This window comes from Halomarina oriensis (assembly GCF_009791395.1).
Taxonomy (GTDB): Archaea; Halobacteriota; Halobacteria; order Halobacteriales; family Haloarculaceae; genus Halomarina; species Halomarina oriensis.
Genome location: NZ_WSZK01000015.1, coordinates 553,643 through 774,113, shown reverse-complemented (window position 1 = coordinate 774,113; position 220,471 = coordinate 553,643). Strand labels below are relative to the sequence as shown.

Annotated in this window: 234 protein-coding genes, 2 tRNA genes and 4 pseudogenes (1 of these 240 only partly in view); 130 read left to right on the top strand and 110 right to left on the bottom strand. The window is 66.8% G+C overall.

Annotation, left to right across the window (positions count from 1 at the left end):
* Positions 1-573, bottom strand: partial view of a phenylalanine--tRNA ligase subunit alpha gene (pheS, locus tag GQS65_RS10560; RefSeq protein WP_158204554.1) — the start only. Its footprint begins 945 nt before the window's first position; only the first 573 of its 1,518 coding nucleotides appear in the window; it begins with the start codon at positions 571-573; its stop codon lies beyond the left edge, outside the window.
* Between the two features lie 473 nt (positions 574-1,046).
* Between pheS and GQS65_RS10555 the strand changes: the two genes are divergently transcribed.
* Positions 1,047-1,679, top strand: coding sequence for a class I SAM-dependent methyltransferase (locus tag GQS65_RS10555; RefSeq protein WP_158204553.1), 633 nt, complete (start codon positions 1,047-1,049; stop codon positions 1,677-1,679).
* Positions 1,680-1,688: 9 nt separating this feature from the next.
* Here the strand turns inward: GQS65_RS10555 and GQS65_RS10550 are convergent, their stop codons facing one another.
* The 5 genes from GQS65_RS10550 to GQS65_RS10530 form a co-directional block, all read right to left on the bottom strand.
* Positions 1,689-3,341, bottom strand: coding sequence for a tryptophan--tRNA ligase (locus GQS65_RS10550; protein WP_158204676.1), 1,653 nt, complete (start codon positions 3,339-3,341; stop codon positions 1,689-1,691).
* 91 nt (positions 3,342-3,432) lie between these two features.
* Positions 3,433-4,434 (bottom strand): tRNA-intron lyase, encoded by a 1,002-nt coding sequence (gene endA / locus GQS65_RS10545; protein WP_158204552.1) that lies wholly within the window; start codon positions 4,432-4,434, stop codon positions 3,433-3,435.
* Between the two features lie 70 nt (positions 4,435-4,504).
* On the bottom strand, positions 4,505-5,230 hold the full coding sequence (locus tag GQS65_RS10540) for a topoisomerase DNA-binding C4 zinc finger domain-containing protein (RefSeq protein WP_158204551.1): 726 nt from the start codon (positions 5,228-5,230) through the stop codon (positions 4,505-4,507).
* Positions 5,231-5,441: 211 nt separating this feature from the next.
* Positions 5,442-7,781: a DEAD/DEAH box helicase gene (locus tag GQS65_RS10535; protein ID WP_368280048.1), complete on the bottom strand. Its 2,340-nt coding sequence runs from the start codon at positions 7,779-7,781 to the stop codon at positions 5,442-5,444.
* A gap of 91 nt (positions 7,782-7,872) precedes the next feature.
* Entirely contained in the window at positions 7,873-9,312 is a 1,440-nt protein-coding gene (locus GQS65_RS10530) for an MATE family efflux transporter (protein ID WP_158204550.1), read from the bottom strand.
* 236 nt (positions 9,313-9,548) lie between these two features.
* On the opposite strand from GQS65_RS10530, the gene GQS65_RS10525 reads away from it, so the two are divergent.
* The 7 genes from GQS65_RS10525 to GQS65_RS10495 all read left to right on the top strand — a co-directional run bounded on the left by GQS65_RS10525 (position 9,549) and on the right by GQS65_RS10495 (position 17,046).
* Positions 9,549-9,695, top strand: coding sequence for a hypothetical protein (locus GQS65_RS10525; protein WP_158204549.1), 147 nt, complete (start codon positions 9,549-9,551; stop codon positions 9,693-9,695).
* Positions 9,695-11,200: an alpha,alpha-trehalose-phosphate synthase (UDP-forming) gene (locus GQS65_RS10520; RefSeq protein WP_158204548.1), complete on the top strand. Its 1,506-nt coding sequence runs from the start codon at positions 9,695-9,697 to the stop codon at positions 11,198-11,200. Before GQS65_RS10525 ends, GQS65_RS10520 begins: the two co-directional genes overlap by 1 nt.
* The gene (gene otsB, locus GQS65_RS10515; protein ID WP_158204547.1) at positions 11,197-12,087 is read left to right on the top strand and encodes a trehalose-phosphatase; all 891 of its coding nucleotides are present in this window, start codon (positions 11,197-11,199) and stop codon (positions 12,085-12,087) included. The genes GQS65_RS10520 and otsB overlap by 4 nt, the downstream gene beginning before the upstream one ends.
* A 73-nt stretch (positions 12,088-12,160) precedes the next feature.
* Complete coding sequence (gene lipA / locus GQS65_RS10510; protein WP_158204546.1) at positions 12,161-13,096, top strand: lipoyl synthase; 936 nt, start codon at positions 12,161-12,163, stop codon at positions 13,094-13,096.
* A 291-nt stretch (positions 13,097-13,387) separates the two neighbouring features.
* Positions 13,388-14,491, top strand: a complete 1,104-nt coding sequence (gene pdhA / locus GQS65_RS10505) for a pyruvate dehydrogenase (acetyl-transferring) E1 component subunit alpha (protein ID WP_158204545.1) — start codon at positions 13,388-13,390, stop codon at positions 14,489-14,491.
* A complete protein-coding gene (locus GQS65_RS10500) occupies positions 14,488-15,489 on the top strand; it encodes an alpha-ketoacid dehydrogenase subunit beta (protein WP_158204544.1) in 1,002 nt (333 codons plus the stop codon). Before pdhA ends, GQS65_RS10500 begins: the two co-directional genes overlap by 4 nt.
* Positions 15,490-17,046, top strand: coding sequence for a dihydrolipoamide acetyltransferase family protein (locus GQS65_RS10495; protein WP_158204543.1), 1,557 nt, complete (start codon positions 15,490-15,492; stop codon positions 17,044-17,046).
* Positions 17,047-17,181: 135 nt separating this feature from the next.
* Here the strand turns inward: GQS65_RS10495 and GQS65_RS10490 are convergent, their stop codons facing one another.
* The 3 genes from GQS65_RS10490 to pyrE form a co-directional block, all read right to left on the bottom strand.
* A complete protein-coding gene (locus GQS65_RS10490) occupies positions 17,182-17,409 on the bottom strand; it encodes a hypothetical protein (protein WP_158204542.1) in 228 nt (75 codons plus the stop codon).
* Positions 17,410-17,643, bottom strand: a complete 234-nt coding sequence (locus GQS65_RS10485; RefSeq protein WP_158204541.1) for a hypothetical protein — start codon at positions 17,641-17,643, stop codon at positions 17,410-17,412. It abuts the gene before it with no gap.
* Between the two features lie 69 nt (positions 17,644-17,712).
* Positions 17,713-18,246, bottom strand: a complete 534-nt coding sequence (gene pyrE / locus GQS65_RS10480; RefSeq protein WP_158204540.1) for an orotate phosphoribosyltransferase — start codon at positions 18,244-18,246, stop codon at positions 17,713-17,715.
* Positions 18,247-18,336: 90 nt separating this feature from the next.
* On the opposite strand from pyrE, the gene GQS65_RS10475 reads away from it, so the two are divergent.
* Complete coding sequence (locus tag GQS65_RS10475; protein ID WP_158204539.1) at positions 18,337-18,732, top strand: hypothetical protein; 396 nt, start codon at positions 18,337-18,339, stop codon at positions 18,730-18,732.
* Between the two features lie 150 nt (positions 18,733-18,882).
* Here the strand turns inward: GQS65_RS10475 and GQS65_RS10470 are convergent.
* Positions 18,883-20,446, bottom strand: a pseudogene (locus tag GQS65_RS10470) (DNA-directed DNA polymerase II small subunit).
* Between the two features lie 176 nt (positions 20,447-20,622).
* Between GQS65_RS10470 and GQS65_RS10465 the strand changes: the two are divergent.
* On the top strand, positions 20,623-21,408 hold the full coding sequence (locus GQS65_RS10465; protein ID WP_158204538.1) for a S26 family signal peptidase: 786 nt from the start codon (positions 20,623-20,625) through the stop codon (positions 21,406-21,408).
* A gap of 212 nt (positions 21,409-21,620) precedes the next feature.
* Here GQS65_RS10465 and GQS65_RS10460 read toward each other — a convergent pair whose 3' ends face one another.
* Positions 21,621-23,309 (bottom strand): Cdc6/Cdc18 family protein, encoded by a 1,689-nt coding sequence (locus tag GQS65_RS10460; RefSeq protein ID WP_303646295.1) that lies wholly within the window; start codon positions 23,307-23,309, stop codon positions 21,621-21,623.
* A gap of 1,366 nt (positions 23,310-24,675) precedes the next feature.
* On the opposite strand from GQS65_RS10460, the gene GQS65_RS10455 reads away from it, so the two are divergent.
* The 6 genes from GQS65_RS10455 (at position 24,676) to GQS65_RS10435 (ending at position 28,341) form a co-directional block, all read left to right on the top strand.
* Complete coding sequence (locus GQS65_RS10455) at positions 24,676-25,320, top strand: Era-like GTP-binding protein (RefSeq protein WP_158204537.1); 645 nt, start codon at positions 24,676-24,678, stop codon at positions 25,318-25,320.
* Positions 25,320-25,724 (top strand): DUF2073 domain-containing protein, encoded by a 405-nt coding sequence (locus tag GQS65_RS10450; protein WP_158204536.1) that lies wholly within the window; start codon positions 25,320-25,322, stop codon positions 25,722-25,724. Before GQS65_RS10455 ends, GQS65_RS10450 begins: the two co-directional genes overlap by 1 nt.
* Positions 25,725-25,729: 5 nt before the next feature.
* A complete protein-coding gene (locus GQS65_RS22125) occupies positions 25,730-26,899 on the top strand; it encodes an OapC/ArvC family zinc-ribbon domain-containing protein (protein ID WP_158204535.1) in 1,170 nt (389 codons plus the stop codon).
* 218 nt (positions 26,900-27,117) lie between these two features.
* Positions 27,118-27,204: a hypothetical protein gene (locus GQS65_RS22295; RefSeq protein WP_449271792.1), complete on the top strand. Its 87-nt coding sequence runs from the start codon at positions 27,118-27,120 to the stop codon at positions 27,202-27,204.
* 3 nt (positions 27,205-27,207) lie between these two features.
* Entirely contained in the window at positions 27,208-27,993 is a 786-nt protein-coding gene (locus GQS65_RS10440; protein WP_158204534.1) for a DUF7089 family protein, read from the top strand.
* An 87-nt stretch (positions 27,994-28,080) separates the two neighbouring features.
* A complete protein-coding gene (locus tag GQS65_RS10435; RefSeq protein WP_158204533.1) occupies positions 28,081-28,341 on the top strand; it encodes a glutathione S-transferase N-terminal domain-containing protein in 261 nt (86 codons plus the stop codon).
* A 112-nt stretch (positions 28,342-28,453) separates the two neighbouring features.
* Here the strand turns inward: GQS65_RS10435 and GQS65_RS10430 are convergent, their stop codons facing one another.
* Entirely contained in the window at positions 28,454-28,909 is a 456-nt protein-coding gene (locus GQS65_RS10430; RefSeq protein WP_158204532.1) for a hypothetical protein, read from the bottom strand.
* A 123-nt stretch (positions 28,910-29,032) separates the two neighbouring features.
* Positions 29,033-30,043, bottom strand: a complete 1,011-nt coding sequence (locus GQS65_RS10425) for a transcriptional regulator (protein WP_158204531.1) — start codon at positions 30,041-30,043, stop codon at positions 29,033-29,035.
* A 226-nt stretch (positions 30,044-30,269) separates the two neighbouring features.
* Between GQS65_RS10425 and GQS65_RS10420 the strand changes: the two genes are divergently transcribed.
* Together GQS65_RS10420 and GQS65_RS10415 are read left to right on the top strand one after the other, a co-directional pair.
* Positions 30,270-31,628 (top strand): TiaS agmantine-binding domain-containing protein, encoded by a 1,359-nt coding sequence (locus GQS65_RS10420; RefSeq protein ID WP_368280046.1) that lies wholly within the window; start codon positions 30,270-30,272, stop codon positions 31,626-31,628.
* 76 nt (positions 31,629-31,704) lie between these two features.
* Positions 31,705-32,349 carry a DUF192 domain-containing protein gene (locus GQS65_RS10415; RefSeq protein ID WP_158204530.1) on the top strand — a complete coding sequence of 215 codons (645 nt, stop codon included), beginning with the start codon at positions 31,705-31,707 and terminating at the stop codon, positions 32,347-32,349.
* A 9-nt stretch (positions 32,350-32,358) separates the two neighbouring features.
* On the opposite strand, the gene GQS65_RS10410 is transcribed toward GQS65_RS10415, so the two are convergent.
* From GQS65_RS10410 to GQS65_RS10400, 3 genes and pseudogenes are all read right to left on the bottom strand, one after another.
* Positions 32,359-33,804 (bottom strand): extracellular catalytic domain type 1 short-chain-length polyhydroxyalkanoate depolymerase, encoded by a 1,446-nt coding sequence (locus tag GQS65_RS10410; RefSeq protein WP_368280045.1) that lies wholly within the window; start codon positions 33,802-33,804, stop codon positions 32,359-32,361.
* 145 nt (positions 33,805-33,949) lie between these two features.
* Positions 33,950-35,039, bottom strand: a pseudogene (locus tag GQS65_RS10405) (threonine synthase).
* Positions 35,040-35,119: 80 nt separating this feature from the next.
* Positions 35,120-36,076 carry a succinylglutamate desuccinylase/aspartoacylase family protein gene (locus tag GQS65_RS10400; protein WP_158204528.1) on the bottom strand — a complete coding sequence of 319 codons (957 nt, stop codon included), beginning with the start codon at positions 36,074-36,076 and terminating at the stop codon, positions 35,120-35,122.
* 169 nt (positions 36,077-36,245) lie between these two features.
* Here GQS65_RS10400 and GQS65_RS10395 point away from each other — a divergent pair, with 169 nt between their 5' ends.
* Positions 36,246-36,551, top strand: coding sequence for a DUF7536 family protein (locus GQS65_RS10395; protein ID WP_233265070.1), 306 nt, complete (start codon positions 36,246-36,248; stop codon positions 36,549-36,551).
* Between the two features lie 46 nt (positions 36,552-36,597).
* Here the strand turns inward: GQS65_RS10395 and GQS65_RS10390 are convergent, their stop codons facing one another.
* A complete protein-coding gene (locus GQS65_RS10390; protein ID WP_158204527.1) occupies positions 36,598-37,821 on the bottom strand; it encodes a potassium channel family protein in 1,224 nt (407 codons plus the stop codon).
* Positions 37,822-37,954: 133 nt separating this feature from the next.
* On the opposite strand from GQS65_RS10390, the gene citZ reads away from it, so the two are divergent.
* The 3 genes from citZ (at position 37,955) to GQS65_RS10375 (ending at position 40,677) form a co-directional block, all read left to right on the top strand.
* Positions 37,955-39,091 carry a citrate synthase gene (citZ, locus tag GQS65_RS10385; RefSeq protein ID WP_158204526.1) on the top strand — a complete coding sequence of 379 codons (1,137 nt, stop codon included), beginning with the start codon at positions 37,955-37,957 and terminating at the stop codon, positions 39,089-39,091.
* Positions 39,092-39,191: 100 nt separating this feature from the next.
* The gene (locus GQS65_RS10380; protein WP_158204525.1) at positions 39,192-40,019 is read left to right on the top strand and encodes a hypothetical protein; all 828 of its coding nucleotides are present in this window, start codon (positions 39,192-39,194) and stop codon (positions 40,017-40,019) included.
* A gap of 142 nt (positions 40,020-40,161) precedes the next feature.
* Positions 40,162-40,677, top strand: a complete 516-nt coding sequence (locus tag GQS65_RS10375; RefSeq protein WP_158204524.1) for a VTT domain-containing protein — start codon at positions 40,162-40,164, stop codon at positions 40,675-40,677.
* 31 nt (positions 40,678-40,708) lie between these two features.
* On the opposite strand, the gene GQS65_RS10370 is transcribed toward GQS65_RS10375, so the two are convergent.
* Positions 40,709-42,127 (bottom strand): MATE family efflux transporter, encoded by a 1,419-nt coding sequence (locus tag GQS65_RS10370; RefSeq protein WP_158204672.1) that lies wholly within the window; start codon positions 42,125-42,127, stop codon positions 40,709-40,711.
* A gap of 215 nt (positions 42,128-42,342) precedes the next feature.
* Between GQS65_RS10370 and GQS65_RS10365 the strand changes: the two genes are divergently transcribed.
* Both GQS65_RS10365 and ilvA read left to right on the top strand, forming a co-directional pair.
* Positions 42,343-42,750: a gamma-glutamylcyclotransferase family protein gene (locus GQS65_RS10365; RefSeq protein WP_158204523.1), complete on the top strand. Its 408-nt coding sequence runs from the start codon at positions 42,343-42,345 to the stop codon at positions 42,748-42,750.
* 198 nt (positions 42,751-42,948) lie between these two features.
* The gene (ilvA, locus tag GQS65_RS10360; protein ID WP_158204522.1) at positions 42,949-44,160 is read left to right on the top strand and encodes a threonine ammonia-lyase; all 1,212 of its coding nucleotides are present in this window, start codon (positions 42,949-42,951) and stop codon (positions 44,158-44,160) included.
* Between the two features lie 28 nt (positions 44,161-44,188).
* Here the strand turns inward: ilvA and GQS65_RS10355 are convergent, their stop codons facing one another.
* Positions 44,189-45,181 carry a patatin-like phospholipase family protein gene (locus GQS65_RS10355; protein WP_158204521.1) on the bottom strand — a complete coding sequence of 331 codons (993 nt, stop codon included), beginning with the start codon at positions 45,179-45,181 and terminating at the stop codon, positions 44,189-44,191.
* Between the two features lie 128 nt (positions 45,182-45,309).
* On the opposite strand from GQS65_RS10355, the gene GQS65_RS10350 reads away from it, so the two are divergent.
* Together GQS65_RS10350 and GQS65_RS10345 are read left to right on the top strand one after the other, a co-directional pair.
* Positions 45,310-45,690 carry a Rid family detoxifying hydrolase gene (locus tag GQS65_RS10350; protein ID WP_158204520.1) on the top strand — a complete coding sequence of 127 codons (381 nt, stop codon included), beginning with the start codon at positions 45,310-45,312 and terminating at the stop codon, positions 45,688-45,690.
* Positions 45,687-45,902 (top strand): hypothetical protein, encoded by a 216-nt coding sequence (locus GQS65_RS10345; protein ID WP_368280044.1) that lies wholly within the window; start codon positions 45,687-45,689, stop codon positions 45,900-45,902. Before GQS65_RS10350 ends, GQS65_RS10345 begins: the two co-directional genes overlap by 4 nt.
* 34 nt (positions 45,903-45,936) lie before the next feature.
* Here the strand turns inward: GQS65_RS10345 and GQS65_RS10340 are convergent, their stop codons facing one another.
* Complete coding sequence (locus tag GQS65_RS10340) at positions 45,937-46,176, bottom strand: hypothetical protein (protein ID WP_158204519.1); 240 nt, start codon at positions 46,174-46,176, stop codon at positions 45,937-45,939.
* Between the two features lie 89 nt (positions 46,177-46,265).
* Between GQS65_RS10340 and GQS65_RS10335 the strand changes: the two genes are divergently transcribed.
* The 3 genes from GQS65_RS10335 (at position 46,266) to thsB (ending at position 48,909) form a co-directional block, all read left to right on the top strand.
* Positions 46,266-46,346: transfer RNA gene (locus GQS65_RS10335), tRNA-Ser, on the top strand.
* A 296-nt stretch (positions 46,347-46,642) separates the two neighbouring features.
* On the top strand, positions 46,643-47,035 hold the full coding sequence (locus GQS65_RS10330) for a DUF7383 domain-containing protein (RefSeq protein ID WP_158204518.1): 393 nt from the start codon (positions 46,643-46,645) through the stop codon (positions 47,033-47,035).
* 194 nt (positions 47,036-47,229) lie between these two features.
* Positions 47,230-48,909 (top strand): thermosome subunit beta, encoded by a 1,680-nt coding sequence (thsB, locus tag GQS65_RS10325; protein ID WP_158204517.1) that lies wholly within the window; start codon positions 47,230-47,232, stop codon positions 48,907-48,909.
* A gap of 102 nt (positions 48,910-49,011) precedes the next feature.
* Here the strand turns inward: thsB and GQS65_RS10320 are convergent, their stop codons facing one another.
* Together GQS65_RS10320 and GQS65_RS10315 are read right to left on the bottom strand one after the other, a co-directional pair.
* Entirely contained in the window at positions 49,012-50,427 is a 1,416-nt protein-coding gene (locus tag GQS65_RS10320) for a hypothetical protein (RefSeq protein ID WP_158204516.1), read from the bottom strand.
* A gap of 41 nt (positions 50,428-50,468) precedes the next feature.
* Positions 50,469-51,950 carry a hypothetical protein gene (locus GQS65_RS10315; RefSeq protein WP_158204515.1) on the bottom strand — a complete coding sequence of 494 codons (1,482 nt, stop codon included), beginning with the start codon at positions 51,948-51,950 and terminating at the stop codon, positions 50,469-50,471.
* Between the two features lie 97 nt (positions 51,951-52,047).
* Between GQS65_RS10315 and GQS65_RS10310 the strand changes: the two genes are divergently transcribed.
* Positions 52,048-53,040, top strand: coding sequence for an ornithine cyclodeaminase family protein (locus GQS65_RS10310; RefSeq protein ID WP_158204514.1), 993 nt, complete (start codon positions 52,048-52,050; stop codon positions 53,038-53,040).
* A gap of 11 nt (positions 53,041-53,051) precedes the next feature.
* Here GQS65_RS10310 and GQS65_RS10305 read toward each other — a convergent pair whose 3' ends face one another.
* Positions 53,052-53,270 carry a DUF7535 family protein gene (locus GQS65_RS10305; RefSeq protein ID WP_158204513.1) on the bottom strand — a complete coding sequence of 73 codons (219 nt, stop codon included), beginning with the start codon at positions 53,268-53,270 and terminating at the stop codon, positions 53,052-53,054.
* A gap of 146 nt (positions 53,271-53,416) precedes the next feature.
* On the opposite strand from GQS65_RS10305, the gene leuS reads away from it, so the two are divergent.
* Positions 53,417-56,101, top strand: a complete 2,685-nt coding sequence (gene leuS, locus GQS65_RS10300) for a leucine--tRNA ligase (protein ID WP_158204512.1) — start codon at positions 53,417-53,419, stop codon at positions 56,099-56,101.
* Between the two features lie 60 nt (positions 56,102-56,161).
* Complete coding sequence (locus tag GQS65_RS10295) at positions 56,162-57,304, top strand: winged helix DNA-binding domain-containing protein (RefSeq protein WP_233265069.1); 1,143 nt, start codon at positions 56,162-56,164, stop codon at positions 57,302-57,304.
* Here the strand turns inward: GQS65_RS10295 and GQS65_RS10290 are convergent, their stop codons facing one another.
* The 4 genes from GQS65_RS10290 to pheA are packed head-to-tail and all read right to left on the bottom strand — an operon-like array spanning position 57,305 to position 60,908.
* Positions 57,305-58,135 carry a DUF6159 family protein gene (locus GQS65_RS10290; RefSeq protein WP_158204511.1) on the bottom strand — a complete coding sequence of 277 codons (831 nt, stop codon included), beginning with the start codon at positions 58,133-58,135 and terminating at the stop codon, positions 57,305-57,307.
* A gap of 57 nt (positions 58,136-58,192) precedes the next feature.
* Positions 58,193-58,600 (bottom strand): Hsp20/alpha crystallin family protein, encoded by a 408-nt coding sequence (locus GQS65_RS10285; RefSeq protein WP_158204510.1) that lies wholly within the window; start codon positions 58,598-58,600, stop codon positions 58,193-58,195.
* Between the two features lie 58 nt (positions 58,601-58,658).
* Entirely contained in the window at positions 58,659-60,014 is a 1,356-nt protein-coding gene (locus tag GQS65_RS10280) for a serine hydrolase domain-containing protein (RefSeq protein WP_158204509.1), read from the bottom strand.
* Between the two features lie 57 nt (positions 60,015-60,071).
* Positions 60,072-60,908: a prephenate dehydratase gene (pheA, locus tag GQS65_RS10275; RefSeq protein WP_158204508.1), complete on the bottom strand. Its 837-nt coding sequence runs from the start codon at positions 60,906-60,908 to the stop codon at positions 60,072-60,074.
* 66 nt (positions 60,909-60,974) lie between these two features.
* Here pheA and GQS65_RS10270 point away from each other — a divergent pair, with 66 nt between their 5' ends.
* Entirely contained in the window at positions 60,975-61,478 is a 504-nt protein-coding gene (locus GQS65_RS10270; protein ID WP_158204507.1) for an SRPBCC family protein, read from the top strand.
* Positions 61,479-61,505: 27 nt separating this feature from the next.
* On the opposite strand, the gene lpdA is transcribed toward GQS65_RS10270, so the two are convergent.
* A complete protein-coding gene (gene lpdA / locus GQS65_RS10265; protein WP_158204506.1) occupies positions 61,506-62,930 on the bottom strand; it encodes a dihydrolipoyl dehydrogenase in 1,425 nt (474 codons plus the stop codon).
* Between the two features lie 135 nt (positions 62,931-63,065).
* Here lpdA and GQS65_RS10260 point away from each other — a divergent pair, with 135 nt between their 5' ends.
* The 3 genes from GQS65_RS10260 (at position 63,066) to GQS65_RS10250 (ending at position 66,085) form a co-directional block, all read left to right on the top strand.
* Positions 63,066-63,779 (top strand): phosphoribosyltransferase family protein, encoded by a 714-nt coding sequence (locus GQS65_RS10260; RefSeq protein WP_158204505.1) that lies wholly within the window; start codon positions 63,066-63,068, stop codon positions 63,777-63,779.
* Between the two features lie 117 nt (positions 63,780-63,896).
* Entirely contained in the window at positions 63,897-65,399 is a 1,503-nt protein-coding gene (locus GQS65_RS10255; protein ID WP_158204504.1) for an NCS2 family permease, read from the top strand.
* A gap of 104 nt (positions 65,400-65,503) precedes the next feature.
* Complete coding sequence (locus tag GQS65_RS10250) at positions 65,504-66,085, top strand: DUF7090 family protein (RefSeq protein WP_158204503.1); 582 nt, start codon at positions 65,504-65,506, stop codon at positions 66,083-66,085.
* Between the two features lie 229 nt (positions 66,086-66,314).
* On the opposite strand, the gene GQS65_RS10245 is transcribed toward GQS65_RS10250, so the two are convergent.
* The gene (locus GQS65_RS10245) at positions 66,315-66,755 is read right to left on the bottom strand and encodes a DUF2391 family protein (protein WP_158204502.1); all 441 of its coding nucleotides are present in this window, start codon (positions 66,753-66,755) and stop codon (positions 66,315-66,317) included.
* Positions 66,756-66,859: 104 nt separating this feature from the next.
* Between GQS65_RS10245 and GQS65_RS10240 the strand changes: the two genes are divergently transcribed.
* The gene (locus GQS65_RS10240) at positions 66,860-67,540 is read left to right on the top strand and encodes a class I SAM-dependent methyltransferase (RefSeq protein ID WP_158204501.1); all 681 of its coding nucleotides are present in this window, start codon (positions 66,860-66,862) and stop codon (positions 67,538-67,540) included.
* A 2-nt stretch (positions 67,541-67,542) separates the two neighbouring features.
* Here the strand turns inward: GQS65_RS10240 and GQS65_RS10235 are convergent, their stop codons facing one another.
* From GQS65_RS10235 to GQS65_RS10220, 4 genes are read right to left on the bottom strand one after another with little or no spacing between them, the layout of a single operon-like run.
* Positions 67,543-67,767, bottom strand: a complete 225-nt coding sequence (locus tag GQS65_RS10235) for a hypothetical protein (RefSeq protein ID WP_158204500.1) — start codon at positions 67,765-67,767, stop codon at positions 67,543-67,545.
* Positions 67,768-67,809: 42 nt separating this feature from the next.
* Complete coding sequence (locus tag GQS65_RS10230) at positions 67,810-68,895, bottom strand: ABC transporter ATP-binding protein (RefSeq protein ID WP_158204499.1); 1,086 nt, start codon at positions 68,893-68,895, stop codon at positions 67,810-67,812.
* Positions 68,888-70,675 carry an ABC transporter permease gene (locus tag GQS65_RS10225; protein WP_394351431.1) on the bottom strand — a complete coding sequence of 596 codons (1,788 nt, stop codon included), beginning with the start codon at positions 70,673-70,675 and terminating at the stop codon, positions 68,888-68,890. Before GQS65_RS10225 ends, GQS65_RS10230 begins: the two co-directional genes overlap by 8 nt.
* A gap of 51 nt (positions 70,676-70,726) precedes the next feature.
* A complete protein-coding gene (locus GQS65_RS10220; protein ID WP_158204498.1) occupies positions 70,727-71,851 on the bottom strand; it encodes a thiamine ABC transporter substrate-binding protein in 1,125 nt (374 codons plus the stop codon).
* Positions 71,852-71,942: 91 nt separating this feature from the next.
* Between GQS65_RS10220 and GQS65_RS10215 the strand changes: the two genes are divergently transcribed.
* Positions 71,943-73,121 carry an AI-2E family transporter gene (locus tag GQS65_RS10215; RefSeq protein WP_199268437.1) on the top strand — a complete coding sequence of 393 codons (1,179 nt, stop codon included), beginning with the start codon at positions 71,943-71,945 and terminating at the stop codon, positions 73,119-73,121.
* A 2-nt stretch (positions 73,122-73,123) separates the two neighbouring features.
* Here GQS65_RS10215 and GQS65_RS10210 read toward each other — a convergent pair whose 3' ends face one another.
* A complete protein-coding gene (locus tag GQS65_RS10210) occupies positions 73,124-73,930 on the bottom strand; it encodes a sulfurtransferase (RefSeq protein ID WP_158204497.1) in 807 nt (268 codons plus the stop codon).
* A gap of 211 nt (positions 73,931-74,141) precedes the next feature.
* Here GQS65_RS10210 and GQS65_RS10205 point away from each other — a divergent pair, with 211 nt between their 5' ends.
* On the top strand, positions 74,142-75,002 hold the full coding sequence (locus GQS65_RS10205) for a sulfurtransferase (protein ID WP_158204496.1): 861 nt from the start codon (positions 74,142-74,144) through the stop codon (positions 75,000-75,002).
* A gap of 383 nt (positions 75,003-75,385) precedes the next feature.
* Here the strand turns inward: GQS65_RS10205 and GQS65_RS21390 are convergent, their stop codons facing one another.
* From GQS65_RS21390 to GQS65_RS10195, 3 genes are all read right to left on the bottom strand, one after another.
* A complete protein-coding gene (locus GQS65_RS21390; RefSeq protein WP_199268436.1) occupies positions 75,386-75,556 on the bottom strand; it encodes a hypothetical protein in 171 nt (56 codons plus the stop codon).
* A 145-nt stretch (positions 75,557-75,701) separates the two neighbouring features.
* Positions 75,702-77,468 (bottom strand): cbb3-type cytochrome c oxidase subunit I, encoded by a 1,767-nt coding sequence (locus tag GQS65_RS10200; RefSeq protein WP_158204495.1) that lies wholly within the window; start codon positions 77,466-77,468, stop codon positions 75,702-75,704.
* A 146-nt stretch (positions 77,469-77,614) separates the two neighbouring features.
* Positions 77,615-78,061, bottom strand: coding sequence for a DUF6789 family protein (locus tag GQS65_RS10195; protein WP_158204494.1), 447 nt, complete (start codon positions 78,059-78,061; stop codon positions 77,615-77,617).
* A gap of 105 nt (positions 78,062-78,166) precedes the next feature.
* Here GQS65_RS10195 and GQS65_RS10190 point away from each other — a divergent pair, with 105 nt between their 5' ends.
* Entirely contained in the window at positions 78,167-78,793 is a 627-nt protein-coding gene (locus GQS65_RS10190; RefSeq protein WP_158204493.1) for a rubrerythrin family protein, read from the top strand.
* A gap of 249 nt (positions 78,794-79,042) precedes the next feature.
* Here GQS65_RS10190 and GQS65_RS10185 read toward each other — a convergent pair whose 3' ends face one another.
* Positions 79,043-79,426: a hypothetical protein gene (locus tag GQS65_RS10185; RefSeq protein WP_158204492.1), complete on the bottom strand. Its 384-nt coding sequence runs from the start codon at positions 79,424-79,426 to the stop codon at positions 79,043-79,045.
* A 184-nt stretch (positions 79,427-79,610) separates the two neighbouring features.
* Here GQS65_RS10185 and GQS65_RS10180 point away from each other — a divergent pair, with 184 nt between their 5' ends.
* The gene (locus GQS65_RS10180) at positions 79,611-80,795 is read left to right on the top strand and encodes an aspartate kinase (RefSeq protein ID WP_158204491.1); all 1,185 of its coding nucleotides are present in this window, start codon (positions 79,611-79,613) and stop codon (positions 80,793-80,795) included.
* A gap of 309 nt (positions 80,796-81,104) precedes the next feature.
* Here the strand turns inward: GQS65_RS10180 and pstB are convergent, their stop codons facing one another.
* From pstB to GQS65_RS10155, 5 genes are all read right to left on the bottom strand, one after another.
* Positions 81,105-81,980: a phosphate ABC transporter ATP-binding protein PstB gene (pstB, locus tag GQS65_RS10175; protein WP_158204490.1), complete on the bottom strand. Its 876-nt coding sequence runs from the start codon at positions 81,978-81,980 to the stop codon at positions 81,105-81,107.
* 10 nt (positions 81,981-81,990) lie between these two features.
* Positions 81,991-83,661: a phosphate ABC transporter permease PstA gene (gene pstA / locus GQS65_RS10170; RefSeq protein ID WP_158204489.1), complete on the bottom strand. Its 1,671-nt coding sequence runs from the start codon at positions 83,659-83,661 to the stop codon at positions 81,991-81,993.
* A complete protein-coding gene (pstC, locus tag GQS65_RS10165) occupies positions 83,661-84,662 on the bottom strand; it encodes a phosphate ABC transporter permease subunit PstC (RefSeq protein ID WP_158204488.1) in 1,002 nt (333 codons plus the stop codon). Before pstC ends, pstA begins: the two co-directional genes overlap by 1 nt.
* A 72-nt stretch (positions 84,663-84,734) precedes the next feature.
* Positions 84,735-85,793, bottom strand: a complete 1,059-nt coding sequence (locus tag GQS65_RS10160) for a PstS family phosphate ABC transporter substrate-binding protein (RefSeq protein WP_158204487.1) — start codon at positions 85,791-85,793, stop codon at positions 84,735-84,737.
* A 161-nt stretch (positions 85,794-85,954) separates the two neighbouring features.
* Positions 85,955-86,536 (bottom strand): IMP cyclohydrolase, encoded by a 582-nt coding sequence (locus GQS65_RS10155; RefSeq protein WP_158204486.1) that lies wholly within the window; start codon positions 86,534-86,536, stop codon positions 85,955-85,957.
* 130 nt (positions 86,537-86,666) lie between these two features.
* Here GQS65_RS10155 and GQS65_RS10150 point away from each other — a divergent pair.
* A tRNA-Gln gene (locus GQS65_RS10150) sits at positions 86,667-86,739 on the top strand.
* An 86-nt stretch (positions 86,740-86,825) separates the two neighbouring features.
* Here GQS65_RS10150 and GQS65_RS10145 read toward each other — a convergent pair.
* Positions 86,826-87,728 (bottom strand): hypothetical protein, encoded by a 903-nt coding sequence (locus GQS65_RS10145; protein ID WP_158204485.1) that lies wholly within the window; start codon positions 87,726-87,728, stop codon positions 86,826-86,828.
* A 190-nt stretch (positions 87,729-87,918) separates the two neighbouring features.
* Here GQS65_RS10145 and GQS65_RS10140 point away from each other — a divergent pair, with 190 nt between their 5' ends.
* On the top strand, positions 87,919-89,424 hold the full coding sequence (locus GQS65_RS10140) for a hypothetical protein (RefSeq protein ID WP_158204484.1): 1,506 nt from the start codon (positions 87,919-87,921) through the stop codon (positions 89,422-89,424).
* Between the two features lie 42 nt (positions 89,425-89,466).
* Here GQS65_RS10140 and GQS65_RS10135 read toward each other — a convergent pair whose 3' ends face one another.
* On the bottom strand, positions 89,467-90,330 hold the full coding sequence (locus GQS65_RS10135) for an SDR family NAD(P)-dependent oxidoreductase (RefSeq protein ID WP_158204668.1): 864 nt from the start codon (positions 90,328-90,330) through the stop codon (positions 89,467-89,469).
* 75 nt (positions 90,331-90,405) lie between these two features.
* Between GQS65_RS10135 and GQS65_RS10130 the strand changes: the two genes are divergently transcribed.
* The 37 genes from GQS65_RS10130 to GQS65_RS09950 all read left to right on the top strand — a co-directional run bounded on the left by GQS65_RS10130 (position 90,406) and on the right by GQS65_RS09950 (position 120,052).
* Positions 90,406-91,599, top strand: a complete 1,194-nt coding sequence (locus tag GQS65_RS10130) for a hypothetical protein (RefSeq protein WP_158204483.1) — start codon at positions 90,406-90,408, stop codon at positions 91,597-91,599.
* Positions 91,600-91,635: 36 nt separating this feature from the next.
* Positions 91,636-91,938, top strand: coding sequence for a hypothetical protein (locus tag GQS65_RS10125; RefSeq protein WP_158204482.1), 303 nt, complete (start codon positions 91,636-91,638; stop codon positions 91,936-91,938).
* Complete coding sequence (locus tag GQS65_RS10120) at positions 91,935-92,078, top strand: hypothetical protein (protein ID WP_158204481.1); 144 nt, start codon at positions 91,935-91,937, stop codon at positions 92,076-92,078. The genes GQS65_RS10125 and GQS65_RS10120 overlap by 4 nt, the downstream gene beginning before the upstream one ends.
* On the top strand, positions 92,075-92,695 hold the full coding sequence (locus tag GQS65_RS10115) for a hypothetical protein (protein WP_158204480.1): 621 nt from the start codon (positions 92,075-92,077) through the stop codon (positions 92,693-92,695). Before GQS65_RS10120 ends, GQS65_RS10115 begins: the two co-directional genes overlap by 4 nt.
* A 155-nt stretch (positions 92,696-92,850) precedes the next feature.
* A complete protein-coding gene (locus tag GQS65_RS10110; protein ID WP_158204479.1) occupies positions 92,851-94,914 on the top strand; it encodes a minichromosome maintenance protein MCM in 2,064 nt (687 codons plus the stop codon).
* A gap of 2 nt (positions 94,915-94,916) precedes the next feature.
* Entirely contained in the window at positions 94,917-95,147 is a 231-nt protein-coding gene (locus GQS65_RS10105; RefSeq protein WP_158204478.1) for a hypothetical protein, read from the top strand.
* A 160-nt stretch (positions 95,148-95,307) separates the two neighbouring features.
* A complete protein-coding gene (locus GQS65_RS10100) occupies positions 95,308-95,985 on the top strand; it encodes a hypothetical protein (RefSeq protein ID WP_158204477.1) in 678 nt (225 codons plus the stop codon).
* Positions 95,982-96,173, top strand: coding sequence for a hypothetical protein (locus GQS65_RS10095; RefSeq protein WP_158204476.1), 192 nt, complete (start codon positions 95,982-95,984; stop codon positions 96,171-96,173). Before GQS65_RS10100 ends, GQS65_RS10095 begins: the two co-directional genes overlap by 4 nt.
* Positions 96,170-96,415, top strand: coding sequence for a hypothetical protein (locus GQS65_RS10090; protein WP_158204475.1), 246 nt, complete (start codon positions 96,170-96,172; stop codon positions 96,413-96,415). The genes GQS65_RS10095 and GQS65_RS10090 overlap by 4 nt, the downstream gene beginning before the upstream one ends.
* Entirely contained in the window at positions 96,408-96,788 is a 381-nt protein-coding gene (locus tag GQS65_RS10085; protein ID WP_158204474.1) for a hypothetical protein, read from the top strand. Before GQS65_RS10090 ends, GQS65_RS10085 begins: the two co-directional genes overlap by 8 nt.
* 6 nt (positions 96,789-96,794) lie before the next feature.
* On the top strand, positions 96,795-97,265 hold the full coding sequence (locus GQS65_RS10080; protein WP_158204473.1) for a hypothetical protein: 471 nt from the start codon (positions 96,795-96,797) through the stop codon (positions 97,263-97,265).
* Entirely contained in the window at positions 97,262-97,738 is a 477-nt protein-coding gene (locus tag GQS65_RS10075) for a hypothetical protein (RefSeq protein WP_158204472.1), read from the top strand. Before GQS65_RS10080 ends, GQS65_RS10075 begins: the two co-directional genes overlap by 4 nt.
* Positions 97,735-98,217: a hypothetical protein gene (locus tag GQS65_RS10070; RefSeq protein ID WP_158204471.1), complete on the top strand. Its 483-nt coding sequence runs from the start codon at positions 97,735-97,737 to the stop codon at positions 98,215-98,217. Before GQS65_RS10075 ends, GQS65_RS10070 begins: the two co-directional genes overlap by 4 nt.
* Complete coding sequence (locus GQS65_RS10065) at positions 98,214-99,578, top strand: PBSX family phage terminase large subunit (protein ID WP_158204470.1); 1,365 nt, start codon at positions 98,214-98,216, stop codon at positions 99,576-99,578. The genes GQS65_RS10070 and GQS65_RS10065 overlap by 4 nt, the downstream gene beginning before the upstream one ends.
* A gap of 6 nt (positions 99,579-99,584) precedes the next feature.
* Positions 99,585-101,090 (top strand): hypothetical protein, encoded by a 1,506-nt coding sequence (locus GQS65_RS10060; protein ID WP_158204469.1) that lies wholly within the window; start codon positions 99,585-99,587, stop codon positions 101,088-101,090.
* Positions 101,091-101,093: 3 nt separating this feature from the next.
* Positions 101,094-101,906: a phage head morphogenesis protein gene (locus tag GQS65_RS10055; protein WP_158204468.1), complete on the top strand. Its 813-nt coding sequence runs from the start codon at positions 101,094-101,096 to the stop codon at positions 101,904-101,906.
* Between the two features lie 9 nt (positions 101,907-101,915).
* A complete protein-coding gene (locus GQS65_RS10050) occupies positions 101,916-103,151 on the top strand; it encodes a hypothetical protein (RefSeq protein WP_158204467.1) in 1,236 nt (411 codons plus the stop codon).
* Positions 103,152-103,538: a hypothetical protein gene (locus GQS65_RS10045; protein ID WP_158204466.1), complete on the top strand. Its 387-nt coding sequence runs from the start codon at positions 103,152-103,154 to the stop codon at positions 103,536-103,538. It abuts the gene before it with no gap.
* Positions 103,539-103,554: 16 nt separating this feature from the next.
* Positions 103,555-104,391, top strand: a complete 837-nt coding sequence (locus GQS65_RS10040; RefSeq protein ID WP_158204465.1) for a phage major capsid protein — start codon at positions 103,555-103,557, stop codon at positions 104,389-104,391.
* Between the two features lie 2 nt (positions 104,392-104,393).
* Entirely contained in the window at positions 104,394-104,792 is a 399-nt protein-coding gene (locus GQS65_RS10035; RefSeq protein ID WP_158204464.1) for a hypothetical protein, read from the top strand.
* Entirely contained in the window at positions 104,789-105,169 is a 381-nt protein-coding gene (locus GQS65_RS10030) for a hypothetical protein (protein WP_158204463.1), read from the top strand. Before GQS65_RS10035 ends, GQS65_RS10030 begins: the two co-directional genes overlap by 4 nt.
* Positions 105,170-105,173: 4 nt before the next feature.
* A complete protein-coding gene (locus GQS65_RS10025; protein WP_158204462.1) occupies positions 105,174-105,560 on the top strand; it encodes a hypothetical protein in 387 nt (128 codons plus the stop codon).
* Positions 105,557-105,985 carry a hypothetical protein gene (locus GQS65_RS10020; protein WP_158204461.1) on the top strand — a complete coding sequence of 143 codons (429 nt, stop codon included), beginning with the start codon at positions 105,557-105,559 and terminating at the stop codon, positions 105,983-105,985. Before GQS65_RS10025 ends, GQS65_RS10020 begins: the two co-directional genes overlap by 4 nt.
* On the top strand, positions 105,982-106,503 hold the full coding sequence (locus tag GQS65_RS10015) for a hypothetical protein (protein ID WP_158204460.1): 522 nt from the start codon (positions 105,982-105,984) through the stop codon (positions 106,501-106,503). Before GQS65_RS10020 ends, GQS65_RS10015 begins: the two co-directional genes overlap by 4 nt.
* Before the next feature lie 72 nt (positions 106,504-106,575).
* Entirely contained in the window at positions 106,576-106,830 is a 255-nt protein-coding gene (locus tag GQS65_RS10010; RefSeq protein WP_158204459.1) for a hypothetical protein, read from the top strand.
* Positions 106,831-108,189 carry a hypothetical protein gene (locus GQS65_RS10005; RefSeq protein ID WP_158204458.1) on the top strand — a complete coding sequence of 453 codons (1,359 nt, stop codon included), beginning with the start codon at positions 106,831-106,833 and terminating at the stop codon, positions 108,187-108,189.
* Between the two features lie 10 nt (positions 108,190-108,199).
* A complete protein-coding gene (locus GQS65_RS10000; protein ID WP_158204457.1) occupies positions 108,200-108,706 on the top strand; it encodes a hypothetical protein in 507 nt (168 codons plus the stop codon).
* A 143-nt stretch (positions 108,707-108,849) separates the two neighbouring features.
* A complete protein-coding gene (locus tag GQS65_RS09995; RefSeq protein WP_158204456.1) occupies positions 108,850-109,020 on the top strand; it encodes a hypothetical protein in 171 nt (56 codons plus the stop codon).
* A 43-nt stretch (positions 109,021-109,063) separates the two neighbouring features.
* On the top strand, positions 109,064-112,366 hold the full coding sequence (locus GQS65_RS09990; protein WP_158204455.1) for a phage tail tape measure protein: 3,303 nt from the start codon (positions 109,064-109,066) through the stop codon (positions 112,364-112,366).
* 28 nt (positions 112,367-112,394) lie between these two features.
* The gene (locus tag GQS65_RS09985; RefSeq protein WP_158204454.1) at positions 112,395-113,537 is read left to right on the top strand and encodes a hypothetical protein; all 1,143 of its coding nucleotides are present in this window, start codon (positions 112,395-112,397) and stop codon (positions 113,535-113,537) included.
* Positions 113,534-114,229 (top strand): hypothetical protein, encoded by a 696-nt coding sequence (locus GQS65_RS09980; protein WP_158204453.1) that lies wholly within the window; start codon positions 113,534-113,536, stop codon positions 114,227-114,229. Before GQS65_RS09985 ends, GQS65_RS09980 begins: the two co-directional genes overlap by 4 nt.
* Complete coding sequence (locus tag GQS65_RS09975) at positions 114,226-115,755, top strand: hypothetical protein (RefSeq protein ID WP_158204452.1); 1,530 nt, start codon at positions 114,226-114,228, stop codon at positions 115,753-115,755. Before GQS65_RS09980 ends, GQS65_RS09975 begins: the two co-directional genes overlap by 4 nt.
* A gap of 6 nt (positions 115,756-115,761) precedes the next feature.
* Positions 115,762-115,986: a hypothetical protein gene (locus GQS65_RS09970; protein WP_158204451.1), complete on the top strand. Its 225-nt coding sequence runs from the start codon at positions 115,762-115,764 to the stop codon at positions 115,984-115,986.
* A gap of 226 nt (positions 115,987-116,212) precedes the next feature.
* A complete protein-coding gene (locus GQS65_RS09965) occupies positions 116,213-116,494 on the top strand; it encodes a hypothetical protein (protein ID WP_158204450.1) in 282 nt (93 codons plus the stop codon).
* 1 nt (position 116,495) lies between these two features.
* Positions 116,496-117,365, top strand: coding sequence for a hypothetical protein (locus tag GQS65_RS09960; protein ID WP_158204449.1), 870 nt, complete (start codon positions 116,496-116,498; stop codon positions 117,363-117,365).
* Positions 117,365-118,078 carry a hypothetical protein gene (locus GQS65_RS09955; RefSeq protein ID WP_158204448.1) on the top strand — a complete coding sequence of 238 codons (714 nt, stop codon included), beginning with the start codon at positions 117,365-117,367 and terminating at the stop codon, positions 118,076-118,078. The genes GQS65_RS09960 and GQS65_RS09955 overlap by 1 nt, the downstream gene beginning before the upstream one ends.
* Before the next feature lie 84 nt (positions 118,079-118,162).
* The gene (locus tag GQS65_RS09950; protein ID WP_158204447.1) at positions 118,163-120,052 is read left to right on the top strand and encodes a hypothetical protein; all 1,890 of its coding nucleotides are present in this window, start codon (positions 118,163-118,165) and stop codon (positions 120,050-120,052) included.
* A 103-nt stretch (positions 120,053-120,155) separates the two neighbouring features.
* Here GQS65_RS09950 and GQS65_RS09945 read toward each other — a convergent pair whose 3' ends face one another.
* Genes GQS65_RS09945 through GQS65_RS09935 form a run of 4 tightly spaced genes read right to left on the bottom strand, consistent with a single transcriptional unit; the run spans position 120,156 to position 121,232 of the window.
* Complete coding sequence (locus GQS65_RS09945) at positions 120,156-120,365, bottom strand: hypothetical protein (RefSeq protein WP_158204446.1); 210 nt, start codon at positions 120,363-120,365, stop codon at positions 120,156-120,158.
* Entirely contained in the window at positions 120,362-120,487 is a 126-nt protein-coding gene (locus GQS65_RS21900) for a hypothetical protein (RefSeq protein WP_267902900.1), read from the bottom strand. The genes GQS65_RS09945 and GQS65_RS21900 overlap by 4 nt, the downstream gene beginning before the upstream one ends.
* Entirely contained in the window at positions 120,484-120,891 is a 408-nt protein-coding gene (locus tag GQS65_RS09940; RefSeq protein WP_158204445.1) for a hypothetical protein, read from the bottom strand. The genes GQS65_RS21900 and GQS65_RS09940 overlap by 4 nt, the downstream gene beginning before the upstream one ends.
* Positions 120,888-121,232, bottom strand: coding sequence for a hypothetical protein (locus tag GQS65_RS09935; protein ID WP_158204444.1), 345 nt, complete (start codon positions 121,230-121,232; stop codon positions 120,888-120,890). The genes GQS65_RS09940 and GQS65_RS09935 overlap by 4 nt, the downstream gene beginning before the upstream one ends.
* 201 nt (positions 121,233-121,433) lie before the next feature.
* Between GQS65_RS09935 and GQS65_RS09930 the strand changes: the two genes are divergently transcribed.
* Positions 121,434-121,673 (top strand): helix-turn-helix domain-containing protein, encoded by a 240-nt coding sequence (locus tag GQS65_RS09930; RefSeq protein WP_158204443.1) that lies wholly within the window; start codon positions 121,434-121,436, stop codon positions 121,671-121,673.
* Positions 121,642-121,833 carry a hypothetical protein gene (locus GQS65_RS09925; protein WP_158204442.1) on the top strand — a complete coding sequence of 64 codons (192 nt, stop codon included), beginning with the start codon at positions 121,642-121,644 and terminating at the stop codon, positions 121,831-121,833. The genes GQS65_RS09930 and GQS65_RS09925 overlap by 32 nt, the downstream gene beginning before the upstream one ends.
* A gap of 19 nt (positions 121,834-121,852) precedes the next feature.
* On the opposite strand, the gene GQS65_RS09920 is transcribed toward GQS65_RS09925, so the two are convergent.
* Positions 121,853-122,260, bottom strand: a complete 408-nt coding sequence (locus tag GQS65_RS09920; RefSeq protein ID WP_158204441.1) for a PH domain-containing protein — start codon at positions 122,258-122,260, stop codon at positions 121,853-121,855.
* Positions 122,261-122,416: 156 nt separating this feature from the next.
* Positions 122,417-122,860: a winged helix-turn-helix domain-containing protein gene (locus GQS65_RS09915; RefSeq protein WP_158204440.1), complete on the bottom strand. Its 444-nt coding sequence runs from the start codon at positions 122,858-122,860 to the stop codon at positions 122,417-122,419.
* Between the two features lie 253 nt (positions 122,861-123,113).
* Between GQS65_RS09915 and GQS65_RS09910 the strand changes: the two genes are divergently transcribed.
* Both GQS65_RS09910 and GQS65_RS09905 read left to right on the top strand, forming a co-directional pair.
* The gene (locus tag GQS65_RS09910; protein WP_158204439.1) at positions 123,114-123,551 is read left to right on the top strand and encodes a hypothetical protein; all 438 of its coding nucleotides are present in this window, start codon (positions 123,114-123,116) and stop codon (positions 123,549-123,551) included.
* Positions 123,552-124,017: 466 nt separating this feature from the next.
* The gene (locus tag GQS65_RS09905) at positions 124,018-125,043 is read left to right on the top strand and encodes a thermonuclease family protein (protein WP_233265068.1); all 1,026 of its coding nucleotides are present in this window, start codon (positions 124,018-124,020) and stop codon (positions 125,041-125,043) included.
* Between the two features lie 57 nt (positions 125,044-125,100).
* On the opposite strand, the gene GQS65_RS09900 is transcribed toward GQS65_RS09905, so the two are convergent.
* Positions 125,101-125,649 (bottom strand): hypothetical protein, encoded by a 549-nt coding sequence (locus GQS65_RS09900; protein ID WP_158204438.1) that lies wholly within the window; start codon positions 125,647-125,649, stop codon positions 125,101-125,103.
* A gap of 209 nt (positions 125,650-125,858) precedes the next feature.
* Here GQS65_RS09900 and GQS65_RS09895 point away from each other — a divergent pair, with 209 nt between their 5' ends.
* On the top strand, positions 125,859-126,140 hold the full coding sequence (locus GQS65_RS09895; protein WP_158204437.1) for a hypothetical protein: 282 nt from the start codon (positions 125,859-125,861) through the stop codon (positions 126,138-126,140).
* Between the two features lie 12 nt (positions 126,141-126,152).
* Here the strand turns inward: GQS65_RS09895 and GQS65_RS09890 are convergent, their stop codons facing one another.
* On the bottom strand, positions 126,153-126,434 hold the full coding sequence (locus GQS65_RS09890; RefSeq protein ID WP_158204436.1) for a MarR family transcriptional regulator: 282 nt from the start codon (positions 126,432-126,434) through the stop codon (positions 126,153-126,155).
* Positions 126,435-126,974: 540 nt separating this feature from the next.
* Here GQS65_RS09890 and GQS65_RS09885 point away from each other — a divergent pair.
* The 11 genes from GQS65_RS09885 to GQS65_RS09835 all read left to right on the top strand — a co-directional run bounded on the left by GQS65_RS09885 (position 126,975) and on the right by GQS65_RS09835 (position 131,110).
* Positions 126,975-127,124: a hypothetical protein gene (locus GQS65_RS09885; RefSeq protein WP_158204435.1), complete on the top strand. Its 150-nt coding sequence runs from the start codon at positions 126,975-126,977 to the stop codon at positions 127,122-127,124.
* Positions 127,124-127,489: a PadR family transcriptional regulator gene (locus GQS65_RS09880; protein WP_158204434.1), complete on the top strand. Its 366-nt coding sequence runs from the start codon at positions 127,124-127,126 to the stop codon at positions 127,487-127,489. Before GQS65_RS09885 ends, GQS65_RS09880 begins: the two co-directional genes overlap by 1 nt.
* Positions 127,489-127,692: a hypothetical protein gene (locus tag GQS65_RS09875; RefSeq protein WP_158204433.1), complete on the top strand. Its 204-nt coding sequence runs from the start codon at positions 127,489-127,491 to the stop codon at positions 127,690-127,692. Before GQS65_RS09880 ends, GQS65_RS09875 begins: the two co-directional genes overlap by 1 nt.
* The gene (locus GQS65_RS09870; protein WP_158204432.1) at positions 127,692-127,868 is read left to right on the top strand and encodes a hypothetical protein; all 177 of its coding nucleotides are present in this window, start codon (positions 127,692-127,694) and stop codon (positions 127,866-127,868) included. The genes GQS65_RS09875 and GQS65_RS09870 overlap by 1 nt, the downstream gene beginning before the upstream one ends.
* Positions 127,868-128,479, top strand: a complete 612-nt coding sequence (locus GQS65_RS09865; RefSeq protein WP_158204431.1) for a hypothetical protein — start codon at positions 127,868-127,870, stop codon at positions 128,477-128,479. The genes GQS65_RS09870 and GQS65_RS09865 overlap by 1 nt, the downstream gene beginning before the upstream one ends.
* A gap of 10 nt (positions 128,480-128,489) precedes the next feature.
* Entirely contained in the window at positions 128,490-128,984 is a 495-nt protein-coding gene (locus GQS65_RS09860) for a 3'-5' exonuclease (RefSeq protein WP_233265106.1), read from the top strand.
* Positions 128,981-129,394: a hypothetical protein gene (locus tag GQS65_RS09855; RefSeq protein ID WP_158204429.1), complete on the top strand. Its 414-nt coding sequence runs from the start codon at positions 128,981-128,983 to the stop codon at positions 129,392-129,394. The genes GQS65_RS09860 and GQS65_RS09855 overlap by 4 nt, the downstream gene beginning before the upstream one ends.
* Positions 129,391-130,143 (top strand): DNA polymerase sliding clamp, encoded by a 753-nt coding sequence (locus GQS65_RS09850; RefSeq protein ID WP_158204428.1) that lies wholly within the window; start codon positions 129,391-129,393, stop codon positions 130,141-130,143. Before GQS65_RS09855 ends, GQS65_RS09850 begins: the two co-directional genes overlap by 4 nt.
* Positions 130,144-130,451: 308 nt before the next feature.
* Positions 130,452-130,769, top strand: a complete 318-nt coding sequence (locus GQS65_RS09845) for a hypothetical protein (RefSeq protein WP_158204427.1) — start codon at positions 130,452-130,454, stop codon at positions 130,767-130,769.
* Positions 130,762-130,899, top strand: a complete 138-nt coding sequence (locus tag GQS65_RS09840) for a hypothetical protein (protein ID WP_158204426.1) — start codon at positions 130,762-130,764, stop codon at positions 130,897-130,899. The genes GQS65_RS09845 and GQS65_RS09840 overlap by 8 nt, the downstream gene beginning before the upstream one ends.
* A gap of 58 nt (positions 130,900-130,957) precedes the next feature.
* Positions 130,958-131,110, top strand: a complete 153-nt coding sequence (locus GQS65_RS09835) for a hypothetical protein (RefSeq protein WP_158204425.1) — start codon at positions 130,958-130,960, stop codon at positions 131,108-131,110.
* A gap of 23 nt (positions 131,111-131,133) precedes the next feature.
* Here the strand turns inward: GQS65_RS09835 and GQS65_RS09830 are convergent, their stop codons facing one another.
* Positions 131,134-132,453 carry a tyrosine-type recombinase/integrase gene (locus tag GQS65_RS09830; RefSeq protein ID WP_158204424.1) on the bottom strand — a complete coding sequence of 440 codons (1,320 nt, stop codon included), beginning with the start codon at positions 132,451-132,453 and terminating at the stop codon, positions 131,134-131,136.
* A 176-nt stretch (positions 132,454-132,629) separates the two neighbouring features.
* Between GQS65_RS09830 and GQS65_RS09825 the strand changes: the two genes are divergently transcribed.
* The 6 genes from GQS65_RS09825 (at position 132,630) to GQS65_RS09800 (ending at position 139,451) form a co-directional block, all read left to right on the top strand.
* Entirely contained in the window at positions 132,630-132,863 is a 234-nt protein-coding gene (locus GQS65_RS09825; protein WP_158204423.1) for a hypothetical protein, read from the top strand.
* A gap of 51 nt (positions 132,864-132,914) precedes the next feature.
* Positions 132,915-134,123 carry an ABC transporter substrate-binding protein gene (locus GQS65_RS09820; protein ID WP_158204422.1) on the top strand — a complete coding sequence of 403 codons (1,209 nt, stop codon included), beginning with the start codon at positions 132,915-132,917 and terminating at the stop codon, positions 134,121-134,123.
* Positions 134,124-134,291: 168 nt separating this feature from the next.
* Positions 134,292-135,506 (top strand): FecCD family ABC transporter permease, encoded by a 1,215-nt coding sequence (locus GQS65_RS09815; protein WP_158204421.1) that lies wholly within the window; start codon positions 134,292-134,294, stop codon positions 135,504-135,506.
* Entirely contained in the window at positions 135,503-136,498 is a 996-nt protein-coding gene (locus GQS65_RS09810) for an ABC transporter ATP-binding protein (RefSeq protein WP_158204420.1), read from the top strand. The genes GQS65_RS09815 and GQS65_RS09810 overlap by 4 nt, the downstream gene beginning before the upstream one ends.
* Positions 136,499-136,559: 61 nt before the next feature.
* Complete coding sequence (locus GQS65_RS09805) at positions 136,560-138,545, top strand: ABC transporter transmembrane domain-containing protein (protein ID WP_368280025.1); 1,986 nt, start codon at positions 136,560-136,562, stop codon at positions 138,543-138,545.
* 114 nt (positions 138,546-138,659) lie between these two features.
* On the top strand, positions 138,660-139,451 hold the full coding sequence (locus tag GQS65_RS09800) for a DUF7551 domain-containing protein (protein ID WP_158204419.1): 792 nt from the start codon (positions 138,660-138,662) through the stop codon (positions 139,449-139,451).
* A gap of 33 nt (positions 139,452-139,484) precedes the next feature.
* On the opposite strand, the gene fabG is transcribed toward GQS65_RS09800, so the two are convergent.
* The 5 genes from fabG to GQS65_RS09775 all read right to left on the bottom strand — a co-directional run bounded on the left by fabG (position 139,485) and on the right by GQS65_RS09775 (position 143,323).
* On the bottom strand, positions 139,485-140,225 hold the full coding sequence (gene fabG, locus GQS65_RS09795; protein WP_158204665.1) for a 3-oxoacyl-[acyl-carrier-protein] reductase: 741 nt from the start codon (positions 140,223-140,225) through the stop codon (positions 139,485-139,487).
* 129 nt (positions 140,226-140,354) lie between these two features.
* A complete protein-coding gene (gene phaC / locus GQS65_RS09790) occupies positions 140,355-141,815 on the bottom strand; it encodes a class III poly(R)-hydroxyalkanoic acid synthase subunit PhaC (protein WP_158204418.1) in 1,461 nt (486 codons plus the stop codon).
* Entirely contained in the window at positions 141,812-142,354 is a 543-nt protein-coding gene (locus GQS65_RS09785) for a poly(R)-hydroxyalkanoic acid synthase subunit PhaE (RefSeq protein ID WP_158204417.1), read from the bottom strand. Before GQS65_RS09785 ends, phaC begins: the two co-directional genes overlap by 4 nt.
* A complete protein-coding gene (locus GQS65_RS09780; RefSeq protein WP_158204416.1) occupies positions 142,351-143,010 on the bottom strand; it encodes a hypothetical protein in 660 nt (219 codons plus the stop codon). The genes GQS65_RS09785 and GQS65_RS09780 overlap by 4 nt, the downstream gene beginning before the upstream one ends.
* Positions 143,003-143,323 (bottom strand): AbrB/MazE/SpoVT family DNA-binding domain-containing protein, encoded by a 321-nt coding sequence (locus GQS65_RS09775; RefSeq protein ID WP_158204415.1) that lies wholly within the window; start codon positions 143,321-143,323, stop codon positions 143,003-143,005. The genes GQS65_RS09780 and GQS65_RS09775 overlap by 8 nt, the downstream gene beginning before the upstream one ends.
* A 192-nt stretch (positions 143,324-143,515) precedes the next feature.
* On the opposite strand from GQS65_RS09775, the gene GQS65_RS09770 reads away from it, so the two are divergent.
* On the top strand, positions 143,516-144,133 hold the full coding sequence (locus GQS65_RS09770; protein WP_158204414.1) for a MaoC family dehydratase: 618 nt from the start codon (positions 143,516-143,518) through the stop codon (positions 144,131-144,133).
* A 170-nt stretch (positions 144,134-144,303) separates the two neighbouring features.
* Here GQS65_RS09770 and cgi121 read toward each other — a convergent pair whose 3' ends face one another.
* Positions 144,304-144,816 carry a KEOPS complex subunit Cgi121 gene (cgi121, locus tag GQS65_RS09765; protein ID WP_158204413.1) on the bottom strand — a complete coding sequence of 171 codons (513 nt, stop codon included), beginning with the start codon at positions 144,814-144,816 and terminating at the stop codon, positions 144,304-144,306.
* Positions 144,816-147,062, bottom strand: a complete 2,247-nt coding sequence (locus GQS65_RS09760; RefSeq protein WP_158204412.1) for an ATP-dependent DNA helicase — start codon at positions 147,060-147,062, stop codon at positions 144,816-144,818. The genes cgi121 and GQS65_RS09760 overlap by 1 nt, the downstream gene beginning before the upstream one ends.
* A gap of 101 nt (positions 147,063-147,163) precedes the next feature.
* Between GQS65_RS09760 and GQS65_RS09755 the strand changes: the two genes are divergently transcribed.
* Both GQS65_RS09755 and GQS65_RS09750 read left to right on the top strand, forming a co-directional pair.
* Positions 147,164-147,673 (top strand): hypothetical protein, encoded by a 510-nt coding sequence (locus tag GQS65_RS09755; protein WP_158204411.1) that lies wholly within the window; start codon positions 147,164-147,166, stop codon positions 147,671-147,673.
* Between the two features lie 46 nt (positions 147,674-147,719).
* Entirely contained in the window at positions 147,720-147,962 is a 243-nt protein-coding gene (locus tag GQS65_RS09750; protein ID WP_158204410.1) for a ferredoxin, read from the top strand.
* Between the two features lie 45 nt (positions 147,963-148,007).
* Here GQS65_RS09750 and mdh read toward each other — a convergent pair whose 3' ends face one another.
* Positions 148,008-148,922: a malate dehydrogenase gene (gene mdh, locus GQS65_RS09745; protein ID WP_158204409.1), complete on the bottom strand. Its 915-nt coding sequence runs from the start codon at positions 148,920-148,922 to the stop codon at positions 148,008-148,010.
* A 294-nt stretch (positions 148,923-149,216) separates the two neighbouring features.
* On the opposite strand from mdh, the gene GQS65_RS09740 reads away from it, so the two are divergent.
* Positions 149,217-149,891, top strand: a complete 675-nt coding sequence (locus GQS65_RS09740; protein WP_158204408.1) for an Sjogren's syndrome/scleroderma autoantigen 1 family protein — start codon at positions 149,217-149,219, stop codon at positions 149,889-149,891.
* Positions 149,892-149,953: 62 nt separating this feature from the next.
* Here GQS65_RS09740 and GQS65_RS09735 read toward each other — a convergent pair whose 3' ends face one another.
* Positions 149,954-152,500 (bottom strand): DEAD/DEAH box helicase, encoded by a 2,547-nt coding sequence (locus tag GQS65_RS09735; protein ID WP_158204407.1) that lies wholly within the window; start codon positions 152,498-152,500, stop codon positions 149,954-149,956.
* A 174-nt stretch (positions 152,501-152,674) separates the two neighbouring features.
* Here GQS65_RS09735 and GQS65_RS09730 point away from each other — a divergent pair, with 174 nt between their 5' ends.
* Positions 152,675-153,025: a DUF7344 domain-containing protein gene (locus tag GQS65_RS09730; protein WP_158204406.1), complete on the top strand. Its 351-nt coding sequence runs from the start codon at positions 152,675-152,677 to the stop codon at positions 153,023-153,025.
* 15 nt (positions 153,026-153,040) lie between these two features.
* Here the strand turns inward: GQS65_RS09730 and GQS65_RS09725 are convergent, their stop codons facing one another.
* The 14 genes and pseudogenes from GQS65_RS09725 to GQS65_RS09665 form a co-directional block, all read right to left on the bottom strand.
* Positions 153,041-153,949 carry an AEC family transporter gene (locus tag GQS65_RS09725; RefSeq protein WP_368280021.1) on the bottom strand — a complete coding sequence of 303 codons (909 nt, stop codon included), beginning with the start codon at positions 153,947-153,949 and terminating at the stop codon, positions 153,041-153,043.
* A gap of 48 nt (positions 153,950-153,997) precedes the next feature.
* Positions 153,998-155,197 carry a cation:proton antiporter gene (locus GQS65_RS09720; protein ID WP_158204405.1) on the bottom strand — a complete coding sequence of 400 codons (1,200 nt, stop codon included), beginning with the start codon at positions 155,195-155,197 and terminating at the stop codon, positions 153,998-154,000.
* Positions 155,190-155,684 (bottom strand): cation:proton antiporter regulatory subunit, encoded by a 495-nt coding sequence (locus GQS65_RS09715; RefSeq protein ID WP_158204404.1) that lies wholly within the window; start codon positions 155,682-155,684, stop codon positions 155,190-155,192. Before GQS65_RS09715 ends, GQS65_RS09720 begins: the two co-directional genes overlap by 8 nt.
* A gap of 386 nt (positions 155,685-156,070) precedes the next feature.
* Positions 156,071-156,634 (bottom strand): dolichol kinase, encoded by a 564-nt coding sequence (locus GQS65_RS09710; RefSeq protein WP_158204663.1) that lies wholly within the window; start codon positions 156,632-156,634, stop codon positions 156,071-156,073.
* 34 nt (positions 156,635-156,668) lie between these two features.
* The gene (gene glyS / locus GQS65_RS09705; protein ID WP_158204403.1) at positions 156,669-158,444 is read right to left on the bottom strand and encodes a glycine--tRNA ligase; all 1,776 of its coding nucleotides are present in this window, start codon (positions 158,442-158,444) and stop codon (positions 156,669-156,671) included.
* A complete protein-coding gene (locus tag GQS65_RS09700) occupies positions 158,441-159,301 on the bottom strand; it encodes a CBS domain-containing protein (protein ID WP_158204402.1) in 861 nt (286 codons plus the stop codon). The genes glyS and GQS65_RS09700 overlap by 4 nt, the downstream gene beginning before the upstream one ends.
* A gap of 212 nt (positions 159,302-159,513) precedes the next feature.
* Positions 159,514-160,119, bottom strand: a complete 606-nt coding sequence (locus tag GQS65_RS09695; RefSeq protein ID WP_158204401.1) for a DUF7529 family protein — start codon at positions 160,117-160,119, stop codon at positions 159,514-159,516.
* A gap of 90 nt (positions 160,120-160,209) precedes the next feature.
* Positions 160,210-160,560, bottom strand: a complete 351-nt coding sequence (locus GQS65_RS09690; RefSeq protein ID WP_449271791.1) for a DUF7555 family protein — start codon at positions 160,558-160,560, stop codon at positions 160,210-160,212.
* Positions 160,496-160,648: pseudogene (locus GQS65_RS22290) on the bottom strand (hypothetical protein); the annotation flags it as partial. The pseudogene GQS65_RS22290 and the gene GQS65_RS09690, both read right to left, overlap by 65 nt.
* The gene (locus tag GQS65_RS09685) at positions 160,648-162,408 is read right to left on the bottom strand and encodes an ABC transporter ATP-binding protein (protein WP_158204399.1); all 1,761 of its coding nucleotides are present in this window, start codon (positions 162,406-162,408) and stop codon (positions 160,648-160,650) included. The gene GQS65_RS09685 and the pseudogene GQS65_RS22290, both read right to left, overlap by 1 nt.
* Positions 162,401-163,771 (bottom strand): oligopeptide/dipeptide ABC transporter ATP-binding protein, encoded by a 1,371-nt coding sequence (locus GQS65_RS09680; RefSeq protein WP_158204398.1) that lies wholly within the window; start codon positions 163,769-163,771, stop codon positions 162,401-162,403. Before GQS65_RS09680 ends, GQS65_RS09685 begins: the two co-directional genes overlap by 8 nt.
* On the bottom strand, positions 163,771-165,279 hold the full coding sequence (locus GQS65_RS09675) for an ABC transporter permease (protein WP_158204397.1): 1,509 nt from the start codon (positions 165,277-165,279) through the stop codon (positions 163,771-163,773). The genes GQS65_RS09680 and GQS65_RS09675 overlap by 1 nt, the downstream gene beginning before the upstream one ends.
* A 2-nt stretch (positions 165,280-165,281) precedes the next feature.
* Positions 165,282-166,316, bottom strand: a complete 1,035-nt coding sequence (locus GQS65_RS09670) for an ABC transporter permease (RefSeq protein WP_158204396.1) — start codon at positions 166,314-166,316, stop codon at positions 165,282-165,284.
* Positions 166,317-166,500: 184 nt separating this feature from the next.
* A complete protein-coding gene (locus GQS65_RS09665; RefSeq protein ID WP_158204395.1) occupies positions 166,501-168,435 on the bottom strand; it encodes an ABC transporter substrate-binding protein in 1,935 nt (644 codons plus the stop codon).
* 229 nt (positions 168,436-168,664) lie between these two features.
* Between GQS65_RS09665 and GQS65_RS21380 the strand changes: the two genes are divergently transcribed.
* Together GQS65_RS21380 and GQS65_RS09660 are read left to right on the top strand one after the other, a co-directional pair.
* Positions 168,665-168,823 carry a DUF7556 family protein gene (locus tag GQS65_RS21380; RefSeq protein ID WP_199268435.1) on the top strand — a complete coding sequence of 53 codons (159 nt, stop codon included), beginning with the start codon at positions 168,665-168,667 and terminating at the stop codon, positions 168,821-168,823.
* Positions 168,824-168,859: 36 nt separating this feature from the next.
* The gene (locus tag GQS65_RS09660) at positions 168,860-169,537 is read left to right on the top strand and encodes a DUF502 domain-containing protein (protein WP_158204394.1); all 678 of its coding nucleotides are present in this window, start codon (positions 168,860-168,862) and stop codon (positions 169,535-169,537) included.
* 26 nt (positions 169,538-169,563) lie between these two features.
* Here GQS65_RS09660 and GQS65_RS09655 read toward each other — a convergent pair whose 3' ends face one another.
* Entirely contained in the window at positions 169,564-170,391 is an 828-nt protein-coding gene (locus tag GQS65_RS09655) for a proline dehydrogenase family protein (protein WP_158204393.1), read from the bottom strand.
* 141 nt (positions 170,392-170,532) lie between these two features.
* Here GQS65_RS09655 and GQS65_RS09650 point away from each other — a divergent pair, with 141 nt between their 5' ends.
* Together GQS65_RS09650 and GQS65_RS09645 are read left to right on the top strand one after the other, a co-directional pair.
* Positions 170,533-171,078 carry a CDP-2,3-bis-(O-geranylgeranyl)-sn-glycerol synthase gene (locus tag GQS65_RS09650; protein WP_158204392.1) on the top strand — a complete coding sequence of 182 codons (546 nt, stop codon included), beginning with the start codon at positions 170,533-170,535 and terminating at the stop codon, positions 171,076-171,078.
* Between the two features lie 99 nt (positions 171,079-171,177).
* A complete protein-coding gene (locus tag GQS65_RS09645) occupies positions 171,178-171,534 on the top strand; it encodes a hypothetical protein (RefSeq protein WP_158204391.1) in 357 nt (118 codons plus the stop codon).
* Here GQS65_RS09645 and GQS65_RS09640 read toward each other — a convergent pair.
* The 5 genes from GQS65_RS09640 to GQS65_RS09620 all read right to left on the bottom strand — a co-directional run bounded on the left by GQS65_RS09640 (position 171,451) and on the right by GQS65_RS09620 (position 176,220).
* The gene (locus GQS65_RS09640; RefSeq protein ID WP_158204390.1) at positions 171,451-171,906 is read right to left on the bottom strand and encodes a hypothetical protein; all 456 of its coding nucleotides are present in this window, start codon (positions 171,904-171,906) and stop codon (positions 171,451-171,453) included. The genes GQS65_RS09645 and GQS65_RS09640 overlap by 84 nt on opposite strands.
* Positions 171,907-171,957: 51 nt before the next feature.
* Complete coding sequence (locus tag GQS65_RS09635) at positions 171,958-173,079, bottom strand: ORC1-type DNA replication protein (RefSeq protein ID WP_158204389.1); 1,122 nt, start codon at positions 173,077-173,079, stop codon at positions 171,958-171,960.
* A gap of 340 nt (positions 173,080-173,419) precedes the next feature.
* Positions 173,420-175,468, bottom strand: coding sequence for a MutS-related protein (locus GQS65_RS09630; protein ID WP_158204388.1), 2,049 nt, complete (start codon positions 175,466-175,468; stop codon positions 173,420-173,422).
* A 96-nt stretch (positions 175,469-175,564) separates the two neighbouring features.
* Positions 175,565-175,897, bottom strand: a complete 333-nt coding sequence (locus GQS65_RS09625) for a hypothetical protein (protein ID WP_158204387.1) — start codon at positions 175,895-175,897, stop codon at positions 175,565-175,567.
* Positions 175,894-176,220, bottom strand: coding sequence for a hypothetical protein (locus tag GQS65_RS09620; protein WP_158204386.1), 327 nt, complete (start codon positions 176,218-176,220; stop codon positions 175,894-175,896). The genes GQS65_RS09625 and GQS65_RS09620 overlap by 4 nt, the downstream gene beginning before the upstream one ends.
* 165 nt (positions 176,221-176,385) lie before the next feature.
* Here GQS65_RS09620 and larE point away from each other — a divergent pair, with 165 nt between their 5' ends.
* Positions 176,386-177,306 carry an ATP-dependent sacrificial sulfur transferase LarE gene (gene larE / locus GQS65_RS09615; protein ID WP_158204385.1) on the top strand — a complete coding sequence of 307 codons (921 nt, stop codon included), beginning with the start codon at positions 176,386-176,388 and terminating at the stop codon, positions 177,304-177,306.
* A gap of 18 nt (positions 177,307-177,324) precedes the next feature.
* Here the strand turns inward: larE and GQS65_RS09610 are convergent, their stop codons facing one another.
* Both GQS65_RS09610 and GQS65_RS22120 read right to left on the bottom strand, forming a co-directional pair.
* Positions 177,325-177,999: a histidine phosphatase family protein gene (locus tag GQS65_RS09610; RefSeq protein ID WP_158204384.1), complete on the bottom strand. Its 675-nt coding sequence runs from the start codon at positions 177,997-177,999 to the stop codon at positions 177,325-177,327.
* A gap of 300 nt (positions 178,000-178,299) precedes the next feature.
* Entirely contained in the window at positions 178,300-179,688 is a 1,389-nt protein-coding gene (locus GQS65_RS22120) for a twin-arginine translocase subunit TatC (protein ID WP_368280018.1), read from the bottom strand.
* Between the two features lie 89 nt (positions 179,689-179,777).
* Between GQS65_RS22120 and GQS65_RS09600 the strand changes: the two genes are divergently transcribed.
* The 5 genes from GQS65_RS09600 to GQS65_RS09580 all read left to right on the top strand — a co-directional run bounded on the left by GQS65_RS09600 (position 179,778) and on the right by GQS65_RS09580 (position 184,130).
* Positions 179,778-182,075, top strand: coding sequence for a twin-arginine translocase subunit TatC (locus GQS65_RS09600; protein ID WP_368280017.1), 2,298 nt, complete (start codon positions 179,778-179,780; stop codon positions 182,073-182,075).
* A gap of 163 nt (positions 182,076-182,238) precedes the next feature.
* Entirely contained in the window at positions 182,239-182,637 is a 399-nt protein-coding gene (locus GQS65_RS09595; protein WP_158204382.1) for a hypothetical protein, read from the top strand.
* Positions 182,638-182,720: 83 nt separating this feature from the next.
* The gene (locus GQS65_RS09590; RefSeq protein ID WP_158204381.1) at positions 182,721-182,897 is read left to right on the top strand and encodes a ribbon-helix-helix domain-containing protein; all 177 of its coding nucleotides are present in this window, start codon (positions 182,721-182,723) and stop codon (positions 182,895-182,897) included.
* A complete protein-coding gene (locus GQS65_RS09585) occupies positions 182,890-183,618 on the top strand; it encodes a queuosine precursor transporter (RefSeq protein WP_158204380.1) in 729 nt (242 codons plus the stop codon). The genes GQS65_RS09590 and GQS65_RS09585 overlap by 8 nt, the downstream gene beginning before the upstream one ends.
* Before the next feature lie 44 nt (positions 183,619-183,662).
* Positions 183,663-184,130 carry an RDD family protein gene (locus tag GQS65_RS09580; protein ID WP_158204379.1) on the top strand — a complete coding sequence of 156 codons (468 nt, stop codon included), beginning with the start codon at positions 183,663-183,665 and terminating at the stop codon, positions 184,128-184,130.
* 27 nt (positions 184,131-184,157) lie between these two features.
* On the opposite strand, the gene GQS65_RS09575 is transcribed toward GQS65_RS09580, so the two are convergent.
* Complete coding sequence (locus GQS65_RS09575; protein ID WP_158204378.1) at positions 184,158-184,916, bottom strand: 23S rRNA (uridine(2552)-2'-O)-methyltransferase; 759 nt, start codon at positions 184,914-184,916, stop codon at positions 184,158-184,160.
* Positions 184,917-184,947: 31 nt separating this feature from the next.
* Between GQS65_RS09575 and GQS65_RS09570 the strand changes: the two genes are divergently transcribed.
* Positions 184,948-186,399 (top strand): site-specific integrase, encoded by a 1,452-nt coding sequence (locus GQS65_RS09570; protein ID WP_158204377.1) that lies wholly within the window; start codon positions 184,948-184,950, stop codon positions 186,397-186,399.
* 212 nt (positions 186,400-186,611) lie between these two features.
* The gene (locus GQS65_RS09565) at positions 186,612-186,821 is read left to right on the top strand and encodes a heavy-metal-associated domain-containing protein (protein ID WP_158204376.1); all 210 of its coding nucleotides are present in this window, start codon (positions 186,612-186,614) and stop codon (positions 186,819-186,821) included.
* Here GQS65_RS09565 and GQS65_RS09560 read toward each other — a convergent pair.
* On the bottom strand, positions 186,818-189,118 hold the full coding sequence (locus GQS65_RS09560) for a heavy metal translocating P-type ATPase (protein WP_158204375.1): 2,301 nt from the start codon (positions 189,116-189,118) through the stop codon (positions 186,818-186,820). The genes GQS65_RS09565 and GQS65_RS09560 overlap by 4 nt on opposite strands.
* Positions 189,119-189,248: 130 nt before the next feature.
* Between GQS65_RS09560 and GQS65_RS09555 the strand changes: the two genes are divergently transcribed.
* Entirely contained in the window at positions 189,249-189,803 is a 555-nt protein-coding gene (locus GQS65_RS09555) for an ArsR/SmtB family transcription factor (RefSeq protein ID WP_158204661.1), read from the top strand.
* 75 nt (positions 189,804-189,878) lie between these two features.
* Positions 189,879-190,343, top strand: coding sequence for a hypothetical protein (locus tag GQS65_RS09550; protein WP_158204374.1), 465 nt, complete (start codon positions 189,879-189,881; stop codon positions 190,341-190,343).
* 515 nt (positions 190,344-190,858) lie between these two features.
* Here GQS65_RS09550 and GQS65_RS09545 read toward each other — a convergent pair.
* Entirely contained in the window at positions 190,859-191,239 is a 381-nt protein-coding gene (locus GQS65_RS09545; RefSeq protein ID WP_158204373.1) for a hypothetical protein, read from the bottom strand.
* Positions 191,240-191,422: 183 nt separating this feature from the next.
* Here GQS65_RS09545 and dcm point away from each other — a divergent pair, with 183 nt between their 5' ends.
* The gene (dcm, locus tag GQS65_RS09540) at positions 191,423-192,628 is read left to right on the top strand and encodes a DNA (cytosine-5-)-methyltransferase (protein ID WP_158204372.1); all 1,206 of its coding nucleotides are present in this window, start codon (positions 191,423-191,425) and stop codon (positions 192,626-192,628) included.
* A gap of 548 nt (positions 192,629-193,176) precedes the next feature.
* On the opposite strand, the gene GQS65_RS09535 is transcribed toward dcm, so the two are convergent.
* The 8 genes from GQS65_RS09535 to GQS65_RS09500 all read right to left on the bottom strand — a co-directional run bounded on the left by GQS65_RS09535 (position 193,177) and on the right by GQS65_RS09500 (position 200,522).
* Entirely contained in the window at positions 193,177-193,524 is a 348-nt protein-coding gene (locus GQS65_RS09535; protein ID WP_158204371.1) for a hypothetical protein, read from the bottom strand.
* Positions 193,521-193,778 (bottom strand): hypothetical protein, encoded by a 258-nt coding sequence (locus tag GQS65_RS09530; RefSeq protein WP_158204370.1) that lies wholly within the window; start codon positions 193,776-193,778, stop codon positions 193,521-193,523. The genes GQS65_RS09535 and GQS65_RS09530 overlap by 4 nt, the downstream gene beginning before the upstream one ends.
* The gene (locus GQS65_RS09525; protein ID WP_158204369.1) at positions 193,775-194,401 is read right to left on the bottom strand and encodes a hypothetical protein; all 627 of its coding nucleotides are present in this window, start codon (positions 194,399-194,401) and stop codon (positions 193,775-193,777) included. The genes GQS65_RS09530 and GQS65_RS09525 overlap by 4 nt, the downstream gene beginning before the upstream one ends.
* 374 nt (positions 194,402-194,775) lie before the next feature.
* Positions 194,776-195,360, bottom strand: coding sequence for a MarR family transcriptional regulator (locus GQS65_RS09520; protein ID WP_158204368.1), 585 nt, complete (start codon positions 195,358-195,360; stop codon positions 194,776-194,778).
* A 164-nt stretch (positions 195,361-195,524) separates the two neighbouring features.
* Positions 195,525-198,041, bottom strand: a complete 2,517-nt coding sequence (locus tag GQS65_RS09515; protein WP_158204367.1) for a heavy metal translocating P-type ATPase — start codon at positions 198,039-198,041, stop codon at positions 195,525-195,527.
* A gap of 32 nt (positions 198,042-198,073) precedes the next feature.
* On the bottom strand, positions 198,074-198,844 hold the full coding sequence (locus tag GQS65_RS09510) for a helix-turn-helix domain-containing protein (protein WP_158204366.1): 771 nt from the start codon (positions 198,842-198,844) through the stop codon (positions 198,074-198,076).
* Between the two features lie 49 nt (positions 198,845-198,893).
* Positions 198,894-199,172, bottom strand: a complete 279-nt coding sequence (locus GQS65_RS09505; RefSeq protein ID WP_158204365.1) for a hypothetical protein — start codon at positions 199,170-199,172, stop codon at positions 198,894-198,896.
* Between the two features lie 720 nt (positions 199,173-199,892).
* Entirely contained in the window at positions 199,893-200,522 is a 630-nt protein-coding gene (locus GQS65_RS09500) for a hypothetical protein (protein WP_158204364.1), read from the bottom strand.
* Between the two features lie 161 nt (positions 200,523-200,683).
* Between GQS65_RS09500 and GQS65_RS09495 the strand changes: the two genes are divergently transcribed.
* On the top strand, positions 200,684-201,427 hold the full coding sequence (locus tag GQS65_RS09495) for a DNA polymerase sliding clamp (RefSeq protein ID WP_158204363.1): 744 nt from the start codon (positions 200,684-200,686) through the stop codon (positions 201,425-201,427).
* Positions 201,428-201,619: 192 nt separating this feature from the next.
* Here GQS65_RS09495 and GQS65_RS09490 read toward each other — a convergent pair whose 3' ends face one another.
* Both GQS65_RS09490 and GQS65_RS09485 read right to left on the bottom strand, forming a co-directional pair.
* Positions 201,620-202,336, bottom strand: a complete 717-nt coding sequence (locus GQS65_RS09490) for a DUF2270 domain-containing protein (protein ID WP_158204362.1) — start codon at positions 202,334-202,336, stop codon at positions 201,620-201,622.
* A 219-nt stretch (positions 202,337-202,555) separates the two neighbouring features.
* Positions 202,556-203,143 carry a DUF7474 family protein gene (locus GQS65_RS09485; RefSeq protein WP_199268434.1) on the bottom strand — a complete coding sequence of 196 codons (588 nt, stop codon included), beginning with the start codon at positions 203,141-203,143 and terminating at the stop codon, positions 202,556-202,558.
* A 186-nt stretch (positions 203,144-203,329) separates the two neighbouring features.
* On the opposite strand from GQS65_RS09485, the gene GQS65_RS09480 reads away from it, so the two are divergent.
* The gene (locus GQS65_RS09480) at positions 203,330-204,328 is read left to right on the top strand and encodes a DNA primase large subunit PriL (protein WP_158204361.1); all 999 of its coding nucleotides are present in this window, start codon (positions 203,330-203,332) and stop codon (positions 204,326-204,328) included.
* Between the two features lie 54 nt (positions 204,329-204,382).
* Here the strand turns inward: GQS65_RS09480 and GQS65_RS09475 are convergent, their stop codons facing one another.
* On the bottom strand, positions 204,383-204,583 hold the full coding sequence (locus tag GQS65_RS09475; RefSeq protein ID WP_158204360.1) for a DUF7472 family protein: 201 nt from the start codon (positions 204,581-204,583) through the stop codon (positions 204,383-204,385).
* 147 nt (positions 204,584-204,730) lie between these two features.
* Here GQS65_RS09475 and GQS65_RS09470 point away from each other — a divergent pair, with 147 nt between their 5' ends.
* Positions 204,731-205,534 carry an SWIM zinc finger family protein gene (locus tag GQS65_RS09470; RefSeq protein ID WP_233265067.1) on the top strand — a complete coding sequence of 268 codons (804 nt, stop codon included), beginning with the start codon at positions 204,731-204,733 and terminating at the stop codon, positions 205,532-205,534.
* A 23-nt stretch (positions 205,535-205,557) separates the two neighbouring features.
* Here GQS65_RS09470 and hjc read toward each other — a convergent pair.
* Positions 205,558-205,979: pseudogene (gene hjc / locus GQS65_RS09465) on the bottom strand (Holliday junction resolvase Hjc).
* 264 nt (positions 205,980-206,243) lie between these two features.
* On the opposite strand from hjc, the gene GQS65_RS09460 reads away from it, so the two are divergent.
* On the top strand, positions 206,244-207,452 hold the full coding sequence (locus GQS65_RS09460; protein WP_158204359.1) for a Fic family protein: 1,209 nt from the start codon (positions 206,244-206,246) through the stop codon (positions 207,450-207,452).
* Between the two features lie 102 nt (positions 207,453-207,554).
* Here the strand turns inward: GQS65_RS09460 and GQS65_RS09455 are convergent, their stop codons facing one another.
* The 3 genes from GQS65_RS09455 to GQS65_RS09445 all read right to left on the bottom strand — a co-directional run bounded on the left by GQS65_RS09455 (position 207,555) and on the right by GQS65_RS09445 (position 211,550).
* Positions 207,555-208,952: an adenosylhomocysteinase gene (locus GQS65_RS09455; protein ID WP_158204358.1), complete on the bottom strand. Its 1,398-nt coding sequence runs from the start codon at positions 208,950-208,952 to the stop codon at positions 207,555-207,557.
* An 85-nt stretch (positions 208,953-209,037) separates the two neighbouring features.
* Positions 209,038-210,069, bottom strand: coding sequence for a hypothetical protein (locus GQS65_RS09450; protein WP_158204357.1), 1,032 nt, complete (start codon positions 210,067-210,069; stop codon positions 209,038-209,040).
* A gap of 173 nt (positions 210,070-210,242) precedes the next feature.
* Positions 210,243-211,550, bottom strand: a complete 1,308-nt coding sequence (locus tag GQS65_RS09445; protein WP_158204356.1) for an amidohydrolase — start codon at positions 211,548-211,550, stop codon at positions 210,243-210,245.
* A gap of 340 nt (positions 211,551-211,890) precedes the next feature.
* On the opposite strand from GQS65_RS09445, the gene hisG reads away from it, so the two are divergent.
* Positions 211,891-212,739 (top strand): ATP phosphoribosyltransferase, encoded by an 849-nt coding sequence (gene hisG / locus GQS65_RS09440; protein WP_158204355.1) that lies wholly within the window; start codon positions 211,891-211,893, stop codon positions 212,737-212,739.
* 24 nt (positions 212,740-212,763) lie between these two features.
* Here hisG and GQS65_RS09435 read toward each other — a convergent pair whose 3' ends face one another.
* From GQS65_RS09435 to GQS65_RS09425, 3 genes are read right to left on the bottom strand one after another with little or no spacing between them, the layout of a single operon-like run.
* A complete protein-coding gene (locus GQS65_RS09435) occupies positions 212,764-213,702 on the bottom strand; it encodes a CPBP family intramembrane glutamic endopeptidase (protein WP_199268433.1) in 939 nt (312 codons plus the stop codon).
* A complete protein-coding gene (locus GQS65_RS09430) occupies positions 213,699-214,073 on the bottom strand; it encodes a DUF7473 family protein (RefSeq protein ID WP_158204354.1) in 375 nt (124 codons plus the stop codon). The genes GQS65_RS09435 and GQS65_RS09430 overlap by 4 nt, the downstream gene beginning before the upstream one ends.
* A gap of 54 nt (positions 214,074-214,127) precedes the next feature.
* Entirely contained in the window at positions 214,128-214,691 is a 564-nt protein-coding gene (locus GQS65_RS09425; RefSeq protein ID WP_158204353.1) for a TATA-box-binding protein, read from the bottom strand.
* A gap of 123 nt (positions 214,692-214,814) precedes the next feature.
* On the opposite strand from GQS65_RS09425, the gene GQS65_RS09420 reads away from it, so the two are divergent.
* A complete protein-coding gene (locus GQS65_RS09420) occupies positions 214,815-215,882 on the top strand; it encodes a methyltransferase domain-containing protein (protein ID WP_368280014.1) in 1,068 nt (355 codons plus the stop codon).
* Between the two features lie 23 nt (positions 215,883-215,905).
* Here the strand turns inward: GQS65_RS09420 and GQS65_RS09415 are convergent, their stop codons facing one another.
* The 4 genes from GQS65_RS09415 to GQS65_RS09400 form a co-directional block, all read right to left on the bottom strand.
* Entirely contained in the window at positions 215,906-216,709 is an 804-nt protein-coding gene (locus GQS65_RS09415; RefSeq protein ID WP_158204352.1) for a YihY/virulence factor BrkB family protein, read from the bottom strand.
* Between the two features lie 118 nt (positions 216,710-216,827).
* A complete protein-coding gene (locus GQS65_RS09410; RefSeq protein ID WP_158204351.1) occupies positions 216,828-217,823 on the bottom strand; it encodes an AAA family ATPase in 996 nt (331 codons plus the stop codon).
* Between the two features lie 99 nt (positions 217,824-217,922).
* Entirely contained in the window at positions 217,923-218,399 is a 477-nt protein-coding gene (locus tag GQS65_RS09405) for a hypothetical protein (RefSeq protein ID WP_158204350.1), read from the bottom strand.
* A 303-nt stretch (positions 218,400-218,702) separates the two neighbouring features.
* Entirely contained in the window at positions 218,703-219,197 is a 495-nt protein-coding gene (locus GQS65_RS09400) for an SHOCT domain-containing protein (RefSeq protein ID WP_233265066.1), read from the bottom strand.
* 88 nt (positions 219,198-219,285) lie between these two features.
* On the opposite strand from GQS65_RS09400, the gene rnz reads away from it, so the two are divergent.
* Both rnz and GQS65_RS09390 read left to right on the top strand, forming a co-directional pair.
* On the top strand, positions 219,286-220,206 hold the full coding sequence (gene rnz, locus GQS65_RS09395; RefSeq protein WP_158204349.1) for a ribonuclease Z: 921 nt from the start codon (positions 219,286-219,288) through the stop codon (positions 220,204-220,206).
* Positions 220,207-220,246: 40 nt separating this feature from the next.
* Complete coding sequence (locus tag GQS65_RS09390) at positions 220,247-220,435, top strand: hypothetical protein (protein WP_158204348.1); 189 nt, start codon at positions 220,247-220,249, stop codon at positions 220,433-220,435.
* The last annotated feature ends 36 nt before the right edge of the window (positions 220,436-220,471 follow it).

The window sequence follows — 220,471 nt, the reverse complement described above, 5'->3', positions numbered from 1 at the left end:
CATCATCGCGTCGACACCCGCGTCGGTCAACAGCAGCGAGCGGACGGTGCGCTCCTCGCGGACGACGAGGTTGCGTCGTTCCAGCGCGTCGAGCGTGTCCTCGTCGACGGTCTCGGCGTCGCCCGCGGCGATGGCGTCGAGTGCGGTCGCTTCCTCGTCCGTGTCGGGGGCCGCGTCGGCGTCGGCCGACACCGCGCCGCCGTCGATGTGGCCGTAGCCCTTCCGCGCGAAGTTCGACAGGGCGATCTGGACTTCGGGGCCTGCGAGACCGGACGCACCGACGAGTTGGCCCATCTCGACGGCCTCCTCGTCGGCACCCGCGTCCATCGCGGCGCGGTACAGACGGACCTCCGGGAGTCCGTCCTCGCGGTACGTCTCGCCTTCCTCGGTCAGCGAGACGCTCTCGTCGACCTGCTCGGTGACCTCCAGCAGGCCCTCGTCTCGGAGTTCGAACGCCGCGCGCGTGACGACGGTGGGCGATTCGCCCACCTCGCTCGCGACGGCGTCGACGGTTCGGTCGTCGGTGGCAGACGCGGCCTCAAGGACCGCGACCTGCGCTGCGGGTAGTTGCATGGTTCGTACACTCGGGTACGTCGGTTAGGTGTTTTCGAGTCGACTCGTGGTCTCGGTGGGGTACCGAACTCTCCGGAGCGACCTGCGCGATGCGACCTCTGCGAACGATTTCGTCTCCCGACCGCCGGGAGAGTCCGCCGCTCGCTCAGGCCGCGAAGAAGAAGCCGAACCCCGCGACGCGTGGCTGGTCGGCGACGACACCGGCACGGCGAGGGTCGCTTGCCATACCGGAGAGAGGCGGGGCCGCGAGCAAAAGCGTTCCGGGGGTGAGAGCGACTGAACCAGCCACCACGGGTGGGACTGAAAGGGGCCGGTCGCTCGAAGAACCTCGGCGAAGTAAGCACTGGAGCGAGCGACAGCGAGCGAAGGGCGCAGCGAGTCGCGGGAGTCGAGCGACCGGGGGCTTTCGAGACGTTGTCGGTGTCTCGTGAACACCAACCCCGATTATTACCGAGAGTGGAGAACAGTGCTCTATGGAGTGGACGGAGTTCTACCGCGAACGCGACTACGACCGCATCGCGTACCTCGCGGGCGAGGAGATGCCGGACCTGCTCGAACGCTTCTTCGAGCGAACCCGAGTCCCCGAGACGATGCTGTCGGTGGGGTGTGGCCCCGCCGTCACCGAGTTCGCCGTCGCAGAACGCCACCCCGAGACGTCGGTTCACGGCGTCGACGTCTCCGAGGACCTGATGAGAGACAACCGCGACCTCGCCGCGGACGCGAATGTGGAGAATCTCACCTTCGCCGTCGACACACTCCCCGACCTCGACACGGACGGCGAGTACGACCTCGTCTACTGCGTTGCGACCCTGTTCTTCGTCAAGGACGTGGACCGCGCGCTCGAATCGCTCTGGGACCGGGTCGCTCCCGGTGGTCACCTCGTCGTCTCCTACCCGTCGTCCGGAACCCGCCGTGGTGCGCTGGAGATGGACGAGCAGAGCCAAGCGTTCTTCTCGCTGGTCGTCGGCGAGGAGAATCTCCGCACGCGCGCGGACGTGGAGTCGGTGCTCGGCGTCAAGACGGCGGACTTCTGGGCGGCGGTCGACGCGCCGGACGAACCGTTCGTGACGTTCGCGCCGACGGTAGTCGTACAGAAAGAACAGTAGGCGTCCGACTCAGCGCCGCGAACTCTCCAACTCGACGTCGAGCGAGTCGAGCAGTTCCTCGGCCTCGGCACGTTTCTCCTGGTGGTCTTCGAGGAACTCGCGCATCAGCTCGGCCGCTTGCTCCTTACAGCCGCCACAGAGGCGCTCGCCGCCGACGCACTCCTCGTACACCTCGCGGGTCAGGTCGTCGTCGTCCTGTGCGAGCAGGTAGGCGTACAGTTCGTAGACGGGACAGTCGTCGGCCTCGCCGCCGAGTTCGCGCTGGAGTTCCGCGGTCTCTCGGCCGCCCGTCGTCGCGGACTTCACCTTGTCGTAGCCCTCGGCGGGGTCGTCGAGCAAGGAGATGTGCGACGCCGGAATCGAGGATGACATCTTCCCGCCCGTCAGCCCGGTCATGAACCGGTGGTAGATGGACGACGGCGGGACGAAGCCGTAGCCGCCGTTGTCGACCTCCACGTCCTGTGCGAGCGACTCGGCCTCGTCGTGGGTCAGGTCGAACGCGTCGACGTGCTCGTCGAACACGCGCTTCTCGCCGTCGACGGCCTCGACGAGCGCCGCGAACGCCTCGGGCGTGGCGTTGCGGTCGAGGAACCGGACACGCGGGCGAAGTGGTTCCATCCCGGCGTTGGCGAGTTTCGCGGCGGCACGGGCCTCGGGGTCGTCGCTCCCCGAGTCGCCCGCCTCGTACTGGTCCATCCGTGGGCGGTCGTCGAAGTCGACGGCCTCGATTCCCTCCTCGACGAGGACGGCGGCGTCGAGACAGCGGACGGTGCCGTCGTCGTGGTCGGCCGCACGCTCGGCGAGCGCCTCGTACGCGTTCGCCACGACGGCACGTTCGGCCTCGTCCACCTCGAAACTCGCGTACGCCTCGGTGACACCGAAAAAGCGCATCCGCGAGGCGAGGTCACGCGACAGGCGGACGTGGGGGTCCTGGTCCGGGCCGACCGGGATGACCGTCGGTTTCGGTTCGTCGAGTTGGGGGTAGCAGATGTCGGCCATCTGCGTGACGACCGACTGCATGTGCGAGACGTCGGTCTCGCCGTCGAAGCCGTAGATGGCCTGCAGCTCCGAGTAGTTCGCCTTGACACCCAACTCGAAGGCGAGGTCCTGCAACGGCCGGTTCTCCGACTGGCGATACAGTTCGCCCTCCTCGGGGTCGAACCCGAGGGCGAGCAGGCTCAGGAGGTAGTCGCGGGCGTGTTCGTCGATCTCCGCCCACGAGAGACCGCGGGCGGCGTGCGCTTCGAGGTCCGCGATGAGCGCGTAGGCGTCGAGGCCCTGTCGTTGGTGCCAGATGATCTCGTCGAAGACGAGTTTGTGGCCGATGTGGGGGTCGCCGGTGGGCATGAACCCCGAGAGGACGGCGGCGGGGTCGTCGTTGGCCATCGCTTCGAGGACGCGGCGGTACTCGCGGTGCCCGAAGATGACGCCGCGGCGCATCAGGTAGTGGGGGGTCGGCACGTCCGGGAGCACCTCGTCGAACTCCTCGATGCCGAACTGCTCGAACAGTTTGCGGTAGTCCGCGACCGTCGAGGACCCCCACGGGTCGAGTGTCACGTCGTCTGCTCCGGCGGCGGTACCGCCGTCGGGGCGGACGGAGCGGTCCGCGTCGTCGGTGTGGTCACGAGCGTCGCGCGGTCGCTCGTCGGTGTGGTCGCTCATGGCGGTCGTTGTCTGGGAGGCGGCGGGCGTCGGCAAAACGGTTCGCATACCACGTCGCCGCACACTCGCCGCGACGGCGTGTGCCAGGAGACTACGGCGTCAGTCGGGACAGCGACACCCACTCCACCTCACTCCCGTCGACCAGCGCGAAGACGATGGTCTTGCGGACGCCGTGGGCCAGTCGCACGTCGAGCGCCAAATCACGCGGGGCGAACTCGTGGTCGCACCCGACGACGCGGACGAGGAACTCCGAGTGCCCCAAATCGTCGGCGCTCTCGACGTCGGCGTAGGTCCGGAAGTCCGACCCGAACTTGAAGCCGGTCTTGGGGACGACGTCACGCTCGCGCAGTTCGCGGTAGACGGCGAGGCGGCGGTCGAACCGGTCGCCCTCGACCTGCCGGCCGCGCTCGACGATGCCGGCGTGTTCGGCGTCGACGCTGACGGCCCCGCGTTCGGCGAGGTAGGCCGCTTCGAGCAGGGAACACTGGAGCGGGCCGTCCGCCTCGCGGCCGTCGAGCGGCCGGCCGTAGAACGCCTGTCGGTAGAGGTCCGCCGGCGGGTCCCAGAGGACGACGCGGTCGGCGAGCAGTGCGCCGTAGACGTCGCTCGGGAGGTCGGTGTCGCTCGACCCGGTGATGTCGGGGTCGTCGACACCGAGGTACGTTATCTCGGACTCCTCGTCGACGACGGCGAGCGTCTGGTCGAGCGAGGACGCCGCGACGCGTTCGCGTTCGCCGACGACGCGCATCCGGTACTCGATACCGTCGTCCCACGGCCCGTCGCCGCGCGGGTAGACGACGAAGTCCGCCGAGAGGCCGTCGTCGTACCAGCGGGCGGGCGAGAGGTAGAACCCGCGGTCACGGAGGTCCTTGTAGACCAGGAAGTCGAGCGTGCAGTCGGTCGTCGCCAGGAACGACCGGAAGTCCATGCCGTCGACGCTCTCGATGTCCCCCCGGAAGAGGAGGTGAGCCGCCTCCACCGGCGCGAGGTCCAGAGCGTCGCCGTCGGGATGCCCGTAGCCGCGGTTGTCGTAGAACCGCTGGCGACCGGGGGCCGACAGATGTACGACGTCGCCGTCGAGCGCTGCGTTCATACGGTACCTGTCGGCGCCACCACCATGAACGGTCCGCCTCCGCCGTATCGGGCCGTCGCCCGGTGGGTGACTACTCGCAGGTCGCGTCCAGACAGCGAGCGCTCCCCGACCCCGTCCGGAACGCCGGCAGCCCGCAGTCACACGTGCCCGCGACGACCCCGCGCGGGAACGAGAACGCCGTCTCACAGTCGGGGTAGGCGTCACAGCCAGCGAGCAACCCGCCACGACGGATGATACGCAGGTCGTCGCCACACTCCGGACAGTCCCACGCGCGGTCGAACGCCTCCTTCACCGCCGCGTCCAGCGACTCACACTCGCGGTCCAGACAGACCTCGAACGTCGCCCCGCGTTCGGCCCGAATCCGTGGCAGCCCACAGTCACACGTCTCGTCGAGCACCGACGCGTCCCCCGGCAGGCCGTAGCGCACGTCGCAGTCGACACAGACCACGCCCCCCTTCGTGCGGACGAGCGACCCGCCACAGCCCGGACAGGAACCGACGGGCGTTCCGGCGGCGCTCGCGGGCACGCTGCTCAGCGCGTACTCCTCGTGGACCGTGACCCGAAGACGCTGGTCGCCATCGCGGGCGACGATTCGGACCGGGTCGGACTCGACGGTCAGCGCCTCGGGACGCGTGAGCCACGCGACCGGCTGGTAGCCGTCCGCGTCGTGGACCAGCACGGTGTCGTCGGGTTTGACGAGACAGACGACGTGGCCGCGCTGGCAGTTGGCGCGCGGGCCGGTGCCCTCGAACTCGGTCGTACACTCGCCGGCGAACAGTCGGAAGCTTCCGGACATGGCCCTCGCTGGTCGCGTGCTGGTTGAAGAACGCTCGTAAGAGGGCGGTCGTTGCTTCGCGCTCCTCACGGCTCACTGCGTTCGCCGTTCGGGTTCCCGCGGTTCTCGCTCGCTGGCGCTCGTCGGTCGTTGCTTCACGCTCCTCACGGCTCACTGTGTTCGCCGTTCGGGTTCCCGCGGTTCTCGCTCGCTGGCGCTCGCTCGAACCGCGTTACTCCACCCGGACCGTTCGGGACTCGGAGACCGGCGACACCGGCAGGTCAGGGAACGCGACGGTCACCTCGAAGGTCATCTCGTCGGCGCTGCCGCCGAAGACGGCCGCCGGGACGGTGGTCTCCCCGAGGTACGCCGTCGTGTCGGCCATCTCGACGCCGTTGACCGTGACGGCGACGTTCGCCCGTGCGCCGCCGGCCGTCGACCGGACGCGGAGTTCGCGCATGTCGTTCTGGCCGCGACCGACCGAGGACGGGAACTCGCCCCACTCCACCTCGACGACCGGGAGGTCACGGGCGTTCCGGAGCAGCGTCTCGGCGACGCCCTCGGACATCCCGGCGTCGACGAGGCCCTCCTGGCCGGCGGCGACGACGTCCGCGGGCGTGACCATCCCCTCGTCGGCGAGGCGCTGGGCACGACCCGCGCCCACGCCGTCGATGGCGGTCAGACCGACTGCACCCGCACTCACGCCGTGTTCGACTCGTGCCTCGGTGCGTCGGGCGAGGTTCGCGGCGACGGGCGCGTCGAACGTGTCGAGGAACTCCCGGAGCGCGGCGAGCAGGCGGAGCGCGTTCTGCCGGATGACCCACGCGTCGCTCTGGAGTTCACCCGGCGTCGACCCGGTCATGCTCGCCCGGAGGATGGCGAGCACCTTCCGGTGGCCGTCGTCGTCCAGCGAGTCGGAGCCGCTCAGGATACTGTTCACGGCGTCTCGCTCCGCCGAGCGACACGAGACGCTGTCGAACTCCGCCGCGCCCGCGACGCATTCGAGGACCGCACCCTCGTCGACCGACTCGCGCGCCGCCAGGTCGGCGAACCGCTCGGCGGTGTCGAGGCGGAGGTAGTACCGCGAGGCGAGGCGGCCGAGCGCCGTCCCCTCGACGCCGAGGTCCGTCCCCGTCTCGACGAACCCCGACTCGACGAGTCTGGAGAGCGTCTCGCGGACCCGCTCGCGCAGGCGGCCGCCGAAGTCGTAGCCGTCGGGGGCGGACTGCGCCCGAACGTAGTAGAAGGTGGTCTCCAGCCAGTCCATCACGTCCTCTAAGTCCCGAATCGTCCCGAGCGAGATCTCGGCGTTGAGGTGCGCGTCGAGTTCGCCCGCGAGTCTGGACTCTATCTCCTTGCCCTCGCTGAGTAGCTGTTCGTACCGCTGCTTGTCGGAGTACTGGCAGACGACGTAGGCGTAGCCCGCGTCGTCGTAGCCCGGTCGCCCGGCGCGGCCGAGCATCTGGAGGACGTCGAGGGGGCTCATGTCCACCTCGCCCTCCAGCGGGTCGTGGAGCTTGGTGTCGCGGATGACGACGCATCTCGCTGGCAGGTTGACACCCCACGCGAGCGTCGACGTCGAGAACAGCAGTTGGACGTCGCCGCGCTTGAACCACTCCTCGACGCGGTCCTTGTCACCCTTGGCGAGGCCGGCGTGGTGGAAGCCCACGCCGTCGAGGACGGACTTGCGGAGCGTCTGGTTCTGCAGCTCCTGGGCTTCGGTGTGGAAGTCGTAGTCGCCGCGTGCGCCCATCGGGACGTCGCGCTTGGCGAGTTCGTCGCGGGCCTTCTCGGCGGCGCGGACGGTGTCCTGCCGGGAGGCGACGAAGACGAGCGCCTGCCCGCCGTCGCCGATGTGGGGTTCCGCGAGGTCCAGCGCCCGATACAGGCGGCGGTACTTGTCGGCGAACGGGTTGTCCCCCCGCGAGTAGGTCTTGACGCTGGCTTCGAGGGGGACGGGGCGATACGCGTCGTCGAACTCGAAGGTACACTCGGGGGGCGCGTCGAGCCAGCGCGCCACGTCGTCGACGTTCGGCATCGTCGCCGACAGCGCCACGATACGCGGGCCACACAGTCGCCGGAGCCGCGAGATAGTGACCTCCAGCACCGCGCCTCGTCTATCGGAGTCGAGCAGGTGGACCTCGTCGATGACACAGCAGTCGACGTCCCGGATGAAGCCGTAGCGTGCGGAGTCGTGTTTGCGGGTCGCGGAGTCGGCCTTCTCCGGGGTCATCACGAGGATGTCGGCGCGTTCGGCGCGTCGTGGGCTCAGGTCGCGTTCACCCGTGACGACGTAGACGGAGTAGCCCATCTCCTCGAAGCGTTCCCACTCGCTCTCCTTCTCGTTGGTCAGTGCGCGAAGCGGGGCGAGAAACAGGGCCGTGCCCCCGTCTGCGAGCGTCTTGCAGATGGCGAGTTCGGCGAGCGCCGTCTTCCCGCTGGCGGTCGGGGCGCTCACGACGACGTTCTCGTCGCGCTCCATGATGGCCGGGTACGCCGACGCCTGCATCCGATTGAACGAGTCGAACGGGAAGGCGTCGGCGAACTTCGGGAGGCGCTCGGCGACGTTCACAGGTGGTGACGGGAGCGGGCGGCCAAAGACCTAGCGATTGGCGAACTACGCGTCCGCGAACGAGTCGGGAGCGAACGGAGCGGACGGTCGCCTACGCCGCTGCCGCTTCCGCGGCCCGGTCGAGCATCCCCCGTTCGGTCGAGTAGTAGTAGTAGAGACCGAGGCCGACGGCGGCGGCGACGTTAGAGAGCGTCACCGCCCAGAACACGGCGGCGATGCCGAATCCGACCGCCAACGTACCCAGGACGCCCGACCCGAGGACGGCGACCGGGACGCGGACGCCCCAGTGCTGGCCGAGACTGGCGACGAAGCTCGTCCTCGTCCGACTCGCGCCGTTGAAGCCGGCCTGGAAGAGGTACATCGCACCCATCGCGGGGTAGCCGACCGCGAGGATGCGGAGGTACAGCGCGGTGAACTCGCTCCCGCGCGCCGAGAGCGTCGGTGCGAACGTCTCGATGATGAGACCGGGGAGGAACCACTGGACGACGCCGAGGACGCCGAGTCCGACGGCGGCGAGAATCGCTCCCTGCCACGTCGCGCGGTGGGCACGGCCGACGTAGCCAGCCCCGAGGTTCTGGCCGATGACGCTCTGGGCTGCCTGCTGCATCCCGGTGGCCGGGATGACCGCGAGCGAGGCGACACGGAAGCCGACGGCCCACGCCGCGAGTGCGGGAGCACCGCCGACGGCGAAGGCGACGGTCACGAGCAGCACGTCCGCCACCTGCTTGACGACGTTCTGGCCCGCGATGGGACCGCCGACGTCGAACATCTCCCGGACCTCTCCCCAGTCGACCGTCGCCGTCGCCCGCGAGAGCATCCCGCCGTGTGCGCCACGGGCGACCCTGACGTAGCCGTACGACCCGCCGACGGTGTAGCCGACGACGGTCGCCAACGCCGCGCCAGCGATACCGAGCCCGGCGAACTCGACGCCGCCGAGAGTGACCCCGAAGATGAGCACCGGGTCGAGGACGACGTTGACGACGACGGCGATGACGTTCATCCGCATCGCCGTCTTCGAGTCACCCCACCCGAGGAACGCGCCCTCGGTCGTGTCCGAGAGCAAGAGCAGGGGGAGGCCGAGAGCGGTGACGCGGACGTAGGTGGCCGCCAGTTCGAGCGCCGCCGCCTCCCCCGACGCGCTCGGCCGGACCAGCGTGAGCGTTTCGAGCATCGGCCGAGCGCCGAAGAAGACGACCGCTCCCCCGACGACGGCCGAGACGGACGCCACGAACAGCCCCGTGAACATCGCCCGGCGTGCACCCACGACGTCGTCGGTTCCGACGCGCTGTGAGACGAGAATCTGGGTCCCGACCAGCGGGACGTACACCGTGAGCGCGAACAGGAGCGTGATGAGCGGGAGCGTCAGGCCGATAGCCGAGACGGCGGCGTCGCTGAGGCGGCCGAGCCAGAACAGGTCGACGACCTGCTGGACGACCTGGACGAGGTTCTGCACCAGCAACGGAGCCGCCAGCACGAGCATCGCCCGCAACACGGGCCCCTCGGTGATGTCGTCTGGCGAGAGGTCGAACATCTATGCCCGATTTTGCCACACACGTTATTAATTTTTGCAATTTAACTCGTGAACGTCCCTTCGGAGAGAGCGCCGGTCACGAGAGCGGCGGCGGCGTGTCGTCGTCGGGAGAGACCGACCGGCCGACGAGACAGAACGGGTCGCTGGACGGTCACGAAACCCGTTTTCGCCTAAAAGGGGTTGGCCCATACAGGCAGAAGGGGATAGTCTTCGCTCGGCCGTTTGACAGACAGGACATGACACAGCCGACCGACCGAGGACGGCGGGCGAGCGCCCGTCGGGAGCGTGCGAGGACGGGGGCGAGCGGAGAGGCCGAACGAGGGGACGAACCGGCGGACGCCCGTTACACCGACGCCGGGTGTGGCGGCGAGGTGGCCGGCTGATGACGGAACTCACCGGGGCCGCCCGGACCGCCGTGGCCGACGAACGAGACGAGAGAGCGCGGGTGACCGACGACCTGTTCGTCGTCTCGAACCGACAGCCGTACCGACACCGCTACGACGAGGCGGGGAACGTCGTCACCGACCGGCCCGTCGGCGGGTTGACCGCGGGACTGGACCCCGTGGTCCAGCGCGTCGACGGGACCTGGGTCGCGTGGGGCGACGGCGACGCCGACCGAGCGGTCGTCGACGGCGACGACTGCGTCCGTGTCCCGCCCGACGACCCCTCGTACACGCTCCGGCGCGTCTGGCTGGACGACGAGGACGTGGAGGGCTACTACTACGGGTTCGCCAACCAGGTGCTCTGGCCGCTGAGTCACGGCCTGGTCGAGACGATGGCGTACGACGACGACCACTGGGCGCAGTACCGGGCGGTCAACGAGACGTTCGCCGACGCCGTCGCCGAGGGTGTCGGCCCGGACTCGGTGGTCTGGTTCCAGGACTACCACTTCGGCCTCGCGCCGCGACACGTACGCGAGCAGGCACCCGACGCGACGCTACTGCAGTTCTGGCACATCCCGTGGCCCGACTGGGAGACGTTCCGTGCCTGTCCGGTCCGCGAGGCGCTCCTCGACGGACTGCTCGCCAACGACCTGCTGGGCTTTCACGTCCCCCGGTACTGCGAGGCGTTCCTCGACTGCGTCGCGGCGTGTTTCGACGACGCCACCGTCGACGACCGGACCGGCGAGGTCCACCGCGACGGCGAGACGACGCGCGTCCGGGCGTTCCCGATGGGCGTCGACGTCGACACCATCGAGGCGGAGGCCGACGCCTGTACCGACGAGGAGTGGACGGATTTCGCCCGCGAGATCGGCGTCGACCCCGACGTGACGCTCTCGGTCGGTGTCGACCGACTGGACTACACGAAGGGCATCCCCGAACGCCTCGACGCGCTCGAACGGTTCTTCGAGGACAACCCCGAGTGGCGCGGCGAACTGACCCACGTCCAGAAGTTGAGCGAGAGTCGCTCGCGCATCCCGGCGTACGGCGACGTCGCCGACCGGGTCGAGGAGGCCATCGAGCGTATCAACGACCGGTTCGGCACCGACGACTGGCGGCCCGTCGTGCGGGTCGACAGCCACCTCTCGACGACTCGGCTGTACGGCCTGTATCGCCACGCCGACATCGCCATCGTCTCGCCCATCCGCGACGGGATGAACCTCGTCGCCAAGGAGTACATCGCCGCCCAGACGGGCGACCCCGGCGTACTCCTGCTCAGCGAACTCGCGGGCGCGGAGGACGAGCTCGGCGAGTTCGCGCTCTCCATCGCCCCCTACGACACCGCGTCGTTCGCCGAGCACATCGAGACGGCAGTGACGATGCCCGAGGAGGACCGCCGCGAGCGGATGGCGAACCTGCGGGCGGCCGTCGCGGCCAACGACATCGAGCAGTGGATGAGCGACATCTTCGGCGAGGCTCAGGCGGTCCGCCAGGCCCACGACCGATGAGCGAACGGTGGTCGGGACCGGACACGACCGACGGAGCGGCGGGTGAGACCGACTGCGCCCCGCCGAGCACGTCGGACGCCGACCTGCGCGACCGTCTCACGAGCGCCCTGCGTTCACACGAACACGTCCTCCTCTGTCTCGACTTCGACGGGACGCTCGCGCCCATCGTCGCCGACCCCGACGCCGCGACGATTCGACCGGGGAACCGGGAGCGCCTCCACGAACTGAGCGCGCGCGACGACGTCACCGTCGCCGTCGTGAGTGGCCGCGAACTGGCCGACGTCCGTGACCGCGTCGGCGTCGGACGAGTCCACTACGTCGGGAACGCCGGCCTCGAACGGACCCGGCCGGAAGAGGACGGGGTTCGAGTCCATCCGGACGCGAGACGGACCGAGAGGCGACTCGCACGCGTCCGCGACACACTGGTCGACAAACTGGGGTGGACCGCGGGCATCGAAATCGAGGACAAGCGCTGGTCGCTCGCGGTCCACACCCGGAACGTCCCCGAGGACCGCTACGACCGCATCGCCGAGACGGTCGGACGTGTCGCCGACCGCGCGGGCGGACTCCACGTCTCGCGGGGCCGCGAGGTGCTGGAGGTCGGACCGGCCAGCGACGCGACGAAGGGGGCGGCCGTCGCGGCGCTAGCCGACGAGGTCGCGGACGAACACGGCCGCGACGCCCCCACCGACCCGCTGGTCGTCTACGTCGGCGACGACCGCAGCGACCAGACCGGACTGGAGGCGGCCGCCGACCGCGGGGTCGCGGTGTTCGTCGGCGAGGACGGCCCCGACGACGCCCACCACGTCGCGTCACCGGCGGCCGTCGGCGACCTGCTGGGGTGGCTGGCGAGCGACGACGGCGTCGCGGACGACGGGACGCGGTGACGCGCGGCGGGACGCCCCCACGACCGACCGTGACAATCCGCACGCTTTTGCCTCGCCCGACGAACCCTCTCGTATGAGCTACCGGCGCAAACCCGACTGGCTGAAGATGCGGCCACCGTCGGGTCAGCGCTACACCGAGATCAAACGGACCCTCCGGGACCACGACCTCCACACGGTCTGTGAGGAGGCGAACTGTCCGAACCTCGGGGAGTGCTGGAGCGGCCGCGACGGACCGGGGACGGCGACGTTCATGCTGATGGGCGACCGCTGCTCGCGTGGCTGTAACTTCTGTGACGTGGAGACCGGCGGAATGGAACCGCTGGACGAAGACGAACCCGCGAACGTCGCCGAGGCGGTCGCCGAAATCGGCCTGGAGTACGTCGTCCTGACGAGCGTCGACCGCGACGATCTCGAAGACGGCGGGTCGGCGCACTTCGCCGAGACCATCCGCCAGATAAAGCGCCGCGACCCCTCCATCCTCGTCGAGGTCCTCATCCCCGACTTCGCGGGCGACCGAGAGGCCGTCCGGCGGATCGTCGAGGCCGGACCGGACGTCGTCGCACACAACGTCGAGACGGTCGAACGTCTCCAGTGGCCGGTCCGTGACCGCCGGGCGACCTACGAGCAGTCGCTCGCGGTGCTCGAACAGGTCAGCGAGGAGTCCGACATCTACACGAAGACCTCGCTGATGCTCGGCGTCGGCGAGTACGACCACGAGGTCTACCAGGCGCTGTCGGACCTCCACGAGGCCGACGTCGACGTGGTGACGTTCGGCCAGTACCTCCAGCCGTCCCGGTCGCACCTCGAAGTGTTCGACTACGTCCACCCCGACACGTTCGACGTCTGGGAGCGGGTCGCCGAGGAGGAGTTCGGCTTCCTCTACTGTGCTTCGGGACCGATGGTCCGCTCGTCGTACAAGGCCGGTGAACTGTTCGTCGAGGCGCTCGTCCGTGACGGCGCGAGCGTCGAGGAGGCCCGCGTCACCGCCCGCGCCGGGTCGAGCGACTGAGGACGACAGCCCCGGACACGCCGGAGCGACCCGTCGTGTCGAACGGCGAGCGACGGCGAACCGGTCCGTGGTGAACGTTCGTTCGGAATCCGACGTGTAGAGACAACCCGACCCCCGCGGTGTCCAGTTCACTCGCGTAGAACCGACGCTTGTGGAGTAATTCGGGTCGCCGAAGACACGAGTTCGATGCAGGACTCCTCTGGAGTGGCAATAACCAGCACGAACGAAACCGTTTTACGAAAACACTAAGCGGCCGGGTAGTGGATTCCGTCACATGTCATGGAGGGCGGTATGAGTACGCTCCAGCGCGACCCGCGCGAGCGCGTCCAGATTCTCGACGAGGACGGCCGTGTCCGCGACGGTGCCGAGGTACCGGACCTCGACGACGACACCCTCGTCTCGATGTACCGTGCGATGGCCACCGCGCGCCACTTCGACCAGCGTGCGGTGAGCCTCCAGCGCCAGGGACGGATGGGGACGTACCCACCGCTCTCGGGCCAGGAGGGCGCACAGGTCGGCAGCGCGGCGGCGCTCGACCCCGACGACTGGGTCATCCCGTCGTACCGCGAACACGCCTCGGTGTACGTCCGCGGCGTCGGCCTCGACCAGTCGCTGCGCTACTGGATGGGCGACGAACGCGCCAACCGGATGGACGAACAGAACGTGTTCACCATCGCGGTGCCCATCGCCACGCAGATTCTCCACGGGGCGGGCATGGCGTGGGCATCGAAGCTGAAAGGCGAGGAGAACGCGTTTCTCACCTACTTCGGCGACGGTGCCACCTCGGAGGGGGACTTCCACGAGGGCCTCAACTTCGCGGGCGTCTACGACGCGCCGGCCATCTTCTTCTGTAACAACAACCAGTGGGCCATCTCGGTCCCCCGCGAACGCCAGACCGCCAGCGAGACCATCTCCCAGAAGGCCGTCGGCTACGGCTTCGAGGGCGTGCAGGTCGACGGGATGGACCCGCTCGCGGTGTACAAGGTGACCCGCGACGCCGTCGAGAAGGCGAAGAACCCCGCGGAGGGGCAACTGCGCCCGACGCTCATCGAGGCGGTCCAGTACCGCTTCGGTGCGCACACCACCGCCGACGACCCCTCGGTCTACCGCGAGGACGACGAGGTCGAGGAGTGGAAGGCGAAAGACCCGATTCCGCGCCTCGAATCGTACCTCCGGAACAACGGCCTGCTCGACGACGAGTCGGTCGACGCCATGGACCAGGAGATCGAAGACGAGGTGGCGGAGGCCATCTCCGCGGCCGAGGCCGCCGAACGGCCCGACCCCGCCGAGATGTTCGCCGACGTCTACGCGGAGATGCCCAAGCGCCTGCAGGAACAGCTCGATCACCTCGAACAGCTACGCGAACGCCACGGAGACGAGGAACTCCTCGAATGAGTACGCAAGACCAGCAGTCGACACAGAATCTGACGCTCGTGCAGGCGGTCCGCGACGGCCTGTACGGCGAACTGGAACGGGACGACGACGTCATCGTCATGGGCGAGGACGTCGGGAAGAACGGCGGCGTCTTCCGCGCGACGGAGGGCCTGTGGGACGAGTTCGGTGACGAGCGCGTCATCGACACCCCGCTCGCCGAGTCCGGCATCGCCGGCACCGCCGTCGGCATGGCCGCCTACGGCCTGAAGCCGGTCGCCGAGATGCAGTTCTCCGGGTTCATGTACCCGGCGTTCGACCAGATCGTCAGCCACGCCGCACGCCTGCGAAACCGCTCGCGCGGTCGCTACACGGCCTCGATGGTCGTCCGCGCACCCTACGGCGGCGGTATCCGCGCACCGGAACACCACTCCGAGTCGAAGGAGGCGTTCTACGTCCACGAACCGGGCCTCAAGGTCGTCATCCCGTCGACACCCTACGACACGAAGGGGCTGCTCGCAGCCTCGATTCGTGACCCCGACCCGGTCATCTTCCTCGAACCGAAGCTCATCTACCGCGCGTTCCGCGAGGAGGTGCCCGACGACACCTACACCGTCGAACTCGGGAAGGCCGCCGTCCGCCGCGAGGGCACCGACATCTCGGTGTTCACGTGGGGGGCGATGACCCGCCCGACGATGGAGGCCGCCGAGGACCTCGCCGAGGACGGTATCGACGTCGAGGTCGTCGACCTGCGGACGCTCTCGCCGATGGACACCGAGACCATCGTCGAGTCGTTCAAGAAGACCGGTCGCGCCGCCGTCGTCCACGAGGCCCCCCAGACGGGCGGTCTCGCCGGCGAGATTACGGCGACGATTCAGGAGGAGGCGCTGCTCTACCAGGAAGCGCCCGTCAAGCGCATCACCGGTTTCGACGTCCCGTTCCCGCTGTACGCACTGGAAGACTACTACCTGCCCGAGAAGGCCCGTGTCGCGGACGGCATCCGCGAGGCGGTGGAGTTCTAGATGGGCGTCCGCGAGTTCAAACTCCCCGACGTCGGGGAGGGCCTGACGGAGGCCGAGATCGTCAACTGGCTCGTCGAAGAGGGCGACCCGGTCAGCGAGGACCAGCCGGTCGCCGAGGCCGAGACCGACAAGGCCGTCGTCGAAGTCCCCTCGCCCGTCAACGGGACGGTCAAGGAGATTCGCGCCGAGGCCGGCGAGATGGTCCCGGTCGGGAACGTCATCATCGTCTTCGAGACCGAAGGCGAGGACGGCGAGAGCGCGTCGGAGTCGACCAGCGCCGACGACGAGGGCGTCTCGGCGGGCGACACCGAGGAGACCGCAGGTACCGAACAGGCGGCAGAGACTAACGGCGCGAGCGCCGATGCCGAAGAAGTCTCGACCCCCGAGGGTCGCGTCTTCGCCGCCCCGAGCGCCCGTCGACTCGCCCGCGAGTTGGGCGTCGACATCGCGCAGGTCGACGGCTCCGGTCCCGGTGGCCGGGTGAATGACGCCGACGTGCGCGCACACGCCGACTCCGGTGGCGAGGCGGACGACGAGTCCGACGCTCCCGAGGCCCCGACCGACGGCGTCAAGTCCGCCACGAAGCGCGTGGGAGACGAGGGTGACAGTGGCTCCGCGGGCGCATCGAGCGCACAGGCTGCAAACGTCGAGAGCGCCGACCGCGAGCGGACGCTCGCCGCGCCGGCCACCCGCAAGCTGGCCGAGGACGAGGGCGTCGACCTGAACGCCGTCCCGACCGACGAGGAGCGCGACGGACAGGCGTTCGTCACGCCCGAGCAGGTCACGCAGTACGCAGAGGCGATGCAGGCGGCTCAGGAGGCCGACACCGAAGCGGTGCAGGCCGGCACCTCCGAGAGCGCCGAGGACGAACGCGTCCCGTACCGCGGCATCCGCCGCACCATCGGCAAGCAGATGGCGCGCTCGAAGTACACCGCCCCGCACGTCACCCACCACGACGAGGTGGACGTCACCGAACTCGTCGCCACGCGCGGCGACCTCAAGGACGTGGCCGAGGAACGCGGCATCAAACTGACGTACATGCCGTTCGTCATCAAGGCCGTCGTCGCGGGCCTCAAGGAGTTTCCGTATCTCAACTCGACGCTCGACGAGGAGAGCGAGGAGATAATCCTGCGGAAGGATTACAACGTCGGCGTCGCCGTCGGCACCGACGCGGGTCTGATGGTCCCGGTCGTCAAGCACGCCGACCGGAAGGGGATGCTCCAGATGTCCTCGGAGATGAACGAACTCGTCGAGAAGGCGCGCGAGCGCTCCATCTCCCGGACGGAGATGCAAGACGGGACGTTCACCATCACCAACTTCGGGGCCATCGGCGGCGAGTACGCCACCCCCATCATCAACTTCCCCGAGACGGCGATTCTCGGGCTGGGGGCCATCAAGGAGAAACCGCGCGTCGTCGACGGCGAGGTCGTCCCGCGCCACGTGATGACGCTCTCCCTGTCCATCGACCACCGCGTCATCGACGGCGCACAGGCCGCCGCGTTCACGAACCGCGTCATGGAGTACCTGGAGAACCCGTCGCTCCTGTTGCTGGAGTAGTCGGCTCGCAGTCGCTCGATTTCTCTCCGTTCTCCTTCGGAGTCGGTCGTCAGACGGCGAGGAGTGTCACGGTTCTGCAGTCGAAACGGAGGGGTTGGCAGACCATCGCAAACGGCGTGAGTCGGGTGACGACGCTCAGGAGTCGGTCGGCGTCGGGGTCGATTCGCACTCGTAGCCGGTCGTCGTGAGAAAGTCGACGTCACCAGCGTCCGAGATACGAACGGAGACGACGATACACGGTGTGTCCGCGTGGCTCTCCGAGAAGTCGCGTTCGTGCCAGTCCTCGCCGGCGAGTTTCGCCCGGACGGTGACGGGACGGTGGAGCGAGTCGAGGATACTGGCACGGGTGACGGTCGAACCCATTCAGTTACCCTCCGCCGCCTCGATATCCGTTCTTCCAGTGTATCGACGCTCGCCGTCCGCTACCACCTCGACACGCACCTCGTGGGCCTCGTCGTGGTGGTTCCTGATGCCGATGCTGCCGATGCGAAGCGGGTCGGGGTCGGCGGGTGAGTCGAAGACGCTACATCCGGCGAGCGTCGTGAGTGCCCCGGCACCGACCGTTCGGAGAACCGCTCTGCGTGTGGTGGGGACCATCGTGTTCAGTCGTAAACGAAGAGCAATAGGTTCTCTGACGAGTGAGATTCGGCGAAACCGACGAGCGAACTACTGCTCCTCGTCGGCCAGCAGGTCGCTCGCGGTGACGAGCGACTCCAGTTCGAGGTCGTGTTCGCGGAGCAGGTCGCGGGCACCCTCCTCACGGTCGACGACCACGATGACCCGACCGACCTCGGCACCGGCCTCCCGGAGTGCCTCGGCGGCGTCGAGCGCGCTCTGGCCCGTCGTCGCGATGTCTTCGAGGACGACGACCTCTTCGCCGTCGTCGAGGCGGCCCTCGATGCGGTTTCCGGTGCCGTACTCCTTGGCCTTCTTCCGCGCGATGACGTACGGTGTGCCGGTCTCGACGCTCGTCGCCGCGACGAGGGGGACCCCACCGAGTGCGACGCCGGCGAGTTTCGAGACGTCCGCCGTGCGCTCGGCGAACGCCACGGCGACGAGTTCGAGACACGTCGGGTCCGTCTCGAAGAGGTACTTGTCGACGTAGTAGTCCGACGTGCCGCCGTGGGAGAGTTCGAACTCGCCGAAGCGGACCGCCTCGGCCGCCCGAAGCGCGTCGATGAGTCGCTGGGTGTCGCTCATGTGCGTGGCTCTGCGAGGCGACGTTGTAAGCGTCCCGGAGCGCGCTGCGGTGGTCCGAAGAGCTTTGTTCACGCTCGAAAACAGGACGGTATGAACCCCCTCCAAGCAGGCACACCGGTCCCACAGGTTCCACAGAACGGTCCGGACCCGCTCTGGCTCGTGTCCAGCCTCGTCCTCGGACTCGTCGCTGCGAGTCTGTCCTTCCTCGGGACGTACCTCCTCGTCCGGTTCGTCCTCGTCGGCCTCGCCACCCGAACGTTCGACGAGCGAGCGTTCGACGGCCGGGTCGTCCTCGCCGCGAAGGCACTCGCGTTCTGTGACGCTGTCGTCGCCGGGACGTTCGGCCTCCTCGTCACCGGAGTGGGGTCGTTCCTCTACATCCCGCGCTGGTTCCTCACGGTCTCCCTCGGCGGAACGGCGGTGTTCGTCCTGGCGATGGGGACGGTTCGACTGGAACGCGCGCTCGGCAGTCGCGGGTTGGCGTAGGCAGTCCGAGCAAACCGTGGCAGGGAATCGTACCGTGAGTGAACGCAGTGAGCGAGCGGGCCGAGGAGTGACCGTAGGGAACGACGAGGCTTTTGGTCCAGATTTTGCCAGCGAGTGAGCGACGCGAACGAGCGCAGCAAAAGGTGGGTTCTAGTTGAAATCGCGGACCGTCAAGTTCAGCGTGTCCAAATCGAGGATGGGCGCGAACGCGTGGTCGGGTTCGATGTTGACGGACTTCTGGAAGTCGGTCTGTTCCTGCCAGCAGCCGGAGTTGATGGCGAGCACGTTGTGGTACTTCCCCCAGCCGAGTTTGTGGACGTGGCCCGTGTGGAAGACGTCGGGCACCGCCTCCATGACGAGGTAGTCGCGTTCCTCGGGCGCGAGGCGGGTGTGGCCGCCGTACTGTGGGGCGACGTGGCGCTTCTTGAGCAGCTGGTACATCGCCTTGTGCGGTTCGTCGTAGCTGGCTTTCTCCTCGGGGAGTTCGGCGATGACCTCGTCCAGCGAGACGCCGTGGTACATGAGGACGTCGACCCCCTCGACGGAGACCATCGAGGGGTTCCCCGAGATACGGGCGTCGTGAGCGTTCAAAATGTCCCGGAGCTCCTCGGTGAAGCCGGGTTGGGGTTCGGCGAGGCGGACCGCGTCGTGGTTGCCCGGAATCATGACGATCTCCATGTCGCCGGGCACCTCCTTGAGGTGTTCCGAGAACGCCTCGTACTGCTCGTAGATGTCGACGATGGAGAGTTCCTCGTCCTGGTTCGGGTAGACGCCGACGCCCTCGACCATGTCGCCGGCGATGAGGAGGTACTCCACTGACTCGGCTTCGGCGGTGTGGAGCCAGTCGGCGAACCGCGACCACGCCTCGCCCATGAACTCCTGGCTGCCGACGTGGACGTCGGAGACGAGCGCCGCCTGGACGTGGCGGTCGGCGGTGTTCGGGCGGTGGGTGCGGGGGATGTCGGGGAAGTGCAGCGAGTCGACGAACAGGATGCTGCCGTCCCCGCTGAGTGTCCCGTCGACGGCGACGACCTCGTCCAGCAGTAGCTGGTCGACGAGTTCGGCGATGGGTTTGTCCTTCATCACGAGACAGGGGAAGACGCCCTGCGTGTCCTCGAGTTCGACCAGCCAGTGCCCGCTGGCCGTCGAGCGCACGTCGTTGACCATCCCGATGAGCGCGGCGTCCTCGCCGCCGGGGCTGGATTCGAGCGACCCGGTGGGGCGGTGGGTGACGCGGCCACGGAGCACCTTCGAGAGGCGCTCGTAGCGGTCGCGGAACACCGTCACGAACTCGTCGTACTCGCCGGTGCCGGTCGACCGACCGGTGACGTCACCGGTGATGGTGGCGGGGACGGGCGAGCGGCCGCCGACCGCCGACCCCTCCGCTTCCACTGCAACTCCGGTTCCGTCCGTCGTCGCCGAGTGCTCGGGCGCTGCATCGGAAACGGGGGGGGTCGCCGTCGCCGGAGGCTGCGGGTTTCGGGGAGGCGTCGGTCGGAGCGGCCGTCGGGTCCGGGACCGCGCCGCGGTCCAGCGTCTCGCGGACGTGGTCGGCCGAGAGTTTGAGGGCGTGGTCGGGGACGGTGTCGAGGGCGGCCGCGAGCGCACGTTCGGGGTCGGAGGCACCCGCGAGCAGTGTCACCGCCTCGCGGTCGGCGTTGTAGCCGCGGCGCGCGAGTTCGGTGACGATTCGCTGGGGTGTCTCCAGTGGCACACCCCAGAGTCCGTCGGTGGCAGCAAAAACGTAGCGTCTCCGGTCGGGTCGGCGCGTGGCCCCGAGCGTCGACACGGCCGTGCCGAGGACGACCGTCAGCGGGCGTCGGACGGCGGAATCAGCCACGAACACGGGAGACAGAAGGTTGAAACGCTCCGGTGAGATAGGTGGTGACGATGAAAGACCCCGGTGAGGAGGGCGAGCGACCGGTTGGATTCGGTTGGATTCGTTGGCTCTTCACCACCGACCACGAAGCCGTCGTCTACGTCCGCGAGGTCGCGGGGAGCGTCGCGGCGGTAGCGCTGGTCGGCGCACTCCTGTTCGCCGTCAGCGGCATCTGGCCCCCGCTCGTCGCAATCGAGTCCGAGAGCATGGAGCCACACATCTCGAAGGGCGACCTCGTGTTCGTGATGGAAGAGGAACGACTCGCCGACGGCGCGGCGACCGTCTCGAACGGGGAGTCGACGGGCGTCGTCACCTATCGAACCGGTCAGGAGACCGGCTACACGAAGTTCTCTCGACCCGGAGACGTCATCGTCTACGAACCGGACGGGAGCCGATTCGCCACCCCCATCATCCATCGCGCGATGTTCTGGGTCGAGGACGGCGAGAACTGGTACGACCGCGCGAACCCGGAGTACGTCGGTCGGTACGACGCCTGTGAGACAGACGACGACCCCATCACCGACACCGCGCTCCCCGCCTGCCCCGCCCCCAACGCCGGGTTCATCACGAAGGGTGACAACGGCGCGACCAACGGCCAGTACGATCAGGTCGCCGGTATCGCCGACAACCCCGTCGACCCCGACTGGGTCGTCGGTACCGCGGAGTTCCGTATCCCGCTGCTGGGACACGTCCGACTACTGTTCGGCCTCCTCGGCGGCAGTGGCGGCACCCTCACGACCCTCGCGGCAGGACTGACCGGTGCGCTCGCACTGGCGTTCGACGCCCGGTCGGTGTGACCGACGGCGACCCAGAGTACCGTTTCGACTGGAGCCACACGCTATGCCAACATCACTCATCGGCCGCTACTCACCAGTCTCCGACGTCAGTGTGCTGACAGCCACGACTCTCGACACGAAACGGACGGGTCGCTGTCGTAACAGTTCGTCGGTGAGAACCGGACGGCGTGGTCGGGCGGACGGTGACGGCAGGCGAACGGCGGGACGGTCGTTCAGGAGTCGTCGAAGCGGGCCTGGACGAACGGCTGGGCGTCCTCGACCTCGCCGAGTCGGGAGTCGGCCAGCAGGACGCTCTTGGTCTCGTCGAGGGGAACCGAGAGGCTCATCTCCTTCGTGCGGCCGTAGCGGCCCTTCGAGACGACGACGGCGTTGACGATGCCGAGCATGTCGAGTTCGGAGATGAGGTCGGTCACCCGACGCTGGGTGAGTACGTCCATGTCGATCTCCGCACAGAGGCGTTTGTAGATGTTGAACACCTCGCCGGTGTTAATGTTGTGGACGCCGTTCTCTTCCAGCAGGATGACGGCGTAGAGGACGAGTTTCGACTGCGTCGGGAGGGTTCGAACCACCTCGACGACGCGGTCCAGTTCGATCTTCTCCTGGGCGCGACGGACGTGTTCCTCGTGGATGTTCTCGGTCCGGTCGCGTTCTGCGAGTTCGCCCGCCGTCCGTAACAGGTCGAGCGCACGTCGCGCGTCGCCGTGTTCTTGGGCAGCGAACGCCGCACACAGCGGGATGACGTCCTCGGAGAGCGTGTCGGGTTTGAAGGCGATGTCCGACCGGTGCTGGAGGATGTCCCGGAGCTGGGTGGCGTCGTACGGCGGGAAGACGATCTCCTCCTCGCCGAGACTCGACTTGACGCGTGGGTCGAGGAAGTCCGTGAACTTCAGGTCGTTCGAGATACCCATGATGGAGACCCGCGAGTTCTCCAGTTCGGAGTTCATCCGCGAGAGGTTGTACAGCGTGTCGTCGCCCGATTTCTCGACGAGTTTGTCGATCTCGTCGAGCATGATGACGACGACGCGTTCGCGGTAGTCGACCGCCTCGAAGAACGTCGAGTAGACGCGGTCGGTCGGCCACCCGGTCATCGGGACCGGTTCGAACTCCTCACGGTCCGCTTCGAGGTTCTCGATGCGGGTGTCGAGCGCCTCGCGGTCGTCGAACGCCGTCTCCTCGATGCTGGCGGTTCCGTCGTCGAGGTCGTCGCGCCGGGCGTCGAGACGCTCCAGTTCCTCGGTGATGTACGCGACGTTCTCGTCGATGAACTTGTTGGCGAGCTGGGCGAGCACGCGGTACTGCGTGTCGGTCACCTCGCAGTTGATGTACTGGACCTCACACGGCACCTCGTACTTCTGGGAGGTGGTCTCCAGTTCGTCGCTGACGAACTTCGCGCTCGCCGTCTTTCCGGTCCCCGTCTTCCCGTAGATGAGGATGTTCGACGGCGTATCCCCGCGCAGGGCGGTGACGAGGATGGTCGCCATGTTGTTGATCTGCTCCTCGCGGTGCGGGAGTCGACGGGGCGTGTACGACGGTCTGAGGACCTCCTTGTTCTCGAAGATGGGTTCGCCGCTCAGCAGGTCGTCGAACAGTCCCGGCGAGGCCTCGTCCGGCCCCGGTGCGGACTCGGGGTCGGGGTCGGTCGACGGGTCGATGGTGGTTCCCGGTCGGTCGGCGGCGGTGGCGTCGCTCGCCGGCCGCCGCTCGCCGCGCCGTCGTTCGGCGGTGACGGAGTCGTCGTCGAAGCGGTCGCCCGTCTCCTCGTCGCTCGTCGTGTGGACGGTCCCCGACCCGTCCCCGCCGTCACCGGCGTCCGGTCGGTCGTGGTCGTCGTGGCGGTCCTCCCGGCCATCGGAGTGTTCACCATCCGCAGGCCCGTCGTCGGTATCCGAATCTGTGTTCATACGTGTTGCTACCCCTCCGTTTCGGGTGGAGTGGCCCGCACGCAGTCGGTGAAACGCCCGTCTTCTCCCTGTAGAAGGTGTGATACGTCGGCCGACGCACCGATACGTGTCCAGTTGATGCAGGAGAACACCAAGCCGAGGTATCAATTAAGTATTGTGGTCCCCGTACCGAGCCACCGGCTCGACGGCCCGTATAGCCCTCGAAACGGTCGAAAGAGACCGATGAGGCGGTACGGTAGGAACGACGCGCACCGGCGGCCGGGGGCGACCGCGCCCCCCGTCGTTTCGGGTGCGGCGTCGAGGGGCCGACACCGGCGGCCGCAGTCGGAGGCCGACGGGTTAGGTCACCACGAGACGGCCACTACCGAGATGGGTCCGGACCAGTCGTCCGGTCTCGTCAGCATCGGTCTCGTCAGCAGGCCGGTCCCTCTCAGTTGACCTTTCCCGCCAGTCCACGCTCGCCGCCGGTCGACGCTACTCACCAGTCCCTCGAACTCCGGGTCGGACCGAATCGGGCCGGGGGGTGGGAGGCGGGCCGGGGTGGGAACCGCTGCGGAAGCGAAGAGCGGGGATGGGTCGGGGCCGGCGGTGGGCCCGGAGTAACTGGTCCACGGGGCGCAGTTCAGTGCGTGTCATTTCTCGGATGCGTGTCGGTGACAGTCACGGCCGAACCCCCCCACCCCCTCGTTTCGGGTGGAACGCTGATAAGGCGGGGTGGGGGGGCCGGCGACGGCACGAGGTCGGCTAGTGACGGAAGATTCATATACATGTCCAGTGTACCAGACCCGTAGTAGGGACAACACCCCGTATTTTGTTTGTTTCTAGTCTATACTGTTGGAGAGAACTGGTTCCGCACGGTTCCGTTCTAGTTCTAGAGACGAACGGTCCGGTCGACTGGTCCCGGCCCCTCGTCTCGGCCCGGGGGGCCGCCCGTCTCCACTCGAAACGAGGGGGTGGGGGTTTGACAAACGTGCTAGAACAGTCACTGAACGTTCTAGTGACCTCTAGCGCCATCTAGCCGTTCTAGCACAGACGGCATCACTTCGTGTCGAACCCCCCACGCTCCTCGCTCCTTCCAGGTGGACCGGCGACACGTCGCGTTCTCCGCCCGTCGTCACCACGTGTCGGTCGCCGGTCGTCAGTCACCGGTGGGTCGCCACTCGTCGGCGGTAGCCCTCGTTCCGGCAGTCGCCGCCGGTCGGTGGCCGGTCGACCCGCCCCCGGAGAACCGCCGCCTGGCGGGCTCCGCCGGTAGACGACGCCGATACTATCGGGATTCGTACACATGTCTGACGCAGTGTTAAGTGAGTCGGGTCGGCTATGGCAGATAGACCCGCCCGTACTGGGCCGGGGAGGATACATCAGGATGGGACTGCTGACCGAACTCAGATCGAGTATTTCGCGTGTGACGTCGAAGCTGTTCGCACCCGATCAGGGGCCGAAGCGAATCGGCATCTACGGGCCACCGAACGCCGGGAAGACGACACTTGCGAACAGAATCGCCCGCGACTGGACCGGTGACGCCATCGGCCCGGAGAGCCACGTCCCTCACGAGACGCGCCGTGCTCGCCGCAAGGAGAACGTCGAGATCGAACGCAACGGCAAGAGCGTCACTATCGACATCGTCGACACGCCCGGCGTGACGACGAAGGTCGACTACAAGGAGTTCCTCGAACACGACATCGAGAAGGACGACGCCGTGCGTCGCTCCCGCGAGGCGACCGAGGGTGTGGCCGAGGCGATGCACTGGCTCCGCGAGGACGTCGACGGCGTCATCTACGTCCTCGACAGCGCGGCCGACCCGTTCACGCAGGTCAACACGATGCTCATCGGTATCATCGAGTCGAAGGACCTCCCCGTCCTCATCTTCGCCAACAAGACCGACTTAGAGGAGTCGAGCGTCCAGCAGATCGCCAACGCGTTCCCACAGCACGAGACGGTGCCGCTGTCGGCGCTCGAAGGCGACAACATGGACGAAGTGTACGACAAGATCGCGGAGTACTTCGGATAATGCCAGGCATGCAACCACCAGACGGCGCACCCGAGACCCCCGACGGCGTCCAGATCGACCTCATCAGCGCGGGCCGGATGTCGAACCTCCGGACGATGGAGAAGATTCGGACCATCCTCGACAGCGTCCACGACGGCAACATCGTCATCCTCGAAGACGGCCTCTCCCCCGACGAGGAGTCGAAACTCATCGAGGTGACGATGAGCGAGATCAGCCCCGACGGGTTCACCGGTATCGAGATCGAGACCTACCCCAAGCCGTCGAACGACGGCGGCCTGTTCAACCGGCTGATGGGCAAGGGGTCGGACAACGACAACAAGCTGACCGTCATCGGCCCCGCGAACCGCATCGAGACCCTCCACAAGGACGAGAACCTCATCAGCGCGCTGGTCACCCGGAGGTAGTCGGCGTGCCCCACCAGTGTACCGCCTGTGGACACACGTTCGAGGACGGGTCGAAGGAGATGCTGTCGGGCTGTCCGGGCTGTGGCGGCACGACGTTCCAGTTCCGCCCGAGCGGCGCGTCCGCGGACGACGTGTCGGGAGCGGCCCCCGACGCCACGGACGCCGGCGCTCCCGGCCCGACCGACGAGACGCCACCCGAACGCGAGTCGGGCGGGGTCGCCGAGCGGATGGGCCGAACCGCGACGGCGATGCGCGACTGGATGCACCGCGACGACTCGGAGGAGGCCGACCCCACCCGAAACGGAACCGGCGAGGGCACCGACACGGGACGCGAAGACCCCTCGACTTCGGGTCGACCCGACGACCGACCATCCACGTCCACTCCCGACCCCTCGACGAGCGACGAACGGGCCACTGGTGAGGCGACGAGCGACACGACGGAAGCCGACACGCCACCGACCGACGCGGCGGCGAGCGACGCCCCGAGCACCGGGACGTCGAGTACCGAGACGACGGCGGCCGACGCCACCGAGACGACGGCGGCCGACGCCACCGAGACGACTGCCGCCGACAGTACCGAGACGACTGCCGCCGACGCGACCGGTGACGACGGTCTGGCGGCGTGGCCCGACCCACCGGACGTGAGTCACGTCCGCGAGAAGGACCAGCGCGTCCACCGTCGTCGCCCGACGACGCGTCCTCCCGAGTCGGAACGACCGACCGAGACGCGAGCACCGACCGAGGCGACCGACACGGCGGCGAACGACGCCCCGAGCGCCGCTCCACCGAGTGCCGAGACGACGGCGGCCGACGACACCACCGAGGACGGCCTCATCGTCGCCGACGAGGAACCGGTCGACGGGTCGGCCGAGGACACCGCACAGGCGAGCGCGCGCAGCGAGATGGCACGGCCCGACGAACTGCCGCCGCGCCGGGAGCCGACCCCCGAGTCGGGCCGCGTCGTCAGCGAACCCAGCGGCGAGAAACCCGACATGGCCGAACTCCGCGAGGAACTCAACGAGCAGTTCGAGTCCATCAAAATCGTCGAACCCGGCCAGTACGAACTCAACCTGATGGAACTGTACGACCGCGAGGAGTACATCATCTCGCTGCGGGAGAACGGCCGCTACGTCATCCAGATGCCCGAAGACTGGCTCGGCGACCGGATGGAGTGACGCCCATCGGCTCGCAGTCCCCCGTCAGACAGCACTCCGTCTAGCGTTCTCCAGTCGAAACGAAGGGGTTTTCCGGACGACCTCCGAGCCCCTGCTTCCCTACGCTCCACGCTCCACGTCGTTCTCCCTGCCGTTCGAGGGGGCGTTCCGTCGGCCGTCTCCACGAGCGACGACTCCAACCCGGCAGGACTTAACCGGTCGCCCGCGAATCGCTCGCTATGAGCGAGGCTACGAAAGTCGTGGTCGGTACCATCGGCATCGCCGCAGTCCTGTCGGTCGCACTCGTCGTCGTACTGGCGCTTTGAGCGATGTTCTCGAACCGTGACCTCCCCGCGGACCTCGACGCGGTTCGCGCGGCACACACACCGGGAGCAGTCGTACTGGACTGCGAGCGCGACTTCGAGACGCTCCCGCCCGACACCGCCGAGACGCTGGGGCTGTTCGTCGACCGACTGGAACCGGCGTCGTTCCCCGAGTCGTGGCTCCCCGACGACGCTCCCGAACTGCTCGCACGCTACGCGAGCGAGACGTTCACCGTCGGACTGCCGGGCGACGGCGGCGTGACGTGGACGGCCCAGACGACGCCACCGACGGTTCTGGTCAAGGCCCGAACCACGGGGTCGCCCGAGGAGTTCCTCGACTTCCTCGTCGCCGAGGCGCTCGTCGAGGCGGGACTCGGCGTTCCGGAGGGGTTTCTCGGGTTCTTCGGCGAGCAGTACGTCGAGTTGGCGGCCGCGACGACGCTGTCGCCGGCCGACACCTACCAGCTCGCCGTCGCACTCTACGACGCCTACCTCGGCCTCCACACGCGCGAGACGTTCGCGGGGTGGGCCGACGAGCACCCGCGACTCCACGAGGCGTGGCACGACGCGGGCGAGCGTCTCCAGCCACGCCTCGACGGCCTCGCCCGCGAGGTAGCGACCGACCGCACCGCGTTCCCGGCGGCCGCCGAACTCGCGTGTAGCGGCGTGAAACACGGCTGTGACCTGCCGACGCCGTTCGGCGCGCTCGACACCGCGGCGTACCGCGAGTCGGGCGCGGAGTACGCCGTCGTCTGGGCGCGCAAGACCTTCGAGAAACTCGCCGAGGAGTGAGCCGTCGGGGGTGGCCGTTCCCCGGCGATGCGCCAGCACGACACGACGGCGTCGGCTTCTTACGGTCCCCGCTCGTAGCGAGGGGTGATGTCGAACCTCGAACTCTACGAACTGGAGGGCTGTCCCTACTGCGCGAAGGTGAAGACGAAACTCGACGAACTCGACCTGGAGTACGAATCACACATGGTCCCGCGCTCGCACGACGAGCGCACCGAGGTCGAGGAGGTCAGCGGCCAGACGGGCGTCCCCGTCCTCGTCGACCCGGACCACGGCGTCGACGGGATGTCCGAGTCCGACGACATCGTCGAGTACCTCGAGACGACCTACGGCCAGGAAGCGAGCGCCTGACCGAGGCGACGACCGACGACCGACGACCGGTGGGCGCTTCCGTCCCCGCGCCACCGCCCCGCCGAACGCGCTCGTTTTTCGACCGCTCCCTCCGATAGCCGTGGTTCGACCGCTACTCGACCGCCGCCCGACCGCTGCGGACGCCGTCGTAGCTGAGTCGGACGAACCGTCGGAGGACGACGAGATCGTTACCACCGATGGGGACGAGCGGCCACGGGTCGCTCCGTCCACCGTCGGTGTGTCCTCCGTTGGCCGCTCCACCACCCGGTCGGCCGCCGTCCGCTCGAACACGGCCGTCACCGGTCGTGTCCGTCGTCGGCCAGTCGACGGTCAGCGCCGACCAGCGACCCCGGAGTCGTTCGCGGTCGGCCGCCGAGAGACCGCCCAGTGCGACGCCGCCGTCACCGACGACGGCGAACGGTCTGCCCTCGACCAGAAACGCCGGGTAGCCGTTCGTCGTTCCGGTCTCGACGCCGTCCCACGCACGGACGGTGTTGTAGACGGCGTCACGGAGCGGCCCGGTTCGTCGTTCGTGGGACTGCACGCCGTCCGGGGACTCTCTCGTCATGTGTTCGTGGTAGTAACTACCACGATATAGGTATGTAGCGACGAACGGGTCGCGGTCGGTCGTTAACCGGGCGATCGGCGGGGCTGGACGGGGTCGTCGCCGCGAGGGCGACTCCGTCCCTCGTCAGGCTTCGGACTCCGAGCGGTCCGTGCGGGTCCGGATGAGTTCGCGCAGGTCCTCGGTGTCCTCGATGTTCTCGATCTCGTCCTGTTCGATGAGGACCGTGCGGTCGACGCTGTCCCGGCGGGCCCGGTCGACGACGTAGATGGCGGAGGTGCGGGTCACCTCCCCGACAGAACTCATGATGCGTGCGCGTTTCTCGGCGGTCCGGTCGAACGTCGAGTGGCCGGTCAGCATCGTCCCCACTTCGTCGTCGTCGCTCCGTGACCGACGGTCGCCGCCGTTCGCGGCGGCCTCGCGGTCCTCGCTGATGGCCTTGAACGGCGAGCGGAGCGTCGGGTGGACGTCGAAGCCCACGCGCGTCAACACCGTCACCAGCGGTTCGTCGTTCGGGTCGGCCTCGGGGTCCTCGGGCATCGGGTCGGCGTCGCTCAGGTCCTCGTCGTCGAAGACGTCGACGGGGTTCGAGAGCGCGCCGCCGAACAGTTCTTCGAGGCGGGCGGCCACCTCGACGCTCGCGTTCATCCCGCTCTCGTACTTCGAGACGGTGCGTCGGGAGACGCCGAGTTCGCTGGCGAGTTGGCCGAGCGACCACTCGCGCTCTTTGCGCTTGTCGGCGAGCACGTCGCCGTCGATACTGACGTACAACCCACCGGGCGCGGCGTAGATGAGCGGCGGGACCCCCTCGATGAACAGGTCCATCGCCGTGTCGGGCGAGAGGACGGGGACGCCGTGGCGGAAGTAGACGACGCCCGGTTTGAGGTCCTCGTCACGCGTCCGGAGGCCGATGACCAGCGGTGTCGCGTCGAGATACGTCCCGAGACGACGCATCTCAGCGCCGGTCGCCGCGTCGAAGGAGTCGACGTTGCCGAGCACCTTCAGGAGGATGACGTCGTCCCGTCGGCGCGCGGCGACGTCGAAGCTCTTCGGACGGACGGCACACCGGTCGCTCACGAGGAAGCCCGCGTCGGCGAGCATCGCCGTCACGTTTCCGACCAGTGCAGTCCGTGACATAGCTGGTGGTAAGCGCCTGTCCACATATATATATTGTGTCAATACCGTCCCTCGCGTCCGGCGATTTCAGCGCCGCTCCGTGCCGGATTTAAGTGCCCGAGGACGGCCGGCTGGCGCTCGCTTCGGGTGGCGGTTCGGCCCGCGTTCGTCTCACCGTCCGACCCGCGGCCCGCGGCCCTCTCGCACGTGACGAAAGCGCTTACCCGCTCGGCCGCCGAGGAGTCGCGTGACCGTCATCGGCCTCGACGACACCGACTCGCGCGAGGAGGGGATGTGTACGACCTACGTCGCCCACCGTATCGCCGAGCGACTGCGCGAACGCGGCACCGTCGAGCGCCTCCTGCTCGTCCGACTCAACCCCGCCGTCGAACACAAGACCCGCGGGAACGCCGCGCTCGCGGTCCACACCGACGTGGCCCCCGACGAGGCGTTCGCCGTCGCCCGCGAGGAAGTCGACGGCGCGGCCGTCGCCACCGACCCGAACACGAACCCCGGACTGGTCGTCGCCGCGGGCGACCCCGACGCGACGGTCGGCCCACACGACGCCGTCGTTCGGTTCGCACGCGCCGCCGTCCGCGACCACCTCGCCATCGCCGACGCCGAGACGCTGCTCGACCACGCGGGGTTCCTCGCCGAGGGGTGGGGCGACGGCCGTGGACGCATCGGTGCGCTGGCCGCCGTCGGCGCGTGGGCGGCGGGTCTCGACGGCGACGACTCCACCGACACCGGGACCGACGACACGGTCTTCGGCGACTGGACGGCCGAACACGTCGCCTACCGCGAGCGCGAGCGGTGGGGGACGCCCCGCGACGTCGACACCGAGTCGGTGTTCGCCGCCGCCGAGGCGGCGTACCCGACCGTCTGGGACACCGTCGACCGGGGCGAACACGAACCGGTCTGTGTCCCGCACACGCCCGGTCCCGTCCTCTACGGGATTCGCGGCGACGACGCCGCGGCCACCCGTGACGTCGCGGCCGCCATCGAGAGCGAACCGGTCGCCACCAGCGAGACGTTCCTCACGAACCAGGGGACCGACGCCCACCTCCGCGAGGGCACCGTCGCGGACGCGCTGGCCGGCCGTGCATATCGCCTCGACGGTAACGTCGTCGACACGCCCGAGACGCGTCGCGGCGGCCACGTCTTCTTCACGTTCGCGGCGGCCGACGAGCGTCACACCGACGCCGACCCCGGCGACGACCGTACGACCCTCCGCTGTGCGGCCTTCGAACCGACCAAGCGGTTCCGCGACCGGGTGCGCGCCCTCCGTTCCGGTGACCGTCTCACCGTCTGTGGCGAGGTGAGCGACGGGACGGTCAAACTGGAGAAGTTCGCCGTCAGAGGGCTCAAAACGAGCGAACTGGTCGTCCCCGACTGTCCCGACTGCGCTCGACGGATGGAGAGCGCCGGGCGGAATCAGGGCTATCGCTGCCGGGACTGTTCGACCCGGACCGACGGGAAGGTCGAGCGCTCTCTCGACCGCGACCTCGAACCGGGGTGGTACGAGGTGCCGCCGTGTGCGCGTCGCCACGTCGCCAAACCGCTGGTCAGAGGTGGGTTCGACGCGCCGACCCACCCCGAACGGTAGTCGAGGTCCCGCCCCGCGGGTCGAGAGAGCGTCCCGACGACAGAACAGCGAAGTGTCTCCCGCTCCGTCGAACGGTATGGTCCGGACGACACGAACGGCCGCGCTCCTCGCTGCGCTGACCGTCCTCCTCGCGTGCTCGGGGTGTCTCGGTCTCGCCGAAGACGCCGCCAGCACGGAGACGACGGTTCCACCCGCCACACCGACGGAGGTTCCCACACCGACGCCCGACCCGACGGCCACCGCGACGAGCGACGGAACGACGACGGCCGAGGCGACCCCCGGCCAGAACACGACCACCGACCCGACCGACACACCCGTCGGTCCGAGTGCGACGTTCGTCGGGGACGGCGAGACGCTGGCGACGGTGACGCTCGAAGTCGCCGACAACGACAGCGAGCGCGCTCATGGCCTGATGCACCGCGAGTCGCTGGCGGCCGACCACGGGATGGTGTTCGTCTACCCCGACGCCGACCGGCGAACGTTCTGGATGAAGAACACGCTCGTCCCACTGGACATGATCTTCGTCGGTCCCGACGGCACCGTCCTCAACGTTCGTCACGCATCGGTTCCGCCGGAGGGTTCCTCCGACTACGGGTCGTACAGCAGCGACGGTGACGCGCAGTACGTCGTCGAGGTCAACCGTGGGTTCGCCAACGAGACGGGCATCGAACCGGGGACGCGGGTCGAGTTCTCCGGACTGAACACGACCGTCGACGACTGACGCCGTGACTCAGCAGTTCTGGACGACTTCGAAGTAGCCGGGTGCGGTCTCTTTCAGCGTCGACGAGTACGCCGGGAACCCCATGTAGTCGTCCGAGCCCTCGGCGTAGTACGCGCCCGTCATCGACTGGGAGGCCCGTCCGGCGGTCCCGTGGGCGTAGTTCGTCGCCGTCCCGCAGTACCCCGCCGTCGACTCGACGGTGACCGTCACGCTCGCGCTGTCGGTCGCTCCCGCGTCGTCGGTGACGGTGACGGTGGCAGTGTAGCTCCCCGCGCTCCCGTAGGCGTGACTCGCGGTCGCACCGCTCGCCGTCGCCCCGTCGCCGAACGACCAGTCGTAACTGGCGACGGTGCCGTCGGAATCGGTCGACCCGGTCGCGTCGAACGTCACCGACTCGTCGACGGCGGCCGTCGTGGGGTTCGCAGTCACGCTGGCGGCCGGGGCGTCGTTCGTCCCGTCGTCCCCATCGCCACCACCGCCGTCGCCGCCTCCATCGCCACCGTCGCTCGACTCGAAGAACTCCCACATGACGGCGCTCGCGTCGGGGGCGTCGGGGTCGGTGTACGCGCCGCCCGACGCGCCGCCGGCCCAGGCGTGGCCCATCCCGTCGACGATGTACTTGGCGACGACCACGGTCCCGCTCTCGTCTGCGTACTCGCTGACGGTGTAGCTGTGACCCGCCGACTGCTCGGTGCGGGTGGTCTCGGCGGTGTAGTCGGTACCATCGTCGTCCGTGTCGTCGGCCGCGAGGTCGATGGTCTGGGTCGCCTGTTCGGCCGCCTGGTGGCCGTTCCGGGTGACGACGGTGTAGTCGCTCGTCCCGTGGAAGACGACCGTCGGGACGACCCGTGCCCGACTCCCCATGTCTCGGTAGGCGAGCGTCCCCTTCTGCTGGGGGTCCGGTCCACCGGAGTTCATCGCCGTCGTCGCCTCGGTGAGGCTGTTCGCCGCATCGTACTCCAGTCCCGAGTGGACGCCGATCCCCGAGTAGAGGTCCGGGTAGGTGACACCCATGATGGGAGCCATCCCACCGCCCGCCGAGAACCCCGCGAGGTAGACCCGTTCGGGGTCGACCTCGAACCCGTCGACGACCTCTCGGGTCATCCCGGCGACGAGCGCGGGTTCGCCGCTCCCACGTTGCTGGTGGGCCGGTTCGAACCAGTTCCAGCACTCGTTGGCGTTCGCACTGCTGGTCTGGTCGGGGTAGACGACCAGGAACCCCTCCTGTTCGGCGAGTTCGTTCATCCGCGTCTCGCTGGCGAACCCGCCGGGCGTCTGGGTACAGCCGTGGAGCATCACGACCAGCGCCGTCGACGTGCTCCCGTCGTACCCGCTCGGGACGTACCGCTTGTAGCGGCGTCCGTCGTAGCGCTGGTCGGTGAACGACCCTGCGGCCGCCGTCGCCGTCGACGCTACTGCGCTCGTCGCGGCCGCCGCCCCGAGCGTCCGAAGCACGTTACGCCTGGTTACATCTGACATAACAGTTGGATTTAACGCACCCAGGGTACAGTTTCTCTAGGTTAACATGTTAACTGTAGGTCGGAATCAGAGAACGATTGTTCGGTAGCCGTCGAGCTACGCCGTCCGGTGTTCGACCGGACTACCCTTTCAGGCCGCTCCCCGTCAGCGGGACGACGACGTCCTCGTCGCCGCTCAGCACGCCACGCTCGCGGTACTCGCGGAGGCCGGCGGGTGCGACGGCGCACGTCGGTTCGGTGTAGAACCCACGCTCGTGGAGCGCGTCGAGTTCGCGCTCGGTGGCCGCGGCGTCGACGGCGATGCAGTCGCCACCGGTCGCCTCGATAGCCGCCCGAACCTGGTCGCCACGTGCGGGGTCACGAATCCGAATGCCGTCCGCGACGTCGTTCGTCGTGTCCTCCCCGCTCGTCACGTCGTCGCGTCCCGAACCCCCCCGTTTCGACTCGAACTCGCGGGCGATCGGGTCGTAGCCGACGGCCTGCACGCCGAGCAGTCGCGGTACCGAGTCGGTCCAGCCGGCCGCCCTGAGCGCCTCGAAGCCCCGGTACGCACCCAGAAAGAGCGTCCCGTGACCGAGCGGGAGGACGACGGCGTCGGGCACGTTCCAGTCGCGCTGGTGGGCGAGTTCGTAGGCGAACGTCGCCGTCCCCGCGAAGAACGCGGGGTTCCACGCGTGGCTGGCGTACCACCCGGCACCGGACTCGACGGCCTCGATACAGGCGTCGGTGACCGCCTGCCGGGTCCCCTCGACACGGACCACGTCGGCCCCGGCGCGTTCGATTGCTCGCACCTTCGACGCCGTCACCGAGGCGGGGACGTAGATTTCACAGTCGAGGCCCGCCCGCGCGGCGTAGGTGGCGATGGCCGCCCCCGCGTTCCCCGAGGAGTCCTCGACGACCCGCTCCGCGCCGACGTCGAGCGCCCGCGAGAGCGTCGTCGTCGCGCCGCGGTCCTTGAAACTCCCCGTCGGCAGGACGTACTCCAGTTTGACCGTCGCGTCCCAGTGGGGGGGCGTCGGTCAACGGGGTGTAGCCCTCGCCGAGCGTGACGCGACGCTCCACCGGGAGGAAGGAGGCGAACGCCCACAGGCCCTCGCGGGCGTCCGGGGTGTACGGTTCGGGTCGCGGCGGGTCGGCGACGTCGAGCGCGTGCCCACACACACAGCGCCAGCGGTCCTCGAACTCCTCGCCACAGGCCGGACAGCGAAGCATGAACGAGGCTCCGCGTGGCGGTGTGGTGAGAATTGCGGTTGCAGAACGCCGGCGGCGTTCGTCGCGGTCCGACGACGAACTCAGACCGTGTCGACGTCCGTTCCGACCGAACAGACGTACTCGCCGGTCGCAACCTGCGGCAGGCGACGGGTCCGCCAGAAGATACCGTCGGAGTCGGCCGTGACGGTCGATTTGACCGCGCCGAACGGGTCGGTGACGTCGAACAGCGGGTCACCCCGCGACACCTCGTCGGCGAGGTCCTTGCGGAACGAGACGAGGCCACCGGCGGGTGCGCCGTACTGCTCGAAGCCGCTGGCGCGGGTCTGCTCGCCGTGGCTCGTCTCGCCGTCGAGGAAGCCGTAGTGGACGAGGACGTTCTCGACGCCCTGCACGCCGATAGAGATGGACTCCTCGTCCCAGCCGACCGCCCCGCCGAGTTCGGGGTCGATGGTCGGGATGCCCTCGTCGGGGGCGGCGCGGGCGAGTTGGCCGTCGGGTCCCTTCTGGTCGAGGACGTAGCCCGCGTCGAACACCCGCGCGAGTTCGAGACAGTCGTCGTGCAGGCGGTGACGCGGGCCACAGCGGACGCGCGTCTCGTTGATCATCCGGGAGGTCGACCCCTGGTGGAGGTCGAGGACGACGTCCGCACGCTGGGCGGCCTCGAACGTCGCCGCGGCGATGCGCTCGGAGGAGGTGCCGTTCGGGTCGCCGGGGTACGCCCGGTTCATCTTCGTGTCGTCGATGGGGTTGCGGTGCTCGGCGACGTGGAACGCGTGGAGGTTGACGATACCGACGACGAGAATCTGGCCGGCGAGGTCCGCGGGGTCGAGTCGGGGAATCAGACGCTGGAGGACACCGACACCGTTGAGTTCGTCGCCGTCGCTGACGGCCTGGAGATAGAGCGTCTTGCCGTCGCGCGCGCCGTTGAGCACCGCGACCGGGAGGGCGACTTCGCTGCCGTCGCGGGCCTCCCCGACGGGCAGACGCCCGGTCGAGAACTCCCCGGGCGCGGCCGTCGCGGTACCGAGCGTGGTCATATACCACTAGGCGGAACGCACACGCTCTTATGCAGTTCGGTCTCGGAACTCCCGTACCGCGACCGAACGTCCGTTTCGGACCGCGAGGGTCGAACGTTCGGCCGCCGACCCCCCGTTCCGACACCGCCGTCACGAAGACGCTTTGAGCGCGCCGCTCCAACCGGTACGCGTGGCAGAGTCAGACGACCCGGCCCCCGGAACGCCCGGGGAGACGGTTCCGGAACGGCCCAGCGCGGCGACCCTCGTCACGACGCTCGACGTCCCACGGAACGCTCGCATCGGCGTCGGCGTCGGCGTCGTCTTCGCCGCACTCGTCTACGCCGTCCGCGTGTTCGAACTCCTCGGTCCCGCCCCGGACGCCGCCGGCCCGTGGTACTTCCTGTTGCTCGCGTTCGTCCTCGCGGTCGGTGTCGCCCTGCTGGTCACCGTCGGCCTGACCGTTCGCTCGGCGGTCAGGGAAGCGCGCGACCTCTGAGTCGGCCGACGCCTCGCTCCGGTCGTGTCGCTCGCTCCGAACCGCGCTACTCGCCGGCGAGTTCCGACAGTCGGGCCGCGCCGTCGGCCGTCCCCTTGGCGATGATAGTATCGCCGTCGTGGAGTTCCGTCGACGCCCGCGGCGAGACGACCCACTCGCCGCGTTCGCGGCCGAACCGTCCCTGCATCGTGGCACCCTCCTCTTCGCCCCGGCGGACGGCGATGACGCGCATCCCCGTCTCGGTGCCGACCATCTCGTCGCGTAGGGTCGCGCCGTCGAGGACGCTGCCCGGCGCGACGACGAGGCGGACGATCACCTCCTCGCTCGCGCGGACGGCCTCCTCGACGACCGGGTGGGTGCCCAGTCCTCGCAGGACCCCTTCGCTGATTTCGAGGGCGGCGTCGGAGATGACCTCCGTCGCCCGCGCGAGGTGGACGAGTCCGCGCAGCGAGACGGGGTCCTCGACGCGGGCGGCCGCCTGGAGCGTCCACGCCTCGAACCGCGACTGGAGGGCGTCGACCTCGGCTTCGAGTTCGAGTACCTCCTCGGCGACGTCGGTGGAGTCGAACAGCACCGCGCCGTACGCCAGGTCGACGGCGAGTTCGCTCATGTTCTTCATCAGCACGATGGAGTCCACCGCGCGTTCGAGGTCGTCGATGGCCGGTTCGGGGGCGTCGGCGGGGACGAACTCTCGGGCCGTCGCCTCGGTGTAGACCTCGCCGACGGCCTCCTCGGGACCACGGAGGAGTAACACGTCGCCCGCCTCCAGTCGCGTCTCCGACCCCGGCGCGACCAGCCACCCACCCTCGCGGCGGACGGCGATGACACGGACGCCGGTGGTGGTCTCCAGCGAGCGGTCGCCGAGTCGCTGGCCGGCCAGCGTCGACGACTCGTCGAGACGGGCACGGACGAGCGTCTCGACGGCTTCGGGCAGCGCCGCCCGCATCGCTTCGGGCAGGCCGATGTCCTCCATGACGACCTTGGCGATGTCGCCCGCCGCGTCCGATATCTTCTCGGCGGCCCCGACGACGCCGAGCACCGGTGCGAGCGCTTCGGCGTCTTCGGGGCTGCGAGCGGCCATCAGCAGGCTCATCCGGGCTTTCATCTGGAGGATGTCCATCCGGCCTTCGAGTTCCAGTACCTCCTCGGCGATGTCGTCGCTCCCCAGCAGGACGGCGGAGTACGACAGGTCGATGAGGAGTTCGGCGGTGTCTTTCATCTCCGCCAGCACCTCCTTGACCGACACCGGTTCGTACGCCACCTCGCTCATACTCCCGAGTCAATCGCCCGAAGCTAAAGGGTTGCCTCCGGTGTCGGCGCTCGGGGACGGCGCCGCCCTCGCACGCGACTCGCGATTTCCCCGTATAACAATCCTTTTAGACTCGCCTCGGGAAGCGTTGTCTATGGCTGACGAACTCAAGAAGGGGCTGGAAGGCGTTCTCGTCGCCGAGTCCGAACTCTCGTTCATCGACGGCGACGCCGGCGAACTCGTCTACCGCGGTTACTCCATCGAGGACCTCGCCCGCGACGCGAGCTTCGAGGAGGTCGTCTACCTGCTGTGGCACGGCGAACTGCCGACCGCCGACGAACTGGAACCGTTCGCCGACGCGATGGCCGAGGAGCGTGTCGTCGACGACGCCATCGTCGAGTTGACGCAGGAACTCGCCGCCGCCGACGAGGAGCCGATGGCCGCGATGCGGACCGTCGCCTCCCACCTCTCGGCGTACGACCCCGACGCCGACGCGGACCCGACGGACTACGAGGCCAACCTGCGGAAGGGCCGCCGCCTCACCGCGAAACTGCCGACCGCACTGGCGGCGTTCGCCCGCGCTCGCAACGGGACCGACCCCGTCGAACCACGGCAGGACCTGAGCCACGCCGGGAACTTCCTCTACATGCTCAACGACGAGGAACCCGACGACGTGCTCGCCGAGACGTTCGACATGGCGCTCGTGCTCCACGCCGACCACGGTCTGAACGCCTCGACGTTCTCCGCGATGGTCACCGCGAGCACGCTCGCGGACATGCACTCGGCCGTGACGAGCGCCGTCGGCACGCTCTCGGGGAGTCTCCACGGTGGCGCGAACGCCAACGTGATGCGGATGCTGGAAGAGGTCGACAGCTCCGACCGGGACGCCCTCGACTGGGTGACGACCGCCCTTGACGAGGGTCGCCGCGTCGCCGGGTTCGGCCACCGCGTCTACAACGTCAAGGACCCCCGTGCGAAGATTCTCGGCGAGCGCTCGGAGGAACTCGGCGAGGCAGCGGGCGACCGGAAGTGGTTCGAGATGAGTTCGACCATCGAGGAGTACATGGCCGAGGAGAAGGGCCTCGCGCCGAACGTCGACTTCTACTCCGCCTCGACGTACTACCAGATGGGTATCCCCATCGACGTCTACACTCCCATCTTCGCCATCAGCCGCGTCTCGGGGTGGGTCGCCCACGTCCTCGAACAGTACGACGACAACCGCCTCATCCGCCCGCGTGCCCGCTACGTCGGCGAGAAGGACGCCGAATTCACGCCGCTCGACGAGCGGTAACCTCGACCCTCCGTCTCGATTCCTCCTCGTCACCCGGTGAGTGCCGACGGTGCCCGCCTCCGCAGAACGGTTTTTGCCTCCGGCCGCCGCACGACGAACGATGCTCCCCGCGTCGCTCACGTTCGCGCTCCCCTCGACACCTCGGTCGGTCGCGCTCGGCGTGCTCGCCGGATTCGGCTACCTCGCCGTTCAGGTCGCCACGGCGGTGGTCGTTCACGACGAGTTCCCGGTCGACATCTCGTCCTCGTTCACCGGGGCCGTCGGCATCGTCGCGTACGTCTTCGGCGGCCTGTGGCTGGTCGGTGCAGTTCCGGCGACGCTGTTCGTCGCGTTCGGGACGGTACTCCCGCTCGGTCTGCTCGCTCTCGACTATCTCCTGTTCGTCGCGGACCCGACCGTCGGCGACCTGAAGGGACCGCCGCCGGCCGTCTTCTGGCCGGCCTACCTCCTGGCGTTCGGTGTCCTGGCTGTCGCCGAGTACGGGTCGCTGGTGCTTCTCGCCGATGCGCCGCCGGTCGTGCTCACGCTCCGGACTGCGGTGGTCGTCCTGGCGTTCGCGGCACTGGTCGGCGTCGGGTCGAACGCGGTGCTGCCGCTGTGGCGTGTCGTCCCGCAGTCGGTGTCGCTCCCCGTCAGCGTCGAGAACGACGACGACGTCGCCAGACGGGTCGACGTGACGGTGGTCGACGAGGCGACCGGTGAGCGTGTCTTCAGCGAGACGGTGACCGTCGACGCGGGCGAGACGGTCACGTTCGAGGACGCGGTCACGCACCTGCGGCGGTACCGCGTCGTGGGGACGCTTCCCGACGGGACGACGGACCGGTACGTCTTCGAGCCACGCCGTCGGGCCAGTGTCGTCGGCGTCGTCGTCTGGGTCGAGGGTGAACTCGGCCCGCTCGCGGTCCTCGGACGTGGGTCCGGTCCCTGACCGGGCGGCGGCGACCGTCGCGGGCCGCGAGGCCGGCCGAGTCACTTGATTATCCAACCACGCTACGGTCGTAACGGACGACGGACTCGGGCTAATACTAATAGCCACTCGACTTAGGCAGCGGAGACGCTCTCCTCTACTCATGATTCCCGTTCCCGAGGTGATAGAGGCAGTCATCCACGAGGTGACGGGTCCGCTCGGCCTCCTGGTCGCGGCGGTGTACTCGCTGTTGGTCGCGGTGATTCTCCCGTTCCCCGGTGAACTCGTCCTCGCCATCCCGCTCGACCTGGGGTTCGACCCGATGACGGAACTCGCCTTGCTCGTCGTCGCCAGCAGCATCGGGAAGGCCGGCGGCAGCCTGCTCGCCCTCCGAGTCGGCAACGGCGCACGCACGGGGGTGCTCGACCGACTGCTCGACGGACAGCCGAGGCTGCTCTCGTTCCGCGAGGGAGCCGTGACCGAGGTGGCGACACGCTACGGCTACCTCGGACTGGGGGTCGGGTTGGCCATCCCGTTCCTCCCGGATACGGCCATCATCTACGCGTTCAGCGTGCTGGAGATGAACTACGTGAAGTTCGCGCTCGCGGCGTTCGTCGGGACCATCGTCCGACTGCTGGCCGTCGCGGGCCTCGTCGGCGGCGCGATGGCGCTGGTCTGAGCCGTCGTCACCGTCCTCCTCTCGGCCGGGTTCAGTCGTCGTCGGCCGTCGAGCCACGGTCGGCGAGCATCCGGGTCGCGCGTCCGGCCCAGTCCCCACGGTGGAAACTCGACGCGACGACGAACGCCATCCAGACGTAGCTCAGCGCGAGACCGGCGTACGCGCCGAGGACGCCGTAGTCCCAGACGACGCCCGCGAGGTAGGTGAACCCGACCATGAACCCGAACATGCCCGTCGTGCGGGCGACCAGCGGGACGCGCGTCTCGCTGGCTCCCCGGAGCGCCCCCTGGAGGACGGTGAAGCTCACGAGGAACGGCGCGGTCAGGCCGTAGACTCGCGCGAAGTCGACGGCGTAGCGGGCCGTCGCGGGGTCGTCGGTGAACGTCCAGACGAGGCTCGGAGCGAACACCGCGAGCACGAGGCCGATGACACCGACCGTACAGACGCCCAGCGCCGTCGTCGCCCAGCCGAGGTAGCGGGCGTCGGCGGCGTCGTCACGGCCGAGCGCCTGCCCGACGACGACGCTGACGGCGACGTTGTAGCCACGCCCGAGCGGACTGGTGACCTGCTGGTAGACCCGGCGGCCGACCTGGAAGGCGGCGTTGACCTCCGTGCCGAACCCGAGCAGGATGGCGTTGAACGGGAACTCCGCGAGCGTCGAGAGCAGGCCCTCGGCGACGCTCGGCGCGCTCACCGTGACGAGTTGGCGGAAGACGACGGGGTCGGAGGGGAGCACGAGGTTGGCGTCGGACCACGAGGTCAGCAAGGCGAGACAGAGCGCGCTCGCGGTCAGGACGTTCGCGGCGGCGGTGGCCGCCCCGACGCCGACAATGCCGTACTGCTGGACGCCGACCAGGCCGAGGCCGAGTACCGCGCTCGCGGTGATGTTGAGGCCGTTGGCGACGACGTTGACGTACATCGGGGTGCGGGTGTCGCCGGTGCCCTGTAGCGAGCGAGCGGCGACCAGCGAGACGTGTCTCGCGGGCGCGGTGAGGAAGACGATGGCGAGGTACTGCCCGCCCTGTCGTGCGACGTCGGCCGGTGCGCCGACGAGCGCGATGGCCTGCTCCCCGAACAGCACGCCGAAGGCGGCGAACGGAACCCCGAGGAGTGCCCCGAGGACGACGGCCGTCGAGATGGCCTGGTCGCGGTTGGCCGCCGCCCGCGTCGTCGCGTCGGTGGTCGTCTCCTCGACGGTGCTCGTCGCCCGGTCGGGGTCGTCCCCTCCCGGCTCCGACCCATCGTCGCTCCCTGCGTCCCCGGCGTCTGCCGCGCCGGTGTCCTGGCTGGACAGCGCGATGGCCCCGCCGCCCATCCCGAGACCGACCCACAGCGGGAACCGGGCGTAGAGGTCCGCGAGGCCGATAGCGGCGACGGCGACCGGTGAGATGGCGGCGGTGACGACGATGTCGGTGGTGCGCATCAGTGTCCGGAACGTCTGCTCGGCCATCACGGGCCACGCGAGGCCGAACACGCGTCTCCAGACGCTCACCAGCCCACGCCAGCCCCGAGCCACGCTGCCTGTCGACACGTCACGCCTTTCTCGCCCGCCGCTCTTCACACCGGGGGTTGGCGTGTCGTGGTGTTCGATGCCGTCGGCGTCGTCCGATTGCGGCCGGCTAGCTCCGGCGTATCGCTTTTGTCGGCAGTCACCGTGGTCGCGCCATGGAGGTCTTCGTCTACGGGACGCTCACCGACCCGAATCGGGTCGCCGAGGTGGTCGACGCGTTCACGTTCGGCCCGGACGCCACGCTGGTCGGCTGTCACCGCGTCGACGGCGCGTACCCGACGCTCGCCCCCGGTGACGAGACGACCGGCCGCGTGCTCCGGACGCCGAACGTCGGCGCGCTCGACGCCTACGAGGGGGTCGACCGGGGGCTGTACGTCCGCACGTCGGTTCCCGGACCGACGGGACCGTGTGCGCTCTACGTCGGGGACCCGGAGCGCCTCGACGCGGAGGCGACGTGGCCCGGCGACGGCCCGTTCGACGAACGTGTCGACCGCTACCTCCGCGAACACGACGTCCGGGTCCGGACCGCCGCCGACCGACCGGCCGACACGGTTGAACACTAAAGGCTCCCGCTCCACGCCGGGAGACAGCGGCGCAGCACCACGATTTCACTTTCACTCTGCATGGCCGGCATTTATGATGTTCACCGTCCTTGAGAGAGACGTCACACGCTCCGGTGTTCCCCTTCTGGAGCGTTTCCCCCACGCCCGGAGTGGCAAGTATTGCATAACACATACGACCCTCCCCGCTCAGGTCCGCGTATGCTCTCGCTTTCGGACGTGCGTGCGGCACGCGAGCGGATCGCCGACGCCGCGACGCACACGCCGATGCAGTACTCGAACACCTTCTCGCGGTTCACGGACGCCGAAATCTACCTGAAGTGCGAGCAGTTCCAGCGCACCGGCGCGTTCAAGATTCGTGGTGCGACCAACCGCATCGCCACGCTCACCGACGACCAGCGCGAGTCGGGGGTCGTCACCGCGAGTGCGGGGAACCACGCACAGGGTGTCGCGCTGGCGGCGACGACGGCCGGCGTCGACGCGAAGATCGTCATGCCCGAGAACGCGCCCATCTCGAAGGTCAAGGCCACGGAGGGCTACGGCGCGTCCATCGTCCTCCACGGGAAGGACTACGACGAGGCCCAGGAGCGTGCCCACGACATCGAACGCGAGGAGGGCCGGTTCTACCTCCACGCGTTCGACGACGAGTACGTGATGGCCGGGCAGGGCACCATCGGCCTCGAAATCGTCGAGGACTGCCCGGAGGTCGACACCGTCGTCGTCCCCATCGGTGGCGGGGGTCTCATCTCGGGTATCGCCACGGCGGTCAAGGGGTTGGCCCCGGACGTGCGCGTCGTCGGTGTGCAGGCGGAAGGTGCCTCGACGGTCGCCGACGCACTCGACAAGGGTGGTCCGGTCTGTGTCGATAGCGTCGACACCATCGCCGACGGCATCGCGGTCCGCGAGGTCGGCGAGCACACGTTCTCGGTCATCGAAGAGCGCGTCGACGAGGTGGTGACGGTGTCGGACCGGGAGATAGCGATGGCCATCACGAACCTGCTCGAACGCTCGAAACTGCTCGCGGAGGGGGCGGGTGCGGCCGGCCTCGCCGCCACGCTCGAAGGGAAGTTCGAGACGGCGGAGGGAGAGGTGGTCGTCCCCCTCCTCTGTGGGGGCAACATCGACCCGAACGTCCTGACGACGGTGCTGATGACCGGCCTCATCGAGAGCGGGCGCTACCTCCGCGTCCGAACCGTCCTCAAGGACCAACCCGGTACGCTCACCGAACTGACGCGGGTCATCGCCGACCAGCGTGCGAACATCTACGGCATCCAGCACGACCGGACCGCCCGCGACATCGGGATGGGCAGTGCCGAGGTGGAACTGGACCTGGAGACGCGCGGCCACGACCACGTCACGCGACTCGTCGACGCGCTGGAAGCCCACGGCTACCCGGTCGAGATTCTGGTCTGACCGACCGCTCGCTGCTCGTCTCGCCCTCTCAAGCCTGCGACAGCGTCTCGTGGCCGTCGAGGAACTCCTCGGCCCGTCGCTCGCCGAGTCTGAGCAACTGTCGGACGAACCGTGGCGAGCGGTCGAGTTTCGAACTGAGGTCGTAGGAGCGTCCGAGACCGATGCGGTGGACGTGCGTGTACGAGAAGTGCTCTTCGGGGAGGTGTCCGCGTTCGAGCCACGTGTTCACCTGCTCGACGAACCGCAGTTCTTGGTTGAGCGAGAGGTTCCCCGACAGTTCGTTGCGCCGGTCGGCGATGTCGGTCATCGCGGTCGGGACGTCCTCGCGTTCCTGTGGGTTGATCTGGAGCACCCACAGTTCGTCGGGTTTCCTCGCCGCAGAGACCTGCATCAGTTCGTGGATGGGCGGGTTCTGTGAGAACAGGCCGTCCCAGTGGGCGTGGCCGTGGTCGTCGTCGTCGAGTTCGACCGCTCGGAACATCTCGGGCAGCGCCATCGACGCGAGCATCACGTCGGGCGTCACGGCCGCCGCGCCGAACGTCTCGAACTCGCCACCGTTGACGTCGACGGTGCCGATGTGGAGTTCGGGCGGGTCGTCGCCTTCGGCCAACTCGTTGACGCGTTCGAAGTCGACCAGTCCTTCGAGGACCCGTCTGATGCGGTGTTGGCCCCACGGTGCGGTCGGCGTGTAGTAGGGGCTCACCTCGGGCACCGCCGCGCCGCCGTTGGTCAGGCGGGCGGTGGTGACGGTCACCTCGTTGGCCCACCAGTCGACCGGGTCGCCGGCACAGAGGTCCATCCACGCCTCCCTGAGCAGTCGCCGAGCGTATCTCGGACCGTCGCTCTCCAGTCCGTACCACGCCGCGAGCGCCGAGAGCGCACCCCCCGACGTCCCCGAGATGCCGACGAGTCGGTGGTCGGGACTCGCGTCGAGCGGCGGGAGCAACTCGCGCAGTGCACCAGCGGTGAACGCGGTGTGACTGCCACCGCCCTGACACGCGATGGCGACGTTCGTGACCATGCCGCTCTCTCACCGTGCGCTCGGGTAACGGTTCGCATTCGTGACGGTCGAGAGACCGGGGCGACGTCGGGTCGTCCCGCCCGCCGACTCGCCGGGTTTTATGCTCGCCCCCGAAGCAGGGTGGAGCGATGAAGGACATCGTCAGTACCGACGAGGCACCGGCGGCAGTCGGCGCGTACAGTCAGGCGACGACGAACGGGAGCATCGTGTTCACGGCGGGTCAGATTCCGTTCACGCCCGACGGCGAGTCGAAGGCGGACGCCGCCATCGCCGAGCAGACCGAACTCGCCCTCGACAACGTCGAAGCGGTACTCGCGGAGGCCGGCGCGGACCTCTCGGACGTGCTCAAGACGACGGTGTTCCTCGCCGACATCGACGACTTCGAGGAGATGAACGAGACGTACGCGACGTACTTCGACGAGGAACCGCCGGCGCGCAGTGCGGTTCAGGCCGGTGCGCTCCCGAAGGGCGTCGGCGTCGAAATCGAGGCCATCGCCACGCTGGAGTGAGTCACGAGCAGGACCGACTGGGCGGCGGGGTCCGGCGAGACGCACTCAAGGCGGCGGTGCTCTGGGGCGTCATCGCCACGCTCGCCTTCCTCGTGCTCGTCCAGGCCTACCAACTGCTGGAGTTCGGGGGCCTCCCGCTGGGGGTCGTCGTCACCGTCGCTCTGGTCGTGTTCGGCGCGACGACGCTGGTGACGTATCTCCTCGGCCCCTGAACCCTCCGGGAATCGGCCGTCGTCGTGTCGTCTCTCAGAGCGTCTCGCGGAGTCGGACCTCCCTGTCGGTCACCGTCTCGACGGCGTCGTGGGGGACCTCGACGTCGTCGCTGTCGCCGTCGGTGCGGCCGAACGCCGCGAGCAGTCCCTCGACGAAGCCGGGTTCGGGGTCCACGAGTGCTCGGTCGCTGGAGACGGCGGTGACGATGCCGATGTCTTTGCCGCTCGCGTCGACCAGAATCTTGCCCTCGTCGCCGTCGGTGAGTGTCGCCATGGCACCACCTTCTCACGGGGTCGGTATAACCGCTCGGGCGGCGGCGGAAAGAAGGACTTATCCGTCCCATTCCGGTACTCACTGCTGAAGCCAGGATGGCCGAGTGGTAAGGCGCACGCCTGGAAAGCGTGTTCCCTCTGGGATCCAGGGTTCAAATCCCTGTCCTGGCGCTTCTGCGAGGAGCGAACGTAACGAGCGACGCGTCCGACGGCAGGGTTCGAATCAGGGAGCGACCGACGTGAGCGACCGTGGTTCAAATCCCTGTCCTGGCGCTTTTGGCTGCGAGCAACGCGCGAGCAGTGAGAACCTCCGGAGGTATTCGAACCAGACCGGACCGCACAGCGAGCGTCCCGAGCGAGCAGTCCGGGCGTTCGACCGAGCACGGGGGCGGAGCGTGACCGCCGGATGCGTACCGACTCCGGGTCCGTCCCGCGCCTTCTTTGTAACTGGACCGAAACGACGTGGTATGAGCCACTACCGGAGCAACTACGCCCTCGTCGAGTTCGGTGAACTGCTCGCCGACCGCGAGGGGGCGCTCGACGTCCCGTGGGCCACGTTCGCCGGCGACGAGTCGACCGAACAGACCTTCGAGGTCCCCGTCGACGGTGCCGTCGACGGCTACGTCACCGTTCAGGCCCTCGACGTCGACGCCTACGGCCACGAGATTCTCGTCAACGGCGACCCGCTGTCGGGGTTCGACATCCCGCCCGCCTCGGGGTGGCAGTCGTGGATGGACGTCATGACCGGCGCGACGCTCCACGAGGGGGAGAACACCATCCAGGTCCGCCGCGACACCGACTCGCGGGACGCCTTCGTCGTCGGGACGGTCCGCGTCAACTGGCGCGAACCGGTCGCGTGACCGCTCACCCTTCGGACAGTATATAAACGACCCAGTGCTCGACGACGGACCCGCGTCCGCCGCCTCGTACTCGACTGTCTCCACGCGTTCACTCGACCGCGTTTTCGGGAGACTTCGCCTGTGGTGTGTGGTAGCTGTTCTCAGCTCGAACCTCAAACCTTTATATAGAACCACGAACAACGTTCGTCCCGACTATGAGCCAGCGACAGCGCATGGGACAACCCATGATCATCCTCGGTGAGGACAGTCAGCGCGTCAAGGACCGCGACGCGCAGTCGTACAACATCCAGGCGGCCCGCGCCGTAGCGGAGGCCGTCCGCTCGACGCTCGGGCCGAAAGGGATGGACAAGATGCTCGTCTCCTCGATGGGCGACGTCACCGTCACGAACGACGGCGTCACCATCCTCCAGGAGATGGACATCGACAACCCGACCGCCGAGATGATCATCGAGGTCGCCGAGACCCAGGAAGACGAGGCGGGCGACGGCACGACGACCGCCGTCGCCATCGCTGGTGAACTGCTCAAGAACGCCGAGAACCTCCTCGAACAGGACATCCACCCGTCGGCTATCATCAAGGGCTTCCACATGGCGAGCGAGCAGGCCCGCGAGGAGGTCGACGACATCGCGGAGCGCGTCGACACCGAGGACGAACAGCTCCTCCGGAAGGTCGCCGAGACCTCGATGACCGGCAAGGGTGCGGAGCTCAACAAGGAGGTCCTCGGCGAACTCATCGTCGAGGCCGTCCGCGCGGTGACGGTCGAAGGCCCCGACGGCGAGAACGTCGTCGACCTCGACTTCGTCAACATCGAGACCCAGACCGGTCGCTCGGCGGGCGAGTCCGAACTCCTCAGTGGTGCGGTCATCGACAAGGACCCGACCCACCCCGACATGCCGTCGTCGGCAGACGAGGCGAAGGCGCTGCTCATCAACGAGGCCATCGAGATCGAGGAGACCGACGCCGACGCCTCGCTGAGCCTCGACAGCCCCGACCAGCTCCAGTCGTTCCTCGACAAGGAAGAAGAACAGCTGAAGGCGAAGGTCGACCAGATCGTCGACACCGGCGCGAACGTCGTCTTCTGTCAGAAAGGCATCGACGACCTCGCCCAGCACTACCTCGCCAAGGAGGGCGTCCTCGCCGTCCGCCGCGTCAAGAAGTCCGACATCAAGTTCCTCAAGGAGGTGCTCGGCGCACGCGTCGTCTCGGACCTCGACAGCGCCACCGAGGCCGACCTCGGGCACGGTTCGGTCACGCGTGACGACGCCGACGAACTGTTCTACGTCGAGGGGAGCGGCGACGAGACCCACGGCGTCACGCTCCTGCTCCGCGGTTCGACCGAGCACGTCGTCGACGAACTCGAACGCGGCATCACCGACGCGCTCGACGTCGTCGCCTCGACCGTCTCCGACGGCCGCGTCGTCGCCGGCGGCGGTGCCATCGAGGTGGAGGTCGCCCGTCGTCTGCGCGACTACGCCGACTCCGTCGAGGGCCGCGAACAGCTCGCCGTCGAGGCGTTCGCCGACTCGCTGGAGCTCATCCCCCGTGTCCTCGCCGAGAACGCCGGGCTGGACTCCATCGACACGCTCGTCGACCTCCGGGCCGCCCACGAGGACGGCCAGAAGCGCGCCGGCCTGAACGTCTTCAGCGGCGAGGTCGAGGACACCTTCGAGGCCGGCGTCGTCGAACCGGCCCACGCCAAGGAACAGGCGCTCTCGTCTGCCACCGAGGCCGCGAACCTCGTCCTCAAAATCGACGACATCATCGCCGCGGGCGACCTGTCGACCGCCGGCGGGGACGAAGAGGGCGGCGCACCCGGCGGCATGGGTGGCATGGGCGGTATGGGCGGTATGGGCGGCATGGGCGGCGCGATGTGAAAATCGGGAACGAACACACGCCCACAGCCGACTGCCGCACCGCGCTTCGACCGATTCTCTCCGTTTTTCACGTTTCCGAGTGGCGACGCCGATTCGGCCAGGTCAGTCGCTCGTCGCGTTCACGGCCGCGTCGAGCCAGTCGGGGCGCTCGACGGCCGTCTCGCCGAGCCTCGTGAACCGTGTCGTCTGGGCCACGTACCGCGTCGGTCCGTCCCCTTCGACGGCGTAGGTTCGGGTGACGTTCGAGACGAACCCGCGCTCGTCGAACACGACGACCGTTCGCGGGTTCACGACGACTCCACGGATGGCCACCGTCGCCGTCACGTCTTCGACGACCAACCGGTAGCGACCGTCACCGAACGGTGTGATGGTCGTCTCGCTGGTCAGCAGTCCCCGACCGAGTCGCGGTTCGAGCGGGACGTACCGCGAACTGCCGGTTTCGCTGTAGCGCGTCGTGTTCCCCTCGACCGTCCGCTGGTACCCCGTGGAGGCGTTCTGCCACCGGTCGGTTCGCTCTCCGTGGTCGCCCGTCCGCTCGACCGAGACGAACCGGACGTTCGAGCGGTTCGGCCCCTCTCGAATCCGCTCTGCGTCGTACCGTGCAACCGTCCCGTTCGAGGTGTTCGCCCACCGTTCGGTCGTGTAGGTGATGCTCTCTCCCTCCAGCACGCCGAGGTGGGCTCGACGGAGCGCGTCGTCGTCGACGACCCGTTCGGTCGTGACACCGGGAGCGACGTACTCGCGGTCGGCGATGGCCTCGCGGGCCTCGGCGACCCAGGGCGGCGGTCCGACGGGTCCGACGTCGGGTGTGACGGTGGTGACGCGAGTGGTCGTCGTCTCGGGGCCGTACTGCTCACCGCCGTACGACAGAGCGACACCCCGCTCGACGACGCGGTGGATTAGTCCCCGTTCGTCGACGAGGAGGGTCGTCGTGACACTTCCCGACTCGACCGTGACACGATACACCGCGAGGTCACCGTCGGTCGCGACCCGCTCGGTCGTCACGGGTCGGACGTCGACGTTCCGGTTCCAGCCGACAGTTCCGGCGACGAGGCCGGCCGCCTCGTAGCCACTCGGTCGGTTCTGCACGCGGTACTGCGGTGTCTGTCCCTCCCGGAACACGAGCGTCGTCGTCTCGTTCGACCACACCGAGGCGTTCTCGACGTCGTACGGAAGCCCGGTCGCGTCGAGTGCCACGCGCGAGCGATTGGCTGCGAACCGGTAGTCGTAGACCCGTTCGTGGAGCGTGCTTCCGTTCTCGGCTCGGACGGACGTCCGCTGTTCGACGGCGACCGACCGATTCGCGAGGACGGACTCGTGAGCGGCGAACAGCGCACTCACGTTCGTCAGTCGGTTCTCGGTGAGTCCCGGCGCGAGGCGGTCGGGATGTCCCTCGGGAACGTCGGCGGGCGTGACGGTCGGCAGGCTCTCGTCTCCCGTCGCTCCCGGCGCGAAGGCGTTACAGCCGGCGAGCACACAACAGAGCGCGAGTGCGACTGCTGGGAGGGCGGGGCGCATTGGTTCGTCTCGCTCGTCTCGGAACAAGTGTCTTCCTGTCGTCATCCCGTCGCGTTCCGGGCGGTGTCGAGCCAGTCGGGTCGCGGCACCGTCGTCGGTCCGGGGTCCAGGGTGAACGACCGGGTCGACACGAGGCCGTTCCCCGTCCGGAACGTCGTGCTGTACTGTGTAATCAGACCGTTCGGTGCGACGACGAACGCGAGGCGTTCGGTGACCGTCGGGTAGTAGCTCACCCGTGGCAGGTCGGTGACGACGACGCGATAGCTGCCGTTCCCGAGCGCCTCGACGCTCGTGTCCGCGAACTCGACGTACGGCGGGAACTCCGGGGAGGCCGCACTCAGCGGTCGGGGACCACCGACGGCGTCGTAGCTCGTCGCGTTCTCCTGGACGTACCGGCGGTAGCCCTCGCTCCCGTTCCACCACCGTGTCCTGCTCCACTCCTCGGTGGTGTCCGTGGTGGTCCAGAGCCGGGTCCCGTTCGCCCGGTCGACGACGATACGCTCCCGGTAGTGGTTTCGGACCGTCCCGTTCGCGCGCCGGAGCAGGTCGGCTTCGACGCGCATCGAGGTGCTCTCGACGGCCGCCCGGTGGGCGGCGTCCAGTCGGTTGGCGTCGACGACGCCGTCGGTCGTGAGACCGGGGGCGACGAACTCGCGGTTCGAGACGGTCTCGCGGGCGTCGGCGACCCACGCCGGGGACGACGGCGTCCCGACGCTCGCGTCGAACGTCACCGTCTGCACGCGCCCGAGGACGACGTACTCGTCCTCGCCCTCCGCGGAGACGTTCTGGACCGACTCGGCGTTCAGGCGGACCTCCTCGACGGTCCGGACCGAGTGGACGGTCCCGCGTTCGTCGACGTCGACGGTCACCTCCGGCTGGATACCCGTCGTGCCACCGTCGTCGGGAACCTCGTTCGCGTCCGGGTCGCTCCCGACGATGCGATACACCGTCACGCCGTCGCGTTCCCCGACCGTCTCCACACGGTCGACGTCGAGGCGATAGAGCAGGTTCCGGAGGTCCTCCAGTCGCCCGTTCAGTCGCTCTCGGCCGGTGCGGACGTTCTGTCGGTCCGCGAAGTACCGGACCCGTCCGTCGACGACACGTCGTTCGAACGTGCCGTTCCCGGTCGAGAACAGTCCGTAGTTGTCGACGGTCGACCCCATCACGCCGCCGACGGCGGCGTCTACGAGGGTCCGTTTCCGGTCGGGGCCGTACCACGCCGTCTCGTTCGTCTCGTCGACGACCCGGCCCCGGTAGGTCATGGCGGTCAGTCGGTCCACCCGGAGCGGTCGGTCCGCGAGCGCCGAGCGGTGGGCCTCGTAGAGCGCGTTCGCGTCCACCAGCCCCGTCTCGGAGAGGCCGGGGGCGAGCGTTCCGTCTTCGGGGTCACGCGGGACGTCGGCGGGCGTGACGGTCGGGTCGTCGCCGGTCGCCGAGTCCGTGTCGGTACCGGGCGCGAACGCGTTGCAGCCAGCGAGGACGCACAGCACGGCGAGGGCGACGGCGAGCGCGGGAGGGCGCATTGATTCCACTCCGTGACAGTTCGACAAATGTCTTCTGACGGACGAGTCCGCCGGGCGCTTCGGTTGGAATAAGTACCGGTAGGCAAGAACTGCCACCATGCAGACGCTACTCCTTGACCGCGAGGACGTGGTCGAGAACGCGCGGATGGCCGACGTCATCCGGGCCGTCGAGGACGCCTTCGCCGCCTACGAACACGGGAACGCCCAGATGCCCGCGAAGTCCTACATCGACCTGCCGAAGTACAACGGCGACTTCCGGTCGATGCCCGCCTACCTCGACGCGGGCGACTGGGACGCCGCCGGCGTCAAGTGGGTCAACGTCCACACCGACAACATCGCGGACCACGACCTCCCCACCGTCATGGGGACCATCATCTACTCGGATCCCGAGACGGCGTTCCCGCTCGCGGTCATGGACGGCACCACGGTCACGCGCCTGCGAACGGGCGCGGCCGCCGCCGTCGCCACCGACCACCTCGCCGTCGCGGACGCCACCTCGCTCGGTATCGTCGGCGCGGGCGTCCAGTCGTACTCCCAACTCGAAGCAATCTCGACCGTGCGACCCATCGAGCGTGTCGTCGTCTCGGACCTCTCCGACGAGCGCGTGCAGGCGTTCGCCGACCGCTTCGGCGACGAGTTCGACGTCCAGTCGGGCTCCATCGAGGACGCCGCCGCCTGTGACGTGCTCTCGACGGTGACGCCCGTCGAAGAGCCAATCGTCAAACGCGAGTGGCTGGGCGAGCACACCCACATCAACGCGATGGGGGCGGACGCCGAGGGAAAACACGAACACGAGGACCGGACGCTGCTCGACGCGACGCTCGTCATCGACGACTACGCCCAGACGACCCACTCGGGTGAGATCAACGTCCCGTGGAGTGAGGGTGTGCTCGACGACGACGACATCCACGGCGCTATCGGCGAGATCGTCGTCGGCGAGAAGGCGGGCCGAACCGAGGAGACGGGCATCTCGCTGTTCGACTCGACGGGTCTCGCCATCCAGGACATCGCCACCGCCCACGTCGTCTACGCCCACGCCGCCGAGACGGGCAACGGCGACCCGTTCGACCTCGTCGACACGCGGGTCTGAGTCGGCCTCGCTCAGTTCTCGTCGCTCAGTCGTCGCTCCCCGCGCTCGGCGAGTTTCGAGACGAGCCAGACGATGAGGATGAACGGGAGGAGTGGGACGAGCAGGACGACCATCCCGAGGAACACCCCCCAGCCGAGGACGTCCATCTCCATGTTCGGCCGGCCGCCGCTCGCCGGCGTGACGCTGCGGATAGCCTCCCGAAGTACACCGGGGTCGTCGGATTCGCTCATATCGGACGTGATGACCCGCGAGCATATATCGGTAGCCCCGAGCGAGGTGCTACCTCGACTTCGGTCCACGCTCGTACCTGTCACTCCCCGCTGTCGAATGACAACCTACAGAAGCACGTACCGAGTAGCGAGGACATATCACCATCATGCAGGACCAGGACCAACGAGGCTTCGACCACGGCGAGATAGAGTCGCGGTGGCAACACGAGTGGGCCGACGCCGGCACCTTCCACATCCCGGACGACGCCGACGACCCGACGTACGTGCTGGGGATGTTCCCCTACACCTCCGGGGAGTTGCACATGGGCCACGTCCGCAACTACACCATCACGGACGCCTACGCCCGCTATCGGAAGATGCGCGGCGAAGACGTGTTGCATCCTATCGGCTGGGACTCGTTCGGACTGCCCGCCGAGAACGCGGCTATCGAACGCGACACGAACCCGCGCGACTGGACCATGCAGTGCATCGAGACGATGCGCGAGCAGATGCGGGCGATGGGCTTTGGCTACGACTGGGAGCGCGAAATCGCCACCTGCGAACCCGAGTACTTCCAGTGGAACCAGTGGCTGTTCACCCGCCTGTACGAGGAGGGGTTGGTCCACCGCGAGGCCAGCGAGGTCAACTGGTGTCCCTCCTGTGAGACCGTCCTGGCCGACGAGCAGGTCGAGGGCGACGCCGAACTGTGCTGGCGGTGTGACACGCCCGTCGAGACCCGCGAGTTGGACCAGTGGTTCTGGGGCATCACCGAGTACGCCGACGAGTTGGCCGACGACATCGAGCGACTGGGCGGGTGGCCCGACAACGTCCGGCAGATGCAGGAGAACTGGATCGGCCGCCAACCGGGCGCTCGACTGGAGTTCGACGTCGGCGAGGCGCGAAGCGCCTCGGAGGATTCGAGCGGTGACGAACCGCGAGAGTACGGCCCCGTCGAGGTGTTCACGACCCGTATCGACACCATCTACGGCGCGACGTTCTTCGCGCTGGCTCCCGGCCACCCCATCAGCGAGGAGTTGGCCGCCGAGAACGAGGAGGTCCGTCAGTTCGTCGAGGAGGAGGCCGACCCCGAGGGCGACGAACCGAAGGGCGTGAAGACGGACCTGACCGCCACCAACCCCGCGACGGGCGAGGAGATTCCGGTGTTCGTCGCGGACTTCGTCCTCTCGGACGTCGGGACGGGCGCGCTGATGGGCGTGCCCAGCCACGACGACCGCGACCACGCGTTCGCCAGCGACCAGGGCGTCGACATCGTGCCCGTCGTCGCCCCCTCGCCCGACGACGTCCCTGACGTGAGCGAGGCCGCCTACACCGACGACGGCGTGCTGGTCAACAGCGGTGACTACTCCGGGACCGAGAGCGCCGCCGCCCGCGAGGAGTTGACGCGAGACATCGACTCGGCGACCGACCACGTCCAGTACCGCCTGCGCGACTGGGGTATCTCCCGCCAGCGCTACTGGGGGACGCCGATTCCGGTCGTCAACTGCGACGACTGTGGCCCGGTGATGGTGCCCGACGAGCAGTTGCCCGTCGAGTTGCCCGAGTTCGTCCAGACGACCGGGAACCCGCTGGACGAGGCCACCGAGTGGAAGGAGACGACCTGTCCGGACTGCGGTGGCGAGGCGACCCGCGAGACGGACACGATGGACACGTTCGTCGACAGTTCGTGGTACTTCCTGCGCTACGTCTCCCCGGACGACGACGAGGCTCCGTTCGACGTCGAGCGAGCCAACGAGTGGATGCCCGTCGACCAGTACGTCGGCGGTATCGAACACGCCGTGATGCACCTGCTGTACTCCCGGTTCGTCACGAAGGCCATCGCCGACATGGAACTGCTGGAGCACCGCGAACCGTTCGAGAACCTGGTCACACAGGGGATGGTGCTGGCCGACGGCGAGAAGATGTCGAAGTCGAAGGGCAACGGCGTCTCCCCGCTGGCCATCGTCGAGGAGTACGGTGCTGACACCGCCCGTCTGTTCACGATGCAGGCCGCCCGCCCGGAGCGTGACTTCGACTGGTCGGAGACCGGCGTCCAGTCGGCCTACGGCTTCCTGCAACGCCTCCACGAGACGGTCGAGGCGTTCGTGGAGTCGTCACCCGACGGAGAGGCCGACGCCACCGCCGACTACGTCGCCCGCGAGATCGACGCGACGGTCGCCAGCGCTCACGAGAGCTACGAGGCGCTGACGTTCACCGAGGCGTTGCGCGAGACCCGCGATCTGGTGGGCCTGTTGCGCCAGTACCGCGAGCACACCGACCCGGACGCCGAGACGTTCGAGCGCGGCCTGTCCGTGGCGGTGCGGTTGTTGGCCCCCGTCGCCCCGCACGTCGCCGAGGAGCTGTGGGCGACGCTGGGTCACGAGGAGTTCGTCGCCGAGGCGTCGTTCCCCGAGCCAGCGGGCGACGTGAGCGACGCCGAGCGCGAACGCCAGTTGGTCGAGAACACCCGCGAGGACGTGCGCAACATCGTCGACGTAGCGGGCATCGAGGACCCCGAGCGGGTCACCATCGTCGTCGCCCCCGCGTGGAAACACCGCGCGCTCGATATCGCCGTCGAGAGCGACGCGCCGAACGTCATCGGCGAGATAATGGGCGACGAGGACCTGCGCTCGAAGGGCGACGAGGCCGCCAGCTACGGGCAGGAGTTGCAGAACGAACGCCAGTCGCTGAACCGGGCGCTGACTCCCGACCGGGAACTGGCGGTCCTGCGACAGGCCGTCTGGCTGGTCGAACGCGAGTTCGACGCCGAGGTGTCGGTCGTTCCCGCCGACGAGGCCGACGAGGACGTGGCGAAGAAGGCCGCCCCGAACCGCCCCGCCATCCGAATCGACTGAGACCCCTCGGTCTCCCGACCGGCTGGCCATCTTCTTGTCTCACCGACACGTACCGCCCGTATGGTGGCGATGCCCCACTCCATCGAACGGGCGGTCAGAACGCGACTGCGCGAACAACGTATCGCGCCTCGCGCGTCCGAGGACACGCCCGTCGCCGACGTCGTCCGTGACGTCGTCGGCATCCAGGCTCAGGAGAAACCGGCCGCCGCGCTCTCGCTTCGCGCCCGTCGTCGTGGCCTGACGACCGTCGATATCGAGCACGCGCTCTACGAGGAACGCTCCATCGTTCGGACGTGGTGTATGCGCGGGACGCTGCACTACGTCGCCACCGAGGACCTGCCGTGGCTCCTGGCGCTGTGTGGGCCGACGTTCGCCACCCGCGGGCCGGAACCGCGCCGCCTCGCCGCGTGGGGCCTCGACAACGACACCGCCGAAACCGCCGTGGAGACCATCGGCGAGGTGCTGGCCGACGAGGGACCGCTCACGAAGCAGGGCATCGCCGAGGCCCTCGTCGCTCGTGGAACCGACGTCGACCCCAGCACACAGGCTCCGTGGTTCCTGATTCGTCGGGCGGCGCTGTGCGGCGTCTGCTGTGAGGTCGCCCCCATCGACGGGAAGAACGCCTACGACCGACTCGACTCGTGGGTCGACCTCGACGACCCGCCGGCGGACGACGAGCGTCTCGCCACGCTCGCCCGGCGCTACCTCACCGCCTACGGCCCGGCGACGCGCGCCGACTTCGCGGCGTGGTGTGGGCTCTACGCGACGGACGTGAAGACGGCGTGGGCGTCGCTGGCCGACGAGACGACCGAGGTGCCCGCGCCCGGTGGGATGGCGTCCGTCCTCGACACGGTCGCGGACGTGGCCCTCGACGACCCGCTCGTCCCGTTCCCGACCGTCCGACTGCTCGGCGGGTACGACTCGTACCTGCTTGGCTACGCCAAGGAGAACCGGGTGATTCCGAACGACACGGAGTCACACCTCTGGCCGGGCGGTGGCATCATCCGACCGGCCGTCGTCCGCGATGGGTGGACGATGGGTATCTGGCGACTCGACCGTTCGCGGGCGACGACGGCCGTCGAGGTGACGCCGCTCGGCCCGCTCGACGACGCTCGCGCGGAACTGGCGGCGGAGGCGTCCGACGTCGGGCGCTTCCTCGGCGAACCGGTCGAGTTGCGACTCGAACCGCGACTGGAGTGGTGACTACTCCAGCAGCGTCGGCGGGTGCAACCCGTCGAGACCGGCCGTCTCGCCGTCCCGAGCGTAGACGTACAGCATCGTCCGAGCGACCGTTCCGAGCGCGCTCGACACCGTGCCGACGACGACGAGTACGAGCGCCGTCCCGACGACCATCCCCCAGATACCGGCGACCTGGAGGCCGACGCCCACGACGACGAACAGCGGGACGAGCGCGACGGCGAGGACGGCCATCCCCAGACCGACGGTCGCGGTGACGGACTCACCCCACGTGTCGGCGAACGTGCGGCCGCTCTCTTCGAACATCTCGCGGAGGGAGGGCGTGTCGTCGAGCACCATCACCGGGACGACGAAGAACGTCAACAGCCCCCAGCCGAGTTCGAGGACGAGCGCCGTCAGCCGCCCACCGCCCGGAATCGCGTCTTCGAGCAGTTGCAACACGACGCCGATAGTCGCCGTCACGAGCGAGTACGCGACGATACGGCGGCGGACGGCCCACGCCGCGTCGAGGCCGTCGCGAAGCGACGTCTCCTCGCCGGCGAGCAGGCGGTACGCACAGTGCGCGAGCGCGGCGTTGAAGAACGTCGCGACGGCCGTCCCGACGAACAGCGCCGGGAACAGCAGCGCGTAGCGCAGCGGGTCGGTCCGCTGGGTGAACGCGTCGGTCAGCGCGTCGACGGTCAGCACGTCGACGCCGAGCGCCGCCCACAGGGGGAGGCAGAGGACGGCGAGGACGGTGGCGGTACTGGCGACGGGGAGGAGGAACAGCGACGGCTCCTGGCGGAGGACGCCGACGCTACGGGCGAGGACCTTGGTTCCACGGGCGAAACGTCCCATGGTTGAGACGTTCGTCCCCCCGAGCCTTAGACGTGCCGCCGAGTCGCCAACCGTGGCTCAGTTGATGGGGATGGAGTCGCCGTCGTCGCCGCTCGCCTTCCCGAGCGTCACGGTGAGGACGCCGTTGTTGTACGCCGCTTCGGTCGCGCTCTCGTCGAGGCGTTCGGGCAGGCGGAGCGTCCGCGAGACGGACTTGCTCGAACGCTCCTGTCGGACGTAGTCGCCGTTCTCGTCCTCGCTCGTGGTCTCACGACTCGCGCCGACGGTGAGCGTGTCCCCCGAGAGGCTGACCTCGATGTCCTCCTTCTCGTAGCCGGGGAGGTCGGCGGTCACGACGTAGGCGTCCTCGCGGCTGACGACGTCGACGGGGATTCCACGGGTGAGGCTGGTGTCGAACGCCTGGAACCCCTCGTTCATCTCCTCGAACATGCGCTCGATGTCGTCGAACGGACTGCGTCGGGACATGCGCGACGGTATGCTGTCGTCGAAAATAAATGCCGACCCTGGCGGCCGCCCCGTCGGCTCACTTCCGGGACAGTCGCGTCGTCCACTTCCCCGTCGAGAGCAGCAGGTCCATCCCGACTGCCGTCTCGTGGAAGTCCGCACGCCAGCAGACGCCGCCGCCCATCGCGACGGCGTAGGAGTACGGCGGGTCGTCCCACACGGGCGAAGCGGTGAACGAGAGGTCTCGCCCCTCGGCGGTCACCTGGACGGTCCCGAGCGGTCCCGGCTCCACTTCGACGGTCATCTCGCTCCGGCCCGTTCCGTAGGTGCCCGTCACCGCTGCCACGCGTTCCCGGGCGGCGAGCAGTCGGACGGCCTCCTCGGGCCGTTCTCCGCAGACGAGCGCGAGGATGGCCTTCCCCGTCGAGACGATGCCGCGAGCGGTCCCGTTACACGCGACGGCGACACCGTAGCCACGCTCGGGGAGCGCGCCGACGTACCCACCGGAGACGTGGATACCGCCCTGATGCTCGACGAGCGGTTCGCCGAGGCACTCGCTCACCTCCAGCCCGTAGCCGTAGCCGGGGGCCGTGCCGTCGACGGTCGGTAGGGGCGGTGACTGGCGCGTCGTCATCGCCTCGACGGACTCGCTCTCGAGGACGCGCCTCCCGTCGAGTTCGCCCCGGTTCAGCAGCCACCGGAGCAGCGTGCCGAGGTCACGTACCGTGCTGAGGAGGCCGCCCGACGGGCCGGCGTGCCGGAAGTCGTCGGCGAACGCCTCGATACTCGTCGGGGTGCCGTCGGGGTGGTGGCCCGTCATCAGGTCGTCGTCGGGGACGGCCGCCGGGTCGAACGTCGACCGGTCCATCCCGAGTGGAGTGAACATCTCCTCGTCGGCGTACGTCGGGAACGCCCGTCCGTCGGCGCTCGCGACGAGTTCGCCGAGCACGACGAACCCGGCGTTGCAGTACATGTAGCGGTCCTCGTCGGTGACCCGCTCGCGGGCCAGGTCGTCGACGAACTCGAACAGTTCCGTCCGGTCCATGGCCTCGCGCTGGGCGTAGAACCCGCGTGGCAGTCCCGACGAGTGCGACAGCAGGTCCCCAACCGTCACCGGGTCGCCCGGTGCGTCTTCGAGGACCGGGAGGTGCTCGCTCACGGGGTCGTCCAGCGCGAGGGCTCCGCGCTCGGCCAACTGGAGGACGGCGACGGCGGTGGCGACCTTGGCGATGGACCCGACGCCGTACACCGTGTCGGGGGTCGCCGGTTCCTGCGGGTCGGTGCTGCGGTCGCCGAACCCCTCCGCGTACAGCAGCGACTCGCGGTCGACGACAGCGACACCGAGTCCCGGTCCGTCGACGTCCGCTCGCCAGTCGTCGAGGTAGCGCTCGACGTCCCGGACGGTCGTGGAGGGCAGGGAGTTCCGTGGAGCCATACCGTCACGTGACGGCACCGCGACAAAACTGTGGGTGGCCCGTCGTCCGGTCGACGCTCAGTACAGCACGTGTCGCGTGTCGTAGGAGCCGAGGGTCCGTACCCAGCCGCCGCCGACGAGCGACTCGACCACCTCGATGGCCTCCTGTGTGCGGTCCTCGTAGAGGCCCGCCGCGACGTCGACGTGGAAGACGTAGTCGCCCAGTCGCTCGCCGCTGGGCCGCGACTCGATGCGCGAGAGGTTGATGTCGCGTTCGGCGAACGGTTCGAGCAGTTCGAGCAGCAAGCCGGGGTAGTTCGTGTTCGGGTAGACGACGATAGAGGTCTTCCCGCCCGCCTCCTGACGCTCGCTGACGGGTGCGACGACGACGAACCGGGTCGCGTTCGAGGTGCGGTCCTGGATGTCCTCGGCGAGCACTCGCAGAGCCCCGTCCGGTGTGTCGGACGCTGTATCGGGGTGGGCGATGGCGGCCGCCGTCGGGTCGTCGCGCGCGATCTGGACGCCGCGAGCGGTCGAGGCGACGGCCTCCTGGGTCACGTCGGGGTGGTTCGCTTCGAGGTAGCTGCGACACTGTGCGAGCGCCTGTGCGTGGCTGACGACCCGCGAGAACGAGGACGACTGGGCGAGCAGGGCGTGGCGAATCGGCGTGACGAGTTCGAGGACGACCGCCACGTCGCTGTCGGTGAGTGCGTCGAGGCTCTCGGTCACCGAGCCTTCGATGCTGTTCTCGATGGGGACGACGCCACGGTCGGCCTCGCCCTCGACCACGCTGGCGACGATGTCGGTGACCGACTCGGTGAACGAGATGGCCTCGTCGTCCCCGTCCTCGCCGACGACCGCTCGGGCCGCGCGGTGGGAGTAGGTTCCCGCCGGACCGAGCGTGATGACCTTCATACCCGGCTCTCGGCGCGGTTCCGGAAAAGCGCGTCGCCGGTCGCAATCTTCATCCCGAGCGCTCGTGTGGTGACGCCAGAGACGATGGTGACGATTCGGCTGGAGACGCACGTCGACGCCCCCACCGAGCGCGTCTTCGACCTCGCACGCAGCGTCGACGTGCGGCGGACGGCCGCCGGGTCCGGTGTCGCCCCGATCGCGGGAGCGGTCGCCGGCCTCTCCGAACCGGGCGAGTCGACGGTCTGGCGCGTCTCGCTGCTCGGCAAGCGCTTCGAACTCACGACGAAGGTCACCGCGTACTCCCGTCCGAACCACTTCCGGTGGACGATGACCGACGGCCCGATGGAGACGTTCGTTCACGACCACTTCTTCGGCTTCGAGGACGCCGACGACCCCGAAGACGGCACCGTCCTCCGCGACGTCCTCACCTTCGAGACCCCGCTCGGCCCCGTCGGGCGGGTGTTCGACCGCGCCGCAGAACAGCGGTTCACGAGTATCCTCGAAGAGCGCAACGCGTTCGTCAAACGCGTCGCCGAGAGCGACGAGTGGACACAGTACGTCGCGGAGTGAGAAGCGATCGCAGTTGCGGTCCGAGCGTTACCTGTTGAGCGTGTGAATCGCGTGGCCCAGCGCGTTCTCGGCGGCCTCCATCGTCGCCTCCGACAGCGTCGGGTGGACGTGGACCGTCGCGGCGACGTCTTCGAGCGTCGCGCCCATCTCGATGGCGAGGGCGAGTTCCGCGACGAGTTCGCTCGCCTCGGGGGCCACTATCTGTGCCCCGAGGACGAACCCGCTCGGTTCGTCGGCGACGACGCGGACGAACCCCTCGGACTCGTTCATGCTGAGCGCGCGCCCCGAGGCACGCATCGGCATCTGGCCGACGACCGGCTCGAAGCCCTGTTCGTCGGCCTCGGCTTCCGTGAGACCGACCGTCCCGATTTCGGGGTCGGTGAACACCGCGGCCGGGATGGCCTGGTAGTCGAGCGCGGCGGGTTCGCCGGCGATGTGCTCGGCGGCGACCTGTCCCTCCGTACTGGCCTTGTGCGCGAGCATCGGTTCGCCGGCGACGTCGCCGACGGCGTAGATGTGCTCGACGTTCGAGCGAGCGCGGTCGTCCGTCTCGATGAACCCCTTGTCGTTCGTCTCGACGCCCGCCGCCTCGAGGTCCAGCGTGTCTGTGACCGGCGAGCGTCCGACGGCGACGAGGGCCTTCTCCGCGCCGAACTCGCTGACCTCGCCGTCCGCGTTCTCGGTTCGTACCGAGATACCCTCGCCCATCTCCTCCCACTCGCTGGCGGCCTCGCCGAAGTGGAACTCGACGCCGAGGTCCTCGGCGCGCGACCGGACGATGCGCGCGACGTCGTCCTCGTAGCCCGGCAGCGCGGAGTCGAGCATCTCGACGACGGTGACGTCGGTGCCGAGTTTGGCGAACACCGTCGAGAGCTCCATCCCGATGTAGCCCGCGCCGACGACGAGCAGGCTTTCGGGGACCGAATCGAGGTCGAGCGCCTCGCGCGAGGAGAGGATGTGCTCGCCGTCGAACTCGAAGTTCGGTACCTGTACCGGACGTGACCCGGTCGAGACGATGGCGTGCTCGAACTCGATGGACTCGCTGCCCTGGCCCTCACCGTCGTGACCGACGCGGACCTTGTTCTCGTCGGCGAACGTCGCCGTCCCCGCCATGAGGTTGACGCCGTTGGCCTTACAGAGTTTCTCGACGCCGCCGGTCAACTGGTCGACGACGCCGTCCTTCCAGGACGTCATCGCCGCCATGTCGACGGCGGGGTCGGCGTGGATACCCATCTCCTCGGCGGTGCCCGCGTCGTGTGCGAGCGAGGACGCCGTGACGAACGCCTTCGAGGGGATACAGCCGTAGTTGAGGCAGGTCCCCCCGTAGGCCTCCTTCTCGACGAGCGTGACGTCCTTCCCGAGCTGTGCGGCGCGGATGGCGGCGACGTAGCCGCCCGGCCCCGCGCCGATGACGACGACGTCCGTCCCTGTGGCGATGTCTCCGACGACCATACACGCGATATTTGCCGCGGGGGGTTTGGCTGTATGGGTTCTCTCCCCGGCGTGTCACGAACTACCCACCGGGATGCCTACCCGATACCCGTTCCGCATCGACGTACTCATGTTCGTGCATACCACGCGAACAGTATGAACCGCGCCGAGAAGGCGACCCTCCAACTGCGAGCGGTCGCCGTCCTCAGGACGCTCAAGCGGACGCGCACGTACGACGAACTCGCCGACGAGACGGGGCTCCCGGCCGGTGACCTCAACCGATACGTCAACGGCCACGTGCTCCCCGGTGAGGCCCGTGCGCACGAACTCGTGAGCGAGACGGGCTACGAGACGCTCGCGGCCGAACTCGAATCGCGCATCCGCCACGACGAGGAGGGGTACGTCGACAACTCCGCGGCCGTCTTCGACCAGCCGTTCCTCGACCTCGTCGCGCCCGTCGTCGCCGAACGCTTCGAGTTCGAGTCCCCGGACGTCGTCCTCACCGCGGCTACCGACGGCATCACGCTCGGCTCGGCGATGGCGCGACACTTCGACGCGCGACTCGCCTACGCGAAGAAGTCCAAGGAGACCGCCGTCGAGGAGTTCATCGAGGCGCGCAAGCGCTTCGAGTCGGGTATCGAGTTGACCTACTACCTCCCCGAACGCGCCCTCTCGGAGCGTGACAGCGTCCTCGTCGTCGACGACCTCATCCGGTCGGGCGAGACCCAGGAACTGCTACTCGACATCGCCGCCCAGGCGAACACGAACGTCACCGGCGTCTTCGCGCTCATCGCCGCCGGCACCGACGGCGTCGAGGTCGCCGAGTCCCGCACCGACGCGCCGGTGGGCGCACTCACGACGCTCGACTGACGGCGACGGCCCGACGCCGCCCGACACCGCCGCCGCGCGTCGTGTCAATCCACGTTTGTGCATATATCGGAAGGCAACGCCTAAGTCAGTATGCGTGTGTATGCTCGAACGTGAATCATGGGGCCCGCTGATACACAGACCGACGAGTCGTCGAACGAGTCCGGGGGAGTCCGGGGGTTCTTCGAGTTCGACCGGTACGGGACCGACCTCGGGACCGAGGTGACCGCCGGCGTCACGACGTTCCTGACGATGAGCTACATCGTCTTCCTGAACCCCGCCATCCTCGGCCCGGCCATCACCGTACCGGGGATGAGCGACGGGGCGGTCCGGTCGATGCTGGCCGTCGTCACCATCCTCTCGGCCGTCGTCGCCACGACGGTCATGGCGCTCTACGCCAACCGACCGTTCGGGCAGGCCCCCGGTCTGGGGCTGAACGCCTTCTTCGCGTTCACCGTCGTCCTCGGGTTGGGCGTCGCCTGGCAGACGGCGCTCGCCGCCGTCGTCGTCGAGGGAGTCGTCTTCGTCCTGCTGACCGCCGTCGGCGCACGGAAGTTCATCATCGAGGCGTTCCCCGAACCGGTGAAGTTCTCCGTCGGGGCCGGTATCGGCGCGTTCCTCGCACTCATCGGCCTCGAAGAGATGGGCATCGTCGTCAACGACGACACGACGCTCGTCACGCTGGGCAACGTCGCCAGCGACCCCATCGCCATCGTGTCCATCGTCGGCCTGTTCCTGACGCTCGCGCTCTACGCGCGTGGGATTCGCGGGTCCATCGTCATCGGCATCCTCGGAACGACGGTGCTGGGGAGTCTCGTCACGATGGCCGGTCTCGTCTCGACGGGGACCGTCGCCCCGTCGTTCGTCGTGCCGTTGCGTCTCGGCCTCGACCCGTTGGTCGTCTCGGGGGGGTTCGACTGGGCCGCCCTCCAGAGCCAACTGTTCGGCGCACAGTACGACATCTCGCCGCTGGCCGGCGCGTTCGTCACCGGACTCTCCGGCGTCGAACCGTTCTCGTTCGCGCTCATCGTCTTCACGTTCTTCTTCGTCGACTTCTTCGACACCGCCGGCACGCTGACGGGTGTCGGCCAGGCTGCCGGCTTCCTCGACGAGGACGGCGACCTGCCCGAGATAGAGAAGCCGCTGATGGCCGACGCCGTCGGCACCACCGTCGGCGGGATGCTCGGCACCTCCACCGTCACCACCTTCATCGAGTCCGCGACGGGCGTCGAGGAGGGCGGCCGGACGGGCATGACCGCGCTGGTCGTCGCGCTGCTCTTTCTCGTCTCGCTGGCGTTCGTCCCGCTGGCGACGGCGATTCCGCTCTACGCCAGTCACATCGCGCTGGTCGTCATCGCCGTCGTGATGCTCGGCAACATCGCTGCCGTCGACTGGGACGACATCACCCACGCGGTTCCGGCGGGGCTGACCATCCTCGTCATGCCGTTCACGTTCAACATCGGCTACGGCATCGCCGCCGGCATCGTCTCCTACCCGCTCGTGAAGGTGGCCGTCGGCGAGTGGGAGGACGTCCGCCCGACACAGGTCGCCCTCGCGCTGGCGTTCGTCGTCTACTTCGTCGTCGCCACCGGCGGCGTGCTGGACGCTGCGGTCGGTTCGTAGCCGACTCGGTCCCGATTCGACAGGCCGTCGGCCGGCACCGTCGCCCCGTGGCAACTCGACACACGAATATTGAGATTTAAGAGAACACGGGACGCGGACGTGGTATGGACTACGAGCTCGCCATCGAGACGACGCCCGAGACCGTGCCGGGGGGGACCGGCATCATGCTACTCCACCCGAGTACCGGCGAGACGGACCGAATCGACACCGACTTCTTCAAGACCGACACCGACTACCTGTTCATCCTCTCGACGCGCACGACGGCCCGCGAGGTCCAGCAGAAGTTGGAGTACTACGAGGTCGACGAGACCAGAGCGACCATCCTCGACACGCTCTCCATCGAGCGTGGCTACTCCCGGCGCTCGGGCCAGAACATCCGCTACGTCTCCTCGCCCGACGACCTGGACGGGATGGTCGAGGCCATCGAGACGTTCCTGACGACCCACGACGGGAAACTGCGCATCTCCATCGACTCCGTCACCGAGATGGCGTACTACGCCGACGAGGAGCGCACCCGCACCGCCGTCGAGCAGATCCTCGACCTGCTGGCGGAACACGACGCCATCGGCATCTTCCACGTCGCCGAGGAGGTCCACGATGACGACGTCGTCGACGGCTACCGCGACCTGTTCGACGGCGTCATCGAACTCGAAGCGGACGGTCGCGTCGAGTCGCAGTTCTCGTAAGCCGAGTCGCCGTTCTCGGCTCGGACGCTCGGTTCCACGAGCGCCTGCGACGGCAGACCGAGCGAACGGTCGTTCCGCTGTGCCGTGAGCGACCGGAGGGAGCGAGCGGGGTGACTGAACCATCGAGGAGACGAGCGAAGCGAGTCTCCGAGGTGGTGAGGGAATCCTTTTGATCGAGCTTTTACCCTATCGGGGGCCGGAGGTCCCCGATTCGTGGATAAAAGGTCGTTCAGAAGACGGAGTCCGCCGTGGCCGCGCCGACCACCGAGAAGATGGCTCCCACAGCGGTGGCCTTCAGCGTGAAGAACGCGAGCGTCGTCGGGTCGGGAGCGTCCTGCAGGAAGTCCCCGGCGAAGGTGTTCGGGGCGTTGAACGCCAGCGCCAGGACCAGCACCGACCCGAAGGAGACGGCCATCAGCGAGACGAATCGCGTCGGAACCCCGGCGATTTCGACCTCGCGGTCGGGGTCCCGCCCCGCGTCGGCCTTGTACAGCGCTCCGTAGCCGATGCCGAAGACGATGCCGACCGTGGCGAGGACGTGGTACCAGCGCATGTTGTTCGCCAACTGCCACACTTCGGCGGTGACGACGAACGGGCCGGCGAGGAGGAAGCCACCGACCAACTGCTGGGCGACGTCGGCGGTCTTGAAGCGGCGACGCGGTCCGACCATGCAAGGTCGTGGCTAGCGGTCGGTATAACCCTCCCGCCTTCGTCTCTCGGTTTTCTCGCCCGTGACTCCGCAATCGGTTTGGCGTCCGGCCACGCGCCCTGCACATGAGCGTTCGTCAGGAGTTCGACGCGTGGGCGGCCGACGGCCGCGACAAGGGGATGGAAGAGCGCCACTGGCACACCGCGAGACACGCTCTCGCCCGGATGCCCATCGAGGAGGGCGACCGAGTGCTCGATTTGGGGACCGGGTCGGGCTACATCCCGCGAGCGATTCGAGAAGCCACGGAGGCTGGCCGCGTCTACGGTCTCGACGGGTCGCCCGAGATGGCCGCCAACGCGCGGTCGTACACCGACGACCCGGACGTGGGGTTCGTGGTCGGAGACTTCGATTCGTTGCCGTTCGCCGACGACTCGCTCGACCACGTCTGGACGATGGAGGCGTTCTACTACGCCGCCGACCCCGACCACACGCTCGAAGAGGTCGCTCGCGTGCTGAAGCCGGGCGGGACGTTCTACTGCGCCGTCAACTACTACGAGGAGAACGTCCACAGCCACGACTGGCAGGAGAACATCTCGGTGGAGATGACCCGCTGGTCGCGTGCGGAGTACCGCGAGGCGTTCGAGCGAGCGGGTCTGTACGTCGCCGAGCAGGACTCCATCCCGGACGAGGAGACGGAGATTCCGCCCGCCGAGGAGTTCCCCCACGAGGGCTGGGAGACGCGCGAGGACATGGTCGAACGCTACCGGGTGTTCGGGACGCTGCTCACGGTCGGCGTCGCGCCGTAGCGTCAGGTCGTCGTCTCCGACGGGGCGACACGGTCGAAGAGCAACGTACCGCCCGCGACCAGCGCACAGAGTGCGAACGTCGCAGTCGCACCGGCCAGTATCGTGTCGTTCTGCAACCGTCCCGGTTCGTCGACGATGGTGAACCACGCCATCGAGAGGCAGGACAGCGACCCGATCAGGGCCGCTGTCATCCCGCGTCGCTGTTCGGCACTGAGAGAGGGGACCATACGTCGCCTTCGTCCAGCGGCCACTTCTCGGTTCCGCTCGACTCAGAGCGGTCGGGCGGCGTCAGGTTCGAACTCGACCGTCACCGTCCCCGAGGGGATGGCGTCCGCCGCCAGCCTGACGACGAGCGACACGTCGCCACAGTCGACGGTGAGTCGAGTCGCCGTCCCGAGGAACTCCGTCTCGCGGACCTGTCCGGTGAACGTGTTGCCGTGCTCACCGCCGCCCGCCGCGAGCGTGAACGCCTCGGGTCTGACCGAGAACGCCGCCTGCGCGCCCACGGCGGCGTCGTGTGTGACGGTGACCGTCGCGTCCAGTCGGTCGAGGCGGACGCGGGCGAGTGAGTCAGGTTGCCCGCCATCAGCCGCCGGAACACTCTCCCCCGCCACTCGCTCGACCACCTCGCCGTCGAACAGGTTGTTCTCGCCGACGAACGCCGCCGTGAACCGGGTCGCGGGCGCGTCGTACACCTCGCGTGGCGTGCCGACCTGCTCGACCCGGCCGTCGTTCATCACCGCGACGCGGTCGGACACCGCCAGTGCCTCCTCCTGGTCGTGAGTGACGTAGACGGTCGTCACACCCAGTTCGCGCTGGATGCGCCGCACCTCGCGGCGGAGTCGTTCTCGCAACCGCGCGTCGAGCGCGCTCATCGGTTCGTCGAGCAGGAGGAGTTCGGGACTCGGCGCGAGCGCACGGGCGAGGGCGACGCGCTGGCGCTGGCCACCCGAGAGGTCCTCCGGGTCCCGGTCGCCCAGTCCGGTGAGCCCCACCAGGTCCAGCAGGTCGTCGACGCGCGCGTCGGCGTCGCCGCCCGGTGGGTCGCGGAACTTCAGCGGGTAGCGGACGTTCTCGCGGACGCTCATGTGGGGGAACAGCGCGTACTGCTGGGGGACGACGCCCACGTCGCGCTTCTCGGGCGGGACGCTCGCCATCGACCGCTCGCCGATGGTCACCTCGCCCGCCGTCGGCGCTTCGAACCCCGCGACGAGGCGCAGGGTCGTCGTCTTCCCGCACCCGGAGGGGCCGACGAGGGTGAAGAACTCGCCGTCATCGACGTGCAGGTCGACGGGGCCGAGCGCGCGGGTGTCGCCGTAGCGTTTCTCGACGCCCGACAGGCGCACGTCAGCCATCGAACGCACCCCCGAGGCGGTCGATGACGACGAAACTCGCCGCCGTCACGACGAGCAGGACGGTCCCCATCGCGCTGGGCGGGCCCAGCGAGCGTTCGCTGAGGTAGCGCTCGACGGCGACGGGCATCGTGTAGCTCCCGGAGTTCTCCGCGAGGATGACCGTCGCGTCGAACTCGCCGACGGAGATGGCGAACGCGAACGCCGCGCCCGCGAGTACGCCGCCGGCCACCAGCGGGAGTTCGACGTCCCACAGCGCCCGGAGACGACTCGCTCCGCTCGCGCGGGCCACCTCCGGGAGCGATGGGTCGAGACGCGCCAGCAGCGGCGACACCGACCGGGTGACGAACGGGTACGCGCCGACGGCGTGGGCCGCGACGATGGCCACCGCGCCCGTGACGACGATGCGGTGGCCGAACACGACGGTGCCGAACACGAGCGACTGGAGCAGGCCGAGGCCGACGACGACACCACTGACCGCGAACGGGACGAACGCGAGCGTCCCGCCGACCTGTGCGAGGCGACCGCCACGCGCGGTCAACAGCGAGACGGTCACGCCCAGCGGGACGGCGACGACGAGCGTGCCCGCGCCGAACACCAGCGAGTTGCGGACTGCAGTCAGGGGTCTGGTCTGGAAACTCGCCGCGGTGGCCTGCTGTTCGACGAGGAAGCGGTAGTACCGCAGGGTGAGGCCGTTCGGGCCGAACAGGCTCTCGGCGACCATGCTCACCAGCGGGAGGCCGAAGACGACGAACGCGAGCAGGCCGTACGCGCCGACCGCTCGGCGAGCGAGCGGCGACGCCTCTCCGAACCGGATTCGGTCGAGTGTCGGCCCGCTGGTCGAACGGGCCTGCTGGGCCTCGTAGCGGAGGTAGGCGTAGGTGAGCGCGAGCGAGATGGCCGCCTCGACGGCCGCCAGCGCGGCGGCCTCCTGGAGGTCGAACGAGCGCACGAGGCTGAACACCCACACCTCGACGGTGGCGAGTTCGAGGCCGCCCAGCGCCAGCACGATGGCGAACGACTGGAAGGTGAACACGAACGTCAACAGCGCGGCCGTGCCGAGCGCGGGCACCAGTTGCGGGACGAGCACGTCCCACGTCGCGCGCCACCGCGACGCGCCGCTGGCGCGGGCCACTTCGAGGGTGCGGGTGTCGAGTCGTTCGGCGGCAGCACTCACGATGCGGACCACGAGCGGCGCGTTGTAGAAGGCGTGGGCCAGCACGACGAGTTCGAGCGTGAACACCAGTGAGAACCGCGAGAGTCCCACCGCCGCGAACGCGTCGCTGACGGTGCCCTGGATGCCGAACGTGGCGACGAAACCGACGGCGACCATGATGGAGGGCAACACGAACGGGACGGCGGTCAGCGACCGGACGGTCTCTCGCCCCCGGAACTCGAAGCGTGCGAGGACGTACGCGCCCGGCAGGCCGAGGGCGACGCTCGCCACCGTCGAGAGCAACGCCTGCCACGCGGTGAACCCGACGAGGCCGAACCCCGGCCACGCGAACCCGCTGGCCGCCCACGCCACGAGGCCGGCGAGCAGAGTACCGGGAGCCGCGAGCACCGACGCCAGTGCGCCGGTGTAGAACGGGTCGGTGAGGACGGTGAGCACCGGTGTGAGCGTCGGTCGGCCGTCGTCCGTGACGGCTTCGACGAGCACGCTGGCGACCGGGTAGTAGAGCATGGCCGTCAGGAACGCGCCGACGACGAGGGTCGCCAGCAGGCGACCGACCCGTTCGCGGTCGAGGTTCAGTCGGTCGAACGGGCCGTCGGCGGGATTCACCGCTGGTCTCCGTCCCGCTGGCGACGGGCGGCGCTCACCGCGACACCCCGCTCAGCCCTGTGCGATCTCGCGTGCCCACTGGTCGACCCATTCGTCCACGTTCCCCTTGAGTTCCTCGTAGGTGAACGTCACGGCGGTCTCCGGTTCGAACGTGTACTGCTGGAACTCCTCGGGGAGGTCGGCGTTCGTCGTCGCGGGGTACTGGACGTTGCGCTGGGCGATCTGACCCTGTGCTTCGGGCGTCAGCAGGAACTCCACGAACGTCGCCGCGAGCTCCTGCTGTTCGCTGGCGGCGAACCGGGCGACGCCCTCGGGGTTGGCGTAGCCCTCGCCGTTCAGGAAGCCGACCTGGTGGCGCGAGAGGTCGGCGTCGTTGCGGTGGGCGTACACCTGGTCGGTCGAGTACGAGACCACCATCGGTGCCTCGCCGTTCTCGTAGGCGGTGTACGAGTCGCTCCAGTTGCCGAGGATGCGCACCTCGTTGTCCTGCAACCCTCGCCAGTAGTCGAGGTAGCCGTCCGGCCCCTTCTCCTTGACCGTGTGGAGCATGAACGCCCGACCGGTCGCGCTCGACTGGGCGTTCTGGGCGAGCAGGTCGCCGCGGTACTCGTCGGCCAGCAGGTCGTCGAACGTCGCGGGGGCCTCGACGGCGGTCTCGTCGTAGACCAGACTGATGAGACCGGTGTCGTAGGGAATCGCCCGCCCCTGCGGGTCGAACTGGAGGGTCTCCTTGATGGGGGCGTCCACCGACAGCGGCGTGAACACCTCGTCGTCCACCTCGTCGTCCAGGCGAATCAGGTCGTCGACGTTCAGCCCGAGGAACAGGTCGGCGTCGATAGGCGCACCCTGTGCCGCCCGGCCGAGGTAGTAGTTGAACCGCGAGTCGGGGGTGGTGTACTCGACGGTCGCGCCGTGTTCGGCCTCGAAGCGCTCTTTGACCCACGCACCGGCGGGGCTGTCGCCCTCGACCCACGTCGGGTAGGTGGCGACGACGAGCGTCTCGTCGCCCCCGTCGCTCGACCCGGTGGTCGTCCCGGCCGTCGTCTCGGTCCTCGTCTCGCCGTCACCGTCGGTCGTGTCGCCCGTCCCGTTCGTCTCGCCGCCGTCGTCGCCGAGACACCCGGCGAGGGCCGCGGTCCCCGCGCCGGCGGTCAGGAGGAAACTGCGTCGTTTCATTACTCGGTTGTTTCTCTCGGTGGTACTTACGTTCCGCGGTGTCGCCGCCCGGCGGCGAACTGATTACTACTTCGGGCACCTTGCACGTGCTATGCACCTCGCTCGACGTCGACGAAACGTCCTCGCGGTACTGCTGGTGTTGTTCTCGCTGGCCGCCGCGTACGTCCTCTGGGAGGTGGTCGGGACGGTCTTCTTCGCCATCACCGTCGCGTACGTCCTCGTCCCGGTCCGCAACCGACTGGTCGGTCGTGGTCTCTCCAGGCGGGTCGCGAGCGCGCTGGTGACGGTAGGAGCGTTCCTCGTCGTCGTGTTCGTCGTCGCCGCGCTGGGCTATCTGCTCTACCAGCGCTGGGACTCGGCGCTCGCGCTGGTCGAGTCGCTCCCCGACACGCTGTCGCTCGACCTGGCCGGGATGACCTACGCCCTCGAACTGTCGGAGGCTATCGCGGTGGTCACCGCCGCGTTGCAAGGGCTTGCGACGAGTGTCGCGCCCGCGCTCCCCGTCGTCGCGCTCAAACTCGTGCTGTTCGCCATCCTGCTGTTCGGCCTCCTGTTGCGCCCCGGTGCGACCGGTCGGAGTGTTCAGCGAGTCGTCCCCGAGGCGTACCACGACATCCTCGTCGCGCTCAACGAGCGCATCCGCGACACCCTGTACGGTATCTACGTGCTGCAGGCCGCGACGGCGTTCGGGACGGGCGTCGTCGCGCTCGTCGTCTTCTACGCACTGGGCTACGAGTCGCTGTTCACCCTCGCCATCATCGCGGGGCTGCTCCAGTTCGTCCCCGTGCTCGGGCCGACCGTGCTCGTCGTCGTCCTCGCCCTCGTCGACCTGGCGGCGGGCGACGGGACGCGAGCCGTCCTCGTCCTCGTCGGTGGGGGGGTTCTCATCGGCGCGGTGCCCGACGCGGTCATCCGGCCGCGACTCGCCTCCTGGGCGGCGGACCTCCCGACGAGCCTCTACTTCATCGGGTTCGTCGGCGGAATCCTCACCGTCGGCGCTATCGGCTTCATCATGGGGCCGCTGGTCGTCGCGCTCGTCATCGAGGTCGTCGAACTCATCGCGTCCGAGCAGTCGACGCCCGAGGAGGCGAGCGAGGACGACGACCTGGACGCCACGCCCGAGGGTGAAGGGGTGGTCGGCACGGACGACGCGGGGGCCGCCGGGTCGGAGGCGCCCGGCGACTCGACCGTCGCGGACGACTCGTCGGCCGACGGTGGCGCGTCTACAGGCGGCCCCTCGACCGACCGCGACGGCCCCGCCTCGCAGTAGTCCTACTCCGCGCGCTCGTTCGATTCGAGCGGTCTCCCCTCCTCCTCCCACTCCGTCAGGGACCCTTCGTAGAACGCGAGGTCCGCGTAGCCCAGCTGTCGGAGCGCGACGTAGGTGTGACTGATGCGTCGGGCGGTGTTGCAGTAGAGGACGACGCGCCCCTCCGGGTCGATACCTCGCTCCTCGAGCAGGTCACGGAGCTCGGACGTCGGTCGCAGGCCACGCGTGTCGCCGTCGACCAGTTCCTGCCAGTCGAGACGGACCGCGCCGGGGAGGTGTGCCTCGTCGTACTCCCACCCCTCGCGCGTGTCGACGACTACCGCGTCGGGGTCGTCGAGCGCCGCTTCGACCACGTCCGCCTGGACCAGCGGCCCGTCGGGGTCGAACCGTGCCTCGTAGGTCGCGGGGTCGGGGTCGACCGTCTCCTGGCTGGTCGGGTAGTCACGAACCCACGACGAGTAGTCGCCGTCGAGCAGGTGGAGGTGGTCGGGGTCGTGGCCGTACAGTTCACAGGTGACGAGCAGACGTGCCGCGAAGACGCCGTGCGTGTCGTCGTAGGCGACCAGGCCGTCGTCGCGTGAGATGCCCGCCGCGCCCATCACCTCGGCGAACCGCTCGGCACCGGGGAGCATCCCCGCCTCGCCCTCGCCACCGTCGGCGGCGTGAGCGTCGGCCCGGTAGCTGTCGAACGGGACGTTCACCGCCTCCGGCAGGTGGCCGATACCGTCGTACTCCCAGTCCTCCCGGACGTCGACGCGATGCAGTTCGTCACCCTTCGATTCGACCCAGTCGGCGGCCGCGAAATCCATGCCGGCAGTTGCGTTGGCCGGGACTTCACCGTTCCCCGCTCGGAGATACCTGCACTATTTGCTGGCTCTACCGCGAGAGAGCCGTCAGTGGTCGTCTCGGCTCCCCGACCGTCCCGTGATGCGGCAACCGTTTCCGGGAGACGGAACGTGCGGCCAATTCGACCGGCAGTAACACGGATATAGCCCCGCTGACGTAACGTTCCGGTGCATTATGAGTGATTACGCGAACGACGTGCTCGTCTCGGCCGACTGGGTGGAGGAGCACCTCGACGAGTTCCGGAGCGACGACCCCGAGTATCGACTGGTAGAAGTCGACGTGGACACCGAGGCGTACGACGAGGGCCACGCGCCCGGTGCCATCGGCTTCAACTGGGAGACCCAGTTGCAAGACCAGACCGAACGCGACGTGCTGGAGAAAGACGACTTCGAGGACCTGCTGGGCAGTCACGGCATCGCCAACGACTCCACCGTCGTCCTCTACGGCGACAACTCGAACTGGTTCGCCGCCTACACCTACTGGCAGTTCAAGTACTTCGGTCACGAGGACGTCCGCCTCATGAACGGCGGGCGCGACTACTGGCTGGACAACGACTACCCGACGACCACCGACGTCCCCGAGTTCCCGGCACAGGAGTACTCGGCGAACGACCCCGACGAGTCCATCCGCGCGTACCGCGGCGACGTCGAGGACGCGATGAACGCGGGCATCCCGATGGTCGACGTCCGCTCGCCCGAGGAGTTCCGTGGCGAGATTCTCGCGCCACCCGGACTGCAGGAGACCGCCCAGCGCGGCGGCCACATCCCCGGCGCGTCGAACATCTCGTGGGCCGCGACGGTCAACGACGACGGCACCTTCAAATCGGCCGACGAACTGCGCGAGATGTACGAGAGCGAGGGCGTCACCGACGACGACAAGGTGGTCGCGTACTGCCGTATCGGCGAGCGCTCCTCCATCGCGTGGTTCGCGCTCCACGAACTGCTGGGCTACGACGACGTCGTCAACTACGACGGGTCGTGGACCGAGTGGGGGAACCTCGTCGGTGCGCCGATAGAGAAAGGCGAGGCGGAGTGAGCAAGGCGAACTCCGCCTCGAATCGGAGCGGGGAGTCGGGCGAGACCGAAGGTCTCGCTGGAAACCGGCGACTGTGTCGCCGGTGACGACAGCGACCCGCGGAGAACGGCGAGGCTGACGACTGAGCGGAGCGACGGAGGAAGCCTCGGAAACGCGAGCGGGCCGAAGGCCCGCGAGCAGGGCGAGGCCGAGTAAGCGTCAGTGCACGACGCCTCGTAGTGGAACGAGAAACGACGCGACCCGCGGAGAGGAGCGACTCCTCGTCGGTCGGAGTCGATAGCACGTCGATATTTCTCTACCTGAGCATCGTGGTCGGCCCCCGTGACACGAGGCGAGACGGGAGCGCTCCCGCTACTCCTCGACGGACGACAGGTGTCGGTCGTTCACCCCGGCGCGGCGTCGACGGGGTCACTGGACGCTTCGACGACGTCGAAGCTGTCACCGCCACAGTTGCAGGTGTTGTCCGCCAGCGGGAGGATTATCGAACCATCATCCTCGACACGGCCGGCGATGACCTGTTCGCAGTCCGTACAGATCAGGATTCGTCGGTTCATCTCGTTCGAGTACAACGGTCCCGGCGGGGTACACTGCCGGGTTGCGAGAGCGAATCACCGTCGCCGTCCCCTCGTGCGATTCGAGGAGGCAAGTGACCCCTTGATATGTAGTGGCCTTTCCTCGTGCCGACCGAGAGCGGCCGTCTCAGTCGTCCTCGGAGGGGTTGGTGTCGAACCCACGACGCTCCTCGAGTCTCCGCTCGAACCACTGCCACTCGCGGGTGAACTGGTCGGTCTCTTTCAGCCGCCAGACGTCGGCGTCCATCACGATGGGGCCGGTCCGCAGCGACTGGACCATGTTGACCGCCCACATCGCCACCGAGGTCATCATGATGTACGCGCCGATGGTCGACGCCTGGTGGAGCAGGGTGAACTGCTCGGGGTACTCGGCGTACCGACGGGGCATCCCGAGGTAGCCCAGCAGGAGTTGGGTGCTGAACGTGATGGTGACGCCGACGATGAGGACGAGCGCCTGCGCCATCGCCAGTCGTCGGTCGTACATTCGACGGGTGAGGATGGGGTACCAGTAGTAGCTGGCGGCGAGCATCGCCATCGCGATGATGCCCATGATGATGAAGTGGAAGTGGCCGACGATGTAGTAGGTGCCCTGGAACGCCATGTCGACGGGGATGGAGGCGAGGAAGACGCCGGTGACGCCGCCGATGATGAACGTCCCGATACCGCCGATGAGCAACACCATGGGCGCGGTGAGTTTGATGGCCCCCTCCCACATCGTCGTCATCCAGTTGAACGTCTTGACGGCGCTCGGGATGGCGATGGCGATGGTGACGGCCATGAACGACACCTTGATGCGCGGGTCGAGGCCCGTCGTGAACATGTGGTGGGCCCAGACGCCGAAGCTCATCACGCCGATGGCGAGCGTCGAGTAGACGATGAACTTGAAGCCGAACAGCTTCCGACCCGCGAACTTCGGGAGGATGAGGCTCGTCAGCCCCGTCGCCGGGAGGAAGAGGATGTACACCTCCGGATGCCCCCAGAACCAGAACAGGTGTTGCCAGAGGATGGGGCCGCCGCCCTCCAGCGCGAAGAACGTCGTCCCGAAGTTGCGGTCCATCAGGAGCATGATGAGTGCGCTCCCGAGCAGCGGGAACGCGAACAGGATGATGGCCGACTGGGTGAGCATCGTCCACGAGAAGATGTCGAGATTGGCCCAGTCGATGCCGTCGCCACGCTCGGTGAAGATGGTGACGATGAAGTTGATGGCCCCGAGCGTCGTGGCGATGCCCGAGAGATGTAGCCCCAGCAGGACGAAGTCGACCTGTGGGTTCGTCTGTGCGTACGACAGCGGCGCGTACATCGTCCACGAGAGCGTCACCGGTCGTAACGCGAACAGCGGGTCGACGAGCGCACCCAGCGCCGGTTCGACGATTTTGGCGAACACCTCCGTCAGCAACCCACCCCGAACCAGCAGGAACGACGGCGGCAACAGCCAGAACGCGATGGCGTTGATGCGCGGGAACGCCATGTCGTCGGCGTCGATGAGAACGGGCAGGAAGTAGTTGGCGATGCCCGTGAACACCGGCACGACGAAGAAGAATATCATCGTGATGCCGTGGGTGGTGAACAGCGCGTTGTACGTCTCGCTGCCCCAGATAGTCTCGGCGGGCGTCAGGAGCTCCGTCCGGGCCATCATCGCGTCGGTCCCGCCCCACAGCGCGGCAGCGGTCCCGAAGAAGATGTACATGAGGCCGATGTCGCGGTGGTCGACCGTCGTCAGCCACCGGAGCACGCCGCTCGGTTTCGCCGTCTCCGTCGCCGTCTCTCCCGGCCGCGCGTAGCCACCGTCGGGCACCGTCCGTCGCGCCGACCCTCGATAGACGCCGACGAGGACGAGCACGGACAGCAACGCACCGGCGATGAGAAGGCCAGGAATCGTCTGGACAGATACCATAGTGAGCGAGTCGCGGGGACTCGTACGGCACGTCCGAGCGGAGACGTCAAATAGGTTGAGGCGGCGTAGCGTCCGGCGGTTTTCGTCGTCTTTCGAGGGACCTCGTTCGTCCCTCGACAGTCTCTCTCGACGGTGGGTCGTCGGCCTCAGCCGTAGCTGTACTCCTCGCGGGGGAGTTCGGTCCCGCTGTGGAGATGTGCGTACACCGCGCCCATCACCCACCCGTAGGCGACGTGCGCGACGAACGTCAGCGCGACGTAGACCAGCAGTAGCGGCCCGGCGATGTCGCCACGCCCGGCGATGTCGAACGCTATCCAGAGCGGAATCGCCAGCACGACGCCCCGCGCCGCCGGGTCGGGGCCACCGGGGATGTACTGCTCGACGGCGACGAACACCAGCGGCCACGCGACACACCCGGCGAGCAGGAAGACGACGAAGCCGACGGCCTGCTGGTCGGGGACGCCGACGAACCGGGCGATGACGTCGAAGACCAGTATCTGCTCGCGGGTCTGGACCTCCAGGAGAATCAACAGTAGCGAGAGGACGGCGGTTCCGGCGATGCCGCCGGCGACGACGCTTGGCACGCGGTCCATACCACGGGCACACGTCGCGGCGACAAAACGCTATCCCGTCGGCGTCACCGCGTGAAAACCGCCGATCCCGGTGGCTACAAACCGTCACCGGTCGTAGCCCGCGTCATGACCACCGAGGAGTTCGCCGACAGGATCCGTGAGGACAACCGCACCGCCCTCTCCCGTCTCGGGTCGTCGAAGGCGCTCTACGCCGACACGGGCGGGGACATCGAACGCGACACCGTCCTCCGTGCCACCGCGGAGGCCGAACGTGCCGCGTGGGAGACGTACGAAGGGTGGGGCGAGGACGAAGACGGCGACGCAGGCGAGACGTTCGCCGCCGTCGCCGAGGAGGAACAGGAGCACTACGAACTCGTCTCGGAGTTACTCGGCGAGGACGTCACGGTGAGCGAGGTGCCCGCCATCCAGCAGTTCCTCCGCGAACAGGAGAGCACCGTCGAGCGCGCCGGCGGGTTCCTCGGGCGGACGCTCGCCGCCGAGAGGTCCAAGGACCAACTCGTCGGCTTCTTCGTCGGACAGGCCGACCCGACGACGACCGGGAAGATTCGGGAGATGAACAGCGACCTGGAGGGCCAACTCGACCGGGCGCTCTCGCTGCTCGACTCGTGCTGTGAGCGCGACGAGGACTGGGACCGCGCCGCCGACGCCGCGAGCGGTGCGATTCAGGCGGCCTACGAGGAGTACACCGACCGTCTGGAGGGGATGGGCGTCAATCCGAAGCCGGTCTGTTAACACCCACGTTTTGCTGCGTTCGCACGCGAGTGACACGCTCGGCTCCGCCGCGCGGTCACTCGTGGCTCACTGGCAAAACCTGGACTAAAAACCCGCGGCATCACCTCGCTGCGCTCGGTGATTCCTTGGCCCGCTCGCTCACTGCGTTCGTTCGCGGTACAACACACCGTGCCACCGCACAGCAGCAGCACCGCTACCGTACAGCCTCCGCTCCTCGGACGACGCCCCACGCGTCGTCTGTCGTCCCGTTCAGGAGGCCAACCGGTAGCGAACCGTGGGCGTCCCCTCGAAGCGTGGGCCGCTCCCGCTGCTCTCGAAGCCGTGGTTCTCGACGGCGTCGCGGCGGTTGTCGTCGTGCTCCGGGAGGAGGAGTTCGACGGCCATCGACTCACCGCGGGCGAACCGGATGGGTTCTTCGAGCAGTTGCTCACAGACGTCGCACTCGCCTTCGAGTTGGGTGACGTACACCGTCTCGCGCTCGGCGTCGAAGCTCACGAACCCGGCGATGGCGTCGTCGGCGACGCCCACACGGACCGTCCGGTCGTGGACGAGATTGCGCATCACGTCTCGTGGCCGGCCCGTCAGTTCCGCGAGGCGTTCGGCGTCGGCCTCGACTGCGTCCCGCACCTGCATCGTTCGCTTGCTAGCTTCTGCCACGGCATAAATCCCCCACTCGCCGCCGCCACCGGCAATGCTTCGTCCGATTCCGTTCGCTTATGCACGACGGCACCGTTCTCACGGCAATGATTGACACGCGAAAGCGGCCGCTCGCGGACCGACCGGTGCTCGACCGACGCCTTCGACGTCGAGGGGACGTATGCGAGTCGTAGCGAAGTTCGGTGGGACGAGCCTCGGCAACGGCGACCGGGTGAACCGGGCGGCCGACTCCGTCGCCAACGCCGTCGAGTCGGGCCACGAAGTCGCCATCGTCGCCAGCGCGATGGGGAGCACGACCGACTTCCTACTCGACGCAATCAGCTTCGACGCCGACGAGAAGGACCGCGCCGAAATCGTCTCGATGGGCGAGCGAACCTCGGTCCGGATGCTGAAGGCCGCTCTCGCCGCCCGCGGCGTCGACGCGCTGGTCGTCGAACCGGGCAGCGCCGCGTGGCCGGTCATCACCGACGCACGCGGCGAGGTGGACGTCGAGGAGACGACCCGACGGGCGAAGGCGCTTGCCGACCGTCTCGACGGCGTCGTCCCGGTCATCACCGGCTTCCTCGCACAGGACCACGCGGGCAACGTGACGACCCTCGGCCGCGGCGGGTCGGACACCACCGCGGTGATGCTCGGCAACTACATGGACGCCGACGAGGTGGTCATCGTCACCGACGTCGAGGGCGTCATGACCGGCGACCCGGCCGTCGTCGAGGGGGCACGCAACGTCGGGCAGATAACCGTCGACGAACTGCGGAACCTCTCGTTCCGCGGTGCGGAGGTCATCGCGCCGTCGGCACTGTCGTACAAGACCGAGAACCTCGGCGTCCGCGTCTCGCACTACCAGCACGGCGACCTGCTGGCCGGTGGGACGAGCGTCGAGGGGCAGTTCGAGAACCTCATCGACCTCCGGGAGGAGCCACTGGCCTGTCTCACCATCGCCGGACGAGCCATCCGGAACCAGCCGGGCATCCTCGCACGGCTCTCGAAGGCGCTGACGGAGGCGGACATCAACATCGACGCCGTCGCCAGCGGGATGGACTCCATCACGTACTACGTCGACCAGTCGCTCGCCGAACAGGCCGAGACGGTGCTCCACGACGAGGTCGTCGAGGAGGCGACGCTGTCGAGCGTCACCGTCGACCCTGCGGTCGCCGTCATCCGCGTCACCGGCGGGGAACTCCCGAACCGACCGGGCGTCATCCGTCAGATCGTCGACCCGCTGGCCGACCAGCACATCACCATCCACGACCTCCTGACGAGTGCGACGAGCGTCGCCATCTTCGTCCGGTGGAACGACCGCGAACAGGCACTCCGCATCGTCCAAGAGGAGTTCACGGAGTAATCGACGCGGCGGTCAGTGGAGTCGTCGGCGCGACGCGGTCGGCGAGAACGGGGTCGTGTGTGCCGGGGGTGTGCGCACACGACCGACGGGGGCGCGTCGACCGCCAGGGAAACACAGACAGTAGCGGGTCGCCCCACGTCTCGGGGGTTACCACGCGCCAGTTGACCACAGGACTCGGGGTGACGTAGCTCGCTAAGTGGTCTCTATCGAACTACTGACGGCTCCGTTCGGCTCGATTACGGGAAGCCTCGGGCGGTCGGCCCCGGCGGCGCTCGTGGAGACGACGACACTCGTCGGCAGCGGGTCGAACTACCCGAACTTCCCGGTGATGTAGTCCTCGACTCGGTCGCTCTCGGGGTTCTCGAAGATCTTCTGGGTGTCGTCGAACTCGACGAGTTCCCCGCCCGTGAGGAAGACGGCGGTCTTGTCCGAGATACGCGCCGCCTGCTGCATGTTGTGCGTGACGATGACGACGGTGTACTGCTCGGCCAGGTCGTCGATGAGGTCCTCGATCTGTGAGGTGGCGATGGGGTCGAGCGCGCTCGCCGGTTCGTCCATCAACAGCACCTCGGGGTCCGGCGCGATGGCACGGGCGATACAGAGGCGCTGTTGCTGGCCGCCGGAGAGTTCGAGACCGGACTCGTCGAGGCGGTCTTTCACCTCGTCCCAGAGTGCCGCTCGACGGAGCGACTGTTCGACGATTTCGTCCTCGTCGACCTCGATGCCCTGCACCTTCAGTCCGTAGAGGACGTTCTCGCGGATGGATTTGGGGAACGGGTTGGGTTTCTGGAACACCATGCCGACCCGGCGTCGGAGCGCGACGGGGTCGACGTCGGCGTCGTAGACGTTCTTGCCCCCGAGGTAGAGTTCGCCCTCGACGCGAGCGGCGTCGATGAGGTCGTTCATCCGGTTGATACACCGAAGGAACGTCGACTTGCCACAGCCGGAGGGGCCGATCATCGCCGTCACCTGGTTCTCGGGAATCTCCATCGAGATGTCCTGGAGCGCCTGGTCGTCGTCGTACCAGACGTTGACGTTCCGGGACTCGACGATGGTTCGCGTCGACTCGGTGCCCGACGCCGAGACGCTCTCGCTCACGTCCGTCTGGATGAGCATGTCGTCGTTCGTCGGGTCGTTGCTGCTCTCTTCGGCCACGGTCTCCGTTGTCGTGTCTTCGGTGGTCATTGTCTCTGTGTTAGCTCTGGAACCTGTTTCGCAAGACGATGGCGACGGAGTTCATCGCCAACATCGCCACGAGCAGCACGACGACACCCGCCGGAATCACCTTCGCGTAGAACTCCGGTGTGCCGGACGTCGTCGCCCACGCGTAAATCTGCAGCGGCATCGCACCGACGCGCGAGGACAGTTCCTGGGGCAGTCCGAACTGGTTGGGTGCGCCGATGACGAGCAGTGGTGCCGTCTCGCCGATGGCACGACCCAGCGCGAGGATGGTCCCCGTGAGGATGCCGGGGAACGCCTTCGGCAGGACGACGTTCCTGATGGTCTGCCAGCGGGTCGCGCCCATCCCGTAGGAGGCCTGTCGCTGGGACGGCGGCACGGACCGAATCGCCTCCTGCGAGGAGATGATGACGATGGGGAGGATGAGCAACGAGAGCGTCATCCCGCCGACGAACACGGTCCCGATACCGAACAGGTTGGCTCCGACCCGGACGGGTTCGAGACCCAGCGGGTCGGCGATGGCCGCGGGGAGTATCGGGAGTCCCTCGTCGAGCATCCGGGCGAGCAGGCCGAGGCCGAGCAGGCCGTAGACGACGCTGGGGACGCCCGCGAGGTTGGCGATGTTCACCTCGATGAGCTGTGCCAGTCGACTGTCGGGGGCGTACTCTTCGAGGTAGACGGCCGCGCCGATACCGACGGGGAAAGAGAGTAGCGCGACGATGAGCATCAGCAGGATGCTGCCGACGAGCGCCGGGTAGATGCCGGCGTCCTCGGCGGTGATGCTGTTGGGGCCGGTCAGGAACGCCCAGTCGAGCCACGCCGCCGGGCCGGCGAACCCGACCGTCCGGACGAGGAACGCGCCGAGGAGCATCCCGCCGACGACGGTGAGAGGCAAGAGCAGTCCGTCGCGCCGGGCGGGATGCCGGTCGAGGGCCGTCGCGGCGTACAGCGCCACCGGGACGCCCGCGACGGCCGCCAGGATGGTCGCCGCGGTGCCGCCGAAGCCGATCAGCGAGCCGAGCAGGCCGGCGGCGACGACGCCGCCGAGGGCGGCCGCGCCGGCGATGCGACCGGTCCGGCGGTCGTTCCACGACGACGTCGCGTACGCGCCGGCGATGGCCGCGACGGGAGTGCCGAGGGTGAGCGCGACGAGCAGCCACTCGACGGGGACGAACGGCAGCGACTGGATGATGCCCGGGACGAACAGCAGCGAGACGACGGTGGCGACACCGACGACGAGCAGTTTCGCGCCGAACCCGACCCGGCGCGAGCGCATGAGGGCGACGACGGTGGCGACGACGAGGCCGAGCGCGACGGCGTAGGAGAACGTCACCAGCGCCGGGAGCACGCTCAGGAAGAGGGTGGCGACCCCACCCGCGAACAGCGGCATCACGGCGAGCAGGCCGAGCGATTCGAGGCCGACGCGGAAGCTCCCGTCGGCACGCGCCCGGAGGACGCCCCCGACGGCGAGCGTCGGGACGACCAGCGTCAGGAAGAACGTCAGGTGCCAGCCGGGGTCGGCGGTGAGCGGCTGGATGGCGTCGTTCCCGACGTAGACGAACAGCACGCCGACGGCGAGGATGCCGACCAGCGTCGCGGCCAACAGCAGGTAGCGGAAGGCGGTTCCGACGGTTCGGCTGACCTCGCCGAACCCCTCACTGACCGTGGTTCGCGTGTCGGTGGCCATCAGTCGTAGTCCTCCTGGTAGCGGCTGGCGACCCAGTCACTCAGCACGTTCATTATCAGGGTGATGACGAACAGCGTGATACCGATGCCGAACAGGCTCCGGTAGGCGACGCCGCCGCCGGTGATGTCCGAGAACAGCAGTTGGACCATCGCGCTGGTCATCGTCTGGATGGGTTCGAGGAAGTACGCCGGGTCGGGGTACGGCACCGACACCGGGCCGGCACCGACTGTCCCGAACTCGACGAGTTTGGGCGACGCACCGGCGGCGATGGTGACGGCCATCGTCTCGCCGATGGCCCGCGAGATGGCGAGGATGAACGACGAGAAGATGCCCGAGATGGCGGCGGGGACGACGATGCCCGTCGAGACGTCGAACTTCGTCGCGCCCATCCCGTAGCCGGCCTCCCGGAGGTCGTCGGGCACCGCGCTCATCGCGTCCTCGGAGATCGAAGAGACCATCGGGATGATCATGATGCCGACGACGATGCTCGCCGACAGCGCGTTGAAGAAGCCGATGTCGGGGAAGAGGTAGCGTTCGAGCAGCGGCGTGATGTACTCGACGGCGAAGTAGCCGTAGATGACCGTCGGCACGCCCGCGAGGATTTCGAGGGCCGGCTTCAGGTACTTCCGGGTCTGTGGGTCGGCGTACTCGCTGAGGTAGATGGCCGTCGCCACCCCCAGCGGGAGGGCGATGACGGCCGCGCCGACGACGATGGCGAGCGTCCCCGAGAGCAGCGGCAACACCCCGAACTGCTCGCTGGCGATGCTGAACTCCGTCCCCGTCAGGAAGTCGACGATGGAGACGGTCGGTCCCGTCACCCCCCGGAGTCCGGCGGTCTCGCTGAAGAACGTCGTCGCCTCCGTGACGAGCACGAAGACGATACCGACGGTCGTCAGGATCGATACGAACGCACAGACGAAGAAGAACGACCGTGCGAGCAACTCACGAGGCGAGTTCTCAGTCTGCGTCGTGAGCGAGTCGTCGAGATTGTCTGCCCCCATTTTGCGTAGTTCTCAGTTGGTAGTCGGAAAAAGCACTTCGTTCCGGTCGGACCGCAGGCGACGCGACGCGGTTCAGGCGCTCTCGATGGCCGAGTCGAGCGCGTCCATCGCTTCCTGCATCTCCTCGTCGGAGTTGGGCACGTAGCCGACCGTGCCGGCGACGAGTTCCTGGTTCGTCGACTGCTCGACGAAGTAGCGGGCGAACTCGGCGACGTGTTCGTCGGCGAGCGCCTCCGTCGCCGGGTAGGTGAACAGCGGCCGCGCCAGCGGGTAGTCGCCGGACTTCGCGGTCTCCAGCGACGGTTCGACGGCCCCGTCACTCTCGCCGCCCTCGATGGAGAGCGCCTTGACGACGTCGGGGTTGTTGCTGTAGTACGCGAAGCCGAAGAAGCCCATCGCGTACTGCGAGCCCTGGACACCTTGGACGATCTGACGGTCGTTCTCGGTCGCCTGGTAGTCCGTGCGCATGCCGGGCCCCTCCTCGCCGATAACCGTCTCGAGGAAGTAGTCGTAGGTCCCCGACGCCTCGGTCGGACCGAACAGGTTGAGTTCCTCGTCGGGCCAGTCGGAGTCGACGTCGCTCCAAGTCGTCGGAGGCTCCTCGGCCGACCAGATCTGGTCGAGCTGCTCGAAGGTGATCTCGTCGACGAAGTCGGCCTCGTTGTTGACGACGACCGTCAGCGCGTCCGTTGCGACCTTCAACTCGACGGGGGTGACGCCGTTGTCGCTGCAGAGCTGAGTCTCGTCCTCCGCGATGGGTCGAGAGGCGTTGTTGATGTCGGAGTCGCCGACACAGAAGTAGTTCTGGAACCCGCCACCGCTCCCGGTGGACTGAATCGTGATGTTCACGCCGTCGTGTTGTCCCATGAACTCCTCGGCGACCGCCTGGGCCAGCGGGTAGACGGTCGAACTCCCGGTGACGTTGATCTCGCCGGAGAGCGACCCACCACTACCGCCCTCGGTGGTGGTGGAACCGTCGCCGTTGCCACCGTTGTCGCCACCGGCCCCGCCGTTACCACCGTCGTCGCCGCTGTCGTTGCTCGTACAGCCAGCGAGCGCGAGCGCACCGGCCGTCCCCGAGGCGGCGATGAACTTGCGACGCGAGACGCGTGTGGACGAGTTGTCTGCCATCACCCTACGGTGGGACTGTTCGGAATATCAAGGTTGCGACTCAGGTATATATTTTCTGAGAAAATATTGCTACCACGCTATTGTGGTCGGAACGTCTCGGTACGGCTACCGAGAGCTACCTGTGTGTGATATTGCCAACGAGACGACGGTGGGCGGCGTCGCTACTCGTTGACCAGCGACGTCTCGACGGTCTCACCGACGGTGACGCCCGCCGCACAGACCGCGTGTTCGTACGCGTGGTCGTACACCTCCCGTGCCGCGGTCGCGGCGTCGGTCGCCCCGAGGTCGAACGGTTCGGGGTCGTCGGCCTCGTAGGTGGCGACGAGCGTCGGTTCCGCGACCTCGCGGACGACCAGTGCGTCCCGCCGGACGGTGGCTATCGTCGCACCGTGAGTCTCGACGACGCCCGCCACACGCGGCGTGTCGTAGTCGTCCTTCTCGAAGTCCAGTGCGAGCAACGACAGCGCCAGCGCGTCACGGGCCGGGTAGCCCATCCCCACCTTCTCCGCGATGGGGTCGACGTGCGACCCGTTGCCGACGACGGCGAGGGACTCGCCGCTCTGCTCGACCGTTCGCAGGCAGTTGTACGAGACGTAGGGGTTGTCCGTCGGCGGCGCGTCGGACGTCGGGGCGACGGTGAGCGTCCCGTCACGCTCGACGACCTGCCGATTCGGGAACGACCGTGAGGAGACTCGATACGCACCGATGCCCGGTCCGACGACGACGAAGCGACCGACGTACATACGTGTTCGTGCATAGCTCTCGGCAAAGTAGCTGGCGATGATACACGTTCGACCCGAAACGAAGGGGTTCGCTGGGGTGTCGGGTCCGAACCACGACGTTTTAATATCCGGCCTCCTTCCTATCGAGTGCAGTTCCATGGGGTAGCGGCCAATCCTGTTGCCTTCTGGGGGCAACGACCCAGGTTCGAATCCTGGTGGAACTACTTCTCGACTCTCTCGTCGCCGACCGGCCGGTGTCTCGGCCGCCGCCGCTCACGGGTTCGAGAGACGTCGGAATCGGTCGACGAGTCTACCGTGTCGCCGTCGCGTTTCCGCCGGTCCCGACCCACGCCGGCCGTTCGACGGTCGTCTCACCGACCGCCGTCACCTCCACCGCCCGAACGCCCCGCACGATCACGTCCGGGTCGTCGACGAGCGTTCCGGTGTACTCGACCCGGAACCCCTCGACGAGGCCGTCTTCAGTCACCGAGACGGTCACCGTCCGGTTCGTGGCGTCGACCACGTACCCGGCGACCGTCTCCTCACCCGACGGCGGCGTCAGTCGAACCTCGACGCCCGACTTCGTCTCCGTCGTCGTCACCGTCCCCGGATCGACGTAGTACCGGGAGAGTTCCTGCCCGAGACTCGTCGAGTCTTCGGGGGTCGCCCCGATGGTTACGTAGGTGGTCCCGTCGACGCCTTCGAGTCTGAGCGTCGTGGCCGTCCCGTTGTACCACTGGGTGACGTCGGTGACGTCGACGCCGGCGAGCGTCGTGGTCCCGGCGAACGAACGCTCGACGAGGACGTTCGTGTGGTTCGCCGCGTAGCGACTGGTGGCCGTCTCGTCGACGAGTTCCGTCCCGTTGCTCGCCGTCAACGTCGCGGTGCGCTGTCGCGTGTAGTTGGCTCCTGCCAGCGCCTCGTCGTTCGCGTCGGCCAGCGCGAACGGGTCCGCGATGTCGGTCACTCGAACCCCGGGCGGCGCGCCGTCGAGTGCGGACTCCTTCGACTGCTCCGCCGTCGTCGTCGCCGGCGTGGACGCTTCGGTGGTCGTCGCGGCGTCACTGGTCGGCGGGGTCGGCGTGTCCGTCGTCGTCTCCGCGCTGGTCGTGTTCGCGGCCGCGCCGGTCGTGTCGGTTCCCTGCATCCCACCGCATCCGGCGAGGAGCACGAGGACGGCGAGACAACTGGCTACCTGGAGGGCGCTTCGCATTGACGAACCGACAGGTACGAGGAGTATATGTCTTCGGGTAATGGCCTTTCGGTGACGGGAGGGGCCGTCGAAAGCGGCCGACGTCCGTCGCCGTCGTCGTCGGTGTCCGTCTCGGTGCGCCGTCCGGGCGACGACACCGGTTCGCGGACAGAACCCCGACGTTGAAATCCTCCCCCTGCGTGGGGGAGGTATGACAGCCTCAGACCTCGCGGCGCGGGTCAACGAGGTACTCTCGGTCGATGCCGACGAGTTCCAGCGCCGGGTCGAGCGCGAAGCCGAGGACCTGAAAGCCGAGGTCCGTGAGGGGACGTTCGACAACCCACAAGGAATCGTCGGCCTCGAGTACGAGTTCTATGGCGTCGACACCGACGACCACCACCTCAAGCGGGTCCCGCGACGACTGCTCCAGTACATCGGCTTCGAGAAGGAACTGGGTCTCCACAACGCCGAGATGCAGACGACGCCTCAACCGCTCTCGAAGTACGGTCTGCGTGCCCAGACCGCCGAGGTGCAGGCGCGTCTCGACGCCGCTCTCCGGGAGACGCGCTCGTCGGGTATCGACCTCGTCTCCGACGGCATCTGGACGGTGCCACCGGTCGGCGAGACCGCGGAGAACTACCTCTCGGACAGCGTCGAGGACGGCGGCGTCCGTATCGCCACGAACATGTCCGACGCGGTGCGCTACCACGCGATGGCGAACGTCGACGGCGGTATCCGGATGCAACTGGACGTGCCCCACGTCTCGCTGTCGGCCGACACCGTGATGCCCGAGAGCCTCATCACGTCGCTCCAGCCCCACTATCAGGTCTCGCACGCCCCGGACCTGCCGGACTACTTCGCGTACGCCCTGCGAATCGCGGGGCCGTTGCTCGCACTGGGCGTCAACTCCCCGTTCGTCCCGCCCGAACTGTACGACGCCGACCCGGAGACGGTCCTGGAAGAGGGGTGGATGGAGTCACGGGTCGGTATCTTCGAGTCGTTCCTCAACACCGGCGGCGAGAACAAGGTCCGGTTCCCACGGGACTTCGAGAGCGTCGAGGACGCTATCGACGACATCGCCGCCGACCGGACCGTCGTCCCGATGCTCACCGACGACACGGGTCGGTTCGACGACCGGTTCGCCCACCTCCGTCACACCCACGGCTCGTACTGGCGGTGGGTCCGCCCCGTCTTCGACGGCCCGACGAAGTCCGCGGCCAACGCCCGCATCGAGTTCCGCCCGGTTCCGGGTCAGCCGACCGTTCGAGACACCGTGGCGTTCCTCGCCGCCTACGCCGGCCTGCTCGAGAGCCTCTACGCGCGTGACCACCCGCTGCGTTCGCTCCCCTGGGAGGCCGCCCGCGACAACTTCTACGCCGCCGTGGAAGACGGCCTCGACGGCGAGTTCCGCTGGGTGACGACCGACGGGGAGGAGACGACGAACTCGGCCGTGCTGTTCGACGAACTGCTCGAACACGCCCGTGACGGCCTCGCGTTGCGAGGGCTCTCGGAGCGAGAGATCAGCCAGTACATCGAACCGCTGGGCGTCCGGGTGGACCGCGGCGTCACCCCGGCGTCGTGGAAACACGACCGGGTCAGCGAGCGCGTCGAGGCGGGGACGCCGTTCGACGAGGCGGTCTACGCGATGCAGACGGACTACATCGAGAACCAGCGCGAGACGCTCGTCGAGGGGTCGTTCGTCGACTGGCTGTCGTAGTCGAGAGTCCGGTTCGGTGACTCGCGTGGCGGTGGCTACTGGCTACTCGTAGGTGAGCGTGTAGCCGCCGTCGAGCAGCAGGTCCCCGGCGTTGAGAGCGTGGGCGTGTTTCGAGAGACCGAACGTGCAGGCGTTGGCTACCTCGTAGGGTTCGAGCATCTCTTTCGTCCGCGCTTGCTCCAGGAGGACCTGCGTGACGGCCTCGTCGACGGTCAACCCGCGGGCGTCGGCGGTGTCCGGGAGCTGTTTGGCGACGAGTTCGGTCTTGACGTAGGCGGGGCTGACCGAGAACGCGCGAATCGAGCCCTCGCCCTCCGCGGCGATGGACTGCGTGAGCCCACGGAGGCCGAACTTCGTGGCGTTGTACGCCACCTTGTCGCGGGTGACGTAGTGGCCGTGGACCGACGCCATGTTGCAGACGACACCGCCGCCCGACGCCTCGAAGTGGGGCCAACAGAGCTTCGTCAGGAGGAGCGGCGCACGGAGCATCAGGTCGTGCATGAAGTCGTACTGCTCCATCGGGAAGTCGGGGATGGCGTCGATGTGCTGGACGCCGGCGACGTTGGCGAGGTAGCGAATCGACCCCTCTTCGGCGGCCGCGTCGACGACCGCACGCATCGCGTCGTCGTCGGTCAGGTCGCCCTCCGACCCCAGGAACCGACCGTCGAGTTCGAGGTCGTCGGCGGTGTCTTCGACCTCGGCCAGTCCGTCCTCGTCGACGTCGACGCCGACGACGGTGAGACCGTTGGCGGCGAGGCCGAGCGCGATGGCCCGTCCGATGCCGTTGCCAGCACCGGTCACGAGCGCGACGTTCTCGGCGGTGAACGCCGGGTCGGGGACCGTCAGCAGGTCGTCGGTCGTTATCTCGCTGGGTCCGTACTTCGCCATCGCGTCCTCGACGGACATGTCGGCCATGAGTGTCACCGAGTGCGCGCCATGTCACCAAAAGTGGGCAGGGTCAGCTGACTTGGAGGTGGTCGCGTGAAGCTTCTCGAAGCGGAGGCGGGCGACCGCGTCTTCGCGACGGGCGTCGTCGAGCCCGGTGTTGACGACCCCACCGCCCTTGTCGATGCGCGTCGCCTTCGCGAGGCGCTGACGGAGTACATCGAACGTACCGACAAGACCACCGTCCGCGTGACGCCGATGACGATGCCCGACGGCGAGAGTATCGGGCTCGCACTTCGGACGCTCGAAAACACGCGCGTCGGAACTGTCCTCGCTCCTCGCGTCATCGACGAGGACGCGACGGATGTCCAGGAAGAGGCCGGCCAGGAATCTGACGGACTGGCCGCTCCGACCCCACCGACGGTCGATAGCGGCCGCCCGGCCATCGTCGAAGCCACCGGGGGCGTCGACGTTCCCAACCGGCCGAGTGAGAGCGAAGACGAGCATCGGGAGGACGGCGTCGACTTCTCCGCGCTCACGAACGGCGAGAAGCGAGAGTGGCTCGCGGACCTCCTCATCGAACAGGCACCTGTCGAGAGCGAGCGTGCCAGTGCCATCACCGCGGGGACGAACTTCAACTCACGCGCGGCCGGCCACTACCTCGGTCAACTCGCCGAGGACGACCGCGACGACCTGTTCGTCGACGTCGAGCGCCACGGCAACGGCCCTGCGACGTACACCGTCGCCACAGAACCGTTTGCTCGCATCGACGACTCCGACGACGTCCAAGAGGACGGTGACGACACGGACGAAGCGAGCACCGACGAGCGCTCTGGAGAAGACGCCGAGGACCAACCAGACGAGGCCGAGGAGAACGTCGGCCGGTCGCCGGACCTCCCCGATGGGCTGACCGACGGCGACGTCCACGAGGTCGCGAAGTTTTACGAGACGCTGGAGGACGTCGCTGCCGACTTCGACGTCGAGCAGGGGCGGGCCTACCGCATCCTCGACCACTACGACCTGACCGATAGCGTTCGGCACGGGGATGTTCTCGACCTCGACGAGTACGGCTCGACGGTCGGCGTCGACTCGATTATCGACACGTTCGACGGTGCCGACACGCTCTACGACGTTCAGCAAGGGTTGCGAATCAACCGACAGAACGCCAGCAAACTCGCCAAGGACCTCGGCATCCGCGAGAAGGTTAAGAAGGGACCGACCGTCGAGCGCGAGGACATCGAGACGGCGCTGTCTCGCGTCGTCGTCATCAAGGAGGGGAAGCATGTCTGAGGCCGCCGGCCCCGACGCTGCTGGAGGCGACTCGACGTGAGTCTCACTGCCGACGTCGACGACCCGAAGATGGTCCCGGCGCTCTGCCGTCGCGGAGTGGTGGTCCGACTGGACTCGAAAGCCGGTCGGCACATCGTCAAGCGCCACCCAGCGGGGACGCTCAACGACCGCGGTGAGTTCGCCGTCATCGGTCACGGCCCTGGTGGTGGCTACTACGACGCCTGGACGACCGACGCCGGGACCGTCGTGAGCTTCGCCGAGCGAGCCGGCGTCGAGAACATCACCGAAGGGTCCTGGCCCGCAGACCGCGGCCTGCCACCGATGGGTGAGACGCGATGAGCACCAACCTCTTCGTCAGCATCGCCGTCGCCGGCGCACTGACCTGCATCATCGGCGGGGGCCTGTTCGAGGACGCCTACGCATGGACTGCTGGCGGCCTCGCACTCGTCATCGGATTCATCGGGGTGTTCCTCTCGTGACCGAGGACACCCCCACCCGCGAAGAGTTCGAGGGACTGCGTACAGAACACGAGGCGCTCAAGAACGACTGGCACGCCGTCCGGAAGCACAAGCTCTTCCCGACGATGGAAGAGAACGGCGACGCCATCGCCGCACTTCTTGACGACATGCAGTCGGTGAAAGCCGAGCTGCGGGAAGTGCGGAGCGAAAACCAGCGGCTCGAACAGAAGTTCGAGTCCATCGCCGGCCTCGCCGAGGACGAACAATCCTCGCCCGCGAAACGGGCAGCCGACGTTCGGCAGGCGATGATCCGGCGGGCGGAGGCCAAAGAGGACGACCCCGACGACCCCAGCGCGGAGGTCGCGCTCTACTACAAGGAGGTCGAGGAGCTCCTCGCCGACTACGGACACGGCTCGGTCCACCGTCCGCAGGCGTTCGACGCCATGCGCGACGCCGCCGATGCCGATGGCTTCACGATGGGGAGCAAACTCAGCCGGGCGGGGAACCGCGCCGACGCGGTTATCCTGAAATTGGCGGAGTTACCGGCCTACGCACGTTGTAACGAGATTACTACAGCGGCGGATGCACCCACCGGTTCAGACACGGCTACTCACGTCACGAGTTCCACTCAGGATTAACACGAGCTAAACCACACCGATGAAACAACCTGTAAGCAACTGTCGATTAGTCGTGGGTATCTCGACTGCTGGCGTCTCTGGCAGCCGAGTAAGCACCGTTACGGCCCGTTCAGCCTGTAGTAATCTCGTTACAAGCCTCGTGGGGGGTGGACGAGATGAGTGAGGCAGCTTCCGCGGAACTGGTCGATGATCTCGACGAGTTCTACCGCGTCTACTACAAGGACGCCATCGGAGAGCTCGCCCGTCACTACCCACAGGAGCAGCGTTCGCTCACCGTGTCCTACCGCGACTTGGAGAGAGGGGCTGAGGACGTCGCGGGAATGGTCTTCGACCAACCGGAGAAGGCGAAGGAGCTGCTCGAGGAAGCGCTCGCGCTGTACGACCTCCCGGTGGACGTCAACCTGCGCGGAGCACACGTCCGAATCACCGACCTGCCACCGGACGCGGTCTGGGACGTCGGGATGTGGCGACCGAAGGCCGTCGACGGGCGACTCCAGGGCGTCCACGGGCAGGTCACGAAGGTCTCTGCCCGCCAGGAGTTGCTGAAGGAGGCGGCGTTCGACTGTCAGCGCTGCGGGACGCTCACGCGTGTGCCGCAGGTGGGCGACGAACTCCAGGACCCCCACGAGTGTCACGGCTGTGAGCGACAGGGTCCCTTCCGGCTGAACAAACAGCAGTCCGAGCGCGTCGACCACCAACTCGCCCGGCTGAAGACGCCGCCAGAGCGCTCGCACGGGATGACGAGCGAGGAGTTCGACATCACGCTCACGGACGACCTCGTCGGCGAGGTGGTCGCGGGGGACCGCATCGTCGCGAACTGCCGTATCGAGTCGCGCCCGAAGACGAGCGGGCGGACGAAGAAGCCGCTGCTCGAACTGTACGGCGAGGCTGAGTCCATCGAGCGGACGACCGCCGACCTCGGCGACGTCAACGTCGCCGAGCACATCGAGCGCATCCGCGAGATAGCGAACAGTCCGAATCCAGTCGAGCAGATCGTCGATTCGATCAATCCCTCGCACATGGGCGATCGTCTTATCAAGGAGGCTATCGCCTACATCATGTTCGGCGGCGTCCACAAGCGCCTGCCCGACGGGAGTACCATCCGCGGGAACTCCCACTGTCTCATCATCGGCGACCCGGGGACGGGCAAGTCGACGCACCTGAAGTACGCCGCGAACCTGATGCCGCGGTCGGTGACGACGACCGGTCGCGGGAGCACAGCCGCCGGTCTGACGGCCGCGGCGGTGAACGACGACTTCGGCGGAGGTGGCTGGACGCTCGAAGCGGGGGCGCTCGTGAAAGCGAGTGGTGGGCTGTGTGCCATCGACGAGCTCGACGACATGGCCGAGGAGGACCGCGCGGGGATGCTGCAGGCGATGAGCGACCAGGAGATCTCCATCAACAAGGCGGGCATCAACGCAACGCTCCCCGCCGAGACGTCGGTGTTCGCCGCCGCGAACCCGAAGCACGGCCGCTTCGACATCCACAGCGACCTGGCCCAGCAGTTCGACCTCGACCCGGCGTTGCTCTCCCGGTTCGACCTCATCTTCACGCTGACCGACCGGCCGGACGCAGATCACGACCGAGCGGTCGCCCGCCACCAGACGAGTGCGAACCGGGTCGGCCAGCAACTCGCGCAGAACGAGCACGCAACGCCAGACGACGCGACCGGCGTGACTCCGGCCATCGACGAGGAGGTCATGCGGGCGTTCATCGCCCACGCCAGAACGCTGTCGCCAGTGCTGACCGACGGCGCGATGGACCTCATCGCCGACGAGTACGTGGCGCTCCGAAGCGCGAACCCGGAGAATGAGGCCATCCCCGTCACGGCGCGGATGAACGAGGGCATCATCCGACTCGCGGAGGCGAGCGCCCGCATCCACCTTCGCGAAGAGGTGACGCGGACGGACGTCGAGCGAGTGATGGCCATCCATCGCCGGTGTCTCGAAGACGTGGGCGTCGACCCGGAGACTGGCGAGCTCGATGTCGATATCGTCGAGGCGGGGACCTCCCAGAGCCAGCGTCAGCGGGTGAAGTCCATCAGGGCCATCATCAGTGACCTGGAGGGGAAACACGACAACGGAGCGCCCATCGAGAAGGTCTACGAAATTGCCGGCGACATGGGCACCGACGAGGACCGCGTCGACCACGAAATTCAGAAGCTGAAAGATCAGGGTGACGTGTACGAACCGAACCAGGGACACTTCCGGGCGGTCTGACCATGTCCAACGACGCTCTCACTATCCCGGCCGATCTCACGTCCTGTTCGCCGAAGGCGAAGCTCATCTACTCGGCGCTCGCGATGAACGGCCCACTGACCCGCCAGCAACTCGGCGAGACGCTTCGGCTCGACCCAGACTACTTCGACCACGCGTTCAACCAGCTTCGAGAGGCGGACGTTGTCTGGTCTCGCCCCACCTCTACTGGCGAGACGCTGTACTCGCTTCGCTGATACCCGCAAAATGTCCGCCCGCGCCGGGGCTATATCTTGAAGCGTACTGTCACGGGATAAGACGGCTCTTCACCCGTCCCCCTACGCATCGCCACACCCGGCCGACGCCATTCGGGGCGGATGAGGCTGGCAGGTTACAGCCACGCGTTTCTCGCTTACCATGCTTCTCGACCACCGGTTCGACCCGAAATCAGGCGCACCACTCGCCTCGGCGAAGGAGTTCCCGACGCCGAAGGGCTACGGTCCGTATCCAGGTCACCGCCTTCGGGCGCACCAACACGGCGTTCGGACCGTCGACGAACATCCCCTCGCTGAGAGCTCGAACTGGGTCGAGGAACGCGAGGGCTCACTGACGAACGGCGAGCTCATCAGCGCGGGGTCCGGGCTTCTCGGCTACTTCCGTCGGAAGCATCGCGACGTTCGCGAGGCCGACCCGGCGCTCGATCGGGCTGCCGCACTCGCCATCAAGCGCATCAAGGCCATCGACGGCGAGGGCTACGACGGCCTCGACACCTGGTCGGCGCTGTCGACGCCCGATACGTACGTCTGGTATGCGCTGGCCGAGCGCCTCGCCGCGAAAGGCCACTGGTCGACGTGGATGCTCGACCACTGCAACCCGCGGTGTCCACACTCAGTCGAGGGAGACGAAAAGATCGTGAACTGCGCGGCGCTGTTGAAGTTCCGCCCGGGAATCGACGGCCTCGAAGGTGTCTGCTCGCGTCACCCGAACGACCACGGCACGGTCCACGGCTACGGCGAGTCGCAGGTCCGAGACCGCGTCGCCTCGATCTACCGGCGGGCGTTCGACGAGGACCTGGAGGTGTTTCGTGTCCTATGAGTACCGCCCCCGGCACGCAGACCATCGCAACGCACCCGCTGAGCAACCGACGGGCGCCGTGTCGCGTGCTCGGCGAGGTGTTCCGGCCGAACGCCAACCAGAGCGACACCGAACTGTTCGTTCGCGTCGAGTTCGAGAACGGCGCGAGATACCGAGTCGAGATCGACGCTGTCCACGACTATGAATGAACCTCAACATCGATATCACGTTGGACGTTCGCAGACTGGTCGGCATCGTCTTCGCTGGGCTGGCCGCCATCGGGGGCGTTCTCAAACTTATCGGCGCGGCCGCCGCTCCGTTCACCGCGACCGAGTTCCAGGCACTCATCGTCACGTCGGCGTTTCTCATCGTCGGCATCCGGGCCGGGTGGGACCTGCTGGCCAACGGCATCACGATTTCCGCCAACCAACCGGAGGAGAACGATGAGTAGCCAGTGTCGACTCACGCAGCCGCGCCGGGCACTCGTGGTCATCGCCGTGGTCGCCCTGCTCGCGACGACGTCGACCTCACTGGCCGTTCTCGGTCACATTACGCCCGAAGATCTCGGCCTGAGCGTCCTCGTCATCGCCCTCGTCGGGCTGGCGTGGTTCGCACTCATCAGCCCCCATCGCGATGATTCCTCGTGGGGCGTTCTCCTGGGGTACCTGCTGTTGTGCATCGCTGCGGCGGGCTTCTCGACGCCCGGCTGGTTCCCCTCGTATGCCGCACCGGCGGCCATCATCGGCTTCACGGCTCTGACCGCGCTCGAGCTCGTCCTCTGGGTGTTCGGCGCGACCACGAACGGCGACCTCGCCAACGAGTGACTATCCATGGACAACGTCTCGACCTCGCCAGCGTTCGAGTGTGAGCACTGCGGCCGCGACGACTTCGACACCAAACACCAGATGTGGGGGCACTTCGCCCAGTGTGGCGAGTTCTGGTTCGACCAGCTGACGTGGTCCCAGCAACTCCGCCGTTCCCCCGGACGGGCCATCGGCGAGTCATCGCCCGTCCGGTATCTCGACGAGCGAGCCGAGCTCCTCGCGTTCGGGTCCGGGTTCACGCTGGGCGCGGCCGCAGCCCACGACGAGGCACTCCAGCGCGAGGCCATCGCCGCGATCGGCATGGCCGTCGCTGCTGCCCTGCTCCCGACACTCGTTTCGAGGGCACCGCTCGGCCCGACACTCGCCCCCGACCGCCGGAAACGACTGCGCGAACACCCCGAGCAGTTCGCCGGCGGCGCGGCACTCGGCTACGTCCTCGCGTTCGCTGCCCTCTACTCCGAGGTTTTCACCCCATGACCGACCCAGCTATCGACCCCAAGCGCATCCCCTGGCGACTGGTCCGCCGAGCGCTCCGGTACGCTCGCAGCGCCTGGTTCGTCAGGCCAGAGCCATCGTCCGACGCACTGGCCATCGACTGCTCGCACGACGAACTCCGCCGAGCACTCGGAGAACGCCACTTCGAACCGAACTGGGAGACTGCCTATCTGTACAGAGGTGAGGTCGAGAACCTCCGTCGAGTGACGTTCGCCGAACTTCCTCCAGTCCACGACGAGTCGGACGACCTCATCGTCTGGTGGCAAACCCACGTTCGAACGTGGGACCACGAGGGTGCCTTCGAGATCAAGGCCCGTGCCCACTGGGAGCCCGAACCGACTGAGTTCCCGGATGCTCACCTGGACGGTATTGGCTTCGACCGAACGCGAGCGATGGAAACGCTGCGCTCCATCCTCGACGAGGAGGGCATCGACTACGAGCACGCCGAGCCATGACTGACGACATCTGTGGCGCTGAAACTGCCAAGGGGACACCTTGTCAGAATCCTGCAGGTGAGAACGGGCGCTGTCACATCCCGACGCACAACGGTCGCGATGAGGACAACCCGAGCCGTGACCCGAAGCTCACCGTCGAGCGCCAGGAGAAGATCGCCTCGATGCTCGAAGACAGCCATTCCATCGCGGCCGCCTGCCGGTGTAACGGCATCGGTCGCTCGACGTTCTACGAGTGGCTGCAGAAAGGCGACGCCCAGGAAGAGGGCATCTACGCAGACTTCTCGGACAGGGTCGCACGCGCACGAGGTGCTGGTGAGCGTCGCATCGTCGACGAGCTTCTGGAAACTGCTCGCGAGAAGGGCGACACCCGGACGATGCTCTCGGTGCTCAAGTCGAGATACCCCGACTCGTGGGACGACGCCAGCTCGACCGAGGACAGCGGCACGGTCAACATCCACCTCTCACCGACTGACCAATGAGCACTGGCGTTGGGATGGACGCTTTTCCTCAGGCGACGCACGAGCGGTTCCAGCGTGAGCGCAAGCGGACCGACCTCGCTCCCTACCGCCATCCGGGGACGGGCCGCGCTCCACAGGCAGAATTCCTCGCCGCTCCGGCCGGGATGGGCGACATCGAGTCCGGCGCCCAGACACACGCGTTCGTCTCTGGACTGGGGGCGGGCAAGACGACGGCGCTCGTCCTTCGAGCGTGGATCAACGCCGAGCACTGGAACCCCGGAGAGCTCGGCATGATCGTCGCTCCGACCGGGCCAAGCATCAAGAACGTCATCCTCCCAGAGATGCGGGCGCTCGGCTTGCTCGACGTCTGTGAGTACAACGGTCCGGGCAGCGAGCGACCGGGCATCATCACGCCGAGTGGCTCGCGCATCATCCTCGAATCGGCCGACAACCAGCGGAAGATCGACCGACTCCGCGGACCGAACCTCGCCTGGTTCGGGATGGACGAGCCCGGCTCAATCGCCGTCGAGGGCTGGGAGGTCTGCTCGGGACGACTCCGAGTCGGCCAGTATCGTAACGCGTTCGCCGCGACCACTCCGAAGGGCAAGAACTGGTGTTTCAATCGGTTCTACGACACCGACGACCCGGACGTCCACTACGACGGGGCGTACCAGTGGCAGACCGCCAACGACTGCAACGGCGTGTTCGGCGTCCCGTCGTGGATGAACCCCCACAACCCAGAGGACTACATCGAGCGCCTCGAACGGGAGTACTCCGGACAGTTTTTCGCCCAGGAGGTTCGCGGGGAGTTCACCAAGTTCGAAGGGCTGGTCTACCCCTGGTTCGACGACGACAACCTCGTCGAGTACGACGATCTCCCGGAGACGTACGACGAAGTCGTCTACGGCGTCGACTGGGGGTTCGACAACCCCGCTGTCCTGCTGGCGTTCCTCCGTGAGGGTGATGAGTGGTTCCTTGCCGACGAGTGGTACGAGCGCCGCTGTACGGACGCCGATCACGCTTCGGCTGCGGAGACCTTTCAGGAGCGTTGGGGGCCGGGCGTGTTCTACTGTGACCCGTCCGAGCCAGCCAACATCGAGACGTTCAACCGCCGAGGGCTGAACGCCCAGAAGGCGAAGAACGACGTCACGCCGGGCATCCAGCATGTCACCTCGATGCGCGACCATCTCCACGTCGCGACGCAGTGCCAGTCGGTCATCAACGAGTACGGGCAGTACCAGTTCCGAGACGGCGATACCGACGAGAAACCACTGAAGCAGAACGACCACGCGATGGACGCGCAGCGCTACGCGCTGTTCTCACACGACAACCGAACCACGGTCACCCGCCGGACGCCCGGCTCGGCCGGGAAGATGCAGTAACTCACCATGCGCAACCCACTCAGTACACTCGGAGAGGCACTGTTCTCGGCCCCCCAGCGCTCGGAGGTCAAGACGCGCAACGGCGGGGTGTACTACCAACCGGGAGAGGTCGACACCATCCCGGTCCCGGAGAACATCGGCGAGGAGATCGAACTCTATCAGGAGACGCCGCTCCTCGCTGCGGCGTACACCCAGTTCGCCGACGACGTCGTCGAGCCGGGCGCTCGCGTCACGGCCGACTCTTCGAAGACCGAGGACTGGCTGAACGACGATTTCCTCCCGAACGCGGGCATCGTCGCCGGGAAGAGCCACCAGGACTTCGGCGAGATACTCCACCAGTCGGCAGTGCTGCACGAGGCTGGCGGGAAGGTCCTCACCGAGCACGTCAAGAAGGACCCGAGCACCAGCGAGCCGACGATAACGGGGTTCATGCTCATCCCCATCGAGTCGGTGGCCTTCCAGACACGCGAGAACCGACCGATCCTCCTCGAACCAGATGCCGAGGGGGAAGACGTCGCGATGACCAAGCGTAACGAGGCAGCAGCGTACCTCCAGTACCACGAGACCTCGCCGTACGGCCGCCTCGGGAAGTATACCGACAAGGACGTCGTCAAACTCAGCCAGAACGACGTCACCGACATCACGCGCAACCCACTGCCTGGTCAGCTCATGGGGCTCTCGGCGACGCACCCGGTCAAAGGGAGGACGGTCGCGCTGAAACAGAAACTGCAGGACAACGAGCTGGCCATCCAGTCGAAGGCGCACGGCATCTGGAGTGTGGCGTTCGGCCGGGAGGTCGTCGAGGCCGGGAACGAGACGACGATCTACGAGTGGGACGACGACGAGCAGCAGGACTTCCTGCAGAACAAGATTGGCCGGGAGATGGGGCCAGGAGACATCATCGGCCATGACGGGGAGATCTCCTTCGAGAAGTTCGAGGGTGAAATCGCCGACGGCCTGCTCGACTTCCTGGAGTTTGACATCAAGTACATCGTCTCGGCACTCCCGACGCCGCTGTACGCAGTCGGCTGGGAGTCGAACATCAACCAGTTCGTCACCGAGCGCCAGGAGACGCGCTACGACAAGCAGGTGCGTGACCTCCGGCGCACGCTGGAGACGGCCTACACGGGAGCGCTCATCGACGTCGCCGAGTCCCACGGCTACGACACGTCTGGCATCCAACTCCACATCGAGCCCGAAGAGGATGAGTCGCCAATCCGCTCGATGGACGACGACGTGATGCAGCGGTTCGTCGACTACACGACGGGGCTGAAGAACGTCTACGGAAACAAGGCGCACAAGCACTTCGACGAGGAGCGGTTTGTCGACCTCGTCGCCCAGCTCCCAGAGGAAGCGCTCGCCGACGAAGAAGAGAATGAGCCCGACGTCGAGCCGGTTCCACCGCTCGACGAGGACAACGAGCAGGTTCAGGCACAGTTCGGCCAGCAAAATCAGGGCCAGCAGGCAGTCGCCGATGGTGGTGAGGCCGTCGACGAGGACGGGGACGAGTGACCGATGCCGACCGATCCGACCCAATCGAAAACTCTTCGCGAGCGCTACGCTCGGAAGCTCCGGGGGCGCTACGCTGCAATCAACACCGAACTCAGAGCTGGCGTTCGTGATCGGGACGCGTTCGGGCTCTCGTCAGACGGTGAGGCGCTCGCTCGCGACATCGACCGCATCCCGAGCTACCGATTCGAGACGGACGACCGGAAGCACGCGGAATTCATGGCGTGGCTACGCCAGCAGCTCGACAACGGCGTCCTCCAGACCATCGGTCAGGGCGAGAACGAGTACGTCCGGACGGCGTACGAGAAGTCGATTCGCCACGCCGATGCGGCGCTCGACGAGCAGGGCCTCGACGTCCCGGAGGGTGGACTCCAGGCAGCGTTCAACGCCCCAATTCACGAGGACGCCCTTGCACTGCTCTACCAGCGTAACTACGAGGGGCTGAAGGGCATCAACGAGGAGGTCGCCAAGCAGATCTCCCGCACGCTCGCCGAGGGCTTCTCCCAGGGCTACAGCCCGCGGAAGATGGCGGCCGAGCTCACCGACCGCATCGACTCGATCGGGAAGACGCGGGCGACGACGCTCGCTCGAACGGAGGTCATCAATGCTCACGCTGAAGGGACGCTCAATCGGTACGAGCAGGCTGGCGTCGAGCAGGTCACGGCCGACGTCGAGTTCCTCACCGCGCAGGACCGGCGCGTTTGTGCGGTCTGTGCGAGTCTGGGGGGGAGTCGCTACACGATCGGCGAGGCGCGTGGCGTGATTCCAGTCCATCCGCGCTGTCGGTGCGCGTGGCTGCCCGTGACGCCCGACAACTGAGAGGAGACAATGCAAGCATCACCAGAGACATTCGAGAACGCGAGTGGCTTCGCCGCCCTCGCCGCATCGCCCGACGATGACCTGCCGCTGACCGTTCGTGGTGTAGCGCTCGCCGAGGGCGTCACCACAAAAGGGGCGAGCAAGAAGCCGACGTACTGGCCTCGTGAGACGCTGGAGGCTGCCACCGAGGCGCTCGAAGGTCGGAAGATCGTCGACGACAGCGCCCACGACATCCCCGACGGAGCGAGCCCTGAAGACATCCCGTTCCAGCCGCCAGCGAAGACGGTCATCGGCGAAATCACCGAAGCACGGTACAAACCCGGCGTCGGAATCGTCTACGAGGGCGAAATCGACGACGCGGACTACGCGGCGCTCGTCGAGAACGGGCGCGTCGACGTCTCGCCGTTCCTCTTCCCGAAGCGGGGTGAGTTCGACGAGTCGCGGAACGCGTACCCTGCCCAGCAGATCGTCCACTGGCGGGACCTCGCCGTCGTGTCCGAGGGTAACGAGGGAGCGTCGATCGAGGCGGCCTCCGCAGCAGAGGCGCTGACCGCGGAGGCGCTGAAGGCGACGTTCGAATCGGACGGTGACGAGGCGGCGGAATCCGCTACGGACGGGGCGGACGGCACCAGTGATGACCCCGAAGGGGCGAGCACTGCCGACCCCGACTCGGATGCGGAGACAAATCCGGGCACAGACCCGGAGGAGGACCTCATGGACCTCACAGACAACGAGAAACAACTCATCCAGCGAGCGCGCACGATGGACTCCCCGGCAGTCGTCGAGGAGGACGCCGAGGCGCTCGCCCAGACGGCGGCACAGTTCGAGGACCCCACGGTCGTCGAGACAGCGGACTACGAAGCCCTCGGCGACCAGGTCGAGGACATGAAAGGCGTCCTCGCGGAGGCCCTCGCCGAGCGGACCGACATGAAGGTCGAGACGGCAGAAGCGCTGACGCTGGAGGCGCTCATCGGCGAGTTCTCCGACGAGGATGGAGAGTTCGACATCGAAGCACTCGTCCAGAACCCCGAAGCCGGTGGCTCTGGCGATGGCGACGGTGGCGATGGTGGCGACACGGGCGTCGACGCCCTCTCCGAAGACGCTCGAGCGGACGTCCGCTCGAAGCTCGCCCGTGCGGACACGATGCAGTCCGCAGCCCCCGAGCACGCCGAAGCACTCCGGTCCGAGGCGGCCGAGACCGTCGGCGTCGACTCACACGAAGACATCGACATGGAGGCTCTGTAGATGCCCAAACCACTCGGCTTCGTCGTCTACCCGAACGCGATCATCGACACTGGTGAGGCTGGCGAGGCGCTCTCGCCCGGTGACGCGGTCGGCCTGAGCGGCGGCCAGTACGTCAAGGCGGATGGAACGAACGACACGAACGCACTCGGCATCGTGACCGACAACTCGGGCGGTGCCGACGAGGCAGGCGACTCCGTCGGTGTCTGTCTCTCGGGAGCGGTCGTCGCGAACGTCGCTGGCGGAGTCACCGCTGGTGGGGAACTCGACGTCTCCGCCACCGAAGGCCAGCTCGCGGCCGGCACTGGCGGTATCGACGCCCTCTCTGATGAGGGCGGTACCTGGAAGGGCGCAGCGCTCGCGGCGAACGCGGCGGTCGTCCACAAGTAACTACGGAGGATCATAGATGTCACCACAAGTCGACTACGATGGAGTGCCGACGGCGACCGACGTCAAGGCGATGCTGGAGGAGAAGACGCGGGAACTGTACCAGTTCCGCAACGCCTTCCGCATCGACCAGGAGGCCGCCACGCGCAACTCTGACAGTGTAGAGTTCCCCTCGGGCGGCACGTTCGAGGGCGAGATGGTCGAAGTCGAGAAAGGCGGAGACTACCCCCGCGCGAAGCTCGACTACGACGGCGCGGTCGCGGCCTACAGCAAGTACGGGTTCGAGGTCCCCATCACGGACGAGGACATCAAGGACTCGAAGATCAACTTCGCGCTGGACAACCAGCAGCAGATGGCTCGCGAGGAACAGCGTCGCCTCGACGCTATCGCGTTCAGCATCCTCGACGCCAACCGGAACGGCACGGTCATCGGGACCGACGGGACCGACTTCAACTACGAGGCGACGGTCGCGGCGTACACCGCGCTGGTCGACGCTGGCTTCTCGGCGGACTCGCTCGTCTTCTTCCTCTCGCCAGATGCGTGGGGTGACATGGCCACCAGCAGTGAGTTCATGAGCGACACCGAGACGTTCGCCGAAGAACTCCGCTCGACGGGGCCAAACATCGGCCAGGTCATGGGCCGTCCGGCGATGCTGACGAACACTGGCAATCTCGGCGCTGACGAGGCGTTCGTCGTCGACACCTCCCGGTACGGCTGGGAGTCCGAACGCGACCCGTTCGAGGTCTCGCGCTATCGCGAGGACCAGAAGGACCAGTGGGTCTACAAAGAGCGTGGCCGCATCGACTGGGTCCCCACCGAGTCGGACGCGGCGATGTTCATCCAGGGCGGCGTCTAACCATGCCCCGGACGGACGCAGCCAGCGTCCGTGAAGAGCTGGGCGTCAGCCAGTCGGAATACTCCGACGACGAGGCAGCAACTGACATCCGACGGGCGGGCTACCTCGTCGACGCTCGTGTCGCCGACCGCCTCGACGACACCGAACTGCTGACGGATCTCGAAACGCTGGTCGCAGCGCACTTCGCACACGAGGCGTTCACCGACACGACGGCCGACGGTCAGCAGATCAAGCAACTCCGGCAGGGCTCACGCTCGGTCTCATTCGACACGAGCGGCACGACCGGCCCCGGTGGGTTCGCCTCGCCGTACTGGAGTGAGGCGCTCGCCATCGACCCTACTGGCCGCCTCGGCGTTCATACACGGAGCGCTCACGTTACGAGCACCAGCGATTCAGAATGAGCTACGAACTCACCTGCCGACTCGATGGGTGGGGCGCGGTCCGCAATCCGCTCGACGAAGACGAGCACATCGACGTCGTCGATGGAACCGTCACCGTCGACGATGCGGACCTCGCCAGAGCGCTCGACCGCGAGTACGACGTGCTCACCCTCACAGAGCCGGTTGAAGACGAAACCGAAGAGAGCACCGTACAAGACGAAGACCTCGATGAAGCGTTCGACGTCGAGGGGTTCCTCGACCGGACACCGATGAGCGAGGTCACCGAAGACATCGCCGACGGGATGGTCGACGACCAACTCGATCAGGTCGAAGCCCACGCTGAGCGCGAGGGTGTTCGCGACGCCGTCGAAGCTCGCCGCGAGGAGCTGGAGGGGTAGTGCCATGCCAGGTGCTGAGATGACCGGCGTCCTGAGCCTCATCGAGACGCTCGACGACATCAAGGACCGCTGGGGTGTCGGCACCGTCAGCTGGGAAATCGGGACGAACGTCGAGTACGCGGTGTACGTCGCGTTCGGGACCAGTCGGATGGCGGCGCGTCCGTATCTCCGCCCAGCGCTCGAAGAGGCCGCACGGAAACTCGACGTCTTCGCCGCCCAGGCGAACAGTCTCGAAGCACTCGTTCGCGACATCGCGCTGTACGTCGAGAAGCGAGCGAAAGGGATCCTCACCGAGAAAGACGCCGTCGACACCGGCAACCTCCGGGGGAGCGTTGAGGCTCGCCCGGCGAAAGGTGGCGCGTCGATCGCCTCGGCTTCGTTCTCCGCATGACTCGTAACGCACTGGGCGACCGCCTGGCCTCGCTGGGTGAGTCGTTCACCAACTGGTTCGAAGAGCCGCTGACGGTTCGGAACTTCGTCGAATCGGCCGAACCGGACGAGCAGGGCGACTACCGGAAAACCGACCACCCCGACAACCCGATCCAGACGAGCGGTCAGGTCGAGCAGCCGACCACGCCGCAAACGGAGCAGGGGCCGGCCGGTCGCGAAGAGAGCGCCGACGTCGAGATACTGCTCCCCGACGACGTCCTGGTGACGTCCGGCGGGCTCGAAGACGACGGCGGCCGGTATCTGGCGTGGCCCTCGGAAATCGAGACCCAGAGCGGTCTCATCTACACGGTGACGCAGATGTTCGACGAACGCAACGGCGTGGTCCGCTGTGCAGCGCTGCACTCCGGCGAGGTCGATGACCGATGACCGACGCGAAGATGCAGATCCTCGCCTTGCTTCGAGACAACTGGGACCCCTCAGCGATGTCGTTCGACGAGACCCAGCTGTACCGGAACAAGTCGAAGCTCGTCTTCCAGACGGGCTGGTACGGCCGTGACGGCGAACTCCCCTGCGTGACGGTCACCGGGAAGAACGAAGGCCCGTATCAGGGTGGTGCGACCGGCTACACCGCGCTGCATGGCCCGACCGGGAAGGGGATGCAGCGTATCGACGGGACGGTCACCGTCAACTTCGTCGCCGGGACGTGGGACCACCTCGACGGCGTCGGCCAGACCGGCGAGGACCTCAACCCAAAGACCGTTCGCGAGGAGATGTACCAGCACGGCTGTGACATCCTTCTCGCCGCCCAGTCGACCGACGAGACGCTCACCGTCGCCCCCGGTACGGGAACGGAAATCGAGGACACCGGCGACGAGGATGAATCGACCGTCTTCCGCACATCGCTGCGGGTGACGTACCAGTACGACCGCCTGCCGACGGTCTGACCTCGGCACCAGCTCCGGCCTCGACCCGCGGGGGCTGACTTTCCTTTCGCATCGCCCGATCGACCACGGCCGATGCTTTGCGCATACCAGATGCGACTCAGAATCACCACAACCGACAGCAAGGGCACCCCGACGACGACACGCCTCGGCGGCGTGTTCGAGGGCGAGCGCTTCGACGTCCGCGTCTTCTCGACGGGGACGACCGAGGAGGTCTCCGACGCCCTCGGCGAGCACCTGCTCGCCAGTGACCGCTACGCCGTCGCTCCGTACGACGGCGACAGTGAACCGACAGATGCGACTGCGGATGCGGATACGGAGGACAACTAAATGCCAGGACTCAACGTCGAAGGCGGCTCGCGACGCACGAACTACTACTTCTGCCGCGAGGTCGTCGACCAGTTCGGTGACGCACAGACCCCGGCCGACCCTGACTGGACGCTCTACGGGAAGGTCGAGAACTCTTTCGAACCCGAGACGGAAGCGACTCACAGCGAGCGAACGGGCATCGGCAACGTCGACCCCGTCGACAAGCGCCGGAACCAGGAGAGCCACGAGGTCACGCTGAGCTACGACCTCGAACGCTTCCCCGTCGACGGCACGGGCGACCCGCTCGACCCCATCGCAGACGGGATGCTGCGTGACATCGACAATCGCCTGCTGAACACGCACTCGCTGCTGGCGGTCGAACAGCTCTCGGGTATCATCGCCACGAACACCGTCCACGCGAAGTACTTCGCCGACGCCCGTGGTCGAACGCATCCTTCGGGAGACGCACCGACGGCGACCGCCCTCAGCACCCGCAAGTACGACTACGCCTACGGCGGCCGCCCTACTGAGCCGTCCATCTCGGTCGACCCAGGCGAAGACGCCGTCGCCACGGCCGAACTGCAGTACACGTTCGACAAGCGCCGGAAGTATCAGATCGACCAGCCCGACGCAACGACCTATCTCGCCATCCGGTCGACCGACGCCAGCGACACCGGCGTGACAGTCACGGTTGAGGCCATCGATGGCCAGACGGTCGAGGATATCACGCTCGATGGGACCGACGCGACAACGTCGGTCGTCACCACCAGCCAGTACGACTCGCTGGCCGTTGTCGCCCCAGCCTCGGAACTTGAAGGCACGCTCGAAGTCTACGCCGACGAGTCGGTCGACCAGACCGGCGAGCCCGGCCAGCTGCTGACAGTCGTCCCCGGAAAGAGCGACTACGACGGCATCGAAGGCGACGAGGGTGTCCCGCCGCTCGGCGCGGGGTCGTTCGATGATGGCTCCTCACTCGGTCAGCCCCAGCTCGTCCTCGGGTCGAAACTGCAGTGGTTCGGTGACCCTGCCGCCGAGCGCGTCCAGTCGACGACGCTCACGGTCTCGAACGAGGTCGAAGAAGAGAACACGACCGACGGGCTCGCCATGTCCCATCACGAGGACGGCCGAAACGTCCAGGCAGAGTCGACGGTGTTCGGCGAGACCCAGACCAACGACAAGCTCTCCGATCACCTCCAGGGCGCGGAGGGCGAACTGGTCATCCCGCTCACCGGCGGCGACATCGCCCTGCCGCGAGCGTACATCTCCAGCGGTGGGAACGCCACCAAGGAGGAGAACCAAGCGTACATGACGACAGACCTCACGTTCACGGGTCTACAGCAGAGCGATGGCAGCGCCGCACTGGAGTTCCGGCCGAACTGAGTGATTCCTGATGGCAACCACATCCAACACTGACGAGTCCGAAGCACAGCCCGACGAATCGCCACCTGAAGACGCGGGGATGGTCAGCGTCGCTGACGTCACTGTCTCTCGTGACCAAGAAGGGAACGTCCTCCCCGAGAAGCAGTACGTCGAGGAACTCGATGGGTACGTCAAGGCCCGCCGGCTGACGAAGAACGCCCGCGAGCAGTGGATCATGCCGCTACTCAGCGGCGAGGACATCTCTGATGCGCAACTCGCCGACCTCTACGAGTCCCACCTCGTCGAGCCCGATCTCACCAACGACGAGGGAGAGGTGACCGAGCGGCTCGTCGCCGAGGAACTCGACCCGGCGATGGAAGACGGTCTCCTGTACGGCATTCTCCTGGTGTCGGACCTCGACGAGATCGTCGACCGGCTCCGGCGCTACCCACGCGGCGATATCTCCGATGAGGAGATGGACCGGCTGAAGCGCCTCGACGAACTGCAGAGCCTCGGCGGAGACGACGAGGGAAAGTAGCGGGTCCGTCGCTCGAAACGGGCGAACTGAGCGACCTGTCGCGCTACGAAGACGCCTGTCTCAGTGCGTACTTCCTGCATCACAAGTGCCACTACCAGTTCACCGACCGCCCGCTGGGTGAGCTGACGCCAGAAGAGGAGAAGATGCTCTGGAAGGGCTTCGAGCTGTTCCAGAAGCACTTCGGGCCGAATCGCGGGCAGCAGCAGTCCAATCAGGGCCCGAAGCCGGGCCAACACGTCACGTCTGGCGACCAGAAGGCGTGGCGCGAGTTCGTCGAGGAGAAGCGGCGGACCGCCACACAGCGGTCGAACTGACTTCTCCGGTGTCACCGCTCGCCACTGAGCGGTTTCTCTTTCCATGGCTATCAACGCAGAGCGTCTCCAAGTCGCAGTCGAGGGTGGTAGCGGAGCGGCCGACCTCGCCGGTGACCTGGATGGGCTGAAGATGTCCGCCCTCGGCGTGCGGGAGGCCATCGGCGGGATGGGCCTCGCACTCGCCGCCGTCGCGGCGGGTGGTATCGCGGCGGCAACGCGCTCTGCCTACGAGTTCGAGGCCGCCATGGCGGACGTCCAGAAGGTGACGTCGGCCGATGTCGCTCGCGAACTCGAGGGCGAGCTGATGAGCCTCGCTGAGACGATCCCCATCCCACGACGGGAGCTCGTCACGCTCGCCGAGCAGGCGGGGAAGTTCGGTATCGAGGGCTCGGAGAACATCTCGAAGTTCGTCGAGACGGTCGGGCAGATCGGCGCGGCGACCGACCTCGCCGCCGAAGAAGCTGGCACACGCTTCGCGAAGATTGCAGGCGCGGTCGGGCTCCCCTACGGCGAAATCGAGAAGCTGGGGAACGCGACGAACGCGCTCGCCGACTCGTTCAAGACCGACGCCGGGGAGATCTCCGACTCGGCAGTCCGAGCATCGAACGTCCTGTCCCAACGGCTGGGGCTGGGCGCTGAGGAGACGCTCGCGCTATCGGCGTCGATGAACGAAGTGAGCGCGTCGAGTCGCCTCGCGGCTGGCGACCTGAAGCGAGCGGCCGAGGCGATGCTCGACCCGAAGAAGGTGGGCGACGTCTCCGGGGCGCTCGGCATGACGACGACCGAGTTCAAGAACCTCCGCTCGTCGGACCCGTACGGCCTGATGCAGCGCATCGCCGCTGGCATGGCCGAGGGTGGTGAGAAGGCGACCGACCTCCAGGTCGCTCTCGGAACCCGTGCGGCCCGAGCGTTCTCGAAACTCGGGAGCAACGCCGAGCGAACGAACAAGGCACTCGAAACCGCGACCGGGCAGTTCGAGAACGGGACATCGCTTGCTCGCGAGATGTCGATTCGGACCGAGACAGCCGCCGGACAGTGGCAGCTGTTCAAGAACAAGGTCCAGAACGCCGCGACGACGACGGGGCAGAACTTCCTGCCCATCCTGAAGAACGTGCTGTTCGCGCTGAACAGCGGCATCGAGGTGCTGGGCGACATCAACGAGAAGACCGATGGCTGGGCCGGGACCATCGCGCTCGTCGCTGGCCTCATCGGCGGACTCGTCACGGCGGTCGGGGCGTTCACCAGCGCACTGGCGACCTCGACGACGGCGGCGGCCGCCGCCTCCGGTGCGGTCGGAGCGCTCGGAACGGCGTTCACGGTCCTGACCGGGCCAATCGGCATCGCCATCGCGGCGGCAGTCGCGCTGTACGCGGCCTACAAGACGAACTTCCTGGGGCTTCGGGACATCGTCGACGGGGCAATCAGCGCGGTCAGCGGGACCATCGACAGGAACGTCGGCCCCATCATGCAGAAGCTGGGGCTGATCGCCGACATCATCGGTCAGAAGGTCGGCCCGGCGTTCACATGGCTCTACAACGTCGCCGGCCCGCCACTCGCCGCACTCGGCCAGCTCGTCGGCGCACGGGTCGATGCCATCGTCGGCTACTTCACGTGGTGGATCGACACGGTCCTGACCGTCATCAACGCCGGGCTCTCGCTGCTGCTGGGAGACACCGACACGGCGCTGAACCTGCTGGACGGCCTCTGGCAGCGGACGCTCGACGGAATCCTTCGCTGGATCACGTCGTGGCCGCTCGTCGAGCAGTTCGCCGGCGTCTTTGTCGATGCCGTCTCGGCTGTCGAGTCGGTCCTCAACCGAATCCCCGGCGTGACGGTCGACGTCGCGTCGAAGGCGCGCGCCGCACTCCGGAATGCCTCCATCCCGCAGACATACAACCGCGAATACCAGAAGGCGGGCCAGCTGACCGCCCAGCAACTGAACCAGATGAAGGCCCAGCAGCGGGGGACGCTCCAGGGCCAGAAGCAGAACGTCCAGTCGTCTGGCATCGCGGCGGCGTTCGGCGCTGAGTTCGGTCAGGCGTCGACGCTCGCCGGTCAGGAGATGAACGGGATGCAGACGCAGACGCAGTCCATGCTGAGCGGCATGGAGACGTCGACGCGGTCCTCGTCGCTCCCCAACGCCTTCGGGACGATGTACCAGCAGGCCGGTGCGAAGGTCGACGCCGGGACGACGCGCCTCCAGACCGCCCACGATGGCGCGATCGGGGCGATGGTCCAGTCGACGCAGACGTCCGGTCTGCCGAACGCGACGGCCTCAACCTACCAGCAGTCGGTGAACAAGCAGTCGACGAAGCTCACCGAGCTCCGGAACAAGCACCAGCGCTACCTCCGGATGTCAAAGCAGGACACGTCGAAGTCGGCGATGTACAAGGGCTTCGCCGACATGTACGGTCGCGCGGCCCAGAAGCAGCGCGAGAAGCTCAACGGCATCCGCGGAAGCCACCAGCAGGAGCTGTCGAACATCTCGACGGACACCAACGCCTGGTCGCTCCCGACGGAGATGGACTCGAGATACAGCCTCGCCAAGCAGAACATGACCGGCGAGATGGGGCTGATCAAGCAGGAACACAGCACCGGTCTGTCGAGCATGTCGACCGAGACGAACAACTGGTCGCTCCCGGGTGACGTCAACTCGAAGTACGGGTCGGCTGCGGGCAAGCAGTCCACCCGACTCGGAGAGATGTACGGTGAGCACAACACACAGTTCGGCAACATGACGGCGTCGACGGCGCGCGAGCTGGGGACGATTCTGAAGTACGTCGCCACAGAGTTCGCTAACCTCCTCCGCATCGTCAGTCGAGAGATGGGGCAAGCCCAGTCGAACTTCTCCGGTGAGCTGGGGACGATGCGCTCGGAGACGTCGACGAAGACTGGCCAGATGGTTGGCGACTTCTCGTCGGCGTTCTCGACCATCTCTCGATACGCCAACGATATCGCGAGAGAGGCCAACATGGCAGCCTCGACTGCCCGGTCCGCGCTGCGGAGCGCATCAAGCTACCGAGCCGCTGCGAGTCGAAACGCCGCCGGTGCGGCGTCGGCCGCTCGTGGTGGCGACGACCGTATTGCGGGGATGGCCTCTGGTGGACGCGTCCTCCGGGACGGCATCGTCCGCCTTCACAAGAACGAGCACGTCCTCGCCGAGGAGGACATCAACCGGACCGCTCGCCCGCCGATCGACACCGAGCAGGACTCCTCCGGTAGCGGTAGTGGCGTCGGGACGTATATCAAGCGCGTCGTCGTCCACGCGAACTCCGAACGGGAAGGCCGCCGTGCCGGTCGTGGCTTCGTCGACGAGCTGCGAGCGGACAACTTCGATAGCGCCTGAGCGACGTCTTCGCACACCAGTTTTCATCATGCCAGAAACACCATATCACGGCTGGAACACACCCATCGTCGGTGGCGACGCCGATGTATGGGGCGAGAAGCTGAACACCATCCTCGGCGTCAACGAACTCGACGCGGATGTTATCAAGAAGGGGCCAACGACCGGCACGCCACCGAAGCCTGTCGACCCTCCCGAGAAAGAAGGCCGGTGGTACCTCGCAACCGATACCACGGACCCGCGGAATGGGAACAGCACGTCACTGCCACATCTCTTCTACGACAACGGCGACCAGTGGATTACCATCTGGGACGGTGATGCGAAGACGCTCGGCGGTGCGGAACCAAACCAGTTCGCCCGGACTGACACGTACAACATCTTCACCGAGGGCGCGGAGTTCTACGGCAATATCCAGTTCACTCGTGGCCCACGACTAACCACCGACACGACCAGCAACCTGCTGCTGTACACCGACACTGCGGCGTCCTCAGTTATCCTCTACGACGCGGTCAACAGCCAGAATATCCTGAACGCGAAAGTGGGTGGCGATGTGGTCGCCGAGAACGGTCGCTTCGTCGTTCAAGAGAACACGTTCCGCGTTGAGACTGCTGCCAACGATGTGATGCGGTTCGTAGATACCTCGGGGGGCTCAAACACGAATCCTTTCACCTACCGCTTCGACGATCGCGGCTTTCGTCTCTTTGCGGGCGGTACTGGTGGCGTCGGGAGTGCTCTGCTCGTTGATCACGACTCCGGCGACGTCTCGGTACCCAACGGGACGGTTGAGGACGAAAACGGCCCACTCGCGAACACATCGGATATTCCAGATGTCCCGCCTCCCAGCGAACAGTTGCGGACCTGTGAGTTCCAAATCCAGACCGTTCCGGACGGCGGCGACTTCGCCGAAAGCCGTGTTCGCGTGCCGTCCGGGAAGTCCCTCAACGTGATCGAAGTCGGTGTACAGACCGCCGCTGGTTCGACGAGCGCTGACTACTTCGTTGAAGTTCGTGACGGGTCAGATAACTACGTCGCCGGGTCCTCCTCGAAGTACACTGATTACTCGGGGGCCCCGCCGGCGATTGGCGGAGCAGACGACGTCCGGTTCAAGCTGGTGAATAACTCTTCGTCCGGGAGTGCCGACCTCACAGGATACATCCACTATACCATCACATGAGCCTGATACCGCTGCCGTTGAACGGTGGCTTCCCTGCACGTCCGGCCGTCGAGAACGGGGTACTCCAGACCTCGCTCGGCCCCACCGTCACCATTATCGACTCGTTCGACGGCACGCTCAACGCAGGCTGGACCGACGAGACCACCGAATTCGCGAGCGACACCTCTAATTTCGTCGAGGGGGGCGCTGCGGTGGTCACCGACACCAACGCGTCGACGGCCAACATCGAGTCAACGTCCAGTGGCTCGCTCCCAGCGTACTTCTCGAAAGGACAGGTGCTTCGTCAGTACGTACGCCCGTCGACGGTCGGGTCGGGCGGGTCGCGATACAGCCTCTGGTTCGGCTGGGAAGGCTCAAACACGGGCTACACCGCTCAGCTTCAGTTCGACAACGACCGCGCCCGTGTCATCCGCGAGGACGGCGACGGGACGGCGTCTGAATTCGCCGATACCAGTGGTATCGGGATGACATCAGGTGACTTCGTTGAGCTGGAGGTTGACTGGCGTGACGGAACCAACGGCGGGACGGACAACGATATCGTCGTGACCGTGAGCGATTACGCGAGTGCCTCGGTGCTATTCACCCACACCGAAAACGACGAGACCTGGGCCGGTAACGCTGGGTTCCGTCTCTATTTCTTCGGCGGAGTGAGCAGCGCTCCGACTACCATCGACTACATGCACACGACATGAGCACCGGAGATAGCCTGCCGCGAAGTAGCGTCCTTCCGGTTCGAGGCGCTCAGCTCGCCGTCTTCAAGCCCGGAAACGAGTCGGATGACCTCGCCGACGCGGATGTGACGGTCGCCGATGCCGACGTTGAAGCCATCGACATCACCGAGCGGATTCAGGCACGAAAGGACACCGCCCAGCTGACCATCGGGAACGACGACGGGCAGTACACTGGCGACATTACGAGTGGTGACCGAGTCGAGTTCATCGCCGACACGCCGGCAAACCGAAAGCGGGCGTACAGCACCGACGCGTACGGGTCGGGGCTGTTCGGTGGATATGGCTCGCTGTGGACGGGCATGGTCCGCAGTCAGACGCCAGAACGGGCCGGCCCACAAGATGCGACACTCGATATCGAGAGCCAAGACTGGGTATTCGCGAAGTGTGGTTTCGCACAGGTGTACGACGCCTTCGAGGACGCCCCCATCTGTCTCCCTGAGGAGGATCCCAACGCAGAGTCCGCCATCGTGAACACACTCCTCCGGCGCGAGGCTCCAGCTATCGACCGGTCACTATTGGGACGCTGTGAGACGGTCACTGACGAGTTCTCTAACGGTCAGAACCTGCTTGACGTCCTCGGCGACCTCGCGGCGAAAGCCGACGCAGTATTGTTCTCGCGGGGGCGGTCGCTGGCGTTCGTCCCACTGGCTGACCTCGCCGCCAAGACGGAGATCGGGCCGGCCGACGCGACGACACACAACGTCCGCATCAACGACGACGACCTCGCGAACGTTATCCGCGTCGACGGAGGGACAGACTTCGCCGTTGACGACGCTCAGGAGACTGTCTCGTCGTATCAGACGGTGACCGACACCAACCGAATCCTGCACCGCATCTCGACGCGGAAGTCACGACTCGCACGCATTGAGGTGTGGACGCGAGCAGACCGCTCGGAAGATGCCGACGGAATCGTCGTTCGACTGCAGAAAGACGACGGTGGCCAGCCGATCGCCGTCGATGACACCCAGTCGGACATCACCGACCCGACACAGATCTCAGCGGAGTTCCTCGACGATGACGGATTCACGACGTTCCGGATGAGCAAGCACACACTCCCTGAGCCGAACCCGTGGCTCATCGTCGAATCCGATGGGTCAACCGGTCAGGAAATCGGCGTGGACACCTCCAGTGTCCCAGCCTATCGGGCGTACTTCCCGTATCCGATCTCCGTACGCGTTGAGTCGCCAGCGAGTCAGCGAGAGTACGGACGGCGCGAAGACCGAATCAAGGACGACGGTCTGCAGACGTTCCGTGCTGCCCGCGACCGAGGGGACGCTGAGCTTCGCCACCGCGATGAACCCCGACGGGAGCTCTCCTTTGGTGCCCGTGGCCCCGACGCCCACACGCTCCAAGCAGGCGAGGTGTTCGACGCTCAGTTCCCGTTAGAAGGGGCAGTCGGCGACCACATCGTCATCCAGCGAACGATCAGCTACGCCGGGGCGACCATGACGACCGACGTGACCGCCCAAGAGACGAAATCACTCTAATTAGTTATGAGAGACATCAGCAACCGAGAGGCATCACGACTGCTCCGCAAGCAGCGCGACCGCCTGCGCCGAAGCGAAAACGAAGACGACCCCGACAGCGACGTGGGCGTCATCGCCGCACCGCCACCAGACGTTGAAGGGTCAGCCGATAGCGTCTCGGTGTCGACAGCGAACGCAGGGTCCGGTGTATGGGACAGCGCCGACTGGAACTTCGCCGAGTGGGGACTGTGACGTGACGGTCCACACGACAGCCACCACGACGAACGTGCGAATCGCCACTCACGATATCGACGCCGTTCGAGAGACCGTCCCGAACTGGGCGAGCCTCGATGATCGGTCTCGACTTGCTGCGCTCCGTCGTGTTCCTGCCGAGCACGTCGACCGCTCGCGCAACACGACCTGTATCGGGCTCCACGACTGGATCGTCTCGGGGTTGAGCGGACAGGCTGTTCCCGAGGTGTCGGAGGTCGCCATCGGGACCGGCTCAACGAGTGGTGAGTCGGACACCGCCCTTGCGAGTGAAGTCGCGCGGACTGTCGTCGCAACGACCGAGCCCGAGACACCGTCGGTGTTCGTCGCCGGCTTCTTCGGAAGTGCTGAGGCGAACGGCCAGGATATCACCGAGGTAGGCGTCTACGCGGGCGATTGGTTGCTGAACCACGCGACATTCCCCGCGAAATCGAAAGACAGCCAGACCACGCTCACCGTCGAAATCACCCTCACCTTCTCCGCCGTCTAACATGACCGACCTCGTCAACCCCTCACCGAATCGGCCGATTAGCGCACAGATTACAGCGGCGACGATAGCCCGTGGCGCACACGCACCCGACGGTGGCTGGGTCGTTCCAGACGGTGACTCAGTCATCGAGGCGACGCCACTCAACGCCTTCACGCCCGAACTATCGAGTGCTGACCTCACCGTTCAGGTCGACACTGGCGAAGCCATCGTTGGCGGCGTCTATCTGGGTCGGGATACGGCGTCGTCGGTAACGCTGGCCGCGTCGACGAGCGACCAGTCGGTGTACGTCGGTGCTGATCTCTCCCAACCTGATGCTGTCATCGTCGGTCTCGACGGTGCGTTCGCGGCCGAGGACCCTCGCATTCCGGTCGCCGACTACGACACCGACGGGTCTGGCGTAATCGACGGAACCGACCGACGAGCCATTGGCCAACAGGTAGATGTCCCGAACCAGCGCTACGAGGGGAGTGGGGCAACGGCTGTCACGAGCGCTGTATCAACCGATGCCTTGGCTGGGCGCTCACTGACGACGCTCGTCCGCGACAGCAGGACGGTCACCCTTCCGGTTGGGCGCATCCCAGATACCGACCGGTCACGGGCCGTCGAGTACGTCCCGAGTGGGCTCTCGCTGAAGCTCGTCGGCATCACGCTCACTACCCCCGATGGAACGGTGCCACAGAACGTCCGCGCCCGCGTCTACGACGAGACCGGCACCAGTCGTTACTCGACGACCGCACGACGGGCGAGCGGGACTGTCGACACACCCCTCGTGACGCTCACGGGTGAGCACGCACCGGTCGAGTTCGTCATCGAGAACGACTCCGGGGCCACCCAGCGCGTTGGTGCGCTGTTCACCTACCTCCTGGAATAATGCCTGATTTCGACTTCGCAGTACAAGACGGTGCGTTTGCGGTGCAGGACGGGGCGTTCGCGGGCGAACTGGCCATCGAATCGTTCAACGACCCCATCGGTGGGGTCGAGAACCTCGACGCCTCACAGGGGCCGTGGCGCGGCTCGGACTCGCTCGTCGGGACGTCCTCGGATTCGTTCCGCGGGCCGTCGTGTGCGGAGCGGTCGAACGACGTCCGGATCCGGAAGTGGTCGTATCCTGGCGATGGCTTGGAGACGTACCCCGAACTGGGGTCGAGTGCTGCTGCAGGCTCGACGATTGCGATGGCGGTCCGCCCCATCGACAACTTCATCGGCATTTCGTTTTGTCACGCGCCGGGCCACGAAACCGACGGATACGGCTGTTACTGGCTGACGCTGGACTTCGACACCTACTACGACCAACTCGCGTTTCGCCGAGCGGACTCTGGGGGCGACATTCCGTTCCTGACTGAGACCGGCCCGGCCGTCCCGGACGATGAGTGGTACATCCTTGCGGTCGTCCTCGACGGTGATGGTGAAGGCCACCACGTTGGCCAGCTGTGGGCGACGGACGTGCCGTCGCCGGGCTCGGGCGTCCGGACGACACTTGAAGACGAGATCGTGATGGACGACACGCAGCATCGAGGACGAGGAGTCGGCTTCGTGCAGGTCGGGACAGGGAACTGGGACGAACTCCAGCTCGGTCTACCGTAACGAACCACTCGCTCACAACGAGTTCTGTACGGTACCCCTTCCGAGTCAAAGTGTAAACAACGCGCAGCGTAGCGACAGCTATCCATGATCACCAGACACGGCATCACGTTCAGCACAGTCAAACACGCGGTCGACGACCTCGGCTGGTCGCCCGACGCGTCCGACCCGATTAGCATCCCGACCGACGACGACCTGCTCATCGAGGTGCCGCCCGGCGAGTACGTCTTCGAGGGCTCGGGCAGCAAGCACGGCCCCGTCGACGGAACGCTCCGACGCTGGGGCATCCGCGGGCTCGGGAAGACGCCGGCCGATGTCGTCTTCCGCTCCGATGGCCCATCGACGCGGTTCATCAACAGTTCGTTCGACAGCGAGGATATCCTCGTCGAGAACCTCGCGTTCGACAACGGCGACTCCTGGACCGGCGGGGACATCGGCAACGCGCTTCGCGCTCGGGACGGCATCGAGGTCCACGACGTCGATCACCTCGGACGCTCCGGTGCCGAGCCGTTCTGTCGCTGGTCGCTCATGCCGCTCATCGGCGAGCCCGACGGCGAGGGGACCATCGAACGCTGGCGAAAGACCGGCCCCTCGATCTTCGTCGGTCACGGCTCGTCGGACGGCGGCGGTGGTGTGTTCAACGCCCACGAGGGGACGCTTCACTTCCGAGAGTGCGTCGTCGCCAACCAGGGCGGTGACGGCGGACTCTACACCGGGAAGCATCCGGGGAGCATCGTCTTCGAGCGCTGTGAGTTCGACACGAACGACATGGCGGTCATCCGGTCGGCCGCTGGGTCGGAGCTGCACGACTGCGAGGTCGTGATGGACTGGGAGAACGCACATCCCGAGAACCTGCTCGCCTCCGAGCTCCCCGATGACGTCCGAGAGGCCTACAACGCTCGCCGGCGACCGTTCGGCGACTCGAACAAGGACGGTCCAATCGAGGAGGACGTCCCGACCGGAATCAATGGCGTCTACTTCTCGAGCGCGCAGTTCGGGAAAAGCGGCGGCGGCATTTATCGATGTGAGGTCGAGATCCGCTCAGTCCACAGCTCGCGCGGGCAGGCGGGCATCACGATCAACAACTCCGATGGCGCGCTCGACATCCACGACACGACGGTTCACGTCGACGTCGATGGCATCCCGCCTATCTGGTGTCGTGACCCCGCCAACCAGCGCCTCTCCAGACACAAGACGCCCGCCGAGCCGTGGGGCATCGACCTGCGAAACGTGGCCGTGACTGGGAGTGGCGACTGCGATGGCGGGGCAGCGGTCGTCCTTGAAAACCGTCACGGCTCGCGGCTGGCGGGTGTCGAGGTCGATATGCCGAACGCGCGGGCGGACATCGACGTCGACGGCTCTCGGGACGTGGTGCGAACGGACGGCGGCGAGGACAGCGGCGGAGACAACATCACAGACACAGCCATGAGAGACCTCACAATCAACGGCACTGGCACGCCAGAAGCGACGTATCGCGTGGAAGTCGACGGCGAACTCGAACACGGCGACGACTCCAACCCTGCCGCGGGCGACGCGGTCGAGGGGCCGGTCGCCACCGGGACGATTCGCTGGACCGGCACGGACAGCTATCGATTCTCGGGCGACGTCGTCCGGGCCGAAGCGACTGGTGAGGCGGAGATCCTCGTCGATGGCGAGGTACTCGCTCTGCCCTACACTCTCGACGAGAGGCCCGGTGGCGACGAGGATGGCGGCGACAGCGGTGACGAGTCGGGAAACGATGGCGGCGGCGACTCTGCCGATGGCTCGGACGATGGGGGCGATTCCTCGGCTGAGCTCGAGGCGCTGGCCGGCCAGGTCGCGACTCTCACAGCAGACGTCGCCAGCCACGACGAACAGCTGAGCGAACACGAGGCGGCGCTGGGCAATCACTCCGAGCGCCTCGATGAGGTCGAGAGCGACACGTCACGGCTCCAGGCACTCCGGGAGAAGCTGGCCGGCGTGTTCACACGCGAGTAGAGACTCCTTTTCAGCGGAAGCGTAGTGTGTCCCCTCGCCGGATGGAGCTGTCACTCCAGTTGAAGGCGAGGGGTAGAAGAACAGCGAACAGTGGCGACGCTCGTCAGTCAGAACAGCAAAAGCCTCGGCGCACTCGGGCGTGGTGGGCCTCTCGCCCGCACGTCGAGCACTCTCGGGTGGCGTCGGTGTCCCGCCGCGGGTCGCAGGTGTCACAGCGGAGGTCGCCGTGAGCAAACTCCTCGACGAGCAGCGCGATCCCACACGAGACGCAGTGCGTCTCGGGGTGCGGGCCGTCGGCGACGTGAGTGCTCATGCACACCACCGGTCCTCGCAGTCGAGGCAGGCGTGGACGCTCGCCGTCCCCCACTGGTCGGTCAACTCGTCGCCGCGAACCATTACCCGCACGCGGGCGCTCCCGCAGCACGGACAGGTCATCGCTCGACCTCGCGAACCTCGGCGTCACGGAATGCTTCAGCTTCGCGCTCGCAGAACTCGACGGCCGCCGAACGGCCGACGAACCGGTCGGACTGTCGCGCCTCGCCGGTCGCCAGCCCCCGGACGACGTCGCCGTTGCGCATCACCCGGAGCTGTGTGCGCGTCACCGACCCGAGCCACTCGTAGTCGACGGGCGGGCCGTCGTAGGGCTTCACCTCGACACGGGAGACCAGGCGGACCGCGTCGACGTCGTCGGGGTCCGCCCCAGCGTCGAGGAGGTCCATCACGCCGACCGGCGAGGCATAGTGCTCACGGCCGGTCTCAGAGTCGTGCCAGCGCACGTCCGGGTGGTTGTTCGCGGCGAGGCGAGCAGCGGCTGTCGTGACCAGGTCCTCAACCGTCATTCGTGGACCTCGTAGGCTGGTTCGATGGCGGTGAGGTTACCCAGCCGCGTGAGGCAGGCGTCGGTCTTCGAGTGGACCTCACGGAGCGTCGCGTGGGCGATGATCTCCCGACCGTCCGTGGTGGCGAGCGTGAGCGTGTACTGCCCACGGTCGGCGTCGGGGCCGTGAGCGCACTCGACGACACGGCCTTCGACGTACTGGATCGTGCCGGTCCGCCGACTGAGGTACGAGACGCGAGCGCGGACGTGCTGTTCGGCCGCCGCCTTTGCGACGGGCAGCGGTGGGATGCGAAGCGATGCAGTGGAGTTTTCATCCGCCGACGTCGTTTCTGTGGTTGCCATTGGTGTAATCCATGGCCCATGCGGACTCGGTGTCTTCAGCACCGGGCCGCTTTCTGCGACCGTCGCCCGCTGAGCCATATCTGTACCATGTAGCCCGGACTACTAGTACTTTACTACTTGTTAAGCTAATCAATCGGTCTGTTTATCGGATGACCAAGAAACATAAGTTGTAGTACACCCTACTAAGCCACTGGTGACCGGATGAGCAACCAACCAATGCCACTCCGAGTCGACGACAAGACCGAGGCGGTGCTTGACGCGTTCCAAACCCACGGCTACGCGACGACCGGCTACCTCGTCGAACAGACGGGTCTGACCCGGCCGACGCTCGGCAAACGCCTCGACCGACTCTACACGGCGGGCTGCATCGACTACGTTCACGAACCGACCGCATTCTGGATTCTCAAAAATGACCCACGAGACACAGAAGACACAGACTGACTACCGCACCGAGGTCGAAGCACAGCTCGCCGAGCACGTCCTCGTGCGCGCACTCTGTCGCTCCCGAACGGACCCCGATAGCGCACGGGATGCCATTGCGACCGCCGTCGCCGATGGGCAACTCGTCGAGGAGGGCGAGCGCTATCGAGTGAAGACGTGACCAAAACACACAACGACGATTAGGTCCGCTGAGCGTTCTGAATGTCAGTCTTCACGCGGGAGAAATGCGGCAGTCCCTTAATCGTGATCGAGTCCGCGCCGAGGTCCAGCGTGAGCATCCCACCTCCGAGCAACTTTTCTTTGAACCCGCGACTGGACTGGACGCGCTTGATTTGAGAGATTTGATACTCGTCAGTGCTCGTCCCAGTCCATCCGCCTTTCTTGATAATCACGCGGTCAGTTGTGATGATATAGCGCGTCTTGCGCCGGGAGCGCCAAATGAAGTACAACGGGATGACGCCGACAACAAACGGGAGCGTTGCAATTCCAAAGACCAGCGACCAAAACCATTTGCTCCAGCGCGGGCGCAGGTCATGTTGGACGCTTTCCCCATTGAGCAGTGAGATACCGGCTACCTGTTGAGTCACACAGGGGAGACACCGACGTGATAGAAAAGTGTTCGGCGGCCTGAGCTATCACGACGCTACCGAGACGGCCGACCTGCGAGACCTGGCGAGCAACGGCTGGGTCGTCGCCGCGGAGGTCATCGATCAGTAACGACCGCCGCTGTCTATGCTCTCGGGCTACTCATCCCCACGGCGGTCGTTCCGGCGGGCGGCCATGATACCCCGAAGTGCGACGACGTGCTGGATTGCGTCGTCGTCGAGGTCGACGCGGTACATCGGCGAGTTACCCGCTTTCTCCGCTTCTTCGATGAGACCGTCGGCAAGGAGATCGTCGAGGTGTTTGTAGACCGACGTCCGCCCAACCGCCGCCCGGTCGGCTATCGCCGAGGGATTCAGCTTCTCGCCGCGGACGCGGATGAGCGCTAAGAGAATCTGGAGCTTCGACGTCGGCGTGAGCGCTTCGATGAGCGGGTCGCGCTCGACGCTCGGAGCGTCCTGAGCACGCTGTTCGACCTCCTCGGGGGTCGGGAGTTGCGCCCGCTCGTCGTCGCTCAGGTCTGTGAGAAGCGCGCTTTCGGCCGCCTCCTCGACGTCCGGGGAGTCGTCTGTTGGTCCATCCATACCTCACCCATGTGATGCGTCCTCTTAGCCATTCCCCAAAAGTGGGCAGTACTGTTCAGAAAGATGAACGGCTTTGTAACAGGCGAGTATAGTGAGTGGCACTGCCGCAGCTATCGGGTGGGTTGGTGCCTCCATCCTGCCCCATACTACGCTACTACTGTTGCTCACTCACCCATGTTTCTTACAGCAAACAGTGGTGTTTGTAGTTGCACACGGCTAAGTGGGTGGCCCTCCTCGGTGTCGTTGAGGACAGATGACTCCCGAACCAACCACCGACGCGACCGACGAATCGACCGACGACGACGTCACGGTCTACGAAACGGCCAGCGAGATACTCGACGCGAACGCACTAACCCAGTTGGTGACGCCCGAGTCGCGGGCGAAACTCATCGTCGCCCTGCTCATCCTCGAAGGAGACGCCGACAGCCCCACCAGCATCGTCGAGCGAGCGGGCCTCGGACGCAACTCGTGGTACAACAACCGAGACGCGCTTCTGTCGGCCGACGCGGCCGACGACGACTACGACGGCCCCAGCTACGGCATCATGGAGCAGGAAGGGAGCATCGGCAACTCCCCGCTCTACCGCATCAAGATGGACGACCCGCTCGTCCAAGCACTCAACGACGTCCTGAACCTCGCACGGGTCCGACGGAGCGGCGACGAGGACCTCGTCGAGGCCTACGACCGATGAGCGGGCGTGAACCCGACACGGCGAGGTCCTCAGCTGCGAGGAGTGCCCGGCGACGTCCCGACGCTCGCACGCCAGCGGGCGGGAGGCACACGATGGGTAGTCTCGCCGGAACCGATTAGTCCTCCGGGCGCGTGGCAACACACGGAATCAGGAGCGGGCGTGTCACTACACGCCCCCTTTTCAGTCACTCACGAGTGCCGACAGTGGCACTGGAGCCTCAGGCAGGGTGCCCCGCGATATTCGTACCGGACGGACTCATGAATTCGCTGCGCTCTCAGAACGGTAGGTCGAGGCCGCTAACGTTCACTGTAACCCACTCAGATAGCACCACCATTGTTATGTAAAGCCGGTTGTACTACGCCCGTATACAACGATGAGGGGGGAGTCGGGAAGTCGATGATTGTGATTTTCACTGACCCCACACTCTGTAACAAGACTCATTTGATAGTGTATTGTCGAGAGTATCATGTCAGATAATCCTGTGCGATGGCGGGCGGCTCTGCCCGCAATCGTGCTGGGGATGCTGTTGGTTCTCGCGGGATGCGCTGGGACAGGCCCCGGTGCGAACAACACGACAGACGCTGCGTCCTCCACGACCGGCAGTCTCGACACGGCGACAGATGCTCCGGTGGAGGAGACGGAAGACACGGCAAGCACCGACGCGGCCTCGACGAGTACCGAGGTCACCGCGTCCACTACGGAGTCAGCGACGACCGACACCACGGCGGCCGACGAGAAGGCAACGGACTCCGAACCGGCGTCAACGACGAGCGCTGCGCAGACAACCGAGCAGGCGACAACGAGCCAGCCGACCGAATCCGGCCCACAGACGGAGTGGACCGTCGAGATTGTCCGAATCGTCGACGGGGATACCTACGAGGTTCAGTTCGAGGACGGTTCGGTCGAAGATGTCCGCCTGCTCGGTATCGACACGCCGGAGGTCCACACCACGAACGACCCTGCTGAGTTCGAGGGCATACCGGGGACTGGAGACGGGGAATCGTGGCTTCGGGACTGGGGTCACAAAGCGAGTGACTACACGAACAAGCGCCTGGCCGGTGAAACGGTGACCATCGAGACCGACCCGAGTGCGGATCGCCGCGGGTCGTACGGTCGACTTCTGGTCTACGTCTATCACAACGGCGAGAACGTGAATCTCCAACTGATCGAGCAGGGCTACGCACGCCTGTACGACACGGACTTCTCGGAGCGAAACGCGTTCACGAGCGCCGAACGAACGGCGCAGAACGACGGCGTCGGGCTCTGGGGTTACGAAGCGCCAGCACGGTCTACACCGGAGCCGACCGAGCGCAAGACCGAGGTGCCCTCTGAGGGTGGAGTCGACGTCCCACCGGTTCCCGCCGATGGTGACTACAACTGCGGTGACTTCGACACCCAGGAGCAAGCGCAGACCGTCCTCGAAGACGAGCCCGGTGACCCGCACCGACTGGACGGTGATGGCGACGGCGTCGCGTGTGAGTCGCTTCCCTGAGCCACAGTATTCTGCTATCGCAGAGGTGAATCAAGAGTCCGGACTACGTGTGTCGCCTCACTCTTCGATTTCCAGCGACTGGAGGATGCGGAGGCTGTACTCATCTTGAGAGATCTCACCGTTGATGAACTGCTGGGCACTTTGGGCGCTCACGGTGAAGTCACCGATTCGCTGGCTGTTCGCGTCGAGGATCTGCGCGAACAGCCCCTCCGTCTCCCAGCCTTCGCCAACCAGCCCGGCGTACGCACCCCCAACAACTCCCATCTCGGCGGCCAGTCCGTCTTGGGTGGTCTGGGCGGTTCGATAGGCTACACCGACGACGCTCTCTTGCATCCGGGTGTCGGTGACGTCGACACCCTCGCCGATGAGATACGATTCGTAGAACGCGAGGTAGTCCTCGTCTTCGAGGTCGATTGATTCGGGCGTCTCGACGACCGGAGTGGACGCTGGTGTCGAGGGCTCGGCAACCGTCGCTAACGCCTCGGTGGTGGTGGCGCTCGTGGGTTGGGAATTCGCTGAGTCACTCGGACCTTCATCGGCTGAACAGCCCGCGAGCACGGTCGTTGCGAGCGTCCCAGCCAGGCCCAGATACCGTCGCCGGTTCATGACTGTCCGTCAACGGGTTCATTTAAAAGTGTTCGGCGTTCTGGATTATCATACTACAGAGCCACGGCGGTTCACTTTCACTTGTGCCCGCCACGTCGATATGCCTGTCAGCCGTGAGTCTGCCGCGCGTCGGACAGTTCTGCTATAGTTTCAGTTTCACTGAGGCGTCAAAGAGGCGCTTTTTATCCCCACGTCCTCGTGCCGTTCGGATGTCACGCACTCGTCGTCCTGCCGTCCGTCTGGAAGCGGATGGCTCCTCACAGGCTGATGCACCGCCGCGGGTGGTGATCGACAGCACCGACCCGCTCGACCGTCGTCGATACCGCTGTCCGAACGGGCACGTCCGGTTCGAGCCGACGAACTCCCACGTGTTCTGCCGGTCGTGTGCGGATGCGGCGAAACACGACGACTCGGTGAGCCCCGATCACTACGAACTGTTCGACGCGAAAACCGGCGAGGCCGTCGCCTGGTCGCAGGTGGAGTGGCGATAGGCGATGTGGTGGCTACTCGGTGGTGTCGTCGTTGAGCGCTTCGGCGCGACTGGCGAGAACCCCTCGTTCGAGTTTCTCGTCGAGGAATGCGTGGCCGTCGTCGGTGATACCGTAAAGTCCTGTGTCGATTCGGTGCAAAAGGCCGAGCCGGACCAGACGACTGGCACGAGCCGAGATGTAAGCGGCGTTGCTACCCGTGAATTTGCTTATTGCGCCGGGAGTGAGGTTGCCGTGCTCGCGGATCAGTTCGAGGACACGCTCATCCGACTGGGTGAGCACGTCGTCGTCGCGCATGACGTTTTCGCGTCCACCGTCACTCGACATATCACCTCCGGTTTTGTGAATTTTCATAGACTCACTATGTTTTTGCGGGGTCATCCTACACATATCCTAAAGCACCCTTTGGAAAAGTACTTGTGGGTGCGCTCCCTTGCCACGGATGGACGACAGGCTCCCCCTGTCACGCTCGCCTCAAAAGCGGGCCCCCGGTAAGGGGGTTAACGGTCGTGTTAGAGCACGACCGGCCGTCGTCCACCCACGTAAGAGGCGGAGTTCGGTCGGCTAGCCATAGCGCACCGGTCTGAATAAGTATTCGGACTGTTGCAAGCCCGCGCGGCGGCGTGCGAGGCCGTGGCTGGTCGTTCGTTCTCCGTGCTCCGTGGAAAAAGACAGCCAACAATGTCCACGGATACGCGCGAGGGGGTTAAGACTCCCTCTTCGGACGGCGAAAGCACAGACAACGAACACGAACGCCTGGTCGAACGCCTAACCCACTGGCTTGCCGCGAGAGCTCGGCCGGAGGGCCAACCGATCTACCGGACGACGGCGACGAAGGTGGCGACTGCCTTCGATATCGACAAGCGCCACGCTGGGCGACTGCTCCAGGCGGTCGCCGACGCCGACACCGCACCAGTGGTCGTCGAGTACCGCGGGACGTCACGCTCTTCCTGGAACGTCTACCGCCGCGACGGAGGTGAGGCCTGATGGCGATCACGACGACGGAGGTCGACGCGACCGACCTGACTGCGTTCCAGATGCAGTGCCTGCGAGTCATGGGCGCGACGGGCGGCGACTACGGCCTCGGCATCAAGCGCGAGCTCGAAGCCCGCTACGGCGAGGAAGTCAACCACGGCCGTCTATATCCGAACCTCGACGACCTCGTCCAGTCCGGCCTCGTCGAGAAGAGCGAGATCGACAGGCGGACCAACGGGTACGAACTGACCGAGAAGGGGCAGTTCGTCCTCGTCGACGAACTCGGTGCGTTCTTCGAGGACGTCGCCGGATTCAGCGGCCACCACGCACTCGAAGTGGAGGGGTTCGCCGTCGACTTCGAGGAGGTCGATGAGTGATGGAGGCGTTCGAGATCGTCGGCTACCGCGAGAAGGCCGACCTGAGCGACGAGTTCTCCGACCGCGAACTCGACGATATCCAGGCGCTTCTCAACAGTGCCGGGCTGAAGATCCTCGGAGAACACGGCGAGAACGACGGGTACTTCCTCGTCCGCTATCAGGAGATCCTCATCGAGCCATCGGACGACGGAGGTGCGGAGTGATGACCGGAACGCGTTCGACGCTCGTCGTCGCGGCGCTCGCTGGTGTGATCGGCGGGTTCGCCGCCGTCTGCCTGTTCATCACCTGGATGGTCCTCGCTGGGATTTCCCAGCGGCAGGCGACTGTCGAGCAGGTCCAAGAGAACATCGAGCGTGAGCTTCGGCAGGGGGTGTGGTGATGTCCGCCGACCACACTGGGGGCGACACGGGGGTAACCAACACTGCGTCGCTCGCACGCGAGGTCGGTGAGGCGCTCGGTGACGCCGAGATCCAGACCGGCGCGGTCTGCCTCGAAGCCGACTGCATCTTCGAGTTGAACTACCACCGGGGCTGGCGCGAGCTGAACAGCCAGGCGCGGACGAACCTGCGGAACGCGGCGGCGGGCCACGCCACCGGGCAGGGCCACCGCGTCGCCACGCTCGGGCTCTCGCTGATGGACCCCGAGACGGCCGTGTTGTTCATGCGCGACGGCGAGCCCCGACTGCTCCACCTCGCCCGTGATGACCCCGACGTCCTGACCGACGGCGGTGTCGACGAACGGTCGCTTCGCCAGTCAATCGAGGACCGCGAACTGAACCGCCGGTTCGACGATCCCGCCTGGTCGAAGCTGAACACGCTCGTCGACGAGGAGCTCTACAGCTTCGGTGTCGCGGGCGGGGCGCTGGACGACGTCGTTCTCGAACACATCCAGAACGCCCGTGACGAACTCGAACGCGCCCGTGAGATTCGCGCGGTCGACCTCCGCGCCGAACTCGTCGCGGACATCATCGGCGGTGATGCCGATGAGTGACCGCCGCGTGATGCTCGACCTCGAAACGCTCGGCCTCGACCCCGGCTGTGTCATCCTCAGTCTGGGGGCTGTGGCGTTCGATGAGGAAGGCGTCAAAGAGACATTCTCCCGTTCTATCAGCCTGAAATCGTGCGATGAGGCAGGGCTGGAAATCGACGCCGGGACGCTGGAGTGGTGGCTCGGACAGGACGAGAACGTGCAGGAACAGCTCACTGGCGGCGACGAACTCACCGAGGTTCTCCACGAGTTCAGCGAGTTCTACTCCGGCGCTGAGGAAATCTGGGGCAACTCGCCGTCGTTCGACTGCGAGATTCTCTCAGCCGCCTACGACGCGGCCAACGCGCCGGTTCCGTGGGAGTTCTATCACGAGCGCTGTTTCCGCACGCTGAAGGCCATGCCCGGCGCGGTGGACCTCGAACGCGAGGGCGACCACCACGACGCACTGGACGACGCCGTTCATCAGGCGCGTCGTGCGTCCGCGACGTTGGCGAGGTGGTCGGAGTGACTGACGCAAACCCCTCGATGAGGGTCTGTAGTGACGCCTTCTCGCGTGTCGAACAGCGGATTCTCGACACCGACCACCGCCACGCCGACGGCGTCGTTCGAGCGGCCCGTGGTGACCCCTCACCAGCGACCGGTCGTGAGCTCCAGCAGGTCATCTACCGCGCCGAGGGCGACCTCGTCGCGCGCATCACCCACGACGACCGGACCGTCTACTTGCGGAAGAGTCCGCGGACGACGCAGTTCGAGCGCGCCATCGCGAAGGACGGCGAGTCCACTGTCACTGACTACGGCGTGACCGCGGCGGCGTCGCTCTTCGATGGCGACCTCGCGTTCGTCCTCGGCGAGGACGTCGACGTCTTCGAGAACCCGGACGTGGACAGTCGCAAGAACCCTCAGGAGGGTCGCCGATGACGTTCTCGGCCATCTGCACGAAGCAGACTATCAGCGACTACCTCGCGCTGCTCGACCCGCTCGTCGACGAAGCGCGATTCCACCTCGGCGCGGAAGGCATCCGCTCGACGATGGCCGACCCAGCGACGGTCGCCTGTGTCGACGCGAACCTCGACGCCGGGGCGTTCGAGAGCTACGAGGCCGACGGCGAGACGATTGCCGTGAACCTGGGCAAGCTCAAGGACATGCTGAGCGTCGCCAGCAGTGACGAACTGGTCTACCTCGACCTGAACGAGGAGACGCGGAAGCTGGACATCACCGCGGGCGTCGTCGACTACTCGCTCGCACTCATCGACCCCGAAGCGATTCGCGACGAGCCGACGTTCACTGATATCGACGACAGCGAGTTCGTCGTCGACGGGCGGACGCTGCTGACCGCGGGCACGGCCGCGGACAACCTCGACGAGAACGACCACATCACGCTCGGCTTCGACACGCTCGACGAGCAGTTCACCGTGACCGCGCAGGGCGATACCGACGACATGGACATCGCCATCGACCGCGAGGACCTCATCGCCGTCTCCGCGTACGAGGCTGGAGGGACGACGCTCCTCTCGCTGGATTACTTCCAGGCGGTGTTGAAGCCCATCACGAAGGACGTCGACGTTCGGATCCAACTCAAGGACGACCACCCGCTCCGGCTGACATTCGACCCGAGCGAGGACTGCACAGCCCAGTACATGATCGCACCGCGGATTCAGAGGGACTGACCGATGGCGATGAGCACAAATACGCGGAAGATGCCGCCCACGCCTTCGCGAGACAACGTGGCGCTCGGATGCGACTGTAGCCCATCCGACGCCGAGGTGCCTGCGCACATCAACGCCTGTGCCTGTTCGAACCACACAGGCGTCTGTCGGGCGTGTGGGTTCAAAATCACCGTCGGGCCGTCCGGGACCGAGTACGGACACGGTAGACAGCGGAACTTCGCGCCCAGCAACCGCGATGGCGACTGCCAACACCGCCCCGCGGTCTGCGACCCCGGCCGTACCAACCAGTTCGCTACAGGTGACCCCGCATGAGCGCCGGTAGTCCCAACCAGCACCGTCACCAGGACGGTCACATCGTCCGCAGCGCACATCCCCAACAGCAGTGGGACGCTCGCGCCGGCCGTGAGTGGGTCGGGTACCCGGTTCGTGCGGCGTGGCGCGAAGCCCACCCCGTCGACACGAGTTACTCCTCGCCGGGCTCCTACGTGCGCTATCACGCGGAGTCGGGGATGATGCTGCTCGCCGCCTACGGCTTCATCCAGACCACGTGGTCGCTGTCGATGGAGGCCGGCGAGGAGCGCCGGCGCGTCCTCGAGCAGGTCGGCGAGGTGGTCAGTGATGAGTAGCGTACTCGAACGTCTCGACCGCGACGACCCCGAGGTTCGTGAGACGCTCGCTGACCTCGCGACGAGCGACCGGCCGCTCGCGCCGGCGTACGCCGACATGTTTCGCGACTGGTACGGTGATGAACCATGACTCGCAATAGTGAATCCGCTGATGCGTTGTCGCAGGGCGTGTATCGCGAGGTGCCCCGATGAACTGCCCACGGTGCGGGAAGTTCGCTTACGTCGTCTACGAGTGGCGGGGCGCATCCTACGGAGAGCACGCCGCGTGCGGCGACTGTGGGTACAATATGGTCAACCACCCCAACCTCGCCGAGCGGGTCGGCTACGAGGTAGAAGCGTGACACCCTCCACGACCTCCTACCGATTAGACGTCGATACCCAGCTCGTCTTTGACCGTTTCGAGCGCTTCGGGGTCGTTCTTGACACGCTCGAACACCGCCTGGCCGAGCAGGCGCTCGATGTCCGTCTCGGCGCTCGCGATGTCTTCGACAGCTTCGTTCTCGGCGGTGTCTTTCACTTTCCGAGCGACCTCGTCCTGGGGCGCTCCGCAGTTCGGACAGTAGTCAGCGCTCGTCGAAACCGTCTCGCGGCACGTCCCACACGGAAGGGATTCGAGCGTGAGAGCGTTCTCGTCGTCTTCAGTGCCAGCGCTGAACCCGAGCGCCTGATGGATGGCCGAGGCGCGCTCGGCGTCGCTCGTGTAGTCGTAGACGTCGATCATCTCGCTCAGCGTCGAGGACTTCCAGCCGGTGATCGACTGGATCTCCTGGGGCGTGAGTCGGTCGGAGTTGCTCAGCCGCGTCGCCGCCGTCCGCCGGAAGTTGTGCGGGTCGGTCGGTTTCTTGACGCCGGCGCGCTCGGCTGCGTCACGGATGAGGTTGCGCGCTCGCGAGTCGCTCAGCGCACACTGCTGAGCTTCGTCTCGGTCGAAGCCGCGACGAATCGCCCAGAGCGGTGCCTCGTCCATGTCGGGCGCGGGATGCGGGTGGCGAAGCCACGCCCGCAGGTCTGCTCGGGAGTGGAGAATCGGGATGGCCTCCAGGCTCAGATCCTTCAGGCCGTCTTCGACGTCGGTGTTCGGCGTCAGATACGGCTCGTCACCGTCGAGGTGGACGTCACCGACGCGAAGCGAGAGCACGAGTCCGATTCGCCCGCCGATGTCGCCCAGGAGCGAGACGAGCGCGCGATCGCGAGCGTTCGTCGTGGCGTCTTTGATCGCCTCGATCTCCTCGCCGGTCAGCATCGCATCACGATTAGAGGCCCCTCGGACCTCGACCTCCGGGAGTTCGATGTCATCATGGAACGCATAGGCGTCGTAGGAATCACGGCCATCGAGATAGCGGAAGAACAGCCGCAGCGTGCGCGAATAGCCGAAGATGGCAGAGCCGTCACGGGAGAGCCCGTACCCGCCGGCATCGCTCGGGGCGACGAGCGTCGAGAACAGTCGCTCGACGTCTTCGAGACCCATGTCGAGCAGCGGGACGGCCGCTCGCTCGGCCGAGCACTTCAGATTAGAGATGTCGCTGCGAAGCGTGTTCCGAGCCAATCCCTTCGAGTCGCGACGCCACGTGACGAACGCCCGGATGGCGTCGCGGTCTCGGTCGTTGATGTCGGCGTCCTCGAGAAGCTCCCAACTCCGATTGAGCCGATGGGCGATGCGGGTCGGCTCGTTCACGTCGACCATGGAACTGCCGAAGAACGCTGGGATAATAGTCGTAATGTCCCGGATATGTCGGCCATACCCCCCGCGACGCGGCGGGGGGTGAAATAGCTCCGCCCGCGTCGAGGCGTCGGCGGTGGCCACACACGCTGCTTGCCGCCACCGGTGGAGACAGCCGTCGTCGCCGCCTCCGTTCGACCATGCGACTCTACCTCTCGGCGGGTGAACGCCGCCTCGTTCGCGTCACGCTCGCCGTGTTCGGTCTCGCACACCTGCTCGCACCGGGACTCCTGATTCGTGGCGCTCGTTTCGCGTACGACCACGGACTGGACGTCCGGTTCGTCGCTCACGAGGGAACGACCCGACGGGTCCGTCTCGTCGGCCTCTGTCTGGTCGTCGCGGCGGCGACGTGGCACCGTCTCGCACGGCTTTAGGCGAGCCAAAACTTCGGTGGGCTTATGCGTCGTTAGGTTGGCCTAAACCGTATGTACGACGAACGGACACGACGGCAGTTCCTGTTCACGAGCGGTACGGTCGGTGTGGGCGCACTACTGGCTGGCTGTGCGAGCGACGGCGGGAACGGCGGGTCGACGGGGACCGACGAGTCGACCGAGACCGCCGACGAGACGGCGACGGACGGGCCGACCGCCGACGAACCCACCAGCGAGGCGACGGAGGAGCAGTCGACCGAGGCGGGCTACTCCGTCTCGATGGAACCGGTCGGCACCGTCGAGTTCGAGGCCGTCCCCGAGTCCGTCGCCACCTACTGCCCCGGGTACGCGGACATGTCCGTCGCGCTCGGCCACGGCGACGCCGTCAACACCGTCGGCCAGAAGGCCCGCTACCACACGACGTACTACGACGACCTCTCGGGCGTCGGCATCGACAAGAGCGGCCTGACGAACATGTACCAGGGCGGCATCGACAAGGAACTGTTCTACGAACTCGAATCGGACCTCCACCTCGTCGACCCGAACTGGCTGCTGAACAACTTCGACGGCTGGGCGCAGGCCGACGTCGACGAGGTCACCGACAACGTCGCGCCGTTCCTCGGCAACACGATCTTCCGCCGGACGGACTCCTGGCACGACTACCGGTACTACTCGATGTACGAGGCGTTCGAGAAGGTCGCGCAGGTCTACGGCGAGACCGAGCGTTACGCGGCGTTCTCCTCGTTCCACGACGACGTCCTCTCGACCGTCGAGTCGAACCTGCCCGCCGAGAGCGAGCGCCCCAACGCGCTCCTGACGTTCGGCTCCAGCGACGAACCGGAGGCGTTCTCGCCGTACCGTATCACCGACGAGGGGACGAACAAGAAGCAGTTCCGTGACCTCGGCATCGGCGACGCGCTGGAGGGGACGGGCGTCAGTGGCCTCTCGACGAACGACCGCGGCCAGATAGACTACGAGACGATGGCGCAGGTCGACCCCGACTCCATCCTCGTTCGCGGCCACGAGACGAAGACCGAAGCGGAGTTCCAGGACACCGTCGTCGCGTTCATGGAGAGCCACCCCGTCGCCAGCGACCTCACGGCCGTCCAGAACGGGATGGTGTTCCGTGGCGGCCCCATCTACGAGGGACCCATCCAGAACCTCTTTCTCACCGAGCGGTTCGCGCAGGCGTACTTCCCCGACAGTTTCTCGGGCGACCTGTTCGACCGCGAGGAACTGGCGAGCGTCATCACCGAATCGTGAAGCGGTTCTGCTGGCACGAGAGACCCTGAGCGTCTCTCGAACGTCACCGGGCGGTCGAATTCGGCCGCAGCGAGGGACACGACCGCACCGACCTCGCTTCCGGTCGTCTCCACCGGTGCCGACTCCGAAACGGTTTTCACTGTTTTAGGGGTACCTAAACGCAATCGCATGGCGACCGACACCGACACGGCCACCGACCGCCGCACCCGGCCTCGCTTGGCGTCGCTGGCCGACGGCCGACTGTTCTCGCTCTGTCTCGGGAGTTCGCTGCTCGTCCTCGCCAGTCTGCTCGTCCAGGTGAGCTTCGGGACGTACTCGATGAGCATCGCCGAGGCGTGGGGGGCCGTCCTCGACCCGCTGGTCTGGACGAACCCACAGGTCCTGCTCCGGTTCCTGTTCGGTGAGGGCCTCGGGAACGCCGTCGCCGGGGCGCTCGGACTCTCGACGGCGGCCGTCGACCTACCGACGGCGACCAACATCGTCTGGAACATCCGCCTGCCGCGGGTCCTCGTCGCCGTCTTCGTCGGGATGGCGCTCGCGGTGTCGGGCGCTATCTTCCAGGCCGTGACGCGCAACGAACTCGCCAGTCCGTTCATCCTCGGCGTCTCCTCGGGAGCGGGGCTGACGGTCCTGCTCACGCTCGTCGTCTTCTCCGGGTTCGCCCTCGTCGTCCCGTTCACGGCCGGCAGCGTCGTCCTCAGTGCGACGGCGCTGCTCCCGCTGACGGCGGCACTCGGCGGTGCCGTCGCGTTCGGTATCGTCTACGCCATCGCCTGGAAGGGCGGGACGAGTCCGGTCCGTCTCGTGCTGGCGGGCGTCATCGTCTCGACGGTGTTCCAGTCGCTCCAGACGGCGCTGTTCACCTTCGCCAGCGACATCGGCGTCGTCCAGCAGGCGCTGGCGTGGACCACGGGGTCGCTGACGGGTGTCGCGTGGCCCGAAGTCCGTATCGCCCTGCCGGGGACCGTCCTCGCCGTCGTCCTCGCGCTGGCGCTCGCCCGGCAGTTGAACGTCCTCCTGCTCGGGGAGTCGACCGCCCGCTCGCTCGGCATGCCCGTCGAGCGGATGCGCTTCGCGCTCTCGGCGGTCGCTATCCTCGCCGCCGCCTCCGCCATCGCCGTCGCGGGCATCGTCAGCTTCGTCGGTCTCATCGTCCCCCACGTCGTCCGAAACGTCGTCGGGAGCGACTACACGAAACTCGTCGTCGGCTGTCTGTTCGTCGGGCCGGCGCTGCTGTGTGCGGCGGACGTCGGTGCACGCCTGTTCTTCGAGGTGGCGTTCGGCCAGCCACAGCAACTGCACGTCGGCATCGTCACGGGACTCGTCGGCGGGCCGTACTTCCTCTATCTCATGCGCAGACAAGACGAGATGGGTGAGCTATGAGTCGGAACGACGGCGAACGCGAGGACACCCCGGACGGTGGCGAGGCCGGCCGTGACGCGGTCGCTCCCGACACCGGAACCGACGACACGCAGTGGAGCGCCCCCAGCCACGACGAGTCGGCCGGGAGTGCCGTCGTCGGCGAGGGCCTCGCCATCGGCTACCCCTCGACGGAGGAACCGGTCGTCGAGTGCGAACGCATCGACGTCCCCGACGGCGAGATAACCGCGCTCGTCGGCCCGAACGGGTCGGGGAAGTCGACGCTCCTGAAGTCGCTCGCTCGCGAACTCGCGCCCGAACGGGGGAACGTGATTCTGAACGGTCGGGCCATCGAGGAGCGCTCCTCGAAGGAACTCGCCCGCGAACTGGGCCACCTCTCGCAGGAACACGACTCGCCGTCGACGCTCACCGTCGAGGACCTCTGCTACCACGGCCGGTACCCGTATCGTGGACTGTTCGACTCCCTCTCCGCCGAGGACGACGCGGCCGTCGAACGCGCGATGTCGCTGGCGGGTGTCGAGCACATCGCCGACTCCGAACTCGGGCAGCTCAGCGGTGGGCAGCGCCAACTCGCGTGGATAGCGATGGTGCTCGCCCAGGAGACCGACGTCCTCCTGCTGGACGAACCGACGACGTTCCTCGACTTACACCACCAGTTGCGCGTGCTGGAGACGCTCCGACAGCTCAACGCCGACGAGGGCGTCACGGTCTGTGTCGTCCTCCACGACATCGCACAGGCCGCCCGGTTCGCGGACTACCTCGTCGCCCTGCGCGACGGCGAACCGTACGACTGGGGGCCGCCCAGAGAGGTCGTCACCGAGGAACTGCTCGCCGACGTCTTCCGGGTGGACGCCGCCGTCCGCTACACGCCCGAACCCGAGGTCATCCCGCGGTACGCGCTCGGCGAGCGCGACGAACCGGGGACGGACGGGGCGGAGACGGACGATGCGGACGACGACGGTGGCCGGCCCGGTGACCGTCCCGACGCGGGGTGAGGCCCCACGCCGTGTCAGGCGCAACCGTGGGACGTATGTTCGCGCCATCTGAGGGTTCACCGTGAACGACGAGAACCCGTTCGACGCCTACCGGGCACGCGTCGAGCGGCCACTCCATCGACTGTTCCGGGAGTACGGCCGGCCACGCCTGGGCTACTTCGCGGTCGGGATGGGCGGCAACTTCGTCGCCCGCGTCGCCAGCCTCCTCCCTCCGCTCGTCCTCGGTGCGGCCGTCGACGGCGTCTTCGGTCCCGGTTCGTACAACCTCCCGCTGATTCCGGCGAGCGCGATTCCCGCCGACCAGCTCGGTCAGTTCTGGTTCTCGGTGTGGCTCATCGCCGGCGCGTTCGTCGTGACGGCCATCTTCACCTACGTCTACGGCGTCGCCGCGAACCTCTTCGCCCACGAGGTGATGCACACCGTCCGCGTCGACAGCTTCGAGAAGATGCAGCGGCTGGACATGGCCTTCTTCGACGACAAGCAGACGGGCGAGGTGATGTCCATCCTCAACAACGACACCCAGAACCTGGAGATGTTCCTCGACAACGCGCTGATGAACTCGGCGCGACTCGTCGTGATGGTGCTCGGCATCGCTGCCGTCCTCTTCTGGCTCAACTGGCAGCTCGCGCTCGTCACGCTCGTCGCCATCCCGCTGATGGTGCTGGCGACGCTCGGGTTCATGCGGGCGGCCGAACCGCGCTACGTCCGCCAGCGCTCGGCGGTGGGCGAACTCAACACCCGCCTCGAAAACTCGCTGTCGGGTATCGAACTCATCAAATCGAGCGGCAGTGAGGGGTTCGAGGTCTCGCGGGTCCGGAAGTCCTCGCGCCGCCTGTTCGACGACACGATGGCCGTCCTCAGGCTCAACTACCTCTACCGGCCGGGCATGGAGATGCTCGCGGGCCTCTCGTTCGCCGCGACGTTCCTCGTCGGCGGCCTGTGGCTCGTCAGCGGCCCGCCGGGGCCGTTCACTCTCGGACTCACCGCCGGGGAACTCATCACGTTCCTGTTCATGACCCAGCGGTTCGTCACGCCGCTGGCGGAGGTGTCGAACATCGTCGATCAGTACGAGAACGCCAAAGCCTCTTCCGAGCGCGTCTTCGGCCTGATGGACATCCCCGTCCGGGTGCAGGACGCCCCCGACGCCGTCGAACTGGACGACGTGGCGGGCCGGGTCGAGTACGACGGCGTCGACTTCGCGTACGACGGCGAACTGTCGCTCGCTCCCGACGACGCCGACGTGACCGCCGAAGACGGTGCGGCGACAGCCGCTACAGACGGTTCGGCGACAGCTACCGAGGAGGGGATGGCCATCGGCGCGTCGGCCGGCGAGGAGGTGCTCCACGACGTCACCTTCGACGCTGCCGCGGGCGAGACGGTGGCCGTCGTGGGGCCGACCGGCGCGGGGAAGTCGACCCTGCTGAAACTCCTCCTCCGCCTCTACGAACCGACCGAGGGCGAGATACGCCTCGACGGCTACGCGCTCGACGAGGTGACCGTCCAGAGCCTCCGCCGGAGCGTCGGCTACGTCAGTCAGGACTCGTTCCTCTTCGACGGCACCATCGCCGAGAACGTCGAGTACGGCCACTTCGAGGCGAACGCCGACGAGATTCGCAACGCCGCCCGCGCCGCCGAGGCCCACGAGTTCATCCGTGACCTTCCCGAGGGCTACGAGACACGCGTTGGCGAACGCGGCGTGAAGCTCTCGGGCGGCCAGCGCCAGCGTATCGCCATCGCCCGGACCGTCCTCCAGGACCCGCCGGTGCTCGTGTTGGACGAGGCGACCAGCGCCGTCGACACCGAGACGGAGGCGCTCATCCAGCGGTCGCTCGACCGCCTCTCGGAAGACCGGACGACGCTCGTCATCGCCCACCGCCTCTCGACGGTGAAGAACGCCGACCAGATACTCGTCCTCGACGACGGCGAGGTGGTCGAACGCGGCACCCACGAGCACCTGCTCGCCGAGGACGGCCTCTACGCCACGCTCTGGGGCGTACAGGCCGGCGAACGCTCGCCCGAGGCCGTCGTCGACCGTGGCGACGACTGACGTCTGTTTTAGGCCGGCCAAAAAACCGAAGCGCCTTTGTGGACGCCGGGGAACCGGGTGGTATGGACGGCGGGACCCGGCGGCGAACGGAATCACCCCGTGGAGGGAACTGAGATGGTGGGGGCGTCGCTGCACGGTATCCACACCCGTCTCGACACACTGGCGGACGACGGCCGCTTCGAGGTGGTCTGTGCCCGGACCGGTCGCCGTCCGTTCCCGGCGGCCGACCACCGGTTCCCCTCGCGGTCCGTCGCCGAGGAGGCCGCACGACTCGTCGGACAGTACCGCGCGGCGCTCCGCCGGTACGACCCGACGCTGGCGCGACTGGACCTCGTCGTCTGTGAGTCGGTCCGTGACGGGCGTGACGGCCCGAGGAGGCAGGCGACCGTCGAGTTCTGCCACGACGTCGCGGGGGCGACGTTCGAGGCGCTGTCGGCAGCGGGCCACGACGCGGTCGAACGCGCCGTGATGGACCACTACCTCGCGGCCGCCGAGCGAGTGCTCGACCGCGACGCGCTCTGTCTGGCACTGCTCGACTCGATGGCCGCCGAACTCGACCGGCGACTCACGGTCGAGGAACTGGCGGCGGTCTGCCGGGACGCGGCGCGACGGCTCCCGGAGCCGGTCCGTCACGGCGACCCGCTCGACGACTCGCTGACACGGTTTCGCTCGCTGTCGTTGCTCGACGGTTACGACCGTTCGACCGACCGTGGCTCGTGTTCCGTCGTGCTCTCGGGGTACGCCCTCGCCGAGGAGCGAGTGACGACGCTTCCGCTGGTCGTCGACCTGTCGCGTCGGCACGACACACTTCCGAGGATAGCGAACGCGTGTGCACTCGACGAGGAGACGTGGCGGCTCACCGTCGTGTTCGACGGGCCACCGACGGGGTTGGCGACGGCCGGGTGACGACCGACTCCCTCCCGTCCACGAGTCGCCGTCTTACCACTCCATCCCGCCGTTGACGGCGAGCACCTGTCCGGTCATGTAGCTCGATTCGGGGGAGGCGAGAAACCGGACCATGCCGCTGACGTCCTCGACTTCGGCGAACCGTCGCAGCGGGATTCGCTCCAGAATCTTGTTCTGGACGCGCTCGGGCACCTCCTCGAGCATGTCGGTCTTGACGAACCCCGGCGCGACGCAGTTCGCCGTCGACCCCGAGCGAGCCATCTCCAGGGCGATGGTGCGAGTGAACCCGAACATCCCCGACTTGGTGGTCGCGTAGTTGGCCTGCCCGTAGTTGCCCTGCTGGCCGACGACGCTGGAGATGTTGATGAGACGACCCTGGTCGGACTCCAGGAGGTCGTCGAACAGGCAGTGCGTACAGTTGTAGACGCCGCCGAGATTGACGTCGACGACCCGGTCCCAGTCCTCGCGGGTCATGTTCTTGAACGTCTTGTCGATGGTGATGCCCGCGTTGTTGACCAGCACGTCCACCGGGCCGAACGCCTCGTGGACGTCCTCGCACATCGCCTCGACCTGCGCCTGGTCGGCGACGTCACCCTGCGCGGCGAGGGCGCGACCACCGCCGTCCTCGATGTGGTCGACGACCTCGGCGGCCTCCGCTTCCGACGAGCGGTAGTTCACGACGACGTCCGCCCCGTACTTCCCCAGTTCGGTGGCGATACCACGGCCGATACCACGCGAACCGCCGGTCACGAGACAGGTCTGCCCCGAGAGCATGTCGCTCGACATGCTAGCATCCTGAAAGCGGGAGGTGATAGTCCTTTCTCGTGTTGTCCGGCTGAAAGACGGACTCGGCGGCGACACGGCCGTCCGGGACCGACTCGGTGACGGCCCCGCTCTCGCCGACTACTCCTCGTCGGCTTCGAGACCGTCCAGCCACTCCTGTGCGCGTGTCTCGCCAACGCCGGCGGCCTCCGCGACCGTCTCGGCGTCCGACTCGGCGAGGTCCGAGACGGTCTCGATACCCGCCTCGCGCAGGCGTTCGGCGTACGTCGGTCCGATACCGTCGACGACTTCGACGCCCTCGCCCGCGACGCCGGCGGGACCGGCGTCTTCGTCTTCGACGTCGGCCCGTGCTTCCTCGACGTCGTCGGAGACGTCCGCTTCGGCCTCGCTCTCCGATGCAGCAGCATCGCTCACGACGACTTCGACGTCCTCCTCCTCGGGGACGTCGGCGAACGTACTCTGGGTCTCCTCGTCCGCGTCCACGCTCTTCTCGTGGTACCACTCGGCGACCTTCGGCCAGACCTCCTCGTGGGAACTGCCCGAGACGGAGAGCCCGATGTGCCCCGTCGGGTACTCGATGACCGTCACGTCGTCGCTCCCGACGACGTCGTTGAACGGCTTCGAGGCTCCCGGCGGGATGAGGTGGTCGTACTCGCCGAGAATCTGGAGGATGGGGACGTCGATGCTCGTCACGTCGACGTGCTGACCGTCCAGTTCCAGTTCGTTCTTGTACAGCTTGTTGTCCTGGTAGATGTCCTCGAGGAACTCGACGTACGCCGCGCCGGCGACGTCGATGCCCTCCGAGAGCCAGCGCTCCATGCGCGCGAAGTTCTCGACGAAGTCCTCGTTCTCGACGTTGTCGTAGAGCCGGACGTACTTCGAGACGTAGTTGGCGATGGGATCCATCAGCGCGAACCCCACGTCGAGGAACTCGCTGGGCATGTTGCCGTACACCTCGGTGACGTCCCGTGGGTCGTAGTAGTCGTCGTCGCCCCACGTCTCGAGGACGCCGCCCGAACTGTCGAAACAGAGGCCGGCGGCCATCAGCCCCAGGGCGTTGACCTTCTCCTGGTGGAGCGCGGTGTACATCACCGACATCGTCCCGCCCATGCAGTAGCCGAGGACGTTGATCTTCTCCTGGCCGGAGCGCTCGCGGACCTCGTCGACGCAGTTCTCGATGTAGCGGTTGACGTAGTCGTCGAGCGTCAGATGGCGGTCGAGCCGCGACGGCTCGTTCCAGTCGATGAGGTAGACGTCGTGACCGGCTTCGAGCAGCCGGCGCACCACCGAGCGGTCGGGCTGGAGGTCGAGGATGAACGGCTTGTTGATGAGCGCGTAGATGACGAGGATGGGCACCTCGCTCTGCTCGTCGGTCTGGGACTCGTAGTGGACGAGTTCCAGCTTGTTCTCCCGGTAGACGACCTCGCTGGGTGTCTCGCCGACGTCGACGGACTCGATGGTGTCGAGTCGGTCGTCGGCCACTTCTGCACGCTCGAACGCGCCCGTCGTCGCCTCCAGCAGTTCGCGCTGGGTGTTGACCGCGAGGTCGAACGGGTTGGGGAACGACTGCTCGCGGCTCATTCGTCCTCCAGGTGGTCGAGGATGCGGTCGAGTTTGTCCTCGACGTCCTGCTGGCGGCGTTCGAGTTCGACGAGGCGGCCGGCGATCTCGTCGACGTCGCCCCGGGTCGAGAACCCGAGCTGTGAGAGCGTCTCCTCGCTGACCTCGTTCGTCTCACGCTGGAGGTCCATCATCGCCTCGACCATCGAGCCCTGGGAGGCGGCGAACGCCGAGGTGCTCATGACCTCCTTGAACGCGTCGTTGGCGCTGCGGAGCCAGATGTCGCGGAACTCGGTGAACGAGACGTCCTCGCCCTCGGCGGCGTCGGTGACGCGCTCGTACATCTGGTCGGCGGCGTCCATCCACACCTCGTAGGCGCGACCGTACGACTCGACGCTCTCGGTCATCGTCTCCTCGTCGAGCATCGTCGACTCGACGCCCTCGGCCCACGAGTCCATGAACTTGGCCTGCGCCTCCATGTTCTGCTCGACGGAGCGTGCCATCGCCTCGTTCATCCGCTCGGCCATGTTCAGCCAGTTGTACTGAGTGTCCTCGCTCATTCTCCGTCGGCCTCCGTTCGTCGCTGAAGCTCGTCGACCTGTTCTTGCATGCGGTCGACCTGCTCGCGGTACTGTTCGAGCTGCTTCTCGAACGTCTCGCGGAACTGCTCGGCCTGCTGCTCGAACGCCTCGTTCATCTCGTCGGCCTGCCCCTCCATCTCCGACTGGAACCGCTCGTACTGTTCGAGGGACTCCTGCATCGTCGTGATGGTGCGCTCCTGGACGTCCTCGTGGGCCTCCAGCAGCGCCTCGATCTGCGCTTCGAGCGCGTCGAGGTACGCCTCCGAGAACTCGTCGTACTCGTCGACGGAGCGCTCCATACCCTCGCTGGTGGTCTCGAACGCCTCCTCGTGGGCGTCGAGCAGGTTGTCGAACCCCTCGTCGACGGAGCGGCGCATCTCGCGGACACCACGACTCCCCATGCCGGGGGTCGTCATCGTCTCGACGGCGTCAAGGTACGCGTGGATGCCGTCGCGGGCGAACTCGACGCCCGTGCGCTGGGTCTCCTCCTGGGTCTCCACCCCGTCGAGCATCGCGCGGTTCATGCGGCGCTGGAAGTCGAGCGAGCGCTCGAACGCCTGCTGGCCCTGCTTGACGGCGTCGCGCTGGAGTTCGAATGCGGTGCTCATCGGTCCGGTGTAGCTGTTGTCAGTCATCTGAATTACCTCGGTTGCGTTTGATCGGGACGACCACGGTCTGCACGATGTCTCCCTCCTCGATGTCGAGGGCTTCTCGCTCGGCGTCCGGAATCGAGATTCGTCCGCCACTCTGGACCCGGGTCTTGAACATCGCCAACTGGCTCATCGCGCCCAACTGCGACGGGACGGAGTCGGCCATGCCGGCCATCCCGTTGGCGTCGAACACGCGCCGGAGGTACTGCTGCTGGCGGTCCAGCGCTTCCTCTGACGCCTCCTGGAACTCCCGCGCGAACAGCGCGGGCGGCCACATCGGGTCTCGGTCGTCGGACATCGTCACCTGGAGTCAGGAGACTGCGAGGCTTAAACGTTGCTCCGATTTACCATCTACTACCATTTGCTACCATCGAGTACCAATCGTCGAAACAGTTTTCCACGCCGATGACCTTCGTGTCCTCATGAGCACAGGTCGTGTCGCGAGTGCGAGCCGCGTCATTAATACGCACGGCGTCGAAGGAGGGTGCGAATGAGCTACACGCCCCCGTCGCTGTTCGAACCGTGGGTCCGAACGTCCGAGTTCTTCGTCGACAGTGTCGTCGCCGCCAACCGAGCGACCGCCGCCGCCTTCGGCGTCCCGGTGGCCGACGACGACACACCGACCGGCGACACCGACACCGAGGACCGCCTCGTCCCCGACGGCGACCTACCCGAGTGGGACACCGAGACGACCGTCGAGTCGTGGGAGAACGTTAGCGTCGGCGACAGCGTCCGCTTCACCAAGACCGTCACCGAACGCGACGTCGAGCGCTTCGCCGCCGCGAGCGGGGACACCAACCCGCTCCACCTCGACGAGACGTACGCCGCCGACACCCGGTTCGAGGGTCGAATCGCCCACGGGACGCTCGTCGCGGGCCTCATCAGCGCGGCGCTCGCTCGCTACCCGGGCAACGTCATCTACCTCTCACAGGATTTGGAGTTCCTCAAGCCGGTCCGTATCGGCGACCGCATCACCGCGGACGTCGAGATCGTCGAGTCCTTCGGCGACGACCGCTACCGACTCACGACGGAGGTCCTCAGCGGAGACGCGACCGTCATCGACGGCGAAGCCGTCGTCCTCATCGACCGAGCGCCGGCCGACGAGTAACTCGACGACGCGCCCGCTACTGCCCGCACCGCTCGCGGTCCACTCCGTTCGCCCCTCGACGGTCGGAGACGTTCGCTCACGTGTTCGCTCGCGGCTCTCCACTCACGGCTCCCGACGGTCGCCGTTCGTGCTTGCGCGGTTCTCCTTCGCTTCGCTCGGTCCGAACCGCGCTACTTCTCCACGGTCAACAGTGCCACCCGCTCGCGGACCAGTTCGGACAGCGAGGCGTCGGTCGCCGCCCGCTCCGCGTCGGTGACGTCGTAGAACGAACAGACCCGTCTCTCGTCGTACTGCCCGAGCGTCTCCGCAGGTTCCAGCAGTTCCGCGACGGCCTCGGCGGCCGCCCGCTCGTCGGACACGTCTCTACCGGCAGGGCCGCCGCCGTGAACCACGACCACGACCGGCACCTCACCCTCGCTCACGCCGAGTGCGAGCGCCTGGTTTATCTGCCGCCGACCCGCCGCGTAGAGCAGTATCTCGACGCCGCGGTCACGGGCGATGGTCTCGCCACGCTCGAAGGCGCGGTCCGCCAACTCGACCGCTCGCCGGAGGTGGGCTTCGTCGACCACCGTACGGGCGTCGAACGCCTGCACCGCACAGTCGTGCTCCTCGCCGATGGCTCCGAGGTCCGCGACGAACGCGTCGACCGACTCGACGGTCGCTCGGCCTTCGACCAGCTCCATCAGTAGTCACCGAGGCTGGTCTGGTCTTCTTCCTCCGGGTCGTCCGCTTCGACGGCCAGCGCGGCGGACTTCGCGTCGGGGTCTTCCCGGACGCCGTCCATCGCGGGGTCGTCACGCCCCGCGTTCTGGAGGATGGACTCGGCGGTCTGGGTCCGACCGCGCAGTGCTCCGAGGACGACGGATTTGTCGGCTTCGCGGAGGCCAGCGCGGTCCTCGATGCCCGCCTCGTAGAGCCGTCGGGCACGCTTGCGCCCGACGCCGCGGACGCCCGCGAGGTCGATGAGGTCCTCGCCGACGCCGTGTTTGACCCGGACCCGTGCTTCACGAATCGAGGGGGCGATGGTCAGGTCGAGTTCCCCCGCGAGGCGTTCTGCGGCACCCAGTAGCCACTCGGCGGTGTCGACCTTCCCGCGCACGTCGCCGGGGCCGACGCCGTAGCGCTCGGCGAGACGCTCCTCCTCGACCTCGCTGGCCCAGTCTTCGAGCATCCGCGCGGTCTTGAGCGCCGACAGCCAGTCCTCGAACCGGCCGTCCTCGAACTCGCTGGGCATCGCCCCGAGGAACTCCGACTCGCGTTCGTAGGCGAGCATCGTGTACTGCTCGCGGTCGCCCGACCGGAGGTAGAGGTCGTACATGTCCGGCGTGCGACTGACGAGGTGGTACAGCCCCATCGCCGTCGTGTCCGTCGTCCCACGGAGACCGTCGATGATCTCGGCGGCGCTCATCGGGTCGAGGTACAGGCGGGAGACGGTGTGACCGATGCTCGTCGCGGCCAGCGAGTCCCCGTCCTTTTCGAGGAACTCGTTGGCGACGAGGTACGCGACCACGTCGTCGGTCACCCGTTCGAGGCGGCCGGGTTCGTCGGTCTGGGTGGCATAGAGCGTCTGTTCGAGGAAACTCAGGAGACTCTCTCGTGAGTCGGCAAAGCCGCTGGCGACGGTGGCCAGTACGTGCGTCCGCAGGGCGGGTTCGGCGGCGAGTTTCGACTGGACGGCCTCGGGGTCCGCCCAGACGTACCGCTCGAACAGTTCGTCCAACTCGTCGTGGCTGTTCGCCAGCAGCAAGGCCTCGCCGTACGGGTCGAGTCCGGGGCGACCCGCCCGCCCGAACATCTGGTGGACTTCGAGGACCGAGAGCGGGGCCATCCCGCCCACCGACCCGTCGTAGCGTCGCCAGTCCCGGACGACGACCCGCCGTGAGGGCGTGTTGACGCCCGCCGCGAGCGTCGGTGTCGCGCTGACGACCCTGATGAGGCGGTCCTGGAACGCCTCCTCGACCAGCGAGCGGTGGTCACGGGCGAGGCCCGCGTGGTGGAACGCCGCGCCCTGCTCGACGGCCTTCGCCAGGTCGTCGCTCGTCTCGGTGTCGCTCACCTCTCGAATCTCGGCGGCCACCTCGCCGAGCGCCTCCCGCTCTTCGTTCGTCAGTGTCTCCGCGACGACGCCCGCCAGTCGTTTGGCCGCCCCCTCCGCGTTGCGCCGGGAGTTGACGAACACGAGCGTCGACCCGTCCTCGTCGAGCGTGTCACGGACGATAGCGGAGGTGGGTTTCTCGTTGCCTCTGACGGGGAGTTCGCGTTTGTCGCCGTCGTCGAAGTGCAGCGCCTGTCCGTAGTGGACGCCCGTGCGTAACTCGATGGGTCGCCACTCCGAGTCGACGAGTTCGGCGTCCAGCCAGTCGGCCATCTGTTCGGCGTTGCCGACGGTGGCCGACAGCGCGACGGTCTGGAGGTTCGGGTTCAGCCGCCGGAGCTTGGCGAGCGTGACTTCCAGCGTGGGGCCGCGGTGGGCGTCGTCGACGAGGTGGACCTCGTCGCTGACGACACACGAGAGGTCGTCGATCCACGACGCGCCGTTGCGCACCAGCGAGTCCACCTTCTCGCTGGTGGCGACGACGATGTCCGACGAGGAGAGCCACTCGCCTTCGGACTCGTAGTTGCCCGTCGAGACACCGACGGAGAGCCCGTACTGCTCGAACTGCTCGAACTCCTCCTGTTTCTCCGAGGCCAGTGCCCGCAACGGGACGATGTACAGCGCCTTCCCGCCACGGGCCACGCTGGAGAGCATCGCCAGTTCCGCGATGAGCGTCTTGCCCGACGCCGTGGGGACGGAGGCGACGAGGCTGTCGCCCTCCGTGACGCCCTTCTCGACGGCTTCCGCCTGTGGTGGGTAGAGTTCCTCGATACCGCCATCCCGCAAGTGCCCCGGCAGCCACTCGGGAACCTCGGGGACGTCGTCGACGTTCATTGCCCACGATTACGCGTCCCCGTTTTTAAACACTCGCCACTCGCGGCGAACGTGGAACTGGTCGGCGTGAGGCTCACGTCGGTAGCCCGCGAAGCGACGCTATGCGACCCTGGCCGCAGGCACGTGGGCCGCCCGTCGAAGCCGAGACGACGCTCGACCCGACGTTCCCGGTCGTCGACAGGGATCCGGAACGGACCGGTTCGGACGCGACCTACGACCCCGACTCGGGACAGGTTCGGTTCGCCGCGATACACCGACCCGACGGCGACGTCTACCGAACGGTTCCCGCCGAACGCTGGGCGGAGTTGGAGAGCGTCCAACTCGCCAGAGTCGGACTGAACGCGTTCACGACCGACTGGCTCGGTGACACCGAGGTTCGTGGCGCGTGCGGGGACCCGCTCCCTCGCGTCTGGGTCGTCTACCCCGTCGTCTACGAGGACGACCAGCGTCGGACCGTCCGGAACGCACCGACGGTGTCGTACGACGAGGTTCTGGGGACCGTCCCCGCGCGCGTCGAGACGACGCTTCACCTCGGCGACGAGTCGTTCCAGTTCGAACACCCCGTCACCGTTGAGCGACTGGAATCGGTCCACGGTCGGAACTTCCGGTGACCGGCCGAGCGCCACCCCTTTCTCACCTCCCGACCAAGCCGGCCACATGCGCATCGAGTACGACCGCGACACCTGCATCGGGATGTACCAGTGTGTCGCCGAGTGGGACGGTTTCTCGAAGGACATGGACGCCGGGAAGGCCGTCCTGGAGGACAGTGAGGAGATCGAAGACGGCGTGTTCAGCCGCGAGATTCCCGCAGACGCGGAACTGGACGCGAAGTTCGCCGCGCGGGTCTGTCCCGTCGACGCCATCGAGGTGTTCGACGACGACGGCGAGCAGATAATCTGAGCGTCGCTGGATGCTCTCTCGACGGAGCGACTCTCCGTGGGCGGCTTACGAGATTTCGTCGTACTGCTCGGAGAGCTTCTCGGCCGCGTCGTCCATCAGTTCGACCTCGTAGTCGTCGCGCTCCCACTCGACGACCTCCTCGACGCCGTTCGCGCCCAGTTTGACGGGGACGCCGAAGGCGGTGTCTTCGTAGCCGTACTCGCCGTCGAGGACGACGCTTCCCGGGAGGACCTCGCCGGTGTCGTGGAGGATGGCCTCGACCATGTGGGCGACGCCGGTCGCCGGCCCCCACTGGGTCGCGCCCTTGCGCTCGATGACGTCCATCGCGGACTCCTGGAGTTCACCGAGGATGGTCTCGCGTTCGTCGGCGGTGAACTCGGGGTCACGCCCGTCGACGCGGACCTTCGAGAACATCGGGACCTGCGCGTCGCCGTGTTCGCCGAGGATGGTCGCCTCGACGTTCTTCACGGGCACGTCGAAGCGCTGGGAGAGCACGTAGCGAAAGCGCGCGGAGTCGAGGCGACCGCCGAAGCCGATGACCTCGTTCCGGTCGCGGTCGCCCGTCTCGTAGAGGTGGCGGTTGAGCAGGTCGACGGGGTTCGACGTCGTCACGGAGACGAAGTCGTCGTTGTGCTCGGCGAGCGACGAGCCGATGTCGTCCATGATGGGGGCGTTGTCGCCCGCGAGGTCGATACGGGTCTGGCCGGGCTGCCGTGGGATGCCGGCGGTGATGACGACGACGTCCGACCCGGCGGTGTCCTCGTAGCCCCCCTGCACGACCGTCGTGTTCGAGTCGTAGGCGACGCCGTGGTTCGTGTCGGCGGCCTGCCCGACCGTCTCGTCTTCCTTGTCCGGGATGTCCACGAAGACGAGTTCGTCCACGATGTCACGCAGCGCGAGGTTGTACCCGGCCGCGGCACCGACCGTGCCGGCCGCTCCGACGACACTCACTTTTGCCATGTCCGGTATCTCCCGCGGACAGTGGTTAAGCGCTTCGAAGCGCCGTATCTCGCCGATTAGCGACCCCTTTCCAATCGCCGCCGCACCCTCCTTCCTGGCTCACGTTGTCACGCGCCACGAGCCAGTAGCTACCACTGTTCACGACCGCCGGTCGCGGCGCTCGCTCCGAACCGCGCATCCACTCGCGGGTCGCTTCCGCTCCCCGCTCGTCGCTCCGAGACTCTCGGTCGCTCGCGGTCCCTCCGAGTCTCGCATCCACTACGTTTTTCGGTTCAGCCGACCGTATCCGGTGGTATGAGTGACTTCGACAAGGAGGCGGAACGCGAGAAACTCCGCGAGCAGTTCGCCGAGGACGACCGGGAGCGCGAGTCGACCCAGCGGATGAGCGAACTGCTCCTCCAGGGGGCGACGATGACGAACAGACACTGCGACGTCCACGGCGACCCCGTCTTCCGCTACGACGGCCAGGAGTTCTGCCCGACCTGTCGCTCCGAGGGCCAGCAGCCCCGAGCGACCGAGGCGCCCACGGCTCCCGAACAGCAGGACGGCGCGGCGGCCGAGCGGTCGCCCGCCGAGGTGTCGTCGGCCGACGCGCCCGACGCCCGCCGACCGGTCGAGCCCGAGGGTCAGCACTCGGAGCAGTCGCCGGCCCCCGACGAGTCGTCATCTCCCCCCGAGGAGTCACTCGCCGACCTGTCGCCGGGGGATATCGCCGGTGCGGACTGGGCTCCCGACCCCGACCCGACCACGGACCCGGACGCGACACGGCAGGCGGACGCCCCCCGACAGAGCCGGCCCGCGGCGTCCCACGCCGACCTCTCTGACGCTCGTGCCTCGCTCGCCCGGACGGTGACGCGGTTCACCGAGCAGGCCGAGGGGGCCGACGACCTCGCTCGCGCTCGGGAGTACCTCGCCGCCGTCGAGGACGCCGCGAACGCGCTCGAAGCCGTCAGGAACGCCGAGAAGTAGCGGCGCCTCGGCCCGAACGAGCGCACGCTCCTCACGGGTGCTACAGTCTCGAACGACGGCGTTCACTCGTAGTCGCTGCCGACGACCTCTCGGATTCGCTCGGCCGTGACCGCCCCGACGCCAGCGACCTCCAGCAGGTCGTCCTCACTGGCGGTCATCACCGCCTCGACGCTCCCGAAGTGCTCCAGCAGCGAGCGGGCGGTGACCGGTCCCACGTCGGCGATAGAGCCGACGACGTACTCCTGCTGTTCGGTGAGCGTCTTCGCGGCCTTCTCGCCGTGGACGCTCACCGACCGCTTCGACTCCTCCTGTTCGCGCCGGGCGATGACCTCGACGAGGTCGGCGGTGTCGGTCTCGTCGGTCGTCCGCAGAATCGAGGCCCCGAAGTCGACGGCGAGCGAGGCGAGCGCTCCCCGGATGGCGTTGGGGTGGACGTTGCGCGCGCCGTAGAGGTCCTCGCCCTCGACGACGACCACGGGCCGCGAGTAGTGGCGGGCGGCGTCTTTCACCTGCTCGAACATCGAGCGGTCGCCGCCGACGAGCGTGTCGAGGAAGTCGTCGACGGACTTGCGCTCGACGACGACCCGGTCCGAGAGGACGTAGTCACCGACCGCGAGCGTCTCCAGGCGCGTGGTGATGCCGTCGCGCGTCGAGAGGTCCCGCGCGATGGTCGCGTCGAGTTCGCGCTGGTCGACGACGATTTCGACCGTCTCGCCGTCGCCACGGGCGGTCGCCACGGGAGCGTCGTCGTCCCGTTCACTCCCCCCATCCCGTCCGTCTCCGCCGTCGTCTGGTCCGTCCGCCGTCGGGGCGTCGGCGTCGTCCGCCCCGTCGGTCGTGCCGGCGAACGAGTCGAGGCCCGACTGCCCGTCCGTCCCCCCACCGTTTCCGGTCGACGCACCCACACGGTCGTTCGGTTTCGTGTCGGCAGTGCCATCACTTTCACCCGAGGTGTCGGCCCCGCCGTTGGTGGCCGCGTCACCGGCCGTCGCGTCCGCGTTCGACTGTTCGGTCGCGTCCTCGAAGTCGTCGAGGCCGTGCTGTCCGAGTTCCTCGTTGACCTCGTCGGCGGCGTTCTTGAGGTCGTTCAACTCCTCGGCCATCCGCTTCTCCTCGCGCCGCGAAATCCAGAAGTACGCCTCGTCGCGGGTGTCCTCGGCGAGCAGGACGTGGACCTTCCCCTCGGTCTGGCGGCCGGTCCGGCCCTTGCGCTGGATGGCTCGGATGCCCTTCGGGACGGGTTCGTAGAACAAGACGAGGTCCACCTCGGGGACGTCCAGTCCCTCCTCGGCGACGCTCGTCGAGACGAGCACCTCGAACTCCCCCCGACGGAACGCGTCGAGCGTCTCCTGTTGTTGTTTCTGGGTCATCCCGTCGGAGCCCTCCTTGTCGCCCTGCCCGACGAACTTGTGCGTCGAGAAGTGGTTGCCGAAGAAGTCGGTGAGCGTCTCGGCGGTGTCGCGGGACTCGGTGAAGACGATGACGCGTTCGCCGTTCTCGATGCCGAGCGTCTGGGCCAGCAGGATGCGTGCCCGGCGGAACTTCGGGTGGAGGTCGTCGAACGCCTCGGCGCGACGCATCGCCTCCTGGACGCGCGGCTCCGAGACGAACCGCTGGGACGCCTTCGACGCCCCCGAGGAGCGTGCGGCGTTGCGCTGGCGCTCGAAGTACCGGCGCAGCGACTCGACGGACTGGGTCTCGACGAGTTCGACCGCCCGCCGGAGCTTCATTATCTCGGCGTGGGCGGACATCCCCTGATACCCCTCCGACTGGTCGTTGCTCATCATCTGCTGGAGCTCCGAGCGAATCGAGTTGAGGTCCCGCTGGGACATCTCGGGGTTCGTCGAGCGCGTGACGCCCAACTGTTTCAGCTTCTCCAGTCGGTCGGTGATGACCTCGTTGAGCGCGTCGCGTATCTCGATGACCGTCTCGGGCAACTCGACGCGCTCCCACTCCACCTCGGTCTTGTGGGTGAACTCGCTCACGTCGGAGTCGCCCTCGGTCATCACCGCCACCTCGCGCAGGCCGAGGTTCTCACTCACTATCAGTATCTCCTCCTTGTCGCCACCCGGCGACGCGCTCATCCCGGTGACGAGCGGGTTTTCTGCATCTTCGTGGTAGCGCTCGGCGATGTAGCAGTAGGCGTAGTCGCCGGTCGCGCGGTGACACTCGTCGAAGGTGAGGTGGGTGACGTCGCGCAGCGAGATGCGGTTGCCGACGAGGTCGTTCTCGACGACCTGCGGCGTGGCGATGACGACCCGTGCGGAGTCCCACAGTTCGGCCCGGTCGTCGGGTCTGACCTCGCCCGTGAAGACGACGATGTCGTCGTCCGGAACCGTCAGCGCCTCGCGGTAGAAGTCGGCGTGCTGGTTGACGAGCGGTTTCGTCGGCGCGAGGAAGAGCGCCTTCCCGCCGGCTTCGTGGAGGCGCTGGGCGGTGACGAGGAGGCTCACCGCCGTCTTGCCGAGACCCGTCGGGAGACAGACCAGCGTGTGGTCGCGGAGCGCGGCCTCGGCGAGTTCGACCTGATACTCCCGGCGCTGGAGCAGGCCCGGCGTGAGAAGCGGGCCGTCGATGAGTTCGGTGTCCGACTCGCTACTGGCCGCCATTTGAGGGTAGTGACGCGCGTTCGTGGTTAAGGGTTCGCGTATCGCGGTGAAAGTGAACCGGCGCCCCCCGAGCGCGTCGAGTGGTTCAGTACCGAACCCTGCGGGCCGCTTCGAGTGTCCCGAACGGTACACTCCCGAACAAGACTTATTACCTATCGAACAGGTGTCTTGCGCATGTCAGACGTCTCGACGGTGTTCGATGTCCTCGCTTCGGCGTCCCGGCGGCGACTGCTCGTCACACTGTGTGACGTCGAGAGCATCGACGTGTCGAGCGGCCGGTTCACGCGTTCGGGGACCGCACTCGAACCGGCCGGAGGAGCGTCGTGCTCCGGGGACGGAGACGGTCCGGCCGAGAACGCGCTCCAGTTGTACCACGCCGACCTGCCGAAACTGGAGGCCGAGGGGGTCGTCGAGTGGGACCGCGAACGGGGCCGGGTCTCCCGTGGTCCCCGGTTCGGCGTCTACGAACCGGTCGTCCGCCTGCTCGCCACGAACGACCAGGTCCTGCCGGGGCCGTTCTGCTGAGCCTTCCGTCCGGCGTCACCCCACGACCTGTACCACGAGGAGGATGGTACCCACCGAGGCGACGGTGGTGAGAAACACGTTCGCCGAGGCGAGGTCGGCGTCCCCTCCGAGTTCGCTCGCGTAGACGAACGTCGAGACGGCCGTCGGCATGGCGAGCATCAGGACGCCCGCACGGGTCGTCGAGGGGTCCGCCGCCAGCGTCCGGAAGGTCACCAGCGCGACGACGGGCATGACGACCAGTTTGACGAGGAGGACCGCCCCGACCGTCGAGCGGTCGGGGAGCGTGCCCGCCAGCGACAGCGACGCGCCGATGGCGAGCAGCGCGGCCGGGAGCGCGAGGTCGGCGACCACACCGAGTGCCGTCGACACCGTCGCGGGGACGGTCACGTCGAACGCCGCACAGCCGAGGCCGGCTCCCAGCGCGAGCAACACCGGGTTGGTGAGTAGCCCGCGTAGTTCCTCGCCGAGGGCCGCGTCCGCGTCGGTGAGGAACGCGAACACCCCCAGTGTGAGCGGCACCTGTGTCAACGCGCCGACACCGAGCAGGAGGCTCGCTTTCGCGGTCACGACCCCGCCGAACGCCGCCGCCGTGATGGGGAGTCCGAGGAAACCGAGGTTGCAGTGGTACGACTGGACGACGGCGACGCTCCGGACGGCCGGCGAGGACTCGTTGCGGTGGACGACCCAGCCGACGGCCGCGACGACGACCAGCACCGCCCAGAACCCGACGACGAGTCGCGGTTCCAGCACCTCGGCGAGGTTACGTCCGGCGGTCGACCCGAACACGAGTGCCGGGAGCGCGACGTAGAACGCCACCGCCGTGAGTCGGTCTCGCCACGACTCGGTCAGGAGGCCGACTCGTCGCCCGGCGATGCCGAGCGCCAGTACGACGAGCAGGTAGAGCAGGTTCGAGACGACACTCACTGGGAGTGCGTCCGTCGGGGGGTCGGTTCGGTGTTGCGTTTCGTGGCGCTACGACCCCCCCGGCACCAGCCCCGCGATACGGTCGGCGTACTGCATCGCCAGCGTCCCGAGCACGCTCATGACGAGCACGTAGCCGACGGCGAAGGCGGGAATCGTCCCCGAGAGCACCGTCGAACTCGCGCCCGCCACGAGCGCCGCGATGATGAGCGAGAACTCCCCGCGGGTGACCATGCCGGCGGCGACGCGCACCGACCGCCGGTGGTCGAGCCCGTAGACCCGTTGGCCCGTCAGGTAGCCCGAGACGAGTTTCGACGCGGTGGTGAGGACGACGGCGACGGCGAGCAGACCGACGACCGCCCCCACCAGCCCCAGTTCGGTCGTCAGGCCGATGTAGAAGAAGAAGACGGCGGCGAACACGTCGCGGATGGGGGCGAGCAGTCGTTCGAGGGCGTGGACGTGCTGGGTCGAGGAGAACCCCATCCCGACGAAGAAGGCGGCGACGGCCTCGCTGACGCCGAGTTCGAGTGCCACGCCGCCCACCAGCGTCGTCACGGCCACCGCCCGCAGGACGAACAGTTCGTTGGAGTCGACGTCGAGGTAGCGTGCGAACAGCGCGTCCCCCTTCGCCACGCCGGCGACGAGCACCAGCAGGAAGCCGGCGGCGACACCGACGCCCTCCACGGCCGTCGCCAGGTCGCCACCGCCGAAGACGATAGCCGACAGCACCGCGAGGTAGAGGGCGATGGCGAGGTCCTCGAAGACGAGCGTCCCGAGCATCGGTTCGGACTCGGCGTTGGCGATCCACCCCAGGTCGATGAGCGACTTCGTGATGACGGCGCTGGAGGAGACGTAGACGACCCCGCCGAGGACGAACGCCTCGACCGGCGACCACCCGGCGGCGAGGCCGATGGCCATCCCGACCGGGAAGTTCACGCCGAGGTCGAGCAGGCCCGCCGACAGCAGGCGGTCACGACTCGCCAGCAGGCGGTCGACGCTGAACTCCAGTCCGAGGAAGAACAGCAGGAAGACGATGCCCAACTCCGCCCCGAGCGCGACGAACTCGCTGGCTGGCTGTGGCACCAGCGGGGTCGTCTCCGGGAGGACGCGGGTCGCCAGTTCCCCGACACCGATGCCCGCGACGATGTACAGCGGGATGACCGACACGCCCAGTCGTCGGGCGACGACCCCCGCGACGACGAGCGCGAGGAACATCGCGCCGACGGCCAGCAGCGTCGTCCCCTCAGCCATCCACGTCTCCGGTCACCACGTCGTCGAGTCGCCGGCACGCCTCCCGCGACCCGAGGACGACGAGCGTGTCGTCGGCCCGAATCGTCGTGTCGGCACCGGGGTTCTCGATGGTCTCACCGCCGCGCTGGACGGCGACCACCGAGACGCCGAGGTTCTGACGCAGCCGCGACTCGGCGAGCGTCTGACCGACCAGCGGGGAGTCACCCATCACCTTCGCCCACTCGATGAGCGTGTCGTCCGAGAGCACCGTCTCGATGCTCTCAGTGCGGATGGGCTGGAAGTACGCGCCCTCCATGATGGTCCCGACCTGTCGGGCGAGACGGTCGGAGAGCGTGAACAGCTTCTCGGCGTCCGCGTCCTCCGATTCGCGGAGGAACAGCTCTCGCTTGCCCGTGTTGTGGATGACGATGACGAGCCGAGTGTCGCCGTCGAGTTCCACCTCGAACTTCTTGCCGACACCGGGGAGGTCGCTCTCGTAGACGGTCATGCCTCCACGGAGCGGCCCTCGGGACATAAATCGTCGCTCGGGGCGCTCCCTCGACCCACCCACTGGCTCCCGGTCCGACTCCCGCCGGCCCGGCCGTTCGCCACACGCGCCAACCCCTTCGTTTCGGGTCCAGAACCGTGACACTCGGCGGCGTCTGACGATGGTGAACGTCTACCGCGTCTGCCGTGTGTCTGACGGACGTTCGCCCGCCGGTCGCTCGGTCGACCGGCACCGGACGTTGACGTCCCACCGTTGGTTTATCCGTCTCCGTCTGACGCCTGGCTGCCGAACGTCTGCCGACCGGCTGACGACGGCGGTCTCGACGTGGCCGACGGCGCTGTCGCTCGGTGGTGCGCGTTTCCACGTCCCCCTCAGCGTGGCGGCCGTCAGAGGACGCCGGGGAGGAGCCAGCCGAGCGTGACGCCGACGGCCGCCGCCGGCGGGATGGTGAGGTTGTCGTCGACGACGTAGCTGGCGACGACGGGCTTGACGCCGTCGGCGAGCGTCGCCGCGGCCGCCCCGACGACGGCCGGAGCGAGCGCGAGGCCGACACCGAACGCGATGGCGAGACAGACGGCGAACATCGCCAGTAGCGACGGCGCGCCCTTGACCGACTGGAGTTCACCCGACCCGACGAGACCGCTGACCGGGTCGCCGAGCGCGAGCATCAGCATCCCCGCGACGGCCGCGCCGGGGACGGTACTCGGCGGGAACAGCCACGCGACGGCCGCCATCGACAGCAGATACAGCGCGTACCCCGCGAGGTTCTCCTGCTCGTACTCGCGGGTCAGCGTGTCGAACAGTCGCCAGTTGACGACCCCGGAGAGGCGCAGCGCCTCCAGAAGCAGGCCGCCGAGGGCGGCGACGCTCCAGGCGACCTGCACCCAGAACCACGGCAGGTCGAACAGGAGGTACGCGAGCGGGATGGTCGCGCCGGTGGCGTGGACCATCCGGCGCTGGACCTCGGCGGGGACCACCACGGGGCTACTCGACCGGGTCGCCCCAGTCGGCGAGGTCGCCGCCGGTCCGGAGGGCGGTGATGGCGGCGGGCAGGTCCTCGACCGACAGACGGATCTGATCGGTCGAGTCGCGGTCACGGAGCGTCACGGTGTCGTTCTCCAGTGTCTCGTAGTCGACGGTGACGCCGTAGGGCGTCCCGACCTCGTCCTGGCGGCGGTAGCGCCGACCGATGGCTCCCGAGTCGTCGTAGGTCGCGCTCAGGCCGGCCTGCCGGAGCGTGCCCGCGAGGTCACGCGCCCGGTCGTCCATGCCGTCCTTGCTCATCAGCGGGAAGACGCCGACGGTCGTCGGCGCGACCTCCGCGGGGAGACCGAGGTACGACCGGGTCTCACCGTCGACCTCGTCGGTCTCCAGTGCGTGGTCGAGCACGGTGTAGACGAGTCGGTCGACGCCGAACGACGGTTCGACGACGTGTGGTGTGACGTGTTCGCCGGCCTCGGTCACTTCCTCGACGTGGTAGTCGACGGCGTCGGCGGGGACGCCCCACGCCGTGCCGTTCGCCTCCACCCTGATGACGTCGTCGTCGCTCAGGTTCTCGAACTGCTCGTCGCCGGCGGCGGCCATCCGGTCGAGTTCCGCGGCGATGTCGCCCGCGGCGCTACCGAACTCGGGACCGAGGACGCTCATATCCGGGTCGACGACCGCACGCTCGACGGTGACCGGGTCGTCGTACTGCTGGAAGACGGTGAAGTCCGCGTCGGCGTACTTCGCGTGCTTCGAGAGGTCGTAGTCCCCCCGGTAGGCGAAGCCTGTTATCTCGATCCAGTTGCCGTCGACCTCCGCCTCGGCGTCCCAGCAGTCGCTCGCGTAGTGCGCGAGTTCGCCGGGGAGGTGCTGGCGATACCGGAACCGCTCCATGTCGACGCCGATGCGCTCGTAGAACGAGCGGGCCAGTCCGAGGTAGAACGCCACCCAGTCGCTCGTGACGACGTTCTCGTCGACGGCCTCCGCCACGGTCAGCGTCTCGATGTCGCCGTCGCCCTGCTGGGCGTCGGCGGAGTACAGCGGTAGTTCGACGTCCGCGACCCGTTCGAGCGGCGGTTCGTCGGTCTCGGGGTCGACGAAGTGTTCGAGTTCCGCCTGCGTGAACTCCCGGACGCGGACGAGACCGCGCCGCGGGGAGATCTCGTTGCGGTAGGCGCGACCGATCTGGGCGACGCCGAACGGCAACTGGTTGCGGGCGTACTCTTTGAGCCGCGAGAACTCGACGAAGATGCCCTGTGCGGTCTCCGGGCGGAGGTAGCCGGCCTGTGAGGAACCGGGGCCGATGGCCGTCTCGAACATGAGGTTGAAGTCCGTCACGTCGACGCCCGCGAGCGGTTCGCCACACGCCGGGCAGTCGAGCCCGTGGTCCACGATGAGGGCTTCGACCTGCTCGGTCGGGAGCGCCTCGGCGTCGGCGACGTCCGTCGCGTCCTCGACGAGGTGGTCGGCGCGGTGGGACTCGCCACACGAGGGACACTCGACGATCATGTCGTCGAACGTGTCGAGGTGGCCCGACGCCTCGAAGACGGGTTCGGGCATGACGGTCGGGGCGTCGATCTCCATGTGGCCCTCGCGGGTGACGAACCGGTCGCGCCAGGCGTCCTCGACCTGCTGTTTCAGCGTCGCACCCTCCGGGCCGTAGGTGTAGAAGCCGGCGACACCGCCGTAGGCCTCGCTGGCCTGGAAGAAGAACCCACGCCGCTTCGCCAGTTCCATCAGGTCGGTCTCGGGGTGTTCGTCGGATGCGTCGCTCATAGCGCCTTCAGCAGGTCCATGTCCTGGACGATACCCACGAGGTCGTTGCCGCTCACGAGGGGTATCTGTTCGATGTCGTGTCTGAGCATCTCGCGGGCGGCGTGCTGGGCGGTCTTCGTCCGCGAGACGGTCACTAGCTCGTCGCTCATGAACTCGCGGGCGGTACCCGCGGGGAACTCGACGTCCCGCGTCGGCACGTAGCGGTTGCCGACGGCCTTGATGCCCTCCCACTTCCAGTCGTCGTCCTCGTCGGCGATGGAGTCGCCCGTCTCGCCCTCGCCCTCGACGACCTTCGCCACCTCGATGAGGTCGGCCTCGGTGACGATGCCGACGATGTCGACGTCGCCCTCGTCGTCCTCGCCGACGACGATACCGTACGGGACGTCCGCGTGCGAGAGTTCGCGCTCGACGACCGCCAGCGGGGTCTCGGCGTAGACACAGTTGACCTCGCGGGTCGCCAGCACACCGACCTCGCTGTCGCCGTCGGCGTTCCCCTCGGCGATAGCCCGGACGACGTCCGTGATGGTGACGATTCCCTCCAGCGTGTCGCCGTCGACGACCGGCACCCGGCGCGCGTCGTGTTCGCGCATCACCGCGGCGAGTTCCTCGAGCGAGGCGTCCGAACCGATGGTCGGGCCGTCCTCGACCAGCAACGCGAGCTGGTCCTCGTCGGGGTTGTTGATGAGACCCTCTCGGGAGACGAGGCCACGGAACACCTCGCCGTCCTCGTTCGGTTTCACGACGGCGACGGAGGAGAACTCGCCCGTGCGGAGATACTCCAGCGCGTCGTCGCGGTTGCCCGGCAGGGACACCGACACGACCTCGTCGCCCGGCGTCATGGCGTCTGCGACGTTCATGATGCACACTGACTCCGCCCGCGTACAAAGGCGTTGCACATCCACGACGCGGGTTCACACGACGGCCGCCGCATTCGCTCGCCCCCACGGCCCGGTCGACGGCCCGTCGCACTCGGCGTTCGTCCGTCGGCGGTCCTCGCTCGTACCGGCCCGTTACTCGGCGCTTGCCACACTCCTCGCTTCGTCCGAGACCGCCCCTCGTTCTGGCCTCGCTACTCCTCGTCCGGCGCGTCGGCGAGTCGCTGTTTCGCGTTCGGGAAGAACGGCTCCCACTCCTCGTGGTAGAAGCTGGCGACGGGTGTCTCGTCGAGTCGCAGGATGTGCGTGTACGTCTCGTCGCGCTCGACGACGGTCTTCCGGAGCGGGTTGGCGAACATCACCTGGTAGGCCCCGGCGAGCAACAGCGCCCGCTGCTGGTCGTCGTCGAAGTAGGCGACGAGGATGTAGACGTGTCCGTCGGTCTCGCGCTGGAACACCTCGAACCGGTCGAACGCGTCGAGTTCTCGCGTCTCGCCCTCGATGAGGTCGTCGTACTCGGCCGCGCTCAGACCGGCCGTCTCGGCGACGAACGACTCGACGTCGTCGGCGAGGTTGTCGACCAGCGTGAACGAGAGGCCGAACCGACCCTGCGGTTCGAAGTTCGGCCCCTCCGGGGCGACGTGGTCGGCGGCGACGGCGAGCGTCTCCCAGCCCTCCGCTTCCAGTTCGTCGGCCATCCCGTACAGCTCCTCGCGGGTCGCGTTCCACGCCCCCTTCAACGCCTCGGCGTTCGTGGCGATGCGGTCCGCGTAGTCGGTGTCCTCTCCGATTTCGGGCATACCCCATGGTGGGCGACTGAGCCGGTAAAAGCTGTTGGGCCGCGTCCGACGGGAGCCGGTCGTCTCGTCCCGTTCGTCACCGCCCGTCGGTCACGAGACGGCGATTCCGAACACCGCTTCCATCGCCAGGGAGACGCCCAGCATGGCGAGACTGGCGACGAACAGTTTCGCCCCGTCGGCGATACGGTCGTCGTGTTCGAGGCGCAGACGCATCGGAAGCAGGCGCTGGACCCGTGCCTGGAACGGCGTCTCCTCCCCGTTGTCGATGGGGAAGCGTGCCTCCCGCGGGTCGCTGCCGGGTCTGGTCGGTCGAATCTTCAGCGTGGCGTAGCTCCCCAGCAGCACGCCGACGACGAACAGCCCCCCACTTGACGCCCAGGAGACCGGTCCCGAGCGCCACGCTGATGACTCCGAGGACGACGCCGAACACCAGCACGACACCCAGCACGTACGCGACGAGGTCGACGAGTTGGCGCGTCCGGTCGGGGCCGGTCGAACCGAACTGCTCGGCTGTCGTCGAACGGTCCATCAGCTCTGTCGCTCGAAGGCGACTTCGGGCTCCTCGTGCTCCGCGAGGTGGCGGTGACAGTAACTCGTCCGTCCCGACTGGCTCACCGAGTGGTGGTCCGGCGGTTCGGTGTCACAGACGCTGCCGAACTCCTCGCGCAGCAGTTCGCGTGCGGCCTGCTCGTCACCGTCGCGGACGTGCTCGACGGCCCGGTCGACGTCGCCCCGGACCTCGCCGGGGACGTCCATCTCGCCGAACCGTTCACGGATGCGCGAGCGGGCCTGGCCGTGACTGCCCGCGTGGACGTCGCTGATGAACGAGTCGACGAGGTCGTCGAAGTCCGCATCGGTCTCGCTCGGGTCGAAGTTCGTCCCGAGGATCTCACGGGCCTCGTCCTCACGGTTCGAGGCCGCCGCCTCGACCGCCCGGTCGAGCGCCTGTTCGCGCTCCTGGGTGAGTCGGTGCGGGAACACCTCGCGGACGATCTCGTCGATGCCCGAGAAGCGGGTCTCCATCCCGAGGATGGCGCGCGCTCGCTCGGTGAAACTCCGGTCGGCCCGCTGCCGTTCGCGGAGGATCTCGCGGAACAGTTCGATGCCCTCCCACGTCTTTTCGTCGAGGTGTTCGTACTCCGAGGGGTGAATCTTCACCGGACAGCGCGTGCTGAACGGACAGCCCTGTGGCGGGTCGCGCGGACTCGGCGGCGTCCCGCGCAGCGTGATGCGCTGTTTGTCGTCGGTCGGGTCCGTCTCCGGAATCGCCGAGAGCAACGACTGTGTGTACGGGTTCTTCGGGTTCTCGAACAGCTCCTCGGAGTCGCCGATCTCCATGATGTGGCCGAGATACATGACGGCGACGCGGTCACAGATGTGCCGGACGACCGAGAGGTCGTGGGCGATGAACAGGTAGGTCAGCCCGAACTCCTCCTGGAGGTCCTCCAGCAGGTTGAGGATCTTCGCCTGGACGCTCACGTCGAGTGCGGAGACGGGTTCGTCCAGCACGACGAACTCCGGTTCGAGCGCCAGTGCGCGGGCGATACCGATACGCTGGCGCTGGCCCCCCGAGAACTGGTGGGGGTAGCGGAAGTAGTGTTCCTCCCGGAGGCCCACCGTCGTCAGCAGTTCGCGGACCCGAGCGCGGCGCAGGCGCTTTCGGGCGACGTCGACGTCCACCCTGACGGTGACCGTCGAGTCGCTCTCGGTGACGTCGACCGAGACACGGTCCTCGGGCAGTGGGACGCCGTCTCGAACCGTCACTGCCCCACCAGGCACCTCGACGGTGATGTCGGCTTCGCGCTCGTCCTGGTTGACGCTCCCGTCACCGGTCACCTCCACCTGCTTCTGGGTCCCGACGACGTCGACGTCGAGGTCGGGCCAGTCGTGGACGTTGAGCGGTTCCTGGATGATCTCGCCGATGGTCATCCGGTCGTTGAGACTGGATTCGGGGTCCTGGAAGACGATCTGGGCGTCCCGACGCCACCGCTTGACGCGCTTGCCGGAGAACGTCGTGATGTCATCGCCGTCGAACAGCACCTCCCCGTCGGTGGCGCGTTCGAGGCGGACGAGCGTCCGGCCGAGGGTCGTCTTCCCACAGCCGGACTCGCCGACCAGCCCCAGCGTCTCGCCGCGCTCGATGTGGAAGTCCACACCGTCGACGGCCTTGACCGGCTGGGAGTTGATGAGGCCACCCCCCTCGTAGTACGTCTTCAGCCCGTTGACGTTCACGAGGTCCCTGCGTCCGTCCGTCCGTTCCGTCCGTCGTAGTTCTTCGGTCTCACTCATCGTCGTTCACCTCGTCGGGGGCCGCCTGCGCCGTCTCGCCGCCACGCGACTGGTGGTAGGCGACGGCGTCCTCCCGCGCCATGTCCTCGGGGTACAGCAGGCAGGCCGCAGTGTGGTTCGCGTCGCCCGTACTCACGTCCACGTTGACCGGGTGGACCGCGTCGCAGGCGTCGAACGCCTCCGGACAGCGCGGCGCGAACCGACAGTACGTCGGCTTCTCGTTCGGCGTCGGGACGTCGCCCTCGATGGTCCGCAGGCGCTCGCCGCCGACGTTCCGGCTCGGAATCGATTCCAGCAACCCCTGCGTGTAGGGGTGTTTCGGGTCGTCGAACAGCACCCGTGCCGGCGCGCTCTCGACGAGTTCGCCGGCGTACATCACGTTGATGCGGTCGGCGATCTCGGCCATCACACCCATGTCGTGGGTGATGAACATGATCGAGAGGTTCCGCTCTTCTTGTATCTCCTCCAGCAGTTCGAGAATCTGTGCCTGGATGGTCACGTCGAGCGCCGTCGTCGGCTCGTCACAGATGAGCAGTTCCGGCTCACAGGCCAGCGCCATGGCGATGACCGCCCGCTGGCGCATCCCGCCCGAGAACTGGTGGGGGTACTCGTCGATACGACGCCGGGCGTCCGGGATGGACACCGCTTCGAGCAGGCGGACGGCCTCCTCGGTCGCTCGCTTACCCGTCAGTCCACGGTGGAGACGCAGCGCCTCCTTGATCTGGTTGCCGATGGTGTAGACGGGGTTGAGCGACGTCAGCGGGTCCTGGAAGATCATGGCGATTCCGCGGCCACGGAGCTTCCGGAGCCCCTCCGTCGGCGCGTTCGTCACTTCGACGTAGCCCTCCGAGCCGTCGCGGACGACGAACGTCCTCTCGTTGACGATGCCGAGTTCCGCCGCGTAGCCGTCCTCGACGAGGTCGGCCATGTCGACCGCGCCGTCGCGGACGAGCGTCTCCGCGTCCGCGCCGGCGTACTCCTCCCCGGCGAGTTCGCTGGCGGTGTGCCTGCCGTTCAGCAGGCGTTCGACGAGTTCCACGAGATCGTGTTCCTCGCGTAGCTCGTCGACTTCGGCGGTCCGCTTCGGGAACAGCCGTGCGAGTCGGTCGACGGTCGTCGGTTCGCGGAAGCGAATCGACCCGCCCATGACACGACCGGGCGAGTCGACCAGCCCCATGATGGAGCGGGCCGTGACGGACTTGCCCGACCCGGACTCGCCGACGATACCGACGGTCTCGCCGCGCTGGATGGTGTAGCTGATGTCGTCGACCGCGCGGATGGTCTCCTTGTCCGTGAAGAACGACGTCTGGAGGTTCTCCACGGTGAGGATGGGGTCCTCTTCGCGGGTGAGCTGGATACTCATCACCCACCACCCCCTGCGGCAGCGGCCTCGGAAGCACCGCTCTCGCCACTCTCGCTCTGTGGGTCGATGCCGTCGCGGATACCGTCACCCAGTGCGTTGAGCGCGGTCACGACCAGCACGATGAGGATGCCGGGGATGAACGCGATGTGCCACGACGCCGTCGTGACGTACCCCCGGCCGTCGGCGACTGCTCGACCCCACTCCGGGGTCGGCGGCGAGATGCCGATACCCAGGAACGACAGCGCCGAGACGGAGATGATGATGCCACCGATCATCAGCGAGCCGTAGATGAGCAGGTAGCCCAGGATGTACGGGAGCATGTGCTTGCGCATCGTCGTGATGGAGCCCTGCCCGTACGAGCGGGCCGCGTCGACCCACTCCTGTTCGGACACCTGGAAGGCGGGCCCACGCACCGCACGCCACAGCCCCGGCCAGTACAGTAAGCCGAACACGAGCGCGAACAGTAAGCCGCCGTCGTAGAACTCCGCCAACCAGTGCCCCTGGAACACCACACTGACCAGGATGACCAACAGGAACACCGGTATCGCCTGGATGGAGTCGCTCACCACCACCACCGCGAGGTCGGAGAGCCCCTTGTAGTACGCGGTCAGCAGGCCGAAGAACGCGGCGATGAAGCCGCTGATACCCATCGCGATGAGGCCGATGAACAGCGAGACACGCGCCCCGTAGGCCATGAAGGTGAACAGATCACCACCCGGATTGTTCATCGTCCCGAACGGGTGGAACCGCCCGAAGTCGTCGTACGAGAGCGGTCCGACGTTCGAGGAGGGGTTCCCACGGGAGGCGGACTGGAGGTTCGCGTCGGCCGAGAGGATGGTCTGGACCTCGCCGCTGTCGTCGAGATACTCGACTTCGTACTCCAGCGGGTTGATGACGTCCTCGTCGTAGGTGACCGGCGAGACGGTCGGAGCGAACAGGCCCAGTCCGACGAACAGCACGACGATGACGAGTCCGAACTGCCCCCAGCGGTGGGTGCGCAGTCGGCGGACGACGTCGTCACGCGGCGTCCAGTCGGCCTGTCGGTAGTGGCTGACGAAGGTCCGGTAGCCGAACCAGAGCCACCACAGGAAGAAGAACATGTAGGCGTAGATGAGGAACACGCGGAACGCCCACGCGAACGCCGGTGGAAGGCCGAGGAACGTCCCGTCCCAGCCGCCCTCCGTCGTCGCGTGCCCTTGGTTGGGGATGAACTCACGCGAGAGCAGCGTCGGGAGCGACCGACCGAACTGTTCGAGTCCGTTGAGCGCGGCGACGACGCCCGCGCCGGCGACGTTGCTGGCCGGCGAGATGCCGCTGGGTGTCCCGTGGAACGCACCGATGATGACGCTCGCGAACAGTTCGAGAGCGGTGCCCAGCGTCGAGACGATGGCACCCAGTTGCAGGAGCAACAGCACGACCAACCCGACGGCCCAGAGAGCGGCGGGCTGCGGGTTCGCCGCGATGCGCTCGCGGAGCGGTACGTCTTCGTATTGGTGTTGCGTGCTCATTGTCAGTCGTACCCGATTCGTGGGTCGATGATGGTGTACAGGAAGTCCTGCAGGATGTTGATGCTCAGCGTGATGAGGACGAAGATGTACAGGAGCGACCCGGCAAGCGGCAGGTCACCCTGTATCGCAGCGTCGAAGAACAGCTTCCCCAACCCGTTGATGGCGAAGATGGCCTCGACGACGACGGACCCACCGATGAGCAGGAACGCCTCCGCGGTGATGACCGGGACGAGCGGGATGAGCGCGTTCCGGAAGATGTGCTTCCAGACGATGACGCGTTCCGGGAGTCCCTTCGCGCGAGCGGTCTCGACGTAGTTGGAGTTGACCGTCTCCAGCACGGCGGTCCGACCGATACGCATCTCGTTACCCATCGAAGACGACCCGAGGACGAGCGCGGCCGGTAGTATCTGTTTGATGGCGATAGCGAGGTTCTCGGGGTCGGTGAGGTCCGTCAACGGCGGTGCCGTGACGCCACCCCCCGACGTCTCGACGATCCAGTCCGCCCAGTTGAACGCGCCGCCGGTCAACTGTGCGGAGGCGACCAGCAGCGAGGAGATGATGATGCCGAGCCAGAAGTTCGGCATCGCTCGCCAGATGATGCCGCCGAACGACGCGGTGTAGTCCGAGAACGTGTTCGGGTTGAGGCCGGCGTAGAAGCCGAGCGGGATGCCGACGAGCAGCGCCACCAGCACCGACCAGAAGCCGAGCCAGATGGTGCGGGGCGCACGGCTAGCGATGAGTTCGCTGACCGACGTGCCGCGGCTGATGACCCACGACCGGCCGAGGTCGAAGGTGAGGAGGTCTCGCATGAACGCGAAGTACTGCTCCCACAGCGGGATGGGGTTGCCCTGTGCGTCGATGAGTCCGATGCTCCGCGCGACCGCCTGCCGGTAGGCGGGGTCGTTCTGCGTCCCGACGATCGCCGACACGGGGTCGATAGGCCCCATCCGGAGGATGACGAACGCGATGGACATCGAGAACAGCAGCACCGGGACGGCGAGGACGAGACGCCGAGCGAAGTAGCTCCAGCGGCTCATCGTGCCACCCTGTTTCGTTCGTGGCAGCACCGCGTCGGCTCACCGACACGAGCGCCGCCGTCGCTGTTCGTGGCTATCATTGTAGCTTGTCGCTGAATTTTGGGGTGCGGCAATTATCTCTTTCGTTGTTTACGCGCGCCGCTAGGCGCGTTAGGTCGAAAAACGGTACGTTTCGGCGGTCCGCTTACTGTCCGGAGCCGTTGCCCGAACTGTTGCCCGGCGGCGTGCCGGTGACCGTGCGGCGGCCCTCCTGCTCCTTCCAGAACGTGTTGTACATCTGGCGGGAGTTGCCCATCGCACCGAACTTCGGCGCGTGCAGGTACGGGTACTTGAAGCGCTCGGTCGCACCGTGGAAGGCGTTGACGAGGACGACGTCCTCCCAGTTCGCCTCCTCCATCTGGATGTACGCCTCGTTGCGGGCGTTGAGTGCTTCCTCGCTCGGGCCGGGGTTGTCCTGAATGGTCTGCCAGGCTTCCGCGGCGGCCTGCGACGCCTCGGTCTCCTCGTCACGACCCCAGTTGGTGTACGTCAACACACCGGGCTCGCCCGTGTAGGTGTTCGGCGGGTTGATGAGCTGCAGGAAGTTGTCCGCAGCCGGCCAGTCGGCGATCCACCCGAGCGTGTACGCTTCGAGGTTGCCGTTCTGACCGCGTTCGAGCAGCGTTGCGAACTCCGCCTGCTCGATGTTCATGTCGATGTACGCACCGGAGAGACGCTGGCGCAGGATCTGTGCGATCTCGGACCAGGTCTGGCTCACGTAGTGCGTGAACTGCATCGTGAACCGGTTGTTCTCGCCGTAGCCGGCCTCCTCCATCACCTGCTGTGCGCCCTCGATGTCGGAGCTCGTCCCGTAGGGGTACGCCTCTTCGACGTGAGAGTCGTAGGCGCTCCCCTCACCGGGGTAGATGAGCGGCGGCGTGAGGTGGTAGGCGGGCTCCTGACGGCTCTTGAACACGGACGACGCGAGGCTCTCCTGGTCCGTGATGTAGGCGACCGCCTGCCGGACGGGCTTTGGCACGTTCTGCGTGTTGAACGCGAAGTAGAACGTCGACACCTCGGGGACCTTCAGGTAGTCCACGGTCTCGCCGTTCGCGTCGAACGGACCGTACTGCCCCTCGGTCCGACCGGCGTCGTCCTTCGAGGCGTTCTGAATCTTGTTCTGGCTGTATCGCGGGGTCGGCACGCCGAACGTGTCGACGTTCTTCGACATCGCGTAGTTGAACGCGGCCGTGTCGTCCTCGATGACCTGCCAGTGGACGGCGTCGACGTACGCCGTCTGGCCGTGGTAGTCGTCGTAGCGGGTGACGTCCGCGGAGGTGCCCTTCTCCCAGTTCTCGAAGACGAACGGGCCGGCACCGATGGGGTTGTTCTCGGAGAACTCGGTGTACTCGGGGGCGGGTTCGACCTCCTCGCCGCTGCCGGTCTGCTCCGCGTCGATGTCCAGACCGATGGCGTCCGACGGGACGGCCGCGAACGAGGAGTACGCGAGCATCGCCAGCGTCGAGTGGAACGGCTCGTCGAGGTTGATGACGAGCGTGCTCTCGTCCTGTGCCTCGACGCCCATCGAGTCGGGGACGTAGTTGCCGTCCTCGTCGGTCTCGTGCGTGACACCCAGCGAGTCGAGGATGAAGTACGCACGAACCGTGTACGGCGAGCGTGCCAGGCGCTCGAACGAGTAGACGAAGTCCTGTGCGGTGACCTGATTACCGTTGTGGAACGTCGCGTCCTTGAGGGTGAACGTGTAGGTCGTGTCGTCCTCGGAGCGCTCGACGCTCTCGGCGAGCAGGTTCGTCGGCTGCGTCTCGCCGTTGGGGTAGTTCGTCAGGCCGTCGAAGACCTGCTGGACGATCTGCCCCGACGCGGTGTCCCCCGCGTTGACGGGGTCGAACGTCGAGATGGTGGAGTTCAGCTTGCGGTACGTCCCGCCCTGCTGGGGCTCCATGTCCTCGCCACCGTCGCCGGTGCCGTTCCCAGTGCCGTTGCCGTCACTGTCGTTGCCGTTGCCGTCACCGTCGCCGTCGCCGCCAATGCCGAGGCACCCTGCGAGTGCGGCGGCCGTGGCCGCCCCACCGGTCGCCTGCAGGAACCGACGACGGGAAAGTCCGCTACTGTCTGTCATTCCAATCCTCCATATCTGGTGGTTGCTGATAAAACTGCCGTTGTCTCCACGCCGACGCCGTCTGCCGCCGATTTCTGGGTCGATGCTGTCATGGTGGGTGTCCGCACATCACGTTGGTAACGTCTCCCGCGACTAATACGCCGTGTTGAGTGAAATCGACCTTTCACTCACGAACAACCGGCAACACGTTCCGACACGTTTATAGTCGAATACCAGATACTGTTACGTGATGTCACCTGACTCGGCGGCACAGACGGACGCGAGTGGGGACGGCGAGGTGATGGCGGCCGTCGCGGACCAGCGACTCGTCATCGCCGACATCTCCCGTGACGAGACGTGGCTCTCCGTGCCGCTGACACAGGCCGTCAGTGTCGAGGACTACCGGTAGGAAAGCTGATAATCCCACCCCCGTTTACTCCGGTAAATGGTGTCACTAGGCTCGTGGAAACGTGACTTCGCCAGTGGCCTCATCGTCCTCGGTCCGGTCCTCGTCACCCTCTACATCCTCCGCTGGCTGTTCGTCAAACTCGCCGGCCTCGGCGTCATCAGTATCGACCCCACCGACATGCCGGACGGGTGGGAAGCGGCGACTCCGTACGTCGAGGTCGGCCTCCTGTTGGCCGTCCTCCTCCTGCTCACGCTGTCGGTGGGCTACATGATGCGCACCACCTTCGGCAACCTCGTCGAGAGCGGTATCGACTCCTCGATGAACCGCCTGCCCGGCCTCCGCGTCGTCTACAACGCCTCGAAGATGGCCGTCGAGACGGCCGTCTCCGGCCCCGAGGACCTCCAGAGTCCGGTCAAGGTCGAGACGTGGAACGGGATGCGGATGACCGCGTTCAAGACCGGTAAGAAGTCGAAAGACGGCCGTGAACTGCTGTTCCTCCCGACCGCCCCGAACATCACCACCGGGTTCGTCGTCGAGGTCGAACCGAACGACTACACCGAGGTCGACGAGACGGTCGAGGACGCTCTGACACGCATCCTCTCGGCCGGGTTCGGCGACGCCAAGGAGAGCGGCGTCCACATCGACGTCGAAGAGGAGATGCCGACGCTCCACGCCGGCCGCGGCACCACTAACGGCGTCGACCGCGACGACTGAGTCGCGTCCCCTCGACCGTTCGCCGCTCAGGAGAGAATCGCTCGAAGCGCGAACAGCGCGTTCTCCTTGCGTTCGAGCACCCGCCGGTAGAAGTACGACGCCCACCGGTCGCCGTAGGGGACGTACTGGTACACCTCGTACTCCCGTGCGAGGTCGACCTGCGCGTCCTCCCGAACCCCCATCAGCATCTGTATCTCGAAGTCCGTCCCGTACTCCTCGTGGAGTTCGATGGCGTGGTCGATCATCCGCGGGTCGTGACTCCCTACCGCGACGCCCCCCTCGAACTCCCGGAAGAGGTACTCCAGATGCCGTTCGTAGGCCTCGTTCACGGCGTCTTTCCCCTGGTGTGTGAGTTCGCGCGGCGGGTCGTACGCACCCTTGACGAGGCGAATCTTCCCAGCGTACTCCGCGACGTCGCGCAGGTCCTCGTCGGTGCGTTTCATGTTCGACTGGAGGCAGAGACCCATCTCCGGGTAGTCGCGTGCGGCCGCCTCGAACGCGTCGAGCGTGGCGTCGATGGTGTCGTGGCCCTCCATGTCGACCCAGACGAACCGGCCTTCCTCCGCGGCCACCTCGACGATCGCGGCGAGGTTCTCGCCGAACACGTCGCTTCCCATCTCGATGCCCAACTGCGAGGGTTTGACCGAGACGCAGGCGTCGAGCGAGTCGGGGATGTCCCGGAGCAGTCGACGGTAGGCGGCGGTGTCCTCGTCGGCCGGTCCGCGCTCGTCGTAGTGTTCACCCAGCAGATTACAGATGCTCTTGACGCCCGACGCCTCCATCCGACGGGCGTGGTCGAGCACCGTCGCGGCGCTCTCGCCCGCGACGAATCGGTTCGCAACCGGAGGTATCATCGTGGCAAGTTCTGCCGCCCGCCGACTTGAGCGTGTTTATCCCCGGTTCGCCCGCGTCCCGGCCGTCGTCCGAGTCGACACCGACTCCGGCCGGCGACGCCCTTCGGTACTGTTTACTCACCACCACGAGCACGTCCCGGTATGACCGGTCTCTCGACGCTCGTCGCCGCCTTCTGGGCGATGTTACCCTCGTACCTCCCGAACAACGCCGCGGTGCTCTTGGGCGGCGGCCCGCCTCTCGACGGCGGCCGCGAGTGGAACGGGGAGCGACTGCTCGGCGACGGCAAGACCTGGCGGGGGACTGCGGGCGGCATCCTCGTCGGTACGCTCGCCGCCTGCGGCCTCAACCGGGTCGCGGACCGTATCGAGACGACCACGTCGTTCTCCCTCCCGCGGTTCCCGCTCCGCGCCGGCGTCGCCCTCGCCGCGGGAGCGATGTTCGGCGACGTCGTCGGGTCGTTCCTCAAGCGTCGCTCGGGGCGTGACCGTGGCGCGATGGCTCCCGGCCTCGACCAACTCGACTTCGTCGCCGGGTCGCTCGCGTTCGCTCGTCTCGTCGCGCCGGCGTGGTTCGGGCGGACGTTCACGCGTCCCGCCGTGGCCGTGGTGCTCGTCGTCACGCCGCTACTCCACGTCGGGACGAACGTCGCGGCGTACCTGCTAGGGCTGAAGGACGAACCCTGGTGACCCGACGGCCGAGGGTGCCCTTCGGAAATCGAGCCGGTAGAGACACGGTCTCGATACCGAGACAAACACTTATGCGAACTCTGCGAATCGAGACGGTCGATGAGTACAGCGGAACTGTTGGTTCAGTGTGACGAAAACGACCGTTTTCTGGTCGAAGTCGTCGACGGGAGGGACGTCGTGGAGCGAATCGAGGTCGTCGCCAGTGAGTATACGCCACCAGATGCGCACAACTCGATAGACAGGGGACTGTTGATCGTCCAGATCGCCGCCGTGAGCGACCTTCCGGAGAGTATGGACCACAAACTCGATACGGCCGAGGGGTGGAGCGGGACCCTCGAGATATCCGCACGACAGGCGGCGGACGGCACCTGGTCACGACCGGTGTTGCAGGCGTGGCAGACCGGGACGGAGTCCTACGTCGAAGTCGGGTACATCAACGCCATCGAACGGGTGTAGGCGAGCGCTCCGAGGCACTGTCGGAGCACCACCGGACAGTACCCGACGGGAACGGGTGGCCCTCGCCTCCCGACCGCGTCGGTCCGTCGAGACCGAACGTGGGGCAGTTCGATCAGCGACGCCCCAGAACGCCGTCGAGATGTCGTCGTCGACGGGGAGTGCCTGTCCGCTGACCTTCTTCCGGATGGTGTAGCCAAACAGGCCGCCCGTCAGCGCGACTCCGAGGCCCATCATCACGCCGAACGTCCGCGCCGCAGTGAGCCCCGGGACGGCGCTCTGATAGACGAACAGGGCGGCGTAGAGGACGCCGAGCGCGGCCAGCGTGACACAGCAGTAGCCGACCGCGCTACCGACCGCTCTGGAGAGGCGCATGTCGATCGCTTCGCGCCGACGAGGAACTGTCTTCTGCTCCGGCGCCCCCGCTCAGTCCAGCCGTTCGAGTACCGCGTTGGCGTCGTAGGCCAGCGAGAGCGTCCGCGAGCGGCCACGTCCCTCGACGCTGGTGTAGGTGGCGTCGATGAGGCCCAACTGGTCGAGTTTGTTGATGAGTTCGGAGTAGCGTGTGTAGCCCAGTCCGGTCTCCTCCTCGAACGCCTCGTAGACCTCGCCGGCCCGCTCGCCGTCGTGTTCGGCGACGACGGCGACCAGCGCCCGTTCGGAGTCCGAGAGCCCCTGGAGATGCCGCGAGAGGTGGACGTACTTCGACTTGTCGTAGGCCGAATCGACGTCCTCCAGTTCGACGCTCCGTGAGGCGCGCATCTCCGCTTGCAGACCCGCCCGTCGGAGCAGATCGATGCCCACGCGCAGGTCACCACCGGTGTCGGCGGTCAGTTCCGCGACCCGGTCGACGATTTCGGGGCCACACGAGCCGTGGACGAAGCCGTACTCGACGCGTTCGCCGAGGATGTCTGCTATCTCCGGTTCGTCGTAGCGCGGGAAGTACACCTCCTCGGGGCGGAACACCGACTGGACGCGCGTGTCCAACTCCTCGATGATGTCCAGGTCGAGGTCAGAGGAGACGAGGACGACGCCGATCTTCGCTCCCGAGTGCGCCTCGTGTGCCCGCAGCAACGAGTAGAGCGTGTCGCTGGCCTCGTCGTCGTAGAACAGGTAGTTGACGTCGTCGAGCGCGACCACGAGCACCTCGTCGTCCTCGACGAGTCTGTCGGTAATCTGGCCGAACAGCTTCTTGAACGAGATGCCGCTGGTCGGCGGTTCGTACTCGAACATCTCCTCGAACAGCCGGGAGAAGACGGCATAGCGCGTCGAGTCGACCTGGCAGTTCACCTGCGCGACGTTCACGTCCGAGACGGCCTGTAACTCGTCGAAGAGCTTTCCGACGGCCGTCGTCTTCCCCGTCCCCGGCGGCCCGCGCATCATCACGTTCAGCGGGCGCGACCCACGCGCGGCGGGCCGCAGCGCGTACTTCAGGTTCTGCATCTGCTCGTCGCGGTGGTAGAACGTCTCGGGGACGTAGTCGATCTCGAAGACGTGCTCGTCGCGGAACACGGACTCGTCCCACGACAGCATCTCGTCGTCGGCCATTTCACTTTCACCTCGCTACCGAGACGACTTAACTGTTGGGCGGACACCCGTCTGACACGTCGGTTCGCGTGAGTGAATACTGCCGTTATCGGGGTGCTCGTGGACCGAGCGGCTATCGGGGCCGACAGGCGCTCACGGGCCGTTGCACTCCCCGCTCGCGTCTCCTCGTTCTCGTTCGCTTCGCTCGCTCCGGACGCCTCGTAACGCTCGTCTTCCGTGCTCCCGTTCGCTGACCCTCACGGGAACTCCGAGGCTCTCCCCGCTCACGGCTCGCTTCCGTTCGCCGTTCGCGTTCTCGTGGTCCTCGCTCGTTCGCTTCGCTCGTTCGCGCAGAACCACGCTACTCGAACTTCGCCAACAACCGCCGGTAGAAGCCGTCGCCGTCGCCCGCGTCGTCGGCCAGTTTCTCGACGATGAGTTCGGGTGTCGAGCGGGCCAGTCGCCCTTTCACGGGCGAGCGGTTGACCTGCAACTCGCCGTCGACCAACCCGACGGCCTCGATACCGTCGACCTGTACGTCGAACTCCGTCGCGTCCCGAATCTCGCCCGCGAGATGCGAGACGAACACCGCCGTCGCACGCTGTTCGTGGAGCGATTCGAGGATACCGGCGATGATGCGGGCGCTCGCGCCGGGTTCCGTGATGGACTCCAGTTCGTCGACGAGCACCAGTCGAACGCCCGGTCCCTCCACGAGGTCGCCGAACTCCCGGAGGGTGGCCTCGAACGCCCCCGCGTCGAGGGTGCCCTGACTCTTCGCCTGGTAGTGGAGCGCGTCGAACCGCCGGAGTTCGACGCGCTCGGCGGGCACCGGCAGGCCCATCTGGGCGAGCACGACGACCAGTCCCACCAGGTCGATGGTCGACGTCTTGCCTCCCGAGTTCACCCCCGAGAGCAGCGCGACCCCCTCGACGCCGTAGTCGACCGGGTCGACCTCCTCGAAGTCGACGTCCAACAGCGGGGAGCGCCCGCCCTCGACGACGAGTCCCGCGTCGGTGCCGTCGCCGGAACGCGAGGCGGTTCGGCTGCCAGCCGAGGTCCCCTCGGCACCGTCGCCATCGCGTTCGACGAACTCCGGGACGGTACAGTCGAAGTCGGCGGCGTAGCGGGCCACCGCGAGTTCGACGTCGAGGTCCAGAGCGGCCCTGACGAGCGTCCCCGCCGGGTCGCGCAGGTCCGCGAGGTCCGCTGCGAGCGTCGCCTTCAACGTCGCCGCGCGTCGGTCGCGGGCGGCCTTGAGTTCGCGTCGGAGGCGGTTGACCGCCTCCTCCTGGTGTTCGACGGGGAACGTCGGCTCCTCGACGAACGCCTGTTCGACCAGGTCGTCGTAGTCCGGCACGGCGAGCGCGTCCGCGAGGTGGTCGCGGGCGGCGGCGATGGCCGCGTCGAACTCGTCGGCGAGTTCGGTCTCGAGCAACGAGTCCACTCGTGCGCCCTGCTCGACCAGCGAGAGCAGGTCCGCCCCCTCGATGGTGACGTCCTGTGACTGGATGGCCTCTCGTAGACGGTCGTTGGCGACGCTCTCGGCCGTCGAGACGGCGACGTCGAGGTCGTCGACCGCATCGCGCAGTCGATGGAGGTCCGCGTCGCCCTTGACGGTCCCGTCGTCGGTCAGGCGCTCCAGTCCGTCCCGGAGCACGTCGAGGTCACACGCGGGGTCGAGTCCAGCCCGTTCGTGGACCGTCGCGGCCGCCGCCAGTCGTTCGCGGTTGTCCGCGAAGAAACGCAGCAGGCGTTCGGGCACCACTTCGTCGACCCGGTCGAACGCGTCCGGGAGGACGCGTACGTCGCCGTCGATGTCGAGGCCGGCGAACCGTTCGTCGAGGACGACCACCGTCGAGTAGCCGCGTGCGAGTTCACCGATACCCGTCGCGTCCTCGACGAGTTCGACGCTCACCTCGGGGAACGCCGCCTCGGCGCGGGCGTACGTCTCGGCGTCGCCCGTCGCCACACAGCGGTCTCTGACGCGCAGGTCTCGCGGTTCGGTGAGCGGTTCGACACCCGCCAGCGCCTCGCGCACCTCGGGGGTCGGGTCGTGTTCGGCGGCCGCCTCGACGAACGCCTGTACCTCCGCGATGCGGGAGGCGCTGGCACTCGGGTAGAACGTCTCCAGTCGCTTGCGAGCGTACTCCGTGACAGCCCGCTCTTGTACGAGCGAGAGCGCCTCGCCGTACAGTTCGCGGGCACGGTCGGTCCGCAGGAAGTCCTCGGTGTCGCCGTGGCGCTGCCGGATGGCGTTCCGGGCGATGCGGGCGGCGGTGCCCTCGGTGATGCCCGGTGCTCGGGCGAGCGCGGCGACGTCACCGGCTTCGAGGGCACGCTCGGCGTCGTCCAACTGTCGAAGCCGGTCGGCCGTCTTCGAGCCGACACCCTGGATGGCTTCGAGGTCCATACCCCCGCCGTTGCAGTCGGTTGCCAAAGGTCCGTCGCTCCGCGTGCGGTGTGGTGTCGTCCGGGTCGCCGCGTGGTCGGTCCCCGGTCGCCGGCGTCACTCCTCCCGGTCCGACTCCTCGTCGCTGCCAGCGAGGGGGACGTGCTCCCTGGTGAACTCCGAGAGCCAGTCCCAGCCCTCGCGGTCGTTGATGGCGTCGACGATCCCCTCGACCCCTCGCGTGCCGACCGGCTGTTCGTTCGTCCGGTCGTCACGCCCCAGTTCGTCGGGGGCCGGCCCCTCGAACATCGTCCGGTCGCGCTCGTCGTAGTAGATGTGACTCCCGCCCGCGGCCTGCCCGATGAGCTGTGGCGCGTCGTCGCGCAGGTGGTCGCGGTCCGGCGGGTCGACACGGTCGTCCGCCGAGGCGTCCGGCCGGCGGTCGGTCATCGTCGTCCCTCCTCGGTCGCGTCGTCCCCGTCGGCCTCGACACCGGGGAGGTGACGCTTGGCGTACGCCGAGAGCGACTGCCAGCCGCTCGACTCCGAGTCGAGGTAGTCGGAGAGCGAACGGTCGCCGAGCACCTTCTCGTCGGCCCAGTCGCTCATCAACTCGCCCGAGTCGACCTTCCCGGTGTAGACCGTGTTCGACTCGGCGTTGTAGTACAGCGGGGCACCACGCTCCTCGACACCGAGCAGGTGTGACCCGTCGTGGTCCTCGGGGTACTTCGGCGTCTCCACGCCTCCCGTCGTCGTGTCGTCCCGTTCGGACATGGGTCGTGCTGACTCACGCCATCCTCCTGAGCGTTGTGCCCGCCCGTGCCTGTCGCCGTCCCCATCGTCTCCGTCGTCGGGCGGGCGCGGACCACCGCCTACGACGAGCCACGCGAGCGCCGCCAGGACGTGAGGGCTTTACTCCTCGGCGTCCCAGTCGCCCGTATGGACGGACACATCGCGGCCAAGCGCGACGCCGCCCGCGAGCGCCTCGCCGCCCGCGACGGGGTGCTCGTCGCCTTCTCCGGCGGCGTCGATTCGAGCGTCGTCGCCGCCCTCGCCCACGACGCGCTGGGCGAGGCCGCCGTCGCCTGCACCGCCAAGAGCGAGACGCTCCCCGACGCCGAACTCGACGACGCCCGGCAGGTCGCTGCGGAGATCGGTATCCGCCACGAGGTCGTCGAGTTCTCCGAACTGGAGGACCCGAACTTCGTCCAGAACGACGACGAACGCTGTTATCACTGCCGGACGATGCGTCTCGGCGCGATGTACGACCACGCCCGGTCGCTCGGTATCGACACCGTCTGTGACGGGACCAACGCCTCGGACCCCGGCGAGGGCCACCGCCCCGGTCTGCGAGCGGTCGCCGAACTCGACGTGCTCTCGCCGCTGTTGGCCCACGACGTCACGAAGGAGGAGGTCCGAGAGATAGCCCGCGACTACGGCCTCTCGGTCGCCGACAAACCCGCGATGGCCTGTCTCTCCTCGCGGATTCCCACGGGTCTCGAAGTCACCGAGGAACGCCTGACGCGCGTCGAACGTGCCGAGTCACTGCTCCGCGAGTGGGGCTTCGAACAGTTCCGCGTCCGCGACCACGACGGCCTCGCCCGCATCGAGGTGGGCGAGGACGAACTCGACGCCGCGCTCGACCCCGCGTTCGTCGAGGCGGCCCGCGAGCACTGCGAGGCGGCCGGGTTCGACCACGTCACGCTGGACCTCCACGGCTACGCGACGGGCAGCGTGAGTCCGGCGGGCGAGGGGGCTGCGGACGAAGGGGCTGCGGACGACGCCGAGACCGACTCCGACGGGTCAGACGAGACCGACCCCGTCACGAACGTCTTCGAGGCGGAGTACCCGTCGCGGTAGAACACGCTGGCCCGCCGGTCAGTCGCCGTCCCGTCGCTCTGCGTCCAGACCCGCTCGCGTCCGCGGCTCGACACCGTCCTCGCCCTCCTCCCACGGCGTCGCGTTCTCCCGACGGACCGTCACCGTCTCGCCGTCGACGTCGAACTCGTTGACCGCACAGTTCGCCTGCGTGTGTTCGAGGACGGCCTCGGTCACGTCCATCCCCTTCGCGTGACCCAGGACCTGGTGGATGGGACCGCCGTGGGTGACGACGAGCGTCGTCCCGGACTCGCCGGCCACGGTCCGGAAGCCGTCGAGGACGCGGTCACGCATCTCGACGATGCTCTCGCCGCCGTCGGGGACCTCGGTCGCGGCGTGTGCGGCGGCCTCGCCCAGTCCGAACGTCGGGAACCGCTCCAGCATGTCCCGGTAGCTCAACCCCTGGTACACCCCGATGTCACGTTCGCGCCACGCGCGGTCGAACTCGACGGGCGGGTCGTCGAGCGCCTCGCGGAGCGACTCGGCCGTCTCGCGGGTCCGCAGCAGGTCCGAGGCGACGACGCGGTCCACGTCGTAGTCGTCGGCGAGGAACGCGGCGGCCGCCGCGGCCTGCTCGTGACCACGCTCGGAGAGCGGGACGGGTGCCCACCCCTGCATCCGCTCGTCTCGGTTCCACGGCGTCTCCCCGTGTCGCACCAGCACGACTGTCGGCATTGGGGACTCTTCGGGTGCGGATGGCTTGGGTGTTGGCGAAACTGTCCGGCCGTCGATGACGAGAACACCTCGAAAGCCCCCGCGTTCTCGGTGCCTGCGACTCGCTGCGCGCTTCGCTCGGCTTCGCCTCGTTCCAGTGCTTACGTCGCCTCGGCTACCGAGAACGCGGCCCCTTTCAGTCCCCCCGCCTCGGCCCGTTCGTCAGCCATCCCCGAGTCCTGAGCCTCGGGGCTTTCGAGGTGTTACTACCAGCTCCGACGGCGAAACCGACGACTCCGGTCACAACACCACCTGACGCTCCTAGCGCTGGGTCCAGCGCAGGAGGAGCAGCGTCGCCTCGAACAGCGTCACCATCGTGATGGCGACGATGAACGGCGCGAGGCCGGTCGGGTCGGGACTGAACAGCAGTGCGACGCCGAGGAACCCACCCCAGAAGTAGAGGCGGCGGTCGGCGAGCCACTGGCGGGTGGTCAGCCCCATCATCACCGCGAGCATGATGAGCAGCGGAATCTGGAAGACGGCGGCGAAAAAGCCCATCAGCAGGAGCATCAGGCCGAACGTCTCGCTCAGGCCGAACGCCACCTCTGCGGCCTGCTCGGAGTAGTTGACGAAGTAGCTGAAGATGAAGGGGAGGACGAGGTAGAACGCGAACGCGACGCCGATGAACGCGAGGACGAGGCTCGTCGGCACCGCCGCGAGGTAGTAGCGCCGCTCGTGTTTGTAGAGTCCGGGGCGCATGAACAGGTACGTCTCGTAGACGAACACCGGTAACGCGATGACGAAGCCCGCGAGCGTCGCCACCTTCAGGCGGGCCAGCACGAGCGCCAGTGGCTGGTAGGCCCGTGGGCTGGTGACGCTGCTCTGGACCGACCCGAGAATCGAGTACCAGATGAAGTTGATGAGGTCGACGGCGAACGGCAGGACGAGCACGCTCACCAGCGCCATCGAGAGGATGACGACGCCGAGTCGCTTGATCATCTCCTCGATGTGGTCCGCGAGCGGCATCTCCTGGTCGCTCTCGGGTCCCTCGATGAAGCCGTCGTCCTCGTCGTAGTAGTCGTAGTCGACGTTCCGCTCGCCGGAGGCGGGAACGGTCGCGCCGCCGTCGGACTGGGCGCGAGCGCCGTCGGGGTCCGCTCCGACGTTCTCGAACGGGTTCTCGCCGTCCATCTCCTCATCGGGACTCACACGGTCCTCGGCGGGGTCCTCGTCCTCGCGGTCGGCCTCCGACGGGCCGAGCACCTCGTCGATGGTCGGCTCCTCGCTTTTGACCCAGTCCGGAATCGAGCCGTCGGGGTTGACCGCCGGGTCGCCCGCCTCCTCGTCCGTCTCGGCGTCGTCGTCCGTTCCGGCGTCACCGTTCGTCTCCGCTGCGGGTGTCCCGGCCTCCGGGTCGTCGGGGTCGACGGTCGGAATCTCGGTCAGCGTCCCGCCGGTCGACTCCTCGTCGTCGTCGGTGTCGCCGTCCTGTTCGCCGCGCTCTTCGGCTCGTGCCTCGGCGATGTGTTCGCGGAGGTCGTTCGACGTCTTCCCGACGGGCGAGACACCGTGGTCGGCGGCGAGCGACTGGAGTTCCCTGTAGGAGAGGTCGTCGAGGTCGTCTAAGTCGCCGGTCTCCGACGAATCCGGCGGGCTCGCGTCGCTCCCCGACCGTTCCTCGTCGGGCCCACGCCGCTCGTCGCCGGTCATTACGTCCGAGTACGTCACCGGGTGGTTGTAAGCCTTCTCACCCGACGGCGACGGAAAAGATTGATAGCACCCAGTTGGCTAGGTCCGGTGTGTCGAGCGCCATCGGTGACGATACGAAACGCGCGTTGGTCGACGGCCGGGCGGCCGTCGGCGAGATACTTCGCGCGGCACAGAAAGACCTCCAGAAGGTGGCGCTCGTGTTCCTGTTCGGCCTGCTGGGGACCATCATGTTCCTCTACTACTTCGGGTGGGACCGGCTGAAGGCCGACCTGCTCAGTAGCGCCCCGCAGGCGAACGTCATCACGCGGACCCCGTTCGAGGTCATCCTCCTGCAGGCGAAGATCGGACTCGTCGTCGGCGGGTTGCTCGCGCTCCCCGTCATCGTCTACTTCGGGCGTGACGCGCTCAAACGTCGGGGCGTGTGGCCCGAGAAGAAGATACCGACGTGGCAGCTCGTCGGGATGGGACTCGTCGCCGCCGTGCTGTTCGCGCTGGGCATCCTCTACGGCTACTACGTCTTCTTCCCGGTGATGTTCGAGTTCCTCGCCTCCAACGCCGCGCAAGCGGGGTTCTCGCCGGACTACGGCATCACCGAGTGGATCCAGTTCGTCCTCTTCCTGACGTTCTCGTTCGGTCTCGCGGCCCAACTGCCGCTGGCGATGGCGGCGCTCGCGTACGCCGAAATCGTCCGCTACGAGACGTTCCGCGACAAGTGGCGCTACGCGGTCGTCGCCATCTTCGCGTTCGGCGCGGTGTTCTCCCCGCCCGACCCGTTCACGCAGGTGATGTGGGCGGTTCCCCTGCTGTTCCTCTACGGCCTCAGCCTCGGGTTCACGAAGTTCGTCGTCACCGTCCACCGGGGGAGTGCCGAGGTGGACTTCCGGGCGGAGATGCGCGACATGGCTCCCCGGCTGATGGTGATGGCCGTCGCCTCGTTCGTCGCCACCTACGCCACCATCGCCTACGGTGCCGGCGTCTACTTCAACGACGTCGTTCAGCCGGCGATACCGACGGTGGTTCGCCCGCCCGAACTCCCCACGGTCGAGTCGCTGTGGGGGATTCCCCGCGCCGAGGCCATCGTCGCGACCAGTGTCGTCGTCGCCTTCCTCCTGACGATGGCGCTGATGGTCTACTACGTCTACCTCTGTCTGGAGGCCGCCAGCGAGATGGCCGCCGCCGGTCGCGGGCCGTACGGCGACCCGTCGGCCATCGACATGCGGGCGCTCGACGCCGCGGGCGTCCGGGCCGCCCCACCCGAGGCGTTCGCCGAGATGGACGAGGAGGAGGCACTCGACGTCGCGGGCACGGCGATGGACGACGGCGACCACGAGAAGGCCCAGGCCGTCCTCGACCGGTTCGACGAGGCCGAAGCCGGCCGAGAAGCGAAAGCGGAGACGGAGGCCGCCGACGCCGACGCCGGGGACGGGGCGGACGCCGACGACTCGGGCGTCGTCACCCGCACGAGTGCGGGGATGCTGGGCGCGTTCACCGACGACGAGACGGACGAGGAGGACATCGGGGGCTACCTCTACGACGTGCAGTTCATCCTCGGCAGTCTCGCCTCCAAGTCGTTCCGCCTCATCGCCGTCTTCATGGTCGTGATGGGGCTCTCGTTCGCGTGGCTCTACTCCGGCGGTATCGGTGACCTCCAGCGGGTGTTCCTCAGCCGACTGCCGACCGCTGGCTCCATCGACGTCCCGCTGGTCGCCCCCGACCCCATCACCGGGGGCGCGGGGTCGCTCTCGCCGAACTACGTGGTTCGGCTCTCGGAGTCCGTCTCCCCCGAAGCGTTCGAGATCGTCGCGCTCCACCCCGTCGAGGCGCTCGTCTTCCAGGTGAAGCTCTCGCTCATCTTCGGTGCGGCCGCCGTCCTCCCGCTCTTGCTCTACTACGTGTGGCCGGCGCTCAAGGACCGCGGGTTCGTCTCGGGCAACCGCGGCGTGCTGTTCACGTGGGCCGTCACGACGGCCGTCTCCATCGTCCTCGGGAGCATCTTCGGCTTCCTCGTCGTCGCACCGACCGTCATCTCGTGGCTCGCCGCCGACATCGTCGGCAACGGGATGCTCATCAAGTACCAGATCAGCTCCTACGGCTGGCTCGTCTTCTTCACGACGCTCGGCATCGGCCTGCTGACGGCCATCCCGACGACGATGCTCCTCTTCCACCGTGGCGGCATCGTCCCGTTCCGTATCCAGCGTGACCGCTGGCGCGAGGCCGTCACCGCCGTCTTCGCGCTCTCGGCGTTCTTCACGCCGCGGGGACTGTTCACGATGTTCCTCATCGCCATCCCCGTCGCGCTGATGTACGGCGTCGGCCTCGGCGTCCTCTGGCTGTACACCCTCGGCGGCCGACGGGCCCCCCGGTCGACCGGCCAGGGTGCCGACTGACCCCGTCCCGAGCGCCGGGGACCTTCACGACGAAACGGCCGTCGGCGAGACCTTCATACCTGATACTGCGACAGTCTCTCACGTTCGGTAAAGCTATCACGCCACACGAGGACAGGAGCGGTATGTTCGCACGTCTGATGGTTCCCTCCGTGTCGAGGAGACGATGAGTGGAGCCACAGAGACGCTGCTCCGGGGGGAACGGGGGACGCGCGAGTGGTACGTCTCGGGTGTGTACGCGCTCTCCTTGCTGCTCGTCGTCTCGCTCGTCGTGCTCCCCGGCGGTGCGCTCAGCGACGCGCTGTACGGTCGGGTGCTGCCGGTGGTGCTGTTTGCGACGCCGCCGCTGGTCGCGGGCGTCTCGGCGGTTCGTGGCGGTGGCCTCCTCGAAGGTATCGTCATCGGCGTCGTTCCGTCGGTCGCGTTCGTGCTGTTCGGTCGCCCCGAAGCGCTCGCCGTCGACACCGCGGGGACCGTCGCCGTGCTCTGTCTCGGCGGTGCGTTGCTCGGCTTCCTCGCCGGCTACGCCTGCCGCGAACTCGTCCATCTCTTCCGGGCGCACTGAGCAGTCGTCGACGTCCGTCACGCTATCACCGAGCGAGACCGTCGAACCGACAGGTTTTGGGCCGTGGTCGGTAACGACCGTCCATGCCCAAGATCAGTGTCGAGATTCCACAGGAGCTACTGGAGGACCTCGACGCCCACGTCGGTGACCAGGGGAAGTTCGTCAACCGTAGCGACGCGATTCGTGCCTCGGTTCGGAAGACGCTCGACCTGCTCGACGACATCGACGCCCGCCACGGCCGCTTGGAGGACGATGAGTGAGGTGCGGCGGACGGCGTCGGCGAGCGTCCTGCCGGTCGCCGCCGTCGCGCTCGTCGCCCTGTTCGTCACCGCACTCGTCACCGCGCAGTTGACCGCCTCGAAGATTCTGCTGTTCTCGCTGCCGGTGTCGCTGCCCGTCGTCGGCCCCGCACTCGCGCTCCCCGGTGCGGCGCTCGCCTACGCCGTCACGTTCTTCGCCTCCGACTGCTACTCCGAACTCTACGGCCGCCGTGCGGCCCAGACGATGGTCAACGTCGGGTTCGTGATGAACCTCGTCCTGCTCGTCCTCGTCTGGGGCACCATCGCCGCACCCGCCGCCGACTCGGGGTTCGCCGACCAGTTCGCGGCCGTCCTCGGCGCGTCGACGAACATCGTCGTCGGGAGCCTACTCGCCTACCTCGTCAGCCAGAACTGGGACGTACTGGTCTTCCACCGCATCCGCGAAGCGACCGACGGCGAGATGCTGTGGCTCCGCAACGTCGGGTCGACAGCGACGAGCCAACTGCTCGACACCGTCATCTTCGTCACCGTCGCGTTCGCCGTCGCCCCTGCCGTCCTCGGCGTCGGGTCCGTCACCGGCGGGTCGGAACTGCTGGCGCTCGTCGTGGGCCAGTACCTGCTGAAACTGCTCATCGCCGTCGTCGACACGCCGTTCGTCTACCTCGTCGTCCGGGCGGCCCGTGACCGCGGTGTCGCCCCACGCGTGACGCCCTCGGACTGAACGTCCCCGGAGATTTATCAGGGGCTGGGCCGGAGCTAACAACGATGCCCTCCAGCAACGCGACTGCGACCGGTCCCAGGCGGTGCGGTCTGGGAATCCGCGGCGTCGCCATCGCTATCGACTCGTTCGTCTGGTTCACGCTCCTGTTCGTCGCCATCTTCCCCATCGCCGCGGTCACCGGCGACATCACGACGACCGGAGGGACGACGAACGCCGACCTCGAAGGGACCGCCTCGCTGGTCGGGGTCTCGCTGTGGGTCGCCCTCGGGCTGAGCTACCACACGCTCGCAGAGTGGCGGTTCGGTCGGACCGTCGGCAAACACCTCGTCGCCATCCGGGTCCGGAACGCCGACGGTTCGCCGCTGACGCTCCGGTCGTCGCTGGTCCGGAACGTCGTCCGACTCGTCGACTTCCTGCCGGTCAGCTACGTCGTCGGTATCGTCGCCTTCGCGGTTTCGGACCGCCGCCGACTCGGTGACCGACTGGCCGACACGGTCGTCGTCCGCGTCTGAACGCCGCGACCGGCCCCGTCGGGCCGACTACTCCGTCTGCTCCGCGAAGCCGAAGCGCGCTTTCACGTCCGTCACACGGACCGTCACCTCGTCGTCCGTCTCGGTGTCCGGCACGAACAGCGTGTAGCCCTCGATCTTGGCGATACCGTCGCCCTCGCTGCCGACGTCCTCGATAGTCACGTCGACCTCGTCGCCCTCGCGGACGGGGGCGGTGAGTCGGCGTTTGGCGACGAGGTAGAGTTCGGAGGACTCCTTGCGCGAGGCCTTCGGGCGGACCTCCCGGACGTAGCGGAACTCGTGTTCGACGTCCGCCTTCAGGTCCGCGAGGTCCGGCCCGTCGAACACCTTGGCGACGAAGTCACCGCCCGGCGCGAGCACTTCCATCGCCGTCTCGAACGCCTGGCGAGCGAGGTGGACCGAGCGGGCGTGGTCGAGGTTGTACTCTCCGGTCATGTTCGGAGCCATGTCCGAGAGGACGACGTCCGCCTCTCCGACTCGGTCGACCAGTTCGGCCCGAACGTCCTCGTCGGTCATGTCGCCGCGAACCGTCTCGACGCCGTCGACGTCCTCGATGCGCTGGAGGTCGACGCCGACGACGGTGCCGTGGTCGCCCACCAGTTCCGCGGCGACCTGTAGCCACCCGCCGGGCGCTGCGCCGAGGTCGACGACGGTGTCGCCCGCCTCGACGAGGTGTGACTCCTCGTTCAACTGCTTCAGCTTGTACGCCGCGCGAGAACGGTAGCCCTCCTGCTTCGCGCGGTTGTAGTACATATCCTTATCTGTCATGAATACTATCTCCGTTCACAGGAATTTCAGTATGTCGGACACAGACGAGTACAGGACGCATTCTGAGGAGTATTTAGAGCGCCAGAAGGTTAAGGTGAAGGAAGAACTCCGGCCCGAACACTCAGGACGGGTTCTCGACTTTCTCTACGACCGGCGAGAGGATTTGGCCCCGAGCACCGCGAGGAACTATGCACGAGAACTGCGGTATCTCGTAGCCCACGGGTACGAGAACGAATTGCTGGCCGACGACCCGGAGGAGTGGCACTCCGAGGACTGGGAGGACGCAATCAGACGCGTCGCGAGAGAGCGAGACCTCAGCGACGGGACCAAGCGGAACACCTGCTATGCCGCCCGTGCCTTTGCGGACTGGTCGAACAAGTCCCCTGCCGACAAATCGGAGATTAGCGCACCGAAAATCGAACACTCGAAAATCGACGAGGAGTGGGTGCTGAAGCCCGAGGAGGTCACCGAACTCATCGAAGCTACCCACACTGAACGTGACGCCGCCCTCATCGCGGTGATGTACGAAGCGGCGCTCAGACGGACCGCCGCCGTTCAGTTGGACATCCGCGACTACCGTACCGAGCGTTTCGCCCGGATTCGCCTCCCCCACAAGACGGGCGTGAAGACGGGCGAGGGACGGGAGAGGCCGCTGAGTTGGAGCAAAGGGTATCTCGACCGCTGGTTGAACAACCACCCCACACCAGACGAACCAGAGGCCCCGCTCTTCTGCTCGATTCGAGCGGGCCGCGACGAGGGTGAACGGCTGTCCTCTCACGCGATATACACGATGATTAAGCGGACAGCCAGTCGGAGCGACATCGACTCCGCTCGTATCCATCCCCACGCGCTCAGGCACGCTCGTGCGACCGAGATGCGGAAGATGGACTGGCTCGACAAACGTGACATCGAGACCGTGATGGGGTGGACCGATGATACGCCGATGCACGGACGCTACACCCACACGACGGCGACCGAGGACGCCGAGGTAACGGCGAAACGGATGGGCGTTCAGATTGACGACACCGAAGAGGAGACGATGAAGGAGTGCCCCCGATGTGGGGCCATCCTCCCGCCGGGGGGCCGGTACTGCGCAAGCTGTACCCTCCGGGTGACGGAAGAGCCGCCGGAGTGGTGGGAGTACTTCTCGCGGATTGCCGATGAGAACGACCCTGTGATACAGCAGTACAATCGTCGGAAGGGAAGCGCGCCGCCGTACGCACGCCTCCCCAAGTCCGAGTTCGAACACGTCAAGAAGGCGTTCATGCGCGCAACCCTGCTGATGGACAGCGAACAGGGGCTCGATACCGACCTCAGCGATTCGGAGGTTGAGGACATCTTCTCGACCTTCTTGGTCGGGGACGAGGCGATGGCCGAGAACTACCTCGAAAACGAGAGCGAGTACCGGCTGACGGAGAACATCGAAGATTACACCCTCGAAGAACTGGAGGAGCTTGCCGAGGAACACGCTGAGGGCGACTAACGCCACTCACACCGCGTTATGTAATGGGCGAATCTAACAGCTTCTCGCCGCGACCGGCGTACACCTTCCCCAACAACGCTCGCCTCGGACCCATCTTGAGATGTATCAAGCGTTCGCTGGGGGCGTCACCCGTCCATCGAGCGGTTCATCTGTGTTCTACCGCTACAACGTTCATCGTAAGTCTGATTCCCGCGAAGCTCGGAGATACGTCTATGGTACAACGCCGAAGTATCGAGGTCACAGGGATGTCCTGTAACGGATGCGAGCGCAACGTCGAGAAGGCACTGAAGAACGTAGGCGGAGTCCGCCGCGCCGAAGCGGACCACGAGGCGGGTGCGGTCGAAGTCGTCGTTGAAGACGATGTGAGCGACGACGACCTCGGAACCGCCATCCACGATGCTGGCTACGAGGTCGTCGCTTAGGCCGTCTTCATTTCAGCACCAGCAGACGCGTCCGTATCGACCGCAGAGGTGTCGGACTCGGCGGTGAAGTCCGTATTGAGGCGCTCGCCCCGAAGCAACTGCCCCGCGAAGCTGTTTACGAGGACGACCGAGACGGAGAGGACCATCGCAATCATCGCGAACACCGGGTGGACGAGGCCCGTCGTCGCGGCGGCCACGCCGATACCGTTGAACGAGAACGCGGCCAGCAGGTTCTGCTTCGTCTTCCGATAACTGCTCTTACCAATCTCGTAGGAATCCATCACACCACCGAGCCGGTCGCCCATCAACACGATGTCCGCCGACTCGATGGCGATGTCAGTGCCCGCGCCGATGGCGATGCCGATGTCGGCTTGCGTTAGCCCGGGCGCGTCGTTGATGCCGTCCCCGACCATCGCGACGCGTTCACCGCCCTCCTGTAATCGTCGTATCTCGTCGCGCTTGTCGTCGGGAAGCACGTCGGCCATCACTCGGTCGATACCGACCGTCTCTGCGACGGCAGTCGCAGTTCGTTCGTTATCGCCGGTAATCATCACGGGTGTGATTCCGGCGTCCTTCATCCGTTCGACGGTCTCTGCGGCGTCGTTCTTCACGGGGTCACCGATGGCAACGAGGCCGACGACCGTCTCATCCACGGCGACGCAGACGACGGTATAGCCTCGTGCTTGGAGGCGGTCGATGTCGTCCCGGGCAGTAGTCATATCGATGCCCTCCTCGGTGAGCCACCCGGGTTTTCCAACGAGAATCCGCATTTCATCTACCTCTGCCCGAATCCCCTTCCCGGTCACACTGTCGAACTCGTCTGGGTCGGGGAACTCGACGCCACGTTCGTCTGCGCAATCGAGAATGGCATCCGCGAGGGGGTGTTCGCTAAACGCCTCCGCACTGGCCGCTCGTGTTAACACATCGGATTCGTTGCCATCGAATGCGACAACCTCCTCGACGGCAGGCTCACCCTTGGTGATGGTTCCGGTCTTGTCGAGGACGATGGTGTCCACGTCTTGGAATATCTGGAAGGCATCCCCGCTCCGCATCAGAATTCCCCGGTTCGCGGCGAGCCCGCCACCTCGAATGAGTGCAAGCGGCGTCGCCATCCCAAGCGCACACGGGTACCCGAGAACGAGGACGGCCAGCGCCGCGAACGCACCACGCTGGACGTTCGCCTCCGTCCCGAACGGGCCGCCTGACCAGACGACAGGGACGAGTATCCAGAACAGGAAAGACGCGACTGCGATGGTGAGGACGCCCGGGACGAAGTACTTCAGCACGCGGTCTGCTAACTGGACGACGCCGGGTTTCATCGTCCTCGCTTCCTCAACTTGCCTCGCAACTTGATTCAGGAACGCGTCGTCGCCGGTCGCAGTTACTTCCACGAGGAGTGTCCCAGTTTCGTTGACGCTTCCACCAATCACCTCGTCGCCCGGTCCCTTGTCCACTGGGACAGACTCGCCCGTCGCGACGCTCTCATCTACGGCGCTTTCGCCTTCGAGTACTGTGCCATCAACGGGGATGCTCTCTCCGGGTTTGATGCGCACGTGGTCGCCCGATTCCAGTTCGTCCACCTCGACTTCTTCGACCTCACCGTCGCGAACGCGACGGGCGGTGTCGGGCTGAAGGTCAAGTAGGCCCTGTACGGCTCGTGATGCCCGTGTACGGACGATGAGGCTGGTGTACTCCGAGAGGATGTGATACGTCGTGATGAACACCGAGACAGCGAAGAAGTGGACTGTTGGGAACGTCGGAAAGACGAACAGGCCGAGGAAGCCGCCAAGCAGTCCGGCGAATGCCCCGGCTTCGAGGAGTACGTGCTGGTTGAAGATGCGGCGTCGGAGGCTGTTGTACGCCTTCTCGGTGATGTAGCGCCCGGGACCGAACATCGTTCCGAGTGCGAGGCCCAGCGTCACGAGGTCCATCCAGAGCGCCTGCGATTCGAAAGTCCCCCGGACGAATATCATGAACAGCATCAGCCCGGCGGTCGCGATGGCCGCCGCGCCCGAGAGCGTCAATCGGCGGGTGGCCTGCTCGACTTCTCGCTGTTGCTCTTCGAATCGTTTCTGCTTGTCCGGGTCGCGGATGGTGTACCCGAGGTCTCGGAGCGTGTCCTTGAGGTCGACCTCGGCCAGCACGCCGCTATCGTACCGGATTCGGACCTCTTCGTGGGCGAGACTGACGTTCACCTCCTCGACGCCCTCCGTTCGCTCGTACGCCTTGCGGATGCTCTCGGCGCAGAACGAACACGACATCCCCCCGATGTCGTACTGGACGTGTGTGGTACTCATCGTGGGATAGACTTGGAGTGGAACAGTGAAAGGCGTTATGATGAGAGTTGTAATAGTAGCATCCAAATTCTATAGGTTGAAGGAGGTTGCGACAGCCTTAGGGTACTCACTCCCGTACTCGGTGGCAAGGATGTCTCTCCTCGAAACTGACGTTCCAGTGCGGAACGTCATCACGACTGCCCCGGAGAAGGCCAAGGCGTTGGAGAACGACGTACGCGCGAAGATTCTCGATATGCTGGCCGACCGCGAGATGACCATCAGCGAGATTCACGAGGAACTGAAGCGACGTGGGGAGGAGAAGGTAGAGACAACAGTACGTCACCACGTCAACGTTCTGAAAGACGCTGGTCTCGTCGAAATCGCTCGGCTCGAAGACGCCAGCGGTGGGACGCTCAAATACTACAAATCGAACACGCGCGTGTTCGCGTACGACCTCCCTGAAGGTAGTGACGAAGCACTCACCGGGGCACAGGAGACTGCACGGGAGGGGGTCGTTTCGCTGGTCGAACAGTTGTACCGCGAACACGGCGAGGCCATCGAAGGCGTCGCCCGGGAGATGAAGCCGTGCGAGTACTGCGAGACTCAGCACTACGAGGAGTTCATCGTTCGCGAGCTACTCAACCGGGCACTGACTGAAATCAGCGAAGACGAGACGTTCGACGAATTGGTCGAAAACGTCGAGTAACGCGATTTGGACGACGAAGATGAGTTGTTGTGTTGAGTAGCACTAAAACCGTTATCGCCATTCGCACCTGTCTTTGTGTCGCGCGAGGTCAACGAGCTTCTCGCCGCGACCGACGTACACTTTCGTGCTACAGAAGGTGCATCGAACCCATCCCGGGTCATCCTCTACTGGCTCGTATCCGGCGGCCTCAAGGTCGAAACGCGTATCCATAGACATCGAAATGCAAACCGGGTGCAAACGTCCGAGTTCGGTGCAAAAGGGTTGGGGTCGAAAGAAGATGTCTGCTTGATACTGGTCAGTCTCGACCGTTCAGGCGTGACTCGTGAGATTCGCTACAAGGTCGGCGTGTTCGAGGTCGTTCTGGTGGAGGCCCCGGATGATGTTCCGAGGCCGTGGGATGAGGTACGGTGCGAGTGCGAGGAATGGTCACAGAACCAGCGGAACGTGATGATGCAGACGGAGGCCGAGACGAAGTGCCGCCATATCCACGAAGCCGAACTCTATCACATCTATCGTCAGCGAGTCAGCCCGGTGGAGTAGCTCCCTAACAGAGAGCCGGTCGTACTAACAGGGATTGTTAGGTGTTGAGCAGTCAATTTATATACTCTTACACTACCAGACCTAACAAAGTTGTTAGGTCGGATGTTGGTGGTTTTGTTGGTGTGAGGGTAGAAAAACGGGTTTAGAGAGATAGGGTCGGCTCTAACGGAAGCACACTAACACAACTTCACTTGACTTTTCAACAAGTCAAGGTTACGTTGACCCCTCGTTCAGGGCGGTTTTCGGGGCTGACCTAACAAACTCGGGTGGTTCGCACCTAACAACTTTGATAGGAGCGGGAGGGCTCGTTAGGAGGGTCGATGGGCTTCCGTTCCCATCCACTCAGCCTGTGTACTACCAACTACGGACAACTACCGTAAATATGTTTAGTTAGTTAGTGTTTCGAGGTTGGACCAGTTCTGGAGCGCGTTCGGAGGTGGTCAGACTGTTTACAGTACTGCGGTTGTGAACACGCGTTCTACGTGGATAGTCGATAAAACTCGGGAGTACGTAGGCTACTCCTCGTTGGAGACTGTGACGAGAAGCCGGTCGATACCCTCATCCAGCGATGTCGAGTGCGCGACTCGGCTTGCCTTCCCTTCCCGGGGAGGTTTGAAGAAGACCGTTTCGTGGCCGAGGGCGGTAGTACGGAACAGTTCCGGCTCGATGCTGACGGTGAAGAGGTGGTCATCGAGACGAACAGTGCGGGCGCGTTCTGCGACTGCATGAATGCGGTCGGGGTCCGCATCGGTGTCCGCGTGAATGGAGAGTATCAGCTGGCCGTCCAAGAGCGGTTCTTTGAGGGCCAGTATGCTGACGACGCCACTCTCGATGAGGTCTGTTGCGAGGGTGCGGAACGATTCGGCGGGGCTTTCAGGATGGTTTGCGGTTGCCATCGTCCACCACTACGAAGCTGGCGTATATAATTCTTGTCGGAATATTTGACTTACCATATAACTATAATATAGTACTGTTTATATAGTAGACCCCTCTTCCGCCAAGTTATAACTAAAATATCACTTATAGTGCGGTCCGTTAGTCCCCGGTGAATCTAAGAGTCAGTCTGCCAGACGGTTTGTATGGCCCCCAAGGTTCTCGACTTGTTCTGCGGTGCAGGCGGCTTCTCCCTCGGTTTCCACCGCGCAGGGTTCGAGGTGGTCGGAGCCATCGATTATGAGCCAGCGGCCCTCGAAACGTTCCGATTGCACCACGATACGCTCGCCGTACCCGCAGACCTCTCTCGTTTGCTCGACGATGGCGGCCCAACTGGAGAGGACCTCCTCGACCTCGTTGGTCTCACCCCGGCTGACGTGGACGTTGTAATTGGGGGGCCGCCCTGTCAAGGCTATAGCCAGAGTAGCGACCGAGACCCTGACGACCCGATTAACGACCTCGTATGGACGTTCCTCGAAGTTGTTGAAGCCGCCGATGCACACGCGTTCGCGATGGAGAACGTCCCCGGGCTCCTCGAACACAAGGGGGGCGAAACGATGGCCGCGCTCGTCGAGTGCGCGGACTCGCTTGGATACAACGTCGCATACGAGGTCCTGAATGCGGCTGATTTCGAAGTTCCGCAGAACCGCCATCGGGTTATCTTCTTCGGGGTCAGGGGTGGAGAACCAACGCATCCCGAACCGCTGGGTGGTGAGCCAATCCCCGTACAGGAGGCGCTTAGTCAGGTTACTGGAGAGTTGTTACCGGATAACGAGTGGACAGACCATAGGCCGACGACGGTCGAGAAAATAGCGCAACTAAACGTGGGGGAGAGTCTCCACGGAAAGCACCGTCAAGTACGGCTTGACCCAACGAAACCGGCGCGCACGATAACCGCATCGAATCGTCACATCCACCCGTTCGAGGACCGGGAGTTGAGTATTCGCGAGTGCGCTGTGCTTCAGTCGTTCCCGCCGACGTACGACTTTGCCGGATGGGAAAACCGCGACGCTCGAACGCGACAGGTAGGGAACGCGGTTCCGCCGAAGCTCGCAGAACACATCGCGTACGCTCTGCTGAAATCCCTCTGGGAAGTGACCGACCGCGTTCCTACTGATTCTGTAAGAACGAGTTCGAAGCAAATTGCAGGCCCCACTGGTCGGCTTACGGAACGAGAGGTGGAAGCCACACTGTTGCGGGCGGGTGGGTTAACGTGGGAACAGGTGGGAGATGAAATGGGGATTACGTACAAAACTGCGTCCACACACTACTATCGGGCAAGGGAGAAAGCGGAGATGGCACGTGAGACATTTGCGGTATTCGAGCGTCTCAATCTGGGTGAACGCGACTGACTTCTGCCCACGTCTTCGCCTCACCCATCGGCGTTTCAACGTCGTTCAGCGGATGTTCTCGAATCCACTGGTAGCAATCTGGGCAGACGGGTGCGAGGCCGTCGGCGGCGGGATGTTTGAGTGCCCGGGCGGTGCTGGCCGGAACGACCTCAGCGCATTTCCAGAGGCGTCCGCCCTCAGCGCGGTCACACGCACAGCGAACTGTCGGTTCACGTTCGACCGTTCCGGCACGAGCTTCCCACGCTCGGGCACACTCAGCGCAGAGGTGGAGAGACGCGTCGGCCACGGGGTCTCGGTCGTCAGAAACGACCCGGGCGCTCTCGCCAGTACAATCGGCCCCGCAAAGCGCACGTTCGTTATCGTAGAACCGGATGTGTTCCGGCACGTCGCGAACGAGTTCGAGAGCGTGGCTCATCGAGACACCCAATCAGGACCCATCCCTGCTGATTCCCGAGCGGCGCGTCTCCTATGACGCACGAACCCCCGGAGTTTCTGCGTCAGTACGGGAGAAACGGGTCTGTGTAGGACTGCTTTCATCGGGAGTCGGGTTATTCGTCGTCTTCCCACGGAATCGGGATGCGGTCGGCCCCGAGTTCGTCGGCCTCGCTCACAGGCACCCATGAGTAGATGCGCCGGAGGAGCGGAAGCCCCTCGTCGCGCGCGGTCTCGATAGCGGACTCCAGAGCATCTCCGAACTCGTCGAACGGGCCACCGCCGTGGTCGAGAAAGAGGGTCTGATGGTGGCGAGACATCACTCGATATTCGTCGTCCGACCGAACGAAGAGTATCTCCACGATAGCGTCGCGCTCCTCGTTGGTAACCTCGATGTCTCCGGGCACGTCCTCGGGGACACTCCCGTGGACTGCGACCCGAGTCATATACTCGTCGTCGCTCATTCGTCCGCCTCTCGCGAGCGTGGCGTGAACGACACGTCGAACACGGTTTTACAATCCGTGCAGTAGACCGCTGTTTCCGTGGCGTATTTTCGCCTATGCAACTCAGCATCGTACTCGCCCTCCCAGACCTCCCGGGATTCAATCGACACGTCGCGCGAATCGACCAGTTGCAGGCGCGAGGGGAAGTCCTCGTCTCCACAGTGCGGGCAAATCCAGACAACGTGCTCCCATAGGGTGGTTTCGATGTCGCTCATTCCTTTTCCTCGCGCTTCTCGAACCGAACGTCGAAGTCACACCCGCAGTCAGAGCAAATAACGACTGGTGTAGTCAGCCGGTTCGCGGCGTCGTAGGCGGCCTCATCGAATCCCCCGTCGTCGGGCCAAATATCGTCCTGCGAGACCGAAGGGTCACGGTCGTCGAGCGGCCCCAGTTCGCCCCCGCATTCTGGACAGTCCCACTTGGCGAGTTCCCAACGCGCCGTACGGGACCGGGGTGAATCATCAGTCATAATTAAAGAATCACCCTGAAGACGAGAAGCTCCGGCCACGTCAGCAATCCGAACCAGATACCAGCCAGATACGGCGGGAGCAGGATTGCGGCCCACAATATGACTGCCAGCCCCCCCGAGGATTCCAGCGTCCGCCATCTGCGACTCCCACGCCAATCCGATGGCGGTCGGGTAGACCATCATCAGGTCGAAGATGTGGGGCCAAATCGTCGCAAGCACCTCGCCCGGCTCAAACGCAGGGATGAGGTGTGCCATCGCCCACATCATCGCGGTTCCGAGCGACCCCCAGACGATGATTTTGGGAGTGAAATAGCCGATGAAGGCCACGCCGACGATGCCCGTCACGAGGACCGTTACGAGTTCGAGCATCTACGTCAGCACCTCGGATTGGAGGCAGTCGTCACAGTGCGCGCCGAGGTCAAGGACTCCCCGGGCGTCGCGGACGAGAGCCGGGTAACAATCGTGGCTTCCACACTCCGGGCACGTCCCATCGAGCGCGGTCTCGTGGCTGATGCGTTCTACATCGCGAACCATACGTGATAGGTCGCTGACGGTGGATGTTAGAGCACTATCTTCACACTGACACTTGTCGGTCGATAGAAACCCGCTGATGCTTCCTAATCTCCAACGAAGTGAAAACCGAAGACAGGTGACGAACGCGACGGGGTACTGTACCGAGTGCAGTTGGACGACGGAGAGGAGGTGGACTTTCGTTGGCGTGACCTGCGGCCGTTTTGAAACACTCAGGCAGACGAGTCTGGTTCGCGCTGGGCTTCTCGGAGATACTCGCCCACGTCGATTCCGTGGTCCTCCAGCGCCGCGCGAAGTGCCCGGAGGTAGAATTCGGCGGCCTCATTCCACTCGTCGCTGTACGTCTCGATGTCGTTCAGTCGGTCTTGCACGGCGTCGATTCGCTCATGGAGGTCGTCCTCGGGGTCGGACGCTGAGAGCACGTCAAGTCGCCGTTGATGGCGGTCCAGCCGGTCGCGTACCTCTCGCATCTCCGATTCCACGTCAAGGACTCCCTCCGTCGAATCGCCGTCGTCGCGGAGGATTCTGAGCAATCCGCGCTCGATTTCTTTCCGCGCAAGGCCGGTGAGGTGCGCCACCTTCGGCGGCCTTCGGTCCCCGTACCCCTCGTCCGCGTACGAAATCTCGATTAGTTCGAGGTCCTCCAACCGCTGGAACCGGTGGTTAGCCACGTCCCGCGAGAGGCCAGTCCGTTGGCGGATTTCGGTCATCGTCGCTTCGCCGCCGTAGTACTCGACGGCGCGGAGGAAGCGGGCGGCCTGCCGGTCGATGTGACGGGCGAGGTTCGGGTCGGTCATAGCGGTGGTCTGTTCGCGCGGTGCAAAGGAGCACCTTCACCCCGGGATAACCGTTCAGCCTGCGTGGACGACGCCGAACGTGTGAACACGGTGATTTCCCCGTGTATGAGAACTCCCGACCCCTCTCTATGGGCCTCGCCCATGAACGACGCCTACGACAGACATCAGCGGAACCGCTCTGGGGTCAACCGCGAGAGACGCATCGCGTTCCCTGTCACGCCGATACTCATCCCCATATCACCGACGAGTACCGCGAGCGCGACGCTAACGTAGCCGAGCGGCACGCCGAGGGCGAGCAGGAATTTCACACCAAGGCTCGACCAGATGTTCTGACGTATCACCCCGTTCGCCTTGTGCGAGAGCCCGTACAGGTACGGGAGCTTCGCGAGGTCGTCGCCCATCAGCGCGATGTCAGCGGTCTCGATGGCCGTGTCCGTGCCTGCCGCGCCCATCGCGATGCCCACAGTCGCAGTCGCGAGCGCGGGTGCGTCGTTGATACCATCACCGACCATCGCCACGCCGTCGTACTCCTCTTTGAGTTCCTCTATCGCGCTGACCTTCTCCTCGGGTAGGAGTTCCCCTCGATAGTCGTCAATCCCCAACTGCTGGGCAATCGCCTGCGCCGTCCGCTCGTTGTCGCCGGTCAGCATCACGACCTCGACGCCCTGTTCCTGCAACTTCTCGACAGCGCGTTTGGCCTCGGGCCGCACCTCGTCAGCGATGGCGATGAGACCCGTCACCTCGTGGTCAGTGCCGACCACGACGATGGTCTTCCCTTCCGCCTGCAGTTTGGGTACCAACTCGTCGTGGAGGTTCACGCACTCGCCCCGGTCACACCGCTCAGTCGCGCCCTCAACGGCGACTCCGCCGTCAGTGCTGTAGTGCGAGTGGTCCAAGTCTAACCCGAGTTCTTTGAAGAGTCCGGGTTTCCCAGCGTAGTAGGTCGTATCGTCGAGCGTCGCGCGAACGCCCTTGCCGGTGATGCTCTCGAAGTCGGTCACGTCCGTCCCCGCTACGTCCGCATCCTCGGCGTGGTCGATGATGGCCGTCGCAATCGGGTGTTCGCTCCGCTGTTCGAGCGAGCGGGCGGTCCGAAGTACGTCCGATTCGGCGTTCCCGTTCAGGGGGACGACATCCGTCACCGTGAGTTCGCCCTTCGTGAGCGTCCCCGTCTTGTCCGTCGCGACCGCCTCGACTGCGCCCATCGCTTCGAGGTGGTTGCCGCCCTTGATGAGGACGCCGTTCTTCGCGGCACTCGTAATCGCGGAGACCACGCTGACGGGCGTGCTGATGACGAACGCGCACGGACAGGAGATGACGAGAAGCGTGAGTCCGCGTACGAACCACGTCTGCCAGCCGAGCCCGAACGCTAACGGAGGGATGGTCATCGTGAGGATTGCCAGCCCGACGACGATTGGCGTGTAGTAGTCCGCGAACCGCTCCACGAACTGCTCGCGCTCGGTCTTGTTGCTCTGGGCGTCCTCGACCATCTCGACAATCTTCGCGATGGTCGTGTCCGACGCCGCAGAGGTCGCTCGCACTTCGAGATACCCGTCCTCGTTGATGGTGCCCGCGAAGACTTCATCCTCGGTGGTCTTGTCCACGGGCACGCTCTCGCCGGTAATCGGGGCCTGATTAACTGCACTTTCACCCTCGATGACTTGGCCGTCCACAGGGATTTTCTCCCCGGGGCGGACGATGACGGTATCTCCGACCTCCACCTCGTCAACGGGGATGGTTCGTTCCTCACCGTCCCGCCGGACCGTCGCCTCGTCGGGCGAGAGGTCCATCAGTTCGCGCAGGGAGTTCCGTGCGCGGTCCATCGAGTACGTCTCCATCAACTCCGCGATGCTGAACAGGAACGCGAGCGTCGCCGCCTCCTCGTAGAGCCCGATGGCGGTCGCACCGATGATGGCCGTCCCCATCAGCAGGTCGATGTCGAGGTTCAGGTTCTTGGCCGAGTAGTAGCCGTTGCGAACGACGGGTACCCCGGCGAACGCGACTGCCAGCAACAACGCTACGTCCGCGACGGTGAACCCGTATTCGAGAACCGTGACGACGGTCGTGTTCAGTCCCGTGAGAATGAACTCGACGAGGAGACCGATTGCGACGAACGCGCCGCTCGCCCACGTCTTCATCGCGCGACTGCTCGTCCAGACATCGCTGGGCGGTGCCATCCCCCCGGAATCGGTCTCGGCGGAGGTGCCGTCCGCATTCGTCACCTCATACCCTGCGCCCTCAATCGCCGCGATAATCTCCCCGTGCGAGAGCTTCGAAGAATCGTAGGTGACGCTCACCGTGCCCGCTGTGGGTCGAGTTTCGCGTTCGGTCACTCCGTCGAGCTTCCCGAGCGCGTTCTCGACCTTGCCAGCGCACGACGCACAATCCATCTCGGGGACGGTGAACTTCGCCGTTTGGTGTCCACCGCTGTTCTCAACTTTGTACCCCGCGTTCTCTACGCGGTCAACGATGGCCTCGCGACTGGTCGTCGCCGGGTCGTACGCAACGCTGAGCGTTCCGGTAGTTGGCTTCGGAGTTACCTCGGTCAATCCATCGAGCCGCTTCACGCTCTTGGTGACCTTCTCCGCACAGGATGGACAGTCCATCTCGGGTACAGAGAGCGTGACCGTCTCCTGCACCGCCTGTCGGCCCGTCGAAGCCGACTCCGACTCATCACTCATACGAAAAACTGGACGCGGGACGGGGTTATCGATTACCTTTGGCGCACGCCAACTTCGACCGATTCCGATGGGGCGTCGATGAACCCGGCGTCTCCCCCGACAAACGAGGTGGCTAACTGAGCCTCGGCTCGCCGGAGCCGATAGGAGAGCGTCGAACGAGGCATCTCCAGTCTCTCGGCCAGTTCCCCGAGTTCTATGCCGCGCGGAGTCTCATAGTAACCGTGTTTCACGGCGGCGGTCAGTGCCTCGGTCTGCTCAGCCGACATCGAGGTGCCGTCTGGTGGGCTGGTGACCGACGGGTCGATGCCGGAGATACGAACGAACTCGATGTCCGTACAGCGACAGAGTTCCTCCCGAAGCGCGTCGTGGAACTCGCTGATGTTCGCATCGTCAGGCGCGATGACGCGCCATTCATACCGCCGCTCGGAGCGGTGCGTCTCGAACAGCAATCCGTCACCCAGATGGTCGAGTGCGAGGTGCGGAACGGACGTACACGCGCGGGCTTTCGACCACCGCGAGTAGACGACGAGGGTATCCTCGTCACGGTCGAGAACGGTGTTATCGCATTCGGCCCCGCAGTCCTGAGTTGCCAGACAGTCCGTGCAGTGCTCGGGGTCGAGGAAGACGGTTTCAATCGCGTTCAGCGCGGCCTGCGACCCGGTTACGTGGTCAACGCGCCAGACGCTGGAGGACGTGACGTGGCAGGAAAGCGACCGGATTTGTGCGTCCGGGTACTGTGCAAGCGCATCTGCGATTGCGTTGCACCCCGGGTCGTAGTCGAGCGCGAAGACGAATTCCTTCATGTTCTCGGGTTCGAGCCGCGAATACTAAACTGAGTCGCTGGAAAGGGGGTTAAATCGGGTCGTCGGGGTCGTGTTCGTCTGCCATTCGCGTTGCTTCGGTGGCGTACTGCTCGCGGAGTTCCGTCTCGTTAACGCTACCGAGGTTGTCGGGGTCAACGTCGAGTGCGGCGGTCGTATCTCGGGTATCCGTGAAGCTCGTGAGGGCGCGTTCTTTTCTGAAGTACTGCGTGCCGTCCGGTGTTGCGTAGACGAGGATGATGAGGTTCTGCTCATCATCTGAGTACGTTCGTTCGACCAGCCAGACGCGAACCGAATTCTCGCTTGACATAATTACGTGGTGCGGAGAGAGTGTGAAAGCAGTTGTGTTAGTCGAAGCGGCGTATATCCGACTTTCCTCTGGCAGAGGATGACACAGCGGGGGTGTATATGATTGAGTTTCCCGATGATGAGAGCCGCACCAACAACTACTGAATCATCCTCGATTTCGACTCGGCCCGAGGTGACCGATGCGGTCAAGCCCCTGTTTGGTGGTGGCCGCGACGGAAAATAGTGTGATGGCTTCTGGAACTCGGTAGTGCGCTTCGGAGCGGTTCGTCGCTGACAGGCGGCGGATGAACTGATTATGCTCCTCGACGTGTATGCCCTCAAACGGGTGGCTTGTAAACTCCAAACTGCCGAAGTATGCTTACGACCCCACTACCAGTCCAGCGAACGAGTCCCCTCCCTCGGAGCACCAATACGCCCCGCCCCCGAACTACCGTTGCCGAGGAGGAGTAGGCAGGGTAGCTTGCTGGCAAATCAACTTCCGTCTCTCGCCTGCGGACCACCACGTCCCTCCCATACGTGGCGTCCATCTCCTCGGCGTTCTGAAGTCCGTTCTCACCGCTTCGACGGCATAGTATAGGTAACAAGACGGCAAGGATTGTTGTAGTAGTCGTCCTTGCGCGCCATTTCCCTCGCGTAGACGACGCGAGTGGATACGCCCTTCGTTCGACCGTCGGCCGCCGTCCGTGGCTCTCGCCGTCCCGTCCGACCGGCGCTGTCGCGTTCAGTCCCCGTCGCTCCGACCACGCCGAGCGAGCGCGTAGGCACCGCCGAGGACGCCGCCGAGCGCCGCCACCGGGCCGAACCCCGGACCGATGGCTCCCGACCCGTCACCACTGCCTGGGTCGCTCTCCCTGGTGAAGTTGTAGCGGACACGGCCCTCGCTCGACCGGACGTTCTCCATCTGGACGTTGAGGAAGCCGCCGCCCGAACACGTCGACTGGTTGTTGACGACGAACAGGTCGCCGGTGGTGAACTCCGTATCCTGCGGGAGGGCGACCGAGGACGGGATGACCTCGTAGGAGTCCTCTGCCCCGGCGTTGACCGTGTCGACGAGCTTCGCGTTGAACGCCCGTGGGTCCGACGGCGACCAGTTCTCGGCGCTACAGCTCTCGATGCCGTCGTAGCTGACGTCGAGTTCGTCGTCGAGTTTCAACAGGAACCCGGTGTAGTCCTCGTCGGCGCTGATGGACCCGGTCTCGGGGATGATGCCGGGAACCGCTATCGACGCCCCTCCACCGTCGCTCCCGTTGTCCTGTGCGGCGGCGACGCCGCTCCCGGCCGTGAGCGCGGCGACGCTCGTCCCGGCGGTCACGAGCATGCGACGACGACTGACGGCGGTGTCGCTGTCCATACAGCATCCGACTCGCGCCACTCGTTTGACTGTTGGGCCCGCGTGGTCCGGTTTCCGCGTCGACGGTGGTCGGCGAGCGTGTCCTCGCTCGCTCGGCTCGCGCCCGCCTGCGTGCGAGTCAATCGTTTAGGTTTTTAACCCATCCCCAGTTACTCGTTCGTATGTTCAAGGCTATCGTGAGTTCGGGGACGCTCCGGGCGGCGCTCGACTCCGTCGGCGTGCTGGTCGAAGAGTGCAAGATTCGGCTCGACGAGGACGAGCTCACGATTCGTGCGGTCGACCCCGCGAACGTGGGGATGGTCGACCTTTCGCTCTCCCCTGCGGCGTTCGAGTCCTACGAGACGGACGGCGGCGTCATCGGCGTCGACCTCTCGCGGCTCGAAGAGATGGTGAAGATGGCGAGCGCCGACCAGCTCGTCCACCTCGAACTCGACGAGGAGACGCGAAAACTCCACATCAGCATGGAAGGGCTGGAGTACACCCTCGCCCTCATCGACCCCGACTCCATCCGGCAGGAACCGGACCTCCCGGACCTCGACCTCGCCGCCGAAATCGTCCTCGAAGGGAGTCACATCGACCGCGCCGTCAAGGCCGCCGACATGGTCTCCGAGCACATCGTCCTCGGCGTCGACGAGGACGACGAGCACTTCTACGTCGAGGCGCAGGGCGACACCGACGACGTCCACTTCGTCCTCGACCGCGAGGACCTCATCGACCTCACCGCCGGCGACGCCCACTCGCTGTTCAGTCTCGACTACCTCAAGGAGATGAACAAGGCCATCCCGAAGGACGCCGAGGTCACCGTCGAACTCGGCGAGGACTTCCCCGTCAAGATGCACTTCGACATCGCCGAAGGGCAGGGCAACGTCACCTACATGCTCGCGCCGCGCATCCAGAGCGACTGACTCTCCGTCAGTTCCGACCCACTGGCCGAGCCCTCGCACTCCAATCGATGCGCCTACCGGTGAAGGGACCTGACTCGGTCGTTCTACGAAGTGCGTCCCGTCCGGAGCCGCGACGACGACATCTCCGTCTTCCTTCGTTTCACGCCGAAACGTGTCCGGTCGAGAGTCTCCCCCGCTCTGGCTCACGAGGGTTCAGTCGCTCTCTTTCCACTCGCCGGGTTCGTACTCGCCGAACTCCCCCTTCGACCGACGCTCGCGCGGCCAGAACGAGATCGCGACGATGCCGACGTAGAACAGTCCCACGACGCTGCAGACGACGAGTCCAGAGACGCTCCCTACCGCGGCTGCTTCGAGCACTGGCTGGTCCGAAAACGCCGTGAGCTTGAACAGCCATGCGGCGAGCATGAGTACGAAAAACGGGAGGTAGATTCGACGAAGCCGCCGCGCGAGCGCCTCCACGTACGGTGTCTTGATGGCCGGATTGCGATAGTCCTCACTCAACTCGCGACGCCAGTTGCGGTGTTCGACTCCTTGTGAGGGATCGAGCGTGTTCGCAAAGAGGTTCTCTTGGAGCATTCGCGCCCGTGCTCGGTACACGTCGTAGGCTTGGTACCGTCGAGCCTCGATTCCGAGGAAGACGGCGATGACCACCATCCCGGTGAGGAGAATCACGTGGTTCCCCTCGGTCGAGAACGCGTAGATGAGAATCGCCGAAATAATCGTCACCGCCCAGTTGATGGTCTCGTCAAGGCGACTACGCCAAGTCGTAACGACGCTCATCTCTCCCCGATAGAAGTGCGCCATGACCGAACCGAGCCCCGTGCTCTTCGAGACCATCTCGCGGCCGATCTCGCGTTCTTCACGCGCCTTCGGGTCGAACTCGTCCCAGTCTCTGTCTCCCTCTTCCATGGCTCCGGAACGTCGGCTGTGAGTCGACAAAACCCCGCCGCCTGCGCATCGTCCACCGTCCGATGACCGAACGACTCCACTACACCCAGTCTTACGGGCACGTCCGTCGGTCCGAGTGGTCTCGACGCTCCACTCGAATGTTCGCCTACACGTCACGTGGGTCACGAAACACGAACCGGCGGTCGTCCCGTGGTCCGACGGCGCTCTCTTATCCGACGCCTACAGTGACCTATCGATAATCGCCTTCGCCGCGCGGGCCTTCTCCTTCCAGCCGTAACCCTGGTCGTAGACGTGGCGTTTCGAGTCGACCAACTGCTCCGGAGAGGCCTCCTCGAAGCCGCCGCGTGTCCACGTGCCCGTCTCGTGGAGCCACGCGACGACCTGTTCACGGGTCTCCGCCCACGAGAGGCCGACCATCTCGTAGTACGCGACCATGGCGAAGACGGCGTTGTCGTGGGTGCCCGGCACCGACCCTTTCTCGTAGACGGTTCTGATGGGTTCCTGGGTCGGTTCCGAGACCTGCTCTTTGAACTCCTCGGCCGAGCGGAGTTCGAGGGCTCCACCGCGTGTCTCCTTGAGTCGCTGTTCGTGACGGAGGCGACTCAGTGCGGCCGAGTGCAGCGGGTCCCACGGGCCGTCGGTCGCCTCGCGGATGCGTCCCTCGCTCTTCGTGCCGTCGGCGAGTGCGACGAGTACGTCGGTGTAGGCGCGTTCGACCTCGGGCCACGGCGTGCCGTCGAACCGGCAGTCGGGGTCGTGGAGGCTGTTGGTCGAGCGACAGTCCGGACAGGGGTAACGGAACCGCACGTGCTGTAGGGTGTGCGTCGACGGACTTAGCCGTTCGCTCTCGGCGTCGTGCGATTCACGTCCGGTGCTTTCGAGGACGGGAGGTGTCGCCGGCCTCGTCTCCGCCGTACCGAACGCCCGCCCCGACCGGCTCTGCCCCACTCAACCGTCGGGCTTATTCACGCCCGCTCGCAGGAACGGGTAGACATGGACGCCCACCACGCGCGCTACCCGTTCTTCGAGAGCGCCCGCCAGGCGGTTGGTGAGGCGGGCGTCGACCTCGTGACGCTGATTCGGGAGGGGCACCCCGCGGTCGAACGGGGCCGAGAGCGCGTCCAGCGCGCGCTCGTCGCGGGCACCGTCGAACAGGCCAGCGATCAGCGTGTCGACGCGCGGACCGAGGTGCTCTCGTACCCCATCGCCCGCGTGCTGGTCTCGCTGGTCGACGCCCCCGGTGCGGTCGAGAAGTACGCCGCCAGCGAGGCCGCCACCGCCCACGAGCGGTTCGTCGAGGAGTTCGAGCGCGGCCGCCAGTCGACGCTCGGCGGCGACCCGCTCACCGTCGAGACGGTCCTCCGCGAGTTCGACCTCGCGGGCGTCGTCCGGAGTCACGACGACGAGTTCCGCGTCGCCGTCGGGACGTACCTCGACCTCGCGCCGGAGGGCAGCGGCTGGCGACTCGTCACCCGCGAACTCGACGACGGCTGGGTGACCGTCACCCGTCGGGACCTCTACGACCTGCTCGACCGGGCCGTCGAGCGCCGGGTGGCGGAGGGGTTGCCGCTGACGGTCCCCGAGGAGATCGCGGACCCGCTCGGCCCCGTCGTCAGCGAGGTCGAATCGGCGCTCGCCACCGCCTCCTACCCCCGGTCGTTCGACCGGGTCGACCCCGGCCAGTTCCCGCCGTGTATGCGAGGCCTGCTGGAGCGAGCGCGGAGCGACGAGGAGGACCTGGGGGCGTCGGGGCGGTTCGCGCTCGTCTCGTTTCTCTCCTCGCTCGGGATGGACGGCGACGCCGTGACGACGCTCGTCGGGGTGGCCGACGAGTCGCTGACGTACACTGCCGACCGTCTCGACGGGGGGCTCTACCCGCCGCCGAGCTGTGCGACGATGCAGGCGTACGGCGACTGTCTCGACCCGGACGACCGCTGTGAGACCATCGACCACCCGCTGGAGTACTACGCCGACGCGCTCGAAGCGGAGTGAGCGAGAGTCGAGGACGACGGTCCGAGCGCTGGCACACCCCAGTCGAGGCCCGGACTACTGCCGCGAGAGGAAAACGGCCACGACGGTCATCAGCAGGATGAACCCGGCGATGGACCCGATGAGGGCGAACGCACCCTGGTTGGTGAGTCCCTCCGAGTTGTAGGTGCTGCCGACGAAGACGACGGCGGCGATGAAGAGTCCGACGGAGACGACGGAGACGATGATTTCTGTCACTGTCTCCCGGTCCAAGGGCATACCCGCCGGTTCCGACGGTCACAGCAAAAGCGCTTCGAACCGGGCGCTCTCCTCCGCCGTCCGCCCCGCTCGCCCGACGCTCGCGTTCGCTCGACTCCCCTCGCCGACCACCTTCAGTTCCACCGCGCACACGCGAGCGAGCGGTTCATGCCCGTCGAGAACCTACGTTTCGCGTGGAGCGGAACGGTCCGCTTCCCGAACCGAATCATGACGCCAACCGAACACACACCAGCGTCACCACGAAGCGCCCTCGCACCCGACACGCGACTGCTCGACCCGCGTGCTGCTCGCGCGTGGACGGAGAAGATGGCCGTTACAGCGCTCGGCGGTGGCATCTACGAGATAGAGAGCGACAGCGGCCACACCTACGCCGTCGACCTCCTGGAGGGTCGCTGTAGCTGTCCCGACCACCAGATGCGCGGCGTGCGCTGTAAGCACATCCGTCGAGTTGCACTCGAAATAACGGGGGGAAGAGCCCCCGCGCCCGGCCGCCGCGCCATCGAGTGTGTCGCCTGCGGTCACGACGCGTTCGTCCGCGAGGACGACCCCGCGGTCTGTGACGACTGCCGACTCACGCCGGGGACGACGGTTCGTGACCGTGAGACCGACGCGCTGCTCGTCGTCGTCGAGACGACCGACCAGCGGGCGGCCGAGGTGACCGTCCCGAAGAAGCGCGAGCGGACGCTCGCGGACCTCGAGAGCGATGCCGCCGCATCGGACGACGCCGAGGAGACCACCGTCGCCGACTACCCGAACAACCGGTACTACCCCCGTGAGGACCCCATCGTCCGAGCGGTCTACCCGTTCTCGGGCGACCCGAACACCCCGTTCGAGGAGCTTCGACGGTACTCCTTCCCGCTGTCGCGCCTCGATCGGGTGCTCCCGCGCCCCGACGACGAGGACGCCGCCGACGAGCACGAGACCGAACTCGACTCCCTGCCGACGCCCTGAGCGGGCGTCGTGCGCCTCGGCGTTCAGTTCCCCGAGAGCTTCGTCTGGGCGGGGCCGCCCGTAAGTTCCTCGATGTCGGTGCCCTCCGCCAGCGCCGTCTCCTGCTTGACGCGGTAGTTGCCACCGTCGGTGACGTAGAGGTCCGCGGGGTGGAAGAAGTACCACTCCTCGCGGTCGAACCGGACGCCGATACGCGGTTTCGCGCCGAAGTTCTGCGAGAAGTAGACCAGCGCTTCGACCTCTTCGCCCGTGAGATAGATGGGCCGGCCGTTCGACGCCTTCGCCTCGATTGCGTAGAAGTCCTCGCCGTTTCCCGCCAGCACGTCCGGTAGTTCGCGGTCGGTGCTCGACCGCTCGCGGGGGCGCGCATGACGGCGAATCCCCGGTCGTGGAGTTCGTTGACGAGTTCGCGCTCGCGGCGGTCCCCCTTCCTGTTGCCCGGCATGTGCCTGCTTCTCGGCCGAAGGGGCTTAAGCGCGTGGAGAGCGCGGTGAAACTGACAGAGGGCGACTTGTTTGGCGTTGGATCGACCTTCATGCCACGGAGGGGTACCAATGTGGACGTCCGTCATTCAAGCAATTCTTGGTTCCGTTTGTTTGATTCTCTCTCAGTAAACGATAGCCGAACAACGTTTAGCCATACGTCGGAACCGTGTTCTGAGTATTCGACCCAAGAAAAGCTTTTACTTAGAAACACATGACAGACGCTAATGAAAGACGGGTACCTCATTGATTCACCGGCTCCTGGCAGGTACTTACCTGTCGATTCGAGTGTGTCTGCCCCTGTTTCGAAGTTCTACCTTCCGGACGATCTCCCTCCAGAGCTGACGCTTTCCGACGAGGTCGTGGCCGCCTACGGTCGAGCCATGCACTCGTTAGGGAGACTGGACGGGTTCTGGAGCGAAATTCCGAACCCCGATATCGTTCTCGGTCTATTCATCTACAAGGAAGCAGAACAGTCCTCGCAAGTAGAGGGAACACGGGTGACGGTGACGGACATGTACCGACAGGGAATCTCATCGAAGGACGTTCGGGAAGCTCGGAACTACGCAGAAGCACTTCGAGAGGCGGTCAACCGTTTGACCGCCGAAGGCCGCTCACGTACGAACGTCACCAACGAGTTGTTGAAAACGGTTCACGAACGGTTGATGGAAGACGGCCGAACGGACGACGAAGATCTGCGTCCGGGGCAGTTTCGATCGGGGTTTGCTTGGATAGAGGAGGACACTGGCAGCCTCGGCACACAGATCCGATTCGTCCCTCCAAAAGCAGAAGTCGCCGTCAGAAAAATGGAGGATTTCGAACGGTATGTCCGCTCAGTCGGCCGATATCCGGACTTGATGGATATCGCTATTCTCCATTACCAGTTCGAAACGCTTCACCCGTTCGCTGACGGTAACGGGCGTGTCGGTCGGTTGTTAATTGTACTTCTCCTCATAGCAACCGATATTCTCGTTTATCCGCTGTTCTATCTGAGTTCATATATCAACCGAAATCGCTCAGCGTACACCGATTCCTTGTTGGCCGTGAATGAAGACGGTGCCTGGAACGACTGGTTGCTGTTCTTCCTCGACGGGATACGCGAACAGGCAGACGACGGGTTCAGTCGCGCTAAACTCCTTATAGGGCTCCGTGAGAGCTACCGATCGAGGTTCGGAGACACGTCTCCGTCCGTCCGTGCGCTTGCCGATGCGGTCTTCGTAGAACCCGTATTCACGGTATCCAGAGCGGCCGAACTGATCGACATGACCTACCCCGCGGCGAACAAAGCTATCGACGAACTCGTTTCAGAAGGCGTACTAGAGGAGACGACCGGAAAACAGCGCTACCGAGAATTCGCGGCTGTTGACGTACTCGAACTTCTGGACCGACCGTCCGATGATATCCCCTCTCCTGCTCGACTACTGAGCGAAAAGTAACGGCCGTCTCAATCAGAACCGAGAGCGAAGTAAAAATAACGAACGGTTGTTAGGTGTGTAGGCAAGAATCGAATTCGGCCGTTTCGGGCGGTAGTGGCCGGCTTACGTCCCGTGCTGCCAGTCGCCCATGTACTCGACCTGTTCGTCGGTCAGGTCGTCGATGTCGATGCCCTCGGCGTTCAGCTTGATACGCGCGACTTCGCGGTCCAGCGCGTCGGGCACGTCGTGGACGCCCGCGTCGTAGGTTCGCTCGCCCGCTGGCGTCAGGCCACCGCTCCGACCCAGTCGCTCACGAACGCGCTCTGCGATACGCTCGCCGAGGCCGCCCTTGTCGGCGGCGACGAGTTCGCGGACACAGACCGCCTGCACGCCGAAGCTCTGGTCCATCACTTCGACCGGATGGCCCAGCGAGAGCGGGCCGGCGAGGTTGACGAGGCGCCCCTCCGCCAGCACGTTCAGGCGGCGGCCGTCGTCCATCTCGTACTCGCGGACGCCGTCCCGGACTTCACGGACGTTCGTCGCCATATCGGAGAGCTGGTCGAGATTGACTTCGATGTCGAAGTGGCCCGCGTTGGCGAGCAGGACGCCGTCGTTCATCACCTCGAAGTGCTCGGCCGTGACGACGTCGCGGTTGCCCGTCGTCGTCAGAATCACGTCGGCCTTCTCGGCGGCCTCCTGCATGGAGCAGACCTCGTAGCCCTCCATGTGGGCTTCGAGCGCACGGCGTGGGTCGACTTCGGTGACGATGACGTGGGCGTTCTGGCCGGCGGCCTTCTTGGCGACACCGCGGCCACAGTCGCCGTAGCCCGCGACGACGACGTTCTTGCCCGCGTACGAGAGGTTCGTCGTCATGGCGATGTTCGCCAGCGAGGACTCGCCGGTGCCGTGGACGTTGTCGAACAGGCGTTTCATCGGCGTGTCGTTGACCGCGAAGACGGGGTAGTCGAGCGCGCCGTCGTCGTCCATCGCACGCAGACGGTGGACGCCCGTTGTCGTCTCCTCACAGCCGCCGATGATGCCCTCGACGAGGTCGGGGTGTTTCTCGTGGATGCGGAGGACGAGGTCGCCGCCGTCGTCGACGGTGACGGTGGGTTCGATGGCGATGGTCGCCTCGATGGCCTCGTAGTACTCCTCGTCGTCGACGGCGCGTTTCGCGTAGGAGTCGATGTTCTCGTTGGCGTCGAGCGCGGCACTCACGTCGTCGTGGGTCGACAGCGGGTTACAGCCCGTGATGGCGACCTGTGCGCCACCGGCGGCGAGCGTCTCGGTCAGCGCGGCGGTCTTGGCCTCGACGTGCATCGCCATGGCGATGCGCTGGCCCTCGAACGGCGTCGACTCCTCGAACTCCTCGCGCAGGGCGGCGAGGATGGGCATGTGCTGGCGTGCCCAGTCGATTTTCTTGCGCCCCGACTCCTGCGCGGCCGCGAGACTCTCGAAGGCCACGTCCGACTCCTCGTCGGCCGTCGCCGTCGTGAGGTACTCGCTGACGGTCTCGGTCATGTCTGCATCGACCGGGGGGGACAGGAAAACGCTACCGCTACCGGGTCGAGAAATCGGATAATCGCTCGGTGTCGGCGAGGCCCGCTCAGAAGTCGACGCTGACGACGGGGCCGTGGGAGGCTCGGCGCTCCTCCTCTTGGGTCTCCTCGTCGTCCTCGTTCTCTTCTTCTTCGTCGTCCTCGTCGTCGGTTTCCGCACCGTGCTTCTTGGTCGACTTGTCCCTCTGGTCGCCCTTGTCGTTCCCCGCGTGTTCGGGTGGACCGCGACGGTCGTCGTCCTCCTCGTCTTCGTCGTCGCTCTCGTCGTCTTTGTCCTTCGCGCCGGCGTGCTCCGGCGGACCGGCGTGGTCGGGCTTCTCGTCGGTACCGGGGTTGTTCTCGGTGACGAACTCGGAGATGACCTGACCGAACGGCTTCTCCGAGTCACCGTCCTCACCGCCGAGCAGTTCACGGACGAACGCGGAGACGCGAGCGCCGAAGCTCTCCGGTTCCTCGTCGTCCTCGACGGCGAGCATCACCGACGTCGTGGCCGTCTCGTCGTCCGCCGTCGCGGTCACGTCGACCGTGACGTTCTCCTCGGGGGTCGGGAGGGCGACCGTCCCGTTCGGACCGGTCGTGTAGTTCCCGACGCCCGCGTACGTGGAGCTGTTCGTGACCGGTGGGTCGACCGTGACGGAGGCGTTCGTGACGCCCGAGTCGTTCTCGGTGACCGACACGGTCACGCCGTCGTCCTGGTCGACGGTGACGTCGAACTCGTCGGCCTCCTCCGCCCCGACCAGCGTGACGGTAGTGCTGGCGACGTCGTCGTCGGTCGTGGCCGTCACGACGACGGCGACGTCTTCTTCGGGCGTCTCCAGAGCGACCGTCCCGTTCGCGTCGGTCGTGTACTCGCCGGTGGCGACGCTGACGTTCTCCTCGACGGGTGCGACGGTGACGCTGGCGTTCTCGACGCCGGCCCCGTCGTCCGTGACCGTCACGACGACGTTCTCGGACTGGCTCACGTCGACGGCGAGGCCGCCGGCCGACTGTGCTCCGAGTGCGACCGCTCCCGTGGAGAACGCACCGACCACGAGCAACGCCGTCGCACACACGGCGAACAGACTTCGACTGGTGCTCATCACACTCGAATAACTGAATGTACTTCAAATAAGTTAGTCAGTAAGTTCAGCCGGTTCGGAGCGTTCGGAGCTACCGAGAGACGGAGAGAGAACCCGTTAGAACGTTCAAAAGCTCCTCTCGGCGTTCAGGGCCAAATCGAGTGGTTCGCGTTCGGTCCGGTGGTCGTCGCCCCCTACTCCGCCCGCGAGACGAGGTCGAACGCCCGTTCGCTCGCCGCCTCCTGCACCGCCTCGGCGTCGAGCGTCAGCACCTCACGGTCGCGCATCAGCACCTGCCCGTCACAGACGGTGTGGCGCACGTCCCGTCCCGACGCGGCGTAGACGAGGTGGCTCACCAGGTCGTGGGCGGGCGTCAGGTGGGGGCCGTCGAGGCCGACGACGGCGAGGTCCGCGGCCGCGCCGGGTTCGATGCGCCCGCCGGGGAGTCCCGCGACCGTCGCGCCCCCCTCGGTCGCCATCCGGACCACGTCGGGGGCGGCGACGGCGCTGGCGTCGTCCGTGGCGAGTTTCCCGACCATCGCGGCGTCGCGCATCTCGCCGAACAGGTCGAGGTCGTTGTTCGACGCCGCGCCGTCGGTGCCCAGTCCGACGGGGACGCCCGCGTCGAGCATCGCCTGCACGGGAGCCATCCCGCTGGCGAGTTTCATGTTCGAGGCCGGGCAGTGGACGACGCCCCCGCCCACCTCCGCGAGCGTCTCCACTTCGCTCGAATCGCTGTGGACGCCGTGGGCGAGGAAGTCCCGTTCGTCGGATGCGGGGTCGAACAGGCCCACATCGCGGGCGTACTCGACGGGCCGCATCTCTCGTTCCTCGACGATAGGGTCGACCTCGTGGCGCGTCTCGTTGACGTGGAGGTGGACCGGGACGCCCTCCTCGCGTGCTCGCGGGACGTACTCGCGGAACACCGCCTCGCTCACCGTCGTCAGCGAGTGGGGCATGAACGCGGTCCGGACCCGGCCGTCGGCCGCGCCGTCGAACTCGCGGGCGACGGCGATCGACTCGGCGGCGTCCTCGTGGGCGGCCTCGTCGTCCTTCCCGACGGTGACGACGCCGTGGCCGACGCGAGCGCGCATCCCCGACTCGTCGATGGCCGCGACGACGTCGGGCACCTCGAAGTACATGTCGACGAATCCGGTGGTGCCCGAGCGAATCATCTCCAGCATCCCCAGTTTCGTGCCCGCGGCGACGTCGTCGGGGGTCAACTCGGCCTCGGCGGGCCAGACGTCCTCGCGGAGCCACGATTCGAGGGGTTTGTCGTCGGCGTACCCCCGGAGGAGCGTCATCGCGGCGTGGGTGTGGGCGTTGACGAGGCCCGGCATGACGAGCGAGTCGCTCGCGTCCAGCGTCTCGTCGGCGCTCGTCCCGATGTCGGGTTCGACGTCGAGAATCTCGCCGGTCTCCTGGTCGACGAGGACGTCCGCTCTCTCGACGGTTCCGTCCGGTCGCAACACCTGCCCGTCGGTGATGCCGAGTGTGGTCATGTGGCCGGCTTTTCGTGGTGGGGGCGTTAGTGTGTCGGGATCGTGGAGGTGCCGGTGGCCGGGAGCGTGTGCCGAGCGCACGTGAGGCCGCGCGACTCGGGAAAGGGCAGGGCTGCCGCGGCGGTCCTGGTGGATTCGAAGGGCGAGGACCAAGGACGACGCACGACCCGGCAAGCACCGCAGTGAGCGACAGCGAACGAGGAGCGCAGACGTGGTCGCGCGAGTCGTTGGGTCGAGGGCTTCGGCGGCGTTCTCACTGGTCGCTCCCACTCACTTCTCACACCACCAACCACCTGCTAGCGGCGAAACACACAACCTCCCTCCAATGCACCACTCACCAATGCGAATCGCCGTCCCCAACAAGGGCCGTCTGCACGACCCGACCATCGACCTGCTCGAACACGCGGGCTTGCACCTGACGGACGGCGCGGACCGGAAACTGTACGCCGAGACCGTCGACCCCGACGTCACCGTCCTGTTCGCCCGCGCCGCCGACATCCCGGAGTACGTCGCCGACGGCGCGGCCGACCTCGGTATCACGGGCCTCGACCAGCAACGCGAGTCCGGCACGGCCCTCGAAGACCTGCTGGACCTCGAATTCGGCCAGTGTCGCCTCGTCCTCGCCGCCCCCGAGGAGTCCGACGTCGAGTCGGTCGACGACCTCGCGGGCGGCACGGTCGCCACCGAGTTCCCGCGTATCACCCGCGAGTTCTTCGCCGAGCGAGATATCGACGTCGCCATCGCGGAGGTGTCGGGAGCCACGGAACTCACGCCACACGTCGACATCGCCGACGCCATCGTCGACATCACCTCGACGGGGACCACACTGCGGATGAACCGCCTCGCGGTCGTCGAGGAGGTGATGCAGTCGTCGGTGCGCCTGTTCGCCCGTCCCGACGCGGCCGGGAGCGAGAAGGCCGAGCAGGTCCGCACTGCCCTCCAGTCGGTCGTCTCCGCACGGGGCAAACGCTACCTGATGATGAACGTCCCACGGGACCGTCTGGAAGCGGTCGAGGACGTGATTCCCGGTCTCGGCGGCCCGACGGTGATGGACGTCGCCAACGGTGGGGAGACGCTCGCTGTCCACGTCGTCGTCGACGAACGCGACGTGTTCGAGACCATCGCCAAACTCCGCGAGGAGGGGGCGACCGGTATCCTCGTCACCGAGATCGAGCGACTGGTGGAGTAGCCGCCGAGCGCCGGCCCCTCGGTCTCAGTCCGTCCCGTCGGCGCCGGCGTCCGGCCGTTCGTCGCCTCGGGCGACGAGTTCGGGGACCGTCGTCCACGCGAGCGCCTCCGACAGCGACGGCACGCCCCGGAGCCGAACGTATCCGGAGACGGCGAGCGTGCCCGCTACCGACGCGCCGAGGCCGACGAGTCCCGCCTCGGGACCGAACGCCCCGCCGGTCACGAGTTCCGGGCCGGTCACGGCCGTCTCGACGACGGTGGCGGGCGTCCCGATGCCGCTGACTGGGAAGCCGAACACCGACCCCTGCGCGAAGTTCCACGTGACGTGGACGCCCACCGGGAGCGCGAGGCTCGCGGTGCGGACGAACGCCCACCCGAGGAAGACGCCGGCGGCGGTGATGCCCAGTGTACTCGCGAGCGTCGCGTTCGGGTTGGCGAGGTGGAGGACGCCGAAGACGGCGGCCGAGGCGAAGACGGCGATGGCGGTGGCGAGGCGCTCGCCCAGCCACGCGAACCCCTCGGCGACGTTCGTCAACAGCCACCCGCGGACGAACAGTTCCTCGTAGAAGCCGACGACGAGAAAGAGCACGAGCGTGCCGAACCAGCCGACGAGGTCCGGGACGCCAGCCTGCGCGATACGCGCCCACCCGCCGGCCAGTTGCGCGAGGAACACGCCCGCCATCAGGACGACGCCGAGCACCAGGCCGGCGACGAGGTCCACGGCCCACCGCCGGTCGAGGTCCAGTCCGAGGTCCGCGAACGTCCGCCGGTCGACGACGCGCGCGACGAGCAACACGCCGAACGTCGCGCCGACGCCGCTGGCGGTGACGAGCAGGAGTCGTGCGCTCCCGAACGGGGTGACGGTGGCCGTCACGAGCGAGGCGGCGACGACGATGAGGAGGCTCCCGAGGAGGAGTCGAATCGGTGCGCGAAGTCGCCGGTCGGCGGTGTAGAGGGTGCTCACAGGAAGGTGATGATGTTGTACAGCGCCAGTCCGAGTGCGAACGCGAACGCGAAGTACAGCAGCGTCAACGCCGTCGCCGTCGTCCAGCGCAGGCGGTAGACGAGGTGGATGGCGAACAGCGCGGCGACGAACGAGAGGACGATGAAGACGGCGATGGGGATGTCAGCCCCACCGATCTGACCGAGTTGGAGCAGCATCGAGAACACGGCGGGCGCGAGCGCCGCCGTCGCCGCTCGTTGCGTGGGGACGTCGCCGAGGAAGAACGTCGCCGCGAGGTGGAGCGCGACCGAGTAGAACAGCCACGCGAGGAGGAACGTGACGACGATAGCCAGCATCCCGCCCCCCGTCACGTCCACCTGCGCCGGAATCATACCCCATCGTTCGACCGCTGGGGGGTTGTATCCTGCGTTGTCGTGTCGCGCGAGTCAGCCGTCGAGCAGCCCGAGGTCTTCGAGCCGCGAGACGATCTTGTCGACCGCGTGCTCGGCGTCGACGGGCTGTTTCCCGCCGGTGATGACGAGTTTTCCCGACCCGAACAGGAGCGCGACGACGTCGGGGTCGTCGAGGCGGTAGACGAGACCGGGGAACTGCTCGGGTTCGTACTCGATGTTCTCCAGACCGAGGCCGATGGCGATGGCGTTCAGGTTGAGCGTCCGCCCGAGGTCGGCCGAGGTGACGATATTCTGGACGACGATTTCGGGGTCCTCGTCCACCTGAATCTGGAGGTCACGGAGCTTGTCGAAGACGATGCGCAGGCTCTCGTGGACGTCGTCGGTCGACTTCGCGCCCGTGCAGACGATCTTCCCGGAACGGAAGATGAGCGCCGCGCTCTTGGGGTTCTGGGTCCGGTAGACGAGACCAGGGAACTGCTCGGGGTCGTAGTCGGCCCCTTCGAGGTCCATCGCAACACTCTGGAGGTCCAGCTCCTGGCCGATGCCCGTCGAGGCCACCACGTTCTCGATGTTGATGGTTTCCTTGGGGTCGGTCATTGACACGATTTAAACCACGTATTTAACCTTTATAAGTGTGTGGGGGTCGGACTGACAGGTCGTCGTTCGTGGCAGTTCCGGTACTATCGGCACGCTCTTGCCTGCGCCCGGACGAACGCGGATGTGTACGTGCTGGAACTCGGCGGCGAGGACGACGCGTTCGCCCGCCGCGAGGCGGCGAGCGTCTGCAGCGACGTCCGGCCGCTGGCGACGGGCCTCGCCACCGCTCGCGGCGTCGGCAGTCGGGTTCGGACGCTCGCGTTGACCCACCGCGCCAGCCGACTCGTCGGCACGACGAGCGTGCCCGAAGCGACCGTCGACGACGTCCGCCGACTCCTCGACGCCGCCACCGTCGACCGCGCGTCCCTGCCCGTGGTCTCCGACCGCGACGGACCGCTGGGGGACGGGACCGTCGCCGTCCGGGCCAACGACGTGCGCGGTCTCACGGCTGTCGACACCCAGCGCGTCGAGCGCGAACTCGGGAGCGTCCTCGTCGGCCGCGGGTTCGACGTCGACCTCGACGACCCCGACCACGAGTTGCGAGCGCTGTTCTCGCGCGTCGGCGGTGACCCCGACGACCCGGACGCCGAGGCCGGCGAGACGGTCTGTGCGGTCGGCTGGCTCGCAGAACGGAGCGAGCGTGGGTTCGGCGAGCGACTCCCCAGCGACCGGCCGTTCTTCCAGCCGGGGAGCATGGACCCACTGTACGCCCGTGCGCTCGTCAACGTCGCGGGGGCCGGCCCCGACACGCGCGTCCTCGACCCGATGTGTGGGACCGGCGGCGTCCTCGTCGAGGCCGGCCTGGTCGGCGCGGACGTCGTCGGCAGCGACGCCCAGTGGAAGATGGTCCGCGGCGCACGGCAGAACCTCGCCGACGCACTCGACGGGGCCGACGGGGCCGGAGCGTTCGACCTCGTCCGGGCGAACGCGACCCGCCTCCCCTTCGCCGACGGCACGTTCGACGCCGTCGTCTTCGACGCTCCGTACGGTCGCCAGTCGAAGGTGGTCGGCGACCTCCGGGAACTCGTCTCCAAAGCACTGACCGAGGCGCGACGGGTCGCCCCGCGCTGTGTCCTCGTCGCCGACCGGGAGTGGGACGGCGTGGCCGCCGACGCGGGGTGGGCCGTCGAGAGCCGTTTCCGTCACCGCGTCCACCGCTCGCTCGACCGGTACGCGCTCGTTCTGGAGTGACGGCGGGTCGTCGCCTCGACGGTCTATCGCTCGTGACGTCGGGCGACGTGAGGGACGTCGTCTCGCCGCGTGGCCACCGCGACGTTGACGACGATGCCGACGAGCAGGGCCGACGCGGAGATGTAGAGCGCGGTGAAGATGACGACGACGCCGCTGAGGACGCCGAAGACGGCGTACTGCCCGGCGTTGACCGCGTAGAAGTGGATACCGGTGTAGACGAGCGTCCACCCGAGCGAGGTGACGACCGCACCGGGGAGCGCGGCCCGCGGCGACCGCACGACGGTCGACGGCACGTAGTACAGCGGGAGGAAGGTGACGGCGAGCACGACCCACAGGCCGACGAACGCGGCGAACTGGTTGAAGACGCCGGTGGGCCGGAGCGCGAAGAGGATGCTCGTCGCTCCGACGGCGAGGATGGCGGTCCCGAGACACCCGAGGACGACGACGGCGTCGCGGAGCCAGTGCCGGACCGTGCTCTCGACGGTCCCCTCGACGCGTTCGACGACCGTTCGGACGTCGCCGACGAAGTTCGCCGCGCTCCAGAGCACCACGAGCACCGCGAGCACGCCGGCACCGTTCCGTTCCGTCCCGGTCCGTATCGACTGGTTGACTAGCTGTCGCACCGCCGGGGTGAGAAACTGCGGGGCGACCCGCGACAGGTCCGTTGCGAGGACCGGCCCGACGGCGACGAACACCAGCAACAGGAGCGGCAGGAACGAGACGAACGCGTAGTAGGCGAGCGCCGCCGCCGGGTACCGGAGCTTCTCCGCGAGCGTGACCCGGACGATGGTCTCGACGAGTTCGACACCATCGACGAGGCGGTCCATACTCGTCGTTCGGCCGTGCGGGTGAAATAGCCCGACACCTGCCTCTGCGGGCCGACCCTCGTGGCGGTCGGCCACCGGCGCTCGACGGTCGACGCGCTCTCCCGGAGTACTCGCCCCGTCAGCGACCCAGTTCGGCGAGCAGGTGCGAGAGGTGGAGACGGTCGCTCGTCCCCTCCGCGAGGTCGAGGTCGACCTCCCCGGCGAGGCGGTGGAGTTCGGCGAGTTCCCGACCGGACTGCCGCGAGCGAGCCACGCGAAGCAGGTCGTCGAGTATCTCCCCGCCGTCGTAGCCCTCGTCGACGAGCAGGTCGTCCAGGGTCTTCCGGGCGTCGCTGAACTCCCCGGCGAGCGCGTCGTCCAGCATCGACTCGACGCGCGTCGTGAGTCCGAGGTCGCCCAGCGCCTCGTAGGCGGTCTGCATCGTCAACTCGCCTTCCCCCTCGACGGTCGTCTGTGCGCCGAGGATGGCCCGGCGCAGGTCGCCCTCGGCGTAGCCGGCGACGTACTCGACGCCGTCGGCGTCGTACTCGACGTCCTCCGCCTCCAGGATGGGTTCGAGCACGCCGACCACCTCGTCGTGGGTCGGTGCGCGGACGGGGACGTCGAAACACCGCGAGCGAATCGGCGGGATGAGTTTCGAGGGCTGGCGCGTGGCGATGACGAACTGCGTCGTCCGGTGGTGACGCTCCATCACCCGACGCAGCGCCTGCTGGAAGTCCTCTCGGATGGACTCGGCGTTGTCGAGCACGACCGTCCGGTAGGTCCCCGAGACGGGCGCGTAGCTCGCCGACTCCTTGAGGACGTGGTTGATCATGTCGCGTTTCGACAGCCGCGAGCGCCCGACGAGGAAGCGCTCGAAGCGGGGGTCGTTCTTGATTTCGGTCTTCCGCCGCGAGAAGAAGTCGTCGACGTTCAGTTCGACGAGGTCGTTCTCGTCGTCGTGAGCGCGGTCTGCGAGCGCCCGCAGGCCGGCGGTCTTGCCCGACCCACGCGGCCCGTAGACGACGAGGTTCATCGGTTCGTCGACGGCCCGCCCGAGCGCGTCGCGGACCCCTGCCTGTGGTAACTCGTCGAGCGACGGCGCGTGCGTCTCGGTCCACAGCGGGGCGTCCATGTGTGGCGAAAGCCGACCGACGGCTATCAATCGGTCGGTCTCGCACACGTCGACCCGGTCGCCGAGGGGCGTCCAGTGACCCGGTGGGCGTGTCCCCGCTCAGCCGAACACGAGTCGGGCGTCGACCGACGCCGAGCCGTGTTCGACGCGCAGGGTCGTCGTCCCGTCCGCCGGGAGTCGCACGTCGAGCGTGCCGTCCGTCCCCGTCGTCCCCACCGTCTCGCGGTCGAGCAGGACCTCCGCACCGGTCACGGGCGCGTCGTTCCGAATCGCGGTCACGGTCACCGTCTCGCCGGGGGCGGGCGTCCCGTCGACGTGCAGTTCGAGGGCACCGCTCGTCTTCGCGCCGGTCTCGCTCTCGCGGTCGGCCGTCGACTCCGTCGACCGTCCGGCGGTGACCGGCGTGTTCGCCCGAGCGTCGTGCCCGCTCGGCGTGTTCGTCTCGGCGACACCGGCGGCCGCGTCGTCGTTCGGTTCCATCTCCGTCGCCTCGTCGCCGGTGACGGGCACGCTCGCCGAACACCCGGCGAGCGCGACCATCGTCACTACGAGGAGTGCGAGCGCGGTCCATCTCATCGTAGTTCAGAGTAATCACGTAATCATACATAAACCGACCGACCGTTCCGAACCGTCGAATCCGCTCGCAGTCGGGCGGTCGACCGGACGAAGCCGTCGGACCGAACGGGCGACCCGCCTCCGACTCTGGGTATCGAGGTGGTGGCCGTCCGTCACACCGCACAGCCGAGGACGGCCGAACTGGTCCCCGAGTCGGCCCGTCTCGGCGGGTGCGCTCGACGGGAGGCCGAACGTGTGTCGCTACTCGGGCGTCTCGACGCCTGCGTCGTCCGAGGAGCGCGGTCCGTCGGAGTCGTGACGGTGCTAGCGGGAGTACTCGCGGCCCCGTTCTCGGTTCCGTCCCCGTTCACGCTCGCGCCACTCGGCGGCGTTCTCCGGCGTGTCGGTCTCCAGCAGGCGGTCGAGTTTCGCCTCGAACTGCGCGTCGGTGAGTTCGCCGTTGGCGTAGCGCCGACGGAGCGTCTCGATGGCGTCGCGGGTGTTCCCCTCGGCGGGTGAGGCCGGGTCGTCGTCACGGGCCGCGTCCTCGCGGGTCGTACCGCCACCGAACACTCGTTCCAGTTCCTCGCCGAACCGTTCCATCTCACGTTCGAAGCTCTCGAACGCGCCGCCCTCGTCGTCGTCGTCCACCTCCAGCAGGATAGCGACGATGGGGAGGACGACGGCGAACCCGAGTATCCAGACGAGGAAGAACGGGACGCCGGGGAGGACGTCCACGAACAGGTCGAGGAAGCCGAGGCCGAGGATGGACATCGTGAGCACCCCGAGCAGTTTCTCGCCGAACGTCTCCTCGCTCATGCGCGGAGAGTGGCTATTCGGCGTGAAAAACCTTCCCGCGCGACCGGCGATTCGACACCGCTATCCGACGCCCGGAGCGAGTTCGGATATGCACGTCACGTTCCTCGGGACCAGCGGGGCCATCCCGACGACCGAGCGCAACACGAGTTCGGTGCTGGTTCGACGCGAGGGCGAGCGGTTCCTCTTCGACGTCGGGGAGGGGACCCAGCGCCAGATGATGCGCTACGGCACCGGCTTCGACGTCTCGCACGTCTTCCTCACGCACCTCCACGGCGACCACGTCCTCGGCCTCCCCGGCTTGCTCCAGACGTGGGACTTCAACGACCGCGAGGCGGCACTCGCCATCCACACTGCGCCGGGGACGAAACCGGCCGTCGAGAACCTCGTGACGGCGGCGGGGACCCGGCCGTCCTACCCCGTGCGTGTCGACGAGGTGTCGCCGGGGTCGGTCGCACTCGGGGGCGACGACTTCGAGGTCCGGGCGTTCGAGACAGAGCACCGCACCCGTTCGGTCGGCTACGCGCTCGTCGAGGACGACCGGAAGGGCCGCTTCGACCGCGAACGCGCCGAGGAACTCGGCGTCCCGGTCGGTCCGAAGTTCTCGAAACTCCACGACGGGCAGTCGGTCGAACTCGACGACGGCACCGTCGTCGACCCCGAACAGGTCGTCGGCGACCCCCGACCCGGCCGTCGGGTGGTCTACACCGGCGACACCCGCCCGACGGACGCCGTCGAACGCGCCGCCGAGGGCGCGGACCTCCTCGTCCACGACGCGACGTTCGCCGACGAGGACGCCGAGCGCGCCCCTCGGACCGGGCACTCGACGGCCCGTGAAGCCGCCGAACTCGCCGCCAGCGCCGGGGTGAACCGGCTCGCGCTCACACACGTCTCCTCGCGCTACGGGGGGTACGCCGGTCACCTCGGCGAGCAGGCCCGCGAGGTCTTCGAGGACGCGTTCGTCGCCGAGGACGGTCAGGGCGTCGACGTCCCGTACCCCGACGCCGACTGACGCCGAAACCGATTCCCGAGCGCCGCGCCTCGATTCGCGTATGACCGACTGCACCTACTGCGGGAGCGACCTCGCCGGATACGACCCGGTCTGGGTCGAGGAGGGGAGCGACGACGAGCGAACAGCCGTCGGCGGCTTCTGCAACTACGCCTGTCTGCACGCGCACATCGAGGGCGAGCGGCTGGTGTACGGCACGTCGTGTGCGTGGTCGCCCGACGGCACGGACTGAGTTCGGGCCGGCACCGCGGGGACGAGCGCCGACAGC

What these genes read in the sequence shown, in the direction of transcription:
- glyS (WP_158204403.1), bottom strand. Translation starts at nt 158,444, where the DNA reads ATGAGCGACGCATCCGACGAACACCCCGAGACCGACCTGATGGAACTG.
- GQS65_RS09975 (WP_158204452.1), top strand. Translation starts at nt 114,226, where the DNA reads ATGAGCACCGGAGATAGCCTGCCGCGAAGTAGCGTCCTTCCGGTTCGA.
- GQS65_RS09390 (WP_158204348.1), top strand. Translation starts at nt 220,247, where the DNA reads ATGACCGACTGCACCTACTGCGGGAGCGACCTCGCCGGATACGACCCG.
- GQS65_RS10330 (WP_158204518.1), top strand. Translation starts at nt 46,643, where the DNA reads ATGAGCCACTACCGGAGCAACTACGCCCTCGTCGAGTTCGGTGAACTG.
- GQS65_RS09875 (WP_158204433.1), top strand. Translation starts at nt 127,489, where the DNA reads ATGGAGGCGTTCGAGATCGTCGGCTACCGCGAGAAGGCCGACCTGAGC.
- GQS65_RS09695 (WP_158204401.1), bottom strand. Translation starts at nt 160,119, where the DNA reads ATGCCCGAAATCGGAGAGGACACCGACTACGCGGACCGCATCGCCACG.
- GQS65_RS10525 (WP_158204549.1), top strand. Translation starts at nt 9,549, where the DNA reads ATGACACAGCCGACCGACCGAGGACGGCGGGCGAGCGCCCGTCGGGAG.
- GQS65_RS10245 (WP_158204502.1), bottom strand. Translation starts at nt 66,755, where the DNA reads ATGGTCGGACCGCGTCGCCGCTTCAAGACCGCCGACGTCGCCCAGCAG.
- GQS65_RS10430 (WP_158204532.1), bottom strand. Translation starts at nt 28,909, where the DNA reads ATGACGAGAGAGTCCCCGGACGGCGTGCAGTCCCACGAACGACGAACC.
- GQS65_RS09960 (WP_158204449.1), top strand. Translation starts at nt 116,496, where the DNA reads ATGACCGACCTCGTCAACCCCTCACCGAATCGGCCGATTAGCGCACAG.
- GQS65_RS09780 (WP_158204416.1), bottom strand. Translation starts at nt 143,010, where the DNA reads ATGACTGACAACAGCTACACCGGACCGATGAGCACCGCATTCGAACTC.
- phaC (WP_158204418.1), bottom strand. Translation starts at nt 141,815, where the DNA reads ATGAGCCGCGAGCAGTCGTTCCCCAACCCGTTCGACCTCGCGGTCAAC.
- GQS65_RS09620 (WP_158204386.1), bottom strand. Translation starts at nt 176,220, where the DNA reads ATGTCCGAACGGGACGACACGACGACGGGAGGCGTGGAGACGCCGAAG.
- GQS65_RS09470 (WP_233265067.1), top strand. Translation starts at nt 204,731, where the DNA reads ATGCCCGTCGAGAACCTACGTTTCGCGTGGAGCGGAACGGTCCGCTTC.
- GQS65_RS10230 (WP_158204499.1), bottom strand. Translation starts at nt 68,895, where the DNA reads ATGGCTGACGTGCGCCTGTCGGGCGTCGAGAAACGCTACGGCGACACC.
- GQS65_RS10340 (WP_158204519.1), bottom strand. Translation starts at nt 46,176, where the DNA reads ATGGCGACACTCACCGACGGCGACGAGGGCAAGATTCTGGTCGACGCG.
- GQS65_RS21380 (WP_199268435.1), top strand. Translation starts at nt 168,665, where the DNA reads ATGTCACCTGACTCGGCGGCACAGACGGACGCGAGTGGGGACGGCGAG.
- GQS65_RS09870 (WP_158204432.1), top strand. Translation starts at nt 127,692, where the DNA reads ATGACCGGAACGCGTTCGACGCTCGTCGTCGCGGCGCTCGCTGGTGTG.
- GQS65_RS09410 (WP_158204351.1), bottom strand. Translation starts at nt 217,823, where the DNA reads ATGGACGCCCCGCTGTGGACCGAGACGCACGCGCCGTCGCTCGACGAG.
- GQS65_RS10320 (WP_158204516.1), bottom strand. Translation starts at nt 50,427, where the DNA reads ATGCGCCCCGCCCTCCCAGCAGTCGCACTCGCGCTCTGTTGTGTGCTC.
- lipA (WP_158204546.1), top strand. Translation starts at nt 12,161, where the DNA reads ATGAGCTACCGGCGCAAACCCGACTGGCTGAAGATGCGGCCACCGTCG.
- GQS65_RS09555 (WP_158204661.1), top strand. Translation starts at nt 189,249, where the DNA reads ATGTCTCTCCTCGAAACTGACGTTCCAGTGCGGAACGTCATCACGACT.
- GQS65_RS10040 (WP_158204465.1), top strand. Translation starts at nt 103,555, where the DNA reads ATGTCACCACAAGTCGACTACGATGGAGTGCCGACGGCGACCGACGTC.
- GQS65_RS09785 (WP_158204417.1), bottom strand. Translation starts at nt 142,354, where the DNA reads ATGAGCGAGGACACTCAGTACAACTGGCTGAACATGGCCGAGCGGATG.
- GQS65_RS10005 (WP_158204458.1), top strand. Translation starts at nt 106,831, where the DNA reads ATGCCAGGACTCAACGTCGAAGGCGGCTCGCGACGCACGAACTACTAC.
- GQS65_RS09815 (WP_158204421.1), top strand. Translation starts at nt 134,292, where the DNA reads ATGGCGACCGACACCGACACGGCCACCGACCGCCGCACCCGGCCTCGC.
- GQS65_RS10215 (WP_199268437.1), top strand. Translation starts at nt 71,943, where the DNA reads ATGCACCTCGCTCGACGTCGACGAAACGTCCTCGCGGTACTGCTGGTG.
- GQS65_RS09635 (WP_158204389.1), bottom strand. Translation starts at nt 173,079, where the DNA reads ATGGCCGACGACGAGATGCTGTCGTGGGACGAGTCCGTGTTCCGCGAC.
- mdh (WP_158204409.1), bottom strand. Translation starts at nt 148,922, where the DNA reads ATGGCAAAAGTGAGTGTCGTCGGAGCGGCCGGCACGGTCGGTGCCGCG.
- GQS65_RS10260 (WP_158204505.1), top strand. Translation starts at nt 63,066, where the DNA reads ATGAACCGCGCCGAGAAGGCGACCCTCCAACTGCGAGCGGTCGCCGTC.
- GQS65_RS09860 (WP_233265106.1), top strand. Translation starts at nt 128,490, where the DNA reads ATGCTCGACCTCGAAACGCTCGGCCTCGACCCCGGCTGTGTCATCCTC.
- GQS65_RS09400 (WP_233265066.1), bottom strand. Translation starts at nt 219,197, where the DNA reads ATGAGCGAGGAGACGTTCGGCGAGAAACTGCTCGGGGTGCTCACGATG.
- GQS65_RS09685 (WP_158204399.1), bottom strand. Translation starts at nt 162,408, where the DNA reads ATGAGTGAGACCGAAGAACTACGACGGACGGAACGGACGGACGGACGC.
- GQS65_RS10185 (WP_158204492.1), bottom strand. Translation starts at nt 79,426, where the DNA reads ATGCAGGTGCGGGACGCAGTCGAGGCCGACGCCGAACGCCTCGCGGAA.
- GQS65_RS09650 (WP_158204392.1), top strand. Translation starts at nt 170,533, where the DNA reads ATGACCGGTCTCTCGACGCTCGTCGCCGCCTTCTGGGCGATGTTACCC.
- GQS65_RS09480 (WP_158204361.1), top strand. Translation starts at nt 203,330, where the DNA reads ATGGACGCCCACCACGCGCGCTACCCGTTCTTCGAGAGCGCCCGCCAG.
- GQS65_RS09910 (WP_158204439.1), top strand. Translation starts at nt 123,114, where the DNA reads ATGACTCCCGAACCAACCACCGACGCGACCGACGAATCGACCGACGAC.
- GQS65_RS09430 (WP_158204354.1), bottom strand. Translation starts at nt 214,073, where the DNA reads ATGATTCCGGCGCAGGTGGACGTGACGGGGGGCGGGATGCTGGCTATC.
- GQS65_RS09475 (WP_158204360.1), bottom strand. Translation starts at nt 204,583, where the DNA reads ATGCCCTTGGACCGGGAGACAGTGACAGAAATCATCGTCTCCGTCGTC.
- GQS65_RS09415 (WP_158204352.1), bottom strand. Translation starts at nt 216,709, where the DNA reads ATGGACCGCCTCGTCGATGGTGTCGAACTCGTCGAGACCATCGTCCGG.
- GQS65_RS10035 (WP_158204464.1), top strand. Translation starts at nt 104,394, where the DNA reads ATGCCCCGGACGGACGCAGCCAGCGTCCGTGAAGAGCTGGGCGTCAGC.
- GQS65_RS10500 (WP_158204544.1), top strand. Translation starts at nt 14,488, where the DNA reads ATGAGTACGCAAGACCAGCAGTCGACACAGAATCTGACGCTCGTGCAG.
- GQS65_RS10065 (WP_158204470.1), top strand. Translation starts at nt 98,214, where the DNA reads ATGAGCACTGGCGTTGGGATGGACGCTTTTCCTCAGGCGACGCACGAG.
- GQS65_RS09665 (WP_158204395.1), bottom strand. Translation starts at nt 168,435, where the DNA reads ATGACAGACAGTAGCGGACTTTCCCGTCGTCGGTTCCTGCAGGCGACC.
- GQS65_RS10475 (WP_158204539.1), top strand. Translation starts at nt 18,337, where the DNA reads ATGAACCCCCTCCAAGCAGGCACACCGGTCCCACAGGTTCCACAGAAC.
- GQS65_RS09535 (WP_158204371.1), bottom strand. Translation starts at nt 193,524, where the DNA reads ATGAGCGACGACGAGTATATGACTCGGGTCGCAGTCCACGGGAGTGTC.
- GQS65_RS10080 (WP_158204473.1), top strand. Translation starts at nt 96,795, where the DNA reads ATGGACAACGTCTCGACCTCGCCAGCGTTCGAGTGTGAGCACTGCGGC.
- GQS65_RS10100 (WP_158204477.1), top strand. Translation starts at nt 95,308, where the DNA reads ATGCTTCTCGACCACCGGTTCGACCCGAAATCAGGCGCACCACTCGCC.
- leuS (WP_158204512.1), top strand. Translation starts at nt 53,417, where the DNA reads ATGCAGGACCAGGACCAACGAGGCTTCGACCACGGCGAGATAGAGTCG.
- GQS65_RS09405 (WP_158204350.1), bottom strand. Translation starts at nt 218,399, where the DNA reads ATGAGATGGACCGCGCTCGCACTCCTCGTAGTGACGATGGTCGCGCTC.
- pstC (WP_158204488.1), bottom strand. Translation starts at nt 84,662, where the DNA reads ATGGGGGCAGACAATCTCGACGACTCGCTCACGACGCAGACTGAGAAC.
- GQS65_RS09525 (WP_158204369.1), bottom strand. Translation starts at nt 194,401, where the DNA reads ATGCTCGAACTCGTAACGGTCCTCGTGACGGGCATCGTCGGCGTGGCC.
- GQS65_RS09730 (WP_158204406.1), top strand. Translation starts at nt 152,675, where the DNA reads ATGTCAGACGTCTCGACGGTGTTCGATGTCCTCGCTTCGGCGTCCCGG.
- GQS65_RS09915 (WP_158204440.1), bottom strand. Translation starts at nt 122,860, where the DNA reads ATGGATGGACCAACAGACGACTCCCCGGACGTCGAGGAGGCGGCCGAA.
- GQS65_RS10190 (WP_158204493.1), top strand. Translation starts at nt 78,167, where the DNA reads ATGACCACCGAGGAGTTCGCCGACAGGATCCGTGAGGACAACCGCACC.
- thsB (WP_158204517.1), top strand. Translation starts at nt 47,230, where the DNA reads ATGAGCCAGCGACAGCGCATGGGACAACCCATGATCATCCTCGGTGAG.
- GQS65_RS10460 (WP_303646295.1), bottom strand. Translation starts at nt 23,309, where the DNA reads ATGAACACAGATTCGGATACCGACGACGGGCCTGCGGATGGTGAACAC.
- GQS65_RS09845 (WP_158204427.1), top strand. Translation starts at nt 130,452, where the DNA reads ATGAGCGCCGGTAGTCCCAACCAGCACCGTCACCAGGACGGTCACATC.
- GQS65_RS10030 (WP_158204463.1), top strand. Translation starts at nt 104,789, where the DNA reads ATGAGCTACGAACTCACCTGCCGACTCGATGGGTGGGGCGCGGTCCGC.
- GQS65_RS10550 (WP_158204676.1), bottom strand. Translation starts at nt 3,341, where the DNA reads ATGAGCGACCACACCGACGAGCGACCGCGCGACGCTCGTGACCACACC.
- GQS65_RS09640 (WP_158204390.1), bottom strand. Translation starts at nt 171,906, where the DNA reads ATGCGCCTCTCCAGAGCGGTCGGTAGCGCGGTCGGCTACTGCTGTGTC.
- endA (WP_158204552.1), bottom strand. Translation starts at nt 4,434, where the DNA reads ATGAACGCAGCGCTCGACGGCGACGTCGTACATCTGTCGGCCCCCGGT.
- GQS65_RS09970 (WP_158204451.1), top strand. Translation starts at nt 115,762, where the DNA reads ATGAGAGACATCAGCAACCGAGAGGCATCACGACTGCTCCGCAAGCAG.
- GQS65_RS09675 (WP_158204397.1), bottom strand. Translation starts at nt 165,279, where the DNA reads ATGAGCACGCAACACCAATACGAAGACGTACCGCTCCGCGAGCGCATC.
- GQS65_RS09505 (WP_158204365.1), bottom strand. Translation starts at nt 199,172, where the DNA reads ATGTCAAGCGAGAATTCGGTTCGCGTCTGGCTGGTCGAACGAACGTAC.
- GQS65_RS09570 (WP_158204377.1), top strand. Translation starts at nt 184,948, where the DNA reads ATGTCGGACACAGACGAGTACAGGACGCATTCTGAGGAGTATTTAGAG.
- GQS65_RS10060 (WP_158204469.1), top strand. Translation starts at nt 99,585, where the DNA reads ATGCGCAACCCACTCAGTACACTCGGAGAGGCACTGTTCTCGGCCCCC.
- pheA (WP_158204508.1), bottom strand. Translation starts at nt 60,908, where the DNA reads ATGAAGGTCATCACGCTCGGTCCGGCGGGAACCTACTCCCACCGCGCG.
- GQS65_RS09630 (WP_158204388.1), bottom strand. Translation starts at nt 175,468, where the DNA reads ATGGACCTCGAAGCCATCCAGGGTGTCGGCTCGAAGACGGCCGACCGG.
- hisG (WP_158204355.1), top strand. Translation starts at nt 211,891, where the DNA reads ATGCGAATCGCCGTCCCCAACAAGGGCCGTCTGCACGACCCGACCATC.
- GQS65_RS09670 (WP_158204396.1), bottom strand. Translation starts at nt 166,316, where the DNA reads ATGAGCCGCTGGAGCTACTTCGCTCGGCGTCTCGTCCTCGCCGTCCCG.
- GQS65_RS10200 (WP_158204495.1), bottom strand. Translation starts at nt 77,468, where the DNA reads ATGGTATCTGTCCAGACGATTCCTGGCCTTCTCATCGCCGGTGCGTTG.
- GQS65_RS10010 (WP_158204459.1), top strand. Translation starts at nt 106,576, where the DNA reads ATGCTTTGCGCATACCAGATGCGACTCAGAATCACCACAACCGACAGC.
- otsB (WP_158204547.1), top strand. Translation starts at nt 11,197, where the DNA reads ATGAGCGAACGGTGGTCGGGACCGGACACGACCGACGGAGCGGCGGGT.
- GQS65_RS21900 (WP_267902900.1), bottom strand. Translation starts at nt 120,487, where the DNA reads ATGACCTGTCCGTGCTGCGGGAGCGCCCGCGTGCGGGTAATGGTTCGC.
- GQS65_RS10235 (WP_158204500.1), bottom strand. Translation starts at nt 67,767, where the DNA reads ATGGTCCCCTCTCTCAGTGCCGAACAGCGACGCGGGATGACAGCGGCC.
- GQS65_RS09625 (WP_158204387.1), bottom strand. Translation starts at nt 175,897, where the DNA reads ATGACCGACCGCCGGCCGGACGCCTCGGCGGACGACCGTGTCGACCCG.
- GQS65_RS09720 (WP_158204405.1), bottom strand. Translation starts at nt 155,197, where the DNA reads ATGGCTGAGGGGACGACGCTGCTGGCCGTCGGCGCGATGTTCCTCGCG.
- GQS65_RS09830 (WP_158204424.1), bottom strand. Translation starts at nt 132,453, where the DNA reads ATGGTCGACGTGAACGAGCCGACCCGCATCGCCCATCGGCTCAATCGG.
- GQS65_RS21390 (WP_199268436.1), bottom strand. Translation starts at nt 75,556, where the DNA reads ATGAACCGACGAATCCTGATCTGTACGGACTGCGAACAGGTCATCGCC.
- citZ (WP_158204526.1), top strand. Translation starts at nt 37,955, where the DNA reads ATGGCTGACGAACTCAAGAAGGGGCTGGAAGGCGTTCTCGTCGCCGAG.
- GQS65_RS10015 (WP_158204460.1), top strand. Translation starts at nt 105,982, where the DNA reads ATGACCGACGCGAAGATGCAGATCCTCGCCTTGCTTCGAGACAACTGG.
- GQS65_RS10255 (WP_158204504.1), top strand. Translation starts at nt 63,897, where the DNA reads ATGGGGCCCGCTGATACACAGACCGACGAGTCGTCGAACGAGTCCGGG.
- GQS65_RS10090 (WP_158204475.1), top strand. Translation starts at nt 96,170, where the DNA reads ATGAACCTCAACATCGATATCACGTTGGACGTTCGCAGACTGGTCGGC.
- GQS65_RS09450 (WP_158204357.1), bottom strand. Translation starts at nt 210,069, where the DNA reads ATGAGCACCAGTCGAAGTCTGTTCGCCGTGTGTGCGACGGCGTTGCTC.
- GQS65_RS09760 (WP_158204412.1), bottom strand. Translation starts at nt 147,062, where the DNA reads ATGAACGTCGACGACGTCCCCGAGGTTCCCGAGTGGCTGCCGGGGCAC.
- GQS65_RS09750 (WP_158204410.1), top strand. Translation starts at nt 147,720, where the DNA reads ATGCGCATCGAGTACGACCGCGACACCTGCATCGGGATGTACCAGTGT.
- GQS65_RS10450 (WP_158204536.1), top strand. Translation starts at nt 25,320, where the DNA reads ATGCCAGGCATGCAACCACCAGACGGCGCACCCGAGACCCCCGACGGC.
- GQS65_RS09820 (WP_158204422.1), top strand. Translation starts at nt 132,915, where the DNA reads ATGTACGACGAACGGACACGACGGCAGTTCCTGTTCACGAGCGGTACG.
- GQS65_RS09610 (WP_158204384.1), bottom strand. Translation starts at nt 177,999, where the DNA reads ATGCCGACAGTCGTGCTGGTGCGACACGGGGAGACGCCGTGGAACCGA.
- fabG (WP_158204665.1), bottom strand. Translation starts at nt 140,225, where the DNA reads ATGCTCTCGGGGCAGACCTGTCTCGTGACCGGCGGTTCGCGTGGTATC.
- GQS65_RS09735 (WP_158204407.1), bottom strand. Translation starts at nt 152,500, where the DNA reads ATGGCGGCCAGTAGCGAGTCGGACACCGAACTCATCGACGGCCCGCTT.
- GQS65_RS10210 (WP_158204497.1), bottom strand. Translation starts at nt 73,930, where the DNA reads ATGGATTTCGCGGCCGCCGACTGGGTCGAATCGAAGGGTGACGAACTG.
- GQS65_RS10530 (WP_158204550.1), bottom strand. Translation starts at nt 9,312, where the DNA reads ATGTTCGACCTCTCGCCAGACGACATCACCGAGGGGCCCGTGTTGCGG.
- GQS65_RS10495 (WP_158204543.1), top strand. Translation starts at nt 15,490, where the DNA reads ATGGGCGTCCGCGAGTTCAAACTCCCCGACGTCGGGGAGGGCCTGACG.
- GQS65_RS09545 (WP_158204373.1), bottom strand. Translation starts at nt 191,239, where the DNA reads ATGGCAACCGCAAACCATCCTGAAAGCCCCGCCGAATCGTTCCGCACC.
- GQS65_RS09530 (WP_158204370.1), bottom strand. Translation starts at nt 193,778, where the DNA reads ATGAGCGACATCGAAACCACCCTATGGGAGCACGTTGTCTGGATTTGC.
- lpdA (WP_158204506.1), bottom strand. Translation starts at nt 62,930, where the DNA reads ATGGTCGTCGGAGACATCGCCACAGGGACGGACGTCGTCGTCATCGGC.
- GQS65_RS10105 (WP_158204478.1), top strand. Translation starts at nt 94,917, where the DNA reads ATGTCCAACGACGCTCTCACTATCCCGGCCGATCTCACGTCCTGTTCG.
- GQS65_RS10240 (WP_158204501.1), top strand. Translation starts at nt 66,860, where the DNA reads ATGAGCGTTCGTCAGGAGTTCGACGCGTGGGCGGCCGACGGCCGCGAC.
- GQS65_RS09890 (WP_158204436.1), bottom strand. Translation starts at nt 126,434, where the DNA reads ATGCGCGACGACGACGTGCTCACCCAGTCGGATGAGCGTGTCCTCGAA.
- GQS65_RS10055 (WP_158204468.1), top strand. Translation starts at nt 101,094, where the DNA reads ATGCCGACCGATCCGACCCAATCGAAAACTCTTCGCGAGCGCTACGCT.
- GQS65_RS10365 (WP_158204523.1), top strand. Translation starts at nt 42,343, where the DNA reads ATGGAGGTCTTCGTCTACGGGACGCTCACCGACCCGAATCGGGTCGCC.
- GQS65_RS10135 (WP_158204668.1), bottom strand. Translation starts at nt 90,330, where the DNA reads ATGTCCGTCGAGGACGCGATGGCGAAGTACGGACCCAGCGAGATAACG.
- GQS65_RS10440 (WP_158204534.1), top strand. Translation starts at nt 27,208, where the DNA reads ATGTTCTCGAACCGTGACCTCCCCGCGGACCTCGACGCGGTTCGCGCG.
- GQS65_RS10425 (WP_158204531.1), bottom strand. Translation starts at nt 30,043, where the DNA reads ATGTCACGGACTGCACTGGTCGGAAACGTGACGGCGATGCTCGCCGAC.
- GQS65_RS09940 (WP_158204445.1), bottom strand. Translation starts at nt 120,891, where the DNA reads ATGACGGTTGAGGACCTGGTCACGACAGCCGCTGCTCGCCTCGCCGCG.
- GQS65_RS10085 (WP_158204474.1), top strand. Translation starts at nt 96,408, where the DNA reads ATGAGTAGCCAGTGTCGACTCACGCAGCCGCGCCGGGCACTCGTGGTC.
- GQS65_RS09800 (WP_158204419.1), top strand. Translation starts at nt 138,660, where the DNA reads ATGGTGGGGGCGTCGCTGCACGGTATCCACACCCGTCTCGACACACTG.
- GQS65_RS10465 (WP_158204538.1), top strand. Translation starts at nt 20,623, where the DNA reads ATGAAAGACCCCGGTGAGGAGGGCGAGCGACCGGTTGGATTCGGTTGG.
- larE (WP_158204385.1), top strand. Translation starts at nt 176,386, where the DNA reads ATGGACGGACACATCGCGGCCAAGCGCGACGCCGCCCGCGAGCGCCTC.
- GQS65_RS10540 (WP_158204551.1), bottom strand. Translation starts at nt 5,230, where the DNA reads ATGTCCGGAAGCTTCCGACTGTTCGCCGGCGAGTGTACGACCGAGTTC.
- GQS65_RS09680 (WP_158204398.1), bottom strand. Translation starts at nt 163,771, where the DNA reads ATGAGTATCCAGCTCACCCGCGAAGAGGACCCCATCCTCACCGTGGAG.
- rnz (WP_158204349.1), top strand. Translation starts at nt 219,286, where the DNA reads ATGCACGTCACGTTCCTCGGGACCAGCGGGGCCATCCCGACGACCGAG.
- GQS65_RS10290 (WP_158204511.1), bottom strand. Translation starts at nt 58,135, where the DNA reads ATGGGACGTTTCGCCCGTGGAACCAAGGTCCTCGCCCGTAGCGTCGGC.
- GQS65_RS10180 (WP_158204491.1), top strand. Translation starts at nt 79,611, where the DNA reads ATGCGAGTCGTAGCGAAGTTCGGTGGGACGAGCCTCGGCAACGGCGAC.
- GQS65_RS09700 (WP_158204402.1), bottom strand. Translation starts at nt 159,301, where the DNA reads ATGAACGTCGCAGACGCCATGACGCCGGGCGACGAGGTCGTGTCGGTG.
- GQS65_RS10555 (WP_158204553.1), top strand. Translation starts at nt 1,047, where the DNA reads ATGGAGTGGACGGAGTTCTACCGCGAACGCGACTACGACCGCATCGCG.
- GQS65_RS10110 (WP_158204479.1), top strand. Translation starts at nt 92,851, where the DNA reads ATGAGTGAGGCAGCTTCCGCGGAACTGGTCGATGATCTCGACGAGTTC.
- GQS65_RS10220 (WP_158204498.1), bottom strand. Translation starts at nt 71,851, where the DNA reads ATGAAACGACGCAGTTTCCTCCTGACCGCCGGCGCGGGGACCGCGGCC.
- GQS65_RS09560 (WP_158204375.1), bottom strand. Translation starts at nt 189,118, where the DNA reads ATGAGTACCACACACGTCCAGTACGACATCGGGGGGATGTCGTGTTCG.
- GQS65_RS22120 (WP_368280018.1), bottom strand. Translation starts at nt 179,688, where the DNA reads ATGACCGGCGACGAGCGGCGTGGGCCCGACGAGGAACGGTCGGGGAGC.
- GQS65_RS10285 (WP_158204510.1), bottom strand. Translation starts at nt 58,600, where the DNA reads ATGTCCCGACGCAGTCCGTTCGACGACATCGAGCGCATGTTCGAGGAG.
- GQS65_RS10355 (WP_158204521.1), bottom strand. Translation starts at nt 45,181, where the DNA reads ATGGTCACGAACGTCGCCATCGCGTGTCAGGGCGGTGGCAGTCACACC.
- GQS65_RS09840 (WP_158204426.1), top strand. Translation starts at nt 130,762, where the DNA reads ATGAGTAGCGTACTCGAACGTCTCGACCGCGACGACCCCGAGGTTCGT.
- GQS65_RS09810 (WP_158204420.1), top strand. Translation starts at nt 135,503, where the DNA reads ATGAGTCGGAACGACGGCGAACGCGAGGACACCCCGGACGGTGGCGAG.
- GQS65_RS09655 (WP_158204393.1), bottom strand. Translation starts at nt 170,391, where the DNA reads ATGATACCTCCGGTTGCGAACCGATTCGTCGCGGGCGAGAGCGCCGCG.
- GQS65_RS10310 (WP_158204514.1), top strand. Translation starts at nt 52,048, where the DNA reads ATGCAGACGCTACTCCTTGACCGCGAGGACGTGGTCGAGAACGCGCGG.
- GQS65_RS10120 (WP_158204481.1), top strand. Translation starts at nt 91,935, where the DNA reads ATGAGCACCAACCTCTTCGTCAGCATCGCCGTCGCCGGCGCACTGACC.
- GQS65_RS09455 (WP_158204358.1), bottom strand. Translation starts at nt 208,952, where the DNA reads ATGACCGAGACCGTCAGCGAGTACCTCACGACGGCGACGGCCGACGAG.
- GQS65_RS10315 (WP_158204515.1), bottom strand. Translation starts at nt 51,950, where the DNA reads ATGCGCCCTCCCGCGCTCGCCGTCGCCCTCGCCGTGCTGTGCGTCCTC.
- GQS65_RS10280 (WP_158204509.1), bottom strand. Translation starts at nt 60,014, where the DNA reads ATGGCTCCACGGAACTCCCTGCCCTCCACGACCGTCCGGGACGTCGAG.
- GQS65_RS10145 (WP_158204485.1), bottom strand. Translation starts at nt 87,728, where the DNA reads ATGCGAAGCGCCCTCCAGGTAGCCAGTTGTCTCGCCGTCCTCGTGCTC.
- GQS65_RS09985 (WP_158204454.1), top strand. Translation starts at nt 112,395, where the DNA reads ATGCCAGAAACACCATATCACGGCTGGAACACACCCATCGTCGGTGGC.
- GQS65_RS09660 (WP_158204394.1), top strand. Translation starts at nt 168,860, where the DNA reads ATGGTGTCACTAGGCTCGTGGAAACGTGACTTCGCCAGTGGCCTCATC.
- GQS65_RS09930 (WP_158204443.1), top strand. Translation starts at nt 121,434, where the DNA reads ATGAGCAACCAACCAATGCCACTCCGAGTCGACGACAAGACCGAGGCG.
- GQS65_RS10520 (WP_158204548.1), top strand. Translation starts at nt 9,695, where the DNA reads ATGACGGAACTCACCGGGGCCGCCCGGACCGCCGTGGCCGACGAACGA.
- GQS65_RS10050 (WP_158204467.1), top strand. Translation starts at nt 101,916, where the DNA reads ATGCAAGCATCACCAGAGACATTCGAGAACGCGAGTGGCTTCGCCGCC.
- GQS65_RS09460 (WP_158204359.1), top strand. Translation starts at nt 206,244, where the DNA reads ATGAAAGACGGGTACCTCATTGATTCACCGGCTCCTGGCAGGTACTTA.
- GQS65_RS09445 (WP_158204356.1), bottom strand. Translation starts at nt 211,550, where the DNA reads ATGACCACACTCGGCATCACCGACGGGCAGGTGTTGCGACCGGACGGA.
- GQS65_RS09865 (WP_158204431.1), top strand. Translation starts at nt 127,868, where the DNA reads ATGTCCGCCGACCACACTGGGGGCGACACGGGGGTAACCAACACTGCG.
- GQS65_RS10095 (WP_158204476.1), top strand. Translation starts at nt 95,982, where the DNA reads ATGAGTACCGCCCCCGGCACGCAGACCATCGCAACGCACCCGCTGAGC.
- pdhA (WP_158204545.1), top strand. Translation starts at nt 13,388, where the DNA reads ATGAGTACGCTCCAGCGCGACCCGCGCGAGCGCGTCCAGATTCTCGAC.
- GQS65_RS10375 (WP_158204524.1), top strand. Translation starts at nt 40,162, where the DNA reads ATGATTCCCGTTCCCGAGGTGATAGAGGCAGTCATCCACGAGGTGACG.
- GQS65_RS10370 (WP_158204672.1), bottom strand. Translation starts at nt 42,127, where the DNA reads ATGGCCGAGCAGACGTTCCGGACACTGATGCGCACCACCGACATCGTC.
- GQS65_RS09880 (WP_158204434.1), top strand. Translation starts at nt 127,124, where the DNA reads ATGGCGATCACGACGACGGAGGTCGACGCGACCGACCTGACTGCGTTC.
- GQS65_RS10295 (WP_233265069.1), top strand. Translation starts at nt 56,162, where the DNA reads ATGGTGGCGATGCCCCACTCCATCGAACGGGCGGTCAGAACGCGACTG.
- GQS65_RS10380 (WP_158204525.1), top strand. Translation starts at nt 39,192, where the DNA reads ATGCTCCCCGCGTCGCTCACGTTCGCGCTCCCCTCGACACCTCGGTCG.
- GQS65_RS09595 (WP_158204382.1), top strand. Translation starts at nt 182,239, where the DNA reads ATGAGTGGAGCCACAGAGACGCTGCTCCGGGGGGAACGGGGGACGCGC.
- GQS65_RS09580 (WP_158204379.1), top strand. Translation starts at nt 183,663, where the DNA reads ATGCCCTCCAGCAACGCGACTGCGACCGGTCCCAGGCGGTGCGGTCTG.
- GQS65_RS10155 (WP_158204486.1), bottom strand. Translation starts at nt 86,536, where the DNA reads ATGTACGTCGGTCGCTTCGTCGTCGTCGGACCGGGCATCGGTGCGTAT.
- GQS65_RS09425 (WP_158204353.1), bottom strand. Translation starts at nt 214,691, where the DNA reads ATGACCGACCCCAAGGAAACCATCAACATCGAGAACGTGGTGGCCTCG.
- GQS65_RS10485 (WP_158204541.1), bottom strand. Translation starts at nt 17,643, where the DNA reads ATGGTCCCCACCACACGCAGAGCGGTTCTCCGAACGGTCGGTGCCGGG.
- cgi121 (WP_158204413.1), bottom strand. Translation starts at nt 144,816, where the DNA reads ATGGAGCTGGTCGAAGGCCGAGCGACCGTCGAGTCGGTCGACGCGTTC.
- GQS65_RS09980 (WP_158204453.1), top strand. Translation starts at nt 113,534, where the DNA reads ATGAGCCTGATACCGCTGCCGTTGAACGGTGGCTTCCCTGCACGTCCG.
- pstB (WP_158204490.1), bottom strand. Translation starts at nt 81,980, where the DNA reads ATGACCACCGAAGACACGACAACGGAGACCGTGGCCGAAGAGAGCAGC.
- GQS65_RS09835 (WP_158204425.1), top strand. Translation starts at nt 130,958, where the DNA reads ATGAACTGCCCACGGTGCGGGAAGTTCGCTTACGTCGTCTACGAGTGG.
- ilvA (WP_158204522.1), top strand. Translation starts at nt 42,949, where the DNA reads ATGCTCTCGCTTTCGGACGTGCGTGCGGCACGCGAGCGGATCGCCGAC.
- GQS65_RS10490 (WP_158204542.1), bottom strand. Translation starts at nt 17,409, where the DNA reads ATGGGTTCGACCGTCACCCGTGCCAGTATCCTCGACTCGCTCCACCGT.
- GQS65_RS09755 (WP_158204411.1), top strand. Translation starts at nt 147,164, where the DNA reads ATGCGACCCTGGCCGCAGGCACGTGGGCCGCCCGTCGAAGCCGAGACG.
- GQS65_RS09585 (WP_158204380.1), top strand. Translation starts at nt 182,890, where the DNA reads ATGAGTGAGGTGCGGCGGACGGCGTCGGCGAGCGTCCTGCCGGTCGCC.
- GQS65_RS09710 (WP_158204663.1), bottom strand. Translation starts at nt 156,634, where the DNA reads ATGGTCCACGCCACCGGCGCGACCATCCCGCTCGCGTACCTCCTGTTC.
- GQS65_RS10435 (WP_158204533.1), top strand. Translation starts at nt 28,081, where the DNA reads ATGTCGAACCTCGAACTCTACGAACTGGAGGGCTGTCCCTACTGCGCG.
- GQS65_RS09490 (WP_158204362.1), bottom strand. Translation starts at nt 202,336, where the DNA reads ATGGAAGAGGGAGACAGAGACTGGGACGAGTTCGACCCGAAGGCGCGT.
- GQS65_RS10160 (WP_158204487.1), bottom strand. Translation starts at nt 85,793, where the DNA reads ATGGCAGACAACTCGTCCACACGCGTCTCGCGTCGCAAGTTCATCGCC.
- GQS65_RS10020 (WP_158204461.1), top strand. Translation starts at nt 105,557, where the DNA reads ATGACTCGTAACGCACTGGGCGACCGCCTGGCCTCGCTGGGTGAGTCG.
- GQS65_RS09645 (WP_158204391.1), top strand. Translation starts at nt 171,178, where the DNA reads ATGAGTACAGCGGAACTGTTGGTTCAGTGTGACGAAAACGACCGTTTT.
- GQS65_RS10455 (WP_158204537.1), top strand. Translation starts at nt 24,676, where the DNA reads ATGGGACTGCTGACCGAACTCAGATCGAGTATTTCGCGTGTGACGTCG.
- GQS65_RS10000 (WP_158204457.1), top strand. Translation starts at nt 108,200, where the DNA reads ATGGCAACCACATCCAACACTGACGAGTCCGAAGCACAGCCCGACGAA.
- GQS65_RS09575 (WP_158204378.1), bottom strand. Translation starts at nt 184,916, where the DNA reads ATGACAGATAAGGATATGTACTACAACCGCGCGAAGCAGGAGGGCTAC.
- GQS65_RS22295 (WP_449271792.1), top strand. Translation starts at nt 27,118, where the DNA reads ATGAGCGAGGCTACGAAAGTCGTGGTCGGTACCATCGGCATCGCCGCA.
- GQS65_RS09515 (WP_158204367.1), bottom strand. Translation starts at nt 198,041, where the DNA reads ATGAGTGATGAGTCGGAGTCGGCTTCGACGGGCCGACAGGCGGTGCAG.
- GQS65_RS10415 (WP_158204530.1), top strand. Translation starts at nt 31,705, where the DNA reads ATGGTCCGGACGACACGAACGGCCGCGCTCCTCGCTGCGCTGACCGTC.
- GQS65_RS09990 (WP_158204455.1), top strand. Translation starts at nt 109,064, where the DNA reads ATGGCTATCAACGCAGAGCGTCTCCAAGTCGCAGTCGAGGGTGGTAGC.
- GQS65_RS09895 (WP_158204437.1), top strand. Translation starts at nt 125,859, where the DNA reads ATGTCACGCACTCGTCGTCCTGCCGTCCGTCTGGAAGCGGATGGCTCC.
- pstA (WP_158204489.1), bottom strand. Translation starts at nt 83,661, where the DNA reads ATGGCCACCGACACGCGAACCACGGTCAGTGAGGGGTTCGGCGAGGTC.
- GQS65_RS09520 (WP_158204368.1), bottom strand. Translation starts at nt 195,360, where the DNA reads ATGACCGACCCGAACCTCGCCCGTCACATCGACCGGCAGGCCGCCCGC.
- GQS65_RS09770 (WP_158204414.1), top strand. Translation starts at nt 143,516, where the DNA reads ATGAGCTACACGCCCCCGTCGCTGTTCGAACCGTGGGTCCGAACGTCC.
- GQS65_RS09950 (WP_158204447.1), top strand. Translation starts at nt 118,163, where the DNA reads ATGATCACCAGACACGGCATCACGTTCAGCACAGTCAAACACGCGGTC.
- GQS65_RS09775 (WP_158204415.1), bottom strand. Translation starts at nt 143,323, where the DNA reads ATGTCCGACGACCGAGACCCGATGTGGCCGCCCGCGCTGTTCGCGCGG.
- GQS65_RS09825 (WP_158204423.1), top strand. Translation starts at nt 132,630, where the DNA reads ATGCGACTCTACCTCTCGGCGGGTGAACGCCGCCTCGTTCGCGTCACG.
- GQS65_RS10025 (WP_158204462.1), top strand. Translation starts at nt 105,174, where the DNA reads ATGCCAGGTGCTGAGATGACCGGCGTCCTGAGCCTCATCGAGACGCTC.
- GQS65_RS10350 (WP_158204520.1), top strand. Translation starts at nt 45,310, where the DNA reads ATGAAGGACATCGTCAGTACCGACGAGGCACCGGCGGCAGTCGGCGCG.
- GQS65_RS10140 (WP_158204484.1), top strand. Translation starts at nt 87,919, where the DNA reads ATGACAGCCTCAGACCTCGCGGCGCGGGTCAACGAGGTACTCTCGGTC.
- GQS65_RS09500 (WP_158204364.1), bottom strand. Translation starts at nt 200,522, where the DNA reads ATGGACAGCGACACCGCCGTCAGTCGTCGTCGCATGCTCGTGACCGCC.
- GQS65_RS09715 (WP_158204404.1), bottom strand. Translation starts at nt 155,684, where the DNA reads ATGACCGTCTACGAGAGCGACCTCCCCGGTGTCGGCAAGAAGTTCGAG.
- GQS65_RS09955 (WP_158204448.1), top strand. Translation starts at nt 117,365, where the DNA reads ATGCCTGATTTCGACTTCGCAGTACAAGACGGTGCGTTTGCGGTGCAG.
- GQS65_RS10250 (WP_158204503.1), top strand. Translation starts at nt 65,504, where the DNA reads ATGGACTACGAGCTCGCCATCGAGACGACGCCCGAGACCGTGCCGGGG.
- GQS65_RS10390 (WP_158204527.1), bottom strand. Translation starts at nt 37,821, where the DNA reads ATGAGCGAGGTGGCGTACGAACCGGTGTCGGTCAAGGAGGTGCTGGCG.
- GQS65_RS09565 (WP_158204376.1), top strand. Translation starts at nt 186,612, where the DNA reads ATGGTACAACGCCGAAGTATCGAGGTCACAGGGATGTCCTGTAACGGA.
- GQS65_RS09935 (WP_158204444.1), bottom strand. Translation starts at nt 121,232, where the DNA reads ATGGCAACCACAGAAACGACGTCGGCGGATGAAAACTCCACTGCATCG.
- GQS65_RS09945 (WP_158204446.1), bottom strand. Translation starts at nt 120,365, where the DNA reads ATGAGCACTCACGTCGCCGACGGCCCGCACCCCGAGACGCACTGCGTC.
- GQS65_RS09925 (WP_158204442.1), top strand. Translation starts at nt 121,642, where the DNA reads ATGACCCACGAGACACAGAAGACACAGACTGACTACCGCACCGAGGTC.
- GQS65_RS09510 (WP_158204366.1), bottom strand. Translation starts at nt 198,844, where the DNA reads ATGAAGGAATTCGTCTTCGCGCTCGACTACGACCCGGGGTGCAACGCA.
- pyrE (WP_158204540.1), bottom strand. Translation starts at nt 18,246, where the DNA reads ATGAGCGACACCCAGCGACTCATCGACGCGCTTCGGGCGGCCGAGGCG.
- GQS65_RS10195 (WP_158204494.1), bottom strand. Translation starts at nt 78,061, where the DNA reads ATGGACCGCGTGCCAAGCGTCGTCGCCGGCGGCATCGCCGGAACCGCC.
- GQS65_RS10045 (WP_158204466.1), top strand. Translation starts at nt 103,152, where the DNA reads ATGCCCAAACCACTCGGCTTCGTCGTCTACCCGAACGCGATCATCGAC.
- GQS65_RS09495 (WP_158204363.1), top strand. Translation starts at nt 200,684, where the DNA reads ATGTTCAAGGCTATCGTGAGTTCGGGGACGCTCCGGGCGGCGCTCGAC.
- GQS65_RS09905 (WP_233265068.1), top strand. Translation starts at nt 124,018, where the DNA reads ATGTCAGATAATCCTGTGCGATGGCGGGCGGCTCTGCCCGCAATCGTG.
- GQS65_RS10075 (WP_158204472.1), top strand. Translation starts at nt 97,262, where the DNA reads ATGACCGACCCAGCTATCGACCCCAAGCGCATCCCCTGGCGACTGGTC.
- GQS65_RS10205 (WP_158204496.1), top strand. Translation starts at nt 74,142, where the DNA reads ATGAGTGATTACGCGAACGACGTGCTCGTCTCGGCCGACTGGGTGGAG.
- GQS65_RS10070 (WP_158204471.1), top strand. Translation starts at nt 97,735, where the DNA reads ATGACTGACGACATCTGTGGCGCTGAAACTGCCAAGGGGACACCTTGT.
- GQS65_RS09995 (WP_158204456.1), top strand. Translation starts at nt 108,850, where the DNA reads ATGCTCTGGAAGGGCTTCGAGCTGTTCCAGAAGCACTTCGGGCCGAAT.
- GQS65_RS09850 (WP_158204428.1), top strand. Translation starts at nt 129,391, where the DNA reads ATGACGTTCTCGGCCATCTGCACGAAGCAGACTATCAGCGACTACCTC.
- GQS65_RS09740 (WP_158204408.1), top strand. Translation starts at nt 149,217, where the DNA reads ATGAGTGACTTCGACAAGGAGGCGGAACGCGAGAAACTCCGCGAGCAG.
- GQS65_RS10305 (WP_158204513.1), bottom strand. Translation starts at nt 53,270, where the DNA reads ATGAGCGAATCCGACGACCCCGGTGTACTTCGGGAGGCTATCCGCAGC.
- GQS65_RS09900 (WP_158204438.1), bottom strand. Translation starts at nt 125,649, where the DNA reads ATGAACCGGCGACGGTATCTGGGCCTGGCTGGGACGCTCGCAACGACC.
- GQS65_RS10400 (WP_158204528.1), bottom strand. Translation starts at nt 36,076, where the DNA reads ATGACCACGCTCGGTACCGCGACGGCCGCGCCCGGGGAGTTCTCGACC.
- dcm (WP_158204372.1), top strand. Translation starts at nt 191,423, where the DNA reads ATGGCCCCCAAGGTTCTCGACTTGTTCTGCGGTGCAGGCGGCTTCTCC.
- GQS65_RS09590 (WP_158204381.1), top strand. Translation starts at nt 182,721, where the DNA reads ATGCCCAAGATCAGTGTCGAGATTCCACAGGAGCTACTGGAGGACCTC.